183 protein-coding genes, 2 tRNA genes and 1 riboswitch (1 of these 186 cut by a window edge) are annotated in these 230,686 nt (G+C 46.7%); of the genes, 96 read left to right on the top strand and 89 right to left on the bottom strand.

Going from position 1 to position 230,686, the window contains the following annotated elements:
- Positions 1-43: 43 nt before the first annotated feature.
- The 4 genes from EOO49_RS00005 (at position 44) to EOO49_RS00020 (ending at position 3,458) form a co-directional block, all read left to right on the top strand.
- Entirely contained in the window at positions 44-559 is a 516-nt protein-coding gene (locus tag EOO49_RS00005) for a helix-turn-helix domain-containing protein (protein ID WP_290841821.1), read from the top strand.
- The gene (locus tag EOO49_RS00010; RefSeq protein WP_290841822.1) at positions 559-1,395 is read left to right on the top strand and encodes an IS3 family transposase; all 837 of its coding nucleotides are present in this window, start codon (positions 559-561) and stop codon (positions 1,393-1,395) included. The genes EOO49_RS00005 and EOO49_RS00010 overlap by 1 nt, the downstream gene beginning before the upstream one ends.
- A gap of 17 nt (positions 1,396-1,412) precedes the next feature.
- Complete coding sequence (locus tag EOO49_RS00015; RefSeq protein WP_290841823.1) at positions 1,413-1,847, top strand: hypothetical protein; 435 nt, start codon at positions 1,413-1,415, stop codon at positions 1,845-1,847.
- A gap of 654 nt (positions 1,848-2,501) precedes the next feature.
- Positions 2,502-3,458, top strand: a complete 957-nt coding sequence (locus EOO49_RS00020; RefSeq protein WP_290841824.1) for a hypothetical protein — start codon at positions 2,502-2,504, stop codon at positions 3,456-3,458.
- A gap of 178 nt (positions 3,459-3,636) precedes the next feature.
- On the opposite strand, the gene EOO49_RS00025 is transcribed toward EOO49_RS00020, so the two are convergent.
- The 4 genes from EOO49_RS00025 to EOO49_RS00040 are packed head-to-tail and all read right to left on the bottom strand — an operon-like array spanning position 3,637 to position 6,951.
- Entirely contained in the window at positions 3,637-4,614 is a 978-nt protein-coding gene (locus EOO49_RS00025) for an aldo/keto reductase (protein ID WP_290841825.1), read from the bottom strand.
- Between the two features lie 59 nt (positions 4,615-4,673).
- Positions 4,674-5,525: an aldo/keto reductase gene (locus EOO49_RS00030; RefSeq protein WP_290841826.1), complete on the bottom strand. Its 852-nt coding sequence runs from the start codon at positions 5,523-5,525 to the stop codon at positions 4,674-4,676.
- A gap of 22 nt (positions 5,526-5,547) precedes the next feature.
- Positions 5,548-6,327, bottom strand: coding sequence for an antibiotic biosynthesis monooxygenase (locus EOO49_RS00035; RefSeq protein ID WP_290841827.1), 780 nt, complete (start codon positions 6,325-6,327; stop codon positions 5,548-5,550).
- Positions 6,328-6,375: 48 nt separating this feature from the next.
- Complete coding sequence (locus tag EOO49_RS00040) at positions 6,376-6,951, bottom strand: TetR/AcrR family transcriptional regulator (protein WP_290841828.1); 576 nt, start codon at positions 6,949-6,951, stop codon at positions 6,376-6,378.
- A 134-nt stretch (positions 6,952-7,085) separates the two neighbouring features.
- Here EOO49_RS00040 and EOO49_RS00045 point away from each other — a divergent pair, with 134 nt between their 5' ends.
- On the top strand, positions 7,086-9,557 hold the full coding sequence (locus EOO49_RS00045) for an AsmA-like C-terminal region-containing protein (protein WP_290841829.1): 2,472 nt from the start codon (positions 7,086-7,088) through the stop codon (positions 9,555-9,557).
- A 79-nt stretch (positions 9,558-9,636) separates the two neighbouring features.
- The gene (locus EOO49_RS00050) at positions 9,637-10,038 is read left to right on the top strand and encodes a hypothetical protein (RefSeq protein WP_290841830.1); all 402 of its coding nucleotides are present in this window, start codon (positions 9,637-9,639) and stop codon (positions 10,036-10,038) included.
- 9 nt (positions 10,039-10,047) lie between these two features.
- On the opposite strand, the gene EOO49_RS00055 is transcribed toward EOO49_RS00050, so the two are convergent.
- Both EOO49_RS00055 and EOO49_RS00060 read right to left on the bottom strand, forming a co-directional pair.
- A complete protein-coding gene (locus tag EOO49_RS00055; protein WP_290841831.1) occupies positions 10,048-10,821 on the bottom strand; it encodes a TIGR03915 family putative DNA repair protein in 774 nt (257 codons plus the stop codon).
- Positions 10,821-12,077 carry a putative DNA modification/repair radical SAM protein gene (locus tag EOO49_RS00060; RefSeq protein WP_290841832.1) on the bottom strand — a complete coding sequence of 419 codons (1,257 nt, stop codon included), beginning with the start codon at positions 12,075-12,077 and terminating at the stop codon, positions 10,821-10,823. Before EOO49_RS00060 ends, EOO49_RS00055 begins: the two co-directional genes overlap by 1 nt.
- A gap of 289 nt (positions 12,078-12,366) precedes the next feature.
- Here EOO49_RS00060 and EOO49_RS00065 point away from each other — a divergent pair, with 289 nt between their 5' ends.
- Complete coding sequence (locus tag EOO49_RS00065) at positions 12,367-12,678, top strand: hypothetical protein (RefSeq protein ID WP_290841833.1); 312 nt, start codon at positions 12,367-12,369, stop codon at positions 12,676-12,678.
- A 16-nt stretch (positions 12,679-12,694) separates the two neighbouring features.
- Here the strand turns inward: EOO49_RS00065 and EOO49_RS00070 are convergent, their stop codons facing one another.
- Entirely contained in the window at positions 12,695-13,291 is a 597-nt protein-coding gene (locus EOO49_RS00070; protein ID WP_290841834.1) for a riboflavin synthase, read from the bottom strand.
- A 56-nt stretch (positions 13,292-13,347) separates the two neighbouring features.
- Here EOO49_RS00070 and pdxA point away from each other — a divergent pair, with 56 nt between their 5' ends.
- From pdxA to accC, 6 genes are all read left to right on the top strand, one after another.
- Positions 13,348-14,415 (top strand): 4-hydroxythreonine-4-phosphate dehydrogenase PdxA, encoded by a 1,068-nt coding sequence (gene pdxA / locus EOO49_RS00075; protein ID WP_290841835.1) that lies wholly within the window; start codon positions 13,348-13,350, stop codon positions 14,413-14,415.
- 64 nt (positions 14,416-14,479) lie between these two features.
- Entirely contained in the window at positions 14,480-15,040 is a 561-nt protein-coding gene (locus EOO49_RS00080) for a DUF177 domain-containing protein (RefSeq protein WP_290841836.1), read from the top strand.
- A gap of 1 nt (position 15,041) precedes the next feature.
- Positions 15,042-15,236 carry a 50S ribosomal protein L32 gene (rpmF, locus tag EOO49_RS00085; RefSeq protein ID WP_176006249.1) on the top strand — a complete coding sequence of 65 codons (195 nt, stop codon included), beginning with the start codon at positions 15,042-15,044 and terminating at the stop codon, positions 15,234-15,236.
- Positions 15,237-15,398: 162 nt separating this feature from the next.
- On the top strand, positions 15,399-16,397 hold the full coding sequence (locus EOO49_RS00090) for a beta-ketoacyl-ACP synthase III (RefSeq protein ID WP_290841837.1): 999 nt from the start codon (positions 15,399-15,401) through the stop codon (positions 16,395-16,397).
- 24 nt (positions 16,398-16,421) lie between these two features.
- The gene (gene accB / locus EOO49_RS00095) at positions 16,422-16,904 is read left to right on the top strand and encodes an acetyl-CoA carboxylase biotin carboxyl carrier protein (protein WP_290841838.1); all 483 of its coding nucleotides are present in this window, start codon (positions 16,422-16,424) and stop codon (positions 16,902-16,904) included.
- Positions 16,905-16,995: 91 nt separating this feature from the next.
- Positions 16,996-18,342, top strand: a complete 1,347-nt coding sequence (accC, locus tag EOO49_RS00100) for an acetyl-CoA carboxylase biotin carboxylase subunit (RefSeq protein ID WP_290841839.1) — start codon at positions 16,996-16,998, stop codon at positions 18,340-18,342.
- Positions 18,343-18,385: 43 nt separating this feature from the next.
- On the opposite strand, the gene EOO49_RS00105 is transcribed toward accC, so the two are convergent.
- From EOO49_RS00105 to EOO49_RS00115, 3 genes are all read right to left on the bottom strand, one after another.
- Positions 18,386-19,048: a hypothetical protein gene (locus EOO49_RS00105; RefSeq protein WP_290841840.1), complete on the bottom strand. Its 663-nt coding sequence runs from the start codon at positions 19,046-19,048 to the stop codon at positions 18,386-18,388.
- A gap of 129 nt (positions 19,049-19,177) precedes the next feature.
- Complete coding sequence (locus EOO49_RS00110) at positions 19,178-21,082, bottom strand: S9 family peptidase (RefSeq protein ID WP_290841841.1); 1,905 nt, start codon at positions 21,080-21,082, stop codon at positions 19,178-19,180.
- An 87-nt stretch (positions 21,083-21,169) separates the two neighbouring features.
- On the bottom strand, positions 21,170-24,373 hold the full coding sequence (locus EOO49_RS00115) for a reprolysin-like metallopeptidase (RefSeq protein WP_290841842.1): 3,204 nt from the start codon (positions 24,371-24,373) through the stop codon (positions 21,170-21,172).
- A 210-nt stretch (positions 24,374-24,583) separates the two neighbouring features.
- Here EOO49_RS00115 and EOO49_RS00120 point away from each other — a divergent pair, with 210 nt between their 5' ends.
- From EOO49_RS00120 to EOO49_RS00130, 3 genes are read left to right on the top strand one after another with little or no spacing between them, the layout of a single operon-like run.
- Entirely contained in the window at positions 24,584-25,696 is a 1,113-nt protein-coding gene (locus tag EOO49_RS00120) for an FAD-dependent oxidoreductase (RefSeq protein ID WP_290841843.1), read from the top strand.
- A 6-nt stretch (positions 25,697-25,702) separates the two neighbouring features.
- Positions 25,703-26,380, top strand: coding sequence for a monofunctional biosynthetic peptidoglycan transglycosylase (gene mtgA / locus EOO49_RS00125; RefSeq protein WP_290841844.1), 678 nt, complete (start codon positions 25,703-25,705; stop codon positions 26,378-26,380).
- Complete coding sequence (locus tag EOO49_RS00130; RefSeq protein WP_290841845.1) at positions 26,380-27,309, top strand: lipid A deacylase LpxR family protein; 930 nt, start codon at positions 26,380-26,382, stop codon at positions 27,307-27,309. The genes mtgA and EOO49_RS00130 overlap by 1 nt, the downstream gene beginning before the upstream one ends.
- On the opposite strand, the gene EOO49_RS00135 is transcribed toward EOO49_RS00130, so the two are convergent.
- On the bottom strand, positions 27,302-27,676 hold the full coding sequence (locus tag EOO49_RS00135; protein ID WP_290841846.1) for a DoxX family membrane protein: 375 nt from the start codon (positions 27,674-27,676) through the stop codon (positions 27,302-27,304). The two genes, EOO49_RS00130 and EOO49_RS00135, sit on opposite strands and share 8 nt — an antisense overlap.
- Before the next feature lie 182 nt (positions 27,677-27,858).
- Here EOO49_RS00135 and EOO49_RS00140 point away from each other — a divergent pair, with 182 nt between their 5' ends.
- Positions 27,859-28,659, top strand: coding sequence for a TIGR00266 family protein (locus tag EOO49_RS00140; RefSeq protein WP_290841847.1), 801 nt, complete (start codon positions 27,859-27,861; stop codon positions 28,657-28,659).
- A 68-nt stretch (positions 28,660-28,727) separates the two neighbouring features.
- Here EOO49_RS00140 and EOO49_RS00145 read toward each other — a convergent pair whose 3' ends face one another.
- The 7 genes from EOO49_RS00145 to EOO49_RS00175 form a co-directional block, all read right to left on the bottom strand.
- Positions 28,728-29,294, bottom strand: coding sequence for a type 1 periplasmic binding fold superfamily protein (locus tag EOO49_RS00145; protein WP_290841848.1), 567 nt, complete (start codon positions 29,292-29,294; stop codon positions 28,728-28,730).
- 18 nt (positions 29,295-29,312) lie between these two features.
- Positions 29,313-31,694 carry a TonB-dependent receptor gene (locus tag EOO49_RS00150; RefSeq protein WP_290841849.1) on the bottom strand — a complete coding sequence of 794 codons (2,382 nt, stop codon included), beginning with the start codon at positions 31,692-31,694 and terminating at the stop codon, positions 29,313-29,315.
- Between the two features lie 55 nt (positions 31,695-31,749).
- On the bottom strand, positions 31,750-32,100 hold the full coding sequence (locus EOO49_RS00155) for a hypothetical protein (RefSeq protein WP_290841850.1): 351 nt from the start codon (positions 32,098-32,100) through the stop codon (positions 31,750-31,752).
- Positions 32,101-32,177: 77 nt separating this feature from the next.
- Positions 32,178-33,167 carry an aspartate-semialdehyde dehydrogenase gene (locus EOO49_RS00160; RefSeq protein WP_290841851.1) on the bottom strand — a complete coding sequence of 330 codons (990 nt, stop codon included), beginning with the start codon at positions 33,165-33,167 and terminating at the stop codon, positions 32,178-32,180.
- A gap of 441 nt (positions 33,168-33,608) precedes the next feature.
- Positions 33,609-33,995 carry a large conductance mechanosensitive channel protein MscL gene (gene mscL / locus EOO49_RS00165; RefSeq protein ID WP_290841852.1) on the bottom strand — a complete coding sequence of 129 codons (387 nt, stop codon included), beginning with the start codon at positions 33,993-33,995 and terminating at the stop codon, positions 33,609-33,611.
- Between the two features lie 69 nt (positions 33,996-34,064).
- Positions 34,065-36,509, bottom strand: coding sequence for a bifunctional UDP-N-acetylmuramoyl-tripeptide:D-alanyl-D-alanine ligase/alanine racemase (locus EOO49_RS00170; RefSeq protein ID WP_290841853.1), 2,445 nt, complete (start codon positions 36,507-36,509; stop codon positions 34,065-34,067).
- A 6-nt stretch (positions 36,510-36,515) separates the two neighbouring features.
- Positions 36,516-37,139 carry a thymidine kinase gene (locus tag EOO49_RS00175; protein WP_290841854.1) on the bottom strand — a complete coding sequence of 208 codons (624 nt, stop codon included), beginning with the start codon at positions 37,137-37,139 and terminating at the stop codon, positions 36,516-36,518.
- 186 nt (positions 37,140-37,325) lie between these two features.
- Here EOO49_RS00175 and EOO49_RS00180 point away from each other — a divergent pair, with 186 nt between their 5' ends.
- The 3 genes from EOO49_RS00180 (at position 37,326) to yiaA (ending at position 39,961) form a co-directional block, all read left to right on the top strand.
- A complete protein-coding gene (locus tag EOO49_RS00180) occupies positions 37,326-38,675 on the top strand; it encodes a hypothetical protein (RefSeq protein WP_290841855.1) in 1,350 nt (449 codons plus the stop codon).
- A complete protein-coding gene (rsmI, locus tag EOO49_RS00185) occupies positions 38,675-39,352 on the top strand; it encodes a 16S rRNA (cytidine(1402)-2'-O)-methyltransferase (RefSeq protein ID WP_290841856.1) in 678 nt (225 codons plus the stop codon). Before EOO49_RS00180 ends, rsmI begins: the two co-directional genes overlap by 1 nt.
- A gap of 207 nt (positions 39,353-39,559) precedes the next feature.
- A complete protein-coding gene (gene yiaA / locus EOO49_RS00190; protein WP_290841857.1) occupies positions 39,560-39,961 on the top strand; it encodes an inner membrane protein YiaA in 402 nt (133 codons plus the stop codon).
- A gap of 66 nt (positions 39,962-40,027) precedes the next feature.
- Here the strand turns inward: yiaA and ade are convergent, their stop codons facing one another.
- On the bottom strand, positions 40,028-41,650 hold the full coding sequence (ade, locus tag EOO49_RS00195) for an adenine deaminase (RefSeq protein ID WP_290841858.1): 1,623 nt from the start codon (positions 41,648-41,650) through the stop codon (positions 40,028-40,030).
- A 716-nt stretch (positions 41,651-42,366) separates the two neighbouring features.
- Here ade and recJ point away from each other — a divergent pair.
- The 23 genes from recJ (at position 42,367) to EOO49_RS00310 (ending at position 77,477) form a co-directional block, all read left to right on the top strand.
- Entirely contained in the window at positions 42,367-44,067 is a 1,701-nt protein-coding gene (gene recJ, locus EOO49_RS00200) for a single-stranded-DNA-specific exonuclease RecJ (protein ID WP_290841859.1), read from the top strand.
- Between the two features lie 212 nt (positions 44,068-44,279).
- Positions 44,280-44,837: a hypothetical protein gene (locus EOO49_RS00205; protein ID WP_290841860.1), complete on the top strand. Its 558-nt coding sequence runs from the start codon at positions 44,280-44,282 to the stop codon at positions 44,835-44,837.
- Positions 44,838-44,901: 64 nt separating this feature from the next.
- Positions 44,902-45,255, top strand: coding sequence for a hypothetical protein (locus EOO49_RS00210; RefSeq protein ID WP_290841861.1), 354 nt, complete (start codon positions 44,902-44,904; stop codon positions 45,253-45,255).
- Between the two features lie 294 nt (positions 45,256-45,549).
- Entirely contained in the window at positions 45,550-49,638 is a 4,089-nt protein-coding gene (locus EOO49_RS00215) for a two-component regulator propeller domain-containing protein (RefSeq protein ID WP_290841862.1), read from the top strand.
- Between the two features lie 339 nt (positions 49,639-49,977).
- A complete protein-coding gene (locus tag EOO49_RS00220) occupies positions 49,978-52,983 on the top strand; it encodes a TonB-dependent receptor (protein WP_290841863.1) in 3,006 nt (1,001 codons plus the stop codon).
- 21 nt (positions 52,984-53,004) lie between these two features.
- Complete coding sequence (locus EOO49_RS00225; protein WP_290841864.1) at positions 53,005-54,624, top strand: RagB/SusD family nutrient uptake outer membrane protein; 1,620 nt, start codon at positions 53,005-53,007, stop codon at positions 54,622-54,624.
- 120 nt (positions 54,625-54,744) lie between these two features.
- Positions 54,745-56,706 (top strand): DUF2264 domain-containing protein, encoded by a 1,962-nt coding sequence (locus EOO49_RS00230; protein WP_290841865.1) that lies wholly within the window; start codon positions 54,745-54,747, stop codon positions 56,704-56,706.
- The gene (locus tag EOO49_RS00235; protein ID WP_290841866.1) at positions 56,703-57,995 is read left to right on the top strand and encodes a BNR repeat-containing protein; all 1,293 of its coding nucleotides are present in this window, start codon (positions 56,703-56,705) and stop codon (positions 57,993-57,995) included. Before EOO49_RS00230 ends, EOO49_RS00235 begins: the two co-directional genes overlap by 4 nt.
- A gap of 2 nt (positions 57,996-57,997) precedes the next feature.
- A complete protein-coding gene (locus EOO49_RS00240) occupies positions 57,998-59,188 on the top strand; it encodes a glycoside hydrolase family 88 protein (protein WP_290841867.1) in 1,191 nt (396 codons plus the stop codon).
- A 15-nt stretch (positions 59,189-59,203) separates the two neighbouring features.
- Entirely contained in the window at positions 59,204-62,299 is a 3,096-nt protein-coding gene (locus EOO49_RS00245) for a glycoside hydrolase family 2 TIM barrel-domain containing protein (protein ID WP_290841868.1), read from the top strand.
- Between the two features lie 3 nt (positions 62,300-62,302).
- Entirely contained in the window at positions 62,303-64,165 is a 1,863-nt protein-coding gene (locus EOO49_RS00250) for a glycoside hydrolase family 2 TIM barrel-domain containing protein (RefSeq protein WP_290841869.1), read from the top strand.
- The gene (locus EOO49_RS00255; protein ID WP_290841870.1) at positions 64,152-65,258 is read left to right on the top strand and encodes a glycoside hydrolase family 43 protein; all 1,107 of its coding nucleotides are present in this window, start codon (positions 64,152-64,154) and stop codon (positions 65,256-65,258) included. The genes EOO49_RS00250 and EOO49_RS00255 overlap by 14 nt, the downstream gene beginning before the upstream one ends.
- Entirely contained in the window at positions 65,255-67,189 is a 1,935-nt protein-coding gene (locus EOO49_RS00260; protein WP_290841871.1) for a family 43 glycosylhydrolase, read from the top strand. The genes EOO49_RS00255 and EOO49_RS00260 overlap by 4 nt, the downstream gene beginning before the upstream one ends.
- The gene (locus tag EOO49_RS00265; RefSeq protein ID WP_290841872.1) at positions 67,186-68,349 is read left to right on the top strand and encodes a DUF4861 family protein; all 1,164 of its coding nucleotides are present in this window, start codon (positions 67,186-67,188) and stop codon (positions 68,347-68,349) included. Before EOO49_RS00260 ends, EOO49_RS00265 begins: the two co-directional genes overlap by 4 nt.
- On the top strand, positions 68,346-69,167 hold the full coding sequence (locus EOO49_RS00270) for an SDR family oxidoreductase (protein WP_366927228.1): 822 nt from the start codon (positions 68,346-68,348) through the stop codon (positions 69,165-69,167). The genes EOO49_RS00265 and EOO49_RS00270 overlap by 4 nt, the downstream gene beginning before the upstream one ends.
- Positions 69,167-70,363 (top strand): mannonate dehydratase, encoded by a 1,197-nt coding sequence (gene uxuA, locus EOO49_RS00275; RefSeq protein WP_290841873.1) that lies wholly within the window; start codon positions 69,167-69,169, stop codon positions 70,361-70,363. Before EOO49_RS00270 ends, uxuA begins: the two co-directional genes overlap by 1 nt.
- A complete protein-coding gene (gene kduI / locus EOO49_RS00280) occupies positions 70,360-71,196 on the top strand; it encodes a 5-dehydro-4-deoxy-D-glucuronate isomerase (protein ID WP_290841874.1) in 837 nt (278 codons plus the stop codon). The genes uxuA and kduI overlap by 4 nt, the downstream gene beginning before the upstream one ends.
- The gene (locus EOO49_RS00285; RefSeq protein WP_290842044.1) at positions 71,196-71,981 is read left to right on the top strand and encodes a gluconate 5-dehydrogenase; all 786 of its coding nucleotides are present in this window, start codon (positions 71,196-71,198) and stop codon (positions 71,979-71,981) included. The genes kduI and EOO49_RS00285 overlap by 1 nt, the downstream gene beginning before the upstream one ends.
- Positions 71,978-73,387, top strand: coding sequence for a glucuronate isomerase (uxaC, locus tag EOO49_RS00290; RefSeq protein ID WP_290841875.1), 1,410 nt, complete (start codon positions 71,978-71,980; stop codon positions 73,385-73,387). The genes EOO49_RS00285 and uxaC overlap by 4 nt, the downstream gene beginning before the upstream one ends.
- Entirely contained in the window at positions 73,387-74,391 is a 1,005-nt protein-coding gene (locus EOO49_RS00295; RefSeq protein WP_290841876.1) for a sugar kinase, read from the top strand. The genes uxaC and EOO49_RS00295 overlap by 1 nt, the downstream gene beginning before the upstream one ends.
- Before the next feature lie 10 nt (positions 74,392-74,401).
- Entirely contained in the window at positions 74,402-75,079 is a 678-nt protein-coding gene (locus tag EOO49_RS00300) for a bifunctional 4-hydroxy-2-oxoglutarate aldolase/2-dehydro-3-deoxy-phosphogluconate aldolase (protein WP_290841877.1), read from the top strand.
- A gap of 11 nt (positions 75,080-75,090) precedes the next feature.
- Positions 75,091-76,473 (top strand): MFS transporter, encoded by a 1,383-nt coding sequence (locus tag EOO49_RS00305; protein ID WP_290841878.1) that lies wholly within the window; start codon positions 75,091-75,093, stop codon positions 76,471-76,473.
- Between the two features lie 116 nt (positions 76,474-76,589).
- Positions 76,590-77,477, top strand: a complete 888-nt coding sequence (locus EOO49_RS00310; protein WP_290841879.1) for a carbohydrate kinase — start codon at positions 76,590-76,592, stop codon at positions 77,475-77,477.
- Positions 77,478-77,491: 14 nt separating this feature from the next.
- Here EOO49_RS00310 and EOO49_RS00315 read toward each other — a convergent pair whose 3' ends face one another.
- From EOO49_RS00315 to EOO49_RS00330, 4 genes are all read right to left on the bottom strand, one after another.
- Positions 77,492-78,484: a TlpA disulfide reductase family protein gene (locus EOO49_RS00315; RefSeq protein WP_290841880.1), complete on the bottom strand. Its 993-nt coding sequence runs from the start codon at positions 78,482-78,484 to the stop codon at positions 77,492-77,494.
- A gap of 129 nt (positions 78,485-78,613) precedes the next feature.
- Positions 78,614-79,585 (bottom strand): alpha/beta hydrolase, encoded by a 972-nt coding sequence (locus EOO49_RS00320; RefSeq protein WP_290841881.1) that lies wholly within the window; start codon positions 79,583-79,585, stop codon positions 78,614-78,616.
- 67 nt (positions 79,586-79,652) lie between these two features.
- Positions 79,653-81,026 carry an aspartate kinase gene (locus tag EOO49_RS00325; protein WP_290841882.1) on the bottom strand — a complete coding sequence of 458 codons (1,374 nt, stop codon included), beginning with the start codon at positions 81,024-81,026 and terminating at the stop codon, positions 79,653-79,655.
- 141 nt (positions 81,027-81,167) lie between these two features.
- Positions 81,168-81,244 (bottom strand) — tRNA-Ala (locus EOO49_RS00330).
- An 82-nt stretch (positions 81,245-81,326) separates the two neighbouring features.
- On the opposite strand from EOO49_RS00330, the gene EOO49_RS00335 reads away from it, so the two are divergent.
- The 3 genes from EOO49_RS00335 (at position 81,327) to EOO49_RS00345 (ending at position 83,597) form a co-directional block, all read left to right on the top strand.
- Positions 81,327-82,088 (top strand): enoyl-CoA hydratase/isomerase family protein, encoded by a 762-nt coding sequence (locus EOO49_RS00335; RefSeq protein WP_290841883.1) that lies wholly within the window; start codon positions 81,327-81,329, stop codon positions 82,086-82,088.
- A 296-nt stretch (positions 82,089-82,384) separates the two neighbouring features.
- Positions 82,385-82,834, top strand: coding sequence for a 6-carboxytetrahydropterin synthase (locus EOO49_RS00340; protein ID WP_290841884.1), 450 nt, complete (start codon positions 82,385-82,387; stop codon positions 82,832-82,834).
- Positions 82,835-82,838: 4 nt separating this feature from the next.
- Positions 82,839-83,597, top strand: coding sequence for a UDP-2,3-diacylglucosamine diphosphatase (locus EOO49_RS00345; protein ID WP_290841885.1), 759 nt, complete (start codon positions 82,839-82,841; stop codon positions 83,595-83,597).
- A gap of 6 nt (positions 83,598-83,603) precedes the next feature.
- Here the strand turns inward: EOO49_RS00345 and EOO49_RS00350 are convergent, their stop codons facing one another.
- Positions 83,604-84,410, bottom strand: coding sequence for a LexA family transcriptional regulator (locus EOO49_RS00350; protein WP_290841886.1), 807 nt, complete (start codon positions 84,408-84,410; stop codon positions 83,604-83,606).
- Positions 84,411-84,477: 67 nt separating this feature from the next.
- Here EOO49_RS00350 and EOO49_RS00355 point away from each other — a divergent pair, with 67 nt between their 5' ends.
- From EOO49_RS00355 to EOO49_RS00365, 3 genes are read left to right on the top strand one after another with little or no spacing between them, the layout of a single operon-like run.
- A complete protein-coding gene (locus EOO49_RS00355; protein WP_290841887.1) occupies positions 84,478-85,215 on the top strand; it encodes a hypothetical protein in 738 nt (245 codons plus the stop codon).
- Positions 85,215-86,702: a DNA polymerase Y family protein gene (locus tag EOO49_RS00360; RefSeq protein WP_290841888.1), complete on the top strand. Its 1,488-nt coding sequence runs from the start codon at positions 85,215-85,217 to the stop codon at positions 86,700-86,702. Before EOO49_RS00355 ends, EOO49_RS00360 begins: the two co-directional genes overlap by 1 nt.
- A gap of 3 nt (positions 86,703-86,705) precedes the next feature.
- Entirely contained in the window at positions 86,706-89,912 is a 3,207-nt protein-coding gene (locus EOO49_RS00365; RefSeq protein WP_290841889.1) for an error-prone DNA polymerase, read from the top strand.
- A 697-nt stretch (positions 89,913-90,609) separates the two neighbouring features.
- Here the strand turns inward: EOO49_RS00365 and EOO49_RS00370 are convergent.
- On the bottom strand, positions 90,610-90,963 hold the full coding sequence (locus EOO49_RS00370; RefSeq protein WP_290841890.1) for a hypothetical protein: 354 nt from the start codon (positions 90,961-90,963) through the stop codon (positions 90,610-90,612).
- An 86-nt stretch (positions 90,964-91,049) separates the two neighbouring features.
- Here EOO49_RS00370 and EOO49_RS00375 point away from each other — a divergent pair, with 86 nt between their 5' ends.
- From EOO49_RS00375 to EOO49_RS00385, 3 genes are all read left to right on the top strand, one after another.
- Positions 91,050-91,847 (top strand): ThuA domain-containing protein, encoded by a 798-nt coding sequence (locus tag EOO49_RS00375; protein WP_290841891.1) that lies wholly within the window; start codon positions 91,050-91,052, stop codon positions 91,845-91,847.
- A gap of 90 nt (positions 91,848-91,937) precedes the next feature.
- Positions 91,938-93,659, top strand: a complete 1,722-nt coding sequence (locus EOO49_RS00380) for a T9SS type A sorting domain-containing protein (RefSeq protein ID WP_290841892.1) — start codon at positions 91,938-91,940, stop codon at positions 93,657-93,659.
- Positions 93,660-93,710: 51 nt separating this feature from the next.
- Entirely contained in the window at positions 93,711-94,679 is a 969-nt protein-coding gene (locus tag EOO49_RS00385; RefSeq protein WP_290841893.1) for an SMI1/KNR4 family protein, read from the top strand.
- Positions 94,680-95,024: 345 nt separating this feature from the next.
- On the opposite strand, the gene EOO49_RS00390 is transcribed toward EOO49_RS00385, so the two are convergent.
- Positions 95,025-95,507 carry a DUF4440 domain-containing protein gene (locus tag EOO49_RS00390; protein ID WP_290841894.1) on the bottom strand — a complete coding sequence of 161 codons (483 nt, stop codon included), beginning with the start codon at positions 95,505-95,507 and terminating at the stop codon, positions 95,025-95,027.
- Positions 95,508-95,591: 84 nt separating this feature from the next.
- On the bottom strand, positions 95,592-96,089 hold the full coding sequence (locus tag EOO49_RS00395) for a nuclear transport factor 2 family protein (RefSeq protein ID WP_290841895.1): 498 nt from the start codon (positions 96,087-96,089) through the stop codon (positions 95,592-95,594).
- A 153-nt stretch (positions 96,090-96,242) separates the two neighbouring features.
- On the opposite strand from EOO49_RS00395, the gene EOO49_RS00400 reads away from it, so the two are divergent.
- A complete protein-coding gene (locus tag EOO49_RS00400) occupies positions 96,243-96,737 on the top strand; it encodes a PPC domain-containing DNA-binding protein (protein WP_290841896.1) in 495 nt (164 codons plus the stop codon).
- Between the two features lie 144 nt (positions 96,738-96,881).
- Here the strand turns inward: EOO49_RS00400 and EOO49_RS00405 are convergent, their stop codons facing one another.
- Positions 96,882-97,574 carry a LytTR family DNA-binding domain-containing protein gene (locus tag EOO49_RS00405; protein ID WP_290841897.1) on the bottom strand — a complete coding sequence of 231 codons (693 nt, stop codon included), beginning with the start codon at positions 97,572-97,574 and terminating at the stop codon, positions 96,882-96,884.
- Positions 97,550-98,605: a sensor histidine kinase gene (locus EOO49_RS00410; RefSeq protein ID WP_290841898.1), complete on the bottom strand. Its 1,056-nt coding sequence runs from the start codon at positions 98,603-98,605 to the stop codon at positions 97,550-97,552. The genes EOO49_RS00405 and EOO49_RS00410 overlap by 25 nt, the downstream gene beginning before the upstream one ends.
- 559 nt (positions 98,606-99,164) lie before the next feature.
- Between EOO49_RS00410 and EOO49_RS00415 the strand changes: the two genes are divergently transcribed.
- Genes EOO49_RS00415 through EOO49_RS00425 form a run of 3 tightly spaced genes read left to right on the top strand, consistent with a single transcriptional unit; the run spans position 99,165 to position 104,827 of the window.
- Complete coding sequence (locus EOO49_RS00415) at positions 99,165-100,553, top strand: TolC family protein (protein WP_290841899.1); 1,389 nt, start codon at positions 99,165-99,167, stop codon at positions 100,551-100,553.
- A gap of 1 nt (position 100,554) precedes the next feature.
- Positions 100,555-103,770: an efflux RND transporter permease subunit gene (locus tag EOO49_RS00420; RefSeq protein ID WP_290841900.1), complete on the top strand. Its 3,216-nt coding sequence runs from the start codon at positions 100,555-100,557 to the stop codon at positions 103,768-103,770.
- Positions 103,760-104,827 carry an efflux RND transporter periplasmic adaptor subunit gene (locus tag EOO49_RS00425; RefSeq protein ID WP_290841901.1) on the top strand — a complete coding sequence of 356 codons (1,068 nt, stop codon included), beginning with the start codon at positions 103,760-103,762 and terminating at the stop codon, positions 104,825-104,827. Before EOO49_RS00420 ends, EOO49_RS00425 begins: the two co-directional genes overlap by 11 nt.
- Positions 104,828-104,911: 84 nt before the next feature.
- On the opposite strand, the gene EOO49_RS00430 is transcribed toward EOO49_RS00425, so the two are convergent.
- From EOO49_RS00430 to EOO49_RS00450, 5 genes are all read right to left on the bottom strand, one after another.
- A complete protein-coding gene (locus EOO49_RS00430; RefSeq protein ID WP_290841902.1) occupies positions 104,912-105,640 on the bottom strand; it encodes a hypothetical protein in 729 nt (242 codons plus the stop codon).
- A gap of 75 nt (positions 105,641-105,715) precedes the next feature.
- Positions 105,716-106,378: a hypothetical protein gene (locus EOO49_RS00435; RefSeq protein ID WP_290841903.1), complete on the bottom strand. Its 663-nt coding sequence runs from the start codon at positions 106,376-106,378 to the stop codon at positions 105,716-105,718.
- A gap of 64 nt (positions 106,379-106,442) precedes the next feature.
- Entirely contained in the window at positions 106,443-109,859 is a 3,417-nt protein-coding gene (locus EOO49_RS00440; RefSeq protein ID WP_290841904.1) for a hypothetical protein, read from the bottom strand.
- Between the two features lie 47 nt (positions 109,860-109,906).
- The gene (locus EOO49_RS00445) at positions 109,907-110,437 is read right to left on the bottom strand and encodes an ORF6N domain-containing protein (RefSeq protein ID WP_290841905.1); all 531 of its coding nucleotides are present in this window, start codon (positions 110,435-110,437) and stop codon (positions 109,907-109,909) included.
- A 55-nt stretch (positions 110,438-110,492) separates the two neighbouring features.
- The gene (locus EOO49_RS00450; RefSeq protein WP_290841906.1) at positions 110,493-111,056 is read right to left on the bottom strand and encodes an AraC family transcriptional regulator; all 564 of its coding nucleotides are present in this window, start codon (positions 111,054-111,056) and stop codon (positions 110,493-110,495) included.
- A gap of 140 nt (positions 111,057-111,196) precedes the next feature.
- On the opposite strand from EOO49_RS00450, the gene EOO49_RS00455 reads away from it, so the two are divergent.
- Positions 111,197-111,625, top strand: coding sequence for a MarR family winged helix-turn-helix transcriptional regulator (locus tag EOO49_RS00455; protein WP_290841907.1), 429 nt, complete (start codon positions 111,197-111,199; stop codon positions 111,623-111,625).
- A gap of 8 nt (positions 111,626-111,633) precedes the next feature.
- A complete protein-coding gene (locus EOO49_RS00460; protein ID WP_290841908.1) occupies positions 111,634-112,695 on the top strand; it encodes a S41 family peptidase in 1,062 nt (353 codons plus the stop codon).
- Between the two features lie 1,178 nt (positions 112,696-113,873).
- On the opposite strand, the gene EOO49_RS00465 is transcribed toward EOO49_RS00460, so the two are convergent.
- Together EOO49_RS00465 and EOO49_RS00470 are read right to left on the bottom strand one after the other, a co-directional pair.
- On the bottom strand, positions 113,874-115,130 hold the full coding sequence (locus EOO49_RS00465) for an aspartate kinase (protein ID WP_290841909.1): 1,257 nt from the start codon (positions 115,128-115,130) through the stop codon (positions 113,874-113,876).
- 57 nt (positions 115,131-115,187) lie between these two features.
- Positions 115,188-115,655, bottom strand: a complete 468-nt coding sequence (locus EOO49_RS00470) for a GNAT family N-acetyltransferase (RefSeq protein ID WP_290841910.1) — start codon at positions 115,653-115,655, stop codon at positions 115,188-115,190.
- A gap of 620 nt (positions 115,656-116,275) precedes the next feature.
- Here EOO49_RS00470 and EOO49_RS00475 point away from each other — a divergent pair.
- The 3 genes from EOO49_RS00475 (at position 116,276) to EOO49_RS00485 (ending at position 119,768) form a co-directional block, all read left to right on the top strand.
- Positions 116,276-117,862 carry an ELWxxDGT repeat protein gene (locus EOO49_RS00475; protein WP_290841911.1) on the top strand — a complete coding sequence of 529 codons (1,587 nt, stop codon included), beginning with the start codon at positions 116,276-116,278 and terminating at the stop codon, positions 117,860-117,862.
- A gap of 123 nt (positions 117,863-117,985) precedes the next feature.
- On the top strand, positions 117,986-119,002 hold the full coding sequence (fbp, locus tag EOO49_RS00480; RefSeq protein WP_290842045.1) for a class 1 fructose-bisphosphatase: 1,017 nt from the start codon (positions 117,986-117,988) through the stop codon (positions 119,000-119,002).
- A gap of 37 nt (positions 119,003-119,039) precedes the next feature.
- Entirely contained in the window at positions 119,040-119,768 is a 729-nt protein-coding gene (locus EOO49_RS00485) for a hypothetical protein (RefSeq protein ID WP_290841912.1), read from the top strand.
- Between the two features lie 102 nt (positions 119,769-119,870).
- Here the strand turns inward: EOO49_RS00485 and EOO49_RS00490 are convergent, their stop codons facing one another.
- Positions 119,871-120,302, bottom strand: coding sequence for a TerB family tellurite resistance protein (locus EOO49_RS00490; protein WP_290841913.1), 432 nt, complete (start codon positions 120,300-120,302; stop codon positions 119,871-119,873).
- 203 nt (positions 120,303-120,505) lie between these two features.
- Between EOO49_RS00490 and EOO49_RS00495 the strand changes: the two genes are divergently transcribed.
- The 3 genes from EOO49_RS00495 (at position 120,506) to EOO49_RS00505 (ending at position 123,200) form a co-directional block, all read left to right on the top strand.
- The gene (locus tag EOO49_RS00495) at positions 120,506-121,096 is read left to right on the top strand and encodes a HupE/UreJ family protein (RefSeq protein WP_290841914.1); all 591 of its coding nucleotides are present in this window, start codon (positions 120,506-120,508) and stop codon (positions 121,094-121,096) included.
- Positions 121,097-121,191: 95 nt separating this feature from the next.
- Positions 121,192-121,623, top strand: a complete 432-nt coding sequence (locus EOO49_RS00500) for a dCMP deaminase family protein (RefSeq protein WP_290841915.1) — start codon at positions 121,192-121,194, stop codon at positions 121,621-121,623.
- Positions 121,620-123,200 carry a S41 family peptidase gene (locus EOO49_RS00505; RefSeq protein ID WP_290841916.1) on the top strand — a complete coding sequence of 527 codons (1,581 nt, stop codon included), beginning with the start codon at positions 121,620-121,622 and terminating at the stop codon, positions 123,198-123,200. Before EOO49_RS00500 ends, EOO49_RS00505 begins: the two co-directional genes overlap by 4 nt.
- A 148-nt stretch (positions 123,201-123,348) precedes the next feature.
- Here EOO49_RS00505 and EOO49_RS00510 read toward each other — a convergent pair whose 3' ends face one another.
- The 3 genes from EOO49_RS00510 to EOO49_RS00520 are packed head-to-tail and all read right to left on the bottom strand — an operon-like array spanning position 123,349 to position 124,778.
- Positions 123,349-123,951, bottom strand: a complete 603-nt coding sequence (locus tag EOO49_RS00510; protein WP_290841917.1) for an FAD-dependent oxidoreductase — start codon at positions 123,949-123,951, stop codon at positions 123,349-123,351.
- A 1-nt stretch (position 123,952) separates the two neighbouring features.
- Positions 123,953-124,153 (bottom strand): hypothetical protein, encoded by a 201-nt coding sequence (locus EOO49_RS00515; RefSeq protein ID WP_290841918.1) that lies wholly within the window; start codon positions 124,151-124,153, stop codon positions 123,953-123,955.
- Between the two features lie 49 nt (positions 124,154-124,202).
- Positions 124,203-124,778, bottom strand: coding sequence for a MarC family protein (locus EOO49_RS00520; protein ID WP_290841919.1), 576 nt, complete (start codon positions 124,776-124,778; stop codon positions 124,203-124,205).
- Between the two features lie 132 nt (positions 124,779-124,910).
- Between EOO49_RS00520 and EOO49_RS00525 the strand changes: the two genes are divergently transcribed.
- Both EOO49_RS00525 and EOO49_RS00530 read left to right on the top strand, forming a co-directional pair.
- Complete coding sequence (locus EOO49_RS00525) at positions 124,911-125,498, top strand: DUF3109 family protein (protein ID WP_290841920.1); 588 nt, start codon at positions 124,911-124,913, stop codon at positions 125,496-125,498.
- A gap of 66 nt (positions 125,499-125,564) precedes the next feature.
- Positions 125,565-126,710, top strand: a complete 1,146-nt coding sequence (locus tag EOO49_RS00530; RefSeq protein ID WP_290841921.1) for a HAMP domain-containing sensor histidine kinase — start codon at positions 125,565-125,567, stop codon at positions 126,708-126,710.
- A gap of 103 nt (positions 126,711-126,813) precedes the next feature.
- Here the strand turns inward: EOO49_RS00530 and EOO49_RS00535 are convergent, their stop codons facing one another.
- The gene (locus tag EOO49_RS00535) at positions 126,814-127,209 is read right to left on the bottom strand and encodes an HIT family protein (protein ID WP_290841922.1); all 396 of its coding nucleotides are present in this window, start codon (positions 127,207-127,209) and stop codon (positions 126,814-126,816) included.
- Between the two features lie 56 nt (positions 127,210-127,265).
- Entirely contained in the window at positions 127,266-127,742 is a 477-nt protein-coding gene (greA, locus tag EOO49_RS00540; protein WP_290841923.1) for a transcription elongation factor GreA, read from the bottom strand.
- Between the two features lie 215 nt (positions 127,743-127,957).
- Here greA and EOO49_RS00545 point away from each other — a divergent pair, with 215 nt between their 5' ends.
- Positions 127,958-128,371: a hypothetical protein gene (locus tag EOO49_RS00545; protein WP_290841924.1), complete on the top strand. Its 414-nt coding sequence runs from the start codon at positions 127,958-127,960 to the stop codon at positions 128,369-128,371.
- Here EOO49_RS00545 and EOO49_RS00550 read toward each other — a convergent pair.
- From EOO49_RS00550 to EOO49_RS00585, 8 genes are all read right to left on the bottom strand, one after another.
- Entirely contained in the window at positions 128,368-130,650 is a 2,283-nt protein-coding gene (locus EOO49_RS00550) for a GH92 family glycosyl hydrolase (protein ID WP_290841925.1), read from the bottom strand. The genes EOO49_RS00545 and EOO49_RS00550 overlap by 4 nt on opposite strands.
- The gene (locus tag EOO49_RS00555; protein ID WP_290841926.1) at positions 130,650-132,938 is read right to left on the bottom strand and encodes a GH92 family glycosyl hydrolase; all 2,289 of its coding nucleotides are present in this window, start codon (positions 132,936-132,938) and stop codon (positions 130,650-130,652) included. Before EOO49_RS00555 ends, EOO49_RS00550 begins: the two co-directional genes overlap by 1 nt.
- Positions 132,939-133,231: 293 nt before the next feature.
- Positions 133,232-135,571: a TonB-dependent receptor gene (locus EOO49_RS00560; RefSeq protein ID WP_290841927.1), complete on the bottom strand. Its 2,340-nt coding sequence runs from the start codon at positions 135,569-135,571 to the stop codon at positions 133,232-133,234.
- Positions 135,572-135,642: 71 nt separating this feature from the next.
- Positions 135,643-135,735: riboswitch (TPP riboswitch) on the bottom strand.
- Positions 135,736-136,015: 280 nt separating this feature from the next.
- Complete coding sequence (gene arfB / locus EOO49_RS00565; RefSeq protein WP_290841928.1) at positions 136,016-136,417, bottom strand: alternative ribosome rescue aminoacyl-tRNA hydrolase ArfB; 402 nt, start codon at positions 136,415-136,417, stop codon at positions 136,016-136,018.
- A gap of 1 nt (position 136,418) precedes the next feature.
- On the bottom strand, positions 136,419-138,038 hold the full coding sequence (locus tag EOO49_RS00570; RefSeq protein ID WP_290841929.1) for a DUF4301 family protein: 1,620 nt from the start codon (positions 138,036-138,038) through the stop codon (positions 136,419-136,421).
- Positions 137,996-138,631 carry a nicotinamide riboside transporter PnuC gene (pnuC, locus tag EOO49_RS00575; RefSeq protein ID WP_290841930.1) on the bottom strand — a complete coding sequence of 212 codons (636 nt, stop codon included), beginning with the start codon at positions 138,629-138,631 and terminating at the stop codon, positions 137,996-137,998. The genes EOO49_RS00570 and pnuC overlap by 43 nt, the downstream gene beginning before the upstream one ends.
- Entirely contained in the window at positions 138,624-139,337 is a 714-nt protein-coding gene (locus EOO49_RS00580; RefSeq protein ID WP_290841931.1) for a geranylgeranylglyceryl/heptaprenylglyceryl phosphate synthase, read from the bottom strand. The genes pnuC and EOO49_RS00580 overlap by 8 nt, the downstream gene beginning before the upstream one ends.
- Positions 139,321-139,971: a 4'-phosphopantetheinyl transferase superfamily protein gene (locus EOO49_RS00585; protein WP_290841932.1), complete on the bottom strand. Its 651-nt coding sequence runs from the start codon at positions 139,969-139,971 to the stop codon at positions 139,321-139,323. The genes EOO49_RS00580 and EOO49_RS00585 overlap by 17 nt, the downstream gene beginning before the upstream one ends.
- A 663-nt stretch (positions 139,972-140,634) precedes the next feature.
- Between EOO49_RS00585 and ahcY the strand changes: the two genes are divergently transcribed.
- Together ahcY and EOO49_RS00595 are read left to right on the top strand one after the other, a co-directional pair.
- Positions 140,635-141,951 (top strand): adenosylhomocysteinase, encoded by a 1,317-nt coding sequence (gene ahcY, locus EOO49_RS00590; RefSeq protein ID WP_290841933.1) that lies wholly within the window; start codon positions 140,635-140,637, stop codon positions 141,949-141,951.
- 316 nt (positions 141,952-142,267) lie between these two features.
- On the top strand, positions 142,268-142,801 hold the full coding sequence (locus EOO49_RS00595) for a hypothetical protein (RefSeq protein ID WP_290841934.1): 534 nt from the start codon (positions 142,268-142,270) through the stop codon (positions 142,799-142,801).
- 79 nt (positions 142,802-142,880) lie between these two features.
- On the opposite strand, the gene EOO49_RS00600 is transcribed toward EOO49_RS00595, so the two are convergent.
- The 4 genes from EOO49_RS00600 to rplU all read right to left on the bottom strand — a co-directional run bounded on the left by EOO49_RS00600 (position 142,881) and on the right by rplU (position 146,245).
- The gene (locus EOO49_RS00600) at positions 142,881-143,747 is read right to left on the bottom strand and encodes a T9SS type A sorting domain-containing protein (protein WP_290841935.1); all 867 of its coding nucleotides are present in this window, start codon (positions 143,745-143,747) and stop codon (positions 142,881-142,883) included.
- A 109-nt stretch (positions 143,748-143,856) separates the two neighbouring features.
- Positions 143,857-145,464, bottom strand: coding sequence for a tetratricopeptide repeat protein (locus EOO49_RS00605; protein WP_290841936.1), 1,608 nt, complete (start codon positions 145,462-145,464; stop codon positions 143,857-143,859).
- 123 nt (positions 145,465-145,587) lie between these two features.
- Entirely contained in the window at positions 145,588-145,848 is a 261-nt protein-coding gene (gene rpmA / locus EOO49_RS00610) for a 50S ribosomal protein L27 (protein WP_290841937.1), read from the bottom strand.
- A 22-nt stretch (positions 145,849-145,870) separates the two neighbouring features.
- The gene (rplU, locus tag EOO49_RS00615) at positions 145,871-146,245 is read right to left on the bottom strand and encodes a 50S ribosomal protein L21 (RefSeq protein ID WP_290841938.1); all 375 of its coding nucleotides are present in this window, start codon (positions 146,243-146,245) and stop codon (positions 145,871-145,873) included.
- Between the two features lie 108 nt (positions 146,246-146,353).
- On the opposite strand from rplU, the gene EOO49_RS00620 reads away from it, so the two are divergent.
- The 4 genes from EOO49_RS00620 (at position 146,354) to EOO49_RS00635 (ending at position 150,846) form a co-directional block, all read left to right on the top strand.
- Entirely contained in the window at positions 146,354-146,623 is a 270-nt protein-coding gene (locus EOO49_RS00620; protein WP_290841939.1) for a hypothetical protein, read from the top strand.
- Positions 146,624-146,798: 175 nt separating this feature from the next.
- Positions 146,799-148,121: a pitrilysin family protein gene (locus EOO49_RS00625; RefSeq protein WP_290841940.1), complete on the top strand. Its 1,323-nt coding sequence runs from the start codon at positions 146,799-146,801 to the stop codon at positions 148,119-148,121.
- A 10-nt stretch (positions 148,122-148,131) separates the two neighbouring features.
- Positions 148,132-150,177, top strand: coding sequence for a pitrilysin family protein (locus EOO49_RS00630; RefSeq protein WP_290841941.1), 2,046 nt, complete (start codon positions 148,132-148,134; stop codon positions 150,175-150,177).
- 132 nt (positions 150,178-150,309) lie between these two features.
- Positions 150,310-150,846, top strand: coding sequence for a transposase (locus EOO49_RS00635; RefSeq protein ID WP_290841942.1), 537 nt, complete (start codon positions 150,310-150,312; stop codon positions 150,844-150,846).
- Positions 150,847-150,893: 47 nt separating this feature from the next.
- On the opposite strand, the gene EOO49_RS00640 is transcribed toward EOO49_RS00635, so the two are convergent.
- On the bottom strand, positions 150,894-151,760 hold the full coding sequence (locus EOO49_RS00640; RefSeq protein ID WP_290841943.1) for a DMT family transporter: 867 nt from the start codon (positions 151,758-151,760) through the stop codon (positions 150,894-150,896).
- A 120-nt stretch (positions 151,761-151,880) separates the two neighbouring features.
- Between EOO49_RS00640 and EOO49_RS00645 the strand changes: the two genes are divergently transcribed.
- Positions 151,881-152,411 carry a heavy metal-associated domain-containing protein gene (locus tag EOO49_RS00645; protein WP_290841944.1) on the top strand — a complete coding sequence of 177 codons (531 nt, stop codon included), beginning with the start codon at positions 151,881-151,883 and terminating at the stop codon, positions 152,409-152,411.
- Between the two features lie 78 nt (positions 152,412-152,489).
- Here EOO49_RS00645 and EOO49_RS00650 read toward each other — a convergent pair whose 3' ends face one another.
- The 5 genes from EOO49_RS00650 to mutY all read right to left on the bottom strand — a co-directional run bounded on the left by EOO49_RS00650 (position 152,490) and on the right by mutY (position 156,803).
- Positions 152,490-153,086, bottom strand: coding sequence for a hypothetical protein (locus EOO49_RS00650; protein ID WP_290841945.1), 597 nt, complete (start codon positions 153,084-153,086; stop codon positions 152,490-152,492).
- An 82-nt stretch (positions 153,087-153,168) separates the two neighbouring features.
- On the bottom strand, positions 153,169-153,729 hold the full coding sequence (gene gldD, locus EOO49_RS00655) for a gliding motility lipoprotein GldD (RefSeq protein WP_290841946.1): 561 nt from the start codon (positions 153,727-153,729) through the stop codon (positions 153,169-153,171).
- A complete protein-coding gene (locus EOO49_RS00660) occupies positions 153,722-155,017 on the bottom strand; it encodes a gliding motility-associated protein GldE (protein ID WP_290841947.1) in 1,296 nt (431 codons plus the stop codon). Before EOO49_RS00660 ends, gldD begins: the two co-directional genes overlap by 8 nt.
- 21 nt (positions 155,018-155,038) lie before the next feature.
- Positions 155,039-155,470 carry a single-stranded DNA-binding protein gene (gene ssb / locus EOO49_RS00665; protein ID WP_290841948.1) on the bottom strand — a complete coding sequence of 144 codons (432 nt, stop codon included), beginning with the start codon at positions 155,468-155,470 and terminating at the stop codon, positions 155,039-155,041.
- 274 nt (positions 155,471-155,744) lie between these two features.
- Positions 155,745-156,803: an A/G-specific adenine glycosylase gene (gene mutY / locus EOO49_RS00670; protein WP_290841949.1), complete on the bottom strand. Its 1,059-nt coding sequence runs from the start codon at positions 156,801-156,803 to the stop codon at positions 155,745-155,747.
- A 102-nt stretch (positions 156,804-156,905) separates the two neighbouring features.
- Here mutY and EOO49_RS00675 point away from each other — a divergent pair, with 102 nt between their 5' ends.
- Together EOO49_RS00675 and EOO49_RS00680 are read left to right on the top strand one after the other, a co-directional pair.
- A complete protein-coding gene (locus EOO49_RS00675) occupies positions 156,906-157,223 on the top strand; it encodes an HU family DNA-binding protein (protein ID WP_290842046.1) in 318 nt (105 codons plus the stop codon).
- A 423-nt stretch (positions 157,224-157,646) separates the two neighbouring features.
- Positions 157,647-159,188: a ribonuclease E/G gene (locus EOO49_RS00680; protein ID WP_290841950.1), complete on the top strand. Its 1,542-nt coding sequence runs from the start codon at positions 157,647-157,649 to the stop codon at positions 159,186-159,188.
- A gap of 592 nt (positions 159,189-159,780) precedes the next feature.
- Here the strand turns inward: EOO49_RS00680 and EOO49_RS00685 are convergent.
- From EOO49_RS00685 to EOO49_RS00710, 6 genes are all read right to left on the bottom strand, one after another.
- On the bottom strand, positions 159,781-161,901 hold the full coding sequence (locus EOO49_RS00685; RefSeq protein WP_290841951.1) for a T9SS type A sorting domain-containing protein: 2,121 nt from the start codon (positions 161,899-161,901) through the stop codon (positions 159,781-159,783).
- Between the two features lie 144 nt (positions 161,902-162,045).
- The gene (locus tag EOO49_RS00690; RefSeq protein WP_290841952.1) at positions 162,046-164,619 is read right to left on the bottom strand and encodes a T9SS type A sorting domain-containing protein; all 2,574 of its coding nucleotides are present in this window, start codon (positions 164,617-164,619) and stop codon (positions 162,046-162,048) included.
- Between the two features lie 31 nt (positions 164,620-164,650).
- Positions 164,651-167,026, bottom strand: a complete 2,376-nt coding sequence (gene pbpC / locus EOO49_RS00695) for a penicillin-binding protein 1C (RefSeq protein WP_290841953.1) — start codon at positions 167,024-167,026, stop codon at positions 164,651-164,653.
- Positions 167,023-168,297 (bottom strand): hypothetical protein, encoded by a 1,275-nt coding sequence (locus tag EOO49_RS00700; RefSeq protein ID WP_290841954.1) that lies wholly within the window; start codon positions 168,295-168,297, stop codon positions 167,023-167,025. The genes pbpC and EOO49_RS00700 overlap by 4 nt, the downstream gene beginning before the upstream one ends.
- Positions 168,298-169,381: 1,084 nt before the next feature.
- Entirely contained in the window at positions 169,382-174,934 is a 5,553-nt protein-coding gene (locus tag EOO49_RS00705) for an MG2 domain-containing protein (RefSeq protein ID WP_290841955.1), read from the bottom strand.
- A 132-nt stretch (positions 174,935-175,066) separates the two neighbouring features.
- The gene (locus tag EOO49_RS00710) at positions 175,067-175,510 is read right to left on the bottom strand and encodes a nucleoside deaminase (protein ID WP_290841956.1); all 444 of its coding nucleotides are present in this window, start codon (positions 175,508-175,510) and stop codon (positions 175,067-175,069) included.
- Between the two features lie 748 nt (positions 175,511-176,258).
- Here EOO49_RS00710 and EOO49_RS00715 point away from each other — a divergent pair.
- Genes EOO49_RS00715 through EOO49_RS00725 form a run of 3 tightly spaced genes read left to right on the top strand, consistent with a single transcriptional unit; the run spans position 176,259 to position 179,622 of the window.
- Positions 176,259-176,840, top strand: coding sequence for a hypothetical protein (locus EOO49_RS00715; RefSeq protein WP_290841957.1), 582 nt, complete (start codon positions 176,259-176,261; stop codon positions 176,838-176,840).
- A gap of 29 nt (positions 176,841-176,869) precedes the next feature.
- Positions 176,870-178,636, top strand: a complete 1,767-nt coding sequence (locus EOO49_RS00720) for a 1-deoxy-D-xylulose-5-phosphate synthase (RefSeq protein WP_290841958.1) — start codon at positions 176,870-176,872, stop codon at positions 178,634-178,636.
- A gap of 38 nt (positions 178,637-178,674) precedes the next feature.
- Positions 178,675-179,622: a DUF3078 domain-containing protein gene (locus tag EOO49_RS00725; RefSeq protein ID WP_290841959.1), complete on the top strand. Its 948-nt coding sequence runs from the start codon at positions 178,675-178,677 to the stop codon at positions 179,620-179,622.
- A 257-nt stretch (positions 179,623-179,879) separates the two neighbouring features.
- Here EOO49_RS00725 and EOO49_RS00730 read toward each other — a convergent pair whose 3' ends face one another.
- From EOO49_RS00730 to EOO49_RS00760, 7 genes are all read right to left on the bottom strand, one after another.
- Positions 179,880-182,474, bottom strand: a complete 2,595-nt coding sequence (locus EOO49_RS00730; RefSeq protein WP_290841960.1) for a T9SS-dependent M36 family metallopeptidase — start codon at positions 182,472-182,474, stop codon at positions 179,880-179,882.
- A 95-nt stretch (positions 182,475-182,569) separates the two neighbouring features.
- Positions 182,570-183,904, bottom strand: coding sequence for a dGTP triphosphohydrolase (dgt, locus tag EOO49_RS00735; RefSeq protein ID WP_290842047.1), 1,335 nt, complete (start codon positions 183,902-183,904; stop codon positions 182,570-182,572).
- A gap of 47 nt (positions 183,905-183,951) precedes the next feature.
- A complete protein-coding gene (locus EOO49_RS00740) occupies positions 183,952-184,179 on the bottom strand; it encodes a hypothetical protein (protein ID WP_290841961.1) in 228 nt (75 codons plus the stop codon).
- Position 184,180: 1 nt separating this feature from the next.
- Entirely contained in the window at positions 184,181-184,675 is a 495-nt protein-coding gene (locus EOO49_RS00745) for an RDD family protein (protein WP_290841962.1), read from the bottom strand.
- 7 nt (positions 184,676-184,682) lie between these two features.
- Positions 184,683-185,183, bottom strand: coding sequence for an RDD family protein (locus tag EOO49_RS00750; RefSeq protein WP_290841963.1), 501 nt, complete (start codon positions 185,181-185,183; stop codon positions 184,683-184,685).
- Positions 185,184-185,260: 77 nt separating this feature from the next.
- Positions 185,261-187,669: a ribonucleoside-diphosphate reductase subunit alpha gene (locus EOO49_RS00755; protein ID WP_290841964.1), complete on the bottom strand. Its 2,409-nt coding sequence runs from the start codon at positions 187,667-187,669 to the stop codon at positions 185,261-185,263.
- A 125-nt stretch (positions 187,670-187,794) separates the two neighbouring features.
- Positions 187,795-188,772, bottom strand: a complete 978-nt coding sequence (locus EOO49_RS00760) for a ribonucleotide-diphosphate reductase subunit beta (RefSeq protein WP_290841965.1) — start codon at positions 188,770-188,772, stop codon at positions 187,795-187,797.
- A gap of 400 nt (positions 188,773-189,172) precedes the next feature.
- Between EOO49_RS00760 and EOO49_RS00765 the strand changes: the two genes are divergently transcribed.
- From EOO49_RS00765 to ald, 5 genes are all read left to right on the top strand, one after another.
- The gene (locus tag EOO49_RS00765; RefSeq protein WP_290841966.1) at positions 189,173-189,595 is read left to right on the top strand and encodes an SRPBCC domain-containing protein; all 423 of its coding nucleotides are present in this window, start codon (positions 189,173-189,175) and stop codon (positions 189,593-189,595) included.
- A gap of 174 nt (positions 189,596-189,769) precedes the next feature.
- Positions 189,770-190,648 carry a flavin reductase family protein gene (locus EOO49_RS00770; protein WP_290841967.1) on the top strand — a complete coding sequence of 293 codons (879 nt, stop codon included), beginning with the start codon at positions 189,770-189,772 and terminating at the stop codon, positions 190,646-190,648.
- 18 nt (positions 190,649-190,666) lie between these two features.
- A complete protein-coding gene (locus EOO49_RS00775) occupies positions 190,667-191,098 on the top strand; it encodes a DUF3127 domain-containing protein (RefSeq protein WP_290841968.1) in 432 nt (143 codons plus the stop codon).
- A gap of 70 nt (positions 191,099-191,168) precedes the next feature.
- Positions 191,169-191,804 carry a leucyl/phenylalanyl-tRNA--protein transferase gene (aat, locus tag EOO49_RS00780; RefSeq protein WP_290841969.1) on the top strand — a complete coding sequence of 212 codons (636 nt, stop codon included), beginning with the start codon at positions 191,169-191,171 and terminating at the stop codon, positions 191,802-191,804.
- Positions 191,805-191,883: 79 nt separating this feature from the next.
- Positions 191,884-192,975: an alanine dehydrogenase gene (gene ald / locus EOO49_RS00785; protein WP_290841970.1), complete on the top strand. Its 1,092-nt coding sequence runs from the start codon at positions 191,884-191,886 to the stop codon at positions 192,973-192,975.
- A 72-nt stretch (positions 192,976-193,047) separates the two neighbouring features.
- On the opposite strand, the gene EOO49_RS00790 is transcribed toward ald, so the two are convergent.
- The 9 genes from EOO49_RS00790 to EOO49_RS00830 all read right to left on the bottom strand — a co-directional run bounded on the left by EOO49_RS00790 (position 193,048) and on the right by EOO49_RS00830 (position 205,050).
- Positions 193,048-193,710, bottom strand: coding sequence for a queuosine precursor transporter (locus EOO49_RS00790; RefSeq protein ID WP_290841971.1), 663 nt, complete (start codon positions 193,708-193,710; stop codon positions 193,048-193,050).
- Positions 193,711-193,825: 115 nt separating this feature from the next.
- The gene (locus EOO49_RS00795; protein WP_290841972.1) at positions 193,826-197,515 is read right to left on the bottom strand and encodes a TraB/GumN family protein; all 3,690 of its coding nucleotides are present in this window, start codon (positions 197,513-197,515) and stop codon (positions 193,826-193,828) included.
- A gap of 201 nt (positions 197,516-197,716) precedes the next feature.
- On the bottom strand, positions 197,717-199,822 hold the full coding sequence (locus tag EOO49_RS00800) for an RICIN domain-containing protein (protein WP_290841973.1): 2,106 nt from the start codon (positions 199,820-199,822) through the stop codon (positions 197,717-197,719).
- Positions 199,823-200,421: 599 nt separating this feature from the next.
- The gene (gene tsf / locus EOO49_RS00805) at positions 200,422-201,246 is read right to left on the bottom strand and encodes a translation elongation factor Ts (RefSeq protein ID WP_290841974.1); all 825 of its coding nucleotides are present in this window, start codon (positions 201,244-201,246) and stop codon (positions 200,422-200,424) included.
- Positions 201,247-201,382: 136 nt separating this feature from the next.
- The gene (rpsB, locus tag EOO49_RS00810; RefSeq protein ID WP_290841975.1) at positions 201,383-202,234 is read right to left on the bottom strand and encodes a 30S ribosomal protein S2; all 852 of its coding nucleotides are present in this window, start codon (positions 202,232-202,234) and stop codon (positions 201,383-201,385) included.
- Positions 202,235-202,422: 188 nt separating this feature from the next.
- Positions 202,423-202,809, bottom strand: a complete 387-nt coding sequence (rpsI, locus tag EOO49_RS00815; RefSeq protein ID WP_290841976.1) for a 30S ribosomal protein S9 — start codon at positions 202,807-202,809, stop codon at positions 202,423-202,425.
- Entirely contained in the window at positions 202,809-203,264 is a 456-nt protein-coding gene (gene rplM, locus EOO49_RS00820; protein ID WP_290841977.1) for a 50S ribosomal protein L13, read from the bottom strand. The genes rpsI and rplM overlap by 1 nt, the downstream gene beginning before the upstream one ends.
- A 194-nt stretch (positions 203,265-203,458) precedes the next feature.
- The gene (locus EOO49_RS00825; RefSeq protein WP_290841978.1) at positions 203,459-204,286 is read right to left on the bottom strand and encodes a ferritin-like domain-containing protein; all 828 of its coding nucleotides are present in this window, start codon (positions 204,284-204,286) and stop codon (positions 203,459-203,461) included.
- A gap of 20 nt (positions 204,287-204,306) precedes the next feature.
- A complete protein-coding gene (locus EOO49_RS00830; protein ID WP_290841979.1) occupies positions 204,307-205,050 on the bottom strand; it encodes a ferritin-like domain-containing protein in 744 nt (247 codons plus the stop codon).
- 213 nt (positions 205,051-205,263) lie between these two features.
- On the opposite strand from EOO49_RS00830, the gene EOO49_RS00835 reads away from it, so the two are divergent.
- Positions 205,264-206,289 (top strand): LacI family DNA-binding transcriptional regulator, encoded by a 1,026-nt coding sequence (locus tag EOO49_RS00835; RefSeq protein ID WP_290841980.1) that lies wholly within the window; start codon positions 205,264-205,266, stop codon positions 206,287-206,289.
- A gap of 49 nt (positions 206,290-206,338) precedes the next feature.
- Here the strand turns inward: EOO49_RS00835 and EOO49_RS00840 are convergent, their stop codons facing one another.
- Complete coding sequence (locus EOO49_RS00840) at positions 206,339-207,652, bottom strand: serine hydrolase (RefSeq protein ID WP_290841981.1); 1,314 nt, start codon at positions 207,650-207,652, stop codon at positions 206,339-206,341.
- A gap of 171 nt (positions 207,653-207,823) precedes the next feature.
- Between EOO49_RS00840 and EOO49_RS00845 the strand changes: the two genes are divergently transcribed.
- Together EOO49_RS00845 and EOO49_RS00850 are read left to right on the top strand one after the other, a co-directional pair.
- Positions 207,824-208,354 (top strand): ankyrin repeat domain-containing protein, encoded by a 531-nt coding sequence (locus EOO49_RS00845; protein WP_290841982.1) that lies wholly within the window; start codon positions 207,824-207,826, stop codon positions 208,352-208,354.
- Positions 208,351-209,115 carry a T9SS type A sorting domain-containing protein gene (locus EOO49_RS00850; RefSeq protein ID WP_290841983.1) on the top strand — a complete coding sequence of 255 codons (765 nt, stop codon included), beginning with the start codon at positions 208,351-208,353 and terminating at the stop codon, positions 209,113-209,115. Before EOO49_RS00845 ends, EOO49_RS00850 begins: the two co-directional genes overlap by 4 nt.
- A gap of 71 nt (positions 209,116-209,186) precedes the next feature.
- On the opposite strand, the gene EOO49_RS00855 is transcribed toward EOO49_RS00850, so the two are convergent.
- Together EOO49_RS00855 and polA are read right to left on the bottom strand one after the other, a co-directional pair.
- Positions 209,187-209,840: a DUF1579 domain-containing protein gene (locus EOO49_RS00855; RefSeq protein WP_290841984.1), complete on the bottom strand. Its 654-nt coding sequence runs from the start codon at positions 209,838-209,840 to the stop codon at positions 209,187-209,189.
- A 435-nt stretch (positions 209,841-210,275) separates the two neighbouring features.
- Positions 210,276-213,110 (bottom strand): DNA polymerase I, encoded by a 2,835-nt coding sequence (gene polA, locus EOO49_RS00860; protein WP_290841985.1) that lies wholly within the window; start codon positions 213,108-213,110, stop codon positions 210,276-210,278.
- Between the two features lie 244 nt (positions 213,111-213,354).
- On the opposite strand from polA, the gene EOO49_RS00865 reads away from it, so the two are divergent.
- Both EOO49_RS00865 and EOO49_RS00870 read left to right on the top strand, forming a co-directional pair.
- Complete coding sequence (locus EOO49_RS00865) at positions 213,355-214,584, top strand: metallophosphoesterase (RefSeq protein WP_290841986.1); 1,230 nt, start codon at positions 213,355-213,357, stop codon at positions 214,582-214,584.
- A gap of 49 nt (positions 214,585-214,633) precedes the next feature.
- Positions 214,634-214,930, top strand: a complete 297-nt coding sequence (locus EOO49_RS00870; RefSeq protein ID WP_290841987.1) for a thioredoxin family protein — start codon at positions 214,634-214,636, stop codon at positions 214,928-214,930.
- On the opposite strand, the gene EOO49_RS00875 is transcribed toward EOO49_RS00870, so the two are convergent.
- Both EOO49_RS00875 and EOO49_RS00880 read right to left on the bottom strand, forming a co-directional pair.
- Complete coding sequence (locus EOO49_RS00875) at positions 214,931-215,569, bottom strand: polysaccharide deacetylase family protein (RefSeq protein WP_290841988.1); 639 nt, start codon at positions 215,567-215,569, stop codon at positions 214,931-214,933. It lies immediately after the preceding gene.
- 63 nt (positions 215,570-215,632) lie between these two features.
- On the bottom strand, positions 215,633-218,854 hold the full coding sequence (locus tag EOO49_RS00880; protein WP_290841989.1) for a DUF2723 domain-containing protein: 3,222 nt from the start codon (positions 218,852-218,854) through the stop codon (positions 215,633-215,635).
- Between the two features lie 214 nt (positions 218,855-219,068).
- Between EOO49_RS00880 and EOO49_RS00885 the strand changes: the two genes are divergently transcribed.
- A tRNA-Gln gene (locus tag EOO49_RS00885) sits at positions 219,069-219,139 on the top strand.
- A 288-nt stretch (positions 219,140-219,427) separates the two neighbouring features.
- Here EOO49_RS00885 and EOO49_RS00890 read toward each other — a convergent pair.
- Positions 219,428-220,252 (bottom strand): universal stress protein, encoded by an 825-nt coding sequence (locus EOO49_RS00890; RefSeq protein WP_290841990.1) that lies wholly within the window; start codon positions 220,250-220,252, stop codon positions 219,428-219,430.
- Positions 220,253-220,421: 169 nt separating this feature from the next.
- Here EOO49_RS00890 and rimP point away from each other — a divergent pair, with 169 nt between their 5' ends.
- The 3 genes from rimP to infB are packed head-to-tail and all read left to right on the top strand — an operon-like array spanning position 220,422 to position 225,013.
- Positions 220,422-220,886: a ribosome assembly cofactor RimP gene (gene rimP / locus EOO49_RS00895; protein WP_290841991.1), complete on the top strand. Its 465-nt coding sequence runs from the start codon at positions 220,422-220,424 to the stop codon at positions 220,884-220,886.
- Positions 220,887-220,892: 6 nt separating this feature from the next.
- Complete coding sequence (nusA, locus tag EOO49_RS00900; protein WP_290841992.1) at positions 220,893-222,137, top strand: transcription termination factor NusA; 1,245 nt, start codon at positions 220,893-220,895, stop codon at positions 222,135-222,137.
- Between the two features lie 53 nt (positions 222,138-222,190).
- Positions 222,191-225,013 carry a translation initiation factor IF-2 gene (infB, locus tag EOO49_RS00905; RefSeq protein WP_290841993.1) on the top strand — a complete coding sequence of 941 codons (2,823 nt, stop codon included), beginning with the start codon at positions 222,191-222,193 and terminating at the stop codon, positions 225,011-225,013.
- Between the two features lie 300 nt (positions 225,014-225,313).
- Here infB and EOO49_RS00910 read toward each other — a convergent pair whose 3' ends face one another.
- Complete coding sequence (locus tag EOO49_RS00910; protein ID WP_290841994.1) at positions 225,314-225,703, bottom strand: SPOR domain-containing protein; 390 nt, start codon at positions 225,701-225,703, stop codon at positions 225,314-225,316.
- A gap of 220 nt (positions 225,704-225,923) precedes the next feature.
- Here EOO49_RS00910 and EOO49_RS00915 point away from each other — a divergent pair, with 220 nt between their 5' ends.
- The 3 genes in view from EOO49_RS00915 to nrfD are tightly spaced (at most 33 nt apart) and all read left to right on the top strand, a layout consistent with a single transcriptional unit that may run on beyond the window.
- The gene (locus tag EOO49_RS00915) at positions 225,924-227,261 is read left to right on the top strand and encodes a c-type cytochrome (RefSeq protein WP_290841995.1); all 1,338 of its coding nucleotides are present in this window, start codon (positions 225,924-225,926) and stop codon (positions 227,259-227,261) included.
- A 30-nt stretch (positions 227,262-227,291) separates the two neighbouring features.
- The gene (locus EOO49_RS00920; protein ID WP_290841996.1) at positions 227,292-230,354 is read left to right on the top strand and encodes a TAT-variant-translocated molybdopterin oxidoreductase; all 3,063 of its coding nucleotides are present in this window, start codon (positions 227,292-227,294) and stop codon (positions 230,352-230,354) included.
- Positions 230,355-230,387: 33 nt separating this feature from the next.
- Positions 230,388-230,686: the 5' end (the start) of an NrfD/PsrC family molybdoenzyme membrane anchor subunit gene (gene nrfD / locus EOO49_RS00925; RefSeq protein WP_290841997.1), read on the top strand. 1,108 nt of this gene lie beyond the right edge of the window; 299 of the gene's 1,407 nt are visible here — the first part of the coding sequence; its start codon is at positions 230,388-230,390; its stop codon lies off the right edge, out of view.

Raw genomic sequence — 230,686 nt, forward strand, 5'->3', positions numbered from 1 at the left:
TTGAACTGCACCCAAAAAGTTAGACACAATTTTGGGGTATCCTATGGAAAGAAAAGTAAAGCACAGTTATGATTTTAAGCTCCATTGTGTCGAAGAGGTCTTAAGGGGCCGATCTGCCATTTCTGTCGCATCCGAGTTTGGTTGTGACAGATCCCAGGTATGGAAGTGGGTTGTACTATACAAGCGGGGCGGGGCGTCAGGTCTTGTTCCGCGAAGCAACCGACGCTACGATGTCGATTTCAAGCTCAAAGTGCTCAAGGCGGTGGAGAAAAAATCTTTAACTTTGGATGAAGCCTGTATAAAGTTCGATATTTCCTGCGGTTCCGTCATCCGTAGCTGGCAAAGAGCGTTTACCGAAAAAGGAACAGCGGGGTTACAGGGTAGAACTAAAGACAGTCCTGAGCTTATGGCGTTTAAAAGAAGACTAAAGACCTCCGCCGAATCTTCAACAAAAGAGGAACTGCTGCTGGAGAACGAATCACTTCGGGCGGAGATTGCACTGCTAAAAAAGTTGCAGGCCTTAATTCAAGCGGAAGAAAGCAAAAAGCGCAAGCCATAATGGAATTAAGGCAAACGCATGACCTGAAATTATTGTTAGGACATGCCAAGTTGGCCAGAAGTAGTTTTTATTATCATAGCAAGCGGCAACCCATTGACAAATACCTGGAGATCAAAGAATCGATCCGTGTGATCTATCATCAGCATAAGGGCAGGCTGGGTTACCGCCGCATCACGATCCTGTTGAGGCAACAGGGTCACGCCATCAATCATAAAACCGTATTGCGACTGATGGGACTGATGGGTCTAAAAAGTTTGATCCGGGTCAAGAAGTACAGGTCCTACAAAGGGAATTTGGGCAAGACCGCCCCGAATATACTGGACCGGGACTTCAAGGCCGCCCAGCCCAACCAAAAATGGGCGACCGATATCACGGAATTCCAAGTGGCAGGCAAAAAGTTGTATCTGTCGCCCGTAATCGACCTGTTCAACGGGGAGATAATCAGTTATGAAATATCGGGGAGGCCCACTTTTGAACAGGTGGAAACAATGCTCCAGAAGTCATTCAGGAAACTACCGGCAGACAGTAACCTGATCCTGCACTCCGACCAGGGCTGGCAGTATCAGATGAAGCAATACCGCAGGCTACTGAAAGGGAAAGGCATCACCCAAAGCATGTCCCGGAAAGGGAACTGCCTGGACAATGCCGTTATTGAAAACTTCTTCGGAATACTTAAATGTGAACTCTACTACATCAACAGGTTCAGTTCGGTAGACCATTTACGCCACGAGATAAAAAAGTACATCGACTATTACAACAACGACAGGATCAAACTTAATTTAAACGGAATGAGCCCGACACAATACCGGACTCATTATTATCAATCTAATTATTAACTTGTCTAAACTTTTGGGTGCAGTCTAATTACGACGCCAATGGCAACATCCAGAACATCTACCGCAACGGCGATCTCGAAAGTCCGTCGGGTGTGATAAAGATTGATGAACTTAAGTACTCCTACGAACAGTACAGCAATAAATTGCTCGCTGTAGAGGATCAGCAGAACGACCCATCGGGATTCAGCGACGGCAATCTCTACGGGGATGACTACACCTACGATGATGATGGCAACATGACCTCGGACGGCAACAAACAGATTTACCAGATAACCTATAATCACCTGAATCTGCCACTTGCGATAAATTTTGGTAATGGCAGCTACATCAAATACGTCTATGACGCGCAAGGCGTCAAGGTCAGGAAACTGGTAAGTGCGATGCAGGCCGACACTTCGCAGCACCAGACCAAGACTTTAAATCGGCGTTGTCAAAAAGCCGATACTATGTAGAGCGCTGATTAAGAACGTATTGCTTTTTTGAATCCTTAACGAATACTAGGATTCTTGAGGAAACCGCAAAATGCCTTCATATGGGCATCAGGCAGAATAAGTGCGGTCAAAGCGTGATCAAAGCGCGATATGGCAAGAAAATTACAGGTGTCAATTTTTTGAATATTTGACAAATGGTGCAAGGTCATGAAGAGTCCCATTGTGGCAACAGCATTTACAACCAAGTATAGAATCGCTGATTCTATGGATACGAGTAGGATGGAAGAAAATCTCATCTATCATATAGCGCAAATTGAAAAAACAGCAACAAAAGATATTACAGAAAAAATATTCTAACTCGTCCAACGGCAAATTTGAAAACCCAAAAACAAACCAAAGCTGTGTTTTGTCGATTTCGGCAACATGAAGTTGGGCATGAAAAAAAAAGTTTAAAAAAAAACGATGGGCAAAATAGCACTCAAAAGCAGAGCTTCACAAAGTCTTTAAACGTTAGCATTCGCGTCTGGCCTGGATAGTTTAAAAAAACAAAACGACACAAGACAATATTGCTGTCGACAAATTGGTAGTATTGAATTGATACAAAGTAAATTACAGATTATCGGCATGCAAATTTCAATACATTTGGCTAACACAATAATCCCAAATTTATTTATTATGAAGAAAGTAATGCTATTCTTTGCTGCCATTGCCATGGCTACATCTTGCAGTACGCAAGACGATGTGCAAACAGAATCGACCGGAAAAAGTCTTAAGGTGTTCAAGAACATCGAGGACTTCAACACGACTTTAGACCGTCTGCGATCGTTCGACAGTCAGGAAGATTACCAAAACTGGATTTCCCAGCAAAGTTACAAGCCGCTTTACAACTCCGAAGGTTTCGTAGACCAGGACGAGATTCCGTTTAAGCTGCAATTCATCCTGAACGAGGACAAACAGTTTATGATCGGCGACAAGCTGATAACACTTCAGGACGGCAAGCTTTACCAAAATTCGGTAAGCGAAACAGGAAAAGCTTCCGGAGCCAAAAAGGTTTTCGGTGAAGCGTCCGTGACAAAAGTATCCGCAGCAGAACCAGTTGACGCAAGAGTCGACATTGACGGCGACGGAGGAAGTTTCAAAGAAGGCTGGGAAGAATTCAACCGCGTAAGCTATGCCGTCGGATGCAACGCACCAACCAACAAAGGATTGCGATTCCGACTAGTTCACTATCTGGTAGTGGAAAACCTGACAGTGGACGGAGCGCCTTTGGTACAATCAGATTTGCTCTGGAAGTTGAGAATGAGCCAATATCTTAACGGAAGCTGGGTTTACAACAACACAAGCACCGAGAGAAGATATAGTTTCAGCATCAGCGGCGACTATGCGATCCGAGTAAAATCGACTGGCGCTCTCGTAACGAATTTTGCTACCGGGACATTCAACAAAAGCGTGGCGAACAATTGCTCTACAACCGTGAAAGGAACCCAGGCATGGTCGTTGGGTTACAGAGGATTTCCGAAGCCGGTAAACATGAGCCTTTACAAATGGGACGTGGGCATTTCCGGACACGTTTACCACAAGGTGAATGGCGACGTTGAAGCCAATTCGGTCGATACGAATTTCAGCTGGTAATTTTTTATCCAGAACTCATTTCGCTTTAATACAAAGCCGGCTTTTTGGAGCCGGCTTTTTCTTTAGATATAAGGTATTTTCGGTTTATCCGATTCAATTTCGGATAGTTTGTAATCCAAGCACAAACCTCTTGAGATATCTCACTTTACAGAATTACCGAAAAAAACCGTCACCACAATCACTTGTCAATAGCAGCCATATTAGGAGCCGAATAGCGTTCGCCGGCAGCAGCAGGAAGTGCATTCAATCGCTCGATTTGGCTATCGTTCAGCACAACGCCATCAGCAGCTGCGTTTTCTTCCAAACGGCTGACGCGCTTCGTTCCCGGTATCGGCGCGATATCGTTTCCTTGAGCGAGCAGCCATGCAAGAGCGACTTGTGCGGGTTTGGCGTCGAGTTCGGTGGCGATCGCCTCGACTTCTTTCACGATGACAAGATTTTTGGACAGGTTTTCAGCGCTGAAACGCGGATTGGTTTTTCGCCAGTCGTCGGCGCTGAGTTGGTCCACCGAGGTGATTTGTCCGGTCAAAAAACCGCGTCCCAGAGGCGAATAAGGCACGAGTCCGATGTTCAATTCCCTCAAAACTGGCAAGATGTCGGCTTCAAGGTCGCGCACCCAAAGCGAATATTCAGATTGCAAAGCAGTTATTTGATGCACGGCGTTCGCTCTCCGTATCGTCGCAACGCTGGCTTCAGACAATCCGATATGGCCAACCTTGCCTTCCTTGATTAAGTCGGCGACAGCGCCAATCGTATCTTCTATCGGCGTATCGGGATCGACGCGGTGTTGGTAGTAAAGATCAATATGGTCGGTTTGTAGTCGTTTAAGCGAACCTTCCACGGCTGCGCGTATGTTTTCGGGTTTGCTGTCGAGTGCGTTTGCTCCGGCATTGGCATGCGAGACCAATCCGAATTTTGTTGCCAGCACCACTTGGTCGCGTTTGCCTTTTAGGGCTTTCCCGACCAATTCTTCGTTCGAATATGGTCCGTAAATTTCGGCCGTGTCGATAAAGTTCACGCCCAATTCCAAAGCGCGGTGCAGCGTTCGTATCGATTCGGATTCATCCTGCGCGCCAGTCGTGTAGTAAGCGCTCATGCCCATGGCGCCAAGTCCTATGCGGCCAACCTCGAGATTTCCCAGTTTAGTTGTTTTCATGACTTTGATTTTTGTAAGCTATAAGGTAAGTATCGTTTTTGCGATTTTGGTTTTTTGACTTATTCGTCAAAGGTCAGTTTGGTCAGCCATTGCGCCGTTTCAGCATCGCGGTGGTCGAAGAAAACGCTTTTGCCGGTTTCCAATTTGGCGATAGCGTCCATGTCGGCTTGGCTAAGTTCAAAATCCCAGACATCGGCATTTTCTATCATTCTTTCCTTTCGGATGGATTTCGGAATCACCGCAATTCCTCTTTGCAAAAGCCATCTCAAGGTTACCTGTGCGACAGACTTTTGGTATTTTTTACCGATCGACGCCAATATCTCGTTTGCGAAAAGGTCGTTCTTGCCCTCGGCGAAAGAAGCCCAGGATTGCGTCACGATACCGTGGTTTTTCAGCAGTTCGTGCTCATCGGCTCTTTGATAGAAAGGATTCACTTCGATTTGGTTTACCGCGGGCACGATCTCATTGTGCGCGATGAGGTCGACGACTCTGTCCGGAAAAAAGTTGCTTACGCCAATCGCGCGGATTTTGCCTTCTTTATAAAGCTCTTCCATCGCGCGCCACGAACCGTAATAATCGCCCATAGCCTGATGGATCAAGTAAAGGTCGAGATAGTCCAACTGCAATTTCTCAAGCGATTTCTCGAACGCTTTTTTGGTGTTTTCGTAACCTGCGTCCTGCACCCAAAGTTTTGTGGTGACAAACAGGTCTTCGCGAGGCAAGCCACTTTTCTTTATGGCATTTCCCACGGCTTGCTCGTTGCGGTAAAGCGAGGCTGTGTCGATGAGTCTGTAACCTCGGTTTATGGCGGTAAAAACCGTTTGTTCGCATTCCTGCGCATTTTCGATCTGGAAAACACCCAAGCCCAAAAGTGGCATTTCCACTCCGTTGTTCAATTTTATTGTCTGCATGCTTTGTTATTTAGATAGTTGATTATTCTGAAATGTCGTTGGCCAGCCAGGTCATCGGCTCACTTTTGCAAAAGTCCTTTAGTGCTGTATCGAGTTGTTTGTTTTGTTCCGAAACCAGATGCGCTTCTTGATCGGCTACATTTCGCCAGCCTTCGATCAAAGCGAATTTGTTCGGGTCATCGGCATATTGGTAAAGGTTGCATTCGAGATTGCCCGATGTTTTTCGTATTTGTTCGGATGCCTTCGCGAGCGTTTGCACGAACGGTTGTCGTTTTTCAGACTTCACTTCAAACAACGTAATGACGTGTTTTGTGCGATGCGTGTCATTTGCCGGAATCGCGACCTTTGCCGGAATTTCGGTCAATTCGGTAAGTGTGATTGCATTCGGTTCGCCTTCTAGCGCTGTTTGGATCACCTCGATAGCACGCTTGAAATACTGTTGTTGCTTGTGGAAATTATGGGCTTCCTTGTTCTTTAAACGTTCGAACCAAATTGGCTCGCGGTTGCTATTTTCGGGTTGAAACAAGCTAAACGAAAGGTTTCCGGATTCTTTTCGCGAATTGGCGATGTTTTGCTGAACCGCCAAAACAAAAGCGTTCCATTTGTCGTCCCCGATTTTTCCGAAGAAACCCAATTCCTGAAAACTTCGAGGCTGCTTTACGATTGTTTCCGGGCGTTTTTCGTCATCGATACTTTTCGGATTTCTGTCTGAAACACAACTTTGAACTACCAGAATTCCCAGCAACGCAACAGGAAATGTCAGCTTTCTGTAACGCGGAAAAGTTTTGCGGAAATAAATCATAATCTTATATTGTTTTAAACCGTTCGTTCCAATATTGGGTAAAAAAATTTAGGCGTCGATTGTGTCCATTAAAATTTTGGCCGTCTGTTGTGTCAGTTTCGCGTCCGAAAAAAGAATCTGCACATTATAGATCGAGGTCAATCCGGAAACCAAGAAGAAAGCTAATGCCTTGATATCTTTATCAGAGGTCAACGTTCCTGCTTGTTTGGCTTCCGCAAGCAATCCTTCGAACAAATTCACGGCTTTCAACGTCTGTGCCGACAACATCTGCGTGACGTCCTTGTCACTATTGCCAAGCTCGAAAACAGATTTCGTAAAGAGACAATCGCCCTCGCGCAAGGCAGAATCGGTCACAGATTTGATGATGTTTTTTATCGCTTCCAAAGGTTCGCTACTCTTCTGTGAAGCCGAGCGATATTGTTCGTCCTTTTGTTCGATGTAATCTTTCAGTGATTTGAGGAACAGCTCGTGTTTGTTGCCATAACTGAGGTAAATGCTGCTTCGGTTGATCTTCATCGTATCGACCAGATCGTTCATCGACGTGGCGTTATAGCCTTTTTTCCAGAACATGTTTCTGGCGGCTTTGAGTTTTTCGTCGTAATCGAATTCCTTGTTCCTCGGCATGAGGCAAAGATATGTATTTTAAACCGAACGTTCCAAATTAAAATGCGTTCGGATTTATCTTTTTTCCCAAACCTTTCCAAAACCGCATCCGCACCCGAAATTTCCTCGTAATTTAACTGTAAGAAATTTATGTTATGTTGGAAAGCGAACACAATAAAATCCAAATCGAGACAAAAAAACCAAAGCGCAAATGGTGGAAAATCGCGCTGTTTTCCGTTTTGGGAATCGTCGGATTGTTTATCCTCACGATCATCGGTGTATTCCTTTATATAGAGAACAACAAAGATGAGGTTTTGGCCAAGGTAACGGCGCAACTCAACGAGAATCTTGACGGCGAACTCAAGATCGGAGATTTGAAACCCGAATTTTTCAGCAATTTCCCAAGGGTTTCGCTGCGTTTGACCAATGTCTCGCTTCACGACAAAAAATTCTCCGAACACAAGCACGAGTTGTTGCGAGCGGGAAAAATCGACGTGACCGTAAATCTTTTTTCGTTACTTAAAGGCACAATCAACATCCGAAAAATCGCTATCGGGGATGCGAATATCGACATTTACGTCGCGCCTGACGGTTACACGAACACATCGGTTTTCAAAAAGAAGGAAAAGTCAAAATCGGATGGAAGCGGAGCCGATTTGCAGTTTCAGGAATTTGCTTTGGATAACGTAAAATTCATCGTTTCGAATCAAATGCGCAAAAAATTGCATCACTACGAAATCGCGACCTTCGAGGGGAAAGTAGATCCGAAAGGCGACGGATGGAACGCCCAGATCACTTATGAAATCCTGGCCAAAAGCATGAGTTTCAACACCGATCGCGGCAGTTTTATCGGAAACAAGAAGTTGGTTGGAAATTTCGACATCACGGCCAACGGACTCGGCGTTTACAAGTTGTCTGAACAGCCCATAAAAATAGGTGAGGAGAATTTTACGCTTTTCGCCAATTTCGATTTCTCCGATGGAAAGTCGCAGTACGGAATCCACGTCCGAAACAAAAGCATTAGGTGGAAAGGCGCGTCAGTTTTGCTCGCCGACAATATAAAGGAAAAACTCGACATGTTCGATTTTGCCAAACCGATTGAAGTCAGCTGCGATCTCGAAGGCGATTTCGATGCCGATGAAGATCCGCTCATCTACGTTCAGGCCAAAGTGCGGCACAACGAACTGCAAACGCCGGGCGGAACGATTTTCGACTGTAACTTCGACGGTGTTTTTGCCAACAATTACGACAAGAAAAAGCCCAAAACCGACGCCAATTCGGTGATTTTACTTCGCAATATGACCGGAAATTACGGAGAAGTCCCGTTTTCGATGCCCGTGATTTCGATCATCAACCTCGATGCGCCTTACGCCAAGGGTAAATTCGTGTCGAATTTCGACATTCCAAAACTCAATTCGGTAATCGATAAAGATCTGATTGCGTTCAACAAAGGCCGTGCGGACATTGCTGTAGATTTTGTGTCCGATGTTGTCAATTACAAACTCGCCAAGCCGCGAATCATGGGGAAAGTCGAAATCAAAAACGCCGATCTGGTCTACACGCAACGCAATCTCAAATTCCAGGACGTTTCGATCAACCTCGATTTCGATTCCCGCGATCTTTTCATCCGAAACATCCATATCAAAAGCGCTAAAAGCGATGTCATTATGGACGGAAAAGTGCTCAATTTCCTGAATCTGTATTACAATTCTCCCGAGAAAATCGTGCTCAATTGGAACGTTTACAGCAAGGAATTGCACGTTGGCGAATTCCTCGGAATGGTTTCGGGTAGGGCGAAAGCGGTCAAAAAAACCAAGAAAAAAGGCAACTTCACCTCAGAGATCGACGAACTGCTAGAAAAAAGCCAAATGCGTATGGCCATGAAAATCGACAAGTTGTATTATAAAAAATTTGTCGGGACGAATGCTACCGCGATTGCCGAAATCTCCGAGACGAACATCGGTTTAAAAAATCTCGGAATGCGGCACTCGGGCGGAATGATGCGCATAAACGGCAATTTGGCCAGAAGTTCAAACGGAAGCCGATACGATTTCAAGGCGGTCGTGGCCGACGTGAACGTGCGCGAGTTCTTCAGATCGTTCGACAACTTCGGAATGCAGTCGCTCAAGGCGGAAAATATTTCGGGCAAACTCTCACTCGATGTCGAACTCAAAGGCTTTCTGAACAAAGATTACAGTATGAACCAAAAAAGTATGGACGGGAAAGCCAATTTTGCTATGGCCGATGGTCAACTGCTTAATTTTGAACCGATCCAAAGCATAGGAAAACTGGCCTTCCGCCGACGCAATGTCAACGAGATCGCGTTTCGGGATTTGAAGGGAAACATCAGGATCAAAGGCGAAAAAATCGAGATCGAACCCATGAAAATCAATTCTTCGGTATTGAATCTTGACGTGGCCGGAATCTATTCGCTTGGCGCCGGAACTGATTTACGGATGGACGTGCCGCTAAGAAATCCCAAGAAAGACGAGAACATCACGGACGCCGAAGAACTCGAAGAGCGCCGCCACCGTGGGATTGTACTGCATTTGCAAGCCGCCGATGACCCAAAAACAGGCAAGGTCAAGATCAGTCTCAAAAGCAAAGGCAAGGAAAGCGAGAATTAACATTTTTTACAGATTTTCTGTAATTGGGTTTGGATTGGCTGGCGTACTTTTATCGAATACACGCCAAAATCCATATTCTATGAAAGCCTCGTTTTTTATCCCGATGTTCTTGTTGCCGTTTTTCGCAATCGCCCAATCTGACCTGGACAAAGTCATGCGCGGAGGCGAAATCTTGCTCGGCGGCCTGTCAATCCTCAAGGTCGCGCGCTCTGACGACAAGAAGAAAGACACCAAAAAAGTCGAAACCGTCTGCGTCAGGAACAAACTCACCCAAAAAGTCACGTTTCGCATCTCGGGAATCGATTCCGAAGAAAATGAAGTCAAGAAAGAGCTCGTGATTCCAAAAGACGGAAAAGAATGCCTGTTCGATATTCCCAAAATGGTCTGTACTTACGAATTTGTGCTTGCTACTGGCGAAGTCTATAAAAAAGGCGAATACAAACTTGAGGATGAAGTTACTTTTACGGTGAAAGATCCGTGAAAATCTGAATTACTGTTGTTTTTTCTCAGTCAGATATTTCCAGTAGCGCTTTGGCACGTGTTGAATGTGAAGCTTCATGTTCTTGCGCGCCTCGATATTCGTGCTTTTGAAATAGTCGTTCCAAAGCAATCCGTACAATTCTTCTTTCCCATTCAAAGTGTGAGCCGGAAGAAAAGTAGAATTTTGCTGCAATTCCGAAACAACGTCGAATGTGATTTCAGATACCGTTTCAAGATCGTAGAACAGTCCGTATTTGCGCTTGAGGTCGTAAATGATCCAGCGTTGGTCGGCGTATCGGTTTTTGAAAAAGTTCGAGATCAAGGGAAGTACGTTGAAATCGGGTTCTATCGGCGCGTAAAAAATCCCGTCGGAAGTTTCCTGAAATCGGATAAAAGCTTTCATGCGATGGCGCTCGCGGCTCACGCTTTTCTCGATCTTGGTAAGCGCCATAACAGCCGGATGTCCAAAATTGGTCTCAACGCCTTTCGGATTGTCGAAAACATAGCGTGCAAAGTCGAAAAGGAGCCGAAAATTTTCAGGTCTTTCCGATAGATAAGCGTAATAGAACTTGCGCTGCCAATCTGCGGAAACTTTCTTTTTGAAACCGTCCCAAACGCGCTTCGACTTGGTTTCATCCGAAACGACTTCGTGGACTTCGTCGAGAAATCCCGGTTGGAAATGGATTGCACTTTCGAGCTTGACGGCTTTGGGTTTGAGTTCGTAAAATTCGAAAACGGCCGTGAGCAGGCCTTCGAGAGAACCGTCGAATACGAAAGTTGTCATCAGAAAAGCGACAATTGGTTTTGGGCGACCTTTAGGTATTTGCTGTTCATTTCAGACAAGATCACAGATTTGACCTTGAAAGATTCGGGCGCGTTCAATTGAAAGACACTGTCGGCGCATCTCAGGAAATGTTTGGCGCGGTTCCAGGCGATTCCCATTTTTTGGAGTTGGTCGGAACGCAGTCGCCCGAATTTTCGGGCTTGTACGATCTTGTTGGCCGAACCGACCCCGATTCCCGGAATACGCATGATCATTTTATAATCGGCGGTGTTTACATCAACCGGAAATTGTTCCATATTGCGCAATGCCCAAGATAGTTTTGGGTCAATGTCGACATCGAGCGACGGATTGTTGGCGTTCAAAAGTTCCTTGACATCAAATCCGTAAAAGCGCATCAGCCAGTCGGTCTGGTACAATCTATTTTCTCGCAAAAGTGGCGGTTGCGTGCCAATTACGGGCATTCGCGAGTCATAACTTATCGGAATATAACCCGAATAGTACACGCGCTTCAGGTCGAAATTCTTGTAATAGGCATCGGCACTGTACATGATTTCCATGTCAGATTCAGGCGTGGCACCAATGACCATTTGCGTGCTTTGTCCGGCGGGAACGAATTTGGGTGTATTCCGGATCAATTTTCGCTCGTCCTTGAATTGAACGATGCTGTTCTGGATAAATCCGAGCGGCTTTTTGACTTCGTCGTGCGATTTGTCGGGCGCGAGCAATTTTAGCCCGGCTTCGGTAGGCATTTCGAGGTTGATGCTCATTCTGTCGGCATACATTCCGGCTTCGGTCAGTAGTTCCTGACTTGCGCCGGGAATGGTTTTCAAATGGATGTAGCCGTTGAAACGGTGTTCGATCCGCAAGATTTTTACGATCCTGACCAAGCGTTCCATCGTGAAATCGGCGTTCTTGAAAATACCGGAACTTAGGAAAAGTCCTTCAATATAATTGCGTCGGTAAAAACTCATCGTCAAATCGACGACCTCTTCCACCGTGAAAGCGGCGCGTTTTACATCGTTGCTTTTTCGCGAAACACAGAACGCACAGTCGTAAATACAGTGGTTCGTGAGCAGAATTTTAAGAAGTGATACACAACGTCCGTCTTCTGTATAAGTATGACAGATGCCAGATGCGCTGCTGTCGCCCAAACCTTTGTTGGTGTTTTTGCGATTGCCTCCGCTCGAAGAACAGGAAACGTCGTACTTTGCGGCATCGGCAAGTATGGTAAGCTTTTCGCGGATTCTGTCTGACATGGCTGGAAATTGATCTATAAAAATAAGGGAAAACGCAACCGATGTTTGGTCAACAATCGTTAAAATTGCAACATATTCAATTACATTTAGGAGAATTCACCAATTTGCACATTTTCAAACTGTAATAAAACTAAATTGCTGAATTGTACGTTAATATGTTTCAGAATGCAACGATGTTAAATTTGAAATCGTACATTTGCACTCGCAAAATTGCGCAAATGTTCATTTTATGACAATAAATTGTTAATTCTGTCGATTAATATCGGCATTCATCGATTAACGTTGTTTATTGTTCAAGAATTTAATTTATTTGCCGAAATATTTTGCTAAAAAGATTTTTTATTTACTTTTACGGCCTATGAAATTTGTCCCAAAAACAATTCTGAAAGTTACATCAGTGGCAGTGTTTACGCTTGCTGCCGTGATGGTTACAGGTATTTCCCTGGCCGCTCCAAACAACCCGCCGCCTCCGTCTCCAGGTCCGGGACCGGTGCCGCCCGGCTTGCCGATCGATAACGGCATCTTGGTTTTGGCAGTTGCCGCATCCGTTTTAGCCTTCTATAAAATACAACAGATAAAGAATAAAAAAGCCCGAATGTAAATCCGGGCTTTTTCTTTTAGTCTATTTGGCGCAATCCGTAGAGTCGAGCGATGTATTTTCCGACAACATCAAATTCCAGATTGATTTTCGTGCCAACTGTAAAGTGCTTGAAATTCGTGTGCTCGAAGGTGTATGGAATAATCGCGACACTAAATTCGCCCGGTTCGGAAGCCACAACAGTGAGACTCACTCCGTTAACGGTAATTGAACCTTTTTCTATCGTTATATTATTGAGTTCCTGATCGTAGGAGAACCTGAATTCCCAACTTCCGTTTCCTTCTTCGGCGGCGATGCAGACCGCGGTTTGGTCAACGTGGCCTTGCACGATGTGTCCGTCGAGGCGGTCGCCCAGCTTCATTCCTCTTTCGAGATTGATTTCTTCTCCAACTTTCCATTCACCTATATTGGTTTTGAGCACAGTCTCGTGAATTGCGGTCACGGCGTAGTCATTTTCCGAAAGCGAAACGACCGTAAGGCAGATTCCGTTATGGGAAACGCTCTGGTCAATCTTAAGTTCGTTGGTAAAAGTGGAGCTGATTGTGAGGTTGAGGTTGTCGCCGTCGCGGACAATATCCTTGACAACGCCCAACGTTTCTATGATTCCGGTAAACATTGGCTTTTATTTGCTTAAATTTGCCCTCAAAATTAGCGAATAAAATCCGTTGGCAAATGACCAGAAAAGCAGAAAACATCATCGTGGGAATATCAATCGGGGACTTGAACGGCATCGGGCCTGAAGTCGTGCTCAAAACCTTCGAGGATTCAAGGATGTTGGAACTTTGCACGCCTGTGATTTTCGCGAACGTCAAGATTTTGTCGTTTGTCAAGAAAACATTCGATTCCCAGTCGACACTCCACGGAATCGACAGCCTCGATCAACTCGTGACGGGAAAGATTAACGTGCTCAACGTCTGGAAAGAACCGGTCGACCTGAATCTCGGTACGAATGATCCGGTTGTGGGGGAGTTTGCGATCAAGTCTTTCCGCGCCTCGGTTTCGGCTTTGAAAGAAGGCAAGATCGATGTTTTGGTGACCGCGCCAATCAATAAATACAATGTGCAATCGGATGAATTCAAATTTCCGGGCCACACCGATTATCTCAATCAGGAACTCGAAGGCGATGCTTTGATGTTGATGGTTCAGGACAATTTGCGCGTTGGTTTGTTGACCGATCACGTTCCGGTGAACCAGGTCGCGTCGCATCTTACGGAAGCTTTGGTGCGCAAGAAAATCGAGACCGTCAAGAAGTCGCTTACGCAGGATTTCGGAATCAACAAACCCAAAATTGCGGTTTTGGGGCTAAATCCGCACGCCGGAGACAACGGTGTCATCGGTCAGGAAGACGAAACGATATTGAAGCCGGTCGTTAAGAAAATGTTTGAATCCGGAACGATGGTTTTTGGGCCTTATCCGGCAGACGGTTTCTTCGGAAGCGGCCAATACGAGAGATTCGACGCTGTAATCGCGGCTTATCACGACCAAGGTTTGATTCCGTTCAAGACGCTGGCTTTTGGAAAAGGCGTGAATTATACCGCTGGTTTGGATAAAGTAAGAACATCGCCAGACCACGGAACGGCATACGACATCGCAGGCAAAGGAATCGCCGATCACAGTTCGTTTGCCGAGGCAGTTTACATGGCAATAGACATTTTCCACTCGCGTTCTGGCTATGCGGAAATCGCGAAAAACCCTTTGAAAATCAAGGAAAAGAGCCTTGAATCAAAAAAAGGCAATTAAGTCTTTTGTTTATTTAAATATTTTTTATCTTTGCCCACCCGAATTCGGGGCAAATTGTGTGATGATGAAACAGTTGAATGAATTTTTGATTTCGTTCGCGGGATTAAAATTAGGAAAGCACCAATTTGAGTATCAGATTGATAAAAAGTTCTTTGACGAATTTGGTTACGATGAGTTTGAATCTTGCAACATCACTGTAAATGTGACGCTTGACAAGAAGACGACCATGCTCGAATTGACCTTCAAGCACAAAGGCACGGTTTACGTTCCTTGCGACTTGACTGGAGAAATGTTCGATCTTCCCGTAAAAGGAAAGATGGAATTGATCGTGCAATTTGGGGAAGAGCTCAATAATGACAATGAGGAATTGTTGGTCATTCCGCACGGAGAACATCAGATTGACATCTCTCAATATGTGTATGAAATGATCGCTTTGTCTATTCCGTTGAAGCGCGTCCATCCCGGAATCAAGGACGGAACGCTCAAGTCGGAAGCGCTCGACAAACTCAATGAACTGAAAGTAACCAAGAAAAAAGACGTCAAGGACGACAATAAAGAAGAAAGTACCGACCCACGTTGGGATAAATTAAAGTCACTGTTAACGGATAAAAAAATAAAAGAGTAAAATGGCACATCCTAAGAGAAAGGTTTCCAAAACCAGAAGAGACAAGAGAAGAACACACTATAAAGCAACTGTAGCTACAATCGCGACTTGCCCTGTAACAGGCGAGGCTCACTTGTACCACAGAGCTTACTGGCATGAAGGCAAAATGTACTACAGAGGCCAGGTAGTTATCGATAAGACTGAAGCTGTTGCTTAATACGCTGTAAGTCAATACTTATAAACTCTCACGTTGTGGGAGTTTTTTTTATTGCCTTAAATTTTAGTCGGAAATAACGTTTTCGGAAACGCCTGTTCCCGAAAAAATTTGTAATTTCAACACCTTTACGGGAAAATCCCAAAGAAGAAAATTTCTCCATCTATGAGCAAAATCACAGCCGCAATTACTGCTGTAGGAGGTTACGTTCCAGATTTCGTCCTCTCGAATAAAGTCCTTGAGACTATGGTCGATACGAACGACGAATGGATTACCACCAGAACCGGAATCAAAGAGAGAAGGATTTTGAAAGATGCAGGGAAAGGCACGTCTTACCTTGCCATCAAAGCAGCCCAAAACCTGCTGGAGCGCGGAAACGTTGACCCAAGTGAGATCGATATGGTCTTGCTTGCCACAACAACGCCTGACATGCCGGTTGCCGCTACCGCAGTTTACGTCGCTACGCAAATTGGAGCCGTAAACGCATTCGCCTACGATTTGCAGGCCGCCTGTTCGAGCTTTCTTTACGGAATGTCGACGGCCGCAGCTTACATCGAAACCGGACGATACAAGAAAGTGCTGGTGATCGGAGCCGACAAAATGTCCTCGATCATCGATTATACTGACAGAGCAACGTGCATCATCTTCGGAGACGGAGCGGGCGCTGCTCTTTTTGAGCCCAACCACGAAGGTCTTGGTTTGCAGGATGAATTTCTTCGCTCAGACGGAATCGGACGCGAATACCTCAAGATCGATGCGGGCGGATCATTGCTTCCACCATCGCAAGAAACCGTCGAAAACAAGCAACACTATGTTTTCCAGGACGGAAAAACGGTTTTCAAATATGCCGTCACAGGAATGGCCGATGTATCTGAAAAGATCATGGAGCGAAACAATCTCTCCGAAACCGATGTAAATTGGTTGATCGCGCATCAGGCCAACAAAAGAATTATCGATGCGACGGCTCACAGAATGGGCGTTGCAGACGAAAAAGTCCTGGTCAACATCGAGCGATACGGAAACACGACCTCGGGAACACTACCTTTGTTGCTGAGCGATTTCGAACACAAATTCAAGAAAGGCGACAACCTGATTTTCGCGGCATTCGGCGGCGGATTCACTTGGGGATCGATCTACTTGAAATGGGCATACGACGCTAAATAACTAAACATACCAAATTACAACCTTATGGATATCAGAGACATTCAGAACCTTATCCGCTTTGTAGCCAAATCTGGAGCTACCGAAGTTAAACTGGAGATGGACGATTTCAAGATCACCATCAAAACGACAAACGAAGCGAGTGCGCCAGAAGTGACGTATATCCAACAAGCTCCGGTTGCCATGCCACAAGTTGCCGCTCCGGTCGCTGCACCAGCTACAGCCGCTACGCCAACCGCGCCTGCTGCCGCTGCAACGGAAGATTCGAAGTACATCACCATCAAATCGCCAATCATCGGGACTTTCTACCGCAAGCCGTCTCCGGACAAACCGGTTTACATCGAGGTAGGAAGCAACATCCAGAAAGGCGACGTGCTTTGCGTGATCGAAGCGATGAAGCTTTTCAACGAAATCGAGTCGGAATACTCCGGGAAAATCGTGAAAATCCTTGTGGATGACATGTCTCCGGTAGAATTCGACCAACCGTTGTTCCTCGTTGATCCGTCTTAACAATATTTTGAATGTTGAAAGTTGATTTTCAGATAAGGGAAACCTTGTCAGACTGTCAGTATTCAACATTTTTCATTTAAAACAGACTACTATGTTCAAGAAGATATTGATAGCAAACCGTGGTGAAATCGCACTTCGCGTGATCCGCACTTGCCGCGAGATGGGCATCAAGACCGTTGCGGTTTATTCGACAGCCGATGCCGAAAGCCTTCACGTAAAGTTCGCCGACGAGGCCGTGTGTATCGGGCCGCCGCCGAGCAACCAGTCCTATCTGAAAATGTCGAATATTATCGCTGCCGCGGAAATCACAAACGCCGACGCGATCCATCCGGGTTACGGATTCCTCTCGGAAAACGCCAAATTCTCGAAAATCTGCCAGGAGCACGGCATCAAGTTCATTGGAGCGTCTCCCGAAATGATCGAAAAAATGGGTGACAAGGCTACGGCCAAAGCCACAATGAAAGAGGCCGGAGTTCCGTGTGTGCCAGGTTCTGACGGATTGTTGGAATCGCTCGACCACGCCAGAAAAGTTGCCGAAGAATCGGGTTATCCGGTGATGATGAAAGCGACTGCCGGCGGTGGAGGAAAAGGAATGCGCGCCATCTGGAAAGAAGAAGAGCTCGAAAAAGCTTGGGAAAGTGCACGACAAGAAGCTGCAGCATCGTTCGGAAACGACGGAATGTACATGGAAAAGTTGATCCAGGAACCGCGCCACATCGAGATTCAAATCGTGGGCGACGCCTACGGAAAAGCTTGCCACCTGAGTGAACGCGATTGTTCGGTACAACGTCGTCACCAAAAACTGACAGAAGAAACGCCATCTCCGTTCATGACGGACGAATTGCGCGACAAAATGGGAGCCGCCGCCGTGCGAGCTGCCGAATACATCAAATACGAAGGCGCCGGAACGGTAGAATTTTTGGTGGATAAAGACCGCAACTTCTACTTCATGGAAATGAACACACGTATCCAGGTCGAGCATCCGATCACGGAGCAAGTCATCGACTACGACTTGATCCGCGAGCAGATTTTGGTCGCTGCCGGCGTGCCGATTTCGGGCAAGAACTATCTTCCGCAGTTGCATGCGATCGAAGTGCGTATCAATGCCGAAGATCCTTACAACGATTTCCGTCCGTCACCGGGAAAGATCACGACTTTGCACGCTCCAGGCGGACACGGCGTTCGTCTCGACACTCACGTTTACGCGGGTTACACGATTCCACCGAACTATGACTCGATGATCGCCAAGTTGATTACGACGGCACAAACGCGTCAGGAAGCCATCAACAAGATGAAACGTGCGCTTGATGAATTCGTGATTGAGGGCATCAAAACCACGATTCCGTTCCACAGACAATTGATGGACGAACCGGCGTACGTCGAAGGAAACTACACGACGAAGTTCATGGAGACTTTCAAGATGAACGATCCCGAATAAATCCAGAATAAAGCAAAAAGCCTGTCACAACCGACAGGCTTTTTTATTGCTGTTGTGCGATCCAGAAAAAGGAATCGGCTCTTGCGCCAGTGATTCCGGCGTTGATCAGATCGCCGTAAATCTGGAACGTTATCGTGTCGGTTGGCACAAGTTTCACCAAAGTGTCGACACTTCTTATCGGCGGAGAAACGTCTATATTGAGCAGCGATAAATTCGCGAAGCCACTTCTGGCAACGACAACTCCGTTCTTGAGGATCGCGATCCCGAAATTGGTCGTAACGCTCAAAGCTGCCGAAGCCTTGATTTGCGAACTCACGGAGTAAACTCCGGCATTTGTCGCAGTAAAGGTGAAAGTAGTTGGATTGTACTCGTTGTTTTCGTCGAATTCCTCGAACCCGAAAGGCGCGGGCGCAACGTTTGAAGCCAATGGAATCGTGACGTTTCCCGTGTTCGAAAATCCGCCTTTTACGAAAGATTTCAGATGGCTTGTGACAACAGCTTTCGATGTTGTCCGTCTTACGTTGCCATTGTTGTCGACCACCAAAACAGAATCTTTCGCCGCCGGAAGTTTTACATTCACGGCTGTCGTTCGGATTCGCGTCGTTCCATTCACGTCCAATGTCGCCGTCGGAGCTGTAGTATTCACTCCAATTTGAGCCAATGCCGACAAACTCGTCAGCAAAAGCGATAGTAGGTATTTTTTCATTTCGGGTAAACTTGGGATTTCAAATTTACCAAAATTATTCGCAAAACGCGAATTTTAGAAACGTAGTTTGCTAACTATCAACAAAAAACCGACTTGGATTTAAGTCGGTTTTCGTGATCTGTTTTCGTATTACAGCGTTTCTTTCAGCCATCTGAAGAATTCGCGTTGCCAAACAATCGCGTTCTGGGGTTGCAAAACCCAATGGTTTTCTTCGGGCAGATACAAAAATCGGCTTTTGATTCCGAGCAATTGCGCCGCCTGAAAAGCCTCTTGACCTTGGCCGATCGGCACGCGGTAATCTTTTCCACCTTGGATGACCATTATCGGCGTATCCCATTTCGTAACGTGGTTGATCGGATTGAATTCGTCGTAGGTCTTTTGGGCAGCGGCATTGTCCTTTTCCCAATAAGCTCCGCCCGCGTCCCAATGGTTGAAGAAAACCTCTTCCGTCGTTCCGTACATCGATTGCAGGTTGAAAACGCCGTCGTGTGCTATAAACGACTTGAAGCGTCTTTCGTGGATTCCGGCCAGATAGAACACCGAATATCCGCCGTAGCTCGCGCCAACGCAGCCCAAACGTGCTTTGTCGACATATTTTTCCTTCGAGACGTCATCGATTGCCGCGAGGTAGTCTTTCATGACTTGTCCGCCCCAATCTTTGGAAATCTGCTCGTTCCATTCCACGCCGTGTCCGGGCATTCCGCGTCGGTTTGGCGCTACCACGATATAACCTTGGGCTGCCATCAACTGGAAATTCCATCGGAAAGAATAGAATTGCGAAAGTGCCGATTGCGGTCCGCCCTGGCAATAAAGCAAAGTCGGATACTTTTTATTCGGATCGAAATTCGGCGGCAAAATCACCCAAACGACCATTTTTTTGCCGTCTGTCGTGCTTACGATGCGCTTCTCGAGTTTGCTCATAGCCAAATTGTCGTAAACCGATTTGTTCACGAATGTGAGCTGTTTCCACTCTTTTTTCTTGAGATTGTACGAGAAAAGTTCGGCTGCGTGGTTCATGTCGGTGCGCGAAACGATTGCGTTGTCGCCCAAAATATCGACGATTCCGGCCACGTCAAAAATGCCGTCCGTCAACTGTTTTACGGTAACTGCGATTTTTGTCAAACCCGGGAAATTCACCTCAAAAAGCTGTTTTGTTCCGCCAACGGCCGCCGTGAAATAAACTTTCTTCGCGTCTTTGCTCCACGCGAAATCGTCGACGGTTCCGTCCCAAGCCGCGGTCAAGTTCACGTTCATACCTCTAAAAGACACGATGATGTCGTTTTTGTCCGATTCATAACCGTCGCGTTTCATCTGAAGCCAAGTCAAATCGCCGTTCGGGGAAAACTTCGGATGCGTGTCGTAACCCAAATTGCCTTCGCTGCGATTTACCGTTTTGCCCGTTGCAATGTCGTATTGGTAAATGTCAGTGTTCGTGCTTTTTGCGTACTCCGTACCCGATTTTTTCTTGGCCACGTACAAAATCGATTTTCCGTCAGGCGACCAATTATAATCTTCGTCTCCGCCAAATGGTTTTTGCGGAGCATCGAAAAGTTCGCCTTTCAGGATGTCGGTGCCTTTCGAGCCTTCCTTGTTCTCTCGGAAGAAAACGTGGTTGTAAGAGCCCGTATTCCAAGTGTCCCAATGTCTGTAATCGAGTCCGTCGTAAATTTGGGCGCCCGATTTGTCAAGTTCCGGATAGAAATCCTTGCCTTCCACTTTGGCCAGTTTCACTTCTTCGTCATAAACGATGTATTTTCCGTCAGATGAAACATTCTTGTCGTTCAAAAGTGATTTATAGTCTGTGATTTCAGTGGCTTTTCCGCCGTTTATCGGAATCGTGAAATACTTCGAATTCGACTTGTTCTCCTCGACCGACGGCGTAGCAACCTTGTAGACGATATTTTTTCCATCCTTGGAAATCCCAAGCCCGGAAACGCGTCCTAGCTTCCAAAGCAATTCGGGCGTCATGGTGTTTTGTGCCTTTACAGCGGTCATGCTCAATATTGTAAGTGTTAGTAAAGCGACTCTCTTCATCGTAATTAGTTTGAAAATGTGCCTAAAAGTACAAAAAAAGAAAAGCTGCCTTTTTGGGGCAGCCTCTCAATGTTGTTCGATTTTTGATTATTGTTTGATGAAACGCTTCACATTTCCGTCGATTTCCAGAAGATAAGTTCCGGCGTTTACGTTCGATACGGGAATTGTTCCGTTGGACACTTTTCCGACAGAAATCGTCTGCCCAAGTAAGTTCACGATCTTGAATTGTGTTCCTTCGGCAACTTCGGAAACATTCAAAATCTCGCCTTTCACCGGGTTCGGATAAATATTGAAAGCCAAAACAGGCGTTCCGTTTTCAGTTGTGCGAGCCGACGAAACGATGTTCACCGTGTAATCCTCGACTTGTCCGTAAGAGAATGTCTCGCAAGCTGTCGGGATCGCATTGTATTTCATGGAAACACGCATTCTCGTCGCGCCAAGTGTCGCGGTCGAAGGAATTGTGATAGTGCCACTAACCGGAGTCGTTTGCGAAGCCGATCTCGTCCAAGCAGTTTCGCCCGAATCAGAGAAATCGCCGTCTTGGTTCCAATCGATGAAAACCGCGTAAGCTTCGTTGTATTTCGTGCCCGTCCAAGTTGGCGTTACCGAAATCGTGTAAGAAGAACCTCGCGTCACATTTGTCGAAACCGATGTGAAATTCGTGTAACCTGTTCCGCCGGTCGAGGCATTGTTGATCGTTCCGAATTGCACGCGCCCGATCAATTCGTCCGCAACGCTGTTTCCTTGAGACGCACAATAGCTTACCGACCCGGACAAAGTCGTAACTGAAACCGTGTTGCTGTTGGTGGAAGCGTTTCCGGCAGCATCTTTCGCAAGAACGTAAAAGCTATAAGTCGTCGCGGCTGTCAAACCTGTCGCTGCGTAAGAAGTTGCTGTTGTCGAAGCTAGGAAAGTCCCATTTCTGTAAACATCATATCCGGTTACCGCGACGTTGTCTGTCGAAGCTGTCCAAGTCAAATTCGTCGAGGTTTGGCTTGTGCCCGAAGCTGACAAACTCGTTGGCGCAGATGGCGCGGTCGTATCTGTCGTATTTGTCAAAGTCGTAACCGAAACCGTGTTGCTGTTGGCAGAAACGTTTCCGGCGGCATCTTTCGCGCGAACATAAAATGTGTAAGTCGTCGAAGCGGTCAAGCCGGATGCGGTATAAGAAGCAGTAGCCGAAGATCCGACGAGCGAGCCATTTCTATAAACGTCATATCCTGTAACGGCGACGTTGTCGGTCGAAGCTGTCCAAGTCAAGTTCGTCGAGGTTTGTGTCGTGCCAGATGCTGCCAAACTCGCCGGAGTCGATGGCGCAGTCGCATCGGATGAACCGCCCGTAATGGTGAAGTTCGCGTTCGACATATCAAAGAAAATGTGGTTCGTGCCTTTCACCATGATGCGGTTTTGCGTGCCCGGCGTATTCGGGATCGTCACGGCTTGCGTTCCGTCGTTTGGCGTTGCGGCCAACAAAACGGTGGGGAAAGTGTTTCCGCCGTCGGTTGAAAGCAAAATGTCGACGTTGGCGCAGTTCACGCCGTTCGCCGTCGTGCCAGCAACTGCCCAAGTCACGGTTTGGCTCGAGCCACCGACGTAAGAAACGGCCGTGTTCGGCGCGCTGACCGAAAACGGTCCGGCGGTTGCGTTTACCGTTACGACCATATCGTCAGAATTGTTTGCTGCGAACGAACCCTGGTTGTCGCGAACGGTGAATCTAAAGTTCAAGGTTCTGGCAACTGTGGGAACGGCTTCCCAAGTCCAGGCTGTTGCGCCCGTTTTTACGGTTTCCAAACGCGGGAACATTCTCGAAGTGCTGGTCGTTGGCGAATACGAACGGAAGTTCGGGCCTCCGGTTTTGGTCGCCGTCGGCATCGAATTCGTAGTCGTGCGTTGGTTCATTTGTTCCCAACAATAGGTGAGCGCGCCGCCGTTTGCATCTGTTCCGTTTCCGGTTAGGATAAATGGCGTGCCTTTCGGAATTGTGTAATCTGCGCCAGCGTTAGCCGTCGGGATCGCATTTCCGGTAACGGTCGTCGTTTGACAAGTCGTCGATTTGACATAATTCGTGATCTGCTGGATTGAAACCGCGTGAAAATAAGCGTCAGAATGCGCCTGAACGTCGGTTGAACCCGTGATTCCGGCATAACCCATAATCGTCGATCCGGAACCTGGCTCACATTGAGCGATCGTGCCCTCGTTGCTATGCGAAAAAGTGTGGTTTCCGCCAAATTGGTGGCCCATTTCGTGAGCCACATAATCGATGTCGAAGTTGTCGCCTTGCGGAATGCCATCGGCCGGAGACGTATAACCGGAACCTTTTCCAAGCGGAACGGAACTCGTCGGATTCTTGCAGACACACCCTATACAGCCCGCGTTTCCGCCGCCGCCAGAAGCTCCAAACAAGTGCCCGATGTCATAATTCGCGCTTCCGATCACATTGGTAAGTGTGGTCTGCAATTGTTGGTTCCAAGCTCCGCCTGCTCCGGTCGATGCATTGGCATAAGGATCGGTCGATGCACTTGTGTAAATCACCGAATCGGTATTTGAAATCAGGTTCATGTGAACGCCCATGTCAATCTCGAAAACGCCGTTTACGCGCGTCATTGTGTTGTTGATCGCGGCCAATGCAAGCGCTTTGGTGCCTCCGAAGTAAGCCGTGTATTCGCCCGTGACAGACATCGCCAAACGGTAATTGCGCAAGTTACCATCGTCGGCATTAGGTCTTAGCATCGCGGCGGCGTTGACTTCTGCTTCCGCGGAAGCGATAACCCGACAATCCCATTGGTTCAGGGAAGCGGCTTTGTCAGACTTTTTGTAAACCGTGTAAACACTTGGGTCAGTCGTGTAAGGTTCGATAAAAGTCGCTGATTTGTCGGCTGCGATCACCATTGACTGAAGTCCGAGAGGCGAAAGGCTGAAGTAAACCGTCGCGCGGGGATTGGTCACGCCTTTTCCCGTATACGACTTGATTTCCGGATAGCGCGCGGCAAGTCCGGGTTCCATGTTCGAGAATTCCGACACGCGAAACTGGTCGAAACCGCCGTCGGCATTAGGAAGCGAAACGATCACGCCGTTTCCTCTGCCCGAAAAACGCTGTGGCGCGCCCGAAAGCGATTGTGCCAATTCGTTCGTGTTCAACGCTAAAAGTCTTGGTTGCTGGATCGAAGCTTTGTTTGCCACAACCTGAGATTCGGAGCTTTTCACAGCTGTGCTCCAAACCTGCCGGCCTTGTTGGGCAAACGAAAACCCGGAAATCGCCACGAAAGCGATAGAGAGTAATCTGTTCTTCATAAAATTTACTTTGGGTTAATAGTGAATCAGTTAGACGACAAATGTAATTGGATTTGATATTGAGCAATTCAGAATTCTAAGAAAATAATTGACAAATCGATAAGCGACGGTTTTCAAATGTGTTAAATCGACAAAAATGTGAGAATTTACTTGAAGTATCGTCATTGAAAATATTCCAGTTGAAAAACCTATTTTTATGGCAAAAAACAAATGGAACTGAGTTATTGGGAACTCAAAAATTGGTTTTCGAACGTCGATTTTACGATCGTAGGAAGCGGAATCGTCGGACTTCATGCGGCATTGCGATTGCGCGAGAAATTTCCGTCGGCCAAAATCCTGGTTCTCGAAAAAGGCGCTTTGCCGCAAGGAGCGAGTACGAAAAATGCGGGTTTCGCTTGCTTCGGAAGTCTGTCGGAAATCATAGACGATCTTGCGACGCATTCTGAAGAAGAAGTCATCCAACTCGTGCAAAAACGTTGGAACGGCTTGCAATTGCTGCGAAAACGGCTTGGCGATGCGACCCTTGATTTCAAGCCTTTCGGCGGATACGAACTGTTTTTGCAGAAGGATGAATTTTTGTACCAGGATTGTTTGCAGAAAATGCCGTTCGTAAACGATTTGTTGCGTCCGTTGTTCAAGGCCGATGTTTTTTCGAAAGAAGCCGACCGTTTCGGTTTCGGAAACATTTTCGAAAACGTGATCTTCAATCCGTTCGAAGCCCAGATCGACACGGGAAATATGATGCAGGCTTTGCTCAAAGAGGCGATTTCGAAGGATATTTTGATCTTGAACCGAATGACGGTCGTCGGATTTTCAGACAATGGAAACAATGTCACGATTTCGCTCCAGGATTTCGGTTTCAAGACCGGCAAATTGCTGTTCGCGACAAACGGATTCGCTTCACAAATCACGCAAAATGCCGTAAAACCGGCACGCGCACAGGTTTTGGTGACCAAGCCGATCGCGAATCTCGACATCAAAGGCACTTTCCATTTTGACCGCGGCTATTATTATTTCCGGAATATCGGCGACAGGATTTTGTTCGGCGGCGGACGCAATCTCGATTTTGAAGGCGAAAACACGACACAATTCGGCAACACGGAAATCATCCAAAACAAGCTCGAAGCATTGCTAAAAGACGTAATTTTGCCAAACACGCCTTTCGAGGTCGAACACCGCTGGAGCGGCATCATGGGAATCGGTTCGAGCAAAAGACCGATTGTAGAAGCGCTGTCCTCGAATGTGTTTTGCGGCGTCAGGCTTGGCGGAATGGGCGTGGCCATAGGAAGTTTGGTCGGTCAGGAACTCGCCGATTTATTGTAAAAGTTTATGCTAAAGAAGATTTTCAGCTTTATAAAAAAGGCGGCACTTTGGTTTTTCGCCGTCTCCATTTTCACCGTGATTTTGTTCCGATTCGTTCCGGTTCCTTTCACGCCTTTGATGGGATTCCGTTTTTTCGAGAACACTTTTTCGGACAAAACCGTTTTTTTCAACCACAAATGGGTTCCGTTGGAGCAAATTTCACCCAACCTTCAAAAGGCTGTCATTGCCAGTGAAGACGCGACTTTCATCGATCATTACGGCTTCGATTTCAACGCTATCCAAAAAGCCGTGAAAAAGAACAAGAAAGGCAAGAAGCTCGTGGGCGGGAGCACGATTTCCCAACAAACGGCCAAAAACGTATTCCTGTGGCAAGGCCGAAGTTGGATCAGGAAAGGCTTCGAGGCTTATTTCACGGTCTTGATCGAGATTTTCTGGCCCAAGGAACGCATCATGGAAGTCTACCTGAATTCGATCGAAATGGGCAACGGCGTTTACGGAGCGCAAGCCGCATCGAGACATTGGTATTCCAAAGATGCCAACCAGATAACCAAACGCGAAGCCGCCGGAATTGCTGCAATTTTGCCGAATCCGCGCAGGTTCGAAGCCAGTTATTCTTCGGCTTACATCAACAAGCGCAAAAGTCGGATCATGGCCGGAATGCGTCGCATCAAACTCGATTACTGATGCGGATTCTCATTTGTTTTTTGCTTTTTTTCGTGTTCGGATTCGCCCAAAAGCACCAAATCGGGACGGTTTTGGAGAACGATCTGTTCACTTCATCGGTTAACGACAAGTATTACACGAACGGGATTGAGATTTTCTACCGATTTCTTTCGAAAGACACATCTGAAGCCGTAGCCAAAAAAATCAACGAATTCAGGATTGGACAATATATTTACAATCCGCAGACCGTAAAAGCTGCCGATCCTGGAGTGCACGACAGACCTTTCGCGGGATATCTTTTTGGACAATTCCAGAAAGGTTGGTTTTACAGAAATGGATCAGCTTTGAAATTGTCTTTGCAAGCCGGTGTCATCGGACCTTCGTCTTTGGCCGAAGACGTGCAGCGCGGCATCCACAACCTTTTCGCTTACAAACCCGTGCGCGGTTGGGATTACCAGATCCACGATTTGTTGTCGGCTCAACTTCAGGCTTTTTATTCGCATCCGATACTCCAGGGAAAAAACGCCGATTTGCACGTCAAGGCAAATGCTTTCGGCGGAACGGCTTTTGTCGGCGGAAACGTTTCTATATTGTCGCGAATCAGCCTTAAACCTTTACTTCCGATATTCGATTCGGGACTTTACGGCGCATCGGTAAACGCAAATCCGGAAGCTTTCAAATCACAAAGCGAATTTTTCTTCTACATCGCGCCCGGATTCCAATACCAGGAATATGACGCGACGATTCAAGGCAGTCGATTCGGGAACGACGACAGTCCGATCAAGTGGGATTTGGTCAAGCCGAGATTCATCGGTGAAGCCGGATTCAAGTTCCGAAAAAACAAATGGGATCTGTCTTACGCATTCGTCTACCGCGGAAAAGAAGTCGACAATTGGGTAAATAAAGGCTATTTTTACGGATCGATCCAAGTTGCTTATTTCCTCAAATAAACAGCGGTTTATACAAACGCCAATGTTTGTAAATTAGGATAGCGTTGAAAATCGCGACCAACAGCGCAATCGCCATTCCCGGAATCGCCAAAAACAGGTGAAACAACAAGATGTTGATTGAAATCGGCGCCAGCAGGACAATTGCGAACGGCACCCATTTTTTGGTCAATAACATCAATCCAATGGCGACTTCGAGAACGCCAAGCGTTGGAAAAATGTAACCTGTCGCGCCCAAGGAACTCATAAAAGCCGCAGCTTCACCGCTAGGTTCGGGCATCGGCAAAAATGGGAAAAGCTTGTTGGCACCAAAAACTACTAAAAGAATACCAAGTGCGATGCGCACGATCATCGTAAATTTCGAATTCATAAATATTGGTTTTTCTGATTGGAGATATGGTAAAAATATAATTAAAAAATTATCGTATAGAGAGTTATGGGTAAAATGTTGTAAACAATTAGAATTCGATAATGAAAAAACTTCGGGATTTCGCAACCGATGAAATTCCGGCTAAATCGCTACTTTGCGGTATCAATAAAAACGAACAAAAAATGACAGCACACGAGATTGATTACGAGATTTTTGGCGAAGAAATGCAGTATGTCGAGATCGAACTCGATCCGCAGGAAGTCGTCGTGGCCGAAGCCGGAAGTTTCATGATGATGGAAAACGGCATCCAGATGCAAACGATTTTCGGAGATGGAAGCCAGCAACAATCGGGCTTTATGGGCAAAATACTGTCTGCGGGAAAACGCATGCTCACGGGCGAAAGTCTGTTCATGACGGCTTACCAAAACCAAAATGTGATGAAGGCCAAAGTGAGTTTCGCCTCGCCTTATCCTGGGAAAATCGTTCCGCTCGATCTGCGTCGGCACAATGGAAAATTCATCTGCCAGAAAGATGCATTTTTGTGCGCGGCGAAAGGCGTTTCCGTAGGGATCGAATTCTCCAAAAAACTCGGACGCGGTCTTTTCGGAGGCGAAGGTTTCATCATGCAAAAACTCGAAGGCGACGGAATGGCATTCGTACACGCGGGCGGAACATTGGCCAAAAAAGAACTTGGCGCCGGCGAAGTTCTGAAAGTCGACACGGGTTGTATCGTCGGGTTCGAGCAAACGGTCGATTATGACATCGAGTTCATCGGCGGAATCAAAAACTCTATTTTTGGAGGCGAAGGCTTGTTTTTTGCGACGCTACGCGGACCTGGAACCGTTTACGTGCAATCGCTTCCGTTTAGCCGTTTGGCCGACAGGATCATCGCTTCGGCACCGCGATCTGGCGGAAGCAACCGCGAAGAAGGAAGCATCTTGGGCGGACTCGGGAATTTGCTCGACGGCGACAATCGTTTCTGAGAAACATCGGTAAAATAAAAAAGCGCCTCCAAATCGAGAGGCGCTTTTCGTTTGTGGTATTCGGTAAATTATTCTACGATGACCGGAAAAGTCACCTGAACATCAGTTTCTCCGCCGGCGTTTGTGATGTCGCCATTCGCAACGCCTTGAGCCGATTTGTCCGGTTGGTGACGCAAAACGACAGTCAAATTTCCGGTTGCGGCAGCCGTTGTAGTAAACGTAAAATTCACACCAATCGGATGCGCATTTCCATCAAAAGGCGCGGCATAAGCCGTTGTTCCGATGTTGTTCGTCGCGCTGAAGAAAAACTGGTGATCGAGCGCTTCCTCGATGATTTCGGCTGTGATGCTTTCGGCCGGAGTTGTGGTTTCGTTTAGCAAATCAAGGCTTCCGCTGTAAACCGTGTTTGTGGCGAGATTTCCAGAAACCGTTATCACAGGCGCGGTCGGTCCGTCTCCGTCGAGATCGCGAGAGGTGAAAACGATCGGCGTTCCACCGGCTTGTGGCGTCAAAGTTGCGATTATCGTCGTGATTACTTCTTCTTCGTTTACAGGCGCGCTCGTGTTGTCGTCTGAGCTGCAAGAAGCTATAAAAAGTGCGAAAATTCCAAATGGCAAAAATTTCAATGTTTTCATTGTTGTAAGATTTGTGCGTTAAAAATTAAATTTTAGTTGAAGGGTAAAATTCCTTCCCATGTCGTCTGCATAATAGCGCATGCGGTTCAAGTAGTCGCGATATGCGGTGTTGGTGAGATTTTGGATGCCGAAAACAATCGTCGTCTTGACTTTCGGAATCGCATCCAAAGAAATTTGCGAGGTAAAATGCAACAGGCTGTAGGCTTTTGGCGGACGGCTGATCTGAACCAAAACCGGAGTCGGATTTCCGTCTACCAAAACATCGGCAGTGAAATCGTTGTTTGGATATTGGTTCTGGAAAAACACCCATTCATGGCGCAATCCAACCGAAAATTCGCTCCATTCCTTCTTCTTGAACGAAATCCCATTGTTCCAGTTGGCCGGAGGCATGTCGATCAAAGGCTTTCCGGAATCGAGATTTTTTCCGTAGACGTACGCAAAAGTCGAGTGGTAGTTTAAATTCTTGAGAAAATCCCAGTCGACAGTGACGTCTATTCCCGTCAATCTCGCATCCGCCTGACGGTATTCCCAAACCGGGAAAGCGCCGCGGATCGTGTATTCCAAACCTGTCGGCTGCAAATACATGAAGTCTGATATTTGGTTTATGTACGGATTGATCTCGATCGCCAATTTATCGGTTGCATAAGAAAAAGTCGTCGAAGCTTTGACCGAAGTTTCCTGCTTCAGACGCAAATCGCCAAGTTCGATCTGACCTGTCGCGTGGTGCAATCCGTCGCTAAAAAGTTCGGACGGATTCGGGTTGCGACGCGCCAAGGAAACATTGACGAACCAATTCAGATTTTCGCCCAATTTGTACTTGGAACCCGCGCTCGCCGAAAGATTGTGATACGTAAAAACCGGATTGGTCTTCCATTGCGTACCGAAATCGCCCGTGATGAAATGCGCGAAATCCTGGTCGTAACCACGCTCGTTCCAACGTGATTTGAGGTAGAATTTTGTCGCATCGACGTGGCTGTAATCGTAGCGCAGTCCGGCTTCCAGACGCCATTTATCCGAAACATCGTAAGCCGAAGTTACATAAGCGCCCAAGTCGATTTTGTCATAATCCGGAATCAAAGGCCGAACGCCCGTGTCGATGCTCGCGACATTGTTTTGGTAAGAACCCGAAATTCCGGTTTTGAAACGCAGGTTTTTTGATTTGTCCGACGTAAAATCGATCAATAGCGAATGTGTCGCCAAATCGAGATCCAGAGCCGCGCGGTTCGCATTGTCGCCGCGTCTCACGTCATATTCCAGACGGTTGTTGAACTGAAACGAATATTGCGCGTCAAGTCGTCCGTGATGCCAATCCCGATAATAATTGAGCTTGGCCAAATGGTGTTGCACCTGCTGTTTTGGAGATGAAATATCGTGCGTATAGTCGTTCATCACCGCGGGTTGACCGTTGTTGATCGCGTTGACCAAATCGGTTATGTTTCCGATGTGAGACGCTCGCAAAATCCCGATCTCGGCGTTGTAATAACTGTAAAAAGCGTCAAAACCCGAGTGTTCGCCTTTAAATCCGAAACCTGCCGAAAAATTCTTCTCGCGGATTCCGGTGTTCGACAAAACATAATCGGGCGCTTCGAGATCGCCGAGATACTTGAGCGTGCCCTGGACTTTCCAGTTCCATCCGTTTTTGTAGCCTTTGAAAACGGACGATGACGCGCTTCCGCCTTGACCGTTCGTGGCCGCGTTCAAAATTGCGCGTCCATAGAGCGTATCCTTTATCGGAATCTTGGGCGGATCGACTATGATCACACCGCCAATAGCATCGCCTCCGTATTGCAAACCCGCCGCGCCTTTCACGACAGCGACAGATCCGGCCGTGTTCACGTCAAGATTGGGTGCGTGTTCCAAACCCCATTGTTGGTCTTCGAGGCGTACGTTGTTGTTGATCACGAGAACGCGGTTCGAATGCAGTCCGTTTATGACTGGTTTCACGATTGTGCTGCCTGTTTTCAAAGACGAAACGCCGCTGATTTCCTTGACAAGGTCGCCCAAAGAAGCATTGCTGTAATTTTCGATCTGTGCCGATTTCAAAGTCTGTCTGGGTTGCGTGTTCGCGTTGGACGTTCCGCTCGAGACGACGACTTCAGACAAAGCCGAGACATCGATCTGCAACACGAAATCGACCATTTGGTCTGACGCTACCAAAATCGTTTTTGACTCCGATTCGTATCCGACAAAAGAAGCCGAAACAGTGTGTTTTCCCTGAGGCAAACTGATGGAGAAAATTCCGCTTTTGTCGGCGTTGACGTAGGCGTTTCCTACATGGATGTGGCATCCGGCAAGAATTTCCCCATTGCTTGAAGTCACGCGTCCGGAAACGGTGAATTGTGCAAATAACGCGCTCTTGGCTCCCAAAAACAGGAACGCAAGCGCCAAATACATACGCATGGTAAAAGGATTGAATGTGAATTTGTCCCGATTCTGGAATCGGATTTAGGTCAAATCAACATTCTGAAGGCGGCCCGCGATGGGCGAAAAGGCTTCCTACGAAATAAGAAGTGATTTCTTTTGATCGGAAGTAAGAATATTCCTGATGGATCTCGGTTCTTTGGATGGGAATGCGAACCGTTTCCGAACCTATGAATCCGCTAAAATTGAAGTGGCAAACAAAACAATTGTCATCTTTGTGATGTTGGTGCGACAATTCGTGTTTGGAATCGGTTTGGACGTGATGGCATTTTGGCGTCTGGAATTCTTCGACGATATGTTCAACCGAATGCACCGATTGGAACACGACCGAGAAAAGCACGGCCGCGACGGCGAAAAGATTGTATATAGCGAATTTTGACTTCAAGGCGGTAAAGTTAGCCACGGACGGCACGAATAAACCCTAATATTTTGTGAAAATTAGTAGCGTCCGCGGCTCGAATGTTACACGAGGTTGTTAGCGACCAAGTATTCAGCGATTTGGACAGCGTTCGTCGCCGCGCCTTTTCTGAGGTTATCGGCCACAATCCACATGTTCAACGAATTTGGCTGGCTTTCGTCGCGTCTTATTCTTCCTACGAAAACTTCATCCTTTTGGTGCGCGAACAAAGGCATCGGATACTCGAAAGCGTCGATATTGTCCTGAACGATGATTCCAGGCGTTTCCGATAGGATTTTTCGAACATCGGCAACTTCATAATCGTTCTCGAACTCGATGTTGACCGACTCGCTGTGGCCGCCCATAACCGGCAAACGCACGGCTGTCGCGGTGACGTGAATCGAATCGTCCGACAGGATTTTCTTGGTTTCGCGTGTCATTTTCATTTCCTCTTTGGTGTAACCGTTGTCTTCGAACACATCGATTTGAGGAATGATGTTTTGGTGGATCTGGTACTTGTAAGCTTTCTCGCCTTCGATTCCGGCATATTCGTCCTGCAATTGCTTCACGGCTTTCACGCCCGTTCCCGTAACCGATTGGTAAGTGGAAACGACCACGCGTTTGATCGTGTATTGCTTGTGAAGTGGCGCGAGAGCCAAAACCATCTGTATCGTCGAGCAGTTCGGGTTGGCGATGATTTTGTCGTCTTTTGAAAGTTCCGATGCGTTGATTTCGGGTACGACCAATTTCTTGCCCGGATCCATTCGCCACGCCGACGAATTGTCGATTACGGTCGTTCCTGCCGCTGCAAAAATCGGAGCCCATTCTTTTGAAGTGTCGCCGCCCGCCGAGAAGATCGCGATTTCGGGTTTCATGTCGACCGCCGTCTGCATGCCTACGACCTTGAATTTCTTGCCCTTGAACTCGATTTCCTTTCCAACCGATTTCTCGGATGCGACCGGAATCAACTCGGTAATCGGGAAATTTCTTTCAGACAAGACTTGTAGCATGACTTCGCCTACCATTCCGGTAGCGCCTACGACGGCAACTTTCATAATGTTGTGGTTTTGGATTGTTCGGCAAAAGTAGTGAAAGTTCGCAAGTTGGCGATTGGCTTATGCAATCTTCCGATGGATTCTTGACTTTTTGCTTGTGGAACTTTTTGCAGATTTATGCTAGTTGTGGTTGGGTTTTGTCAAGAGGTTTCGCGCGCGCCAGACCTAACAAATCTTTAAAGATTTGTTAGGTCTAAAAACCTGTCGGTTTCAAAAATAAGTTCATCTGCCGAAATCCAATTACAGATTTTCTGTAGTTTTTGTTAAATCGTCAAGCTATGAAACAAAATCCCGCTGTACTAAAAACTTTCTAATTGGCATTACTAAAGGAAGTCGTTTTTTAGCTTAACACGGGTAAAATCCAGCAACCAAAGCCCAAAAAAAGACCACGCCTTTCGAGCGTGGTTTAGTGAATATGTAGTGTAGCTAACGGTAACTTTTTTACGGACGGCTTTTCAAAGCGTCGCGGATTTCCATGAGAAGTTTTTCTTCGTTGCTTGGCGCTGGTGGCGCGGCTGGCACATCGGCTTCTTTTTTACGGGTTGAATTGATGCCTTTGATGATCAGGAACAAAACAAAAGCCACGATAACGAAGTTGATCACGGCCGACAGGAAGTTTCCGTACTTAACCGTTCCGAAAAGCGTCAGGTCGCCGATTTTTTCAAGATTCGCCGCTTCGAGCGCAGGTTTCAAGATCAAAGGTGTGATGACGTCTTCGATCAAAGACGTGACGATTTTTCCAAAGGCTGCGCCAATGATGACACCAATCGCAAGATCGACGACATTGCCTTTCATGGCGAAAGCTTTAAATTCTGAAATGAATCCCATAGTTCGTTTGTTTTAGATTACTCCGACTAAATTACCCAAAATTATTTTAACAGTTGGGAATTGATGCGATTATTCGCGATAGAAAACCCGCTTTACACGTTGGGAAATGCTCGTAAGTATCTCATACGGAATGGTTTTGAGTTGTTTGGCCATGTAGACCACACTTGGATCTTCGCCAAAAATCACCACGGGATCGCCTTCCTTGCATGTAATTCCAGAGACGTCGACCATCAACATGTCCATGCAAATGCTTCCCGTGATAGGCGCTTTTTTGCCATTGACGTTTACGTACCCGATGCCATTTCCCCAAAGGCGCGAAATCCCGTCGGCGTAACCTATTGGAATCGTGGCGATTTTGGTTTCGTGTTCGGCGGTGAATCTTCGTCCGTAGCCAACGCTGTCGCCGGCCGGAATCGTGCGAATTTGCGAAAGGATAGATTTCAAGGTGCCGACATTCTCAAGGTATTTTTGTTCCGACGCATCGTTAGAAACGCCGTAAAGCCCGATCCCCAAACGCACCATGTCGAATTGCGCTTCAGTGTAATTGCTGATTCCCGAAGTGTTCAGGATGTGGCGGATCGGGTCGATTCCCAATTGTGCGATCATCAATGACGACATTTTCTCGAATAACGCGATCTGTGAAAGCGCGAACGCGTGGTGTTGCAGGTCGTCGCTCGTGGCCATGTGAGACAAAATCGATTTGACCTTGACCGATTTGTTTTCCTTCAAGACCGAAATGAGTTCGAGAAGTTGCGGTTCCTCAAAACCCAATCTGTGCATGCCGGTGTCGAGTTTTATGTGGATCGGATAGTGTTCGAGTTTCTTCTCGTTGGCGATTTTGAGAAACGCTACCAAACCTTTCAGGCTGTAAATTTCGGGTTCGAGTCCGAATTGAATTATCGAGGCAAAGCTTGTCGATTCCGGATTCATGACCATGATCGGAAGTGAAATGCCTTGGGTTTTGAGCGCAATTCCTTCATCGGCGAAAGCCACGCCCAAATAATCGACCTTGTGATGTTCGAGCAAACGCGCAATTTCGAAACCGCCGTTTCCGTAGCCGAAAGCTTTGACCATGATCATCATTTTCGTGTCGGGATTCAGTTTCGACTTGAAGAAATTGAGGTTGTGCGAAATCGCGTTGAGGTTGATTTCCAATACGGTTTCATGCGTCTTTTCTTCCAAAAGCGACACGATTTTCTCGAACCTGAATTGGCGCGCGCCTTTGACCAGGATCGTTTCGTTCGCGAAATTGAGTTGGTCGAACGCGGCCAAAAACTCGTTCGTCGTATCGAAAGTGATGCAATTGACAAATTTGTGCCTGAATGCCGAAATGGTTTCCCCAATGCCGATCACGCGGTTGATCTTGTTGGAAATCACGAGTTGGGAAACGCGCGAATAAAGTTCCTCGTTGGTCAATCCGGACTGGAAAATGTCCGACAGAACCAACGTTTTCTTCTTGTGCTGCTTTTGGGTTTCTAGAAAATCCAAAGCGATTTTCAGCGACTGGAAATCAGAACTGTAGCTGTCGTCGATTACCGTCGAATTGTGGATGCCTTTCTTGACTTTGAGTCGCATTTCGACCGGGAACAACATCGAAAGCCGGTTCTTGATCACGTCGTTTTCATATCCGAAATGCAACAAAACCAGCAAACAATGCATGGCGTTCTCGATCGAAGCGTCGTCGCGAAACGGAATTTCGACCTCGAAAGCGCGCTCGTTCCAGTTTACGGCGACAAAAGTGTGATCGCCCGAAGTTCGCCTCTCGAGAAAAACATCGGCAGATTCGTCTTTGAAACTCCACGAAAACCGTTTTGTATCGGGCGGAATAAAAGCCTCGATGGTCTTGTTCAAATTGTAAATCAACAAACTCGAATGCTTGAACAACTTGAGTTTTTCCTTGATTTTTTGGGCGATGTTCGAAAAACCTTCGTCGTGAGCCGTTCCTATGTTCGTCAAAATCCCGATTGTCGGGGCGATGATTGGTTCGAGATTTTCCATTTCGGAAACCGTCGAAATGCCGGCCTCGAAAATCCCCAGATTGTGTTTTTCATTGATCGAAATCACCGAAAGTGGCACTCCGACCTGCGAATTGTAGCTTTTCGGACTTCTGATGATATTGAAATCCGGGCCGAGCACAAAGTTCAGCCATTCCTTGACGATCGTTTTGCCGTTGCTTCCGGTAATCCCGATAACCGGAAACTTGAAATGATTGCGATACCAGGTCGCGAATTGCTGCAATGCCGCGAGCGTATTGTCGACAACGAGAAAATTCGCCTGATTCCTGACTTCTTCTGGAATGTAGGAAACCACGAAATTGACCACGCCGGAATCGATGAGTTCGCCTATGTAGTTGTGAGCGTCGTTATTTGGGCCGGAAAGTGCGAAAAAAAGCGTTTCGGCTCCATTTTGCAGCGATCGGCTGTCGATTGAAATGTGCGAAATGAAAGCCACGTCAAATTCCCCGACCCATTTGGCGCCAATGACGGGAATGATATTTTTTAAAGTCACGTGCAACGGTGGTTATTTTCGGTGCGGATCTTCGGGTGAAGTGCCGGGTTGGTCGTTGTTTTTCCACATAGCCGAAAAAAAGGCCGCGCGGCTCAAAGGTTCGTATTCTTCGGTTTCTCCTAGCAAAACCAGTCGGTCGGAATCAGATTTCCGGAACGAATAATTCGCCAGATTTCCGGTTCTGGTGCAAACCGCATGCACTTTGGTCACGTATTCGGCAGTCGCCATCAAAGCGGGCATCGGCCCAAACGGATTGCCTTTGAAATCCATATCGAGTCCGGCGACGATCACGCGAATGCCCTGGTTGGCCAAGTCGTTGCAAACCCTAACAATCTCATCGTCAAAAAACTGGGCTTCGTCAATTCCTACGACATCGCAACCCATTGCCAGGATCGCAATATTGGCCGCGGCCGGAACCGGAGTCGAGCGAATCTCGTTCGAATCGTGGGAAACGACCATTTCGTCGTGATAGCGCGTATCGATCGCGGGCTTGAAAATCTCGACCTTTTGCTTGGCGAACTGGGCGCGCTTCAAACGCCGGATCAGCTCTTCGGTCTTGCCCGAAAACATCGAACCGCAAATGACTTCTATCCAACCGAATTGTTCTTTGTGGTTAACTGTATTTTCGAGAAACATTTCGTAATTTTCGCAGTGTAAATGAAACGGTTTTCTTTAATTTGCGGGAGCGGAAACCGTCGTGAAATTTGTCGTTTTGTGGCTTTCGAGCCGATTCCAAAAGTAGAAAAATTTTGCCAAAGACCGCTTTCCGTCCAAAGAAAATCAAGTTAAGATTACGCCTTGCCACACCCTAATTTTCCAGTCATGAAAAAGAAGCTCGAAGCCGAACTTATCAGCCTTGCACACCGAATTTTACAGCTAAAGAACAAAGAAGACATCGCGGTTTTGCAGGAAGAAGCGCGAAAATTATACGAGAAATTGTCGGTGCTTCGCTTTGTCGAGGAGAATTTCGGAGACCAAAAGCCGACAATCGGTCAAGCCGAAGTTGAGCAAAAGATCGAAAGCGCTTTCGCGGATGAACCCAAGGAAGAGAAAGTTGTCGTGGGCGAAATCCCGTCGGCGGAAGAATTGGAAGACATGCCGACGCCTGAAAGCGTTTCCCAATTGGTAGGAAATTTGGCGGCGTCAAAGTCCGTGACCGACGAGCCTTTGGCCGAAGAAGACAAAAAAGAGCCGGAAGTCGCATCTGAGGAAGAATCAGAAGTGCACGCCGAAGCCGAAACCGAAGTTTCATCAAACGAAAATCAGTCGGAAGAAGCATCGGGAGAAATCGAATCTGAAGAAAAATCGTTCGAAGAAACAGCTGACGAACCAAAATCAGAGCAAGTCTCGGCCGAATCCGAAGAAGTCAAATCCGAAGAAGTCAAATCTGAAGAAGAAAAGTCGGAAGAAATCGCATCGGAACAAAAATCTGAAGAAAATCCAACTGAAAAAATAGAATCGCCAACTTTTGAAGAAGGCAAGGAATTCGTTCCCGTAGAAGCTTCTGAGGAATTAAAATTCGCCCAGGAAGCACAAAAAGCGGAGGAAATGTTCTGGGAGTCGAAACCAGAGGAAATGCCGGCGGCCGAAACCAATACCGAAGCGCCGGAAAAATCAGACCAAGACGATATTTTCTCTCCGAAATTCGAGTTGAGTTTCGAGGACAAACAGCAAGAAAAAACTTCCGAGGACACGCCAGCGCCAACTTTCACTTTCGATGATTTGCTCGGGAAAGACTACGCCGACCCGGTTTTCGTGACGCCCGAAGAACTTAAGAATTCTTATGAAACGCCAAAACCTGTCGAGCCTGAAGCTCCGAAATTCGAGGAAACGAAATCTCAAGAACCGACGGAAGTCATTCCTATTACGCGTTCTTTCGACAAGATAAACGTGATTCCGCTCAACAAAGACGAGCGCGGCATCACCTTGAACGACAAGTTGTCAAAAGGCATTACGATTGGCCTGAACGACCGAATCGCTTTCATGAAACACTTGTTCAACAATTCGAGCGAAGACTACAATCGCGTGCTTTCGCAGCTGATTACGTTCGACAATTTCACCGATGCCAAAGATTTCATCGACACGATGGTCAAACCCGATTATGAGAATTGGAAAGGCAAAGAAGAATATGAGCAGCGCTTTTTGGAAATTGTCGAAAAACGCTTTCAATAATGGGTAAATTGTTCCTGGTTCCGACGCCGATCGGCAATTTGGAGGATATGACTTTTCGGGCCATCCGAGTCTTGAAAGAAGCCGATTTGATCTTGGCCGAAGACACGAGAAATTCGGGAAAACTGCTCAAACATTTCGAAATTGGGACGCACATGATCTCGCACCACATGCACAACGAACACAAAACCGTCGAGCAATTGGTGGCGCGCATGAAATCTGGAGAAACTTTTGCGTTGATTTCAGATGCGGGCACGCCGGCGATTTCGGACCCGGGATTTTTGCTCACACGCGCTTGTGTCGAAAACGGAGTGGAAGTCGAATGTTTGCCTGGCGCGACCGCTTTTGTTCCGGCTTTGGTGAATTCCGGTCTGCCGAACGACAAATTCATTTTCGAAGGATTTTTGCCCGAGAAGAAAGGCCGTCAAACGCGGTATTTGGCTTTATCCGAAGAAACCCGAACCATGATTTTCTACGTTTCTCCTCACAAACTCGTCAAGACTTTGGGCGAATTCGTGCAGTATTTCGGCGAAGACCGACAGGTTTCCGTGTCTCGCGAATTGTCCAAATTGCACGAGGAAACCGCGAGAGGAACTGCCGCCGAAGTCTTGAAGCACTTTGAAAATGGAACTGTCAAAGGTGAAATTGTGGCTGTTGTTGGTGGAAAATCGGGCAAGTAATTTTCGAAGTTTAAAAAAGCACGAATCTTCTCGTCAACGGAAATTCTCGTGTTTGACATGGTTTTACGAATCTGACAAAAAAGAATCCAGTGCCAATTCACTTTAGCAACCTAGTTTTCAATAAGAGCCGAAACAGAATTTTTTCTTAAATTTCTTTGTTGGCGAGCAAGAACCGATAATTTTGGTTCGACCAAACTCATAAAAAACATGGCACAAGCACAAAAAGTTTCGGCGGCGTTCATCGCAGCTTCGTGGATCGCACTTTCGGCGGGAATCATTGGCTACATCGTAGGATTGGCGCGCGCCGATATGGAATTGAACGAAAAAGGCTATTATTTTACCGTTTTGATGTTCGGCGTTTTTTCGGTAATCTCTTTGCAGAAAGCTGTCCGCGACAGACTCGAAGGCATTCCCGTAACCGACATTTACTACGGAATCTGTTGGACAGGAACGATCATGGCGATCACGCTTTTGATCATCGGACTTTGGAACGCGACAATTTTACCAAGCGAGAAAGGATTTTATGCGTTTGCGTTTCTTTTGTCGATTTTTGGGGCGATCGCCGTCCAGAAAAATACGCGTGACAATCTCGTTGTAGACAAGGAGTAGAGAAAGTAGCAGTTGCAGTTGCAGAAAACACAAGCCACAATTCGGGAACTTCCGGATTGTGGTTTTTTATTTTACGGACAAATCGGTGAATGCGAAATTGTTTCCGGAAAAAAGTCCCAAGTCGCTCAATTTCAAGTCTGGAATCACCAGTAAAGCCATAAACGAAAGTGTCATGAACGGCGCTTTGAGTGGACTTCCCAAGCCTTTCGCCATCGCGTCGATTTCCTGGTACAAGCGTCCGGTTTCGACGCAATCCTTGTCGCTGATGATTCCCGCAACTGGAAGTGGAAGCGTTTTTTCGAGATTTCCGTCGACGGCACAAATTCCGCCAAGGTTAGAAACGATCCGGTTTACGGCTTTGCAGATTTCCTCGTCAGAAATTCCGACGGCGATGATATTATGTGAATCGTGAGCCACCGAACCGGCGATCGCGCCTCGTTTCAGTCCAAAGTTTTTGATGAAAGCCACGGCTGGTTTCGCCTCTTTGTACCGATTTACGACTACCATTTTGAGAATGTTGTTTTCTACGTCGGCAACCAATTTCCCATTTTGTATTTTTGGTGTCAGATGCAATTCGTTCGTGATCAGTTGTCCGTCCAAAGCCTCGATCACTCGAATTTTGTCCGATGTCGCGTCGATTGCGAAATCGGATGGATTTTTGGGTCTGATGTTGAACGCGTTCGGTTTCTCGAATTCGACCGACTCGATGAACGATTTTCCGTTTTCGGCTACGAGTTGTCCGTCGATGAACGTTTGTAAAACCTTGAAATCGACCAAATCTTCCACCGTTATAAAATCTGCGGAAGCGCCAATTTCCAAACTTCCGACATTCATATTATAGTGTGAAATCGGATTCAGGCAAGCGACTTGCAATACCTTGAAAACGTCGATTCCTTTGGCCACGGCTCTCGCGCAAAGTTGGTTGATGTGGCCGAGCAGCAAATCGTCAGGATGCTTGTCGTCTGAACAGAACATCATATTCTCGAAATTCTCGTCCAACAGATCGATCAACGCCTCAAAATTCTTTGCCGCACTGCCTTCGCGGATGATGACTTTCATGCCCAAAGCCAACTTTTCGGACGCTTCCTCATATGTAAAACACTCGTGATCGGTCGTGATTCCTGCCGAAACGTACTTTTTGAGTTGTTCGCCTCTCAAACCAGGTGCGTGTCCGTCGATAGGCTTCCCAAAGTGTTTTGCCCATTCGAGCTTTTTGTGCACTTCCTCATCGTCGAAAATCACGCCCGGATAATTCATCATTTCGGCCAGGTAGTAAATGTCTGGCAAGGCCAAAAGTTCGCGGATTCCTTGTGAATCAATCGTCGCTCCGGCGGTTTCAAAATTCGTTGCAGGCACGCAGGAAGGCGCTCCAAAATGGAACTTGAACGGCGTTTTCTTGCCGTTTTCTATCATGAATTTCACGCCGTCGGAACCCAAAACATTGGCAATTTCGTGCGGGTCTGAAATCGTGGCGACGGTTCCGTGGGTCACAGCGATTTTTGCGAATTCAGAAGGTACCAACATCGAGCTTTCAATATGGATGTGGGCGTCGATGAAACTTGGTAATATGTACGTTTTTATCTCGTGTTCCAATTCGGAAATCGACGTGATTTTCCCGTTTTCTACTAGGATTTCTCCCGAGAAAATCCTTCGGTTCCTGATGTCGACGATTTGGCCATGTATTCGCATTTTGGTTCTTTTTGGAGTTGGCAAGTTGGGTAATTTTGTGGAATCGGAACGGGATCGTGCGCCAAAATTTTTGAGTTTTGTTTTTTTCTGTGCCGACGTTTTAGTTGAAAATGTTAAAGTTTGGCGTTTTATTATAGACCTGTCACCTCTAAAGACGTGACAGGTCTTTATATAAAAAAAGGAAACGCGGTTACAGATTTTCTGTACTGAAAACGAAAAATTTTTTTCTACGCGTAACCCTGTCGCTGTTTAAAACCCTGACAGGGTTAAAATAACAATTTTGGAATACCGTGATTACAGATTTTCTGTATTGAAAAACGAAAATTTTTTTCTACGCGTAACCCTGTCACTGTTTAAAACCCTGACAGGGTTAAAATAACAATTTTGGAATACCGTGATTATAGATTTTCTGTACTGAAAACCGAGATTTTTTTTCTACGCGTAACCCTGTCACCGTTTAAAACCCTGACAGGGTTAAAATAACAATTTTGGAATACCGTCATTACAGATTTTCTGTATTGAAAACCGAGATTTTTTTTCTACGCGTAACCCTGTCACTGTTTAAAACCCTGACAGGGTTAAAATAACAATTTCGGAACACCGTCATTACAGATTTTCTGTAGTTTTTGTCAAACACAAAATTTTGTCCAAAAGCGCATTTTCCAAACCGAAATATTCTTACTTTTACCACATCGACACCATTCAAATTCAAGTATATGCGCTGGACTTTCCCTTCTTCGGTCAATCCCGAAATCATTTCAGAATTAGCAACTTCGCTCAACGTCGAGCCGCTTGTCGCCCAACTTTTGGCGCAGCGTGACGTGACGACTTTTGAGCAAGCGCGACAGTTTTTTCGTCCGACTTTAGACGATTTGCACGATCCGTATCTCATGAAAGATATGGACAAAGCCGTCAAGCGGATTGAGCGGGCATTCGAGAACAAAGAAAACATTCTTGTTTTTGGAGATTATGACGTTGACGGTACGACTTCGGTTTCGTTGATGGCGACCTATCTGAGAAGCCGATACGAAAATGTCTGCACCTATATTCCCGACCGATACAAAGAAGGTTACGGCGTTTCTTTCGACGGAATAAACTATGCCGACGACAACGGCTGCAAACTCATAATCGCGCTCGATTGTGGCGTAAAGTCGATCGAGCACGTAGCTTACGCCAAGGAGAAGGGCATCGATTTCATCATTTGCGACCATCACAGACCTGGCGATTCTTTGCCCGAAGCCATTGCGGTTCTTGATCCGAAGCGCGCCGATTGTGATTATCCGTACGATGAACTTTGCGGATGTGGTGTCGGGTTCAAGCTGGTTCAAGCTTTGGGACAAAACATCGGACAAACGATTCACGACCTGAAACCGTATCTCGACTTGGTTGCCACGGCAATCGCGGCGGATATCGTCCCAATGACGGGCGAAAATCGCATTTTGGCCAAGTTCGGACTTGAGGTCATAAACGATAATCCACGTCAGGGAATCAAAGCGCTTATCGCCAACGCCAAAAAATCGAAATTGGATATTACCGATGTAGTGTTTTTGCTCGCGCCCAGAATCAACGCCGCCGGACGAATCCGCCACGGGCATCACGCCGTCGATCTGCTTACGGAGAACGACAGTGTGTTGGCTGCGAAATATGCATCGGAAATCGAAAAATACAATGCAGACCGCAAAACTTTGGACAAACAGATTACCCAGGAAGCGCTGTCGCAGATCGAAGCGAATCTGGAAGCCGAGCGCTCGTCGACAGTGGTTTTTCAGCAAGATTGGCACAAAGGCGTAATAGGGATTGTGGCTTCGCGGCTTATCGAGACTTATTATCGACCAACTCTGGTCTTTACGAAATCGGGTGAGAAATTGGCGGCTTCGGCGCGTTCTGTCGCCGGATTCGACGTTTACAACGCACTTGAAGCTTGCGCCGAACATCTCGAGCAATTCGGAGGTCATATGTATGCGGCGGGTTTGACGTTAAAGGAGGAAAATTATGGGTGCTTCAAGCAGGCTTTCGAGAAAGTGGTGTCCGAAACGTTGCATCCGGATTTGAAAACGCCGGAGATTTCGGTGGACGCGGAAATCGACTTTTCCCAAATTACGCCCAAGTTCTTTCGGATCATGAAACAATTCGAACCATTCGGACCTCAAAATATGACGCCGGTTTTCCTCACGAAGAATTTGTCAGATAGCGGTTTCGCCAGGCAAATAGGAGAGAACGGCAAACATCTCAAGCTTTCCGTCAAGCAAAAGCAGTCCGCGGCGATTTCTGCCGTAGGATTCGGTTTAGGCAACAAAATGGATTTGGTTCGCAACAAAAAGCGATTCGATGCGGTTTATTGCGTGGACGAAAACGAGTGGAATGGCGAAGTTTCGATGCAGTTGCGAGTGAAAGACGTTAAAGCGATCGAATCGTGAAGAAAATTGTGGTTCTCATGATTTTGTTTGGTTTTTCCGTCTACGGACAGGATTGCAAAAGCGTTTACAATGGAAGTGGTTCAATGTCCGACTCAACTTGCGAAATCGGGCGGAGTAAAGCCGAGAAAGATGTAAGTAACGGCAGATGGAAATATTACGAAAGCTTCGAAATATCGCAAAACGAGCCAATTTTTGAGGAAATTAAGGCAGTTTTGGCCAAGAAAAAAATTGTGGCGATTCGCCAAAGTTTGATATGTGGTGAAACGGTTCATCCAGAAGACCTGAGCGCCTACTGTTATGAACAAGCGATGAACAAGGCAATGGAGCTAAAGTTCGGACGAGAGTTCATGAAGGTCGTCCGAATCGATGCGACGAAACAATTTTTGGGAAAAAATCCAAAGTTTATTTTTGGGTTTGGTAGCTGCGACACTGTTGCCCGTTACCCGAATTGCGCAAATTATTCCGAGCACTTTACAAACTACAAGCGCGATTTCCTCGAAAAAGTGCCTTGTCCGAAAGATTTTACTTTCGAGAAAGTGAATGAACGATTTTCGTATCTGAATGCGTCGTTCGTTTTACATGCTGACGGTAGGATTTCCGGAGTGAAAGTTTCGGCAAGTTTTGTCAACCCGGACGACGATAAGTTTGCGGAATACTATTTATCGCAATTGGAGGCGTTTATCGAAAATACAAAATGGGTCCCGGCAACGGTTTATGGGCAGAAAGTCGATAGCGAAGTACCACTTGTTATCCATTTCCCTCGATTTTAGCAAATATTATTTAGAACGAATTTAAATAATATTTATATTTGTGTCAACCTCGAAAATTGATGCCATGAGACAGATCGCTCCGCTTTACTTCAACGACCACGGAACCGCTTTTTACTGGAAAAAAGGCGATGAAATCCTGTCGGAAAAGGTTCAGATCGTGTTCAAGGAAACCGGATTCCATCTCGACGAATCCGAACTCGAGACCTTTGCGAATCTAATCGACGAAAGTTGCCGAAAAAACACGTGCGACGGCTGCGGAATGCGTCATGAGTGCATGCGATTTTTACTCAAGACGCCCGTTTCTCAAATCGATCTGGCGGTTTCAAAATCAGAACTCGACGGCATAAAAGATTTAGTACAAGGCACGTTGTTCCGAATGCGATTGCTAAAATTCACTTCAGGAATCGGTCGCAACTGATTCATCCTTTTATCCAAACTTATATCTTCCTCGCCGGAAATTCCGGTAGGTAATGTCTTTATTTGCGCAAACGTCCGGTTGGCTTGCCTGTTCTAGGTTTTATCCGAAATCGATTGCGGTATTTTTACTTCAGAGAAGAAAACAACCTACCAGTTTAGATACCTCGGAAGACTTTTTTTGCAATCACGTTCAAAATGCGGCTTTGTTTCCTTATTATATTTGTATAATCCACACTAATTCCGAAACAAAATTCAACTTTCAGAAATTTCAGATTTCGCAACGCCTGCTTTAAAGATGAATTCTCGCCAAAAAACGTCCGTCGGTTTCAAGTCCAAAATGCGGTTTCTCGTGGGATTGTTCGCGTTTTTGAATTTCTGCACAAGTTTTGGGCAAGACACGTCGATACGTTATCTCGACATCCACGACGGCATGTCGAACAATTCGGTGAATACGATCTTCCAAGGGCGAGACGGCTATATGTGGTTCGGAACTTACGACGGACTCAATCGCTACGACGGTTACGATTTCAAGGCTTACCGCAATATCATCGGCGACAGTACTTCGCTCCAAGCCAATTTTGTGCATTCGTTATGCGAAGATTCTCACGACAGACTTTGGATCGGCGGCTCTAACGGCGGCTGTGTATTGGATAAGATTACCGAAACTTTCCAGTCGCTTTACTACGATTCAGGTCACGGAAAACGCGAGATTTTGCGAGACATCGTGCTTTCGATCAAAGCTTTGCCAAACGGGAAAATGCTCGTAGGAACCAAGCGTTCAGGATTGATCGTTTACGACGAAAATTCGTTTATGGGAAAGCGAATCCCAATGGAGGACGGTCTCAAGGACAACTTCAACTACAGCGTCACGGGAATCGATTTTTCAGAAGAAAAACAATCGCTTTGGGTGATGGTGAACAGGGTCGGCTTGTGCAGATTTTCTTTGCGAACCCTGAAATTATCGATCGTTCCGAATAGTTTCAAGGAAGCGAACTGCATCCTCGCGTTGGGAAAACGAATCGCATTCGGCACCGATGAGGGTTTTTTTATTTACGATTCCAAAGCGGAGAAAATTACCGAAAATCTCCTACCGACGCGGGTTTTCGTCACCAACTTGATATCTGACACCAATAAAATCTGGATCGCGACCGACGGAAAAGGTGTTTTTACCTTATCGGAAAACCAGAAAATGGCGGGTGCGTTGGCCAAAATCGACAACCAGAACGTGCTCAAAAGCGATGCGGTTTGGGGATTGTGCAAAGACAAATTGGGCGGAATCTGGATTGGCACTTTGAGAGGCGGCGCGACTGAACTCATTGCGACCAAAACGCATTTCAAAAAAGTAAAAGCTGTCAAGACGCAAGATCCGAACGAGAATTTTATCCTGTCTTTTTGCGAGGACAAAAACGGCAATATTTGGGTCGGAACAGACGGCGCCGGACTCAAATTCCTGAACAGGAAAACCGGCCAATATGAAACCGTGGCGAGAACTTCGGGCACTGCGCAAGTGCTTTCGAGCAATTTCATCACGGGATTGCTGCGGGACGTGAACGACGACATCTGGCTCGCAACCTGGTCCGGCGGACTTAATCGGCTGAGTGCCAAAACCGGAAAGATCGAATGGTTCAAGTGCATCAATCCGTTTACGAAACGAGAGGAAAAGAACATTTGGTGCCTTTTCAAGGACAACGACCAGAACATTTGGGCGAGTGCGACCAACGAAGGCACTTTGTATAAATTCAACCGCAAAGCCCAGAAATTTGAGGTTTTTGACAGACGACTTTCAGATTTATTGTGTCTGACGCAAACCAAGGACGGCAAAATCTGGTCGGGCGATTACAACAGTCTGTATTGTGTCGACGTGAAAAATCGCAGTTTCAAATCGTATAAGATCGGGTATCCGATCCGCAGCATTCTCGAAGACAAAAACGGCAGGCTTTGGGTTGGGACTTCCGAAGGCGGTTTGCTGAATTTTGACCCAAAAAACGGCCATTACCAAAGATTCACCACGACGCAAGGCTTGTCGGGAAACACGGTTTTGCGCTTGCTCGAAGACAAGAACGGCCGCATTTGGATGAGCACTTACAATGGTTTGAGCCGACTCGATGCCAAAGACGGAAGCTTCCGCAATTTTTCGGTTTCCGACGGATTGCAAAGCAACCAATTCAGTTTCAATGCCGCGCTGTCGTTGTCTTCGGGCGAATTTCTTTTTGGCGGGATCGATGGTTTCAACGTTTTCGATCCGACGAAAATCAGCGATTTCAGACGCCCGATCGATGTGAAACTCACCGGAATTCTGGTCAACAACAAACCGCTGTCAAAACATCCGGATCTTATCGGGCAAACCGAAAAAGGCGAGGTCAAATCGATCGAGCTTCCGTTCGACCAAACCACGATTTCGCTTGATTTTGCCGGACTTGACTTTCGTTTTGCGGACAAAATCGGATATGCCTACAAACTCGAAGGCTGGGAAAACCACTGGAATTTTGACGTCAGGAACAGAAATGCGAGCTACACGAGATTGTCTGCCGGAACATATGTTTTCAAAGTGCGAACCACAGATTTGTACGGAAAATGGAAAACGCCGGTTGCGCTGCTTACGATCGAGGTTTTGCCGCCTTGGTATTTGTCCTGGTACGCTTATTTGCTGTATTTCACGATCGTCGCCTCGGCCGTTTATGCCTATTTGCGCTACAATCGCTATAAGGAACGTATGAAATTCGAGTTGCGTTTGGTGCAGATGGAAAGCCAAAAGGAAAAAGAAATGGCCGAGCGCCAACTTTCGATGTTCACTTATATTTCACACGAATTCAGAACACCTGTTTCGCTGATTATCAACCCTTTGCGCAAATTGCTGCGAAAGGACGAATCTGAAAACGCATCAAATCCTGATCTTTTGGTCGCGCATAGAAATGCCCGAAGGTTGCTGAGTTTGGTCGACCAATTGTTGTTGTTCAGAAAGGCCGGAAGTGAAGTCGACGACCTCAAAATCTCGCAACTCGATTTGCGCCAGATCGTTCAGGACGTGTTCGAGAGTTTTACGTATCAGGCTCAGGAACAGAAGATTTCGTATCAGTTGGATTCCAATTTGCCCGATGTGGAAATTTTCGGAGACCTGGAAAAAATCGAGATCGCGTTGTTCAATCTCGTCGCAAACGCATTCAAATACACGCCAGAAGGCGGACAAATCACACTCAAGCTCGAAGAATCTGAAAACGAGGCGATTTTTCGCGTGATCGATACGGGCGTCGGAATCGCGCAGGAAGAAATCAGTACGATTTTCGAGAAATTCCGGCAGGCGAATCCAAAGGTTTCGTTTGGGAAAGGCTTCGGAATCGGGCTTTTCGTGGTCAAGAATTTCATCGACAAACACCACGGCAGAATTGACTGCGAAAGCATTCCGGGCAAAGGCACGACTTTTTCGGTCGTACTCAAAAAAGGGAAATCGCATTTGAACGGAAAAGAAATCTCAAACCAGGTTTCAAACCGATCGCAGATTTTCGACGAGTTGAGAGCCGACAAAATCGAGAATCCGAAGCTTTCCGCAAGACAACAAGCGCTTGAAGATTCGATTCCGACGGTGATTACCGACAAAAAATCAGTGTTGATCGTGGACGACGACGACGAGATCAGAAATTATCTCCTGACGCTTTTTGGCCAGCATTACGTGGTTTTTGGAGCGGCGAACGGCCAACAAGGTTTCGAATCGGCCAAGAAAAACGTACCTGATGTCGTGGTCACAGATTTGAACATGGACGAAATAGACGGACTCGAATTGTGTAGAAAACTCAAGTCTGACAGCGATTTGGGACACATTCCGGTGGTTTTGCTAACGGCTTCATCGGCTTCGGAAACCGAACTCGAAGGCATAACGGGCGGTGCCGACGATTATATTACCAAACCGTTTGACAGCGATATTTTGCTGGCGCGCATCGAAACTTTGCTCAAAAGCCGCAGCCAGCTTCGCAACTATTACCTCGACAGCATTACGCTGAAAGAGAATTCGGCCAAAGTTCCCACAGAATACAAGGAGTTTCTCGAGAATTGCATTGCAGTGATCGAAGGCAATCTCGACGACAAGGATTTTACGATCAAATCGTTCTCGAAAGCCATGGGAATGAGCCATTCGAGTTTGTATACGAAGATCAAGGCGATTTCGGGTCAGACTTTGAACGCGTTCATCAGGTCGATACGGCTTCGCAAAGCCGCACTTTTGCTTTTGACAGAAGATGTGAATATTTTGCAGGCGAGCACTCAGGTTGGTTTCGAGGACCAGAAATATTTCAGACAACAATTCGTGAAATTGTTCGGGATGACGCCATCGGCTTACGTGAAAAAATACCGCGTCGGATTCAACCGCGAAATGAGCGTCGTGAACAAATGATGCGATAGGAATTCTGAAAATACCGAATCTGAAAAAATCCGTTCCCAAAATTTCAGATTTGTGATTTTACCCCTTCTTTTTTATGATTTGTCCCCCTTTTGGATCGGTTTGCCCCCGTTTACTTTGCATCCGATCGACATCACTATAACGTTTTAGTGGCTGTTTTTTTTCCAGATGGTTTCCTTGAAGCAATTTTCATCGGACACATCCAAACGAAAAACTAAATCGATTTCGAGATTGACCAAAAGCTAACCAATGAACTTTTGTCGCTTTTCAGATGCAAAACCACCATCGTGAGAATTGGCGAAAAAGTTCGAAACTAAAACCAATCAAATTTTTATGACAAACAAGTACCATCTTGATTTCAAGCTGAAATGGTTTTGCATCGCCTTCCATTTGTTGCTTGTCTCGGCTCCGGTTTCGGCTGCCGAAAAAGTGTCGGTAGATGCCGTGGTCGTGCAAGGGCCGATTACGGGAAAAATCGTCGACAACACCGGCCTTCCGCTTCCGGGCGTTTCCGTTTTGGTCAAAGGCACCAACATAGGAACCGTAACCGATATCGACGGAAATTACTCCATCACGCCAAATTCGGCGAACGCCACGCTCGTATTTTCGTTTGTCGGATTCAAGACACAGGAAGTTTTGGTAGGCGGAAAGTCGGCAATCGACATTTCGATGTCTGAAGACAGCACGACTTTGAACGAGGTCGTCGTCGTGGGTTACGGAACGCAAAAGCGCTCTGACATCACGGGTTCGGTCGCGTCCATTCCTACAGAAAGACTCAAGAATCTTCCGGCGACAAACATTTCTCAAGCCATTCAGGGAAGCACTGCCGGCGTCACGGTAATCCAAGGTTCGAACGTTCCCGGAAGTACGGGTTCGATCAAGATTCGCGGAAACAACTCGCTTACCGCTTCGGGCAACCCGTTTTTGGTCGTTGACGGCATTCCGTTTGAAGGCGGAAGTTTGAACGACATTCCCGCGGCCGACATCAAGAACATCGAGATTCTCAAAGATGCGTCGGCGGTGGCGATTTACGGGACGCGCGGTTCGAACGGCGTCATTTTGATCACCACAAAGCGCGGCGCGACTGGAAAACCATCGGTTTCCTACAACACTTACTATGCCGTGGAAGAAATCGCGCACATGTTGACGCCAATGAGTCCGGACGCGTTTCTGCAGAAATATGCCGACTACAAAATAGCGAGAAACATCAACGACACGAATCCGTTGCTCAACCAAAGTGAAATCGACAACTACAACGCCGGAAGAACGACCGATTGGATGGACGTCGTAACCAAAGCGGGAAGTTTGCAGGAACACAATTTGAGTGTTTCGGGCGGAAACGAGAATGCCAAGTACATGGTTTCGGGCAACTGGCTCGAGCAAGATGGCGTCGTGCAAGGTTACCAATATCGCCGCTCAAACTTCCGTGCGAACTTCGATTTCAAGATCAACAATGCCATCAAACTTGGCGGATCGGCATTTTATGCGCACAACAATTACGACGGCGGACGCGCGAATTTGCTTCTGGCATCGGCCATGAGTCCGTTTAGCGTGCCGTATAACGACAACGGTTCGCTCATCATCAACCCGATGTCACCCGAATTGCTTTACGAAAATCCGCTTTTGGGATTGAAAACGGCGCGTGAGGAAAGACGTCGCAACCTTAACGGAAGCGCTTTCGCGGAAATTACGCCGTCTTTCGCCAAAGGTCTGAAGTATCGCCTCAACGCTTCCTACAGTTTCCAACCGGGACGCGTGGCGACTTACAAAGGACGCGAAGCCAATGACAACAATGGAACAGCTTACATCTACGACAGCGAACGCCGCTATTGGATCGTGGAAAACCTGTTGTTCTACGACCGCACTTTCGGGAAACACCACATCGACCTTACGGCTTTGTACAGTTCTCAGGAAAATCGATGGAACGACAATTCCACGACAGGAGTCGGTTTCGTGAACGACGAATTGACTTTCAACAACATCGGGTCGGCGGCGACGATCACCGCGGCTTCGTATCAGGACAAGCGCACTTTGCTTTCGCAGATGGGACGCGCCAATTATGCATACGACGATCGTTATTTGGGATCGGTTACGGTAAGACGCGACGGATCGTCGGTTTTTGGCGTCAACACCAGCAAATATGCGACTTTCACTTCGGGAGCGATCGGATGGAACGCGAGTAACGAGAAATTCCTCAAAGACATAAAACAGATCGATCTTTTGAAATTGCGTTTGTCTTACGGACAATCGGGTAACGAAGCGGTCGGTGTTTACGGAACGTTGTCTTTGGCGGGAACGACACAATATCCGTTTTCGGGAGCGGCACAAACCGGAACTTTTATCACCGACGGTCTGGCAAACCCGAATCTGAAATGGGAAACCACGACAACTTCCAACGCCGCGGTCGACTTCGGATTCTTCGGAAACAGACTTTCGGGAACTGTCGAATACTACAAAAGCGAAACCGACGATTTGTTGATGAGAAGATCGATTCCGACGGTTACAGGTTCGACATTCATCCTGGACAACATCGGAAGCGTCGAAAACAAAGGCATCGAGATTTCCCTGAACACGGTGAACATCAAGACCGAGAACTTCAAATGGGAAACGAGCGTCAACTATTCCAAAGTCAAGAACAAGATTACCAAACTCAACGGAAGCGGCGAGGATGATATCGTGAACAGATGGTTTATAGGAAAACCGATAGGAGCGATTTACGATTATCAGATGGAAGGCATCTGGCAAACCGGAGAAGATCCGTCAGGGCAAGATCCTGGCGCGGTTCCAGGCGATATCAAATTCCGCGATCTCAACGGAGACGGCGTGATCGATGCGGCAAACGACCGAAAATACCTGGGAACGTCGCTTCCGAAATGGACCGGCGGAATCACCAACCGTTTCACCTACAAGAATTTCAACCTGAGCGTATTCGTATACACGAGCCAGGGATCGCTTAAAGGCAATCCGGATCTGAACTACGGAGACGAAGTCGGAAGAAGGAATATTCCTGCCGAAGTCGGCTATTGGACGCCTGACAACCAAAGCAATTCAAGACCGTCTTTGGGTTATTTCAATACACGCGGTTACGGTTATCCGAAAGACGCGAGTTTCGTGCGCCTTCAGGATGTGCGTTTGAGCTATGCTTTCGACAAAGACCTGATCGGGAAAGCCGGAATCGAGAACCTTACGATTTATGTGTCGGGAAGAAACCTTTACACCTGGACGAATTGGGTAGGATGGGATCCGGAAAACAACTTCTCGTACAGAGGTTCGGGCGACTGGACGAACAATTATCCGCAAGTGCGCTCGATCTCCCTCGGACTCAATCTGAATCTGTAAAAATTGCTAAAAAGAAAAATCATGAAATCAAATATCAAAAAATCACTTTTCATCGCAAGTCTCGGGGCACTTCTGGCCACGACTTCTTGCAGTGAATCTTTTCTCGACGAGGAAGTCTATTCGACCTTGACGCCTCAATCGCTTACGAACAAACTCGGTTTCGAAGCGGCGTTGGTCGGCCTCTACCAAATGGAAAGCACGTTTTACACCCAGAGCAACGACCAAGGTTATCTTTGCGTCTGGCAAGCCGGAACCGACATCACGTGGCCGGTGCAACCTCAGGGAATCGAGCGTCCGTATTACCATTACAACGAACTCGAATCGAATGACAACGCAGCGAGAATCACTTGGTCTTTGTACTACAACATCATTGAGAACGCAAACAGCATCATCAAGTCGGTTTCGACTACGGATGTTGCCGATATGACCGAAGAAGAAGAACTTTTCGTCGAAGGTGAGGCCAAGTTTTTCAGGGCATTGGCTTACAACAAACTCGCGACTTTGTACGGTGGCGTTCCGTTGATAACCGAACCTGTTACGACGCCTAGAGTCGATTTCGTGCGCGCGCCGTTATCCGAAGTGAACGCATTGATCGAATCCGATCTGACTTTTGCCACGACAAATTTGCCGGCTCCGGGTCAAGTCGCAGGTCGCAAGGAAGGACGCATCACAAAATACACCGCGCATCATCTGTTCTCGGAATTTTACCTGCGCGCCAATCAACCGGCATTGGCCGAAGCACAAGCCGACGCGGTAATTTCGAGCAACGCGTTCAGTTTGGTAGACACGCGTTACGGCGTAAAAGCACAACAGCCGGGCGATCCATTTTCAGATATGTTCTTCAAAGGCAACCAGCGCCGTTCGCAAGGAAATTCCGAAACACTTTGGACGCTCGAGAACGAGAATCCGTCTGACGTTCGCGGCGGAAGTACCGGAAATCCGCAACAGCGAAGAGTTTGGGGCGCGGCCTATCACAACATAAACGGCATGATTCCCGCAGATTCGCTTGGCGGACGCGGCATCGCCCGTATGCGACTCAACAATTGGGTGATCTACAATTTGTATGACAACACCGATATGAGAAATTCCAAATACAACCTGCACAGACGTTTCCATTACAACAATCCGGCGCCTCAATTTGCGGCGATTTACGGACAGGAAGTGCCTTACACCGGATCGGATACGCTCTGGAACATTCCGCCTTATACTTTGAAATGGGGACAATACGATTCGCGCGATGTATTCGGATTTGGAATGTGGAAAGATTTTATCCTGATGCGTCTGGGCGAAACTTATCTGTTCAAGGCCGAAGCACAATTCAAGCAAGGCAATCTCGCCGGCGCGGCCGAAACGATCAACGCTTTGAGAACGAGAGCCAACGCACCGCAGGTTGCTGCATCTGATATCACCTTGGACTTTATTTTGGACGAACGCGTACGCGAGTTGCTGGCCGAGGAAAACCGCCGCATGACTTTGATGCGAACCGGAACTTTGGTGCAAAGAGCTACGCTTCACAATCCCGAACCTCAAGCCCAAATTCAGGGATTGACTTCGACACATTTGCTTTTCCCGATTCCGCTTAGCGAGATCCAGCTCAACACTGGCGCGGTTCTCGAGCAGAATCCTGGTTACGAGAACTAATACTTTTTGGTTAGAGTTAGTTATATTGTTTTTTTACACACTTCATCCTGTTTGCCGATAACGAGCTTCGGCAAACAGGTTTTTTTCCAAAATCGCATCCCGATTCCTAATCTTCTTACAATGAAGTATTTCTGTTTTTTACTTGTCGGAATTTGCTTTTGCTCGACTACTGCGCAAACGAAACTTTCGGGCGATGATTCCCGGGCGTTTTACGTGAACGCACTTCTAAAAATCTCACATCCCGTCTTGGATGCCTTAAGCCGAAACGAGCTTAAAAAGACAATGCCCGTTGAAACCTACGGCGGAACTTGGGGCGACCGCGCGGCCTTAACTCATCTGGAAGCTTTCGGACGCACTTTGTCGGGAATCGCGCCTTGGCTGGAATTGGGTTCGGATGATTCCGAAGAAGGAAAACTCCGCAAGATCTACATCGATATGACTGTGCAATGTCTCAAGAATTCAGTCGATCCGAACTCGCCCGACAAACTCAACTTTTCTGGAGAAGGACAACCTTTGGTAGACGCGGCCTTTCTCGCCAACGGACTTTTGCGCGCCCCGAGTTTGTGGAAGAAATTGGACGAAACCACGCAAAAACGATTGTTGGAAGCTTTCAAATCGACACGAAAAACCTCGCCGCCTTACACGAATTGGCTGCTGTTTTCAGGAACGATCGAAGCCGCTCTCTTGAAATTCGAAGGCGAAGCCGATTTCGTCCGATTGGAATTTGCGCTCAAAAAACACGAAGAATGGTATTTGGGAGACGGAACGTACGGAGACGGGCCCGAATTCCACAACGATTATTACAACAGTTACGTAATCCAACCGATGTTGCTCGACATTCTATCGGTTTTGCAAGAGCACAAATCCAAACTGAAAAATTGGCGCTATCGAGGCGATTACATCGATCGCTCCGACAAATATCTCGAAAGGGCGCGCCGTTACTCCGAAGTTCAGGAACGCTTGATTTCTCCCGAAGGCACTTTTCCGCCAATCGGTCGTTCGATCGTTTACCGTTTCGGAGCTTTCCAGGCGCTTTCGCAGCTGGCGTTGCGTCAGGAGTTGCCCGTTGGTGTGAGTCCGGCCCAAGTTCGGTGTGCGCTTGAATCGGTTGTCAAAAAACAACTTGAAATGCCCGGAACTTTCGACGAAAAAGGCTGGTTGACATTGGGATTTGCAGGACATCAACCCGAACTCGCCGAACCGTATATCTCAACCGGAAGTTTGTATTTGGCTACCGAAGTTTTCCTGGTTTTGGGACTTCCAAAGCAAACCGAATTCTGGTCGGCGCCCGATGCAGATTGGACGCAAAAGAAAATCTGGTCCGGGCAAAAAGGCCAGATCGATCACGCGTACTATCCGGCGAAACCACAACCCGACAAGCGCAACTGGGAAACGTTGATTTCGGCTAAAAATCTGTCAAGCCAAAACGAATTCGACAAGGTCTGGAACGCCTTTTATCCTTGGGGAAATGAGCATAACGGCTCGGCCAGAATGTACAAAAGCCAGGTTTCGGTCAAAGATTCGATTCTGACTATCAAGGCCATTCCGGTTTTGAAATCGGAAGGAAAAAGCAAACACACGCCATTCGAGCAAATCAGGTTCAAATCGGGCGCGGTTCACGCGAAACACCAAATTTTGCTTTCGAAACAATTTCCCGAGTACGAGATTTCGGGCGATTTCAAAGCGCCGATCGCAAAAGGAACGTGGCCGGCATTTTGGATCACGGCCGTAAACGGTTGGCCGCCAGAATCTGACATTCTCGAATTCAAAGGCGATGAGGTCAATTGGCAAAACACTTTCATCACGCAACAAAACGTCACAAGCAAGAAAACCGCGATTGCCGATGCCGATAAATGCTGGCATTCCTACAAGGCGATTCTCAAGTATATTGACGACTCTCACGCACTTCTCACGTATTTTATAGATGGACAAAAAACCGCCGAACACTACACAGATTTCACCGGAAAACCGTTTTGGCTCATCGTGAATTTGCAGATGAACGGCTCGTCGGGAAGCGAAATTCCAACATCTGAAACTAGTTACCAAGCCAAAAATATAGTGCTAAAACGTCTCAAATCGTGAAAAGTCTGTTCCGAAATATCGTCCTTTTGGTTGTTTTCGCTTTCGCGGATGCAAACGGCCAAAAAGCTCGCGAGCGCTTCGTAGGGAATGGTTGGGCGCGCAACACCGTGAACACCGTGATTTTTCGTTCGGATGCCGTCGTTTCTGACAAAAACTGGCAATTCACGGCTTTTTACGACAAAGATGCGAATGTCGTCGTGGCCAAACGCAAGCTGAATTCGGACGAATGGGAAACCAAAAAGACGCGGTTCATCGGCAAAGCCCAAGATGCGCACAACTCGATTTCGATCGCGCTCGACGGAGCTGGATTTTTGCACCTGAGCTTCGATCACCACGATTCCAAATTGCGCTATGCAGTGAGTAAAAAACGGTACGGATTGGACTTTTCGGACGAAGTCCCGATGGTCGGAAATGACGAAAACAAAGTCACGTATCCCGAATTCCACAAACTCGAAAACGGAAATCTGCTGTTTTTGTACCGATCAGGCGCATCCGGACGCGGCAATCTCGTGCTGAACAAATACGATCTTAAGACCAGGAAATGGACGCGAATCCACGAGAATCTCGTCGACGGACAAAACCAAAGAAGCGCATATTGGCAAACGTGCACATCTGGCGGAAAAATCTACATTTCGTGGACCTGGCGCGAAACCTATGACGTGAGCACGAACCACGATCTTTGTTTTGCGATGTCTGACGACGAAGGAAAAACGTGGAAAAAGTCATCGGGAGAAACATATCAACTTCCCATTACCGAAGCGTCGGCCGAGAAAATCTGGAACATTCCACAAAATTCGTCCCTGATCAACCAAACGGCGATGACTGTTGACGAATCTGGAAATCCTTACATCGCGACTTATTGGAAAACGGGAGAAATTCCGCAGTATAAAGTCGTTTACCTGAATGACGGAAAATGGCAAATGAGCGATTCGGGATTTCGCAAAACACCTTTCGATTTGGGCGGCGGCGGTACGAAACGCATTCCTGTCTCGCGTCCGAAGTTGCTTGTCGATTCGAACAAGATGTATCTGATTTTTCGCGATGAGGAACGCGGCAACAAACTCTCGATAGCGCAATCCCAAAAGCCTTTTGCGACTTGGACGGTTTCTGACATTTCAGACGAAGATCTCGCCCAATGGGAACCGAATTACGACCGGAATCTGTGGAAAACGAAAAAACAGCTGCACATATTCGCCCAAAAAACGACCCAAATCGACGGTGAAGGTTTGCTCGAAACGAGTGAATTGCCCGTAAAAATCATAGAAATCACCTTTCCTAAATCTCACTGAAAATGCGTAAAACACTACTCGTCGCATCCATCTTCTCGATTTTCGCGTCTTGTTCGACAGAAAAAAAGGCGAACGACTTCGACGAAACGCTTGCTACGGCGACTTCCCAATATTCCGAACTTTCCAAACGCTTGCCCAAAGGCCGATTCCCTAAAACATACCACGCGGCAAAAGATTCGCTCGAAACCAGCGATTCGGGTTGGTGGTGCAGCGGATTTTACCCCGGAACTTTGTTGTTGCTGAACGAGGCCAAAAGCTCGCCCGAACTCGAAAAATCGGCATTGGATGCTTTGAAGGATCTCGAAAAGGAGCAGTTCAACACGACGACTCACGATTTGGGTTTTATGATGTATTGCAGTTTCGGGAACGCTCAAAGATTGCATCCGTCGCCTGAATACGAGAAAATTTTGATGAACAGCGCAAAAAGTCTCTCGAGCCGTTTCAACGACAAAGCGGGTTGCATCCAATCTTGGGACAGCGCGCCCTGGAACAAAGCCTCGGAAACCGAAATGCCCGTGATCATCGACAACATGATGAATCTCGAATTGTTATTTTGGGCCACGCGACACAGCGGTGACAGCACTTATTACAAGATCGCGACGCGCCACGCCAATACGACGATGAAAAATCATTTCCGTCCCGATTACAGTTCGTTTCACGTTGTGATTTACGGAAAAGAAGACGGAAAAGTCCACAAACGAATCACGAATCAAGGCGCCGCGGACGATTCTGCATGGGCGCGCGGCCAAGCTTGGGGTTTGTATGGCTACGTCGTGATGTATCGCGAAACCAAAGATGAGAACTATCTTGAGCAGGCCAAACACATCGCGAATTTTATCCTCGACAACAAAAATCTTCCGAAGGACAAAGTGCCGTATTGGGATTTCAATGCGCCGAATATTCCTGACGCTTTGCGCGATTCGTCGGCTGCGGCCATTATCGCATCGGCTTTGATCGAGCTTTCAGATTATGTGAAAGGCGATGAATCGAAGCGTTATTTTTCGGATGCCGAAACGATGCTGAACTCGCTTTCTTCCAATAAATATCTCGCCAAAAAAGGTACGAACGGCGGCTTTATCCTCGAACACGGAGTAGGGAATATTCCGGCGAAATCAGAAGTCGATGTGCCTTTGACTTACGGCGACTATTATTTCGTAGAAGCCATGATGCGCTATCAAAAACACCAACACTAAAAATCAAACAGTTATATGAAACGACTGGCAACTGCACTATTCGCCTTGATCGCGACTTCGGTTTTGGCTCAGAACAACGAATGGGAAAATCCCAAGATTGTCGACAGGAATAAGGAAAAGCCACATAGCACTTTTTTCCTTTACGATACTGAAAACGCGGCCAAGAGCGGCAATTCTTCCCAATCGCATCTCGTGAAAAGCCTTAACGGACAATGGAAATTCAGCATTGTTAAATCGCCGAACGACAAACCAAAGGATTTCTTCAAGACCGATTTTGATGAATCGAAAATGAAGCCGATCGCAGTTCCGTCGAATTGGGAATTGCAAGGTTTCGACATTCCGATTTACAGCAATATCGTGTATCCGTTCCCCAAAAATCCGCCGTTTATCGCCCCGAAATACAATCCGGTTGCGACGTATCGCCAGACTTTTTCGGTGCCCGGAAATTGGTCGGACAAACAAGTGATCCTGAACTTCGGATCGATTTCGGGTTACGCCCAGATTTACGTCAACGGAAAAGAAGTCGGGACGACCAAGGCGGCCAAAACAGCAGCCGAATTCGACATTACGTCTTTCCTCAAAAAAGGCGAGAATCTTTTGGCCGTCCAGGTCACGCGCTGGCACGACGGAAGTTATCTCGAAGACCAGGATTTTTGGCGCTTGAGCGGAATCGAGCGCGACGTTTTCCTTCAGGCTTATCCGAAACAGTCGATTTGGGATTTTGAGGTGAAAGGCGATCTGGATGCGACTTACGCAAACGGACAATTGTCTGCCAACGTGCAAATCCGTCAGTTTGGGAATGCGAAACCGGCGGCGGCGAACCTGACTTTTTCGCTTTTTGATGCCGATGGAAAACAGGTTTATACCGAAACCAAAAAATCGGCGGCGACCGTGAATTTTATGGCGAATGTTCCGAATGTTAAGAAATGGAGTTCGGAAACACCGACGCTATATCGGTACGAAATCGTCTTGGATCAAGGCGGAAAAAAGACGTTCGTTTCGGGCAAAACCGGATTCCGCAAGGTCGAGATCAAGAACAGCCAATTGCTGGTGAACGGAAATGCGGTCATGGTAAACGGCGTCAACCTGCACGAACACCATCCTACGAAAGGCCACACGCCAGATCGCGAAATGATGCGAAAAGACATTGCCGTGATGAAACAAAACAACATCAATGCGATTCGTATGAGCCATTATCCGCACGATCCTTATCTGTACCAATTGTGCGACGAATACGGAATGTACGTTTGCGACGAAGCCAACATCGAGACGCATCACATGGGCGCCGAATGGCAAAACGCGTTCGACAAATCGAAACATCCGGCTTATTTGCCAGAATGGGCCGACGCGCATCTAGACCGCATCAAACGCATGCTTGAAACCGACAAGAACCATCCGTCGATCATCGTTTGGTCAATGGGAAATGAGTGCGGAAACGGACCGGTTTTCCACGATGCCTACAAGTGGTTGAAACAGCGCGACAACTCGCGTCCGGTGCAATTCGAGCAAGCGGGCGAAAATGAGAATACCGATATCGTTTGCCCGATGTATCCGAGTATTTCGAACATGAAGAAATATGCGGCCGACAAGACCAAGACGCGTCCCTACATCATGTGCGAGTACGCCCACGCGATGGGAAATTCGAACGGGAATTTCCAGGAATATTTCGACATCATGGCCGCCGACCCTAAAATGCAAGGCGGTTTCATCTGGGATTGGGTCGATCAGGGAATCGAAGCGGTCGACTCCAAAAACGGACGCAAATATTGGGCTTACGGAGGCGATTTGGGAGGAGAAAACATGCACCACGACGAAAATGGCGGCGGAGACGGAATGGTCGATGCCAACCGCGTGCCGGATCCGGGATTGGCCGAAGTCAAAAAAGTGTACCAAGACATCGCATTTTCGTTTGACGGAAAGCAAAACCTCACGATCAAAAACAAGTATTTCTACACGAACCTGAACGCTTTCGACATCAAATGGGAATTGCTCGAAAATGGAAATAAAGTAAAAGAAGGAATTGTCGATTCAGACGCCGCGCCACAAAAATCGTCGGTTTCGAAAATTGATTTGGGCAATCTGTCAGCCGATAAAGAGTACTTTTTGAGTGTTTACGCCTACACGAAATCGGCTACGGAAATGATTCCGGCCAAGCACGAAATGGCGCGAGAGCAATTCAAGATTTCGGGTGATTTCTTCAAGCGAAACGAATCGATTTCGGGCAAGTTGAAAATCGTGAAGTCGAAAGAATCGGTGAGCTTCGAATCGGCTGGCGTAAAAGGGATTTTCGATTTGAAAAAGGGAGAATTGACGTCTTACACATCGGCCAAATCGACTGCCAAAATCGTCGAGAATTTCCCGATTCCGTATTTTTGGCGCGCCCCGACCGACAACGACTTCGGGAACGAAATGCCGCAAAAGCTCGGCGTTTGGAAAGAAGCTTCGAAGGATGCGAAAGTCACGTCGGTAAAAGTCGGAAAACAAACCAAGGACGGCCTTCCGATCGACGTGGTTTACCAATTGAACGGCGCGAAAATTCCGTTCAGCGTAAACTATCTGATCCAAAACGACGGATCGGTCAAAATCACGGCTTCGCTCGAAAAAAAAGGCGCGAAACTTCCTGAGATTCCGCGCTTCGGGATGCGAATGGTCGTCGACGGAAAATTCGGAAACCTCAGTTATTACGGACGCGGCCCGTGGGAAAATTATTCCGACAGAAACACCGCATCGTTCGTAGGGAATTACAAAGGCAAGACCAAAGACGAGTTCGTCTGGCAATATCTGCGTCCGCAGGAATGTGGTTACAAGACCGATGCGCGCTGGTTTTCGGTAACCGACGACTCCGGCTTCGGACTTTCGGTCGAAGGCTCGCAACCGCTTGGTTTCAGTGCGATGAACGTTTCCACGGAAGCGATCGATCCGGGTTTGACCAAGGCGCAAAGGCACATTTCAGATGTCAATCTCGAGGATAAAGTGTATCTTCATATCGATTACGGACAGCGCGGCGTTGGAGGCGATACGAGTTGGGGCGCGTATCCGCATGACGAGTATTTGCTCACCAAAGACGCGTATTCGTACACTTTTACGATCAATCTGCTAAACAACAACTAAGACATGAACAAATTGCTGATTTGCGCCTTGACGGCTTGCGGATTTTTGTCTGCATTCGCCCAGGACGACCTTATCATGAACACCGATGCGAGGCGAAATGTGTCGCTAAACGGAACCTGGCATTATATCATCGACACGTATGAAACCGGATTTTACGACTATCGTTTCAAGGAGCGAAAAGAGAACGACAACGGCGCATACTGGAATGAAAATGCACCAAAAAGCAAGTCAGATCTGATCGAGCACCAATATTCGGATAAAAGTTCGATCAAGGTTCCGGGCGACTGGAATCATCAGGATCGACAGTTTTTGCACTATGAAGGCACGGTTTGGTATCAACGCAAGTTCGATCGTCCGAAAGCGAATCAGGACGATGCCGTTTATCTGTACTTTGGAGCCGTGAATTACGAAGCCCACGTTTACCTGAACGGGAAAAAACTCGGTTGGCACAAAGGCGGATTCACGCCGTTCAACTTCAAGATTCCGGCGAATCTGCTCAAGGACAAGGACAACTTTCTAGTCGTAAAGGTCGACAACAAGCGCCACGCAGACGAAATCCCGACGTTGAACACCGATTGGTGGAATTACGGCGGAATCACGCGCGACGTGAAATTGGTGATCGTCCCGAAGCAATTCATCAGCCAATACAATCTCACGCTCAACCAAAAACAGGACATTCTTTCGGCTATCAAAAAGAACAGTTTTTCCGTTTCCGGATTCGTGAAAACGACCGATGCCAAAGGTTCAAAAGTGATTGTCGAGATTCCCGAACTCAAGTTCAAAAAGGAAATCATCGCCAATTCTGACAGCACGCACATTTCGTTCGACGTCAAGAACCTGAAACTGTGGCAACCCGAAAAAGCGAAGTTGTACGAGGTCAAATTCACGCTTGGAAAGGAAACGGTTTCGGAGAAAATCGGCTTTCGGAAAGTAGAAGTGCAAGGCAAGAAAATTCTCGTCAACGGACGCCAGGTTTTTCTGCGCGGCATTTCCATACACGAAGAAATCCCGCAGGAAATCCGCCGTGCGCACGACATGGCCGACGCCAAACAATTGCTCAATTGGGCGAAAGATCTGGGTTGCAATATGGTTCGTCTGGCGCATTATCCGCACAACGAAAACATGACGCGACTGGCCGACGAAATGGGAATTCTGGTCTGGTCTGAAATCCCGGTTTACTGGACGATCGATTTTGCGAACAAAGAAGTCCTCAAAAAAGCCGAAAAACAGCTGGACGAAATGATCGCGCGTGACAGGAATCGCGCCTCGGTCGTGATCTGGTCGGTCGGGAACGAAACGCCTGTGAGTGAAAACCGCACGCGATTCATGAGCACTTTGGTCAAGCGAGCCAAAGCCGCCGACGACACTCGATTGATCGCCGCAGCGCTCGAGGTCGGCTACAACAAAGGCGTGAATCACGTCGACGATCCGCTTGGTGAATTCACTGATATCGTCGCGTTGAACGAATATTTGGGTTGGTATTCCGGTTTGCCCGATGCTTGCCAAACGGCGCAATGGGAAGTCAAGTATGACAAGCCGTTTTTCATTTCAGAAACCGGAGCCGAAGCCGTCGCAGGTTTTCACGCCGACAAACTCACGCGTTTCAGCGAGGAATATCAGGAATGGTATTACCAGGAACAGATCAAGATGTTCGAGGAGCGTTTTCCCGACAGTTATTCCGGACTTTCACCTTGGCTTCTGGCCGATTTCCGAAGCCCGAAACGCAACAATCCCGACTATCAGGAATTGTGGAACCGCAAAGGCGTTTACGGCGAAAAAGGCGAAAAAAAGAAAGCATTTTACGTGTTGCAAGCTTATTACAAAAAGATAAAAGCCAAGGAAGATGCCGCGAATGCCAAGAATTGAATTGCTATTTTTGCTCGTCGGATTTTCAGTTTTCTCGCAAAACACGAAGTTCGAACCCAGACAAGTCTGGAAAGATCGCGACGGCAAGCACATCAACGCTCACGGTGGCGGAATTTTGTACCAAAACGGCACGTATTATTGGTATGGCGAACACAAAGGCGAAACCAATAAAGCCGACGTTGGCGTGACGGTTTACTCGTCCAAGGATTTGTACAACTGGCAAAACGAAGGTGTCGCGCTCGCGGTTTCGTCGAATGAAACGTCTGAAATCGTCAAAGGTTGCATCATCGAACGTCCGAAAGTCATCTTCAACAAAAAGACGAAAAAGTACGTGATGTGGTTTCACCTGGAGCTCAAAGACCAAGGTTATAAGGCGTCGCGCACCGGAGTTGCCGTTTCTGACAATCCGAAAGGGCCGTTCCAATATCTCAAAAGTTATCGTCCGAACGCAGGAAATTGGCCCATCGGATTCAAGGACGAATGGAAAAAAGCCGTGGAAGGAGAAGACACCGTAAAATGGTGGACGCCAAAATGGAAAAAGTTGGTGCAGCAAGGAAGATTTGTCCGACGCGATTTCGAGAAAGGCCAAATGTCACGCGATATGACGGTTTTTGTGGACGATGACGGAAAAGCGTATCACATCCATTCATCCGAAGAAAATCTGACGCTTCACCTTTCAGAATTGACCGACGATTACCTCGATTTCACAGGGAAATTCGCGGTTCTCGAACCCGCCGGACACAACGAAGCGCCCGCGATTTTCAAGCGAGACGGCATTTATTACATGATCACTTCGGGTTGCACGGGTTGGGATCCGAATGCCGCGCGCTCTTTCAAAGCCAAAAACATTTTCGGGCCTTGTGAATCGCTTGGAAATCCTTGCGTCGGCAAAGATTCCGAGATCACTTTCGGCGGGCAAAGCACATACATTTTGCCAATCACCGGCACCAAAGACCAATTCGTTTTCATGGCCGATATCTGGCGTCCGAAAAACCCGGTAGACGGTCGTTATTTGTGGCTTCCGATACAACTCAAAAACGGAAAACCAGTTCTCGAATTCAAGGATTCGTGGACATTATCCGACATTAGATGAAGAAATTTCTGCTACATACACTTTTGGTTCTGACCGTTTTTCCGACGGCGATTTTCGCACAACGAACCTTTGCTGAAAAGGACTTTTCGGGTTATTTGTTCGCGTATTTCACCGGAAACAAAGTCGAGGAAGAAGCGCTGCGTTTCGCCGTCAGCCCGGACGGATTCAAGTTTTACGCACTGAATGCAAACAACGCCATTCTCGATTCCAGGAAAATTTCCGAAACCGGCGGCATTCGCGATCCGCACATTTTGCGTGGCGAAGACGGTTTGTTTTACATGGTCATGACCGACATGACTTCGAACAAAGGCTGGAATTCGAACCGCGGCATGATTCTGTCGAAATCGAGCGATCTCGTGAATTGGACTTCCTCCAAAATCAACATCCAAAAACGATTTCCGAACAACGAAAACCTGCAAAGAGTTTGGGCGCCACAAACGATTTTCGACGCCAAAGCCGGCAAATATCTCGTCTATTTTTCGATGAAACACGGAGACAATTTCGACAAAATCTATTACGCATACGCGAACAAGGATTTCACCGATTTGGAATCTGAACCCAAAATCCTGTTTCTTCCAAAGTCGAAAAAAGCCAGCATCGACGGCGATATCATCTTGAAAGACGGCATTTATCATCTGTTTTACAAAACCGAAGAAGGCAAAAAAGGCATCAAAACCGCGACGACAAGTGATTTGACTTCGGGAAACTGGATCGAACAAGACGATTACAAACAACAAACAAACGAAGCCGTCGAAGGTTCGGGCGTGTTCAAATTGAACCATTCGAACGAGTACGTTTTGATGTATGACGTTTACATGAAAGGGCAATATCAGTTCACGAAATCAAGCGATCTCGAACATTTTTCGGTGATCGATCACGAGATTTCGATGGATTTTCATCCGCGTCACGGCACGATAATTCCGGTGAAAAGATCGGAGTTGAAAGCGCTTTTTGCCAAGTGGGGAAAACCCGCGGACTATCCGGAAATCGCGAACAATCCGGTTTTGGAAGGTTTTTATGCCGATCCCGAAATCCTGTATTCGAACAAAACCAATAAGTTCTATCTGTATCCGACAAGTGACGGTTTCCAAAGTTGGTCGGGCGATTTTTTCGAGGTTTTTTCTTCGGATAATTTGGTCGATTGGAAAAATGAGGGCAAGATTCTCGACCTCAAAGCCGACGTTCCTTGGGGAAATCGCAACGCTTGGGCGCCAACGGCCATCGAGAAAAAAACCAACGGAAAATATCAGTATTTCTACTATTTCACGGCGGCGCAAAAGATTGGAGTTGCGGTTGCCGACAATCCTTTCGGGCCGTTCAAAGACAGCGGGAAAGCGCTTATCGACCAAAAACCGAATGGCGTTTCAGGCGGACAAAACATCGATCCGGACGTTTTCACCGATCCGAAAACCGGAAAAAGTTACCTCTATTGGGGAAATGGTTTTATGGCTGTTGCCGAATTGAATGCTGACATGGTTTCGATCAAACCGAATTCGGTCAAAGTCATCGAAGTCGACAAAACTTTCCGCGAAGGCACTGAAGTTTTTTACCGAAACGGAACGTATTATTTTATGTGGAGCGAAGACGATACGCGCAGCCCGAATTACAAAGTGCGCTACGGAACGTCGAAATCGCCACTTGGCCCAATCGAAATTTCTTCGGATAGTAGTGTAATCGAGAAAAGCGAATCGGACGGCATTCTCGCCACCGGACACAATTCGGTCATAAACGTTCCGGGAACTGATGATTGGTACATCGTCTACCATCGCTTCAATATTCCGAACGGAGCGAAAATGGGCGATGCGGCCGGTTTCCATCGCGAAGTCTGCATCGATAAAATGACGTTTTCCAAAGACGGGAAAATCGAAAAAATAACACCGACGCTGAACGGAATCGCGCCCGTTTCAATTCCCAAAAACAACAAGAAATGAAAACACTTTTAGGTATCCTTTCGCTGATTTCATTTTCGGCAATCGCCCAAAAAATACAAGTTTCCGTCAAGAACGACTTGCATTTCGACCGAACGGAAATCGTGTCGGTTCCGGTTGCCAAATTGACCAAAATTCTCAAATCGGGTTACGCAAACATACACGTTACAGAAAAGGGAAAATCGGGCGATTTGGTTGTACAATGGATCGATGCGAACCTCGACGGAAAACCTGACGAATTATTGTTTCGGGCAGAAGTTTCCGCGAAAGCGAAGTCTGATTACACCATTTTTTGGGATGGATCGTATCTGTCGGAAGCAAAATCAGAAAGCACCACCTTTTCGCGTTTCGTACCCGAAAGAACCGATGACTACACTTGGGAAAACGATAAGGTCGCGTTCAGAACTTACGGCCCGGACGCCCAACAACGCACCGAACAAAAGCGCGAAAACGGAACGCTTTCCTCGGGAATCGACATTTGGCTCAAACGCACGAGCGAACCGATCATCGACAAATGGTACGCGGGTTACAAAACCGACCCGATGTTTTACCACAAAGATCGGGGCGAAGGTTACGATCCGTATCACGTAGGCGCGAGTCGCGGAACGGGCGGAACCGGAATCTGGAAAAACGACAGTTTGTATGTCTCGAAGAATTTCGTCGGTTGGAAAACCATCGCGAAAGGACCGTTGCGGACGATTTTCGAACTCACTTACGCGCCTTACTTCGAATTCGGCGTCGTAGAAACCAAGCGCGTTTCGCTCGATTTGGGCAGTAATTTCACGAAATTCGAGATCGGATTGAAAACGAAGGCGCAACTTCGGGATTATGCTATCGGAATCACGTTGCACAAGAACGAAGGCGAACCCAAAATCGATAAGGGCAAAGGCATTTTCAGGCATTACGAAAAGATTGACGACGCGTTCGTGGGCGAAGGAATCATCGTCGATGCGAAAATCGTGACCGATGCCTTCGCTCACAAATCCAAAACGCCCGATCAAAGCAACCTGATAGTTACGACGAACGCCCAAAGCAAACTCACTTATTACGCGGGTTTCGCATGGACAAAAAGCGGACAAATCTCCAACGTTGAAGATTGGGACAAAATGCTCGAAAAACAAGCGCAAATGATTGTAAAACCGCTTCAAGTCACGATAAAATGATGGGAAATCTCAAAGGAAAAACAGCAGTAATCACTGGCGGTGCGGGCGTTTTGGGAACGGCGCTTTCGAAGGCGTTGGCTCAAAACGGCGCGAATGTCGCGATTCTTGGGCGCGATTTTGAAAAAGCGAATCGGTTGGCCGATGACATCAATGCTGACGGCGGTTCGGCGATTGGGATTTCTGCCGATGTCTGTTCCAAGGAAAGCTTGCAATCGGCACATAAAACCATAAACGAGAAGTTCGGGAAAATCGACATTCTCGTCAATGGCGCGGGTGGAAATCATCCTGGCGGCATTTCGCTTGACAGCCAATTTGACGCGAACAGCGAACGCAGTTTTTTCGATCTCGAAGAAAGCGGAATCAGACACGTTTTCGATCTGAATTTTATGGGAACATTGCTTCCGACGCAGGTTTTTGCCAAGGACATGATCTCGCGCGAAAATTGCAACATCGTCAACATTTCGTCGGTTAGCGCCATGAAACCGTTGACAAAAGTGGCGGCTTACAGCGCGGCAAAAGCGGCCATCTCAAATTTTACACAATGGCTCGCGGTGTATTTCTCCAAGGAAAATATCCGTGTAAACGCAATTGTTCCCGGCTTTTTTCTGACGGAACAAAACCGGAATCTGCTCACGAATCCTGACGGAACATTCACCGATCGCGGCAAAAAAGCCATCGCCCAAACGCCTATGCAAAAATTCGGGGAACCGGAAAATCTCGTGAGCACGCTTTTGTGGCTGCTCGATGAACAATCAAATTTCATAACAGGAATCACCGTTCCGGTCGACGGCGGATTCACAGCATTTCACGGCGTCTAATGGCACTCGAGCAAACATGGCGCTGGTATGGCCCGAAAGATCCCGTTCCGCTTTCGCATATCAAAATGGCGGGCGCGACTGGCATCGTGACGGCTTTACACCATATTCCAAACGGGGAAATCTGGCCGGTTAACGAGATCCTGAAACGAAAACTGGAAATCGAAAATGCCGGACTTTCTTGGTCTGTCGTGGAAAGCGTTCCGGTTCACGATGACATCAAAAAGGCGAAAGGAGACTTCAGGAACTACATCGGGAATTACAAACAGACGCTCGAAAACCTCGGCCAATGCGGTATCGACATCGTGTGTTATAACTTTATGCCGGTTCTCGACTGGACGCGCACCGACCTGAATTTCGAAATGCCCGACGGTTCCAAAGCGCTGCGTTTCGACAAAATGGAATTCGCGACATTCGAACTTTTCCTGCTCGAACGAAAGGGCGCTCAAAACGATTATTCCGAAGACGAAAAACAGCAAGCCAAATTGGTTTTCGATACAATGTCAGATGAAAAACGTCAGACGTTGGTTCGCAACATCATCGCGGGTTTGCCCGGAGCCGAAGAAGGTTATTCGCTCGAAAAGTTCCAGTCGGTTTTGGATGAATATGCCGAGATTGGCGATTTGGAGTTGCGTCAGAATTTGTACGGATTTTTGTCTGAAATCGTTCCGACAGCCGAAAAAGCGGGAATCTTGCTCGCGATCCATCCGGACGATCCGCCTTACCCGATTTTGGGTTTGCCGCGAGTCCTAAGCACGGAATCTGACGCGAAACAACTTTTGGAAACCGTAACTTCGCCAAACAACGGACTGTGTTTTTGCACGGGTTCGTATGGCGTGCGCGCTGACAACGACTTGGCGGGCATGATAAAACGACTCGGAAATCGCATCCATTTTATTCATTTGAGAGCGACGACGCGAGACGAAAACGGCAATTTTTTCGAAGCCGATCATTTGGCCGGAGACGTCGATATGTACGAAGTGATGAAAGCGTTGGTAGAAGAACAGCAACATCGCATTTTGGCTGGACGAAAAGACGTGAGAATGCCGTTTCGCCCAGATCACGGCCACCAAATGCTGGACGATTTGAACAAACAAACCAATCCGGGTTATTCGGCCATTGGAAGACTGCGTGGACTCGCGGAACTTCGCGGCCTGGAGCTTGGAATTACCCGAAATATTTTACAAAAAACGACATGACAATCTCAGAATTCCGTTACGCGCATCATCCCGAGGATGCCAAAAAATACGACACCAAGCAACTTCGCGAGCACTTTTTGATCCCGACTCTGTTTGAAAGCGACACGATCCGATTGGTTTATACGATGTATGACCGCTACATTGTCGGAGGTGCTTTTCCGACTACAAAACCGTTGAAACTCGAAACGATCGATTATCTCAAATCGGAGAATTTCCTTGACAGACGCGAACTCGGAATCATCAACGTCGGTCAGGCCGGAAAAGTTATGGTAGACGGCACGGTTTACGAAATCGGACACAAAGAAGCTTTGTACGTCGGCAAAGGCGCGAAGGAAGTCGTTTTCGAAAAATCCGGCGAGAATCAGCCGTATTTTTACCTCAATTCCGCCCCGGCGCATCATTCGTATCCGACCAAAAAAGTAACGAAAGAGAACGCCGAAATCGTAGAACTCGGCGACCAAAAAACCGCGAACAGACGCACGATCAATAAACTTCTGATAAGTGGCGTGATCGAGACCTGCCAACTCCAAATGGGACTCACCGAACTTCACGAAGGCAGCGTTTGGAACACGATGCCCGCGCATACGCACACGCGCCGCATGGAAGCTTACTTTTATTTCAATCTTCCGGAAGGCCAAACGATCTCGCATTTTATGGGTCAACCCGATGAAACGCGCCATATTTTCATGCAAAACCACCAAGCCGTGATTTCACCCGAATGGTCGATCCACTCGGGCGCGGGCACGTCGAATTATTCGTTTATTTGGGGAATGGCAGGCGAAAATCTCGATTATGGCGATATGGATGGCGTAACTCCAAACGAACTCAAATGATGGAATTGTTCAACCTCAAAGGAAAAAAAGCGCTGGTCACGGGCGCAACTCACGGACTCGGGAAAGCGATGGCCGAAGGTTTGGCAAAAGCCGGAGCCGAATTGCTGATCACGAGCACGACGCCGTCCAAACTCGAAGCGGCAATCGACGAGTATCGCAGTCAAGGCTTTGTCGCAAACGGGTATCTGTTCGATGTGACCGATGAATCCGAAGCCGAAAAGCAAGTTGCCCAAATGATTTCCGAACGCGGACAAATCGACATTTTGGTCAACAACGCCGGAATCATCAAGCGCGTAATGGCGATCGATATGCCGGTGGAAGATTTCCGAAAAGTGATCGACGTCGATTTGGTCGGGCCGTTCATCATGTCGCGATTGGTCGCAAAAGCGATGATCGAACGCAAATCGGGTAAAATCATCAACATTTGTTCGATGATGAGCGAACTCGGACGCGACAACGTAAGCGCATACGCTGCGGCAAAAGGCGGACTCAAGATGCTGACCAAAAACCTCGCTACGGAATGGGCGCGCCACAACATACAAGTGAACGGAATCGGACCCGGATATTTCGCGACTTCCCAAACCGAACCGATCCGCGTAGACGGAAATCCTTTCAACGAATTCATTTTGAACAGAACGCCGTCCGGACGTTGGGGAAATCCTGAAGATCTGGCCGGAACTGTCGTGTTTTTATCGTCCAAAGCGAGCGATTTCGTGAACGGACAAATCGTTTACGTCGACGGCGGAATCTTGGCCACGATCGGAAAACCATCAAACGAGAAATGAGCGAAAAAACTTTCATAACCGATACGTTTCTACTTGGCAACAAATTCGCCGAGCGACTCTATTTCGAATATGCCGAAAAGTTGCCTATCATCGATTACCACAACCATTTGCCGCCAAAAGAAATTGCCGAAAATCGCGTGTACGAAAACATTTCGCAGCTCTGGATTGCCGGCGATCACTACAAATGGCGCGCAATGCGAACTTTGGGAATCGACGAAAAATGCATCACTGGCGAAGCTTCGGATAAGCAAAAATTCGTCGCTTGGGCGAAAACCGTTCCTTACACGGTGCGGAACCCGCTTTATCATTGGACGCATCTAGAATTGAAACGCTATTTCGGTTTTGACGGATTGTTGTCGGAAAAAAACGCATCGGAAGTTTACGATCAGTTGCAAAAACAATTGCAATTGCCCGAGAATAGTTGCCGCGGTTTGCTCGAGAAAATGAACGTAAGACAGTTGTGCACGACCGAAGATCCAACTGACGATTTGGCGCATCACCAAACCATCGCGAAATCGGCTTTCAAGATTGGCGTCGGAACGGCTTTTCGTCCGGACAAAGCAATTCTGATCGAGAACGACGATTATAACGGATATCTGGATTCGCTTGCAAAATCGGCTGGAATTTCGATTTTGAATTACGACGATTTACTTTCGGCTTTGGAAAATCGACTCGATTATTTCGATGCAAATGGCTGCGTTTTGAGCGATTTGGGCTTGAACCAATTGCCGTTTTCGTTAGCGTCGGAAGTCAAAATCAAAGCAATTTTTGCCAAACGCCGAAATGGAGAAATGGTTTCAGCATCGGAAGCTGAAAAGTTCAAAACCGCGATTTTGCTGTTTTTGTGCGAACAATATTCCGACAGAAATTGGACGCAACAATTCCACCTGGGCGCGCTTCGCAACAACAATTCGCGCTTGTTCAAAACTCTTGGCGCCGACACAGGTTTCGATTCGATCGGCGATTTCCGTCAAGCGGAAAATTTGTCGAATTTCCTCAGTGCGCTCGATTCCAACAACAAGTTGACGCGAACAATTATCTATAACCTGAATCCGGCCGACAACGCGATTTTCGCCTCGATGATCGGGAATTTCAACGACGGAAGCGCCAAAGGCAAAATGCAATTTGGTTCAGGTTGGTGGTTTTTGGATCAGAAGCAAGGTATAATCGACCAACTCAATTCGCTTTCAAACATGGGATTGTTGAGTTGTTTCATCGGGATGTTGACCGATTCCCGAAGTTTTGTTTCGTTTCCGAGACACGAATATTTCCGTCGGATTTTGTGCAATCTGATCGGACAGGAAATCGCTTCGGGCGAACTTCCGGACGATATCGAATGGCTCGGAAAAATCGTCTCTGACATTTGCTATCACAACGCTAACGACTATTTTCAATTTCAACGCTAATGGGAAAAATCGTCACTTTTGGGGAAATCATCATGCGATTGTCGCCCGCGAACCACAGAAAAATGAAACAGTCGAACGCGCTCGAATTTTTCTTTGGCGGAACCGAATTGAACGTCGCGGCTTCGCTGTCGAACTTGGGTTTGAAAGTCGAACACATAAGCGCGGTTTCGGACGATTTTGTCGGACAGGCGGCGCTTTCTTGCGTAAAAAGTTATGGAATTCCGACAGATGAAATCCAAATCAACGACAGTCCGCTTGGCTTGTATTTTCTCGAAACCGGAGTCGGATTGCGCGCCGGACAAATCGCTTACAACAGGCTTCACGGCTCGTTCGCGAACCTAAATCCCGAGGAAATCGACTGGTCGCAAGTCTTGAAAAATGCCGATTGGTTGCATTGGACGGGCATTTCGCCGGCGATTTCAGAGAACGCATATCAGGCTTTGAAATCTGGTTTACGAAAGGCGTCCGAATTGGGAATTTCGATTTCTGCCGACCCGGCGTATCGCAAAAATCTGTGGAAATACGGTCGCGACGGGCGAGAAGTTTTGTCGGAATTGGTCGGATTTTCCACGATTTTCATCGGCGGCCCGAACGAGATAAACGAGATTTTGGGAACCGATTTTTCGTCGGACAAAGACGGTTTTGTCGCAGCTGCGGAAGCGCTGAAAAAAGCCAAACCGTCAATCGAGAAAGTGTTCGACAAAATCCGCATCGGGAAAACCGCATCGCACCAAAGCGTGCAAGGACGAGCGTTTATCGGTTCAAAATACCTGGAAACACAGCCGATAGAAATTACAGATGTCGTCGACAGAATAGGAACCGGCGACGCATTTGCCGCGGGCTTGATCTTCGGATTGCACAACTTCGACGACCAAAAAGCACTCGGGTTCGCAAATGCCGCCTGCGCAATAAAACACAGCATTTTAGGAGACGTAAATTTGGCTTCGGCCGATGAGATCCACGAAGTCGCAAGAGGCGATTACGGCGGAAGAATCAAACGATAAACACAAAACTATGGCACATTTCAAACGATTAGAAGTTTACAACCAATTGCAGCGAACGCCCGTAGTTCCTGTGTTTTATCACGGAGATTTCGAAGTTTCCAAGCAGGTTTTGCGCGCTTGTTATGAAGCTGGCGCACGTGTTTTCGAATTCACGAATAGGGGCGACGGCGCGCACCGTGTTTTCCGGAAGCTCGTCGAGTTTGCCAAGTCCGAATTGCCTTACCTGATTTTGGGCGTCGGATCTGTCGTAGATGAGGCAACGACCGCGGTTTTCATCCAAAACGGAGCGAACTTCGTGGTTTCCCCGATCATGAATCCCGAAATGGCCAAAATCTGCAACAGACGAAAAATCGCATGGCTGCCAGGTTGCGGATCTGTTTCCGAAATTTCTGTCGCCGAAGAATTCGGAGCCGAGGTCGTCAAGATGTTTCCGGCACCAGGCGTAGGCGGACCCGATTTCATCAAAGCCGTAAAAGGCCCGATGCCTTGGACGAACATCATGCCCTCGGGCGGCGTCGAACCTGAGGAAAACAACCTCAAGGAATGGTTTTCGGCCGGAGCTTTTTGTGTCGGAATGGGAACAAAAGCGTTTGTCCAAAAAGCCGACGGCACTTACGATTTCAACGCGATCACGCAAAATTTCAAATACGCTCTGGATTTCGCCAAGCAATTTCGTCAGGCGAACTAATTTCTACTTACATGACCAATCAAAAAAAATCGGTGGGCAACTATCGCTGGAGCATTGTTGCCTTACTTTTCGCGGCCACGACGATCAATTATCTTGACAGACAGGTTCTTAGCTTGTTGCAACCGTATCTCGAGGACATTTTCAAGTGGAGCAATTCAGATTACGCAAACATCACTGCCGTTTTCCAATTCGCCTACGCTTTGAGCATGCTTTTCGCGGGAAGAATCGTGGACAAGCTCGACACGAAATGGGGTTACGGTTGGTCGATCATCATTTGGTCTTTGGCCGCGATGGTGCACGCTTTTTCGATTCCGATTGGCGAGTTTTTCTCGGGTATTTTGGGTTGGGTCGGAATTTCCGTGCTTTCGGTTTCCGTCACCGGATTTATCGTGAGCCGGGCGCTTTTGGCTTTTGGGGAAGCGGGCAATTTTCCGGCGGCGATCAAGGCCGTCGCCGAATATTTTCCCAAAAAGGAACGTTCGCTTGCTACGGGAATTTTCAATTCGGGAGCAAATGTCGGAGCGATTCTGGCGCCGCTGACAATTCCGTGGATTTACAAGAATTGGGGTTGGGAATTGGCTTTCATTATCGTCGGAATTGCCGGATTCGTCTGGTTGGCGTTTTGGCTGATATTGTACGAAAAGCCCGAAAACCAACCGAAATTATCCGAAGCGGAATTCGCCTACATCAATTCTGACAAGGACGAAGACCGGATTTTACCTCAAACCGAACCGGTCGCGGCCGAAGAAAAAGTGTCGTGGTTCAAACTCCTGACCTATCGCCAAACCTGGGCGTTCACGGTAGGGAAATTCATGACGGACGGCGTTTTCTGGTTCTTCCTGTTTTGGCTTCCGGCATATCTCAAAGCGCAATATAACATTACTGGCGAAGCTGTCATGATCCCGCTGGCTACGGTTTACACATTCTCGATGATAGGATCGATTTCGGGCGGCTGGCTTCCGATGTTCTTTATCGGAAAAGGCCACAATCCATACAACGGCCGCATGAAAGCCATGTTGCTGATCGCGATTTTCCCGTTGGCGATTCTCGCGGCTCAACCTTTGGGCGGCATCTCGTATTGGTTTCCGATCGTGTTCATAGGAATCGGAGCCGCGGCGCATCAAGCTTGGAGCGCGAACGTCTTGACGACCGTAAGCGATATGTTTCCCAGAAAAGCAATCGGATCGGTCGTAGGAATCGGCGGAATGGCTGGCGGAATGGGCGGCGTGATCGTCTCCAAAACTGGAGGCGCGCTGTTCGATCACTACAAAAACATAGGATCTGTCGAAACCGGTTACACGATCATGTTCAGCATTTGTGCCGTGGCTTATTTGGTGGCTTGGAGCTTGATGAAAATGCTGGTTCCGAAGTATAGCCCGATTCGGGATTTGTAGTTTTGCAAATCTGAACTGAAAGCGATAATGGCAGAAAGTTCGGTATCGGAATTCATTCCAGATCGCATTACACAAAAGCTCGAAAATCGTAACTTCCGGACATAAATTTCCAAAGTATGCCAAACAATTTCGTTTGTTTCGGAGAAGTTTTGTGGGACGTTTTCCCACACAAAGCCATTATTGGCGGCGCGCCTTTGAATGTCGCCTTGCGTTTGCACGCTTTGGGAAAAAACGTCGAAATGATCAGTCGCGTCGGTCGGGACAAATTGGGTTCGGATTTGGTTTCGTATATGGAAAATCAGTCGCTTTCTATCGAATTCGTGCAACGCGATCCCGAATTTGCGACAGGCGAAGTTACCGTTCATCTCGACGAAAACGGCTCGGCCACTTATGACATCGAATTTCCGCGCGCCTGGGATTTCATTTCCGTTACCGAAAAACATCTGGACTTGCTTTTTTCGGCTGATGTTCTCGTCTTCGGAAGCTTGGCCGCGAGACATCAAACTACGAGAAACGCACTTCACATTTGCTTACAATCCGCCAATTTTTCAGTGTTCGACGTTAATCTGCGAAAGCCGCATTACGATCTCGACTGGGTTGGCGGGATAATCGAAAAAGTTCATTTCACGAAATGTAACGACGAAGAGTTGACCGAAATCTGCTCGTATTTTGGCTCGCCCGATCATGATGTCAAAGCGAATTTGAGATTTCTTTCACAAAGATCCGGTTGTCAGAAAATCTGCGTGACTCGCGGGAAAAACGGCGCCATGTTGCTCTTCGACGGACAGCTTTACGAAAATCCCGGCTATTCGGTAAAAGTCGTCGACACGGTTGGTTCAGGCGATTCTTTTCTGGCCACTTTGTTGGCATTTCTGGACTCCGAAAATCCGCAGACCGCTCTTGATTATGCTTGTGCGATGGGCGCTTTGGTCGCGGCGACATCGGGCGCGATCGCTGCGGTTTCGCTGGATGAGGTAAAGAAATTGGTGGCTCAAGGAAACTGAATTGTCTTATTGAATCATTGTTCCAACAACGCTTTCAACCTCGGGATCAAATCTTCAGAAGACGGACGATCGGCCTCGACATCGACGATTTTTCCATCGGGAGAAATTAGGATGAAGCGCGGAATGGCGTCGATTTTGAGGGTTTTTATCCAAGCCGAATTGAAACTTTGGTGGGCGAAAAGTTGCGTGCCGCCAAGTTGTTTTTCAGAGGTGAATTTTCTCCATTTCGCGCGGTCTTTTTCGGCGTCGACCGAAATACTTACAAACGCGATTTTGTGGTTTTTGAACTTTTCCTCTAGTTTTTTGAGGTGTGGAATTTCGGTTCGGCAGGGCGCGCACCAAGTCGCCCAAACGTCGATGTAGACATATTTTCCGCGAAAGGACGACAGTTTGATTTTTACTCCTTTTTGATTTTCGAACTCAAAGTCGGGTGCGGTTTTGCCATTCATTTTTTCCTTTTCGGACATTTTTTCCAAAGCCGAATTGAATTGCGAGATAATCCGGACGTTCTCTATTTCGTATTCCGACAACATCAAACTAACGAAGTCCTTGTCGTAATTCCCATCTGATAATGCGATTTTTACGTCTGACAGTCTTTTTTCGAGCGCTCTTGAAAGTTCGTCTTTCGTTGGAATTTTTTCCCGAAAGCCCGCTTTGGTCGCTTCGTCCGAACGCCATTTTTTAGCGAGGAACTTGTTTTCGTGCGATCCGATTCCCGTAAAATCGAGCGACTCGTGAAATTGCTTTGCATCGGCTATCAGCTTGAAATCGAAATTGGGCTCGAGATAGACAAAGGCAAATTCGGCTCCGTCAAAATATTGGTAAATGCCTTTCGCCACTTCGAATTCGGCCGAGAAATTCCCGTTTTTCGAACGCATCGTCTTGTGAAAAGTTTTGTTGCTGATCACGATCGAATCGGAATTTCGATTTTGGATTTCGGCGGAAAATTTTACGTTTTGGGCGAACAATCCCGAGGAAATCAGCAATGCGGACAGTATTTTTTTCATTTGTTGCAGTTTGTCCGCGAAAGTAAGGCGCGAGAATTGCGGCTAAAATCCAACTTTAGTGAACGGTTGGAATTGGCGAGTGAATTCTATCAAATTGAATTTATCGGAAACAAACAAACAAATTGTGGGCTACTTGGCTCTTTCCGCGTTCTCGGCAATCAAATCGATAATGTTGTCGAACAACTTTTGAGGTAAATCGTGACCCATTCCGTCAAGCAAAACGAAACTGGCATTCGGGATCAGATTGGCGACGTCTTTTCCGGCATCGACCGTCACCAGCGGATCTTCGCTTCCGTGAATAACCAAAGTCGGCACTTTTATCGCTTTGAGTTCGGCTTGTCGTCCGGCGTAAAAACCAACTGTCGAAGCCGCGCCCTGACGGTAAAATCCTGGCGGATAAAACGATCGGTCAAAGTCTTTTTGAACCTGCGTTCTGAGCAGATTTTGGTCAGGTTTGAAAGTGTTCCCGGCCAAAACACTCCGACTTTTGATTTCGCGTTGCATAAAAGTTTCCTTGTCGGAATTCGGGGCGATTTCGGGAATTTCTTTGATGGCATCGGGTTTTGCCACGAGCGGAAACGTAGCATTGCCGCCGCCCGCCATGATGCTAACCAAAGAAAGCACGTGATCTGGATGATTGTAGGCGAGGCGTTGCGCAATCATTCCGCCCATTGATGCACCCACGATGTGCGCTTTTTTTATCTTGAGCGCATCGAGCAATCCGACGGCGTCTTTGGCCATGTCATCAAGCGTGTAAGCCAGCGGAGGTTGTTGTTTTTGAGATAACGCTTTTCCTATCGCTTCCCAATTCGGCAATCCGGCGCTGTCGAATTTTGTGGAAAGTCCGACGTCTCTGTTGTCGAACCTTATCACGCGATAGCCTTTCGAGGAAAGTTTTTTGCAGAATTCGTCCGGCCACATCGTCAACTGCGCGCCTGTTCCGGAAATCAGCAATATGGTCTGCATTTTTTCGGATCCAAGACTTTCGTAGGAGATTTCAATCCCATTGGATTTTACTTTTCCTGTCTGGGCGAGGCAATTTGCGTGAAACAGGAAACCGGATAAAAGTGCAAGTAGTTTGATTTTTGCATATCGTTTCATATCAGGAAGTTATGAAAAATACGCCAAAATCCACACCATTTTAGTCACGAAAAAGGCTCTAATCCGATTATCCGACCTCTTTATTCAAAGCCACAATCGCCGCCTTGAACTGGTTTCTTGCTACTACAAATTGGATGTTCACGCGTCCGCTGGCGATTCCCGCGGCGATGATGTTGATGTCGGTTTCGGCCAAAGCAGTCGTGGCACGAGCCAACAATCCCGGTTGATCCATGTTCGTTCCAAGCAAACAAACCATAGCGACAGGTTCGTGGGTCACTCTTTCGAAATGCATCTTGAGGTCGTCGACGAGAGCCGACTTGTAATCGTCTTCCCAAATGATGATCGAAATGCTGTTGGCGCTCGTGGTTTTGAACGTGTAACTGACTTGGTGGTTGAAGAACAACTGCATGATTTTCAGGTCACTTCCTACGTTTCCGATCATCAATGGATCGTAAATGTCGATCAGCAATTGCTTATCTGTTCCGGTGATGACCTCGACGCGTTTTTGTTCCGATATGTATTCGCGTGTGATCAAAGTGCCCGGATGCGCCGGTTCGAACGTGTTTTTTATGCGAAGGTGAACGCCGGCCATTTCAAGTGGTTTGGCGGCTTTCGGATGGATCGCTTCCATTCCTACGTCGGCCAATTGGTCGGCGATATCGTAATTGGTCGCGCCAACCGGACTCACATTCTCGATCCCGACAAGTCCCGGATCGGCCGTAGACAAATGGTATTCCTTGTGGATGATCGCTTCCTGAGGTTTTAGGATTTCGGCGATTTTACTGAAAGTCACTTCAGAATAGCCACGGTCGAATTCGCGCATGATGCCTTCGGTTCCTTTGGCATATCCGGTGACGATGCAAACGCAACCCGCGAGATCTATCGCGTTGAACGAATCTTCGATGCGCTCGTTTATGGTCATGGCGCGTGAATCGTCGAAGCCTGCGAGGTCGAGCAATTCGGCATTTACGTTCTTAGATTTCAGAATACTCGTCAAAACGTAAGCAGAATGTGTTTCGCCGATCGAAGCCAAAATCTCGCGAGCCGCCAAAAGCACGCCTTCGTTTAAATAGCCCGATGCAAGCATGGTCGCGGCACTTTCGAGATATGTAAGTGCTTTGGCCATGTGCGATTCTATCATGGAATCGGCATCGGAAACATCTAAACCAAGCGGCTCATACTTCTTATTGAGTTCCTTGAGTTGCGAAGTCACGTCGTTCAAAGCCGACTGATAAGGCTCGCCGGCGGCAAAAAGATGGTAAACGCCAGGTGCTTTCGTCTTCTTGTTTTCAAGCAAAATATTGGTAACGCCCGAAAAAGCCGACACGACAAAAACCCGATTGTAAAGCGCATCGCCTTCGCGTTCAAAAAAAATGATATTATCGACGACTTCCTGCAGCGCGCTCATCGACGTGCCGCCTATTTTTTCTACTGTTAACATGTTGTGTTGCCGTTAGGTTTCAATATTTGCTAGCGTGAGGTTGTTGAAATTCCGTGTGCCAAAACTCGATTTTGACGCGCACCGAATCCGCAAAAACAAAAAACCCTCTAAATCGTTCGACTTAAAGGGTTTACTTTACTTTGGTGGAGAAGATGGGGCTCGAACCCACGACCTTTTGGCTGCCAGCCAAACGCTCTAGCCAACTGAGCTACATCCCCAAAGCGACGGCAAAGATAGTCTTTTCGCCAAAATCACAAAACAGTTTTTCCAAAAACCGTAATTTTAAACCAAAATACGATTATGACTTCTCCAGGCACGCTCACTATTGACAAAAATAATCGCGTCACCACCGTGACTTTCGGCCATCCGTCGGGAAATTCTTTTCCTGCCGATTTGTTGCAAAAGCTTACGGACGCGTTCGATGAACTCAGCAACGACGTCGATACTTCGGTAATTGTCCTCAAAAGCGAAGGCGACGGACCGTTTTGCGCCGGCGCTTCGTTCGACGAACTTTTGGCCGTTTCGAATCTCGAGGAAGGCACGCGCTTTTTCTCGGGTTTCGCCAACGTGATCAACGCCATGAGACGCTGTTCGAAGATCATTTTGGGTCGCGTCCAAGGCAAGACAGTTGGAGGCGGCGTAGGATTGGCGGCGGCTTGCGACCATGTTTTGGCCACCGAGCACGCGCAAGTCAAGTTGTCGGAAATCGCGATCGGGATCGGGCCTTTCGTGATTGCGCCAGCCGTCGAACGAAAGATTGGCCTGTCGGGACTTTCTGAGTTGACGCTTTGCCCAACCGACTGGAAAAGTGCATATTGGGCGAAAGACAAAGGTTTGTATGAAAACGTGTACAAAAACACCGATGTGCTTGACGATGCGCTCGAAAGTTTCGCGAAAAATCTGGCGACTTACAATCCTGAGGCGCTTGCCCAAATGAAGAAAGCGTTTTGGCACGACACGGATCATTGGGCGACTTTGTTGTACGAGCGTGCGGCGATTTCGGGCCAGTTGGTGCTTTCTGATTTTACCAAAAATGCGCTGAGCCAGTTCAAGAAGAAGTAGATTTTCAGGAGCTCGATCCCGCTGCCCGTTTTTAGCTTTCGTCCAAAACTTGTTTTTTGCAGGCGGTTCAAGGAGCTTCCTTTGGGCGCTCTTGAACCGCGGCAAAAAATCGCGTTTTGGGCGAAAGGCTAACCACTTGCATCGGGGCTAGGTTTTGGTGGGTTTGGGTGGTGCGGAGTTTTTAACTCCGCACGGTGTGTGAGGAAGTCTGTGACTTCCAATCCGGGAACTTGCTGTGGAAAACGCTGCATAAATAAATCCTAAACTTCCCTTACCTTTGCACCAAATAAAACGAAATGGCCAACATCCGAATCACCAAGCAATTCAGTTTCGAAACCGGGCACGCACTTTACGGATACGACGGCAAGTGCAAAAACGTGCACGGCCACAGTTACAAGCTCTCGGTTACGGTCATCGGCCAGCCCATTCAGGACAGGAATAATGTCAAATTCGGGATGGTGATCGATTTCAGCGACCTGAAACGCATCGTTCGCGAAGAAATCGTCGACATTTTTGACCATGCCACGGTTTTCAACGGCACGACACCACACGTCGAACTCGCCCACGAACTCAAACAGCGCGGCCATCACGTGATTCTCGTCGATTATCAGCCTACAAGCGAAAATATGGTCATCGACTTCGCATCAAAAATCAAATCGCGTTTGCCCGAAAACATCAAACTCTATTCGCTGCGACTTCAGGAAACCGAAACTTCCTACGCAGAATGGTACGCCAGCGACAATTAATAGCATGCAATTACCTCACGACAAAAAAGTCTATTTCGCCAGCGATCAGCATTTGGGCGCGCCAACCATGGAAGCGAGTTTGCCGCGCGAGAAAAAATTCGTGGCCTGGCTCGATGAAGTCAAGCAAGACGCGGCCGCAATCTTCATTTTGGGCGATCTTTTCGACTTTTGGTTCGAATACAAACGCGTTGTCCCAAAAGGTTTCGTTCGCGTTCTGGGAAAACTCGCCGAAATCCGCGATTCGGGAATCCCGATCTACTTTTTCGTAGGAAACCACGATTTGTGGATGAACGACTATTTCGAGAAAGAACTCAACATTCCGGTTTTTCACGACAACAAGGAATTTACCTTCAACGAAAAGCACTTCCTGATTGGTCACGGCGACGGAAAAGGTCCGGGCGACAAAGGTTACAAACGCATGAAAAAGGTATTCACGAATCCGTTTTCAAAATGGCTTTTCCGTTGGTTGCATCCTGATTTGGGCGTCGGTTTGGCGCAATATCTATCGGTCAAGAACAAGCTTATCTCCGGTGATTCCGATGTGAAGTTTTTGGGCGAGGACAAAGAATGGCTCATCCAATATTCCAAACGCAAACTCGAGTCGAAACACTACGATTTTCTCATTTTTGGACATCGGCACTTGCCTATGAACATCAAGGTTGGAGAACATTCTTCTTACGTAAACCTCGGCGATTGGATCACTTATTTCACTTATGGTGTTTTCGACGGCACTTCATTCGAACTGCTCAAATACGAAAAGTGAAACCCGTCAATTTTTCGATTTCAATGACTTGATGTCGGCTTTCATTTCCTGCATCATTTTATACAGATCGCCCAATTCACCAGTATTTTCAGGTAAATTCGAGCTGTGAAAACTGTGGAATTTCCAAATTTCGAGTACTTCATCAACCGTGACTTCATAAGGTTCGTAAATCGGATTCAAGGATTCCAACAGGAAATTCCTGTCCAGAAAACGCACTTGCTTGAACACGAATTCCTGTTCGTTTTTAAGGATCACGATACACAAGGTTTTGCTCTTGAGATCGCTCCAATTCTCGACATATCGGCAAATGATATCGCTGTTTTCGGGAATCGGGAGCATGCTGTCGCCAACGGTCGGGAACATCCGGAAAGTACCACTTTTGGGCAGATTCGGCAGATGGAATTTGGGCAAAGTCGCCAAAAATTCGGGATCGTGAAATCCGGCGCGATAACCTGCTTTGGCCTTTATCGGCACATATTCCATGTTTTCCTTGTTGTTCTTGTCGACCGTAATGGCCAGGACGCGAATGTTTCCACCCGAAATATAAATGTCGTTTCCGGCTTCGAGATCGCGCAATTTGAGTTCCCCGATTTTCGAAAGATCGACTTTTAATAAGGTATCAATGCTCATTTTGAAGAATTCCGAGAAGCGATATAAGTCTTCAACGGGTGGATTTGTCGTCTTTCCGCTTTCGTGTCCTGCGAGTTTCGATCTCGAAATGTTCAATTTCAGCGAAAGATCTTCTTGACTGAATTTCATTCTGTTGCGTAAAAATCTAATGTTAATTCCCCAAAAAAGTTTTTGATTTTCCATTCGAATTGTTATTATTGAGAACAGTTTTTTGTTTGAATTAGGAACAAATATATAAAAATGTAGACGGATGATGGCGAGCAAAGTCGAAAAATTGGAGATAGTGAGGAAGATGCAGAAAGAAATCGACGCACTTCAAGGCTTGGGCAGACCTTTGGGCAGCATTCACCGAACGGGTTTCGCTCCATTCGAAAGCGCTTTTCCCGATCGTGTTTTCCCGGTAGGAACGGTGCACGAATTCTTGAGTCATGAGGCTTCACATGCCGCTTGCACGAACGGTTTTGTCGCTGCTCTTGCGTCTACATTCCTCAATAAAGACGGGATTTGCCTGTGGATCGGTCGCAACCGCAGGATTTTTCCGCTGGCCTTGAAACTTTTCGGAATGCAGCCCGAGAACGTGATTTTCGTCGATCTGCACAAGCAAAACGAGCTGCTTTGGGCAATCGAGGAAGCTTTGAGATGCGATGCCTTGACGGCCGTTGTAGGAGAACTCAAGGAATTGGGTTTCACAGAATCGAGGCGTTTGCAATTGGCTGTCGAAAAAAGCGGCGTTACAGGTTTTATCCACAGGCAAAATCCAAAAACAGAGAACAGTGTGGCTTGCACGACGCGCTGGAAAGTCCGTCCGGTTGAAAGTTATTCCGAACACGATTTGCCTGGAGTCGGTCACGCCGTATGGAACGTAGAATTGGTGAAAGTGAGAAACGGACTTCCAGGTTCTTGGCAAATCGGTTGGTTCGGGAATCGTTTCATGTCCATGGCAAACCGTCGGTTGGAAAAAAATGTCGAAGCCTTACAGGTTGGATAATGGCAAGGTTCGCATCCATATGGTTTCCGTATTTGCTTACGGATTATGTGTCCCGAAAAAAATCGGAATACAGAGGCGTGGCCTTTGTGCTGGCAACCCCAGAACACGGACGAATGGTGGTGAAATCAGTGAATCCGTTGGCTGAAAAGAAAGGAATTTTTCCAGGAATGGTCGTAGCCGATTGCAAAGCGATTTTTCCGGATCTGATCGTACTGGAAACCGAACCCGAAAGATCCGAAAAACTGTTGAAAGCATTGGCCGAATGGTGCATCGGATACACGCCATTCGCGGCATTTGACTTTCCGGATGCGCTAATTTTGGATACGTCGGGTTGTTCCCATCTTTGGGGCGGAGAGGAAAAATACCTGGAAAGCATCCGAGCCAGACTCGGTGCTTACGGATACGAAGTGCGAGCGGCAATTGCCGACACGATTGGCGCAGCTTGGGCAACGGCGCGTTTCGGGAGTGAAACCGTAGTAAAATCCGGAAACGAATATCAGGCTTTGGTCAATTTGCCGCCATCGGCTTTGCGACTCGAAGCTGCGGTTTTGGCCAAACTCAATAAGCTGGGTTTGAAAACCGTCGGAAGTTTCATAGGAATGCCAAGGTCGGCTTTGCGAAGGCGTTTTGGGGAAATTCTGCCGCATCGCATCGCCCAGGCTTTAGGACACGAAATCGAAATGGTGCAACCTATAAAACCTATCGAACCTTATCAGGAACGCCTGCCCAGTCTCGAACCCGTCTGTACCGCAACGGGAATCGAAATCGCGCTGAACGAGTTGCTCCAATTGTTGTGTAAGCGTTTCGAGAAAGAAGGAATTGGGCTGAGAACCGGGATTTTCACGTGTTACAGAATAGACGGCGATGTACAGAAAATCGAGATCGGAACCGGACATGCTTCGAGAAATGTGTCGCATCTGTTCAAATTGTTCGAGCACAAAATTGGGACATTTGAACCGGAATTGGGATTCGAGCTTTTTGTGTTGGAAGCGCCAAAAGTCGAAGATTTGATCCACGAACAAAGTGCAATGTGGGATAAATCGGGAGAAAATGGCGTAAAAGTGGCCGAACTGCTCGATCGTCTGGCTGCCAAAATGCGTCCGGATTGCATTAAGCGCTATTTGCCATCTGAACATTATTGGCCCGAACGATCGATTCAGGAAGCGGTTTCATTATACGAAAAGCCGACGACTTCGTGGCGTGTAGATTTGCCGCGTCCGGTGCATTTGTTGATGAAACCCGAAGTTATCGAGGTCACTTTTTTGTTACCAGATTATCCGCCGATCCGCTTTTTGTACAAAGGCGCAAGGCACGAGATTTCTAAGGCTGACGGACCTGAAAGGATAGAACAGGAATGGTGGATCGAAGACGGACGATTCCGCGATTATTATTGTGTGGAAGATGAAAACGGGGAGCGGTTTTGGTTGTTCAGGCTTGGTCCTTACAACGACAATCCAAAGTGGTTTTTACACGGATTTTACGCCTGAGATATGAGTTATGTAGAATTGCAGGTCACGTCGAATTTCAGTTTTCTCAGAGGCGGTTCGCACCCTGAGGAACTTGTCGAACACGCGCGGGATTTGGGCTACGAACACATCTCGATCGCCGACCGAAATACGTTGGCCGGAATCGTTCGGGCGTATGCTCATGCGAGAAAACTCGAAAGGGAAGATGAAAAAGCACCAAAAATCCGCGTGATTGTTGGCTGTCATCTCGAATTGCTCGACGGGCCGCCGCTATTGGCTTATCCGACAGACAAGAATGCTTACGCCAATTTGTCGGCTCTGCTTTCGGTCGGGAACCAACGCGCGGAAAAGGGCAAATGTCATCTGTACAAATCCGATGTTTATCAACATGCGGAAGGCCTGAAATTCATAGCGATTTCGCCACTTTCCCTTGACACCGATTTTGATTTCGATCCGGAATTCAAATCGGCATTGAAAGAATATCGGGACAAATTCGGCAAATCGCTTTATCTGGGCGCGAACCGATCGTATCAGGCCAATGACGCCAAACGGTTGTACAGGATTTCCGAACTTTCAAATGAGTTGAATATCCGGATGGCAGCGACAAATGACGTGTTTTATCACGAGCCAAAACGTCGGCAGTTGCAGGACGTGCTGACTTGCGTGCGAGAAAAATGTACAATTTACAATGCGGGTTTCAAATTGAACCAAAATACAGAGCGCCATCTCAAACCAATCGAGGAAATGCAGCGGCTTTTTCGCGATTATCCCGATGCGATTGCCGCCACTCGTGAAATTGCCGACGCGTGCAAGTTTTCGTTGGCTGAACTCAAATATGTTTATCCGGAGGAAATCACATCTAATGGAAGGACGCCTCAACAAGAGTTGGAAATGCTTGCGTGGCAAGGTGCCAAAGAAAAATTCGGGGATGAGATTCCCATAGACATACAGGAAAAAATAGTGTTCGAGCTCGACTTTATGGAGAAGAATGACTATGCGGCGTATTTTCTTACTGTTTACGATTTTGTGCGATTTGCCAGAGATCGAGAAATTTTGTGTCAAGGTCGAGGTTCTGCAGCCAATTCGGTAGTTTGTTATTGCTTGGGTATCACCTCTGTGAATCCAGCGAAGTTTAAGTTGCTTTTTGCGCGATTTATGTCCGATGCGCGTAAAGAACCGCCTGACATAGACGTCGATTTTGAGCACGAAAGGCGTGAGGAAGTGATCCAATACATCTATGAGAAATATGGGCGCGACCGTGCGGCAATCGTCGCAACCGTAACTCAAGTGCATCAAAAAGGTGCGATTCGCGATGTGGCCAAAGCGATGGGAATGTCTACGGATGCCATTGGAAGATTGTCGAATTCGATTTGGGAATTTACCGACGATTGGATGCAAAGCGACCGGATTTCGTCAGAAGGTTTCAATCCGAAAGATCCGCATTTGATGAAAGTGCTTGATCTGACAAGCCAATATGTTGGTTTTCCGCGTCAACTTGGTCAGCACACGGGTGGTTTTATCATCACTCGCGGCAAACTTTCAGACCTGTGTCCGATTTTGAATGCGAGAATGGAAGATCGCACGAATATAGAATGGAACAAAGACGATATAGAAACTTTGGGCTTTTTGAAAGTCGATGTTTTGGCACTTGGCATGTTGACCTGCATCCGAAAGGCGTTCGATTTCTGTAAGAAACATTACGGAACATCATACACTTTGGCCAATGTCGAACAAGATAAGGTAGAAGTTTACGACATGATTTGCAAAGCCGACACGTTGGGCGTTTTCCAAATCGAAAGCCGTGCCCAAATGTCGATGTTGCCCAGATTGAAGCCCAAGTGTTTCTACGATTTGGTCATTGAGGTGGCGATCGTGCGTCCCGGCCCGATTCAGGGCGACATGGTGCATCCGTATCTCAAGAGGCGTGAAAATCCGGAAGCCGTTGAATATCCGTCAGATGAATTGCGGTACATTTTGGAAAGGACGCTAGGTGTGCCGCTTTTTCAGGAACAAGCCATGGAAATCGCGATCGTGGCCGCAGAATTCAAACCCGAGGAAGCCGATGGATTACGAAAAAGTATGGCCACATTCAAGGCCAAAGGTCAAGTTAGTGATTGGGAAAAGAAACTAGTTGGCGGAATGGTGAGACGAGGGTATGACGAGGAGTTTGCCAAACGGGTTTTTCGTCAGCTCGAAGGTTTCGGATCGTACGGTTTTCCCGAAAGTCACGCCGCGAGTTTTGCGCTTTTGGTGTATGTTTCGGCTTATCTGAAGTGTTTTTATCCCGATGTTTTTGCCGCAGCACTTTTGAACAGTATGCCAATGGGATTTTATCAACCGGCGCAAATTGTCATCGATGCCCGAAATCACGGTGTAGAAGTGCTTCCGGTCGACGTGAATTTTTCGCAATGGGATAATATTCTGGAAGAAAAATCAGAAAGATATTGTCCGATAAGGCTCGGTTTCCGACAGGTGAAAAGCTTGCCGGAAGAAGAAATGCGCAGTTTGGTCGCTGCCCGAAACGACGGTTTCAGAAGTATGAATTCGCTTTTAGATGCGGGTATTTCCATGTTTGCACTCGAGAGATTGGCCGATGCCGATGCTTTTCGCTCTATAGGTCTTGACCGACGACAGGCGCTTTGGGAAGTTTCGGCATTGTCCGACAATCCGATTGGGATATTCGAAGGCCAACCGTCGGCGAGCGCATCCGAACCACAGTTGGAATTGCCTTTGCTGACCGAAGCGGCTCATGTCGTTGAAGATTACGCAACTATGGGATTGTCGTTGAAAAATCATCCCGTGAAATTCGCCCGTCCGCAACTGGATAGCTTGCGAGCGACCAAAACGGGCGATTTGGCAAGCAAAAAAGACAAGGATTTGATTCGGGTTTCGGGATTGATTACGGTTCGGCAACGTCCGGGAACCGCGAAAGGCGTACTTTTTATCACGATCGAAGACGAAAGCGGATTCGCGAATCTCGTGGTTTGGGAAAAAGTCTTCCAAAAGTACCGAAAGGAAATTCTGCAGGCGCGACTCTTGATGGTCGACGGGAAATTGCAGATCGAAAAAGGCGTAGTCCACGTGATTGTCGATAAATGCTACAACATGTCGGCGCTACTGAAAAATATGTTGACCGACAGAAATGAGGAAGTTTTTGCCACATCGCTCGCGCGTCCCGACGAAAAAGGAGAACTCGAAGGCGTTTTTTATAAAGGACGGAATTTTAAGTAGTTATGGTTCGACTATAGCTTTCGAAATTCAGTCTGTATGGGAAAATGGGTTCAAGATTCAACACCATTTTTAGGTTTTGTCGGATAACTGTCTGAAAAGAATAGGTGATTGTTATTGCTTAGTGAGCTTATATTGAGTCTCTTACAAATGAATCGAATTGTCAGGCAAAGCTGTTTTTGTTTGCTGAGAAACGCGGCTCAAGTATTGACGAATGGGTAAAACTGGATAAGGGGAAGGCACACATGCTAAAAAGTTTTAAGTGGGTTGCTGTCGATGAAGACGGATCGGCACAACTACACGTTTGACTTTGACACGATGAAGTTTAACTGAGCCAAAATTTCTGAACGAAGCCTAAAAAGCTCAGATTTTAGTGAAAAAGGAATTTTTTTTTCGGGCCAGATACTACTTCCAACAAAATCCGCTTTAATACTGAAATTCAAAAAGTTACAGTATTTGATTTTCAGAATGTCAGTGTTTACGGTACTTCCGAATAAATTAAAAATCCAAAGCGAAGGAAATTTCCTAAAACCGGGTCTTGACTTTCTTCGTAAATCGAACCTGGACAGCCAAACAGTAACGCTTGAATCTGTTCAATCGAACAAGGAACCGATTGCTGTCGGGGGCGACAAGCGATCGGAACCAAATTCAAAACAAAAGCCGGATTTCGGTCCGGCTTTTACATCTTGAAAATTGCTGTTTATTCGGTTTGGATTTTGTCGGCCGTTTTGTCGATTGCCTTGGCGGTAGATTTCGCACCTTTTTTAACGCCTTTCTTAGTGGCGTCGTACCCTTTCTCTACACCTTTTTCTGTAGCGTCAGCTCCTTTTTTGACACCTTTTTTCGTGGCATCATATCCTTTTTCCACGCCTTTTTTCGTGGCGTCCGCGCCTTTCTTGACGCCTCTCTCGGTGGCATTTGCGGCTTTCTTGACGCCGGTTTCCGTTTTATCGGCGGCCTTTTCGACCTTCTGCTTTGCCGTTTCGGTCTTGGTTTCCTGAGCGGAAAGGCTGATGGCGAACAACAGCGCGACTCCCAATATCAAATTTTTCATGGTTCTGATTTTTATGTGTATTAAAGTTACCCAAAACTTCCGGAGACGCGCTCCATTTTATTTTATCTTTAAGGAAAATCCCCAAAATGAGACAATTGTTTTTGTTGCTTTTCTCGATTTCGCTTTTTTCACAAAGTCCAAATTTCAAGGTGATCGCGTTCTACACGGCCAAAAATGACTTGGCTCACGTGAGTTTTGTCGACGAAGCCAACAAGTGGTTTCCGCAAATTGCGAAAGCTTACAATTTTTCTTACGAATCCACTTCCGACTGGACAAAACTCAACTCCGAGAATCTCAAAAACTACAAAGTGGTAATATTTCTGGACACGCGTCCGGAATTGCCCGAGCAGCGTTTAGCATTCGAAAACTACGTGAAAGCCGGAGGCGGATTTCTGGGTTTCCACTTTTCAGCTTTTGCCTTGGACGGATCGGAATTTCCAAACAATTGGCAGTGGTACAATAATGAGTTTTTGGGTTGCGGACAATATGTGAGCAATACCTGGCGTCCGACGTCGACGATTCTGAAAGTCGAAAAACCTACGCATCCGGCGCTCAAAAATGTTCCGTCAATATTCGATTCCCAGCCCAACGAATGGTACAAATGGGAAAAAGATATGCGCTTGGACCCAAATATTGAAATACTGATTGCTATAGATCCAAAAAGTTTTCCTGTCGGGACCGGTCCAAAGCCGCATGAAATCTGGTCCGAGGGTTATTATCCGGTTTTTTGGACGAACAAGAAATACAATATGGCTTATTGCAATATGGGTCATAACGATATGGATTATGACGGCGGAACGAATGCAACCCTGTCCAAAACCTTCGGCAATGTCAATCAAAATGCTTTAATAGTCAATACTTTGCTGTGGATCGGATCAAAGTGACAAATTCCGATTCTAATTAAAAGCCACCGTTTACTCAATTGTTGTAGCGATTTTCCTATCATGGTTTATATTTGGGAAAACCGACAACTCATGAAAAAATCTTTACTCTGCCTATCACTTCTAGCCTCGATTTGCGTTTTCGCGCAAGACGACCCGATTTTTCATTGGGCGAAATCTGTCGGCGCTGTCGGATTTGACAGTGCTTACGACTTAATTTCGGACGCTTCCGGAAATGTTTACACAGTCGGATCTTTCAATGCGACGGTCGATTTCGATCCCGGTTCAGGTACATCGAACCTGACACAAGCGGGATCTGCTCCGGACGGATTTATCCAGAAACTCGACAGTCAAGGCAACTTTGTTTGGGCAAAGCGAATAGGAGGAAATGGCGGAAACGGTGTTTTTGAAATTGATTTTGCGGCGAACGGCGACTTGATTTTGGCGGGAAGTTTTTTCGGAACGGTAGATTTTGATCCGAACGCCGGAACGTTCAATATGACTTCGATTCCATTGGCGAATCCCACTTTTTCCTCGACAGATGTTTTCGTCGTCAGACTTACTGCAGACGGAAATTTCGTTTGGGCGAAAAAAGTTGGCGGAAACGATTATGACGAGGTCATGGATATGAAAGTCGACGCAAACGGCGCTATTTTCGTAAGCGGATTCTTTCAGGGAACTTGCGATTTCGATCCGGGAACATCAAATTTTGCGCTTACATCGTCAGGTCCGCGAGACGCTTACATGCTAAAACTCGATCCGGACGGCAATTTCATTTGGGCAAAACGCTTCGGTGGCGCGAGCGAAACCCGAATCAATGCTTTCGATCTCGACAGCCAAGGCAATATTTTGGCAACGGGAAATTTTTTCGGAGCGATCGATGTCGATCCAAGTGCCGCGACAGTTACGCTTCAGCCGAGTCCGGGCGACAATTTCGGACAGTTCAGCCAAGATGTTTTGTTGCTGAAACTCAATCCATCAGGCGACTACGTTTGGGCGGGGAAAATTGGAGGAACAATGTCCGAAGGTTGCTCCGCAATTGGAATCGGAGCCGATGACAGCGTTTTCATCTCGGGAATTTTCGCCGGAAACAGCGACATGGATCCGGGTTCGGGACAGACGATTTTAGCTACGAATGGCAACGGCGGCGCGGTTTTTCTGATCAAATACAATTCGTCTGGACAATTGCAATGGGCGAAGCAAACGGGAACGGTTTTTAGTCCATCGGTGAATAATTTGCAAGTTACCGTCAGCGGAAAAATCTTGACTGGAGGAAATTATAATGGAAATTTCGCCTTCGCGACCGGATTTGATTTGCCTACAATAGGGAACGAAGACATGTTCATCGCGAGATTTGACCAATCCGGAACGCCAGAATGGGTACAATCGTTCGGCGGAAGCGGCGAAGACGTACTTCAGGCCTTCGAATATCGCGAAAGTGGCATTTGGAACATCGCCGGAAGTTTCAATGCAACCGTCGATTTCGATCCGTTTTCAAGCGTCCAAAATCTTACTTCGAACGGCGGTCACGACATTTTCACGCTAAAACTTGCGCCAGAATCGTTGAAAACATCAGACTTTTCAACAAATGAATCGTGGTCGGTTTATCCGAATCCGTCAAGCGGAAATGTCAATCTGCATTTCGACGAAGTTTTGTTCGGATCAAAAGTGGGAATTTATACCATTTTGGGTCAGACGATAGCCGAATTCCAAATCGGTCAAACCGAGAAAAATCTCAATCTCAAACCCGGAAACTATCTGATAAAAATCGAAAATCAATCGACTTCAAACACCAAAAAGCTTATCGTTTTGTAAATTGTACCGATAGGAATTTCAACTTTCCGTCGACTTATCAGACAATTCAAAATGGCACAAAAGATATTTCACGACTTCGATTTTTCAGATTTTTGGGACGATGACGAGTATTCCAAATCTGAATTCCAGGACGAAACGCCAAGCGACGAACTTATCGCTTCAATCGAGACCGAACTTGGCTATAAATTGCCAGAGTCGTACATCGAATTGATGAAATCGCACAACGGCGGAATTACAAATCCCGACTGTTTTCCTACAGACGAACACACGTCTTGGGCCGAAGATCACGTGGCGATAAACGGCATTATGGGAATCGGACGCGAGAAAACCTATTCGCTCTGCGGTAATTTGGGAAGCCAATTCATGATCGACGAATGGGGTTATCCTGACACCGGCGTTTACATTTGCGACTGTCCGTCGGCGGGTCACGACATGGTGATGCTCGATTATTCGAATTGCGGAAAAGGCGGTGAACCCGAAGTTTTCCATGTCGATCAGGAATCAGATTACAAAAAGACGTTTTTGGCAAAGGATTTCGAGACGTTCATTCGCGGACTTGTGCGTTCGGACGTTTACGATACGTCGGAACAGGACTTGGCCGACAAGCTCAAACAACTGGAAAACGGACTATTTTCGGACACTTTACAGGAATATTTCAAGAAAGATACATCGGTTGATTTCGACAAGATACTCAGGAATTTGTTTTTGGAACTTTCTCGGGAAAAAGGCTATTTCGCGCTTCATGCCGACGAGCTTTCGTATTTGGCTTACGACATCCAATTCTATCTTTTGAGTCTGAATAAGACTATCAGGTCAAAAGAACTATTCGTCAAGGAATATTTGCCGATGGTCGCTTTGGCAACTGCCGAAATCTCGACCGGCGGTTATGCCGATTTCTTTTCGGAATGGTTCGACCAAAGACGTAATTCGAGAAAAATAGCGAAGAAACTATTTGGCGGATTTTACTTTACGAACGATTTCAAGCGGGAACTTTTCGGTAAAATGAAGCGATATGAGTGATGATAATTTTGTGATCTGAGTTGAATTGGCGATGCCGAAATCATTTGTTCACTTAGCTTTCCTTGCGATTCAAATCCACTGTTTTTTGACGACTTCCAGACCTAACAAATCTCGAAGATTTGTTAGGTCTTGGAAAGTTCGGTTTTTCGACAGACATTTCATTACAGAAAAACTGTAAATTTTGTTAAAATCCAACAGAAAAAATCAACGCTGGCATCGACAAAACAACCAATAGAACGCAAAGTCAGTTCTGAAAAAAATCTCAAAACGAAATCACGAATTTTTATCCAATAAAAAAACCGCCTCGTAAAAAGCGGTTCTCAGGGATAGGTTATTGTGGTAGATTTATTTCGAGTCGTCAGGCGTTTGTATGTCTCTGATGCACACATATTTGCCATTGCGTTTTTCGAAAACGGAGAAATAATTACCGCTTCCGTAATTGATTCCTTTCGGGTCGGAAATTTTGTAGTGACCAATCTCAATCACCTGCGTTCCATCGCCAGACGGAAAAACTTCCCTTACCGTATATTTTATCCCGGCGCGCTTCGGAAAACCTTTCGAAAGATCCTCCATGCTTTCGCGAATCTCGAGACTTCCGTGCAACGGCTGCGAATTGCTGTCGTAGCTCACGGCATCGTCGGCGTAATATTTCATGATCGAATCGACATTCTTCGAATTCACGTTTTTGGCATAATTGTCCTCGAGTTCCTGAATTTCAACTTTCAGGGCCGCGAGTTCGTCCGCGCCCAAAGTCGTGCGTTCGACAGGCTTTTCACAATTCAGGAAAACTACGACCGAAGCGATAAGGAGTAGCGATCTGATTTTCATGGCAATTCGTTTGTGCGAAGTTACTCCAACAAAAAAGCGCCTGAAAACGCGGCGCTTATGAGTTTGTAACAATGATATTAACATTTATGGTTTTTTCTGTGTTTTTGGAGTGTCAGGTGTTTGCATATCTCGGATACACACGTATTTTCCGCCCCTTTTCTCGAAAAGGGAGAAGTAATTTCCGCTTCCGAAGGCAATTCCGGCCTCATCTTTCATTTCGTATCGGCCAATTTCAACGACTTGGAACTTATCGCCCGAAGGTAAAACTTCTTGAACGGTGAATGTGATTTGGGCGGTTTTCGGAAAATCGGTAGACAAACGGCGAATGTCGGTGCGAATTGCGTCTTTTCCCTTTAACGGCGGACCGTCAGAGTTGTAACTGATCGCATCTTCGGCATAATATTTCATGATTTCCGAAGTGTTGTTCTCGTTCACGGCCTTGGCGTAAGCGTTCTCCAAATCTTGGATTTCGCCTTTGATCTCGTCCGTTTCAGCTGATGAAATCTCGTCGCGTTCCGAAGGTTTCGAGCAAGAAACTCCAAGAACGGCGATGGCGAGCAAAAAGTAAGATGTGATTTTCATATCATAGGATTTTTGGGATTTGTTAAAATTAGGCCGTCCGCATTCGAAATTCCTTATAGCATTTTCTTCCGATCTTGTAAAGTCTGCCGTTTTTGGTTTCGCCGATATGATGCTGATTTTGGAAATCGTAACTTCAGTAGAAATTTACATCTGATGAAAAAATTCCTTGCAATCACCTTTTTAGTTCTGGCAACAATTTCCGCATCGGCACAAAAAAAGCAACACACGAAAGTTCCCGAAGGTTTTCTGATGGTTTTGGAACAAGGCGACGACATCTTGAAAAAGCTGGAAGATTTCGCTTTGGCAGAAAAGATTCCGTCGGCAAATTTCACAGGAATGGGCTTTGTAAATATGAAATTCGGCTATTTCAATTTTGACAAGAAAGAATACGAGCCCAAACAATTCAACGACGTCGAGCTCGCTGCGATGCAAGGAACGATTGCGTGGCAAAAAGGGAAAATCTCGATTCACGCTCACGGCGTCGTCACTGACCGAAATTTCCAGGCTTTCGGCGGACATATTCTAGAAGGAAAAGTCGGAAAAGGCACGCTCGAAATCATGATTTTCGTGCACGACCGAAAGTTCGAGCGCGTGAAAGACGAGACGAAAGGCTTTAATGTTCTTTGTTTGGAAAATTGTCCGAAGTGACTTTAGAGTTCATTAATCAACCCTGTCACCCCTTTAGAACCGACAGGTCTTAAACCTGTCAGGTCTTTAGAGGTGACAGGTCTAAAATTTCGTAACGGAAATCGAGTGGAAATAATCCGAAAAAAATCCAACTCAAAATAAAACTCAACGCAACCGTTCGGCCAATTCGCGCCTATAAGTGATTCCAACAGGAATTTTTTCCTCCAGAATAGAAACAGTATCGCGATCGTGCGACTCGATTTTCTGCAATGAAACGATGTACGATTTGTGCACGCGCATGAATCTGTCCGAGGGTAAACTGTGCTCGAGCTCGTTCGTGGTAATCGTCGCAAGCCACGTTTTTTGAGGCGTAAAAATCTTCACGTAATTGCCGTAACTCTGGGCGTAAAGGAAATCGTCGAGCGCGATATTTTCGAAATGACTGTCGACTTTTACCGAGACATGGCTTTGGGTCGAAGGCGTTTCGATCTGTTTCGGATACATCTCGAAAAATCGGGCAATGGCTTTCTCGAACCTCGGATGAAAAATCGGCTTCAACAAATAGTCGATCACGCCAAAATCGTAGCTTTCCAAAGCAAATTCAGAATAAGCCGTCGTAAGGATCGTGCGCGGCGGATTTTCGAGCTGCTGCAACAATTCCAAACCTGTCAATTCGGGCATGTCGATGTCCAAAAACATCAAGTCGACTTGGTTTTTCGCGAGATATTCCGCGGCTTCAAAACCGTTGAAACACTTGTGGGCAAGCTTCAGTTTCGGATTTTGTCCGATGTATTTCTCGAGCACATAATGCGCCGCGGGTTCGTCATCGACGATTAGACACAGTCGCTCGGCTGGCATGATGCGATTTTTTTGAGTTGGATTTGGAGCGCGACGACGAAATTTCCGTTGGTCTCGGAGATCGAAAGATCGTGTTTTCCGGCGTAAAGCAATTTGAGGCGTTCGGTCGTATTGGCAACTCCGATCTTGGTCGAGACGACTTGCGACTTTTTCTCGGGAATCGAGTTTTCAAGCCTGAAATCCAAAAGTCCGTCCTCGACTTTTATCGAGAGGTTCACGAAGCAGCTCTCGATTGTGCCCGTTCCGTGTTTGAACGCGTTCTCGATGAAGTTGATGAGCAACATCGGAGCGATTTTGTAGCCGTTTTCGTTATCGGTTTTATAGTCGAAATTGATGTCGCATCGGTAACCCAAACGTTCGCGTTCGAGCTCGATATAACTCGTGATGAACTCGATTTCCTCTTCCAAAGTCACGTTTTGGCGTTGGTCGCTTTCGATTTGGTAGCGCAAAAGCTGGCTCATTTTCATGATCAGATCGCTCGTCCTTTCCGGATATTGGAGCGAAATTCCATAAAGCGTATTGAAAGTATTGAACAGGAAATGCGGATTTAGCTGGCTGCGAAGCGCTTTTAACTGCATTTGGCTGAACAACATTTCGGCGTCCTGTTGGCGTTTTTGCTCGCGATAGAGTTTCATCATCACCGTCGGACCCAAATAAAGGATCAAAGTTCCGGACAATGAAGCGATCTGGTAAACGAAACCTTTCTGGTAACACGGATAATTGTCGAGTCGCGGCAAAAAGTTCGACGCGATTTCGTAAATGATGCCCGTCCAAACCAAAATCATCGCGATACTCAACGCGAAATAGGTGAGCGGACGCTGTTTTTCGAGCAATGTCGGAAGTAGGAAAAACCGGTTGGTCTGAGCGTGCGCATACAACAAACTAAAATACGTCAAAGCCGCGGCCACAGACGTTCCCGAAGCATATTCGATCCAGTCGTTCTTAAGCAAATGAATAGTAAGCATGAAACCGAAAATCGCGATTTCCTGAAACCATTTGTTGTCGAGAACAGAGGTTATGCGTTTGGTCATTTTTAAAACTTCAACGTTTGTTATTCGTTAATCGTTATTCAACATTCAGACGTCGAATTGAACGATAAGTAAGTTGGCAAAGGTCGAGTAATTTACGCAATCGATGGATTTTTTATGATGAATGCAATTTGTCAAGGTGTGAAGTTTTGGACGACGAATAGATGAATATGCAGGTTTTTTTGACCGACGAATGGAAAATAGTTGGTACTGAAGTTTTTTGGACAACGAACCGATGAAAAACGAAAGTTGAAGTTTTTTGAATGATGAGCCGACGAACAACGAATAACGAATGTTGAAGTTTTTTGAACGACGAACCGATGAACAACGAATAACGAATGTTGAAATTTTTTGAACGATGAACCGACGAACAACGAAGACGATGAACCGACGAACAACGAATAACGAATGTCGAAGTTTTTTGAACGATGAACCGATGAACAACGAATAACGAATGTTGAAGTATTTCAAATGACGAATGCAACTCATCATTTAAACGCTCGTTTAAACCGATTGTTTTTTAAAACCGACCTAATTTTGTGCACCTCAAGAATCACTCATTATGCCTAAAATTCAGAAACTCCTTTATTTTCTGTTCTTTGCGGCGACCTCGGCTTCAGGTCAGACGTTGTCTATGCCCGAAGCGATCCAAAACGGAGTTTCCAACTACGGGACGGTCAAAGCCAAGCAAAATTACGCCAAAGCGTCAGCCGAAACGGTCAAACAGACGCGTCTCGATTACGTTCCGAACCTCGTGCTTTCGGGCCAACAATCTTACGGAACGATCAATGGCCAAAACGGTCCGGCTTACGGATTCGGCGGTTACGGCGTCGCATCGTCGGGACTTCCGCTCGATCACCAAAACTGGAATGCGGCTTTCGGAGCGCTTTATCTGGCGAACATCAACTGGGAATTTTTCACTTTCGGACGCTATCGCGAGCGCATCAATCTTGCAAAAGCCGATGTGGCAAGAAACGAAGCCGATTACCAACAAGAACTTTTCCAACACGAAGTTCGCGTCGCCGCGGCCTATCTGAACTTGCTTGCGAGCAAACGATTGGTGCGTTCGCAGCAGAAAAACCTCGATCGTGCGCAGATTTTCCTCAAGACTTCGGGAGCGCGCGTCACAAACGGACTCAATCCTGGCGTCGATTCGACATTGGCATCGGCCGAAGTCTCGCGTGCGAAAATCGAACTGAATCGCACACTCGATCTGGTCGCCGAACAAAACACTCGATTGGCGTTTCTCATGGGCGTCGACGTTCGCGATTTCGAGCTCGACACTTCGTTGGTTACAAAAGTTCCGAAGAACGTGCTCACGCTTGAAACGCCAGCCGATACCGTGAATACGATAAGGAAATTCTACAGATCGAGAGTTGATTTCAGCGATCAGCAAGTTCGGTTGTTGCGCAAGAATTACTATCCGTCATTCAGTCTTTTCGGCGTTTTCCAGACGCGAGGTTCGGGTTTCGATTCGTCTTATGCCACAAACCAGAACGCGTTCACACAGGATTACGTCGACGGAATCACTCCTGATCGCCAGAATTATCTCGTCGGAGTTGGCGTTACGTGGAACCTGACGAACATTTGGCGTGCCAGCAAGCAAGTCGCTTCGCAAAAATTCGTATCCGAAGGATTGAAAAACGAGTATGAAGTCATCGACCAACAGCTCAAAACCCAACTCGCCGCCGCCGAAGCCAAGATTAGATATGCGATGGACAATTACGTTCAGGCGCCAAAACAAGTCGCCGCCGCACGTCAGGCTTATCTGCAAAGAACGACTTTGTACAAAAACGGCCTCACGAACCTGACCGATGTCACGCAAGCACTTTACATCCTGAATCGCGCCGAAACCGATTCGGACGTGATTTACACCAATGTATGGCAATCACTTTTGCTAAAAGCCGCGGCCGCGGGCGATTTCAACCTTTTCCTAACCGAATTCCAGTAACATGAACCTCATACGTTTCGCACTTCGCAAACCCATTTCCATCATCGTGCTCGTGGCCGGTCTGTTTTTCTTCGGAATAAGCGCCGTCCGCGACATCAAGGTCGACATTTTGCCCAAAATGAACCTTCCGGTGATTTACATCGCGCACCCGTTTGGCGGTTACACGCCCGATCAAATGGAAGCGTATTACGCCAAAAATTACATCAACATCTTGTTGTTCGCCAACGGTGTCAAATCGATAGAAACCAAGAATATACAAGGTTTGACGTTGATGAAACTCACGTATTATCCCGAGACGAACATGGCGCAGGCCGCCGCAGAATTGTCGGCTTTGTCAAATAGAGTGCAGGCGATTTTTCCTCCGGGCTCGCAACCGCCTTTCGTGATCCGTTTCGATGCGTCGTCTTTGCCTGTCGGACAATTGGTCCTGAGTTCGAAGTCGCGTTCCAACAACGAGTTGCAAGACATGGCCAACATTTACGTCCGGGCCTCTTTTACGCAAATTCCGGGCTTGCTTTCGCCGGCTCCGAATGGCGGAAGTCCGCGCACGATCGAGGTCAACGTCGATCCTGATTTGCTTCGCGCCCACAATCTGACGCCAGACCAAATCGTCGAAGCCATTCGATTAAACAACCAAACCGCGCCTCCGGGCAATGTGCGTCTGGGCGATAAAAACTATTTGATGCCGACGAATTATACGATCCGCGACATCAAGGATTTCGAGAAAATTCCGCTTTTCAAGAACAACGTCCAGAATTTATACCTAGGAGACGTGGCCAAAGTCAAGGACGGAGCCGATATCGTGGCCGGTTACGCGCTTATCGACGGCAAACGTTCGGTATACATGAACATCGCAAAAGGTGCCGACGCGTCCACTTGGGAAGTCGTCAAAAACCTCAAGGCGGCGCTTCCGAGAATCCAGAGCACTTTGCCCGAAGACGTGAAATTGTCCTACGAATTCGACCAATCGGTTTACGTGATCAATTCCGTGAAAAGTTTGATCACAGAAGGCGTGATCGGGGCGATCCTGACCGGACTTATGGTTTTGCTGTTTTTGGGCGATAGGCGTGCGGCTTTGATCGTGATCCTGACGATTCCGATCTCGATCATTTCTGGCGTTCTGTTCCTGAAATTGTTCGGGTTCACAATCAATTTGATGACACTTTCGGGACTTGCGCTGGCCATCGGGATTTTGGTCGATGAAAGTACGGTCACGATAGAAAATATCCACCAGCATTTTGATATGGGCAAACCGAAAGCCCAGGCCATTTGGGACGCGTGTAAGGAAATCGCGCTTCCGAAATTGCTCATTTTGCTTTGTATTCTCGCGGTTTTCGCTCCGGCGTTTACGATGAGTGGCATTCCGGGCGCACTGTTTTTGCCACTAGCGTTAGCTATCGGATTCTCGATGGTAATCTCATTTTTGCTTTCGCAGACGTTCGTTCCGGTAATGGCAAACTGGTTGATGAAAAACCACCACGAACACAAAAAACACAACGATGTCTCGGATGGGAATTCCGAAAAAGACGACTACAATAAAGACGGAAAAGTCAGCAAATTCGAGCGATTCCGCGCTGGTTTTGTAAAGTTGATGGACAGAATGTTTCCGGCGAGAAAGTTCATTTCGTTACTCTACCTTTTCGGAATCACACTTTTGGCCTATCTGGCTTTGAATTTCATCGGACAGGACGTCTTCCCGAAAGTGAATTCGAGCCAATTCCAACTTCGGATGCGGGCGCCAATCGGAACTCGCGTCGAAAGAACCGAAGAGCAGGCTCGCGTCGTTTTGGACGAAGTCAAGAAAATCGCTGGTCCCGACCACGTTTCGATAACATCGGCTTACGTCGGACAACATCCGGCCTTGTTCTCGATCAACCCGATTTATCTGTTCACGGCCGGCCCGCACGAAGCCGTTTTCCAGGTTGCGTTCAAAGACAACGAGCTCGATATGGACGATTTCAAGGACGAACTTCGCGCCCACATGGCCAAACTTTTGCCGGGAACGAAATTGTCCTTCGAACCGATCGAACTCACTGACAAGGTTTTGAGTCAGGGCGCGACTACACCAGTCGAGATCAGGATTTCGGGCAAAGTCAAGAAACTCAACGAGAAATATGCCAACATGCTCGTCGAAAAACTCAAGAAAACCGAGTATTTGCGAGATGTACAAATCGCCCAACCTTATAATTATCCGTCGTTGAACATCGACATCGATCGCGTTCGGGCGGCTCAGGTCGGCGTAGATATGAACGACGTCGCTCGCTCGCTTGTCGCCTCGACTTCCTCGTCGCGATACACTGAAAAGAACAACTGGATCGACGAGAAATCAGGGCTTTCCTATTCGGTTCAGGTTCAGGTTCCGCTCGACAAGATGCAAACCGAGAACGACCTCAAGGAAATTCCGCTGTTGCGAAATCAGGCACGTCCGGTTTTGGCTGATGTCGCGACGATTTCGCCAAGCATGACTCACGGAGAAAACGACAACATGGGCGCGACGCCTTATCTGTCGGTAACGGCGAACATCAAAGGAAAAGATTTGGGAGCGGCGATAAAAAGCGTGCAAAAAGATATCGACTCGCTAGGGGAATTGCCTCGCGGACTTTTCGTAGAACAATACGGAATGGGAACGGTGCTGACAGAAACCATGGACAGCTTACAATCTGGGCTTTTGGTCGCGATCGTGGTGATTTTCCTGATGCTGTCAGCCAACTTCCAATCGTTCAAGGTTTCGTTTGTCGTGCTCACGACGGTTCCGGCCGTGGTTTTGGGATCGCTGCTCTTGCTTTTGATAACAGGTTCGACGTTGAATCTGCAATCTTACATGGGAATCATCATGTCGGTTGGAGTTTCGATTGCTAACGCCGTACTTTTGGTCACGAACGCCGAACATTTGCGCCAACAGAACGGGAATGCGCTTGAATCGGCACGTGAAGCCGCCGGTTTGCGTCTGCGTCCGATCATCATGACCAGTATCGCAATGATTGCCGGAATGTTGCCGATGGCGATAGGACACGGCGAAGGAGGCGACCAGGTTTCCCCGCTGGGACGCGCCGTAATTGGCGGATTGCTGTTCTCGACATTTGCCGTTTTGGTTATCCTTCCGATGATTTTCGCTTGGGTTCAAGGCAATTCCACGACACAATCCGTTTCGCTCGATCCGGAAGACGAACAAAGTAAATTTTATGTTGCACCGAATACATCCGAAAATGAAAAATAAGATAATTGCCATTTTTGTGCTCGCACTCGCCTTTGGTTGCGGCAAAAAAGAAGAACCGAAACCTGTCGTCGATGCCGTTCCAGAACTTGAGAAAGTCGCGCTGACAAAGGAAAAATTGTCAACCGAAATGCGCGTTCCGGCCGAGTTGACCGGAATGCGGCAAGTCGATCTGTTCGCCAAAGTCGCGAGTTTTGTCAAGGAACTCAAAGTCGATATCGGGTCAGAAGTAAAACAAGGCCAATTGCTGATCTTGCTCGAAGCGCCAGAAATTTCGTCCCAACAATCAGCGGCCGAATCGCGTCTCAAATCGCAGGAAGCCGTTTATCTGGCAAGCAAAGCCACTTACAACAGGTTGCTTGAAACAAGCAAAGTCGAAGGAACTGTCGCCAAAAACGACCTCGATCTTGCCGAAGCGCGAAAAAACTCCGATTACGCACAATTCCAAGCCGCGAGAGCGTCTTACAACGAAGTCGGAAACGTTCGGAATTATTTGCAGATTCGCGCTCCGTTCTCCGGAATCGTGACCTCGAGAAACGTGAATTTGGGCGCTTATGTCGGACCGTCGAGTGGCGCTTTGCCGTTGCTTTCGATCCAGCAACAGGACAAATTGCGTCTTTCGGTTTTCGTTCCGGAGCAATATTCGGGGTATCTCAAGGAAGGCGACAAGCTGACGTTTAACGTGAAAGCGCTTCCGGGTCAGAAATTCACGGCCAAAATCGCGAGAATGTCGGGTGCGCTCGATGCGAGATTGCGATCGGAAAGAGTCGAAATGGACGTTGTGAATGTCGGCAAAAAGCTTCTTCCCGGAATGGTGGCCGAAGTCGTGCTTCCGCTGAACGCGCCCGAAGCGACTGTCGTAGTGCCGAAAACTGCCGTCGTGACCTCGAGTGAAGGCGTTTATGTGCTGCTCGTCGAAAGCGGAAAAACCAAACGCGCGCAAGTGACAAGAGGACGCGAATTCGAGGACAAAGTCGAGATTTTCGGAGAATTGCCAGACAATGGCGAGGTCGTGAAAATCGCATCTGAAGAAATCAAGGACGGAACGCCTGTAAAATAAGGAGGTTCCACAAAAAAGAACACTTAACTACCTAAGGAAAAGGGCGTCGATCTTATGGGTTGCCGCCTTTTTGATTTCTGGAAGTCAACGAAGCGAAATCTTGATGTACTTGAAATTGTCGTTCAGGTTGCCGTCTTTTTTCCAATATTCGGAGGAATAGCGAATCGGCAGATAGTAATTTCCATCCGAACTCCAAAACATTTCCTGGTCGGAAGCCGGCATCCAATGTTTGAAACTCGCGCTGAAAATGGTAGTGATTTTCCTGTTTTCGATCGCAAACAACTCGAGATTTGCTTCTGTCGAATAAGGATCGGCATAAATGGAAATGATAAATTTCTTATTGGCTGAAACGTGCGGAAAGTCGCCAAAACTCTGGATTTCTTCGCCGTCGGTTTTCGAAATGAATTTGAAATCGAGCGTTTCCCAATAAAGTCCGTGAACGATATAGGCGTCCAGAAACGGGATTTGTCCAAGGTAAAAGAATTCCTGTTTTGTCTCGTCCGCCGGATCTCTGTCGACGAATTTCCTAATTCCTTTTTTGGTCGGAAGACTTATGACGCCGCGTTTTTTGCGGAATTTAGCCGAATCGGACACCACAAAATTTACGGCCGACTTCTTTTTGTCTAAAAACAGCTTTTTTCCGATAAGTTCAATTTTGATGAATTTCGTCAGAAGCGAATCTTCGCCAATCTCAAGCGGATCGTAATTTGCCGAAATCGCGGTGATCTTGTTCAACGCTTTCGGAGTTTTGACTTGTGCCAAAACAACATTTCCGAAAAGCAGACAAATCGAAAAAAAGCGAAGGAATTTCATGGTTGCTGATAAAATACGAAGCTAAAAAAAGCACTGATCAAAAACCAGTGCTTTCCTTTTATGTTGACCAATGTCTTATTTCGAATTCGGATCCTGCAACAAAGCCGGAGCGGAACTCGCCGGAGATTGAGACGTCGTGATCTTGACGCCGCTTCCCGGAGTAACTGTTCCGTTGGAATTGATTACGGCCGGCGTGATCGTGACCGGATCTGAATTGTTGCCATTCGCCGTTTGGATAGAAGTCGGTTTTGGAGGAGCCGAATTCAAAGGCGCGCCAACAGCGATATCGCAACGGTGACCCGGTTGCCCGTGAGGCGGATTCATTCCCGGAGCCGTTTTTACTGCGGTCGCAGCCGTTGCCGGATTCACTTTCGTGATCGTCGCCGGAGCTTGTCCGGGAGTTGCGGTTGTTGGTGTCGCGGCAGTTTTTACAGGTTGGCTCAATGACGACCCTACAGGAATGTCGCAACGGTGACCCGGTTGTCCGTGAGGCGGGTTCATTCCCGGAGCCGTCGCCTGCGGTTGCTGAACCTGTTGCACCTGCTGCGGCTGAACTTGCATTTGTTGCTGACCAGGCTGAATCTGCTGTGGTTGAACGGCGTTTTGTGCCGTTGGTGCGGCGGCCGCATCGGTTTGCGTCAATGGAACGGAACTTTCCTGAGGTTCGAGTTCCTTTTTGCAGGAAACGGTCACAAAAGCGATTGCAAAGGCCGATAGTATTGATGTTTTGAAATTCATGATGTCTGTTTGAATAAGGATTTCAAATATAACAGATTGGACGCGATTGACCGAACTCACGATGTTAAAAAAACGCCCGCAATTGCACGCTTCCGGTGTGGATCGACTTCGAGGTTTCGCTCTTTCGGCCTTGATAATTCACGTTCACGTCGAGATATTGCGTGAGATTCTTCTGCAGGAGCAAACGCCACGTCAAATTTTGTCCGGGTTGCAAGCCTTCGAGCATGGTGTAGGCGACCGGCGAAAGCGCGTCTCCCACAAATTCGTTCTTGTAAAGCGAGAATTCTCCGTTTGCCGTGAATTTCTTGTCGCTGGCATACGTGAAAGAAGTTCCGAAGCGGTCTTGCCCAAGCGTTTCAAGATTGTTGATCCGGTTGTCCTTTTGCGATCGCTCGTAAAAAACGTCCCAACTCGCATTTTTGTTGAACAGATACGAGATTTTGGGCTGCACTTTGTAACCGTCGATCTCGTAGTTTTTGGTAGCGTAATTTTCGGATTCCGAAGTGGAAAACAACGTCTGTCCGCCAAAGCTGAACAACCACGTTTTTTGTACCAAATGGGCATATTGGACTTGGTGCGAACGGTTCAGATTTTCCTGGGAACCCACATTCAGCAGGCTTTTCGATCGGCTCGACAAGAAAGTATACGTGACCGAATGTTGCTGTTTTCCGCGGTTGTAGTAAAAGCTGTTTCGGAAACTCGAGCTCAATCCGAGCAGATTCTCATCGGATGAACTAAAAGGGTTGAAATCGAAATTCTCGCCCTCGCGCTCGATTTTGCGTTCGCTCAAAAACGAAGTTTGGTTGTAGAAATACGAAAGGATTTTCCGGAATCCGGAAGCGTTTTGCCATTGCGCCGGATTCAAAGTAACCGATTGTGAAAACTTGTTTTGGTGCGTTTTGAGAAAAACCTGGTTCGGAAGAAAAACACGTACATATTTCGCCTGATCCGGAAAGGGCGCGATCTCAAACTCCTGAAGTTCCTGGATTCCGTTGGCGTTGTAATCGTTCCAAGTGTAAATTCCTTGTCCGGGTTCGACCTCGATGTAAGTGAATTCCTGTTGCGGAATCGTGCCCGAAGTGGTTTCGTAAGCCGTCGTAATCGAAATGAGTTGGTCGAAAAAGCGGTCGTTGTACAACAAGCGCGAGTTAAGTGAAGGTTCGGTTTTCAATGTAGGATCTTCGAATTTCAGCCTTCGGTAATTCACGAAAAGCGACAAATTCGTCTTCTCGTTCTTGATCAGCTGTGATTTCAGATAAAAAGAATTCGATCGGTTGACCCGACTCAAAACGCCATTCTGCAAACTGTCATTGGCGCGTCCGAGATAGCCCATTTCCATGTAGACTTTCGTCGAATCGCCTCGTCCGACAAAAGCTCCGAATTCGGTAAAACGCTGACTCAGGCTCGAAAGCAAGCCCGTCGATTTCACGCGTTCGTGATTGTCCTCGAACCTTTGGCTGCCGCCGACCCAATTTTTCCCGAAGTGATATTTGGCTTGCAGATTGTTCCTCGAAAACTGAGATTCGGCATAATCACCGTCGCTTTTTAGGAAACTTCCGCTGTTGAAAACCGTGAAATCCTTGTATTTGAGACTGGCTTCGACCACGTGCCGACTTCCGGTGAAAGCACTCGAAAAGTCGAGTTTCTCGAACTTGTAACGCGCAACGCCAATTTGCGGATTGCTGAATTCGACGCCGGTCTGAAGATAACTTTGGTCGTTGATTCCATTGGTGTTCGTCGTGTTTGTCAAGTTCCAGTCGCGATCGAATTCTATCGAGAACAAGCGTTCGATGGTTCGGAATTCCTTCTGAACGAACTGATAATTCGCGAAAGCGTCCACAACCGATTTGTCTTTCGTGAAAATGCGCTGTTTGGCGTTGATCTTGCCCGCGACGCCTTGGTTGTTGCCATCGTCGATTCTCGAAAAAAGGTTAAGGTCGTTGTTTGAGAACGCGCCTTCGAAATTGACATCGGTTTTTTCGCTCGGATTCACGCGTCCGACAACCGAAACGATCTGGATTTTGGTCGGAGGAACAAGTCGGATGATGGGTTCGTAATTGCCTTGAGGAACGCCGTTCGAAGGCGCAACATATTGGTAAATACGGCCGACGGCGTTGTTGTTGACGATCGTGTAATTGCCCAAATTGTTTCCGACAAGCGTAAATCTCACGTTGTACAATTCTTGTGTCGGATCGTTCGAGAACTCGAAAATCTCGACGCCACCGACGATGATTTTTCGGTACAGAATCTTGTTTTCGGAATACGAATCGAGATAGGCCGACGCAGAAGTCATCAAATCTGGATTGTCGCCCGCGTTCACCAGAATCTGGGCTTGTTCAGGCGACAAATTTTGTTGCAATGGTTGGTTTTTCACGTCATTTTCAGAATAGACGTAACCGCCGATGCTCCATTTCTTTCGTTCGTGTGTCGCGCCCGCGTAAGTCACGAATCTCGTGTAATTCCTGTCGGAATATTGGTATTCGATGTTGATCCGCATTTCGGACGTAATCGGAAACAAAGACGTAAATGTGATTTCGCCTGCGTTGTAATCGATGATGTAGTCGGCATTTTCGCCGCGTTTCAGCAAAATTCCGTTCACGTAGACGCGCTCCGAACCCGAAATCACCAATACATACAACTCGCCGTTCGGACCACGCAATTTATAAGGACCTTGATTGCCTTCCTGACCCACGAAAGTGCTTCTCGCATACTGTCCGCGAACCAAGGCCGCCGACGCGAAAATCGACGTTTGCGCCTCCGGTTTTCCAAAAGTGACCTGACCGGAAATGCCTTGGACTTTTTTGGAAAAATTCAAAAATCGCGACTTTCGGTTCTCGAGAAAAAGATCGCCTGCGCGGATGTTCCATTTGTCGGAATAGAGTTCGATGAAAATCTGGTCGAATTCGTCAAGTTTTTGGGAATATCCACCTTCTTGCAAAGGAACGTTCGAATCCTGGATCGAGGCGCGGATGTTGACCTTGTCGGATATTTTGCCCGTGATCTGTAAATCAAGGGACGAATTCGTGACCGCGTTTTGGTTGTTTCCGACCGTGATTCCGCGAGTGATCGAACCCGAAGTATTCAAACCTTCGAACGGGACGAACGGTTTTCGCGTGGATTTCTCGACGCGGTACAGATTTCCGGCTTCATTCGAGACGATTCGTTCCTTGTCGTAAATGCTGTATTCTTTCGTGAGGTAATTCGGTAATTTCAAGAATCTGACGCTTACCGAATCGTTCAAAAACGGAGCGTTTTCGTTGAAAATGAGCGTTGATTTCGCGAAGTTTATTTTATAAAAAGATGTGTCGATCGGTTGGTCAAGTCTATCCGAAATCCTGAAAAACGCTGGATTTATGCTTACGCTGTCGAGCTTTATCGTATCTCGGCCGACAAAAAACTTGCGTTCGCGATAAGGCGTTTCCTGCGACCAAAGCGCGCACGAAAAACACAGCAAGAACACCCAAAGCAATTTTTTCAGCATAGCATTAATAACGCCTCAAGTCCAAAAGTAGTGTATTCGCGCGAAGTTCAGTTTTTGTAGCCGATGCGTTTGCGGTCTGGCGGCTCGTCTTTGGCTGAAAGTTCGTCGATATATTGGAAAATCAATTCGATGTTTTGGGTTTGGACATCGACCTTTTTTCGGATTTGTTCGACATCTGATCTCAGCTCGGAAGCCTCGGAAGCAAACTTTCGCATTTTAGAGAAAAGCCGCATGATCCGAATGTTCGTCTGGACTGCCTTTTCGCTATTCAGAACGCTTGAGAGCATGAGGATTCCGTGCTCGGTAAAAGCCATCGGCGCATACCTTAGGCCCATGAGGACAGAATTGGAGGACGCAATTTGCGTCCTCCAATTTTCGAGTTCCTCTTTTGTGAGTTCAAACATGAAATCTTCCGGAAAACGATCGATGTTTCGCCTTACGGCTTCTTTGAGACGTTTTGTCTCGACTCCATAAAGCATTGCCAAATCTCTGTCCAACATCACTTTCTGATTTCGGATAATCTGGATTTTTATAAGGAGTAAATCTTCTGGTGCCTGTATATCGGATGGCTTTGACATAGAAATCGGAACGGCTTTGATGTATTAGAGGAAAGACGTAAAACCAGAGGTGCCGTCAATCGCATTCCGCATCGGATGCTTTTTGAGAGCGGCCATTGTCGTTAAATTGCTCGACGAATAATCCCGGTGATATTTTGAACTTCAACTTGAACGCATGCACGAAGCTTTTCGTACAGCCAAATCCACATTCGCTGGCCAATGCTCGATTGGAATACTGTCGAAATTTTGATTCGTCCATCATTTTTTGCGTTATGTAATCCAATCGGAGATCGCGTATATAAGCTATGAAACCTTTCGAGCGATGTCGTTTGACCAAAATACTTGCATAGTTGACATTGGTTCCAAGTACAATCGCCAACTCGCGCAAGCCAAAGCCGACTTTTCGAAATGCGAATCCCGTTTCGAATTTTTGTAGTTTTTCAAGCGCAGTCCGTTCGAAGTTCGGGTTCAGCGCTTTTTCAGACTTTGGAGTTTCACAGGTTTGAAATGTCTCCAGTGAAATTCGTTTTTTGACGCGTGAGCCAAAATTCGGATTCAAAGCTATTTTTTTATTTCGGATAACGTGAACACTAATTTGCACATATTCAGTAAAGAACTCATTGTAATCGGTCTTGGACATAAACTTCAACTGGCGGATATTTTTTCAAATTTAAGTTCCGTCATTCTTCTTCCATTACAGATTTTCTGTAAAAATTGTTAAAAATTCCAAATTAGATTTTTTGTTTGATATATCAATTATATTTGCATCAAATATTTCAGATGGAACGCCTCGAGGAAAACGTATTCTACACATTGGAAAAAGCGGTGAAAGCTTATCGTCAGTTCGCACAGCGCGGTCTGTCAACGGCCGGACTCGATATCACGCTCGATCAGTGGCTCGTTTTGAAAACCGTAAAACAACAATCCGATGCGACGCAACAACAAATCGCGGCCATGGTTTTCAAGGATGTCGCTTCAGTGACGCGAATCGTGGAAATCCTTGTCACGAAAGGTTATTTGGAGCGTTCTTTTCTCGCTTCGGATAGGCGTCGGCAGCAATTGTCAGTAACCGAATTGGGAGACGGAATGCTCCAAAAAGTCCATCCGATAAGTTTGGGCAACCGGAAAGCGGCATTCTCCGGAATCGACGCATCTGAAATAGAAAAATTAGAATCATCACTTCAATCAATAATCAAAAATGTCAGTTAATCAGTCTTATGAAAAATCGAACCTTGGTCAAATTGTCGGCGATCGTCGGCAGTTTGTGTATGAATTTGGGCGTGTCGGCTCAACAATCCACATCGGAAAACTTATCCAAAAAACTCAAAAATGAAGTTATCGAGTCGCTGATTTCCAATTTGAACGACAATTATGTTTTTCCCGAAGTCGCGGCGAAAATCGCATCCGACCTCAAATCAAAGCAGAAATCGGGTGTTTATTCCAAAATTTCCGATCCGAAGGAATTTGCCAAAATCCTGACCGACGATCTGCGCAACATTTCTCATGACAAACACCTCGGAGTGCGATTTTACGGAGATATGATGCCGGATGTGAACGACGCGGAAGTCGAAAAACGGCAGCAGGAAATTCAACAGCATGTGATGAAAGTCGCGAATTATGGCTTCCGCAAAGTCGAGATTTTACAGGGAAATGTCGGCTATCTCAAAATTGACGGTTTCGCTCCCGCAGATTTGGGTGCGACAGGCGCAAATGCATCGATGGCGTTCCTGGCAAACACCGACGCCATGATTATAGACCTGCGCGAAAATCACGGAGGCGAACCTGAAATGGTACTTTTTTTGGCGAGTTATTTCTTTAAGTCCGATGTGCATCTGAACGATCTGTATTATCGGAAAGCCAATCGCACCGACAGTTTTCGCACGAAAGATCCGTCTGGCGCACGTTACGAGAAACCAGTTTACATCCTTACAAGTTCCCGGACTTTTTCGGGTGGAGAAGAATTTGCGTATGATTTCCAGACCCAAAAACGCGCCACGCTAATTGGCGAAACGACTGGCGGAGGCGCAAATCCGGGTGATGAAATGATGCTCAAAGGGCGTTTTTCTGCATTTATCCCAACCGGTCGTGCGATCAATCCGGTTACGAAGACAAATTGGGAAGGCATCGGTGTGATTCCCGATGTCAAAATGGCCGCAGAAGATGCGCTTCAACACGCTCATGAAACTGCTTTGAAAAGCTTGTTGGCTATGGCTCCGGAAACGTATAAAGATTATTTTCAGCGCGCTTTGGATCGGGTTTTGAAACAGCGTCGGAATTGAATTTTGTAGGTTTTCAATTGTGTTGTTTTTGGAAGTGGTATTTGGCCGATTGATGATTCATGATTTGTCGATAGGCTTTAATCTGTTGATAATCCTTTACCATCGATAATCCGTAATCTATCGATAACCCGGGTCAATCCATAATCTGTGGTCCGTTGATAATTTGTGACTCGTTGATAATCTTTTATAAGTGGATAATTGTGACTCGTTGATAATTAGTGTATCCGCCGATAATTTGTAATCGGTCGATAATATGGGATTCGTGGATAATTGTGATCCGTCGATTGCCAATTAAACCCATCAAAAACCCATCAATATTTGGAGATTACAGACCTAACAGACTTTCCTAAGTCTGTTAGGTCTGTAAAGTTAGACGGTCTGAATCCCTTTTCCTTACAGAAAATCTGTAAAAAATGTTAAATCTGAAGTTGCCGCAAATCTCCAATTCAAAGTCTCTGCTTTCAAAAAAATTTCCCTCCGATTGCACGATCTAATCTTTTGTTCTGCGTTATAGCACGAAATTTTCGCATGTCGAAAGTCACGTCATTTCGACTACATAAGAAAGGATTTTATCAAAGGACACGTGCATTTCCCCGAGACGAAGTGCTACGTCGATAACTCCATTTCCATTTTTCCAAACACTTTCAGGCCGTGGTTGTAATCTTTTGTCCGGCGTCCATTTGACGAAGTCCGAGGTAAATCCAGCGATGACAGTATTGTTCCGCTTTCAAAGATTTTGCGCTTCGCAGATATTGTCGCATTAGAATCAAAAGTGACTGTAAACAGTGATAAACGGCGATTCAATTAGTTGTTTTTTGAGACAATTGCCGACTAGACTTGTAAGCATTTTGAAGCGTTCAAGATCGCTTTGGTTGCCTGACATCAAAGTTCCGAGGACGTGAGATTGCGATTTTTCAGATATTGTTCCGCAAAACTACAACTGTAAGAGAATAAGGTGGTTTCGGTGATATCAGCCTACGGAATTTGTGCTGGCAAAGTCGGTCTGCGACATTTGACTGACAATCTTTTCTTAGGCAGTCAACGACTTCTAGCAAATCATGAGTCTCCCTGTTGAACATCGGTATCGCCAACAAAATATTGCTTTTCAACCAATTGGTCGATAAAAAATGAGTTCGTCAGTGCTGATTTACCGGATTTTGAAATTGATCCGCGAGGTTCTAGTGCTCCAAAGTTACGATCTGCAAGGTTTCGCGGCTGATTTGTTTCAAAAGGACAGTCTTGTCTTTCTCGACCATTTTGGACGATTTTTCATCGAAATGACGAATCGTATAAAGCGACACATTTTCGTTGAAGCGCACTTTGAATTTCTTGGAAAGCAGCGATTTGAGTTCGCTGAAATTTCCGAATTTATCGTCGGCACAAACCGAAAAACTGATGGCCGAATTCTGGATCAGCGAAACTTTCATCTGATATTTGTGCAATAAAGCGAAGATTTCGGATATGTTTTCTTCCATGATAAACGAAAAATCGATAGACGAAAGCGAGATGAGTAACTGGTTTTTCTTGACGATGAAACACGGAGTTTGCGGATCGAGATCGGCGCCTTTTGAAACGCTTGTTCCGGGCAAATCCGGATTCAGGAATGACTTCACATAAAGCGGAATTTCCTTTTTCTGCAAAGGCTGAAGCGTTTTCGGATGAATTACCGTCGCGCCATAAAACGCCAACTCGATGGCCTCGCGATACGAAATCTGGTTCAAAAGTCTTGCATTCTCGAAATAACGCGGATCGGCATTCATCACGCCAGGAACATCTTTCCAGATCGTGACGTTTTCGGCGTTCAAGCAATAGGCGAAAATCGCTGCGGTATAGTCGGAACCTTCGCGTCCGAGCGTGGTCGTAAAACCATTTTCGTCCGAACCCAAAAAACCTTGGGCGATGTTGAGTTGCTTGCGCTTGACGTTCTTGGAGATGTTTTTTTGCGTCAAATCCCAATCGACATTGGCGTCGCGGTATGTGCTGTCGGTCTTGATGAAATTTCGCACGTCGATCCAGGTTGTCGCGATGCCTCGGAAGTTCATGTAATGCGACAAAATCACGGTCGAAATCAATTCTCCGTAACTCACGATCTGATCGTAAACGAAGTTGTAATTGGGCGATTTGTTGTGAGACAGAAAATAGTCCATATCTGAAAAATGCGCCGCCACATCGCTAAAAACCTTGTGTTTGTCGTCCTCGAACAAATCAAGCAGAATCTCGTTGTGGTACTTTTTTACGTCTTGTACCGCTTCTTTCAATTCCTTCGATCTGTCCATGTAGGTTTTCACGACGACTTCGAGCGCGTTTGTGGTTTTTCCCATGGCCGAAACGACGAGTAAAACATCCTCATGTCCCGCAATCTGCAACACTTCGTACACATTTCTAATTCCCGATGCGTCTTTTACGGAAGCGCCACCGAACTTGAAAATCCTCATTTTGATCAGTATCGATTCTCGAAAGCCAGGCAAATTGGAAGGCTTCCGATGTAGTTTCTAGTTTAAAAATTGTTCAATGCCATTTTCGTCCATATGAACGACGCGCCAGTCAGGCAGTATTTTCGCGCCCGATTTCTCGTAAAACTTTACCGCGGGTTCGTTCCAGTCGAGCACATTCCATTCGATTCTGCGCACCTTGTCTTTCTTGCCTTGCTGGATGATTTTTGAATACAGCGCCAAACCAACGCCGATGCCGCGTGCCTCTTCGGTTACGATCAGATCTTCGAGGTGGATCGTCTTTCCTTTCCAGGTCGAAAATCGGTAATAATAAAGCGCCATTCCAACAATTTTGCCGTCAATTTCGGCAATGAAAGTATAGAATAACGGATCGTTTCCGAAACCGTCGCGCACCAAATCGTCAACCGTGACTTCTACGGCTTGCGGTTCTCGCTCGAAAATGGCGAGTTCGGTAATCAGACGCAAGACGTCGGGCATGTCATTTTTGGTTCCGGGACGAATATTCATGGGAATGTGTTGGTTCGCAAATATACGAATGCGGTGGTTTTGTGATTGTCGATTTACCTTTGATTTTTGTGAGGCAATTTATTTTGTCTTGGTCGGTTTTGGCGCAGCTGATTTTTGCGATTTTGCTTTGGATTTGTCGCGGCTTTTTTAATCGATTTTTAATCGATTTTCGACTCGTTTTTCTGCCTGGTTTTTTACGTGATTTTTTGTTTGATTTTTGCCTTTTCGTCAGACCTAACAAATCTTAAAAGATTTGTTAGGTCTTAAGCGCACACACCCGCGCACACACCCGCGCACACACCCGCGCGCGACACCCGCGACGCACCCGCGTCACACCCGCGTCACACCCGCACATCGCATCCGCGCGACACGCCCGCACAAGCCAACGTCGAAATGCACCTCCAAATCCCCAAACCTACATTTAACAAAAATTACAGAAAATCTGTAATCGAGATTCTAGCACCTGACGTAATTTCGGGTTTTCGGATATCATTTTTTCTGGCGAAACAGCGAAGTCGTTTTCGTGCCAAAAACTGGTAGGGAAAGCCAAATTTACCCTCGACAAGTGGTAATTGAGACGTAACTTGGTAGGTCAACAACGATATTTCAAAACAACTACAATGAAAAAAATCTTTACTCTGGGCGCGATGTTGCTTTTTGCGGGCGCGTCGGCACAAACGGTTGAACTGGTCAAGGACATCTTCGCGGGTCCGGAAGGCTCGGGCATTTTACAGCCTGTGGTCTACAACGGAAAGATCTATTTTTACGCCAATGATGACAACAACGGAGGCGAACTTTGGGCAAGCGACGGAACAGAATCCGGAACGCAAATGGTCAAAGATCTGAACCCGTTCGGGAGTTCCGAGATCACCGAATTAACCGTTGTTAACAACAAACTTGTCTTTTCGGCGGCAGACAACACAGGTTACGAACTTTGGGTTTCCGATGGAACCGAAGCCGGAAGTTTTCAGGTACTCGACATCAATCCCGGCGCAGGAAGTTCGGTTCCGGCCGAATTCACGGTTATCGGAAACCAGGCGTTTTTCCAAGCCGACAATGGAACGAACGGCTACGAGCTTTGGGTAACCGATGGCACAACTGCGGGCACGCATATGGTGAAAGACATCAATCCAATCGAAAGTTCTTATCCGTCACAACTCACGGTTTACAACGGAAAACTCATTTTTCGCGCTTACACGAACGAAACCGGAGACGAACTTTGGACGAGCGACGGAACTGAATCTGGAACGGTTTTGCTCAAGGACATTTACGCTTCGGGCGATGGATATCCGCGACTTTTCCACGAATTCAACGGGCAACTTTACTTTCGTGCCGATGACGAAAACGGAGACGAACTTTGGGTTACGGACGGAACCGAAGCCGGAACGCACATGGTCAAAGACATCAATCCCGAACCGTTCGAAGGATCGAGTCTAAACGAATTCGTCGAAGCCAACGGCCAATTGTTTTTCCGGGCTAGAACGGGCAACGAAGGTTTTGAATTGTGGAAAACAGATGGAACAGAAGCAGGAACCGTTTTGGTAAAAGACATTTGGGTTGGAGGTGATTCGTTTCCTGGCGCGCTCACGGCTTACAACGGCAAAGTGTATTTCCAGGCAACCGACGGAAGTGCGGCAAACACCGAACTTTGGGTTTCCGACGGAACGGAAGCCGGAACGTTCATGCTGAAAGACATCAATCCTACCAATTATTCGGCTCCGAATGAATTCGTGGTTTTCAACGGCCTTTTGTATTTCGTGGCCGACGACGGATCAAACGGTAGCGAATTTTGGGTCACGGACGGCACCGAAGCCGGAACACAGAAAATTTTGGCGAATTATCCCGGCTTGAGCCCGATGTATTTCATTCCGTTTTATGTGAGCTATAACAACAATTTGTATTTCAAGGCCGAATACGGAAACACTGGCGCAGAACTTCACAAATTCACACCTTCGAACCTGTCGGCGCCCGAAGTTTCGAGAAATGGTTTTGTGGTTTACCCGAATCCGACGAATGGCATCTTGAATATCCAATCTGTGGATAGTCAGATGGTGAACGAAGTCTCGATATTCTCGTTGACCGGACAAAGGGTTTTGACGTCAAATGGAAATTCCATCGATGTTTCCGGCTTGTCTTCAGGACTTTATCTGATAAAAATCAAATCGGTAAGCGGTTCGGAAAATATCGTGAAATTCCAGAAAATATAATATTTCCAAAGCAGCTCGAAAGGTCATTCTTGCGGATGGCCTTTTTTGTTTGAGGATTTTGCCGACAAGTTGATAATGTGGATTCTGAAATTGCGATATTTGCACAACTATATCGATTTCGTAATGGAAGAACGCAACAAAACCCTTGGTGAATACATCATCGAGAAACAGGAACAATTCAGATACTCGACGGGCGAATTGTCCCGAATAATCAACTCGATCAGGCTCGCAGCCAAAGTCGTAAACTACAAAGTCAACAAGGCCGGATTGGTCGACATCATCGGAGCGGCCGGAGACGTGAATATTCAAGGCGAAGACCAGCAAAAGCTCGACGTTTACGCGAATGAGGTTTTTATCCAGACTTTGATCAACCGTGAGATTGTGTGCGGCATCGCGTCCGAAGAAAGCGACGATTTCATAACGGTTTGCGGATCGGACAACAGCCATTCGAACAAATATGTCGTGTTGATGGATCCGCTTGACGGTTCGTCCAACATTGACGTGAATGTTTCGGTCGGGACGATTTTTTCTGTTTTCAGGCGCGTCACTCCGGTTGGGACGCCAGTGACTCTGGAAGATTTCCTGCAACCCGGAACGCAGCAAGTCGCCGCAGGTTACGTGATTTACGGCACGTCGACGATGTTGGTTTACACCACTGGCCACGGCGTGAACGGCTTTACGCTCAATCCGGCGATCGGGACGTTTTATCTTTCGCATCCGAACCTAAAATTCAAGGAAGACGGCACGATTTATTCAATCAATGAGGGGAATTACGTGCATTTTCCGCAAGGCGTTAAGGATTACATCAAATATTGCCAGATGGAAGAAGGCAATCGGCCGTATACTTCGCGTTACATCGGAAGTTTGGTTTCAGACATCCATCGCAATATGATCAAAGGCGGGATCTATATTTATCCGACGAGTTCCAAAGCGCCAAATGGCAAATTGCGGTTGATGTACGAATGCAATCCGATGGCATTTATCGCCGAGCAGGCAGGCGGAAAGGCGTCCGACGGTTTCGGAAGAATCATGGAAATCAAACCGACGGAATTGCACCAGCGCGTGCCTTTCTTCTGCGGAAGCAAAAACATGGTGGAAACGGCCGAGATGTTCATGGAAAAGGCAAAATCACTATCTTAGGTTTCAACTTGCTCATTCAGAGAACAAACAATATCATATGAAAAAGATACTTTACGCTTTTTTGATCGCTTCCGGTGTTTCGACTTTCGTCGGATGCAGTTCTGACGACAGCGCCGAAAATCTGCAAAACGACGAAAGATTTGTCGAAAAAATGACCGTGAAACTTTTCAGCGGACAACCGACGGCGCAGTTGGTCGGCACTTTCGACTTCAATTATTCCGGGAAAGACGTGACGTCGATCATGAAAGTCGTAACGAGCGGTACGGGCGACATTCTTGAATCGCAAAATTACACTTATCAATACGACGGAAACAAAATCGTGTCGTATCAAATCGCGAATTTTACGCCATCAACAGTTACTTACAACGGCGATAAAATCAAGAATCTCGGATTTGGAAGCGATCTCGAATACACGAGTTCAGGCCTGTTGCACAAAGACAGTTATGGAACGGAGTACGTTTATTTGTCAGATAATCCGATTGGAACTTCGGTGAATCCTTACTTGTATACTTACGATGATAAAAAGAATCCGTTCGCTTGGCACAATATGAATTTTAGGCTGATTTTCGAGGAACAATTCGAATTGTATCAGTCGACCGATTTCTTCAGATCTTCGAACAATCTGTTGAGCGAGGCCGATGGTTCGGAGACGATCCAACGGACAATCGAGTACAATTCCGAAAATCTTCCGACAAAAATCACGACCAGATATGCCGGATCAAACCAGATTCTCGAAGAGATCACATACGAGTATTCGCTTCCGTAAATCGCTTCGGATTATTCCAAAAAACAAAAAGTCAGACTCAAAACGGTCTGACTTTTTTATGTTGTGAAGTTTTCAGGCACTCAGGCGCTTTGAACTTGGCCACTATTTGTTCATGTGCGTCATTTCGTACACAAAAGTATCCGAATCGACGTTCATTACCAGCAAAGACAAAGCTTTGTCGACAATGTAATTCACGTTGCCCGGCGTAAATCCGAGCGCCAAAGCGAAACGCGTAAGGATTTCTTTTTGCTTCGGACCCAAAACGTGGTCGGCATAAACCATTCGCGACAAATCGTAAAGGCGCTCGAGACGTTGCGTGTGAAGATATGGCGGGTTGATCGGGTATTTTCTTGGGTTTTCAAGGATTTCGGCGTATTCCTCGGTTGAAATCTCAAGTCTGTTGGCGAGCTGATCCAAAAAGATGCGCTCTTCCTCGCTCAAGTGACCGTTTTCCAAAGCCACGCGCACGATCGATGCGAAGTGACCTTTGTTTCTATCTTTAAAACCGCTGTCGAATAAATCGGAAAATGACATAGTAAGTGTTTTTAAAACAGCTGCAAATATAAGTCGTATTTCAAATTTTAACATCGGCATTTAAGAAAAAATGAACGTTTTAATCCAACAAATCGCGGTCGGTTTCCGTTTGCTGTACGAACCTGCTAACTCAGGATTTTGGGAAAATCCGTAAGTTTACTCCTGCCAAACAACGGGATTTCCTCGAATCCGAAATATGAATTATGTCTGAATTCCAAATCTACCTCGAAACGGGTCTGCGTCACGTGCTTGACATCAAGGCCTACGACCACGTGCTTTTCCTGATCGCTCTCACCGTGCCATACGCTTTCAAAGACTGGAAACGATTGCTGCTTTTGGTTTCGATTTTTACGGTCGGACATACCTTGGCGCTTATCATGTCGGTTTTTGGAATCGTGACCATCAAGGCGAGTCTCGTCGAGTTTTTGATTCCGATAACGATTCTGGTTACCGCGGCCTACCATCTTGTCACGGCCGGAAAGACCGCCAAGTCAGAAAACATCAGCGTTTTGGGCTTTATCACGCTTTCTTTCGGACTCATTCACGGCCTTGGGTTTTCCAATTATTTTAAGGCAATTTTACCAGGAAGCGCATCTGAAAAGCTAGTACCTTTGCTCGAATTCGCCTTGGGCATCGAAATCGCCCAACTGATCGTGGTTCTGGTGGCTTTGATTTTCTCTTATGTCGTCCAGAATTTCTTCAGATTCAACAAACGCGATTACGCTTTGGTGGTTTCGGCTTTTGTCATTGGAGTTGTGATTCCGATGATTTTGGGAAGCGAGATTTGGAAATGACGGAAAGCTACGAAAATATAGACCTGTCACTTCTTGAGACGTGTCAGGTTTAAGACCTGTTTTTCGCCTTTTTTTTGGCGTTTTGAAAACATAGCATGGAAGAAATAAAACTCAACAAATACGACAAGGCCTACCTGCGGATTGCGCGCGAATGGAGCCAATTGTCCTACTGCAAACGCAAACAGGTCGGAGCCATTATCGTGCGCGACCGAATGATCATTTCGGACGGATACAACGGAACGCCGTCCGGATTCGAGAACAATTGCGAAGACATCGACGGACTCACGCACTGGTACGTTTTGCACGCCGAGGCGAATGCGATCCTAAAAGTCGCCGGATCGACGCAATCTGCCGAGGGCGCGACACTTTATATCACCATGTCGCCTTGCCGCGAATGCAGTAAGTTGATCCATCAGGCGGGAATCAAGCGCGTGGTTTTCCAGGAAGCTTACAAGGACAATTCGGGAATCGCGTTTTTGCAGAAAGCGGGCGTGATCACGGAGCACATAACCGATCTGGACGAATGAAGAACAACCTCAAATACCTTCCGATTTTGTTGTTCGGAGTCTTGGCTTTGGGAATCCTGATTGGCGGAATGCTCAATTTTCCGACGCATTCCCTTACGCCAAAAGCGAGCATGCACAAGAACAAACTCGACCGATTGATCGATTTCATTGACAACGAATATGTCGATAAAGTCAACACCGATTCCATCGTCGATTTGACCGTGAGCAACATTCTGGCGCAACTCGATCCGCATTCTGTCTATATTTCTCCCGATGAACAGCAAGAAGTCGCCCAAAGCATGAAAGGTGATTTTGTCGGAATTGGCGTTAATTTTTATATGTACAAAGACACGGTCGCGGTGATTATGCCGGTTGAAAACGGTCCATCGGAAAAGGCCGGAATTTTGCCTGGAGACCGATTGATGTACGCCGGAAAAACCAAACTGTTCGGAAGAAAATTACCAACCGACAGCTTGTTTACCAAATTGAAAGGCGCTCAAGGTTCGGCGGTGCAACTGACGGTTTTCAGAAAAAGTACCGGCAAGACCTTCAAGGTCAATGTGACGCGCGACATCGTTCCGATAAAATCTGTAGACGTGGCCACGATGCTGGACCAGAATGTCGGTTATATCCGAATCAATCGCTTTGCCGAAACGACTTATGACGAATTTGCCGAAGGTCTGTCGAAACTCAAGAAATCGGGCGCGAAAGAAATCGTGATAGACTTGCGAGACAACGGCGGCGGTTATCTCGAGAAAGCGGTCGAAATTGCCGATGATTTTCTGTCGGACAAAAAACTGATCGTGTTCACGAAAAACCAAAAAGGCAGAACCGACAAGACTTTCGCGACATCTGGTGGAAATTTTGAAAGCGGGAAAGTCGATATCCTGATCAACGAAAATTCGGCTTCGGCCAGCGAAATTTTGGCCGGAGCAATCCAGGACAACGACCGCGGAACAATAATAGGACGTCGATCTTTCGGAAAAGGATTGGTGCAAAGAGAAATGGATTTCGAGGACGGATCGGCGGTGCGACTCACGATCGCGCGTTATTATACGCCAACCGGGCGTTCCATCCAAAAGCCTTACGACAAAGGCAACGACGAATATTTCAAGGATTTCGACAAGCGTTTCGAAAGCGGCGAATTATACGACAAAGACAGTATCCACATTGCCGACACGCTTAAATTCAAGACTCCGAAAGGGAAAATCGTCTACGGCGGCGGCGGAATCGTGCCGGATGTTTTTGTGCCACTTGAAGTCGAGCACGGAGACGAAGGCGTCGCTTATTTGATGCAATCGGGCGCGGTGAGCTACTTTGTTTTCGAGCAACTTGACACGAAACGCAACGATTTCAAAGGCTTGTCGTTCGAGCAATTCAAACAGAAAATGGAAAGCGATGAGGTTTATTACACCAATTTCCAGAAATACCTGAAACGCAACGGACTCGAACTCAAGATCGACAAAAACAAATCGCTTGTAAAACGATATTTGTCGGCGGAATTCGCGCGTCAACTTTACGGAGAAGACAAATATTTCGACATTGTTTTGCCTGGAGATGCGATGATAAAGGCGGTTTTAGTAAAAGTGCCTGAGTGAAGAAGTGCCTAAGAATATATTTGATGTGAAGAGAAAAGCCAATCCGAAACGGATTGGCTTTTTGCTTTTTTCGAGAATCAGCAGTAGAAAATTTGGTCGGTATTTTCGGATCCAGTAGCTTTTACTCCGGCACTCCGGCACTCCGGCATTATCTCTTATCGTGACTCTGGGAATTGATGCCATTGTTGAATTCTGTAAGAAGATCTGTTGCGACTGCTGCGCCACTTCCGGCGGCAATTGCGAGTTGGCTTCTCCATCCGGCCAACGTCCCGGCTACATAAATTCCGTCTTTCACTTTGTGGTCGACGTTTTTGAGTTGGATGCGATTCTTGTCAACCAACGATTTCTTGTGTGGTTCGACAGCGTCCATCAAGCCTTCGATCGCGAACGTATTCGCCCATCCGACAGCCAGAACGATGTTTTTCGCCTGATATGAATTCCTGTTCGTAACAACAGTATAATTCGGGAATTCACCTTCGATCGACATGACTTTTTCGGTTGGAATCTGCTCGACTTCAGGATATAAAGTCGCCAACTGTTCCAGCGTCGTGTTCAGCAAATCGGCTCCGAGTGTGCCCGCGGGAACTCCGTATGCATTGTTGAAAAGCGCTTCCTGTAAATTCGATGTTTTTTGGTGTGTGATGATTCCGATCTTTTTATCGGACATGAAAGGTTTGTTTTTGGCAGATCCGAGAACCAGCGCACAAGAAACTCCTGCAACGCCTCCGCCAACAATCAGTACGTCGTACATTCTAATGGTTTTTTGATTTTTCTTCGATCAATCTCGACATCCTGAAAATGAGTAAGATACATACCGCGCAAAATGAGGCCACGATTCCGATAAGTCCTACGAGACTATCGCCTTCGAAGAGATTATTGAAATCTAGGAGCGTGATATTGAAGATGATCAGGACGATCGCGATTACGACCAATATGGAAGTGAAAATTTTCATCTTTGGATTTATATGAATATTTCAAAGGGTGAAATTAGTGAAAAACGTCCTACAGGAATAGGCCTTTAACGTTTGCTGCGAATAATTTAACAGCGATCGCAAGCAGGATTACACCGAAGATTTTGCGGATGATTCCGATGCCGTTCACGCCCAGCCACTTCTCGATTTTACCAGAAGATTTGAGCACGCCGTAAACGATGATGACGTTGATCAAAATGGCGATTATGATGTTGATCTTGTCGTAAGCCGAACGCAGCGACAATATCGTGGTCATCGTTCCTGCGCCCGCGATCAACGGAAATGCAATCGGTACGATCGAGGCCGTACTTGGGTTGTCGTCCTTGTAAAGCCGAATTCCCAAAATCATTTCGAGTGCCATGAAAAACAATACGAAAGCTCCGGCAACGGCAAACGAATTGGCGTCGATTCCGATCAATTTCAGCAAGCCTTCGCCCACAAAAAGGAAAGCGACCATGATAATTGCGGCTACTATTGTAGCTTTTCCAGACTGGATGTGTCCGAGGCGCGAACGCAAATCAACGATCACGGGAATACTTCCGATCACGTCGATTACCGCGAAAAGTACCATCGTCACAGTGGCTATTTGTTTGAAATCGAGTTGCATTGCTGTTTGATTTTTGGAGGTGCAAAAGTAGTTCGGGAATGTGCTTGGGAAACTTAAGGGAACGTTAATTTTCGGGTCTTTTGCGAAAGTGCTTATTTTCAAGGTATCTTTGCGCACTTTTTCCACTTTAAAATGTTCCAACTCGGTAAAACCATAGTATCCGAAGCCATTCTTGAAAATGAGTTCGTGTGCAATCTGTCGGCCTGTCATGGCGCTTGCTGCGTGGGCGGAGACGCGGGCGCACCTTTGCTCGAGGAAGAACTTGCGATCATGGACGGAATTTACGACAAGGTAAAACCGTTTTTGCGTCCGGAGGGAATCGCGGCAATCGAGCAACAAGGGAAATGGATTATCGGAACAGACGGCACTTTGGAAACGCCGCTGATCGACGACAAAGATTGCGCCTACGTGATTTTTGACGGAAAGACCGCGCTTTGCGGAATAGAACAAGCGTACAACCAAGGTCTGATCGACTGGAAAAAACCGGTTTCCTGTCATTTGTATCCGATTCGCGTCAAGGATTTTTCTGAGTTCGCGGCTGTCAATTATGACGAATGGGACATTTGCGATCCGGCTTGCGCACTTGGCAAAGAACTCGAGGTTCCGGTTTACAAATTCGTCAAGGAAGCGCTCGTGAGACGTTTTGGCGAAGATTGGTACATGGAGCTCGAGAAAATCGCATCTGACCTCAAAGACAATCCGAATCCGCGAAGACGGTAGAAATCCTGCCAAAAATATTCGGCGACAGTTTTCGTTATCTTTGGACTTCAACGAAAATTCCACTTTATGCAATTTAACGAGAGACGAAGCCTGAGTCAATGGATCATCATTGGCGTTTCGTTTATTTTTGTGCTGATCGTTCTTTATCAGACGTATTCTTACTTCCGAATATTCAAAGAGGAGGAATTGGCAAAAATGGAACTTTGGGCAGAAAGTCTCAAGACACTGAATAACGCCGACGAGTTTACCGATGTGGAACTTCCGAGCCAGATCCTGCAAAGAAATACGACGATCCCGATCATTATGACAGAGAAAGATTCGATCGTAAACGTGAGGAACATCGACACCGTCGAGGCCAAAAATCCCGAAAAACTGCGAGAATATCTGGAGCAGTTCAAGAAAGAAAATGCTCCGATCAAAGTCGAGATTTCAACCGGACAAGTGCAATATGCCTGGTACGGAAACTCCGAGCGTATCGTAAAACTCAAATATTACCCAATTGCGCTTTTGCTCGTTTCAGTCATGTTCATCGCGATGGTAATCACATATTATCGCTCGAGTAAGTTGGAAAGTCAGAGCAAACTTTGGGCGGGAATGGCAAAGGAAACCGCGCATCAAATTGGGACGCCGTTGTCTTCGCTTTTCGGATGGATCGAAATCATGAAAGCCGATGACGTGGACGAATTGACGGTAACCGAAATCGAGAAAGACGTGGTACGACTGCAAACGATCGCCGACCGATTCTCGAAAATCGGGTCAGAACCTTCGCTTGAAACCCGCGATATCATTGCCGAAACCCGAGAATCATACGAATATCTCAAATCGCGTTTCACCAACATCGAGTTCTCGTTCAAAGCGCCGGAACATTCCGTGATGATTTCCATAAACCCGACTTTGCACAGTTGGACAATCGAAAATCTCGTCAAAAATGCGATCGACGCCATGAAAGGCCGCGGAAAACTCGACGTTAGGATTTCCGAAGACGCGAAGCACATCAAGATCCAGGTTTGCGATTCGGGCAAAGGCATCGCCAAAAGTCAGTTCAAGAAAGTTTTCGAACCCGGATTCACGACCAAAAAGCGCGGTTGGGGTTTGGGCTTGTCGCTCACCAAACGCATCGTCGAGGATTACCACAAAGGACGCATCAAGGTTTTGAGTTCAGAGATCAATCGCGGCACGATCATGCAGGCGAGCTTTCCGAAAACCGTTTGAAGAAAGTAGCAGTTGCAGCGGCAGAAGCAGTATCGTGCAGAAACTTTATCGCATAAAAAAACCGTCAGTTGAGACGGTTTTTTGTTTGTCTGATATTTCGGTTTTACTCAGTCAGCAGTTTTTCGCGAACGTCTTTTACGACTTGCTCGAATTCTTCTGGTGTGAGTTTCACTTTTTGCTCGAAACGCATTTCGTCCATGTGGTTCAAAGGAATCAGGTGAACGTGGGCGTGAGGCACTTCGAGTCCTATCACTGCCATTCCGACGCGTTTACAGTCGACGGCGCTCTCTAAAGCTTTGGCGACGCGTCTCGAGAATTTCATCAAACCCAGAAATTCGTCTGAATCCAAATCGAAAATCTTGTCGACTTCTTTCTTCGGGATACAAAGCGTGTGGCCTTTCGCATTCGGATTGATATCCAGAAACGCCAGGTAATTCTCGTCTTCGGTGATTTTATAGGCCGGAAGTTCTCCGTTTATGATTTTGGTGAAAATGGACATGTAAGGTGAAATTTGGGAATTTTAATTGTTTTAGGCCGAACGTTCGGATTTTGAAATCAGTCTCTCGAAAGCTCGAGAATCTCGAAGTTCAGCTTTCCGTTCGGAACGGTGATTTCTGCGACGTCGCCCACAGATTTTCCAAGCAAACCTTTTCCAATGGGAGAAGTTACCGAGATTTTTCCGGCTTTTAGATCGGCTTCACTTTCGGCGACCAAGGTGTAAGTCATCTCCATTTTGTTGGCCAAATTGCGGATTTTCACTTTCGACAAAACCAAAGCCTTCGAAGTGTCGAGCTGCGATTCGTCGATAAGACGTGCGTTTCCGTGCAGTTCCTCGAGTTTGGCGATTCGCATTTCCAGCAAACCCTGTGCTTCTTTCGCTGCGTCATATTCTGCATTTTCCGACAAATCGCCTTTATCGCGAGCGTCGGCTATATCTTGGGATGCTTTCGGGCGCATCACGTTTTTCAGGTGGTCAAGTTCCTCGCGCAGCTTTTTCAATCCGTCTGCGGTATAATACGATACTGTACTCATAATTTTTTCATTAAAATCTATCATTTGCCGACGATTCTGTCGACTTCTACCTCTATAAAAACAGAAAAAATCCCACTTCCGCAGGATTTCTTTATACAAAGATAAAAGTTTCGCCGTTATGTGTTTTTGGGCATCGGCTAATAATATGTTAACCGGGCACAATCCAAATTTAAATAATTTAAATTTGCGGGCATCATTTTTTGTAAAAATTTAAAATGAAAAGACTTCTTCCACTTTTACTGCTGCTATTCGTTTTCGGATGCGACGACGACAATTTCAACAACAACAATCCGAATATCCCAAGCTATAACTTTTCGGTCGACCTGAACCTGAGCCTTCCGGGTTACAACTCGCTGAATTATCCAGGCAATGGCATTTACCTTGGCGGATATGGTGCAAGAGGTATTTTCGTGTTTTACACAGGAAGCGGATATGTCGCCTATGACGCGGCTTGTCCAAATCAACCGATCACGGCGTGTTCAACGATGCAACTTCAGGGAATCGTGGCCGTTTGCCCTTGCGACGACGTCGAGTACAATATTTACACAGGCCAGGCTTCGGGTCAACGTTACCCTATGAAACCTTATCGCGTGCAAACCGGTCCGGGTTACGTGCGGGTTTACAACTAATTTTTTTCGTCAGACAAAGAGTAAGGCGCGTCAAGGTCAGATGTGCCTTTTTTTGTATTCGGAACTTTCGCCATCTCGAACCTGATCTCGATTCCCTGAAGCATTTCGTCGTGTTTCAGATAGTTTTCAGTAAATGTTCTGCCGTTTTTGGTCGCTGAGTTTACGTAGCGGTTTTCGTCTGAATTCGCTTCCGCGGATATACTGATCTTCTTTCCGTTTTCGAGCGAAATTTCTGCTTTTTTGAACAGCGGCGCGCCCAAAACGTATTGGTTCGAAGCCGGAGTCACCGGATAGAAGCCAAGTGCCGAAAACACGTACCAGGCCGAGGTTTGTCCGTTGTCTTCGTCTCCGCAATATCCGTCAGGCGTCGGCAAGTACATTCGGTTTATGATCTCGCGCACCCAATATTGCGTTTTCCACGGTTTTGCCGCGTAGTTGTACAAATACGGCATGTGTTGTATCGGTTGGTTTCCGTGTGCATATTGTCCCATATTGGCAACCTGCATTTCGCGGATCTCGTGGATTGTTCCGCCGTAATAAGTGTCGTCGAATATCGGTGCAAGCGAAAACACCGAATCGAGTTTCATCGCGAATTTTTCCTTTCCGCCCATCAAGTCGGATAGACCTTTTATGTCATGAAAAACGCACCATGTGTAATGCCACGAATTGCCTTCGGTGAACGCATCGCCCCATTTGAAAGGGTTGAACGGCGACTGGAATTTTCCGTCCTTGTTCTTTCCTCGCATCAAACCTGAACTTTTGTCGAACAGATTCTTGTAGTTCAAACTGCGCTTCCGGTACAATTCGATTTCCTTTTTGGGCTTTTTCAGCAATTTCGCCAATTGGTAAATCGCAAAATCGTCGTAAGCATATTCAATCGTTCGGGCCGCGTTTTCGTTGATTTTGACGTCATACGGAACATAGCCCAAAGTTGTGTAATATTGCGATCCGGCCCGTCCAACGGCTTCCAACGGACCTTGAGCGTTCGCGCCTTTAAGCAATGCTTGGTACAAAGTTTCGATGTCGTACCCGCGAAGGCCTTTCAGATAAGCTTCAGAAACGATAGACGCCGAATTGTTCCCGACCATGATATCGCGATAGCCCGGACTTGCCCATTCCGGAAGCCATCCGCCTTCTTTGTAAGCGTTTGCCAAGCCTTCCTGCATTTTGGAGCCCATTTCGGGATAAACGAGATTCACGAACGGGAAGAGCGCTCGGAAAGTGTCCCAAAATCCGGTATCGGTAAACATATAACCTGGCAAAACTTTCCCGTTGTAAGGACTGTAATGGATCGGATTTCCTTGTTTGTCGAACTCGTAAAACTTGCGCGGAAACAGCGTACTTCTGTACAGGCACGAGTAGAATGTCCGCATCTGATCGATCGTTCCGCCAGCGACCTTGACTTTTCCCAAAACTTCGTTCCAGCGGTTTTTTCCTTGCGATTTCACGCCGTCAAACGTTTTGCCCGAAACTTCGTTGAGGTTCAATTCGGCTTGTTCCTGGCTGATGAATGACGATGCGACGCGCGCAATCAACTGTTCGCCTTCGCCAATCCTGAAACTCAAGACCGCTCCGGTGTGGTCGGCTTGGATTTCAGTAGTTCCCGACGAAAAAACGTCTCCCGAAAAAGTGCCCGAACGCTCGAATTTCCTATCGAATTTGATTACGAAATAGTTTTTGAAATTGGCCGGAACGCCGCCCGAATTCTTGGTCGTGTAACCGACGATCTTATTTTCGGAAGCGATGATTTTTACATAGGAACCTTTGTCGAAGGCGTCGATAAGCACGTTGGCCGAATCGGTTTTTTTGAACGAGAATCTGAAAATCGCGGCTCTTTCTGTTGGAGCGATTTCTGTCGTCATGTCATAATCGGCGAGGTAAACGCTATAGTAATACGGTTTGGCGACTTCGGCTTTGTGTGAGAAAAAGCTCGCGCGGTCGTCTTCTTTCACCTTGATTTTTCCTATGGTCGGCATGATCGAGAATTGTCCGTAATCGTTCATCCAAGGCGATGGCTGATGCGTCTGTTTGAACCCGCGGATTTTCATATCGGTATAACCATACATCCAACCGTGGCCCATTTTATTGGTTTGAGGCGACCAAAAATTCATTCCCCAAGGCATCGCGATCGCCGGATACGTGTTTCCGTTCGAAAATCCCGGATTCGATTGCGTTCCGATCAAAGGATTCGCCCAATCGGCATAATCGGAAATTTCGTCAACCATTTGCGCCTTTGTCAGGAAAGGCAATAGCAACAGCAGAAGTAGGCGTTTGGTCATTATTTCTTAGGTTTTGAAGACATGTAAAAAGTGAGTTCGCCTCCATTGATCAGATCGGAATGTCTGATGAAATCGCGAGGAATTTCCTTCCCATTCAACTCAATCTTAGTCACGTAAACGTTCTTTTCAGATTGGTTTTTGGCCGAAATCACAAGCGTTTTTCCATTCTCGAACTTCAAAGTCGCCTTTTTGACAAGCGGACTTCCGATGGCATACTGATCCGAACCCGGCGCAACCGGATAAAATCCGAGAGACGAGAAAATATACCACGCGCTCATTTGTCCGGTATCGTCGTTTCCGCCCAAACCGTCCGGCCCGGAATGGAACATTTTCCGGATGATCATGCGAACGCGCTCCTGCGTTTTCCAGGGTTTTCCGAGGTAGTCGTACAAATAGGCGACGTGGTGCGACGGTTCGTTTCCGTGCACGTAATTCCCGATGATTCCGTCCCGCGTGATATCTTCTGTGTTCTCGAAATATTTGTCGGGCAATTGCATCGTGAAAAGCGAATCCAAGTGTTGGGTGAATTTCTCTTTTCCGCCGTTCAGTTCGGTCAGTTTCGCCACGTCATGCGGAACATACAAGCTGTAATTCCAAGCATTTCCCTCGATGAAACCTTGTCCGTGCGTGTCAAGCGGATCAAATTCCTTTTTGAAAGTTCCGTCAGCCAACTTCGGACGCATAAAACCGGACTTTTTATCGAATACATTATTGAAATTCCGGGCGCGTTTGGAATACGTTTCATAAATGTCGTTTCTGCCCAATTTCTTGGCCATTTGCGAAATCGCCCAATCGTCGTAGGCGTATTCCAATGTTTTTGAAACCGATGCGCCGCTGCGATCTTCGGGCACATAGCCCATTTTGACATAATCGCCAATTCCGTCGTTGTAGAGCATATTTGAGGATGAAACGACAGCTTCCAAAGCTATTTTGGTGTCGAAACCGTCGTTTCCTTTTGCGATCGCATCGGCAATGACCGACACGGAATGATATCCGATCATGCACCAATTCTCGTTCGAATAATGCGACCAAATAGGCAAGGCATGATGCACCGATTGGTCGTAATGCGCGAGCATCGATTGGATCATGCCGCGATTTCGCTTCGGCTGAACCAGATTGAAAAGTGGATGAAGCGCGCGATACGTGTCCCAAAGCGAAAAAGTCGTGTAATTCACGAAACCTTGAGCCGTTTGGACATTTTGGTCCAAACCTTTGTATTCGCCGTTCCAATCCATGTAAACCGTCGGATTGATGAACGCGTGATACATCGCGGTGTAAAAGTTGATCTTGTCGTCTTCGTTTATCGTTTCGACCGTGACTTTCGAGAGTTCGTCTTCCCACAATTGCTGGCCTTCGCGCTTGACCTGATCAAAATCCCAATGCGGAATCTCGACGTCGATGTTGTTTAGCGCGTTGTTCGCACTCACGGACGACAATCCGAACTTGATCTTGATTTTTTCGCCTTCGGATGTTGCAAAATCAAAGTAAGCTTTCAACTTCGGGCCGGCCGCTTCGGGGAAATTTTTCGATTGGTCGAACTTTCGCCAAAAGCCGTTGTAGATATTTTCTGTGTCGTAATTTTTGAAGCCGTAACCTTTGATCGGTTTGGAAAAAGTCATCGCAAAGTAAACCGTGCGCGTTCTCGCCCAACCGTTCGTCTGACGGAAACCCGTGACCAAAGTGTCGTTTTCCACGCGAATGAACGTCCAGACATTCTTTTCCTCGTGGTTGTAAATGTTGGCCATCAAATCGAGAATGATGTGCGATTGATCGGACTTCGGGAATGTGTATTGGTGAAATCCGACGCGTTGCGAAGTCGTCATTTCGGCTAAGATATTGTCGTCGTCGAGTTTGACTTTGTAATAATTCGCCTGGGAAATCTCATTCGCGTGAGAGAATTTTGACCGATAGCCATTTTCGGGATGATCTGCCGTTCCAGGATTCAACTGCAATTTTCCGACGGTAGGCATGATCAGGAAGTCGCCCAGATCAGAATGTCCGGTTCCGTTGAAATGCGTGTGTGAAAATCCGCAGATGGTTTTGTCGGCATATTGGTAGCCCGCACAGTATTCGTAAACCTTTCCGTTGTATTTGCGGTCCTTTTCGAACGCGATCGTGTCGGTTTCCGGACTCAGTTGCACCGATCCGAAAGGAACTGTCGCGCCTGGAAATGTATGGCCCATTTTCGCTGTTCCGATAAGCGGACGAACATAAGTAAACCTTTGTTTTTGTTGGGAAAATCCGATGGAAATCGTGAACAGCGACGCTATTGCGAGGTATTTCTTCATGGTTGTTGCGTTGGAAGGCTAAAGGTAGGAAAATGAATTCTTCCGACGCATTGAAGTTTCGCGGATGCATGATGGATTTGCGCACCTATGTTTAACAAAAATTACAGATTTTATGTAATGGAATTTGGGCTGGAGATTCGAACTTTGCCAGACCTAACAAATCTTGGAGATTTGTTAGGTCTTACGCGCGCGCGAAAAAACTCGCTAAACAAGTGCAACGACCTAATTCATCCAAATCAAAAAAAATCCCGATCAGCCAAAACCAATCGGGATTCCAAACTAAAAATGTCCGTTTAGAATTTCAAAGTCAGCCCGGCCAAAAAGTTGATGCCGGCTTGCGGATAAAATCCGGCGCCCTCGACAGTCGTGATCGTTCCCGGATTCGAGAAATCGTCGTCGTAAGTGTAAAAGTATCCGTTCGACTCGTATTCGTAGTTGAAAATGTTGTTGACCAATCCCGAAATCAGGATCGACCTGAAGAACGAAACATTCTTCCATTCATACGAAACGCTCAGGTCTGAAGTCGCGTAACTGTCGAGTTTTGACGCATCGGAATCAATATTTCCCATGTATTGCTCGCCGACGAATTTCGAAAGCAAGCTCACCTGAAAATTCCTGGTCGGAGCGAAAGTGATGGCATTTGCAGCTACGACGTTAGGCGAAAATGCGATGTCGGTGTTGCCCAAATTCGTCAAAACGCCGTCGCGTTGGAACACGAAATCCTGGTTTTTGTTCGTGCTCACCGTCAAATTCGGACGAATCGACCATTTGTCGCTAATGGCTAAAGCGGCCTCGATCTCGAGTCCCAAACGGTAACTTTTTCCGCTGTTTTCGCGAATCGGGTTTCCGACATTGTCGAGTGCGCCGCTCAACACCAATTGGTCGTTGTATTTCATATAGTAAGCGTTCACGTTGATTTTCGCTTTCGCCGATGCGTATCGCCAACCGAGTTCGAAATCGTCCAGTTGCTCGGGGCGCGGACTTCCGTTTTCGTAGTCAGTCCGGTTTGGTTCGCGGTTCGCGCGGGCGTAAGAAGCGTAGATGTTCTGACGGTCGTTCACCGAAAAAGTCGCACCCGCTTTTGGGTTGAAAAAGTCGAATTGGTCGCGCACGAATCCCGTTTCTAGCGAGTTGGCGTTGTAAGAAACGCGTCTGTATTGCAAATCGGCAAACAAATTGAGTTTGTCCAAAACCTGATAATTGGCTTTTGCAAAAATGTTTCCGTCTTTTTTGACGCCTCGATCTTCGTAATACCGTTGGCCGTACATAGGAAGCGCGACACTTCTTGTCCACAAAACTTTCCCGTAATGATCGCCGTCGTATTCGTTCCAGCCGCCGCCGAGAATCGCATCGATTTTGGATTTTCTGTAATTGATCGAGAAAACGCCTCCGTAAAAATCATTGTCGAGCCATTTTTGGTCGATAAGATCGGATTCTTCTATGAGTGTTCCGTTCACCGTTGGAGCCGGAATTCCGTAATCGGATAAGGTTTCGCCGGCGCGATAGTTCTCGTAATAACCTTTTCCTCTCGTGTAATGCAAAGCCGCGGTCGAACTCCAATTCAGGTTCCATTTTTGCGTCCAGTGCAATTGATAGTGATCTTGTTGGTAATTGTCGGTTTGGTTGTCGTAAAAACGCACGTTGCCGAAATCATCGACATATTCGCCTGCCGTGTTATAAGTGCGGTCGTCGCGAAGTTTTTGCACGTCTTCGAGGCCGTTCCAGGATTGGTAGGTTTTTTCCTTTCCGCCAAAAACGAGTGCTTTGATCAACGTGCCTTTGTTTATGTAGCTTCCTTGCAGAAAGTACGATTTTAGGCTCGACGAAGCGCGATCGATGTATCCGTCCGATTCGATGTTCGAGAGTCGTCCGGCGAGTTCGAACTGGTTTCCCAAAAGTCCGGTGCTGAATTTTACGGTGTGTTTCCTGGTGTTGAAACTTCCGAACGAATTCGCGATTTCACCGTTAGCCTTATCGGAGTACGAATCTGTGAGCATGTTTAGGCTTGCGCCGAATGCACCCGAGCCATTTGTAGAAGTTCCGACGCCGCGCTGGAGTTGCAGATTTTCTGTGGACGAGGCGAAATCGGGCATGTTGACCCAAAATGTTCCCATCGATTCGGAGTCGTTGTACGGAATTCCGTTTACAGTGACGTTCACTCTTGTCGCATCTGTTCCGCGGACTCGGATTCCGGAGTAGCCGATCGCGTTTCCGGCATCGGAAGTCGTTACGACAGACGGAAGGAAGTTGAGCAACTGCGGGATGTCCTGACCCAGATTGCGTTTCTCGAACTCTTCTTTTTTGAGGTTGGAGAAAGTGACCGGCGTTTTCGAAGTCGCACGCACCGATTGCACGATCACGTCGTCAAGTCGTTCGGTTTTGGTCGTGTCCGGGATTTGTTCCTGGGCAAAAGCTTGATTACCGAGACTCAAAATTGCAATGGAACAAAGGATCGCGTGAGGGATAGTGGCTTTGTTTGAGCTCTTTTTGCCAGCCGTCTTTTGATTTCGTGACGAATTTTCGTTGCAAAAAAGCGAGTGCCATCTAGCCCGACGGCGGCCAACGAGTTTTCGATTTTGCTCTGGCGTTTCAAGGCCGCCGGCACGCCCAAAAAAAGAAAATAAAGGTTTCATCCGTAAAGATTTACGAATAAAAGGGGGAATTATTCTTGGTTAAAAAACAATGTTTTTGCGGCTGCAACGTGCACTTTGTAGCTCGCGATTCCCTTGGCAGCATTACCTGCCCAGGTTCTTTGGGTATAATCTCAGCCCTTGGTAGAGCACCCCTTTGAGACGCGGCAAATTTAGATTAAATTTTTAATAATCGGTATCACACTTTCGATTTGTTGGTGAAATTCTGGCTTTGAAAGTTTAACTTTTTTTACAGATTTTCTGTAATCAGGTGTGGGTTTTCGGGGCTAACTTTGCAAGACCTAACAGACTTTAGTAAGTCTGTTAGGTCTTGCAGGCCAAAGGTTTGATGGGTTTTTGATGTGGTGAAAAACGAGTTTTTACCAACCTTAAAATGGAATTTTGAAGGTATAGCGAAGTTCCTTTTTTGAGATTTCCGGGACGATGTCAGAAATCGGGTTTGCGGCGAAAATTCTTGATCTCGGAAGCATTGCGTTTGGCCTTAAGCCGTTTCTCGACAACCGACCTGGGGATTTTCGTGGCCTTTCGGATTTTTGGAACGTGAAGCGCTTTCTCGATGACTTCAAAAAATCGGCGCGTGACGAGTTCCTTGTTCTTGAGTTGGCTGCGATCCTCGTCCGATTTCAGGATGAGTTGCCCGGACTTGTTTAGGCGAGTGGCCAATTTTTCGTGCAACCGTATTTTTTCCTCGTCCGAAAACGAGGCAGAATTTTGGAGGTCGAATGTCAATTCGACTTTGGAAGAAACCTTGTTTACGTTTTGTCCGCCAGCGCCGCTCGAACGAACGGCCTTGTACTGGAGCTCGGCCGAAATTTTCTCCTTTTCCATGTTATTGCGGTTGATGCGCGGGTTTCAGCAAATCGTTTACGGTTTTCACCGGATTGAAAGTCACGAGTGGCACTTCGACAAAAATTGTGTTCCATTTTGCCATCGCGCCGTTCCAAAGTCCGGGAAGTTCGTAGGCTTTGAGTTCGCGTCCGTTTTTGGCTTTGTTTACAATAAAACCGCGTTCGTGGTCGATAAAATCGATGAGGTTGAATTTTTCGCCCATGAAGTTTTTTGCCGAACACACAATATCAACCGGATTGAAATGCGTCGAACTGTCGATTATCGAAACCTGCTGCGGATTGTTGAGTTCCACTTGGGAAGTCTCGACGATCTGGAGCGAAATATTGCCTTGTTGGCCGCGCACCCAAAACGGTCCGCCGCCGGGTTCGCCCTCGTTTTTGACCATTCCGCAGACGCGAAGCGGACGATTCAATTTTTGTCTGATGTAAGCGAGTTTGTTCGCCGTGGTGAATTTCGAGAAATCGCTGTACATTTTGATGTTTAGTTCCGATTTCAGGAATGCGATCATTTCGTCAATGTCGTCCGATTCGATGTAACCGCTTTCGATTCTTCTCAGGTAATCGAAAATCTGTTCCTGGGTTTTGATCAGGATTCCGCCGAGCGCCTTTTTGTAAAGCGTGATGATGTCGACGTGATTCTGGATGACGTTGTCGATGTTTTTGATAAAGACGATATCGGCTTCGATGTTGTTGAGATTGTTGATAAGCGCGCCGTGTCCGCCGGGACGGAAAACGAGTTGGCCGTTGTCGTCTCGGAAGGCCTTGTTCTGCATATCGACGCCAATCGTGTCTGTCGATTTGTCCTGATACGTGAATCTGACCTCGATTTTTACGCCTGTTTCCGACTCGATTTTCGGCTTGACCGAAGCGATTATCTGCTCAAAAGCGTTTTGATGTTCTTCGGAAACGGTAAAATGCAGATTAGAAACGCCGTTCGAGCTCGCATATCTGGAACTTTCGTTGAGATGTTCCTCGATTGGCGTGGCGATGTGATCGGAATATTTGTGGAACGGCAAAATGCCCTTGGGTTTGTTGCAATAGTCGAATTGGCTCGGGTCGAGCAAGGCTTTGATGAACTCGTAATTGCGTCGGTCAGATTCGCGAAGTTCACCTTGTTTCTTGTGAAAATCGGCTTTTGCCAGCAAATCTTTGTAGAACGGAAGTTTGTCTTTTCCGGCAAGGAACACAGACAAAGCCGTCATTTTCGTGCGGTTGATGTAAGCGTTGATCGTGTCTTTCGAACTATCGAATTCATTTAGAAAAGTCGACAGGAATTTAAACATGCGACTCGCCGCGCCCGAAGCCGGGACGAATTTTTTGAGTTTGAATCCGTTTTTTCTCGAATCGAAATAATCGGCGCAAGCCTTAAATTCTTCTTCTGAAAATGTCTTGATGCCATCACCAAGCGTCGCCGGACGTTCCAGCCAGGTCTTGGGAATTCCGTCCTTGAAGATCTGGAGTTCTTTCTCTACGGTGTCCAAAGTGAGTCCGTGAAGGCGAATCTGTTCGAAATCTTCTGTAGTGAACCCAATTTTGCGAAGTCTGACTTCTTGGGCAATTATGCTGTTCCCGTTTGGGATTTGTTCAATGTTTTTCTCCATTCCACATAAGCCATTATGGCCAAAACCGTAAAAAATACGTACTGAAGCGCGAGAATCCCATAGCCGCGATAGGCGTAAATCGGGATGGCGATCAGGTCTCCGATAATCCAGAGCGTCCAGTTTTCAAGTTTCTTCAAAGCCATATACCACATGGCTGTAAAAAACAATCCCGATATAAAAATGTCCAAGTAATTCTCTTGCCTTATTCTCGTATTTGTCGCTTTGTATAGTGCGAAAATAACCACAATCGTAAGCAAAAAAATGGCGACGCCTGTTAATTTTTGTTTGTCGTTTGTTCTCGAAATGGGCAAGATAGCGTCGTTGTTGGTTTTTCTTGACCAATTATACCATCCGAAAAAACTTACGATCGAATAGTAGACGTTCACGAGCATGTCGCCGATGTAATCGGCGCGGTAGAAAAGGTAAACTGTGAGAATCGTCGCGACAAGTCCGGTTGGATAAACCAATATATTTTCCTTTTTGGCGAACCACACGCTGATGATTCCGAAGATAAAAACCACGATTTCGATGATGATCACCGACGTCGGAGTCAATTTATACGACGCGAGGAAGAAATCGTACAACTCATTCATGGTCGAAAAAATTCAGATCGTTCTCGAAAGAGGTTCCGATGACAACCAAATCGGCTCCATTTTCATAGGCGATATCGATTCCAGACTTCGATTTGATGCCGCCGCCAACGATAAGCGGAATGTCGAGATTTTGGGAAACCGAAGCGATAATTTCAGGCAAGACAGCATTTTTTGCGCCGCTTCCGGCCTCGAGGTAAATGAGTTTTTTGCCCAGCATTTGTCCGGCCAAAGCGGTTGAGATGATTTCGTTTTTATCAGATAATGGATTCGTGCCCGAAACCTTTGCGACCGCGGTTTCGCTTTGCGACTCGATCAGCAAATAACCTGTCGGGATGATCTCGAGATTCGAGTTTTTGAGGATTGTTGCGGCGTTTACGTGATGTCCGATCAAAAAATCAGGATTTCTTCCCGAAAGCAGCGACAGGAACAAAATTCCATCGGCTTCGTGCGAAATCTGCGAAGGATTTCCCGGAAACAAAATGATTGGCAAACGGCATCGGTCTTTTATTTCGACAATGAGCTCGTCGATCCGATCGGTGAAAACGCGGCTTCCGCCAATGAAAATGTGGGTTGCGGGCGAATCGCAAAGTTTTTCGATCAGAAAATCCAGATTTTCCCAATCGATTTTGTCCGGATCGAGTAAGATCGCGAGCAATTTTTTGCGTTGGCTTTTGGCCGAAAGTATGTCGTTATAGAGCTTTTGCATCGGTGGTTTCGAACGCGTAGACAAGCATGTGGTCTTCGACATATTGGAATTTTACGTCGAAATGGCGGTGAACGTTCTCGAAATCGAGGCGCGCCGCAGCCTGTCCTGAGTTTAAATCGAATGCAAAAGTAGTGATGTGGTCTTTAAAACTGATACCGATTTCGTTCCTGATCTTGAAAATCGCTTCTTTAACGCCCCAAATCACGGTGAGTTTCGATACATAATCGCCTGAATTGGCATCGAGATAATTTTCTTCCTCTTCGGATGTGAATTTGTCGGCTATGCGAGCGATTTTGTCGCGCATCAACTCCAGGTCGATTCCGACCGTTACGTCTGACACGATTATAGCCGAAAATCCGTGTGAGTGCGAGATCGAGATGTGATGACCGTCAGGCAAATGCGGTTTTCCGGTCTTGTCGTAAGTCACGTCGAAATCTGTGTAACCCGCAGTTCCGAACAGTTTTCTTACGGACAAAAATCCGCGTTGGTGTTGCTCGGATTTCATTGACATGACGCGAACCATGTTCCAGTCTGTGAGGTGGATTTCGTCGAAAAGGTCTTCAAAAGCTTCTTCGATTCGCCAGACGTAGAGTTTGGTTTTGGGTCCGATATTCTGTTGGAGGTGAAGTGGCATTATGGATTTTCAGTGGTCGCTGTTTTGGCAGACTTCAGACCAAATTAGTATGATGCTAATTTAAGGAATGTTTTTGGCTTTGGAAACGATTTGAGTTTTGCTTTACTGTGGATCCACTATGTTTCGGAGGCGAAAAAGAGCACATCAAAAGCATATCAACCGCTTGCCCTGTAAGACCTAACAGACTTACTAAAGTCTGTTAGGTCTTACAAAGTTCGGGCGCAAAGACAAGATTTGGATACAGAAAATCTGTAAAAAATGTTAAAGTTCAGAACTGGTTTTCCTGAAGACGAAACGGTGGATCGTGGTCTTTTCATAGTTTTTTATCCAACCATTAAACCTTGTTGTGAAGCGAGCTAATGCCGATTTGACAGTCGTTTCGTAAAGTTGCCACATTCCGCGGCCTAGCCCGGATGCAAGCGATTACCCCACAGGCCGCAAGCCGATTTTTTGCGGTGTTGGCGCAGCGACCGCAGGAAGCTCGCGGCCGACGCCTGCAAAAAACGGTTTGCGGCCGAGGAGTAAAAGTGGGCAGCCGGAATAAGCTACAAACCAAATGCTTAACATTATAAATGCTTTTGAATAATCTAATTGTGCGTTTTTTGTTCCCAAAGTTAATACGTACTTTTGCGCCAAATTTTGGACTTTAATCAAAACTTAGATATGAGTACTACGACAATGCCATACGTGGCGTACAAAGTGAAAGATATTTCCCTCGCAGCTTGGGGACGCAAAGAAATCGAATTGGCCGAGGCGGAAATGCCGGGCTTGATGTCACTTCGCGAAGAATTCGGAGCTGAGCAACCCTTGAAAGGTGCGCGCATCGCCGGATGTTTGCACATGACGATCCAGACCGCGGTTTTGATCGAGACTTTGAAAGCGCTTGGAGCCGAAGTGACTTGGTCTTCTTGCAACATTTTCTCGACCCAGGATCACGCTGCCGCCGCAATCGCCGACGCCGGAATCCAAGTTTACGCCTGGAAAGGTCTGAACGAGGAGGATTTCGACTGGTGTATCGAGCAAACGCTTTTCTTCGGCGAAGACCGCAAGCCATTGAACATGATTTTGGACGATGGTGGCGATTTGACGAATATGGTTTTGGACCGTTACCCGGAATTGGTGGCTGACATCAAAGGTTTGTCAGAAGAAACCACCACTGGCGTCCACAGACTTTACGAGCGCGTTAAAAACGGAACTTTGCCAATGCCGGCAATCAACGTGAACGACTCGGTTACAAAATCGAAATTCGACAATAAATACGGATGTAAGGAATCTGCAGTTGATGCGATCCGTCGTGCGACCGACGTAATGTTGGCTGGAAAACGCGTTGTGGTTTGCGGATACGGAGACGTGGGAAAAGGAACAGCGGCATCTTTCCGAGGAGCCGGATCTATCGTAACTGTAACTGAAATCGACCCGATTTGTGCGTTGCAAGCAGCGATGGACGGATTCGAAGTGAAGAAACTCGACACAGTTATCGGAAACGCCGACATCATCATTACGACTACAGGAAACAAGGACATCGTTATCGGGAAACACTTCGAGGCGATGAAAGACAAAGCGATCGTTTCTAACATCGGACACTTCGACAATGAAATCGACATGGCTTGGTTGAACAAAAACCACGGCGCGTCCAAAATCGAGATCAAACCGCAAGTTGACAAATACACGATCGCAGGAAAAGACATCATCGTCTTGGCCGAAGGTCGTTTGGTAAATCTTGGTTGCGCAACAGGTCACCCGAGTTTCGTAATGTCGAACTCGTTCACGAACCAGACTTTGGCTCAAATCGAGTTGTGGAAAAACAGCGCGGCTTACGAAAACGAAGTTTACATGTTACCGAAACACCTTGACGAGAAAGTTGCCGCTTTGCACTTGGCAAAATTGGGTGTTGAACTCGAAACTTTGAACGATGAGCAAGCAGCTTACATCGGAGTCGAGGTTCAAGGGCCGTTCAAGCCGGAATATTACCGTTATTAAGATTTGTTGATTGCCTGGAGGCCAGTTCGTGGTTCTCGGGTTTAAATCTTCAGATTTACAGATAGAAACCCTTGCAGAAATGTGAGGGTTTTTTTGTGAAGTCGACAGGCTAAACTTTAACAAAAATTACGTATTTTCTGTAATGGAAATTCGAATCGGCGTACGAACTTTGCAAGACCTAACAGACTTTATAAAGTCTGTTAGGTCTTGCAGCCCAAGAAATTGATGGGTTTTTGTAGTGGTGATTTGGCTCTTGAAATGTAAAAAAAACCGACTCACGAAATTCCTATCTTTAAAGCATTCAAACCAAACAATGATGAAGAAACTTTTACTCCTGCCGTTATTGGCGATCGCGCAGTCTTGTGCGATTTACGGACTCACCGACGATTACGGAAAATTGTCCGACGAACAAAAAACGCACATTTTGCCCGCAAATTTTGAGAATCCATTGCCTGATCATGTTTACAAAGTCACGGGAAAAGAGCTAAATGCCGAAATCCGGAAATATCCAAAAGCGTTGGTTTACGAATTTACGAACGGTTGCACTTCAGATGCTTGCAAACCCATGATCGTATACGAAAGATTCGCCAAAAAGAACGGCTACAAACTGTTTTTGGTTATGAACGGCTTCGGTTTCATCAACGAAACGATGGCGCAGCGCAATTCGTTTGAAAGTCCGCTTTATGCGATCGATGCTTCGGCCTATCCGACGAATCGCCGATCGAAGTACACCATGATGTTTAAAAAGGATTTGGCTGACGATCCGAGTTACAAGCCTGGATATTGGGGTCTGATGTTTTTTGAGAACGGAAAGTTCGTGAAAGAACTCGATTATCTGCCCGAAGGATAACTGCCCCAAAAAATCCGATAAAAAAAGCCCGATACGAGATCCGTTCGGGCTTTTTCGGTTGTTTATTGGAAATAGTAGTTTACTGTTTTACGATCTTGTGCGTGGTCGATGTGTTTTCACCTTTCAGCGAAATCAGGTAAATCCCGCTTTCAAGATTGGCGATCGAGATCGTTTGTTCCGATTGGTTAAGCGCACCCTGACCTACTTTTTTGCCCGTCATATCAAATAAGAAATATTGATTGAAGACCGATGTATTGGCTTTAACCGTGAATTGGTTGTTCGCCGGATTCGGATAGATCGTGAAATCTTTCTTACTCGAATCGCCAACAGCAAGCTGACAATTGGAATTCATCTGAACCGGAAACTCCAAAGAAGTACTGCTGTTGTTAGGGCAAACGCTCGGAGCGGCGCTAACCTTGTAAACTCCGGCGCTTGTGATAGTATACGACGGCTGATTGGCGCCGTCGATGGGTTCGTCGTTCTTGAACCATTGGATGTTTTCGCTATAAGGCGGATTATTGATCGACATCGTTACTGAAGTTCCGTCGCACAATAGGAAAGATTGCGTGTCCGGATCGAAAGTGAAGTTCTCGGCATCTTCGTACATCACCAAAAAAGAAGTCCAGTTCCAACTGTCGATCTGGATTGTATTCGATTCATAAGTAGTCGCTCCCGAAGTCACGACGACCTTGAAAAGCGATTGGTCGTAAGTGTACCAATCGTAAGTGAAGGTCGGGCCGGTCGCGCCGTCGATTGCCTGATATTCGTCGTCCAGGAACCAATATTTGTAATACCATTGGTAAGTGTCGTAGGTTTGGCTTGACGTGATTTGAGCCGTTCCGTCCGTCCACGGGCATAACATGGTGTCGCCCGAAATTGTCGGGGCTTGTGCAAATGACAAAAATCCGATAAGGAAAAGTGCCAAAGTGAGTACTTGTTTTTTCATAATGCTGGTTTTTTATTTTTGAGTCCAAGGAAAGGATTCTGTCGTAAAAACCGCATTATTTGCGCGCTACAAGGTGTGACAATCGCGTGACATTTCGTGACATCGCGAGTTAAACGAGACTTGTCAGATAGGAGTAAAGTGAGTCTGGAGCACTGATATTGAGCTTTTTGAAGAGTCGTTCCTTGCGCTTTCGGCAACTCTCGGGCGTGATGTTCAAAAGTGACGCGATTTCCTTTGTGCTCAGATTCAAAAATACGAACGAAAGATACCGGATGTCGTTCGCCACAAGGTCAGGATGCCTTTCCCGAAGCGCTTTTATGAACTCGTTGTTGACGTTCTCGAAATGGTTTGACAAATCGTCCCATTTGGCATCGTCCTTCAAATGTGATTTCAAATTCCGAACCGAAGAAAACAAAACGGCGTTTCCCGAAATTTTCGGATCGTCCGACAAAGATTCGATGATTTCCTCTATGAGTTCGTTGCGCGTCGTCTGAAAAAGGATTTTGTCTGACAAGATCTGGTTTTTCACATCGATCTCGTGTCGCAGCGATTCGGTGTTTTGTCGCTCGTGATCGAGTTCGAGATTCTTGATGCGAAGCGAGTTTTCCTGAATGATCTTGCGCTGTTTCGACAATTGGTTGCGCTTGTAGAAAATCACCGTAAACGAGACGAGAATCAGCAACAGAAGCGAAATCGAAAGCAGGTAGATTTTTTGTTTGTCGGCGGCTTCGGCTTTGCTGTTTTCGAGCGTGTGACGCGATTCGGACAACTCGAATCTCAAAGCGGCGTTTTCTGCCAGTTCGCGGTTTTTTTCTTCGGATATCTTTTTGTTCAGATGAATCACCGAATCTTTCGCCCAAAGCGCCTTGTCGAAATCCTTGGCCTTGATCGCCGCATTCGAGATCAGGCTGAAAATCTTGGCGCGCAAATCTTTCTCGGGCTTGAGTTTCAAAGCGTTTTCAAGGAATTTAAGCGCTTCTTCGGGTTGATTCAACTTGAGATAAGCTTCGGCAATGAAGTACTGGATTTCGGATGTTTCGGTGTCGAACCCGCGATCTTTTATCGAAGCGAGCAATTCCAGTCCGTCGCGAACCGCTTTCTCTGGCATGTTCCTTTCCAGATAGATCGCGTTCCTCACGATTCTTGCGCTGATCAAGGTTCTGGAATTTTTGTCCAATGTCCTGAACGCGATTTCGAGATATTTGTCGGCTTCGGCCAGACGATTCAATTCGAGGTAGAGATTCGCGAGATTGCTGGCGTAGAATCCGATTCTTATCGTGATCTTGTTTTCGACCGAAATCGTGTAGGCTTTCAGCAGATATTCCTCGGCCTTTTCCTTCTTTTCTTCTTTGATGTAAACCAGCGCAATGTTGTTCAAGACCGTCATTTCGTTCTCCGGACGACGTTGTGAAACCGCCAGTTCGTAAGCCTGAAGGAAACAATTGAGCGCTTTTACGTAATCGCCCATTTTGTAATAAGTGAGTCCGATGTTGTTCACCGACAGGAATTCCTGTTTTGGCCAGGAATTGGTCTGGGCGATTTCACGCGTTTCGGACAAAGTCTTCAAAGCCGACGCATATCGCGAATTCATCATGTCGTCTATGCCACGGTTGATCGCTTTGTTCACGGCGAGGCTGTCCTGGGCGAATCCGAATGGAATCCGACAAAAGATCAAAACAAAAAGCGCAAAACGAAAAAAGACTTTTGGCGAAAGCAAGGTTTGGAATTTTTGGCCAAAAATACGCAAATAACACAAAGTTCGCGCCTTTGGGAACGTTGGCAAGTACGCATAAAAAAACCCGCTCAAAAGAACGGGTTTCTATTTTCAAGTCGAAGTTGATTAAGCTTGGAAAGGCTCAATTGAAACGAATGACTTATTGTCTGCTTTTTTCTGGAATTTAACCACTCCGTCCACTTTAGCGTGAAGCGTGTGATCTTTACCCATGTAAACATTTTCTCCGGGGTTGTGCTTAGAACCACGCTGACGAACGATAATGTTTCCAGCGATGGCAGCCTGACCACCGAAAATCTTAACGCCTAGACGTTTCGATTCTGATTCGCGTCCGTTCTTGGAACTACCGACACCTTTCTTGTGAGCCATGACGTATATCTTTTAAAATTAATTATTCTTCAGTTGCAGTTTCTTCAGTCTTCTTTGCAGCGGCTTTCTTTTTTGGAGCAGCTCCAGGCAAAGTGATTCCTGAAATTTGGATTTGAGTCAACGCCTGACGGTGACCATTTTTCTTTTTGTAACCTTTTCTACGTTTTTTCTTGAAAACGATTACTTTATCACCTTGAAGGTGCTTGATTACGGTAGCTTCTACTGAAGCACCATCTACAGCCGGGGCGCCCAAAGTTACAGTTCCGTTGTCGTCAAGAAGAAGCACTTTTGCGAAAGAAATCGCGTCGCCTTCATTTCCTGCCAAACGGTGAACATAAACCTTAAGGTCTTTGCTTACTTTAAATTGTTGCCCTGCTATCTCTACGATTGCGTACATAACAATGTGTTTGAAATTGATTAAAAATGGGTGCAAATATACGATTAAATCACAATCGTGCAAGTGGTTAATGAAAAAAAGATGTCAAACTCAAAAAGTTAGAGCAAAATGTCTGAAACTGCACTTTATCCCTGCTTTCGGCAACTGCTTTCTACTACTGCTACTGCAACTGCTTTCCGCTACTGCTTTCTGCTACTGCAACTGCTACTGCTACTGCCACTGCCTTCTGCTACTATTTTATCCGGGCGCGCCGGCAGCAACAAAGTTCGTGGCAAAAAGAAACGCTGGGCAAGCTGCCGTCAGGCTGGAGCTACTCGCTTTTTGCACGCAAAATTTTGTAAAGGGAAGTTTGAAGTAGCAAAAGAGCTCAAACAATAGCACCATCCTTCGCGCAACGTGTCCGCGTGAAAATTCTGAATAAGATCTAAAAAAGGAGTACGCCTCAAATGTCCGAAATCATAAAAACAGGAGGTTTCCGCGTAAAAAACTTATTTTTGGCGTAACAAACATTTCCCAACACATACAAACACGCAATTATTAATCATTTAACTTTATGAAAAACACAATAATGGCTTTGGGTTCGGCACTATTGCTATCGGGAACCGTCACTGCCCAAAAGGTGGCGTTCGAGGAATTTGACCTCGACAACGGCATGCACGTGATTTTGCACAACGACAACTCGGCTCCGGTGGTCATCACCTCGGTCATGTATCACGTCGGGGCGAAAGACGAGCAAGCCGATCGCACCGGATTCGCTCACTTTTTCGAGCATCTTTTGTTCGAAGGAACGAAGAACATCCAACGAGGCGAATGGTTCAAGATCGTAACTTCAAACGGTGGAACAAACAATGCCAACACAACTGACGACAGAACTTACTACTTTGAAGTTTTCCCGTCAAACAACCTCGAACTCGGTTTGTGGATGGAATCGGAACGCTTGATGCATCCGGTAATCAACCAAATTGGCGTCGATACGCAAAACGAGGTCGTAAAAGAAGAAAAACGCCTTCGCGTAGACAATCAGCCATACGGAAATTTGTTGGCCGAAGTCAAGAAAAGCATGTTCAAGAAACACCCTTACCGGTGGGCAACTATCGGTTCGATGGAACACTTGGATGCGGCAAAACTCGAGGAATTCCAAGCTTTCAACAAGAAATTCTACATTCCGAATAATGCGGTTTTGGTCGTTGCCGGACAATTCGACAATGCCCAGGCCAAAGATTGGATCAAAAAATACTTCGGATCGATTCCGAAAGGCGCTCCAATCACGCGTCAAACTTATACCGAAGATCCGATCACTTCCGGAATCAAGGCAGAATACGTAGACTCGAACATCCAAGTTCCGATGGTCGTCTCGGCTTACCGCACGCCATCGATGAAAACCCGTGACGCTCGAGTTCTCGACATGATTTCCACTTATCTGACTGACGGAAAAAGCTCGAAATTGTACAAGAAAATCGTCGACGAGAAGAAAATGGCATTGCAAGTGGGAGCGTTTTCGTTCTCTCAGGAAGACTACGGAATGTACATCATTTATGGAATGCCGCTAGGGCAAACCGCGACATCGGCAATCCTGAAAGAATGTGACGACGAGATCGTGAAACTTCAAACGGAATTGATTTCGGAGAAAGATCTGACGAAACTCAAGAACAAGTTCGAGAACAACTACGTGAATAGCAATTCCAGCGTGGAAGGCGTTGCAGAAAACCTTGCTTCCTATTATTTGTTGTATGGAGACGTGAATCTGGTAAACACCGAAATCGACATCTACCGTTCGATCACTCGCGAGGAAATCCGGGATGTTGCCAAGAAATATCTCAACCCGAACCAGCGTTTGCTGCTTGACTACGTTCCATCTAAAGACAAACAAAACTAAGAGACTACAAATGAAGAATCTAATCATAGCCGCTACAGGTTTGTTTTTAACCGTCACTATGCAAGCACAAGACAGACCGCAACCAAAACCGGGACCGGCTCCGGTAATCAACGTAAAAGCGCCTGAAACGTTCAAATTGCCGAACGGACTCAAAGTGCTTGTTGTGGAAAACCACAAATTGCCGCGTGTTTCGTATAATCTGACGTTAGACAACGCTCCATATGCCGAAGGAAACAAAAAAGGCGTATCCGATCTGACCAGTGAACTCATCGGAAAAGGAAGCAAGAAAATCACGAAAGACGCTTTCAACGAAGAAGTCGATTTTCTTGGCGCCGACATCAATTTCTCCTCAAACGGCGCTTATGCAAGTTCGCTGTCGAAATACGGAAACCGCGTGCTTGAGCTTATGGCAGAAGGCGCGTTGAATCCGAATTTCACGCAGGATGAATTCGACAAGGAGAAAACCCAATTGATCGAAGGTCTGAAAACCCAGGAAAAAAGCGTTCCGGCGACTGCAGGTCGTGTTCGCGGCGTTTTGGCTTATGGGAAAAACCATCCGTCAGGAGAATATTTGACTGAGGAAACGATCAACAATGTCACGCTTCAGGACGTGAAAACCAATTATTACACATATTTCGTTCCCGGAAATGCTTATTTGGTCGTGATCGGAGACGTGAAACCATCTGACGTAAAGAAACAAGTCACGAAGCTTTTTGGAAACTGGAAGCCACAAACGGCGCCTCGTGTTTCTTACACAGATCCGACGAACGTTCAGTTTACGCAAATCAATTTTGTCGACATGCCAAATGCTGTCCAATCTGAAATCGGATTGGTCAATACGGTTCGTCTTCAAATGAAAGATCCGGATTTCTTCCCTGTGATTTTGGCCAACCAGGTTTTGGGTGGCGATTTCAACAGTTACCTGAACATGAACCTTCGCGAAGCCCACGGTTGGACTTACGGCGCGCGTTCGGGAATTGGCGGAAGCCGTTATGTGACGACTTTTTCTGCTTCGTCCCAAGTTCGCAACGCTGTTACTGATTCTGCTGTTGTGGAATTCATGAAGGAAATCAAGCGAATCCGCACAGAAAAAGTTTCAGCCGAAGCTTTGGCAGCGGTGAAAGCAGGTTACATAGGGCGTTTCGTGATGCAAGTGGACAAACCGCAGACAATCGCGCGTTACGCCTTGAACATTGAAACCGAAGGACTTCCTGCCGATTTCTACAAAAACTACATCAAGAGTATCGAAGCCGTGACGCCGGAAGACATCCAACGCGTCGCCAACAAGTATTTCCTTGCAGACAACCAACGCATCGTGATCGTAGGAAAAGGTGCCGACGTTTTGCCAGGTTTGGAGAAATTGAGCGCTACGACCAAAATTCCAATCTTGTTTTTTGACAAATTCGGAAATCCGGTCGAGAAACCTGTTGCCAAGAAAGCTTTGCCTGCCGGGGTTACCGCGAAGTCGGTTTTGGAGAGTTATGTGAAAGCTGTAGGTGGTGAAAAGGCGATCGCTTCGGTGAAAACTGTCTCGGCTACTTATTCTGGAACGATTCAGGGAACGACTTTGGTTTTGACGATGAAATCTTCATCTGCCGGAAAAAATGCCGTAACCATGAATGCAATGGGTATGACCATGATGAAGCAAATCGTGAACGACAAAATCGCGTACCAGGAACAACAAGGGCAACGCAAAGATTTCACGGGCGAGGAATTGGCAGAGAAGAAAGCCGCTGCAATCCCTTTTAGAGAGGTTCAGATCTTGAAAAAAGGCGATGCGACGCTTACGGGAATCGAAACCGTCAACGGAACCGAGGCTTATGCCGTGAAAACAGGAAAATCTGTGTTGTATTTCGATACGAAAACAGGTTTGAAAGTGGCGGAAACCAAAACGACCGAGCAAGGTTCGCAAACCATGAACTACGGCGATTACAAAGAATTGAAAGGCGTAAAAGTGCCTTACAAGATGAGCTTGACCGCCGGACCTCAAGAGATTGAGTTCGCCGCTAGTGAGTTTAAAATCAATGAAGGTGTTACCGATGCTGATTTTCAGTAATCAGTTTTTATCAAATGTTGAAAAGGCCGCTCGAGAGAGTGGCCTTTTTTTGTGATTTTTTACAGATTTTCTGTAGTTGGGTTGGGCGCGAAGTTTGCAACTTCGCGTAATGTGTTTTTAAGTCTGTGACTTATGGAGGTAACAATCAGGAACCAGAAAGGAATTCATTTGCTCACGATGAAGGTCGTTGATGGCGTTGGCGTATTCGATCACAAGTCGTACCGCGACCTTTTTTTGGAAAGCATCCGATACTGTCAGGAAAACAAAGGCATGGATGTTTTTGCCTACGTAATCATGCCAGATCATGTTCATATGATAATCCAAAGCCGAATTGGTTTGCTGTCAGATCTTCTGCGGGATTTCAAGAAATTCACTTCCAAGAAGATCGTCGCGTCAATGATTGCAACCAACGACTATCGTCTGGATTGGATGTTGAAGCGATTCGAATTTGCAGTGAGGCGACACACGCGAAACGAACGGTATCAATTTTGGGAAAACGGGAACAATCCGAGAGAAATCGACACTGTCCACGAAATGAACGAAGCCATCGAATTTGTGCACCAAAATCCCGTTCGCGCGGGTTTTGTGGAATCTGCGGAAGCGTACCTGTATTCGAGTGCCAGAAATTTCTCGAATCAAAGCGCATTGGTCGAAATCATTTACACATAAAGCGGGTCACAGACCCGCAAACACAATCCGCGGAGTTAAAAACTCCGCTACTTCCGCCCACTAATCCAAACCCCAACCAAAACCACCAAAGCACCCAAACCCTGCCAAAAACTCAAAACTTCCCCGTCCAAAGCGCCCCAAAAGAAAGCCACGATCGGTATCAAATAAGTCACCTGACTAGCAAATACCGGCGTAGAAATCTTGATCAATCTATAAAACAACAAATTCGCGATTCCGGTACCCATAATGCCAAGCAAGGCGATAAAACCAATCGCGTGTTGCACTTTCGGTTCGTGCACTTGGGAAAAAAATCCGGTAGAGACCAAAATCGCGAGGCAAGGCAACAACATCACGGCAAAATTGCCTGTAGCAATACTTAAAGGCGATAAATCCGATAGGTTTTTCTTTAGCAGATTCACGTTTATCGCATAGCAAAACGCGCCGGCGAAAGCCAAAAGCGCAAACAAGTCATTATCGCCAGAATGATTCGAAGTTCCGCCCAAGATCAGTAAAACGCATCCGGCTAGGCCGATGATTACGCCAAAAATCTGAGAGCGTTTGTAGTCCAAAGAAAACAGTAAAATCCCTACGACAAGCGTGCTCAAAGGCGTCAAAGCGTTCATGATCGCGCTGATCGTACTGCTGATGTGAGTTTGGGCAATCGCGAACAGAAATGCGGGCAAAAAGCTTCCGAACAAAGCTGTCAATGCGATGAATTTCCACTTTTCGCGGGGAATTTTGGCCAGCGACCTGAATCCGATCATCAAGAAGAAAAGCGATCCGAAAATCATCCTGAGCGAACCCAACTGGAAAGCTGTCAAGCCTTCGAGTCCACGTTTTATAAGAATGAACGAACTTCCCCAAATCAAGGCCAAAACGCCAATTAATATGATTTTTATACGGTCCTGATTCATGTTCGGCCAAAAGTTTAACACACCAAAATTGTAATAAATTTAGGACTTACAGCCTGTGTTTTTGCTATTTTTGTAATCCGTTCCAATCGAACGGATTAACCCAACAAAACAGGTAATACGATGAATCTTAGAAAATCCCTGATGATCGCTGCTTTGCCAGTGCTTTTTTTGACCGCTTGTAAACAAACAGACAGCGCCGCACCTGAAACTGCCGCGACTTCAGAAAACACGACGGCCGCCGTAGCCGCAAAGCCGGAAACCGCGAATTTCAAGATCGACGGAATGGTTTGCGCCGTTGGATGCGCCAAAACAATCGAGAAGAAATTGGCTTCGCTTGAAGGCGTGACAAAAGCGTCGGTCGATTACGACAAGAAAGAAGCGACAGTTGAATTCGACGCCGCGAAACAATCTCCGGAAAAATTGGTCGAGACCGTAGAAAAAGTCGGAGACGGAAAAACCTACAAAGTGTCGAACCTGAAATCTTCGGGCGATCACGCGTCGGTATTCGTAAGCCACGAAGACGAGAAGGAAAAAGCGGCGAAAGACAAGGACAAAAAGAAGTCCAAAAAAGACAAGAAAGCGTCTGACAAAAAAGACGGCGAAGCAAAAGGCGGATGTTGCGCAGCCAAGAAAAGCTGTCACTCGGCTTAAATTAGAAGGAAAGATAATAGACGAACAGTTAATAGACGTTTGTTGATGAACGACTGTGTTTTCGGATGCAGTCGTTTTTTATTTGGCCTTCAGGCAGCGAAAAACCAGGTCGCGAGGATATTCGCCTTTGAAAACTACAAATGTTCGGTCGGGCCAGATTATGGCAAAACTTCCACAAGGATAATGCGCCGGAAACAAAAGTTTTTCGATGATTTTGTTCTTGTCCGGAATGGCTAACTTTTTTGGAAACCAATGGCGCGACTCGTCGGGCGTATGAATGAAAAACTGTTTTACCGACGGGAATTTTTTCAAGTCTGTCAGGTATGGAATCCAATAGGAGTCATCAGCGCCGCCGCCAGATGAATTACAGGCATCTTTTCCGGGGTAATAATCGATGACGATTGTCTTGGCGCGAAGACTGTCTCCAGATTGCAGGCGCAAACTTCCAACGATTTTTGCATGCTGCGAAGCCGAAAGCGAACCTTCGACAAACCTTTCCTCAAGGCGAAAAATCGTTGCTGTGTCTGATCTTGATTCCGATTTGATGTATTCGCGGTAGTTTCTCGAATTCTCGAATTTTCCAGGTTTCATCGGTTTACCTTCAAGGTCGAAATAATATTTTTTCTGAGCGAAAACCGAGGTAGAAATCAGCAATAGAATTAGGGCTTTTCTCATCTATAACTTGTTTTTCAGATGGGTTTTTGACGCGATTCTCGGGCAGATATCGCGTGTATTAATTTGTTCACCGTCGATCATCTCACTTCCAATAAGTTGTCTCCATCATCGTCTGCATATCATTTTTAATGTAGTCGATCGCCGGATAAATTGAGTCGAAATTGGGTTTGGCGTAAAAATAGAGCGAGCCGCGAATGAAGTGTTTCGTACTGTCGGTAAGATAAAATTGTGAGTTCGTGGCCGCATTTCCGCCTACAGAATAAAACATTCCGTAAGTTTTCGAATCGGCGTTGCGGTAAGGCTGTTCGGTGATCGCGTCGGCTTTGATCACGTGTTCGTACGTGAGTTTTTGGGAATCGCGAAGCAACTTGTCCAAATCGCCGTTCACGGGTTTGTATGAAATGTAAACCGTGGCTTTCATCTTCGGATAATGGATCTCGAAATTGCATCCGATTTTCTTCACCGTCGCGTCTCCGTTCACGTAAAATCCGTATGGGCAATCGCTTTCGAAAGTGCCGTATTTGGCTACAGGATAATCGAGTCGGAGCATGCTTTTTGGTTTTGGCAAAACGTCGTCCTTGCATCCGAAAATCGAAAACAGGATTCCAAAAACCAGTAAAAACGGCGTAAATCTCTTACTCATGCTCTAGTTGTGCTTTTATTTGCTTGATGCGTTTTCGGTCGACCGACTCAATCGTAAAACGGATGTTCGCGAAATTTATTTTCTGTCCTTTCTTGGGAAAATTGCCTAGAATCTCTAGTAAAAAACCCGCAAGCGTCTCGGCTTCACCTTTGTTCTGTTCGAATTCGGCTTCGTCCAAGTCGATTATTCTGTAAAAATCTTTGAGGTTGATCTTGCCTTCAAACAAGAACGTTTTGTCGTCGATTTGCGAATACGAAATGTTGTCGTCGTCGAATTCGTCCGAAATGTCGCCCACGATTTCCTCTATAACGTCTTCCAAGGTGACGATTCCCGAAGTGCCGCCATATTCGTCGACCACGACCGCCAAATGGTTTTTCATGCCTTGGAAATCTTTTAGCAAATTGTCGAGTTTCTTGTTTTCGGGGACGAAAAACGGCTCGCGCATCAACGTTTTCCAGTCAAAATCTTCTTTGCCGATGTGCGGAATCAAGTCCTTCACGAACAAAACGCCCACAATATGATCGATGTCATTCTCGTAAACCGGAATTCTCGAATAGCCTTTGTCGATGATTTCGGGCATGATTTCGAGATAGCTTTCGGTGATTTCCAAGGCAAAAATATCGATTCTCGGACTCATGACCTGACGCACTTCAGTATTTCCGAAAGACACGATTCCTTCGAGGATTTTTTGTTCCTGTTGCGTGGTTTCGTCAGATGAAGTCATTTCCAGGGCTTGCGAAAGCTGATCTACCGAAATATTTGTACGCTGTTTCGATCCGAGTCTGTTGTTCAAAAGGTTGGTCAACGATCGCAACGGAATCGAAATCGGCGTAAGTAAAGTATCGAGAAATGATAGAGGCGAGGCGATAAAAAGAGAAAAACGGACGCTGTTTCTATTGGCGTAAATCTTGGGCAAAACGTCTCCGAAAAGCAAAATGAAAAACGTCACCACGACAATTTCCACCAAAAACTTCAAACTCGTATTTGAGATGAAAGCGAAAACCGACGTTCCAATCGTGAAAAACAAAACGATCACAGACATATTCACGAAACTGTTCGTAACCAAAATCGTCGCGAGCAATTTCTTCGGACGTTGCAGCAAACGCGAAATGACCTTGGTTTTTTCCGCATCAGACTTCGAGGCATTTTCCAAATCCTGAGGCGAAAGCGAAAACAGCGCCACTTCGGCTGCAGAAACCAGAGCCGAACAGAAAAGCAAGAGAAAAATGACCGCAAAACCTACGGCAATACCAAGTTGTGTAGAGAGAAATTCGGGCTCGGGGTCCAAATTTTTAAAGTTTGGTTAAACTTAGAACGGGAGGTCGTTTTCGGGAAGGTCGCCTCGTTCGTAACTCGTGTTTTTGGGAGCGTTGCCTTGCGGCTGACGTGTCGCGTCGAGATCCTTTTTGACGTTCAGGAACGTAAATTCCGTCACTTGGATTTCTGTCGTGAACTTCGTCGTTCCGTCCTCGGCTTGCCATTGGCGCGATTTGATTCGGCCTTCGACGTAAATCTTATCTCCTTTTGAAAGATATTTCTCACAAATTTCGGCCGCTTTGTTGCGAACGACCAAATTGTGCCACTCGGTTGAGGTAATTTTCTCGTTCGTAGACTTGTTGATGTAAGTCTCGTTCGTGGCCAGCGGAAATCTGCCTATGCAGTTGCCTCCGTCGAAATAATGCATTTTTACTTCGTCGCCCAAATGGCCAATCAGCATGACTTTATTAAGTGTTCCGCTCATTTTGTATGGATTAGATTTTCAAATATAGTGTTTTTGTGCCTGAGTGGCCCAGAAACTCAGTGCCGTAGTTTTCAACTGTTGATAAAAAGATTTTTTGGGCGTTGCGCCGGCGGGTTTTAAAACGCAGTGGCAGTTTGCAGAAGCAGATTTTTTGGTATTTTACAAGTTTTCGGAGCCGTCGCCGGGCTGGTCGGCACTCGCTTTTTGCCCCGAAAATTCGCAGGAAACAGGAATAGCTCGGTTTGGCAAAAGAGCTTAGACAATGCCGCCATCCCTAACGCAATTCCGCGTCCGAAAACAAATCCCGATCTCCGAAATAACGCTCCATGAAGTTGTGCAAAACGATCGGAACCGGGAATTTCGCCATCTCGTCCAAAGAAATCCCGTGTTCCAGTTTGCCTTTGACATCGGCCTGCCAAAACGTTATAGACAAGTGCTGATGCGACAATTTGTGTACGATCGGCACAGAATTTATCCGCGAAAGCGACAGAATCTCGTTCGATACCGCATCCGAGACCATTGCCAAATCGGCCGGCGCATCGGTTTCAATCAAAGGGAATTCGTACAGATTTTGCCAAATTCCTTTGCCTTCGCGCTTGTTCAGAACCGTTTTCCCAATTTCGTCTTTATAAACCAGATAGTTGAAATAGCGATTCGTGATTTTCTGCTTTTTAAATTTCACGGGCAATTTGTCGACTTTGCCTTTTTGCAACGCCAAACAGGAGTCGTTCATCACGCAAATCGCGCAGTTTGGACTTTTCGGTACACATTGCAAAGCGCCGAATTCCATGATCGCCTGGTTGAAAATCGCCGGATTGTCTTTTGGCAACAATTCATAAGCCAATGCCGTGAACTCCTTTTTGGCTTTTGGCGAAGCGATGTCGGTTTCCACGTCGAAATAGCGCGACAAAACCCGGAACACGTTTCCGTCCACAACCGGAACCGCCTCGTTGTAGGAAAAAGATGCGATAGCAGCCGCGGTGTAATCTCCGACGCCTTTGAGTGTCAACAAGTCCCTATAGGTATCGGGAAAATTGCCTTTGTGCTCGCCCGCGACGATTTTCGCCGTGGCGTGCAGATTTCGCGCGCGCGAATAATATCCGAGGCCTTGCCAGAGTTTCAGGACTTGTTCTTCATCGGCTTTCGCCAAGTCGAATACGGTCGGAAAGGCTTCTGTGAAAGCGAAATAGTAAGGCATTCCTTGCGCAACTCGCGTTTGTTGCAGCATGATTTCAGAAAGCCAAATTTTATACGGATCGACGGTTTCCCGCCATGGTAAATCCCGTTTGTTTTGCAAGTACCAAGAAATAAGGCGTTTAGCGAAGTCTGTCATAGTGCGGGATAGCAGTCAAAAGTAATGTTTATGTTATTAAATTTTAATTAATTATGGTTGAATTATTGGTTTTTTGTTTCGTATATTTGCCGCTCAAAAAATATCACACAATTATTAAAACGCAAGAAAATGACGAAAGCAGATATCGTAGCGAAAATCTCTGAGAAGTTGGGTCTTGAAAAAGGCGACGTACAGGCAACTGTAGAATCTTTTATGGACGAAGTTAAAACTTCATTGGAAACGGGAGATAACGTATATTTGAGAGGTTTCGGAAGCTTTATCATCAAGACAAGAGCTGAAAAAACAGGAAGAAACATCTCTAAGAATACCACGATCAAGATTCCTGCTCACAACATTCCGGCATTCAAACCTGCAAAGGTGTTTGTTGAAGGCGTGAAAACCAACAACGAGCCAAAATAAACCGAATCATTAATTTACAAACAATCGCATTATGCCAAGTGGTAAGAAAAGAAAAAGACATAAGGTAGCGACGCACAAAAGAAAAAAACGTGCGAGAGCTAACCGCCACAAGAAGAAAAAGTAGTTCTTTAACTACTTTTTCTTTTTAGAACCAATCCGGACAGTCCGGGAAAGCGTTCTACAGAAACGTTCATTGAAATTGGATTCCGACGAAAGGAGCAAGAGACAAGACGGGCATTTGGCTTTGACCGATACTCGTACCATAGTTGCTTTGGCCGCGTGAATCCTTCGGGTAATTTATACCTGTTATTGTTTAATCCATCCCCTCAGAAAGTATTGGGTTTTGAGAATTGAGTATTGAGAAGCATCTCATTACTAACAACTCCTTGCTCGCAACTGACTGTTCGGATAAAAATTTACAAGGTGAATAAAGAATTAATCATCAGATCGAGTTCTGAAGCCGTAGATTTTGCCTTAACCAAAGATGGAAAACTAATCGAATTACACAGGGAAGAAGAGAAAAGCGACTTTCAGGTGGGCGATATTTTCATAGCGAAGATACGCAAACCGGTTGCCGGACTCAACGCAGCATTCGTAAACGTCGGTTTTGAGAAAGATGCATTTTTGCACTATCACGACCTCGGGCCGAATCTATCCTCCCAGTTGAAATTCCTCAAGCTTGTAAGCGCAGGTAAACTAAAAGAATCTTCACTCAAAAACTTTCAGTTCGAAAAAGAAATTGACAAGAACGGCGTCATCACCGACGTTTTGGGATCAAACCAATCCCTTTTGGTACAAGTCGTCAAGGAACCGATAAGCACAAAAGGCCCAAGGATAAGCTCAGAACTCTCCTTAGCCGGCCGATTCATCGTGCTCGTTCCATTCTCAGACCGCGTCTCCATCTCACAAAAGATCGAGTCCAAGGAAGAGAAAGACAGACTAAAACGCCTTGTCCAAGCCATTCGACCGAAAGGATTCGGCATTATCGTAAGAACGGTTGCCGAAGGGCAAAAAGTCGCCGAAATCGACAAAGACTTGCAGAACCTAATGACACGTTGGGCTGCAATGTGCAAAAAATTACCAACTGCCCATCATCCGTCTAAAGTACTTGGAGAACTCAACCGAGCTTCTTCCATTTTGAGAGACGTCTTCAACGATACGTTTACGGGTATCGTAGTCGATGACGAGGAGTTGTTTTACAACATTAAGGAGTATCTGAGTGAGATAGCTCCAACCAAACAGAACATCGTAAAACTTTATCAGTCGAGAGATACGCCACTTTTTGAGAGATACCACATCGAAAGACAAATCAAGACGTCTTTTGGCAAAACGGTCTCCATGAGTCGAGGCGCCTATCTGATCATTGAGCACACCGAAGCCCTTCACGTGATCGACGTGAATTCTGGCAACCGCTCGAACAAGGCTACCAACCAGGAAGCCACGGCCCTCGAAGTCAACATGATCGCCGCAACTGAAATCGCACGACAATTGCGTCTGCGAGACATGGGCGGAATCATCGTAATCGACTTCATCGACATGACAAATCCAGACAACCGCAAGGTACTTTTTGACCATTTGCGTCAAGAAATGTCCGACGATAAAGCCAAACACAAAATCCTGCCACCTAGTAAGTTCGGACTCGTACAGATAACCCGACAAAGAGTTAGGCCGGAGGTAAAAATCAAGACAGCCGAAGAAGATCCGAACAATGTCAACGCTGAAATTCAGGCACCAATCCTGATCGTCGACAGAATCGCTTCTGACCTGGAAAGAATTTCAAAAACCCACAGCAAGGTCGTTTTAAGTACGCATCCGTTTGTGGCTGCTTACCTCAGTAAAGGTTTTCCATCAGTGCGCTCGAAGTGGTTCTTTGAGCACAAAAAATGGGTGAAGATCATACCGCGTGACGCTTACACGTTCCTCGAATACCATTTCTTCGACAAAGAAGGAGTCGAAATCGAGTAAAAATTAACCGCTTTTCGAAAGACTGGCGGTTTTTTTATGTCTTGTTTCCAGCGATTTTAGGAGCTGATTCCCGCTCTTCGCTTTTAGCTTTCTTGAAAAAATCCGGGTTTGCAACGCTTGCAACGAGCTTCCTTCGGTCGCTGTCGCAAACGAGCAAACCCAGTTTTTTTTCTGCAAAAGGCTAACCGCTGCGATCGGGGCTAGATTTTTGCCGCCGGGAAATTCTTTCGGTCAAAAATTATTCTGCTCACCGGAAAATGCAAATCGGGTACCGACGAAATTTCGAGATTCCTATCTTCTCCCCGCGGACTAACTTTTAACATTTTCTACAGAAAATCTGTAATGAAGTCTGCGCGCCAACTCCGAACTTTGAAGACCTAACAGACTTGTAAGTCTGTTAGGTCTTCAAGACCACTCAATCGATGTGTTTCTGATGTGCTGAAAAACCAAAAAATAATCCGGAAAAAACAAAGAAAGTAACAGAAAATATCGAAAGTCAGCTTTCCAAAAATAAATCCGCGTCCAAAGAAATCCGCATCAAAAAAAAATCCCGACTAAATCGGGATCTCTAATAAATCGCTATCTCAAATTTTTACTCAACAAGCAACTTCTTGACGACCGAACCTCTCTCCGAAGCTATTCCAACAAAATAAAGTCCGGATGTCAATCCGGAAATATCGACAGAAGCCTCGTCCGAGACAAGCGAAAGCCGTTTCGACAAGACGCGAACGCCGCGCACATCGGTAATCTCCAAATCGATGCGACTCACATCGGCAGCACGAATCACAAAAGAACCCTTCGCCGGATTCGGGTAAAGCGTGAAAATGTCCAAACGCGGCTCTGCAATTCCAAGTTGCGTGACGGTCGTGTTGGCGAAATTGGTGACGATCGGCGGGTTCGTATCGAAGAAAATCGACGCTTGGTTCTGTATGACATTTCCAACGGCAATCGACGATATTGGCTTGACCTCATAAACGACATAGCCGTGGCTCGCAGGTTCGCTCGCTTGCTGAGACGGCAAATCGATGTTTGGGAAAGTGAACGTCAAATTACTTCCGCTTCTTTCCGTAAAGTAAGTGTGGCTCGCGGCAATCGGTCTGAAAGTCGATGCGTCGAGATAACTTGGCAATGCGTTTTCGATCCTGATGTTAAGCGCTTCGGCCGTTCCGGTATTTTGGAATCGTACGACATAATGCAAATAACCTTGCGCTTGAGTCGGGGAAATCGTCGCGCCTTCCAAGCAAGTGATGTCGTTCGGATCGTAAGAATTCACGACGACCTGACTGATCGAAGTCGCATTATTCAAAGTATTTTGGTCGCCCGAAAGTGTCGCGTTCGCAGAAAAAACCAAAACGTCTCCGGCAACAGTCGTTGTCGGAACAGTGAAACTCGCTTCTACGTAAAGACTTTGGTGAGCCGCCAGACTGTAATTGAAAGTAAGCGTTCCCGATGTATTTGAGGTCGGACTTGTCGTGGCTGAAACAAAAGTCAGCTTCGAAGCGTCGTATGTCAGAGTCGCCGTTCCGGAAGCCGCTGTGTTTCCGTTATTGAAAACTCTCAAGCGAACCGGAGTCGTGATCGCAGGCCTGAACGTGCCAAGCGACCAAAGATAAGTCGCCACGTCGTTAAAGGCGTTTTCCTGCACGCAAAAGTCGGCGGTAGCCTGATTGTTCGAAAAGATGTTCAAACCGATCGACGTCGGGTTCAGGACCGTCATATAAGACTGCGTCGGCAAAGGCGCGACCGTGTTTATGCCAACCGGAACGTTCGCGAACATATAATTGCCCGAAGCGTTCGTGTAAGCAAACTTTTCCTCAGAGCCGAAAGTCTTTTTTACCGGACAATTCTGCAAGCCGGGATTCGTATCGTTACAGGTTGTGCCATCTTGGCTAATGTGGACCGTTCCAAAGATACTGTTTGGCGTACAGGCGATAAAACTCAAAGTCAACGGTTCGATGTTCGTGCACGCAAAACTTTGCATATTCGCCCAAACGACTTCGCCTTCAACGCCTTGGTAAGCCGTCGGATTTTCTATCGGATTCGTCATGTTCTGCGCATCTGCCTGAGTGTGGAAAAACATCGCCGGCGTGTAAGCCAGCGTCAAATCGAACGTCTCGTTCCCGGCGCAGTTCAACAACGTCTGAAGCATCAAAGTGGGCGGCAGGTCGAGGACCACGAAAAACGAAGATTCAACCGAACATTGGGCATTTCCCGCATACCAATAAAAAGTCTGGAAGCCGTTCACTTGCCAAAATTCCAACATCGTTCCGGGCGCGTATTGCGTTCCGAGTCCGCCGGGTTCTGTGTAAAAAGCACCGACGTCCACGAGCGGCAATTGTGTCACCATGCACTCGATTTGATTAGGAAAAGTGTAGTCAAGCGTCGGTAGATTCCAAACGACCTTAAATTCAGAAATGGCAAAAGCGCCATTGGAATTTTGGCTGACACGCGCATAAATCGTCACAATTTGGGTTCCCGAATAGCTCAAAGCGCCAGGAATCGCGGCAATTCCAGAAACGGCGTTGGCCTGTGACAAATGGTAAGTCACGGTGAACTGACCCGGATTTTGGTTGCCCAAAACAAAAGGTGTTTGCGTCGAAAGAGCGGCAGCCGACTGATCGCAAATGAAAACGCCTGGCGCGGTGTAAGCGGTTTGGGCATTCGAAACGACAAAACAGATCACGGCTGCGATCGAAAGTAAAATTTGCTTCATGGGTAAAGATGTTTTCCCAAATGTAAATTGTCCGAAGAAGAAAATCATTCTGTCATTGACGAGATTACAGTTTTTGCCGAGAATTCGTCGGTTTCCAAAAAAAATCCCGATTGTGTGTCGGGATTTTCTTATGATTCTGATTTGCTATCGGATGATCAATTTCCTGATGGCCGATCCTTTTTCCGAAGCCATCCTGACAAAATAAAGTCCTGAAGTCAATCCAGAGATGTCAACCGAAACTTCGTCCTGGACGAGCGAAAGCTTCTTGGCGAAAACCGTCGCGCCTCGAACATCGGCAATTTCCATATCGATTTCGGACACATTTTGCGCCTTCACGGAAAAACGTCCCGAAGCCGGATTCGGATAAACCACAAAAGCATTCGCGGAATTTTCAGGCGTCGAGAGCAATTGGATTGTTGTCAAAGCTGTGTTGGTCACGACCGCCGCATTGAAATCGAAATAGATTTCGGCCGTGTTTTCGATCGTATCGCCAATTTGAGCGCCCGCGATCGGTTTAATTTCGTACACGATGTAGCCGTTGCTTCCGGCTTCGTCGTCTTGCTCGGCCGGCAAGTTGATGTTGTTGAACGTAAACGAAACTTGATTGCCGTTTCGGTTTGCGAGATAATTGTGGCTGGACGCGATTGGCCGGAAAGTGCTCCAATCGAGCAAGTTCGAAAGTTGATTTTCGATGCGGACGATTTGAGCAGCAGCCGTTCCCATATTCTGGAATCGTATCGTGTAATGCAGATAACCATCGGCTTGGTCAGGCGTAATCAAATCGCCTTCGTGGCAAGTGATGTCGTTCGGATCGTAAGAATTCACGATCGTTTGAAAAAGCCCACTTGTGTTGTTCGTCAGATTCGTATCGTTAGCAACACTTACAGTCGCCGTAAAGTTCAAAATGTCTCCCATTTGTGCAGTTGGAGGCGTGGACACGACAAAATTGACAGGAATGGTCGTCAATCCAAAAGCCGGAACATTGCTGAAATTGAAAGTAAGCGAACCGGCGCTTTGAGCTGTCGGACTTGGAGTGCTTCCGGAAAAATCCAGCAAATTCTCATCATAGGTCAAAGTTAAGCTTCCAGAGGAAGGCAAAGCATTGTGGTTTTCGACAATCAATGCATAATAGGCCGCAAATCCTGGAATCGCCGCGCTTTCCGATGTGATTACGACTCCGGTGTCAACCGTATTTTGCGCGTCCGCGACACAAAAATCGGCGGTGAAATTTTGGTTGTTGCCCGTGACTTGAAACTCTTGGGAATCGGTTGTCAAAGTTGCTCCGTTCGGCAAACTCGATTGGACGACGTAAACGTAATTCGATCCGGCATAAACATCAGCGAACTCAAATTCGCCCTGAGTGTTCGTGTAGGCGTAAATTGCTGTGTTTGCGTTCAGGCAAGCGATCTCGATTCCCGAGAGATTTGCATCCGAGGCATCGCAACCATTTCCATCGGCATCAAAACTGACTGTTCCCGAAATACTCGAATTTGTGCAACTCATGCCTTTCAGGACGATCAATTCTATGGAAAAACAGCCCGTTTCGAGATTCTCGATTCTTGCGTAAGCCACGATCTGGTAATCGATAACGGTTGTGAAAATTGTCGGAAGTTGCTGGCTTTGCGCCAAAGCGTCGGCCATCGTCAAATAGATCGACGTAATTACATTGGCGTTGTTTGCAGAAATCGATGTGTAGAAATCAGTGAAGTCGAAAGTTACCGAATTTCCTGTTTTGCAAGCTTCCACAACGTTATTCTGTAGAGCGATGTCGCCAATCGTGATTGTCATCGGACTGACGCCTCCGCAATTTCCTCCCGAAACGTAAATTGTCTTTGTTTCGTAGATGATCGTTCCTGCCGCGATCGGCGCCGCGCCTTGAAAATATTGGTATTGCCATCCAATCGGCAAAATGGGAAGTTCGTACGGCGCACAACTCGAAACGTCTTGCACGTTAAAATCGGAATTTTCAATAATGGTTATCGTGAAGGACGATTCGTCGGAACAATTTCCATTTTGGGCGTGAATATAAAGTGTCGTCGTCTCGGTAATTGCCGTGCCTGCCGATACTACATTTCCCAAACCATCCGGAAGCATAAAATAGTTGGCGTTCGAAGACAAAGCCGGCAGTATGTAATTGTCACAAACCACCACATCTGGCATTTGAGGCGCGACCGGCGTGGCGATTATAGTTACCAGGAAAGACTCTTCGCTTGGACAATCGTTTCCGGGCGCATAAATCCAAACCGTTTGGGAAGCCGTGATAAGATTTCCAAGCGGAATCGGTTGTCCTTGGCCGCCGGGTTGCGAGTAATAAGCTCCAGACGGAAGCGCCGGCAAAGCATAGTAATCACAGGCAATTACGTCCGGCATAGGCGTGAGCAGCGTTCCGGTAATATGAAGTTGGAACGATGTCGTGTCGAATTGACCTGTGTTGATCGTGGTGACGCGAACCCAAATCGTCTGTGCGTCTGTGGCGGTGAATGCCGATGGATTCGCGATCGGATTCATGCCGGAATTAGCATCGGCTTGGGTGAAATGCCATTGAACCGAATAGACATTTGGCGAAAGACCATTGAGTGTAATCGCGGCCGTTGGCGTCAAATCGAAGGTGTCGCTTCCGCATTGCGTCAAATCCGGAACTGGATTGGCGACGGCTTGTCCTGAAACAGAAAGGGTTACAAGAAGTCCGAAAAACAAAAAGAGTAGATTTTTTGCCATAAGATTCATTTTTACCAAATGTAGCAAAACGTCACTCGCGTACCACTTCCAACTTACGATTCACCTCGTTTCCTCGAGAATCCGTCACGGTTATGTAATGGATTCCCGAAGTCGCATCGAGTTGGAGTTCGTGGAAATGCTCGGTTTGGCCTTTGAAAACGTCGTCCACATACCAAAAAAGTTTGGCTTTTGGATCAGAATGTGCGATTTTGAGGATGACAGGCTGGATTTTTCCGCTAAAGTCTTTTGTCAGATAGACCTTGGAATTGTAATTCTTCGGATAAATGAAATCCATCGCGCCTTTCTCGGAATTCTCACAGTCGTCGCGATAAGGCGGAAGCGGCGCATAATCGATGTGATGGCTTTTGTAATACCATTCCATGACCGGCGGAAGCACGAACCATTTCCTGTTAATGATTTTCGAAACGTCCTCGCAACTCGAATTCACGCGGAATTTTTCCGAAGCATCCAAATGCACCAATTTGTGAAACGGACAAGCTTTCGTGTTTTTGCCACGAATCGGAACCAATTGCGACATTTTCGGACAATCGTCTTGTGCCAGATAACCGCTTTTCGTACAAATCTCGACTTCTTCCAGATCGTTCAAAGGCTTGTCGAACCAACGCTTTCGCGGAAGCAGATTGAACACGTCGAACAAAATCGGGGCAGCATAATTGACTCCGGTCAACTCCGGACGGCCTTCTCCAGAAGCATTTCCGACCCAAATCCCGACGACATAACCCGAATTCGTCCCGATTGCCCAAGCGTCGCGGTTACCGAAACTCGTTCCGGTTTTCCAGGCGATTTCCATAGAAGAATCGTAAAACTTCCAGGCTTCGTCGCCTTCCGGACGATTGACTTCCTTCATCGCGTTGTAAGTCAGGTAAATAGAACCCGCGCCGATTATGGTTTTTTGGAAAGTTTCTCGTCCGAAATCCTGTTTTTGGCCGGCAAGATAATTGAGTTCGGAAAACTCTTTGGCGCGATATTTCGCCTGGCTCGACGTAAAATGGTTCAAGGTCGAGGTCAGGTTGGAATACGTTCGGCACAAATCCCACAAATTCGATTCGGCACCGCCCAAAATCAAAGACAATCCGTAGTGATCCGGACGAAATGTAAGATCCTTGAGGTTGTACTTTTTGAGCGTTTCATAAAATTTGTTCACACCGTGTTCCTGCAACATCAAAACCGCAGGAATGTTCAGCGATCGGGCGAGCGCGCGTTGTGCAGGAACGGCTCCGTCGTATGTCATGTCGAAATTTTGAGGAGCGAATCCGGAAATCTGCACGGGAACGTCGGCAACCAAAGTGTTCGGCAAAATTTCGCCTTCGTCCAACATACTCGCGTACAACAACGGTTTTAAAACACTTCCCGTACTTCGCGGCGCCGGAATGATGTCCACATCTTTGTCGTGATCGGCATCTGTCGGGGCATTTCCGACATAAGAAATCACGTTTCTAGTTTTTACGTCAATCACCAAAATCGCCAAATTGTGAACCTCGTTTTGGCGATATTGGTTGTAATAATTTCTCGCAATCTGGTTCACGCGCTCCTGAAGGTCAAGATCGATCGTGGTCTTTACGCGTTTCCCTTTGTCTTTCTTGGAAATCCTGTCAAGCAGATGCGGCGCGGTTTGAGGCAAGTCGAAAGGTTTCTGCGGAAGCGGTTCGGTCAAAGCCAGATCGTAAGTCATTTGGTCGATGACCTGGTTTTGAAACAATTTTTTGAGCAACGCATCTCGTTTCCTACGCAGATTTTCCTGGTTTTTTCCCGGATAAATCAAGCTCGGAGCATTCGGCAAAACGGCCAAAGTCGCGCTTTCTGCCCATGAAAGCTGATGCGCGGGAATTCCGAAATAGCGCCAGGAAGCCATGTCAAGTCCTACGACGTTTCCGCCAAAAGGTGCATGATCGGCATACAATTCGAGAATTTTGTCCTTGGAGTGACGCAATTCCAGTCGCGTCGCCAATATAACTTCGATGATTTTCTCCGAATACGAGCGCGATTTGTTTTTTCGCGAAAGTCGGATCACTTGCTGCGTGATCGTACTTCCGCCGCGACGGACTTTTCCGGCCTTGCGATTCTGGACAAAAGCGTTCCACATCGAAACGGGATTGAATCCGGGATGGCGATAGAAATTCTCGTCCTCGAAATAGACGATGCACTTTTGGAATTTCTCGGGCACGGAATCAGATGCCGGAAAACGCCATTGTCCGTCGTCAGCGATTTTGGCTCCCAGAAGTTGTCCGTCCTGGCTTTCGATTACTGTTGAAAACGGTTCCGAGAACAACGTCCGCGGAAGCGAAAAATAGTATGCGACCAAAATCAAAAACGCGACCGCCGACTTGATGCGATTCCGCTTGACGGCCAGCCAGATTCTTCTAAAAACAGCCTTGATCTTGTTCACTTGAATTGGAAATTTTCGTCAAAAATGTGATCGACGATATAATGGTCTCTTTTGTCTTTCGGCTTATAGATATACTTGCATTTCACTGTCAAAGTATCGGAACCGACAGCTCTTTCGGAATAAATCAGCCAATTTTTGTCGCTGTTTTCAGGATTTACCGGCGAAATCGTAACGTCTCTAACGGGAAGTAATTTCTCGTTTTTCCACTCGTAAAGTGTCTGTGAGAAATCAGCGTAATAACTGCCTTCGTAAATGTAGTGCAGTTTTTGGTTTGGCGCGGCTTCATAACGTCCGAACATAAAGCCTGCGAGATGTATTTTCGCGGATTTTCTTGAAGCGTAATAGATGCAGATTCCCGTGTTCCCGTTCATGTTTGGATGTGTTTCCAAAATGATTTCGTTGTTTCCGTCACTGTCCAAGTCCTCAAAATGCAGCAAATTGATGTTGTCGATTTTCATTTTTTCTCGTCCTATATTGTTCCAGTTCTGATGTTCGAACCTGTAAAACGAAATCATGCTATCCTTGAACGTAAAATGCACCGCGTAAGGCGTTTTGCCGTCCACAAACCGTCCGATCGCCAAATGCTGTATCGTGTCGAATTCCTCAATCGCCCCGAATGGGCGAAAAATAGTGTCTTTGGACTCGAATTCTTTCAATTTCGGAAGATATGATTTCAGGATTGTCGCAATCGTATCTTCCGGTATTTGCGGATTTTCTACCGATTTTGGCGGATTGGAACAAGCGTTCAGAAGAAAAAACAATGTCACAGACGCCGCGAATCTGAGGAAAATCGAATTTAACTTACGGACGGAAGTTTCCCGCTTTTGCGGTCGCATCCCGACGTGTTTGGGAACTTTGTGCACGACCATATTTTTTCGCGTGACTGGACTTTCGTTCATTGTTCGTTTGAGGTTTTCAAAATGAAAATCGTCTATTCGCATTCGCCTAAAATGTTCGCGGAAAAGGCTTCCGGATCGGCCATACATTTTGTTGATCGCTTTGCAATAGGCGTTGAAAAAGTTCGAAAACGGTTGGTGCAACCGGTCTTGATATTTGAGCGGAATTTCAGAATTGTCTTTGAACGTAATCAGCAGTTCGAATTCGTTCGAGAAAAACCGAAAGGCGTGGAGCGTCGCAATTTGCCCGACGTGTTTCTCGAAAAGCGCCAGAAAATAACTGTAGTTTCTCTGTTCCAAAAACAAAGTCTCGAAGTTATTCCCTGAATTTTTAATCAAATAATGATTGGCAGGCACAAACGGCTCTTTTTTCATGGCGTGTAAAATTTTGGTTGGCGGATATCTTTTGGTTTGGCTTTCGGAATTGTCTAAAATTACTGAGATCTGAATCTCGTCTTGGTTTTTTTGGATTTTCTTTTTTGGGTGTGGGGATTTTTATTTGGACTTTTTCTTTGGGTTGCTGATTTCTTGGGAGATTTTTGAGGTTGCTGCTATTTATGGTTCTTTTTTTTTAGACGAATTTCGTAGCTTGTAAGACCTAACAGATTTATAAATCTGTTAGGTCTTACAAAAGACCTTCAAAAAATCAAATTCCAATTACAGATTTTCTGTAAAAAATGTTAATTAACACGTCCAAAATCCAGTCGCCAAAACCAAAAAAACTACAAATCAAGTCCAAATGACTCACGGTGGTAATGCAAAATCCTACATCGGAGATAACGAAAATCAATCCAAGATTTAATCGAAACAATCTGTCAAAAGCCTTTCCAACCGCGCCATCTGTTTCGCCGAATATTCCTCAAAACCTTTCGGGTCAAAAAACTATTTTACGATCGGTTTCCTCGCCAGCGTCTCGCGCAAATTCCGAAAACCGCGATTTGTCTTTCGCCGATGCGCTTCACATGACTTGTTTCACATCGATTTTTGATCGGACAGGATTCAAGTGAAACACGGCTTTTCCATTAAGCAACTTGAACCTGACTTCGGTTTCAAAAGGTCCCGCGTCACTTTTCGGATCGGTTTTCCGAATGGCTTTCGATGCCAGTGTCGGCGAGAGAAAATAGCTGTTTCCGCACCACGGAAAAGTCCAATATTCAATCGGTTTCCATTGGCCGTTTTCGTCTTTGGCTTCCCCGATCAGAACCAAATGCCAATCTTCTTTGGCGATTTGCAGGCTGTCTTTTAGACTTATTCGAAGATAATCGAGAAATTCGCTTGGCCTGTCAAGTCCGCGTAGACCCCGATTTTTGTGTTATTTTGCGTCGAATTTTGCCGAAAATTCCGCATCGGACATAAAATACCAATCGATTTTGTTGCCGTTGCCTGGAATTTCCGGACTCGATGCATTTGCCTAAATATGCAGTAATGCAATGAGTATCGTTTCAAAATTCGTCTTTAATCAACGCACGACTTCTACCCACATTCCTTTGTTGCGAGCCAGAAAATCGTTGTCGTACATCGCCTCACATTGCAATCCGGGCAAATAGTAAGTGCCCAAATAAGAAGCGTTCACGAGCATGCTGAACTTCTTGCTTTCGCCTGCGCGGATGCCGAAATAATAGTTGGCCCGATCGTCGCGAATGTCGATGTAGTCGGCGGTGTTTTGCGTCGCGTCGCCATAATCGGTGTAGCGCGTGTTCACAATCTCAAATCCCGACGGCAAGATCTGCGTCAGCGCCAGATTGCTCACGTATTCGTTTTTGAGGTTCGTGACCCAAATCTCGGCGATGAATTCCGTGCCTTGCTTTATTTTGGCGACGTTCACGATATTTCCTTTCCGATCTTTGAAAATGGTCGTGACCTTGAGATTGCGTTGTTCTGCCAATTCCTGTCCTACAGGTAAAATCCCGCTGTTCAAAACCCGAACATAAACCGTATTGTTTTTCAGATTTTTGAGCGTGACCGAATTCTTGCCAGGTTTGGCAACCAAATTGCGTCCGGCGAACGATTTTGCCGTTTTCACCGAAACCTCTTTCCCGTTTTCCGAATAAGCGACCTCGAGTCCGCCGCCGCCGTTTGAAGCCGCGAACTGACTCATCGCATACAAGGCGTAGGCGGTCGTTTGCGTGCTCATCCATTGGCTGGACGACATGTCTTTTGCGAGTTTGTTCGCGGTCGTGAACGCAAGTTTCTTCTGTCCGAGCAAAACCAAAGTTTCCAATGCCATCGCGCGGTTTCTGTCGGCCGATCCGTAGGAATAGAAATAGTAACGCTCGTCGAATTCATCCACTTTCGATTTGGCGAGCAAGGCCAATCCCGCGGCGTTTTGTTTCGCGATCGCGTATGCCGAGGCGAGTCTGAGTTTGCTTTCGTTCGAAATTCCGGCGGTTTCACGCAATCTGTTCATCGACGCCAAATCGGATGAACCGGCCAAAGCCAATGTGTAAAGGCGATAAGCTTGTGCAAGATCGTTTCCGTATTGCGGCTCGAAACGCCAGTTTTTGGCTGTCCGTTGCTGATACGACAACCATTTTTGCTTGAATCCGACAGGTAAAACATAGCCTTTTTTCTCGGCTTCGATCATAAAATGTCCGGCGTAAGACGTTCCCCAATCGTCGGCATAAGTCATTCCCGGCCAATAGACGATTCCGCCAGAAGCGAGTTGGAAAGTGTTCAGACGTTGAATTCCGGCCTGTACATTTCGTTGGATGCTTTGTTTCCGACTCGTCTCAATATCCATGATGTCGGCCAGATAAAGTTGAGGGAAAACGGCCGAAGTTGTCTGTTCGACGCATCCGTGAGGGTAATCGATCAGGTATTTCAGACGTCGGTTCAAATCGATGGTCGGAACCGAGGAAACTTCTAGCGCGGCCTTGATGCTCGAACGTTCGCCAAAGCTGTTCCAGGCGATGGTTTTCGTGCTGTTCGGCTCCAGAATGATATCGGAATAAGTGTTCGTGACAGGATTCGGATTCATCACATCGATCTCGACCTCATACGTCGATTTTTCGTTGCCCGATGTCGCGATCACTTCGACTTTTCCGATGCCCGTCGCGCTGTTGACGGCCAACGAGAAATACGCCATTTTTTCATCTGGACGTTCAAAAGTCACGGTTTGCGCGGCATTTCCGACGACTCTGATGTTGTTGCTTGTCTTGATCTGGACTTTTACGTTCTTGATATTTTCCTTCATCGAGAAAATCGTCACGGGAAGCGTCACTTTTTCAGCTGGCGTGATCTTGCGCGGAAGCGAGGCCAAAACCATTAAAGGACTGCGAACCGGAGTCGTCTTTTCGACCGATCCGTAAGCGTTCGTATTGGCATTCGCCGCCACAACCATCGTCCGAACCGAACCGATGTAGCGCGGCAATGTGATCTTGTGCGATTTGGTCTCGCCCGACTCGAGTTTGAACGGTCCGAGATACATGACGACCGGCTTGAACCTGTTCGCCTTTTTGGCTTTTCCGCCTCCGAGCGCCGCATCGCCACCAATCCCGAAAACCTGGTTGATCTTTCCGCCGTAAGCGCCAATCACGTCGTCGTAAATGTCCCAAGTTCTTACACCCAAAGCTTCTTTTACGTAGAATGAATCCCAGGCGTTCGGTGTTTTGAAACGCGTCAGATCGAGCAAACCTTCGTCTACGACCGCGATCGTGTAAGACATGGCGCGTCCGTTTTTCTCGCTGACTTGCAAAGTTGTAGTTTGCGCCGGTTTGAGTTCTGACGGCATGACGAGTTGTGGCTCGAGAATCGTGTTTTTGTCGACAACTTCTATCGGAACGACTCCGTAAAGTCGAATAGGCGAATCGTTTTTCGTATTGGCGTGCGGTTGCAAAAGCGTGATGTTCACGTAGACGTTTGGCGCCATTACGGATTCTATCGGCAATTCGACCTGTGTTTCGCCTTTTTGGGTTTTCGCCCACATCGTTTTAAGTACTTTCGTTCCGTTTTCTATTGAGATCAAAGCGCGTCCGCCTTCGCTCGACGGAAAGAAAATCTTGGCTTTTTCTCCTACGGCATATTTCTTTTTGTCGGTGGAAAACATTAGGATCGACGCGGCATTTCCGTCCATTTGGCGTGTTCTTCCTGACCACGACGGCCAATCGATGAACACGGTTTGCGCTGCCGAATGTCCGCCATAAACATCAGAAACCCGAATCAGGTAGCGACCCCAATCGTCTTGGGCGACGTTGAGATTGATACTTGCTTTTCCCGTAGAATTTGTCGCGACTTTGAACTCTTTGTAAGGCGTGACGGACGTTCCCGAACTATAGCGCGAAAGGTTGTCCGAAGATGCGTCCCACCACCAACGCGATTCGAGTCTGTAGACTTTTACGTCCAAAGTGGTATTCGACGAAGGTTTTCCGTTTTCGTTTACCGAAACCAGGTCGAAGCGATTCGGCTTTCCGGTTTCGAGCATTCCGTAGCGATTGCCTTCCGGCGTGGCGATTCCGACGTAATTCTGATAAGGCGAATAATCGACGGCACTTACATCTGTGCTCACGTCGCCACCGGCTTCGTAGACTTTTGTGATGAATGCCGCGCGCAACATTCCCGGTGCCTGATAGCTCAAATTCGGATTGATCTTGTAAGTCGCATTTCCGTTTTCGTCGACTTTTCCGGAGAACAAATTGATTTCCTCGTCGTAAAAATGCCGCGTCGGATCGTCAAAATCGTATTTGTCGAAATCTTTGAAAGACGTCGGTTGTTGGGAAATCTTCATCTGGACTTCGGTTTTGAGATCTTTCGCGATCGCGCCGTGAAGCCAGGTCGCCTGGATCGTGTTGGTGTTTTCGCGCGAAGCCGACAGGAAAGTGCCGTTGAAACTGTTCTTGATCTTGAGTCGGTTTGGCTTGATGGTTTCGACCTTGAGATTTTTGTAGAATTTCGCGCCTCCGACTGAAACGATCGCTTCCCAACTTCCGGTTGGCGCGTCCACAGCCGTCGGAACGATGAATTTGTAGTGATTCAGATGGTTGACCGATTGCACACTTTGGAAGGTGACTTTCCCGCGAGCATCGGTAACCTTGATTTTCACCGGATGGTTTTCGGGCAATTTGTTGGCGTTGTCATTCAAGATAAACGACAGATAAATATTGTCACCCGGACGCCAAACGCCGCGTTCTCCGTAAATGAAACCTTTGAGGCCTTTTTGCAACGTCTCGCCCGAAACGTCAAAGTTGCTCACGGAAAGCGACAATTCGTCGTCGAGCTTGAGGTAAGTCGTCTGATTTTCTTTTGAAACGATCGCGAAATAGGCGAATTTGTTGGGTTTGAACGTGACGGTTCCGTCGGTTCCGGTCGCTCCGGATGCAATTTTTTGCTGTTGGTAATTATACAGATCGACTTTTGCGCCCATGATTGGTTCGGTCGTCAAAATATTGTTTACCGCAAGCACGTACGATTTGTCGAGGCCGCGTTTTGCGATGACTCCGATGTCTGAAGCCAGCAAATTCGTGGCCGTTCTGCTTCGGTAGTAATAATAGTCGGAACAAGCATCGGCATCTGATTGCCAATCGTAATCTTCCTCATAATAGTAGTCGTCGTACGAGTTTCCGCTGTAATTCACGTCATCCTCGTTTTCTTCGTCCTCTTCCGAATTTTCATCCGTAAAAAGTCCGGCGCATTTGTAAAGCGAATATTTCTTTTTAAAACTGAATTCCACGCGATAGATTGCGCCCGGTTCGACACTGATGATTTTCGACAGATCGAGTGCGTAAGAATTCCATTTATGGTAATTCAGGATCGTATTTTGCTTGAGCGTAATCGTCTTTTTGGCGATTGGTTGGGCAACTTGTTTCAGGTTTCTCGAGCCGTTGAGCTTGTTGTCCTGAAGAAATTGCATGATGTTATTTTTGTAAATTTTGTAGATTTTGACGTCGACCTGTTTCAGGCTCGCAGCCTCGAAATTCAATTTCAGATTCGTCGAACTCGGAAGCAATGTGCCGCTTTTCACGAGTCTCACCGCGGGTTTTATCTGATCGAAAAGCAATTTTTGAGAATAACTTTTCTTCATTTTCATGCCGTCGCTGTTGCGGATGCCTTCAAAAACCTCGACGAGTTTCTCAAGACTGTCAGACTGTGGCGTCGAGCCGTAATCGTATTCATTCGCCGGAGCAGCGGTTTGCACATTTTCGAAGAACACTTTCAGAACGTTTCCTTGGGTCGTAAACCTGATATTTTGCGTGTTTTGGATGGAAACCAAGCCCGCAAAATCCTGGTCTTTGTCCAAAGGATCGGAAAAATTGATGTTGAGCGATTGGTTGTTTTCATCTCCGACCTCAATCGTGAGCACCTTGAAATTGTTCTTGCCAGAAATCGGATAAGTCAGCGTGCCTTTTCTTTCGATGTCAAGCGCGTCTCCGTCCCACGAAATCTCGATTTGACCGTCGTCTTCCGGACGCGCGATGCTGTCGACCACGAACTTGAATTCGGTTGAAGTGCTTTTGTTTTTGTCGAATTTCACCTTGAGAGGTTTTCCGTTCTGACGTGCGGTCACGAGCTTTTGTGCATCGGCGAAAGCCAAACCGTCGGCAGATTTCAAGGTTGCATTCAAGTACTGGAAGTCTTTCGAATACGACTGCAAATCATCGGCGTTGACCACAAAATCCTGCTTGATCGTCTTGACCGTGAACTTGAATTCCGACTGTTCTTTGGGTGTTTTGATAATCTCGCCAAGCTTGAATTTGATGTGATAGACCGTGTTCGGATCAAGTTTTTCCTTCGGAACGAAAGCAATCGTGTTGGGCGAAAGTGCGGTGACTTTTCCCGAAACCGATGGGGAAATGTCGAACAAATCTGTATCGAGTTCATCGCCCGCAGTCCATTCTTTTTTGGAGAAGGCGAGTTGGACGCGAACGTCAGAGCTCACGGATACGATTCCCGAGGTATAACCCGAGACGAATTCCTTGAAAAGTTCTGGATTGGAGTTGAAATCTTCGGCAGATTTTTTGGAGCAGGAGCACGCGACGAGGAGCGCGCACAGGAAACCGAGGAATTTTCCGGCTTTCATGGTGTTTTGAGGAGTTAGGTTGTTGTATTTTATTGGTTTAGGCAACTATCGGCATAACACAAAAGCAATCCGTTTTATTATCTTAAAGTACGGATATTTTTTCCAACGTTTTCGGAATTTTTATAACGGCCTTCATTTACGGCGTTCGCGGAAGAATCTCAGCATCAGATCGGCACATTCGTTTGCCATTACGCCTTGTACTACTTGGGTTTTCGGATGTAGTTTCGTGCCCATTGTCATAAATCCGCGTTGGTCGTCTCGCGCACCAAATACGATTTTTGTTATTTGGCTCCAATACAACGCGCCTGCGCACATTTGGCAAGGTTCCAAAGTGACGTATAGCGTGCAGTCTTTGAGGTATTTTCCGCCCAAGAAGTTTGCAGCGGACGTTATCGCCTGCATTTCGGCGTGAGCGGTCACATCGTTCAGTAGTTCAGTGAGATTGTGGGTTCGCGCGATTACTCGATCGTTCACTACAATTACCGCACCGACTGGAATTTCGCCTTTTTCAAAAGCGAGTTCAGCTTCTTGGTAGGCTTTTTTCATGTAGTAGTCGTCGGTGAAGATGTTTTCCATTTTGCAAAAATACGATTTGGTTGATGAGATTCTGTCAGATTTAGCTCTGACTTTTTGTTGCGGAAAAAAAGGGATTCGAGCCCTTGGGTCAATTTTGTTTCACGCTTTTAGAGATTTTTAGGTTAGGGATTGGAATGTTTCGCCTTGCGGATTTGAAATGGCGTGAAATTCTTATTCCAGATTTTTTACTTTCTCAGATTTAACAATTTTTACAGAAAATCTGTAATGGAATGAGCTTGGCAAATTCGAACTTTGCAAGACCTAACAGATTTTTAAATCTGTTAGGTCTTGCAAGATGCGCGAAAACCGCCATTGCGAAAACCGCAACTCCAGAAAGAAAGCCGCTGGCCATTTTGAAATCCTCGCAATTAATTTTAGGTCTGATATCGATTCCCGATTCGTTGAGTGCTTTTTCGCAGGATCTGTTCGGATGGCGAAATCAGGTTAAATCCGCAATTTTGGGATTGACCTTTTTTACACCTTCATTTAACAATTTTTACAGAAAATCTGTAATGAGTTGCGGGTGCGAAATCCGAACTTTGTAAGACCTAACAGACTTGTAAGTCTGTTAGGTCTTACAGATCGCCCAGAAAAATGGCAATTTCCCCGCCATAAACTCATTAACACTCTCCAATTATCAAAAAAGAATAAGTCGAAAGGGTAGGATAACGCAAAAAGATTGACTGAGAATCATAGATACGAATTTCAACCAATTCTGCGTTGGCATTTTACCTAACTCATTCAAAATATGCAAAAGCGCCAAAATCTTTCGATTCCAAAACCTTGTCACGAAAACTGGGATGCGATGTCTGCTTCTCCAAGCGGAAAGTTTTGCGCGAGCTGCGCCAAAAATGTGATAGACTTTGCCCAAAAATCGGAAAAGGAAATTCTCGAATTACTCAACAAATCGAACGGAGAAGTTTGCGGACGTTTCAAAAAAAGTCAAATTGATGGCTTGAGAGTCGAGATTCCGGAAAGTGTTTTTTACACAAAAATGCCGTTTCAGCGTGCGTTTTTGCTTGTTCTTTTCACCACGATGGGCGCTATGCTTTTTAGTTGTTCGGACGACGAAGGAAATGTCCAAAGCATCGATTCGGTAGAAGTTGTAGAGCGCGAATCCGACCAATGGATCGTTATGGGCGCGGTGAGCTTTGACAGGGAATTGCCTCGGGAAGACATCCACGACAACATTACGACGCCATCGTTTTTACATCAAATAAAGAATTCTCCATTTTTCGAGCAAGAAGTAACTTTGCGTGACACTTCGCAAATTCCGGTTTCTTCCGCGGATATCTTTGCTGTCGATACGCTCGCGCGTCCAAGCGAATAAGTTTCCAAAGTCGTACCTTTGGCCACGTTATGGGCTCACTTTTGTCAAACATCCAATTTCCAGCCGATTTGCGGAAACTTTCGCCTGAACAACTTCCGGCTTTGGCAATCGAACTGCGCGATTTTATAATCGACGTGGTCTCGAAAAAAGAAGGACATTTGGGTGCGAGCCTGGGCGTTATCGAACTTACGATTGCCTTGCATTACATTTTCGACACGCCGAATGATTTGCTTATTTGGGATGTCGGACATCAGGCTTACGGACACAAAATCCTCACCGGGCGAAAAGATATTTTCCACACAAATCGTCAATACGACGGAATTTCGGGATTTCCGAAGCGCAGCGAAAGCGAATACGACACATTCGGAACCGGACATTCCTCGACCTCGATTTCGGCCGCTTTGGGTATGGCGATCGCCTCCAAACTTCAGGGGAATCTCGAAAAACAACACATTGCCGTTATCGGAGATGCTTCGATCGCGTCGGGAATGGCTTTCGAAGGCCTGAATCACGCCGGCGTTACAGATGCGAATCTGCTGGTAATCCTGAACGACAATGCGATCGGGATCGATCCTAGTGTAGGCGCGCTCAAGGACTATCTGACAGCTGTCAAACTGGGTCGGAATCCAAAGGCGAACAACATGATCAAATCGCTTAACTTCGATTATTCGGGTCCGATTGACGGCCATGATTTGCCTGCTTTGTTGTCTGAATTGAAACGTCTGAAAAATAAAAAAGGGCCGAAATTCCTGCACATCATCACAACTAAAGGGAAGGGAATGGCGTTGGCCGAAGAACATCAGGTGAAATATCACGCGCCTGGCAAATTTGACAAGACGACTGGCGAAATCATTGCCAAATCTGAGGAAAATCTGCCTCCGAAGTTCCAGGATGTTTTTGGAAAGACAATCCTCGAATTGGCGCAACAGAATCCAAAGATCATCGGAATAACACCAGCAATGCCAACCGGAAGTTCGCTGAAATTCATGATGGACGAAATGCCCGAAAGAGCGATCGACGTTGGGATTGCCGAGCAACACGCGGTGACTTTGGCCGCCGGAATGGCAACACAAGGCATGACGGTTTTCTGCAATATTTACTCGACTTTTCTGCAACGCGCCTACGATCAGGTCATACACGACGTGGCTTTGCAGGATTTGCCGGTGATTTTCTGTCTAGACCGCGCCGGATTGGTCGGTGAAGATGGAGCGACACACCACGGTGTTTTCGACATCGCGTTTTTGCGCTGCATTCCGAATTTGATCTTGTATTCGCCCTTGGATGAAGTCGAACTTCGGAATATGCTTTACACGAGTTCGCTCGGTTTGGATCATCCGGTTGCGATTCGCTATCCGAGAGGTCGCGGCGTCGTCGTGAATTGGGAGAATCCGTTTAAAAAAATCGAGATCGGAAAGGCCAAACTGCTTCGGAAAGGAAAATCTGTCGCGGTTTTGTCGAATGGATTTATCGGACAAAACGCTATCTCGGCCTTGGACAATCTATCCGACGCATCGAAATTTTCGCATTACGATTTTTCGTTCGTAAAACCTTTGGACGAAACGGCGCTTCACGAGATTTTTGCGTCGCACGAAGCCATTGTGACGATTGAAGAAGGCGTGATTTCCGGCGGATTCGGCAGCGCTGTCGCGGAATTTGCATCGGTACACGATTATTCACTCCCAATCAAGTTTCTCGGACTTCCAGATGCATTCATCGAGCACGGATCGGTCGCACATTTGCAACAAATTGTCGGTTTGGACGTTAAAAACCTCGAAATAATTTTCGGAAACTACTGAAATTGCGGACTTTTGCAACTTCAAAAAAACGACGTACAATGAAATTACTCCGAACGTTCGGCTTGCTGCTTTTTATCGGCGGCGTCGGCTATTCGCAGGACATCAAGCCAATCGAAATCGATTCGACTTCGCATTGGGAAAGCAAGAACACGTTGAGTTTCGATTTGAGTGAGATCGCGTTCGTGAACTGGAATGCCGGCGGTGTGAGCTCGGTTTCGGGTTTGGCGAAGGGCATTTTCTTCCGCAAATACGAAAAAGAGCAGCTAAAGTGGAGCAGCGAACTCATCTTGCGCTACGGAATGAACAAACAGGACGGCATCGAATGGCGAAAAACCGACGACGCGCTCCAATTCAATTCGACGTTCGGTTACAGAACCGATACGATCTCGCATTGGTATTATTCGGCCAAACTCAACTTCAACACGCAATTCACGAGCGGTTATAACTATCCGAACACGACTTTGCCTATTTCGCGTCCGTTTGCTCCGGCTTATACTTTTCTCGGTGTCGGTGCCGAATATTCGAACAAACCCAAAAAAGTGAATTTCTACCTGTCGCCATTAACGTTGAAAAATACTTTGGTTCTGGATCAGCGATTGGCCAATCAAGGTGCGTTTGGTGTCACGAAAGCGGTCTACGATCCGGTCACGGGCGAGATTCTCAAAAGAGGAAGCCAGTCGCGCACCGAACTCGGTATTTTGGTCACCGGGCATCACAAACACGAACTCTGGAAAAACATTACGCTCGAGGACAGATTGAGTTTGTACACAGATTACCTGAACAAATTCGGAAACGTCGATATCGATTGGCAAATGCAGATGGATTTCGTCGTGAACGAATACGTGAAAGCGAGCATAGGAACGAATATCATTTACGACGACGATATTAAGGCGAAAGAGGAACGCGGCGGCGAGCAAATCACTGTCGGGCCAAAAGTGCAGCTCAAGCAGATTCTTGGGATTGGAGTCGTTTACAATTTCAAATGATTTGATTTTATCCGAAAAAATAGAAAACCCGGTCGTTTTGATCGGGTTTTTTTTGTTAGGCGGTTAAGCCGATGTGAAGCTGTGTTGGCGGAATTGGATTTCGGTTTTATCCGAGGCATTTCGGATAATATAGTGCTAGGTGATTTATGCTGAAGTCCATCGGATAAAAAGATGATTCAACGCTGTCGGATACAAATCGGATAAAAAAAAGCCCAATCGCAATGATCGGGCTTTTTCGTTTTTAGGGTTGAACTTGTTTAGTTCAGGATGAGTTTCTTCGAGAACGTGAAGCTTTCGCCGTTCACTTTCAACACATACATTCCCGTTTGCAGGTTGTGCAGGTTCAAGGTCGTCTCTACGTTGAAATCGATGTTCGGATTCTGGAAAACCACGCGTCCGTTGATGTCGACAACTCGTACGCCAAGTTTTCCTGTGTAATTTCCGATTCTCACATTAACCGTTCCTTTTGACGGGTTCGGGTAAACGCGGAACATGTCTTCGTTGAACTCTGTAGCTCCAAGTTGGCAAGCCGCCGGTTTGCTGAAATCCTGCACTTGGTCTGTTGCGCTGTTGCGTCCGCCAGACGATGCGTTTACACCCAATCCGCGTCTTGCGAACACATTCCAGATCGTGCAATAGTCGTTTCCGCCAGTCGTTGCATTGTCGGCAGCGATCAACGCGTCGCGATATTCTACGAACGTCGGACTACAAGGCTGAAGTTTCAAGGCGTCGATCACTAATCTCATGACTTTGTTGTTTCCGCCTGTTCCTGAGAAAACGTTCGCGTCGTGACCGTATTTGTCGATGTAAGCCCACGTCAAGTCCCAAAGTACGGCTGCCATGAATTCGCCTCTGTCGTGAGTGATCGTCGTATTTGTGTTGATAAATGTAAGCGGATTGACGCTCATGTCAGTCGAGTACGGATACGTTCTGATTCCGCCTCCGTTCAACGGTTGGCTCGATGAGAATGCGGCAATTCCATGTGGCGTCGTTCCTACGTCTCCAACTTTTAGTTGCATCATCAAAGCGAACCAGTCAGACCAGCCTTCTCCGGCTTGTTCTGCGTTGTCGAGACATCCGGCGTTTGTTGGACCGCCTGTAAGACGCCCTGAAATTCCGTGTCCGTATTCGTGTGCTACGATGCAGTTGTCGAGGTCACCGTCGGCATTTACGAAACCTGAGCTTTGCAATTGCGCTGCTACAGGTCCATTTGCCATTTGTGCGATGATTGCCTCACCGTCTTCCTGACTGATCGCTACAGCAGGAATAGTTATGCTTGCATCGGCTCCGGCCATACCGATATAGCCAGGCTCGTTGTTCACGACGATTACCGCCGTCGCTCCCGCATTTTGGGCGAAAAGCACTTTTTCGACGAACGTACAAGTTCCTCTTCTTACCACAGTTATGTGTCCGGCGATTGCGGCAGCGTTTATCGGCGCTGAACAAGCATCTGAAGTATCAGGCGAACCGTCGTTGAAAAGCACTAAATCGGATTGGATGATATTTGGCGTAACAGGAACGTTGACGTGTCCAGGGTTGAAGCTGTTATCGACCATGGCGATAGATCCGGCGATTGATGCAGGCGAATTGATCGTGAATGGCGATGGTGTCACGTTCCACAAATACATCTGCATACGCGGACGAACACCGTCCTGAGGCGAAGAAAAGTTCGCGTTGTTCAAGTTTGGAGTAGTAAGCGCCGCACCGTCTTGCGCATCGGCTTGGACTGCGTCACCTTGAAAAGTAACGACACCGCCGCGTCCGTAGTTGTTTTGCTGGAAGTTTCCGTTCGCTTCGTTGAATCCGTATCGATACCAAACGTCGTGCATGGCATTGTTCATGTAGAACAAATTCGTGATTGCAGCGTCGAGGTAAGTGCTGGCTGCTACGTTCGTTCCTCCGTAAGGAAAATCAAACAATAGCGATGCACCTCCGGTTGGATAATATCCCGTTCCGTTGTTGCCGTCGCGATCTTCGCACGCAAAGACGTTGTTTCCTCTCGTGTAAGTGAATTCTGCGCCCGTTGCGCCATTCGTGTCGTGCCAGCCCCAAGGCGATGCGGTCAAATCTTCGGGATTCGAAATCAACTGGCGCGGTCCGTGTGCGGGACTTTCGATGTTGAAAGGCACGACGCGGTAAGTACCCGCCATGGTTTCCATGAACGATTCCGGTTTGTAGATGTCTTTTGCAAAAGCGTACTCCGGTTTCGAGGTGTGGGCCGCGTGGGCTTCCTTCGACTCGAAAGAACACGAAATCACTCGGTCGTTCTGCTCGAGAAGTTCTCCCGAGATCGCGTCGATTCTCACGCTCCAAAGGTGAAGGTGCTTTGGCACGTCAATCTCGAAATCCCAAGCCAGGCGCAAGTTTCCGTCCTGCATTTGCTGGTAGACGAGTTCGGCGTGGATAGGATCGAGGCTTCCGTTGGAAATCACGTAGTTTTTGTTGGAAATCGTTTCGGAAATCGAAAAATTCTGATTTTCCAGATGCAAAGCTCCAATTGCCTGCCCAAGTGCTTGCAAAACAGAAAGTTGCGGATTGGAAGCATTCGTTTTCAAAGAAGCGTTCGGAACGAATTGGTCGCCTATGTTGACAACTTGCCCGTTTTTGATCCAAACGTTCGACACGGCGCGAAAAACCTCGGTTCCGTTGACGCGTTGTTTGATAAAATAGTTGTCGATTTTGGTGCTTTCAGAGTTGAGCGTGCTTTCGACGAACCAATCGGAAACGTCGGCCTGGCTCAAACCAAGCTTTGATTTGTTGGCATCGAGGTAAGTCTGGATTCTCTGTTCGGCGCTTTGCGAAATGCCTAGCAACGGGACGAGAAAAAACAGTGCGGAAGTAATTTTTTTCATCGATTCAAGTTGGGTTTAGTACAGTTTTCGCAAACTTAACCTTTTTATAACCACAATTGCAATTCGGTTGAAAAAAACCTAAGGAATTAACAATTTTACGACGTAACTATTCGATTGTAGATGAGCGCTTTTCCATCGGTCAACATAGACACGAAATGACAAATGTGCAGCAAGCGTTCGTAAAGTGTCTCTTTTTCTACCGCGTGTTTTTCGGGTAAAACTTTGAGTAGCAAATTGTCGTAATTGGTCGCCTTTCCGTCAAATTTGTTGTTGTAAGCGGTGATGAATCGGTCTAAAAGATTGTTGATGACTTGATAGCCGGTGAGTTCTTTCTCAATGACTTCGCGGCTTTGGTAGATATTTTTGACCGACAATTTGATAATGTCGTCCATTTGCGCCTTGTACTTGCTTTTGTCCATTAGCGCAAAGTGGAATTTTCCTGCCAAAATCAAATCTTCGTTTTCCATGAAGATTCTTACGGCGTCGTTGATCAAACTTCCGATAGCAAGCGCCCGCAAGTAACTCAAGCGATCTTCCTTGGTTTGCTGTTCGTTGTATTTGTTGAGGTTGATGCTGTCCTGAACCAGTTTTATCAGGTATTCCAAGGCGTAGTCTTCTGAAATCAGCCCGAGGTTTATTCCGTCTTCGAAATCGATTATCGTGTAACAGATGTCGTCGGCGGCTTCGACCAAAAACGCAAGCGGATGCCTTTCGTAGCCGATGTCGTTTCCGGATTTGTTCGGAATCAGTCCAAGGTCAGATGCTACGTCCTTGAAGAACGATTTGTCAGCCTGGAAAAAGCCGTATTTTTTATCGGAAATGTTTGCCGTCGGTTTCTTCGGAAGGCTTTCTTTCGGATATTTCATGAACGCACCCAAAGTCGCATAGGAAATTCTGAGTCCGCCTTCGTTTCCCGGACGCGATCCGGCGAGAACCGAAAATCCGTTGGCATTTCCCTCGAAATCGATCAGGTCTTGCCATTCCTTTTCGGACAAATGCTGTTGGAATTGTGCACCTTTTCCGCTTTTGAAATATTCTCCGATAGCTTTCTCACCCGAATGCCCAAACGGCGGATTCCCGATGTCGTGCGCCAAAGCGGCCGCGGCAACGATCGCGCCAAAGTCGTTCATGTGGAATCCGTGGGCTTCACTCAGCTGCGGGTATTTTTCGATGATCTGTTTTCCGGCCAAACGTCCAAGCGAGCGTCCGACGACCGAAACCTCAAGGGAATGCGTGAGTCGCGTGTGCACGAAATCTGTCTTCGACAACGGAATCACTTGGGTTTTATCCTGCAAACTCCTGAACGCCGACGAAAAGATGATGCGGTCGTAATCGACTTCAAAACCCAATCTAGTATCGGCTTCTTCCTTGCGTAAACGCTTGTTCTTGTCTCCTTGCTTTTTGAGGGAAAGCAGTTGTTCCCAGTGCATCATCGGTTCAATGTTCGTTATTCGGTATTCAACGTTCGTTGTTAAAATCACTTCTTGTCGTTGGCCAAAAAGAAGTTTCGCGATTTCATTGGATATTTCTCGTTCGAGGCGTTGCTCGGGTTCGCGATCACGGTCTTGAGATTGACTTCGTCTCCCACCTTGAAATCGCCCGATTCGGTGTATTGGTAATCGAGCAGATATTTTCCACAGAAGTAATTCCCGTTTTCGTCTTTTTCTATTTTTCCGGTGAAAACACCTTTTTTCTCTTTTGTCATTTTAGATGATTTGGCTGTCGCTTCCGATTTCGTCCAGCTCGACGACTTCGTTCTTGCGCATGATGTAAATGTGTTTTTTGACTACGTAAGTTTTGGAGATGCTGTCGTGCCAGCCACGATCTCCAAAGAAACTGAAATATTCGAACGGAATAAGTCGGCAGGCGGTTCTGATGAGCGCCGTTTTTGCATCTGGTTTTTCGCCGAATTCGGTCACGACGATCGTCCCGGTAATGAATTTCGCCAAAGTGCGTCCGGTAAAGGCTTCGAAGGCGAAGTAATAGAAAAGGTAGAGGAAAATACTGATTAGGTTGAGCGATAAAGGTTCGCTGGTCAGCCAAACTCCAAAACTTTGGTTTCCGAGTAGCAAGGCAATGACCATTCCAACTATCATCAAAACAAAGATGATAGCTAAAAAAGCGAGGTAATCTACGATCAGATGGGTGAAACGTATGCCTTTCGAGGCTTCCATTTCCGGTGTGATTTCAAATGGTTTCATGGTGTTATTATTCGATGTTTTGTCCTATTTCTTCTAATTCCGATTCCTGAACGACCTGAAACTCATAAGCCGATATTTTCACGACTCTTGTGTTTGAGATCGTATCGTGCCAACCCACGCCCGAACCCAGAAAACTGAAAGCGTCGAAAGGAATCAATCTGCACAAAGTCCTTATTGCGATGTGGCGCGTTGTGGGCTTGAGACCTTCGTCCGTGACGACCACTGTTGAAGTCGCGAATTTTCCGATCGTTCTTCCCAAAGTTGTTTCCATGATAAAATAATAAGCCATCGTGAAAACCAATCCGATAAGGAAATTCCGGATGATCATGGTATAAGGTTGGTCGTAATAAGTCTCGTCGGCCATATCGACGAAATAGGTCAAAAGGCCAAGAACCGTTGTTCCTATGAGATAATCGACAATCCTGTCAAGCAGATAATTGGCGAACCGAATTCCGGAAGAAGCCAAGATATCGTTGTGTAAATCTATCGGCGTTAAAGCGTATCGCATATCGGTTGGATTTTACCCACAATATAAAACATAAAAAGGAAGCCGAAACTTCCCTTTTACAGATTATCTAAAATTGGTTATGATCCGCACATTTCGCAGTCGTCCGGTTCGGCGTTGCGGGAACGCTCTACCATCGCGCGGAATTCTTCGGCTGAGATCGCATCGGCGTCGGCCTGGACTTCTACTGCAACTGGTTCGGCAATCGGTTCTGCTTTCTTGTCGTTGTTCAGCGTGAACTTGATCGCATCAACCGCAGATTTCGTTCTCAAATAATACATTCCGGTTTTCAAACCTGACTGCCAGGCGTAGAAGTGCATCGAGGTCAATTTTGCGTAAGTCGCGCCTTCCATGAACAGGTTCAAAGATTGCGATTGGTCGATGAAATAACCTCTCTGACGCGACATGTCAAGAATATCCTTCATTGACATTTCCCAAACGGTTTTGTACAATTCCTTAATTTCCTGCGGAATTCCGTCGATGTTTTGGACAGACCCGTTGTGGCGCATGATCTCCTGTTTCAACGTTTCGTTCCAGATGCCAAGTTCTACCAAGTCTTCGAGAAGGTGTTTGTTCACGACGATGAATTCGCCCGACAAAGTTCTTCTTGTGTAAATATTGGAAGTGTAAGGCTCGAAAGCTTCGTTGTTTCCTAAGATTTGTGAAGTGGATGCAGTTGGCATAGGCGCGACCAAAAGCGAGTTGCGAACGCCGTGCTCGAGCACTTCTTTTCTCAGTGAAGCCCAATCCCAACGACCCGATAGATCGCTGTCTTTCAAGCCCCAAAGGTTGTATTGGAATTCGCCTTGAGAGATTGGCGACCCTTCATAAGACGAGTATTTTCCTTCTTCTTTCGCCAATTCCATAGACGCCGTAACGGCTGCGAAATAAAGCGTTTCGAAAACTTCCTGATTCATTTGCTTGGCTTCGTCACTCGTAAACGGCATGCGCAATTTGATGAACGCATCGGCCAAACCTTGAACGCCCAATCCAACCGGACGGTGGCGCATGTTCGAGTTTTCGGCTTCGATCAAAGGATAATAGTTGCGATCGATCACCTTGTTGAGGTTGCGTGTGACGCGTTTTGTCACGTCATACAACTTTTGGTGATCGAATTTCCCGTTCTCGACGAACATCGGCAACGAGATCGATGCAAGGTTACAAACAGCGATTTCGTCGGGTGAAGTATACTCGATGATTTCCGTACACAAGTTGGACGAACGGATTGTTCCGAGGTTTTTCTGGTTCGATTTACGGTTCGCGGCATCTTTGTACAACATGTATGGCAAACCAGTCTCGATTTGCGACTCAAGGATTTTTTCCCAGATTTCACGCGCCTTGATGGTTTTTCTTCCGCGGTTTTCCGATTCGTATTTGAGGTACAAAGCGTCGAATTCCTCACTGTGCACATCGTACAAGCCCGGACATTCGTTCGGACACATCAACGTCCAATGTGCGTCGTCCTGAACGCGTTTCATGAACAAATCCGGCATCCACATGCCAAGGAACAAATCGCGTGTGCGCATTTCTTCTTTTCCGTGGTTTTTTCTCAGGTCGAGGAAGTCGAAGATATCGGCGTGCCAAGGCTCGATGTAAACCGCGAACGAACCTTTTCGCTTTCCGCCGCCTTGGTCAACGTAACGAGCCGTGTCGTTGTAAACGCGTAGCATCGGGACGATTCCGTTAGATGTTCCGTTTGTTCCGCGGATGTATGAACCCGTAGCGCGAACATTGTGGATAGAAAGTCCGATTCCGCCAGCCGATTGTGAAATCTTGGCCGTACTTTTCAAAGTGTCGTAAATCCCGTCGATCGAATCGTCTTTCATCGCCAATAGGAAACAAGACGACATTTGCGGTTTTGGCGTTCCGGCGTTGAAAAGCGTTGGAGTTGCGTGCGTGAAGAATTTCTTCGACATCAATTCGTAAGTCTCGATGGCCGACTCGATATCTTCCATGTGGATTCCCACGGAAACACGCATCAACATGTGTTGCGGACGCTCGACGATCTTTCCGTTGATTTTAAGCAAATACGAACGCTCGAGGGTTTTGAATCCGAAGTAATCGTAATTGAAATCGCGGTTGTAGATGATAGCCGAATCAAGTTTCTCCGAATTCGCGGTGATCACGTTGTAAACTTCGTCGCTCAACAAAGGTGCTTCCTGGCCGGTGCGAGGATTCACGTAATGATACATGTCGCTCATGGTCTCGCTGAACGACTTTTTTGTATTCTTATGTAGGTTGGAAACTGCGATACGAGCCGCGAGTTGGGCAAAATCAGGGTGACTTACAGTCATTGAAGCCGCTGTTTCGGCCGCAAGATTGTCGAGTTCAGATGTGGTTACTCCGTCATAAAGGCCTTCGATTACACGCATGGCCACTTTTACCGGATCTACCAGATCGTTTAGGCCGTAGCACAAAATTTTGATCCTGTCGGTGATCTTGTCGAACATTACCGGCTCTTTCTTGCCGTCTCTTTTTACTACAAACATAAGGTCACTCTTTAGAGATTAATGAAATGGTTTTGTTGCCGAAATGCGATTCCGGGTCATTCGGTACCGGACATTTCCGGGGCAATTGGCTTGGTTGTTTCCCAAGATTCGGGAATTCTGATTCTTTAGAAATCGGCGTCGAAGCTGATTTTTCCGGAATCTGTGTCGGTGTTCATCACGCCCGCTTTCTGGTACTCCGAAACGCGCTTCTCGAAGAAGTTCGTCTTGCCCTGAAGCGAGATCATGTCCATGAAATCGAACGGATTGGTCACGTTGTAAACGCGATCGCATCCAAGTTCGACAAGCAAACGGTCGGTTACGAACTCGAGGTATTGCGTCATCAGGTTCGCGTTCATTCCGATAAGACTTACCGGAAGCGACTCCGTGATGAATTCGCGCTCGATGGTCAAAGCGTCGACGATAATATCCTTGATGCGATTCTTCGGAACCTTATTCACCAAGTGATGGTTGTGCAAGTGGACGGCGAAATCACAGTGAACGCCTTCGTCTCTCGAAATCAATTCGTTTGAGAAAGTAAGTCCCGGCATCAAACCGCGTTTCTTGAGCCAGAAAATCGAACAGAACGCGCCCGAGAAGAAAATTCCTTCGACTGCGGCAAACGCGATCAGTCTTTCGGCGAATGAATCAGATTCGATCCAGCGCAACGCCCAATCTGCTTTTTTCTTGATGGCCGGAAATACGTCCAAAGCCGTGAAAAGCTGGTTTTTTTCCGCTTCGTCCTTCACGTAAGTGTCGATGAGAAGTGAATAAGTCTCGCTGTGGATGTTTTCCATCATGATCTGGAATCCGTAGAAAAACTTGGCTTCGGCATATTGCACTTCATTTACGAAGTTTTCTGCCAGGTTCTCGTTCACGATTCCGTCAGAAGCAGCGAAAAAAGCCAAAATGTGCTTGATGAAATATTTTTCGTCGGCACTCAATTTGTTGTTCCAGTCGTTCAAGTCCTGGTGCAGGTCGATTTCTTCCGCTGTCCAGAAACTCGCCTCCATTTTCTTGTACCATTCCCAAATATCGTGGTGTTTTATCGGGAAAATCACAAAGCGGTTTTTGTTTTCCTGGAGTATCGGTTCTATCGCTGCCATCGTTGTTTTTGTCTTAGAGATTTTAACAAAAATTTTTGTTTTTGTCGTGATTACAAAGATTGCCAATCGAGGCGGTTTAAAAAAGTCAAACTTTTCCACAATCGGACCTAGTTTTTAACAAATCTGTATCCGCGAAAGCGCATTTCTACTAAACGCAAATAGTTGTAAAACAAAGGTTTACAAAACGTTAAATTTCGTGATGGCCTGTGAAATCGGCATGTTAGAAATCGCTACGAAAACTGTTTCGCCAAAAAAAACGCCTTCTGAAATGATACGAGTTTACACAAAAAGTGATTGTCGGAAGAAAAACTTCGTGTCGAATTCGGTCGTTGTATTTTTGTTGTTTTCACCGATGGATTTCTGTTCATAGGATATAACTTTGAGTATAAAAATCCGAATTATGGAAATAGTAAGCAAAAGGGAATTTAATTATCCGATAAACAAGCTTTGGAGCGCGTGGACGAATCCCGGTCACCTAAAAAATTGGTGGGGACCAAACGGTTTTACGAACACTTTTCACGAATTCGATTTTACCGTCGGCGGTCGTTGGCGTTTCACGATGCACGGACCCGAAAAAGGCAATTATGAGAACGAAGTCGCGTTCAAGGTCATCGATTTTGAAAAACGGATCGAGTGGGATCGCATCACGCAGCCGTATTTTTACGTGACGGTCTTGTTTGAAAAAATAGGCGATGAAAGGACTTTGGTGACTTTTTTGATGAAATTTTACGAGCGGAAAGTGTACGACACCCTCATCAAGTTCGCTCCTGAAAAGAACGAGGAGAATTTCGACAAGCTGGAATCTGAGCTTTTGCGGATGTGATTTTTAGGCGCTGAACCAAAAATTCGGCTACACTTTATTATATAGGATTAGTTTCGTTTGAGTCGACAACTCGTTGATTTTCAGAATTCGTCAAAATTGGTTAATAACTTCCGGGTTCTTTTAAAGCTGATTCCGAAGCGCGATTGCTAAATTTGCCGCAAACCTATTTGAAGCATGATCAGTATCGTTCCGGGCGAAATGACAACCCAGAAATTGCACGGTTATCTGCAATCGTCGGTCGGGCCGCGTCCTATCGCTTTTGCGAGCACCGTTGACGCTGACGGGAATCCGAATTTGTCGCCTTTCAGTTTTTTCAACCTGTTCAGCTCGAATCCGCCGATATTGATTTTTTCGCCTTCGAGACGCGTTCGCGACAATACGGTCAAACACACGTTGACTAACGCCGATGCGACAAGGGAAGTTGTAATCAATGTGGTCAATTTTGACATCGTGCAACAAGCGTCGTTGTCGAGTACGGAATATGCCGATGGTGTGAACGAGTTCGTGAAAGCGGGCTTGACGCCGATTGTATCCGATTTGGTGAAACCGTTCCGCGTAGCAGAATCGCCGGTTCAGTTCGAGTGTAAAGTCAACGAGATAATCAGTCTCGGAAACGAAGGCGGAGCCGGAAACCTGATCATTTGCGAGGTTTTGAAAATGCATATATCCGAAGAAATCCTCGATGAAAACGGAAATATCGACCAACACAAAATAGATTTGGTATCGCGACTCGGGGCGAATTGGTATTCGAGATCGAACGAAGGTTTGTTCGAAGTCCCGAAACCGCTCACGACTTTGGGTATAGGCGTTGATGCGATTCCGGACAAAATCCGCAAAAGCGAAATCTTCAACGGCAACGACTTTGGAATTCTCGGAAACGTCGAAGCCTTGCCAACCGAAGAAGAAGTCGCTATCTTTGTAAAGGACGATTTCGAGGTCAAAGGCGTGCTGAGTTCGGGTGACGAAACAAAGCAACACGAGCTGGCCAAGAGATACATAGATAATAATGAGGTGCTTTCCGCCTGGAAAGTCTTATTGGCCAAAAGAGTTTAAAATTAAAGAAGAGAAAAAATGGAAGTTACAGGAAAAATCAGGTTGATCAACCCAACCCAACAGGTGAGTGCCTCGTTCAAGAAAAGAGAATTGGTAGTGACGACAGATGAGCAATATCCGCAGCACATCATGGTCGAGTTCACGCAAGACAAAACAGATATGCTCGATTCATACCGTCCGGGAGAAGACGTGAAAGTTTCGATCAACTTGCGCGGACGCGAATGGGTTTCGCCACAAGGAGAAACGCGTTATTTCAATACGATCCAAGGTTGGAGAATCGAGCGCGCACAAGCCGATGCTCCACAACAATATCAGCAACAACAGCCACAATATCAGCAAGCGCCGCCGCAATACCAGCAGCAAGCACCTCAAGCGCCACAAGCGCCGGCTCAACCGTTTGCTCCGGCTCAAAATTTTAACGAACAAGAACACGACGATCTTCCTTTCTAGGCGATTGCCGATTTTTGAATACAACCCGGAGTTTCGCGACTGCCGGGTTTTTTATATGTAATTGTAAAGAATGTACTTCCTTTCCAAAGAACTTATTTTTCCCGATGTAGCCGAAGCCGATGCCGACGGATTGCTTGCCGTGGGCGGAGATTTGTCAACCGAAAGACTTTTGATGGCTTACCGGAATGGCATTTTTCCGTGGTTCAATCCCGATGACCCGATTTTGTGGTGGTCGCCTGATCCGAGAATGGTTTTGCTTTTCGACAATCTGATTGTTTCCAAGAGCATGAGAAGTGTTTTGAAAAAGCAGGTTTTCGAAATCACGTTCAACAAGGACTTCGAAGGCGTGATTTCCAATTGCCAAAAAGCGCCGCGTCCAGGCCAAAACGGCACTTGGCTGACCGATGAAATGAAAGCGGCTTATGTGGAACTGCACAAGCTCGGACACGCAAAATCAGTAGAAACCTGGCAAAACGGCGAACTTGTAGGCGGACTTTACGGCATCGATCTTGGCAATGTGTTTTGTGGCGAAAGTATGTTCTCGAAAGTATCGAATGCGTCAAAAGCGGCTTTTATCAGTTTGGCCAAAAAACTTCAGGCCGAAAATTATTTGTTGCTCGATTGCCAAATCCACAACGATCATTTGGAAAGTTTGGGTTGTCGCGAAATTCCGCGCTCCCTGTTCATTAGAGCGTTGAAATCATAATTTTCATCGAAAATATATTTCGACCCCCATTTTTTAAAGGGTAATGAAATATATTTGGTCGAATTTAAAAATCGACCCCATGAAAATCGGAGTGCCAAAGGAAATCAAGAACAATGAGAACCGTGTCGGCATGACTCCGGCGGGTGTTTATGAATTGGTAAAAAACGGACACACCGTTTATGTACAATCTACGGCGGGCGACGGCAGCGGATTTTTCGACGACGACTATCTTTCGGTAGGAGCGAACCTTGTTCCAGATATTGAAACTGTGTACGAGCTGGCCGAAATGATCGTCAAGGTCAAAGAACCAATCGCGCAAGAATATCCGCTGATTAAACCCGGACAAATCCTTTTCACTTATTTCCACTTCGCCTCAAGCATGGAATTGACCCAGGCCATGATCGAAAGCAAAGCCGTATGCATCGCCTATGAAACGGTCGAAGATACAGATGGAACTTTGCCGCTGCTCACGCCAATGAGCGAAGTCGCGGGAAGAATGGCGATCCAGCAAGGCGCGAAATATCTCGAGAAACCAATCAAAGGCCGAGGCGTTTTGCTCGGTGGCGTTCCCGGAGTTCCGCCGGGGAAAGTTTTGGTTCTGGGCGCGGGCGTCGTAGGAATCCAGGCCGCGAAAATGGCTGCCGGACTTGGAGCTCACGTGACGATTCTCGACATCAACATGAAACGGCTGCGACACGTGAACGATGTCATGCCAAGCCACGTCGTTACGGAATATTCGAGTGAATACAACATCCGAAGACATATAAAAAATCACGATCTCATCGTTGGCGGCGTACTCATAAAAGGTGGGAAAGCGCCAAAACTCATCACTCGCGAAATGCTCAAGGAAATGCGTCCGGGCACGGTTTTGGTCGACGTGGCCGTTGATCAAGGCGGTTGTTTTGAGACGACGCGCGCAACGACACACGAAGATCCGACATACATCATCGACGATATCGTACATTATTGCGTTGCCAACATGCCGGGCGCCGTGCCTTACACCTCGACTTTGGCGTTGACGAATGTGACTTTGCCTTACGTTTTGAAACTCGCGAATCTTGGTTACGAAACAGCTTGCGCGAAAAATCCGGAGTTGGCCAAAGGCTTGAATATCGTTGGAGGCGAGATCGTTTATGAGGAAATCAAGGAGTTTTTCGAGGCGAATGTTTAGTTGACCAGACCAGGAATCCAGATTTTGGCCGACCGAAATGCGACAGGAATTCGAATTCAGACCGAATTTGAGTTATTCGGAAACATCTTCATCCGAAGGCACGTATTTTCCTATCAACCAATGCGCCAAATAAATCATGGGCGTCAACAGGATCGCGATTCCCAATTTTACCGAATAACCCGTGAATCCGGACTTCACAAAGGTTTGGAAGTCGATTTTTCCGGTCATGTAGAACGCGATGCCGAGTACGATAAAACTGTCGAAAAGCTGCGAAATCACCGTCGATCCCGTTGTTCGCAACCAAATCATTTTGTGTCCGGTTTTGCTTTTGACGAAATGGAAAATCGTGACATCGATCAACTGGGAAACGATAAAAGCGACAATACTTCCGACAATTATCCACATACTTTGGCCAAAGACCGCCGTGAATTGCGCATCGGTTACATTTTCTTTCAGACCTGCAGCCGGAATCCGCAAGGCGAACAAAAGCACTAAAAAACAATAAGCGATCAATCCGGCGGTGATGAACGAAAGTCGGCGGACGCCTTTTTGTCCAAAGTATTCGTTGATCAAATCGGTGGTCAAAAAAACGATCGGCCACGGCAAAATTCCTATGCTCATGACTGCATCGCCCACGTAAATCAGTTTTCCGCCAATGAGTTCGGCCACGACGGCATTTGTGATGAAAATGCCCGCCAAAATGACGAACAGCGTATCTTTTCTGGTTTTGAACATTTAGATCATGGATTTGTTGAAACTGGCGTCGAGGTGATTGTAAACCATTTCTGAGGCTTACATTTGTGCATAAATTCTGGTGGAGCCGATGAATTTAAAGCCGCGGTTTTAAGGTCTAGTAATCTTCTTCGGAGTCGCTGTCAAAAAGATTTACACGCGCGTTTTGTTTCCCGAAAGTCGCGCGGTTGTGGCCTTCGTTTTGCAGTCGATCGATGATTATGTCGTATTGTTTGGAGATTTCGGCTTCGTCCTGAATAGCGCTTGTGTTGACCAGCTTCCAGGTTTTGGGATCGATTTTGCCGTCCGGATTCGTCAGGAAACCTATTGTCACCAATTTCGCAGTCGGGCGCGAATAGGCATTGGTTTGGTTTTCGGCCGTTTTTTTGAAGAAGAACAACGTAGCCGTTTTGTCTTTGATCGCGATTTTTTTCGTTGTCAGAAGTTCGGTTTTGGAATTGTCGTCGTCTCCGAAATAGACCGCAACAGAAGCCGCGATTTCCTCGTCGCTCCAAGCCGGGACCCACGATTTTTGGTCGAGTAAAGCGTGAAAAGTCGCGAATTTCGTTTCGCGGTTCAGCAACAATCGATTGACAAGATCGGGTTCAGGTTTTTTGTTGTGCGCCAGATCCAATCGGAACAATTCGAGGTTGAAACCCGGCAAATTCAGGTGCTCGATTTTGGAAAACCACTGTGAAATGTCCTTGTCGGACTTGAATCCGTACAAAAGTGTCGCGTAGTTCTTGAGACTTTCCGATGGCGATTCATACGAATAGTCGTCTTCCTCCACATTTTGTCGGTCTTTCCAGACTTTGGCGCGTTTGGCGTCGAGCCTTGCATCTGTAAAAAGCAATTTCTTGTACGATTTCAATTTCTTTGGATTCACTTTTTTCTCGCGGATCAATTGTGTCGTAAATTCCACAATCGGATCCTGATATTCCGAAACGCCGTAATATTGAAGGATTTGCGGATACAGAATCTGGCTGTGTTGGGTGTCTTCCTCGAATAACGTAAAAAGCCCGTAAATGTCTGATCCATTGTTTGAAAGCGGCAGATCATACTCGAGCAAAACGGCGATTTTCTCGTAAGCCAACTTCGATTTTTGCTTGGCAAGCGCTCGGATTATCGCCAGTTGCAAAATTCCGTTCACGCCTTCTTTTCGGTAGCAGCTTTCCAAAAACGGCACGACCTGCGGATCTTCGATACGTCCGATTTTCTCCAAAAGCGTAGAAACGGCCGTAGTTTCGGACGGTTTAAAATCAAAAGAAGTCAGGAAATCTTTGAGCACGGGCAAATCGGTCTTGTCCAATTGCAACATATCGACAGACTCGAACGCCGAGTAGCGAATGCTGTCGTTTTCGCTGTTGACATCTTCGAGAAACACTGCCGTTTTTTTGTCGAACATCGAAAATTCAGGCAAATAGATCTTTGGCGTAAAACCTTTGATGAGATCATCGATGAAATCAGGTTCTTTTTGGCCTTTTGCGACCAAAGCGCGCATGTACCAAATGAATCCGTCTCTCAGGAAAACCACATATTTGGCGGCTTGCACACAATCTGGACGTTGAGCCGTCACGTCGAATCGGATCAATTGTTTCTCCTTGTCGTAACTTTCTTTGACGTCGACGAGTTCGGCTTTTCGCTGGCGTTTTTCTTTGTCCTCGGACGGTTTTAACCATTTGTTCCAGGCAGATTCGGGCAAACCTCGGCTTGTCGCGGGATAATCGGTTTCCGATGCGATTGTTTCCTCTTCATTTTCTTCGTCGGAAACCAATCCGTTGTAATTGTCGAGAATATTGCGTTTTATGTTCGATAGAAGCGTATCACGGCTTTCGACATACTCATAGCGATGGTAAACCCATGCGAACAAGTCGACGGTTTTGCCCGACGGAGCCGAAAAAGTATACTGTTTGTCATAGGTTTTGAACAGGTTTTTCTTGTCAGAGTCGGCGCGAAAGTTAGAAGTAGGAAGTTTCCAGAACAATTGTTCGTTCTCTTTTTCAGGCAAGTCGATCGTAAAAAGCGCGAGCGGATCCTCGAATTTCTTCATGTCGGAAATTTCCCTGAACGGAAGAAAAGTAAAAGACGAGACGAACTTTTTGGCGTTTTCCTCGGATGCGTTCAGACTTCCGACAAGGTAGTATTTCTGACCGTTAACGACAGTTTTCAAACGCAGGTTTTTGCCCGACAAAACAGCCGAAGATTCGTATCCGTTGTCGAAAGAAACGCCTGGAGAAGTTGGTGAAATGTCGAGTTCACGGTAAAATTCTTCCTGGATTCGCTTGAGTTCGAACGCCGTCGATGCCAGGGTTTCATTGTCGGGAATCGTTTCCTCGAACAAAAAGTAGTAGGCTTTTTCGTTTGCGTCGTAAGCATTGATCTCGATGTTTTTCGGGTTGCCCGAACGCCGGTTTCCGTACATCGTGAAATAAGATGGAACGCTGATCGAAAATCCGCCTTTTTCGGGAGTGACTGTTTCCCAATTTGGTGAATATTTTTTGAGTTTGATGTTCGGATAGATCTCGTTTTCAAATCGCCTGACGTAATTTCCGTTTCCGCCCATACTTACGCAAACCACTTCAAGCGGCGTGACGTAATAGCGATAGTGTTGCGCGTTCCCGATCTTGGTTTTGTTCGAAATGTCGTAAACGGAGTAGTTTTCCTCCGAATAGAATTTCTTCTGAAGAATGTTTCCCGGGATATTTTCGTAGAACAGACTGTCGAGCGCGTTCGGGCTGAAAACGCCTTCTTTTCTAAGGAAATTACGCGTCGGCAAGCGTTTTAGGTTGATGATTCCGCCGTTTGCCAAATCTGGTGTTCCAATGTCGTCGCCGTTGAAAATGTTGCCGGAAACCATCGGAAGCGAAACCATGCCGTCGCCAGTCTTGACGGTGACGAAATTCGGACGCGTAAAATACCCGTCAATCGTGCGTTTGTTGGTTTGGCCCTTTTCTGTATAAGAATCCAAAACGGGTTTCACGGTATAGCCTTTTTCTCGTAAAAGTTCGACCAAGCCTTTTTTTCCGGGCAAATGCGCCGCTCCGACAGCCGCGAACAAGCTGCCTTTTTTCGCGATCGAGTCGATGCTTTTCAACATGACCAGATTTCGGTCGGTGATCAAAGCTTTGTGATAGGAAGCCGGCGTCATCAGCACGTAAAGCGAGTCGAGCATGTCGAGGTTTTTCTCGCGGTAAAAGTCTGTCATGGCCTGGTTCAGCGAACGTTCCTTGAGCAGTTTCATAATCGCCAGTCGGTTTTCGTCCTTGAGTTCCGATGCAGCACTTTCGGCGCTCATCACAGAAAGCATCGAGGTTTTCGCATTCTCCAAACCGATGACTTTTTTCTTGTATTTGCGGCCGGTCTGATAAATGAACATATCGAGGTAAGTATCTTCCTGATAGTCTTTTTGGGTTTCGTTCGTGCGCGACAAAAGGCTGTTGACGATGTTGCTGTTGTTGACGAAAAGCGGAAACAGCTCGTCTTTTTGAAGCGATTTTCTCGTGAATCGCGAATAGAATCCGTTTGCGTCGCTTCTGGCCAGACGGTTTTCGGCGCCCATGGCATCGTACATTTCCAACCAGGTTGCCGGATCGCTTTCGGTGGCGACATAATCGGCAGCCAAAAGGTGTTTGAAAAACGCATCGGACAAGTGGTACGAAACCTTGTCACTAACGTGCATCGAGCCGTAGATGTAAGATTTTTTGTGCAGACCGTTACCCGAAATCTCCCACAGCAAACTCTGGTATTTCTTGGATTGGGAAAATCCCGGAAGGGCGAACAGCAGCGCTATAAGGACGATTTTTTTCAAAACGGGAAAGCAATGTTTGTTTCTCGTAAATATAGCGAAATGGCGATGGAGTTTTCGCGTTTTGTTTTTGGATGGATTTGGGTTTGATCCAGGCTCAATTTTATGCAAAATCCCAGACCTAACAAATTTTCGAAATTTGTTAGGTCTGGGAAAGTTCGGGGAGAAAAGTGATACCCGATTACAGATTTTCTGTAATTTTTGTTAATTCTTGATTAGTTTCAATGTTTGATTTTTGCTATCGACAATTCTCACGAAATAGCTTCCGGCGTTGAGATTCGAAATGTCGATCAAGTTGTCGCCGATGGAAAGGTCTCCGGTTTTGACCGATTTTCCGGTGATGTCGACAATCTGGTAAGACGAAGTTTCAGACGCGAACAAAGTCACTTGGTTCGAAGCCGGATTCGGGTACAAAAACGCGATGTCAGACGTGGTTTCGACAGTTTGTTTCACATCGGCTTCACGCGCCGTCGACTCGACTTGATTCAGCGACCATTGTTGGTTGTTTCCGCCGCTGTAAGTCCAAACTTGGATATTGGCGCCGTTTGCTATAGAAACATCTTGCACGTCGAGCGATTTGCCGCTGAGCACGTTCGTGATTCTGTAAAATCCGCTTCCCACGCTCACGACTTGCCATTTGAACTCGTTTCCGGAGCCGAAATTTCTTTGTACGACTTTTATGCCGTCGGCTGTGCTGTTATTTTCGGGCGCAAGATACATTTGGGTCGATTTTACCCTGATGTAGAAATTGCCGCTTCCCGCGTCTTCGAACTTCCAGCGTTGGTTTGCGCCTCCGCCGTTGGTGATTTCCCATTGTTGGATTCTCGATCCGCTTGTTGTGGAATTATCGGCGACGTCGAGCGCTTTGTTGCTGTGTCTGGCGACGATGTTGTAGTAACCCGGAAAGCTCGTGCCGCCGGTCGATGGCGTCCATTTGAAAGTCACCGCAGACGAAGCGGGAATGTTGTAGTTGAAAGCGTTAGAACCCGAAACGACTTTGATCGTATTGGCTGAACCCGAATTGTAAACCACGGTCACGATAGAGTTGTCGCTGTTGCGGAAAGCTGTCGCGTGAATCGATCCGTTTGAGGACGAGCAGCCAATTCTTTGGGCGTTGGCTTTCACGAATTTCGCAAACTGGCCAATGATGTAATACGAAGTGTTTCGGGAAAAGCTTGTGCTGTTGTTGACCGTGACCGCGCCTTGGCATGTCGTGCAGCCGCCGGGCGTTCTCGGGCCGTAACTCGGATTTGTGGCGAGATTCCATTCGAGAGCGGTTTTGGCCCAGTTGTTCATTGAGCCGATCATCACGTTTTGCATGTGCCAACCGAAATCGCCTGAAAAGTTGCCCGGTCCGCCGACGTACTGTTCTGTGAAGTAGACGTTTTTGTTCGTGGCATTTTTTACGGTTGTCATTGCCGATATATTTCCGGCGTATAAGTGGAAAGCCGCTCCATCGACGTAACCGCTGTTGTTCAAAACATCGATCGGATAAGCCGTGTTGTCGCAATTGTGGTCGAACGCGATGATTTTGACGCCTCCAAAACCAGCTGCGGCTTTTTGCGGACCGAGGTGATTGTTGATGAAATCTTTTGCCTGGCCGGAATTCATCAGCATACTAGGTTCGTTGTAAGGATTTTCAGGTTCGTTTTGCGGTGTGACTGCCCAAATGTTGATGCCTTGTGCCTGCATCGCCTGGAAGTATTTCACGAAATATCTTGCGTAGGCCGAATAGTATTGGGTTTGGAGGCTTCCGCCGACCCACGAGTTGTTGGTTTTCATCCAGCGCGGTGCCGACCAAGGCGTTGCGAGGATTTTGATGTTCGGGTTGATGATCAGGATTTTTTTGAGAATCGGGATCAGGTAGGTGAGATCCGGGCCGTTCAGGCTGAAGTTGTTCATGTTCGTGTCGCCCGAGGTTTCGTTGTAGGAATAGGATGAATTGGACAGATCGGAAGCGGCGATGGAAATGCGGACGACCGATGAACTCAAGCCCGTATTGGGATTGAAGATTTCCTGAAGCAGATTGTTCTGTTGGGTTGCTGCCATGTTGGAAATGACTTCGGCCGATCCTTGCGTAAGGCACCAACCGTAGCCGTCGATGGTTTGGTAAGTCGTTCCCGGATTTACCGTTACAGTTGACGCATTTGTTCCGGAGTTTGCGGCGAAACTTACGTTGCCTTGTTGGGCAAGAAGCGCCGTTTGGTCGCCTCTTGTGAGCCAGGGCGTGACCGTTTGTGCTTTCGTATGCGTTCCGAGGAGCGCGATTGCGGCCGTGAGGACAAGGCTTTTGAATGTAATCTTGTGCATAACAAAATAATTTTGTGGTTAGTACTGATTTTATGGTTTTCCTAAAGTTAGCCCATCTATTTTGTTGATGTGTTCAATTTCAAACCTTACAAAAACTCATCATTTACGACATTATCAATTTTGACGCGGATTGGTTAAGTGGTTTGCGAAAATCGGTGTTAGGTTTTGATGTGTTTTCGAAATCGACGAATGGACGCGTTTGTTGGGTTTTTGATAAGGTGGAAGTTTTGGAAATTGGACTGCGCAAGGGATGGCGGCTTTATTTAAGCTCTTTTTGCCGAGCTGTTTTTTGGTCGCTTTGGACTATTGTGGTGGCAAAAAAGCGAGTGCCGTCCAGCCCGACGGCGGCTTTTTTAGGTGGCGGTCGCTGCATCGGAAGCTTCCAAGCCGCCGATGCGCCCAAGTTTTAGTTGCAGTAGCAGTGGCAGTGGCAGTGGCAGTGGCAGAAGCAGAAGCAGAAGCAGAAGCAGTAGCAGTAGCTGAAGCTGAAACAGTCGTCAGTTGCAGAAGTCGAGGTAGGAAATAGTAAGGCGAAGGCGATGTTTAAACACAAAAAACCCCGCCGAAGCGAGGTTTTTCTATCAAAATGTGAATGATAATTAACCTAGAGCAGCTCTCTTGAAGCCAGTCACAGTAAGGTTTGCATCTACAGATTTCACGTAAGCAGTAACGTTTACGGAAGAATCCTTGATGTAATCTTGGTTCACCAAAGTATTGTCTTTGAAGAAACGTTGCAATTTTCCTTTCGCGATGTTTTCAAGCATAGCTTCTGGCTTGCCTTCCTGACGCAATTGGTCTTTTGCGATCTCGATTTCTTTAGCGACTGTGTCGGCATCAACTCCTGTTTCGTCAAGTGCGATCGGGTTCATGGCGGCAGCTTGCATCGCTACGTTACGCGCAGCTTCTTCAGCTCCGTCAACGTTTGCGGAAAGAGAAACCAAAGTGGCGATCTTGTTACCCGCGTGGATGTAAGAACCTACAAATGCTCCGGAAAGTTTCTCGAAAGATCCGATTTCGATTTTTTCTCCGATAACGCCTGTTTGCTCGATCAATTTGTCGGCAACAGTCATTCCGTTGAAATCAGCGGCAAGGAATGCCTCTTTAGAATCGAAGTTGATCGCAAGGTTGGCCAAATCTGTAGCCAATTTTACGAAACCTTCGTTTTTACCTACGAAGTCAGTCTCGCAGTTCAAGGTGATGACAACGCCTTCAGTCTTGTCGGCATTGACGACAGCGATTGCAGCGCCTTCGGTAGACTCACGGTCTGAACGGTTGGCGGCAACTTTTTGTCCTTTTTTGCGAAGGATCTCGATCGCTTTGTCGAAATCTCCTTCGGCTTCAACAAGGGCTTTTTTGCAGTCCATCATACCAGCTCCGGTAGCGGTGCGTAGTTTGTTTACGTCTGCAGCAGTGATAGTTGACATATCTCTTAAGTTGTAAGTTTATAATTTGTGTAAAAGAAAAAATTCCAAATCCCAAATCCCAAAATCCAACTTTAAAAAACCGTTATTTCGGCAATCCGATTGGAATTTGGAATTTGATTTTTGGAATCTTAAAGATTTATTCTTCAGTCTTGGTTTCAGTTTCAGCTTCTGCTGCCGGAGTTTCAACGGCCGGAGCTTCTTCTACTGCAGGCGCTGCTTCAGCTTTTGGAGCCTTGTTGGCTTTTGGAGCTGCTGCGTCTGTAGTTTCTTCGTCTGACTCGTCGAATGCCGCGTCAGCGTTTCTGTTGCTCAAACCTTCGATAACTGCGTTAGATACCAAAGAAAGAATTTTGTCGATTGATTTCGAAGCATCGTCATTTGCAGGGATGACATAATCTACCTCACGTGGGTCAGAATTAGTATCAACCATTGCGAAAACCGGAATGTTTAATTTGCGAGCTTCTTTTACTGCGATGTGTTCAGCCTTGATGTCAACTACGAAAAGCGCAGCTGGCAAACGAGACATATCAGCGATAGAACCTAAGTTCTTCTCGAGCTTTGCACGTAGACGGTCGATTTGCAGTTTCTCCTTTTTGGAAAGAGTGTCGAAAGTTCCGTCTTTCTTCATCTTGTCGATAGAAGTCATTTTCTTGACTGCTTTACGGATAGTGACGAAGTTAGTCAGCATTCCGCCTGGCCATCTTTCTGTGATGTAAGGCATGTTTGCTGCGGCAGCTTTCTCGGCTACGATGTCTTTTGCTTGTTTTTTAGTCGCAACGAATAGGATTTTGCGACCTGATGCAGCGATCTTTTTCATGGCCTCGTTAGCCTCTTCGATCTTTGCTGCAGTTTTGTACAGGTTGATAATGTGGATTCCATTACGCTCCATGTAGATGTAAGGAGCCATGTTCGGATCCCATTTTCTGGTCATGTGTCCAAAGTGTACACCTGCTTCCAGTAAGTCTTTAACTTCTACTTTGTTTGCCATTTTGTAAATAGTTTACGTTCTGTTGAATTAGCAATGTGTTTTTTAGATTTTCGGATTTCGGATTTTCAGACTTTCACATCTGTTTTACCTCAATCGCTATCGTCAACCCATTTAGATGCTAAACTAGTGTCAGACCTCGGTCTGATAACAACATTAACTTAGTTATAAAATAAATTGTTGGATGAAGATTAACGTTTAGAGAACTGGAATCTCTTACGTGCCTTCTTCTGACCGAATTTCTTACGCTCAACCATACGTGGGTCACGTGTAAGCAATCCTTCTGGCTTCAGGATAAGACGGTTCTCAGCTTCCACTTCGCACATTGCGCGAGCGATTGCCATACGAACTGCTTCTGCCTGGCCGTTTGAACCACCTCCGTAAACGTTTACTTTCACGTCAAAGTTCTCAGCGTTTTGCGTCATTGCAAGTGGCTGCATTACTTTGTATTGAAGAGTTGCAGTTGGGAAGTAAGTCGCGAATTCTTTTTTGTTAACCGTGATTTTACCAGAACCTTCAGTTAGGTAAACACGGGCTACAGCAGTTTTTCTTCTGCCGATTTTGTGAATTGTAGCCATTACTTAATGTCGTTTAGATTGACGGTTTTAGGTTGTTGAGCTCCGTGTTTGTGCTCAGTACCTACATTAACACTCAGGTTGCGGAAAAGTTCTGCACCCAATTTGTTCTTAGGCAACATTCCTTTTACGGCTTTCTCAACCAAAGCAGCAGGGTTTTTCTGCTGAAGAACTTTGGCAGTAAGGGATCTTTGACCACCTGGATAACCTGTGTGACGAATGTAAGTCTTGTCGTCAAGTTTGTTACCCGTAAGGTTGATCTTTTCTGCATTGATAACGATCACGTTATCGCCACAGTCAACGTGCGGTGTGTAGCTTGGTTTGTACTTACCGCGCAAGATCATAGCGACCTTAGAGGCAAGACGTCCCAAGTTGTGACCTTCAGCATCGACAACAATCCACTCTTTTTTAACAGTGGCCTTGTTGGCTGATACCGTCTTGTAGCTTAATGTGTTCACAATAAATTATTTTAATTAAACATTCCGTCCCCAAATTAAGGGGTTGCAAAAGTACAATTTATATTTATAAATGCAAACCGCTATAAAAGATAATTTTAGCGGACTTATGAAGGGCATAAAAAGTGTCCGAAAATACCATAAAAAAACCACTTTACGAGACGCAAAGTGGTTTTTAGCAAAAAGAGCAAATATAATTATACGATAAACAAATTCGCGATTGTGACCGCAGTTGCAGTATCGATAGGTTCGTCAAACGATTCCGCTCCTGCCGATGCCGGAATAGCCGGTCCGTTGGCAGTATTGTTAACAGACGCGGTGTTGAATCCGGCCTGGAGCGTGTTTTGTTCCCCTTCGTAAACCGGTTGCGCCTGAACGGGCAATCCGCCGCGGTCGCTTCCTACGATCCAGCCTTTTTGTCCGCGAAGACGGCGCACTTGAGAAGCGTGACGTGCCTCGACAGAGTGAATCTGCAAAGCGGCAGTAAGCAATGCCGGATTCGACATCAAATTCCCGGCTTGTCCTTTATAAGCGCGAACGCCTGTATCTTCAAACGCTTGGGCTAGTTGAAGAAAAGTCTGGTAATCTCCGAACGGGTTGAAAGGTCCGCCGCCGTTGGCACTGTTTCCGCCGGTGAAGTCAAAAACCGGAATTGGCGGAGCGTCTGCGCCCAAAGCCTGAGCCAAAAACGTCACGTGGGCATTTTCGTGCTGCGCGATTTGAGCGATGATAGCTTGGTCAGCTTGCGGAATCAATCCGGCAGTGTCCAATGCAGTGTTGTAATATTCGGCTTCGAGGTATTCCAAAGTCAACGCCAATTGCAAAGCTCCGGTCGCAGTTGCGGGAGTCGGAGAGATGTCGGCTGCGTAAGATTTGTTGGTCAACGCCGAAAGTCCAAAAGGAACAGCGGCAAAAGCCAAACCTTTACCCAATTGTCCAAAAGCACCGAAACTCGATCTTCTGTCTCCGGTCTTTGTGTACAAAGCATCGTCGGAGAACAACTCTAATATTTTTGATATGTTCATGATTTCTATCGGATTTTGGATTATGGTAAATATTGCGCGGTGAATGGAGTCGTGATGAAACCGAGGTCGCCCACGGCTGAGATGATTCCAGATGGATTCGTCGCTTTGTCAAGTCCGTTTGCGTCAACGACATCGTTTCCTGCGAAACTTGCCGTTCCCGGATTGATCAAGCTTCTGATAGCCGATGCGTGCCTTGCCTCAACCGAAACGATTTTTCCGGCAAGTACCAAATAGTCCGGAGTCACGATAACTTTACCGGCTCCGTTGTAAGCTGCAACTCCCGTATCTTCAAGCGCTTGTGCTGTCGCAAGAACGGCTGCTTGGTTACTGAAATTCAATGTTCCGTAATTGAAAGCCAGATCAGGAAGTACGCGTTCTGCCGGAAGTGCGCCCGAAAGTGCCGCCTGGAAGAATTCGCGGTGAATGACCTCGTGGTTGTAAAGGTCTGTCAATACTGCTTGGACTTCCGGCGTGAATCCGGTGAATCCTGTTGCGTTCACGACCTTCGTGTAAAAGTCGGCTTCCAACTGCTCAAGTGCGTAAGCGTATGTCAAAACGCCCAAATCGCCTCCGCCAAGATCAAATACGCCATTGCGTATTCCAGGAAGTTGGTTCTGGTTGTTGTTGCTGCCTGAATCGTCGTCATTGTTACATCCGGCCATCAACAAGCCCGCGCCGGCCATCGTAAGGCCGCTGATTTTAAGAAAGTTCCTGCGACTCGCTAAAGCCGGATTCACTTCCTTGATGGTTACTTTGTTTTCCATAATTCACAGTTTAAGAATTAATACTGGTTGTGTGTACGAATACTTATATTTGCACATATTAGGTAAACCTACGTTGAGAAAGTGATTCCGGTTTTGCAAAATTTCAATTTGTAGAGGTAAAATTTTACAATTTTTTAAACTTTTTTATAGTGTTTATAGGATTCTCCTTAAAATTTACATAATTTCCATTATTCTGATAGAAATCGATTGCCTATGAAGTCTAAAGCCACGCTGAAACAAATCGCAAAAGATCTGCACGTGTCCGTGTCGACCGTTTCCAAAGCACTGAATGACAGTCCGGAAATCAGCGAGCAGACCAAAGCCAAAGTACAGGAATACGCCAAACTCAAGAATTACAAGCCGAACGTCATCGGTTTGAACTTGAAGAATCGCAAGACGAAAACGATCGGCGTTATCATCCCGAATATCCTGAATCCGTTCTTCGCTAAGGTTTTTACCGGAATCGAGAAAATCGCCGACGAAAAAGGATACAATATAATTACGTGTATCTCGAACGAATCGCTCGAAAAGGAAGTGCATGCTCTCGAAATGCTGAGCAACGGCACAATCGACGGTTTCGTGCTGTCGATTTCAGAAGAAGCTCAAAAGAAAAGCGAATTCAACCACTTCAAGCAAATCATAAACGAAGGCACGCCAATCGTGATGTTCGACAGGATTTCTGACGAAGTCGAATGCGACAAAGTGATCGTGGACGATCTCAACTCGGCCGTGAACGCGGTACAGCATTTGGTGGCCACGGGTTGCAAGCGAATTGCATTGTTGTCTTCTATCGACAATTTGAGCGTAGGGAAATTGCGTGCCAAAGGTTTTTACGAAGGCGTGGAGAAAAGAGGCGCGAAGGTCGATGAAGATTTGGTCGTCCTCACTGATTCCACTGAAGATTTCGATACAAGATTGTCCAAGTTGTTCGCCGAAAACAAAATCGACGGCGTTTTTGCGCTTGACGAACACGCATCGGTTTCAGCGATGAAAGCCGCGATCAAAAAAGGCTACAAGATTCCCGAAGAACTTTCGATTATCGGTTTTGCCGATGGCGTCTGGTCGAAAAGACTTACACCAAGTATGTCGACCGTAAGCCAACACGGACCGGAAATTGGAGAAGCGGCCGCCAAATTACTGATCGAAAGACTCGAGAGCAAAGAAGAAGAAGATGCGAAATTCAAAACAGAAGTCATCGCCACAGAATTGCGTCAGCGCGAATCGACCAAAAAACTGTAATTCATCTTACACTATATAAAGAAGAAAGCGGCCGTGAAAGCCGCTTTTTTTATTCCCTGTTGAAATCGACGTTCAATCCGTTTTGTTTCAGGTTCATTTTTCCGTGTGAGAATTCGAGCTTGATTCCCGCGGGCTTGAAAGCGAATTTGGTGTCGCTTTCGGCCTCGAGTGCGAATGAACCTTGTCCGGTGGCTTGCGCCGACAGCTTCCCGTTTTCTATGAAAATCCTGATTTTTAACGGAAATGCCGACGAAGCGTAATTTCCGACATAAGTCTGCAAAATCGATTCGCTCACGGCAATTTCGTTGAACTCGGGAAACTTGTAATCCTGTCCGTAATAAAGTTGCAAGATGCCAAGAGTGATCGCATTCCTGTCAAAATTGTCGCCGTTGATGCAAAGCGCAAAGCCCATTTTCGATTCAGGCTCGAAGCCCGTGACCGAACGGAAATTCTCGATTCCGCCCGTGTGTCCGTAGAACTTTTTGTTGTCGAATGGAAGTGCGATCAAACCCAATCCGTAAGTGTCTTTCAACGTTTTCATTTTCTCGAAAGATGCGGCGCTCATGAGTTTACCGTCGAACAAAGCTTTTGTGAATTGCGTCAAATCTGACGGAGTCGAAACCAAAGCGCCAGCCGAAAATGCAATCGAATTCGACCATTCCGGAATCACATTCCATTTGTTTCCGACAAAAATCGCAGACGAAGCCTCGTTTTTCGAGTGATCGGTTTTCTCTGGCAAATACGTGTTCTTAAGTCCGATTTTCTTGATTATTCGCGTCTGGAGATTTTCGGAATACGACTTTTTGGTCACGTCTTCGATAATGAAACCGAGCAAAATGTAGTTGGAATTGCTGTATGTATATTTGGAATCTGGCGTGAAATCAGATGCAAATCTGTTCATCACATCGACCAATTGCGCTTTCGACATCTTGTTCTGGATGTTTTCTGCGATTATCGAATCGCCCAAAATCTCATGAATTCCAGATCGGTGTCGCAACAACATCTCGATCGTAATCTGGTCGGCGTTTTTGACCTTCGGATAAAATTTCGAGAGTTTGTCCTCGAGCTTGATTTTCTTTTCGTCCACGAGTTGTAGCAAAACCACGGCCGTGAACGGTTTTGTGATCGATCCGACTTTGTACTTCGTGTCCGGATTCGCTACTTTTTGGTTTGCGATATCCGAAAAACCGTAGGCTTTGGCAAACACGATTTTGTCGCTTTCGCGGATGGCGACCGAACCCATGAACTTGTTGTTCGCCTGCAAATACCTAAGCAAACTGTCGATCTTTCGGAATTTTGCATCGGCTTGACCGAAAACCGAACCCGAAAGCAACAGCAAAATTAAAATGTAGGATTTTTTCATCTGATTGTTCGTTTTTGTAAAAATAGTCTTTCGTTTCCGATTTCGGGAATTCTAATCCATCGCTTGCAAATTCTAGGCTCGCTTTATATTTTGCTCATCCGGAATCGAGTTTTAAGCAACGGATTAAAATGTATTGAGCGGGTTTTCATTAATTTAGAGTAAAAATCCGCTATGAAGAAAGTTTACCTATTTGTCGCTTTTTTGGTGTTTTCCCAAATCGGCTACAGCCAAAACGCCGACATTTTCGATCTCGCCCGAACCGGAAGCGCCGAACAAGCCGAAAAGTTGCTGAACCAAGACCAAAAACTCGTCAACACAACAAACACCGACGGGTACACGCCACTTATCTTGGCTTGCTACCGAAGCAACAATGCGGTTGCGAAACTGCTGCTGCAAAAAGGCGCGAACATCGATGCGATTTCTGGAATGGGAACGGCTTTGATGGCCTCGGTCGTGAAGGGAAATCTTGAAATGGCAAAACATCTGATAGAACGCAAAGCCAATCCGAATCTCTCCGATGCGAACGGAACGACCGCGCTTCTTTACTCGGTGATGTTCAAGAAACACGAACTCGCGTCGCTTTTGATGAAATCCGGAGCCGACGCCAATCACAAGGACAACCGCGGACAATCGGCTCTCGATTATGCGATTTTGTCCAACGACGACAAACTGATCGAAATCCTAAAAACCAAAAAGCTATGAACAAAACTACTCTGAACCTTATCGCCCTTTTGGGATGTGCTACTGCGATGGCGCAATTCTCGACCGGCGTGCTGAACGGCACCTCGACCGGCGGAACGAATTTGAACATGACGGCCAAAATTGACGTTTCGGCCACCGAAGTCACTTTGACCTTGACCGGAAATTCCACCGATTGGCTTGGCGTAGGTTTGGGCGCAAGCGGAATGGATTCGGGCGATTGCGTAATCTTCGACGGTACGAATCTATCGGACAGATCTTTTGGCGGAGTTGGAGTCACGCCAGCTCTGGATGCGACCCAAAGTTGGACGGTCACTTCCAATACGGTAAATTCGGGCGTTAGAACCGTAATTGGAACGCGTGCCCTAAATACGGGCGAGCCGAACGATTACGTGTTTGCGAATGCGGCCGGTCCGTTGACGTTGGTTTTTGCCAGAAGAGCCGGAAGCATGACAATCGGATATCACGGAAACAACAGTTGTGGCACGACAATCGCGAATTTGGCTTTGTCTTCGGAAGATTTTTCAGCCGAAAAGGTCAAAATGTATCCGAATCCGGCGAAAGCCAATGTGAGCTTTCAATTGCCTTCGTTTGTGACATCGGGAGAAATCAAAATTTACGACGCTCAGGGCCGAATGGTCAAAAGACAGGAAATTTCAGAAATGGAAACCAACGTCTCGCTAGCCGGAATCCCGACGGGAACTTACATGGCCGTCGTGAGAACGCAACACGGTAATGCGACCAAAACGCTTATCGTAGAATAAAGACGAACAGCTTTCAATCAAGAAAGGCCGGGATTTCTCCACGGCCTTTTTCTTTTTTGGTCCACTCAGGTTCACTTTCGCTTCATCTCGATTTCCAGCGATTTGAATTCTTTTCCGGCTGGATCGGTGTCGAACATTTCCATTTTGCGGGTGTTGTCGTCAACCCAAGTGAAAACTTCCCTGAACTTTTTGTCCTTTTTGGTCATCGGATCTGGCATGTTGCCGGTAAAAGTGATCGATTTCGTATTTGGATCGTAGTCGCCCGTCACGAACATCGTTCCCGTTCCCATGTTGTCGCGCCACGTCGATTCGAACTTATTCGAGGCGTTGTTGTAGCTCACGGTCGAAACGCCCTCAAACGGCTGGCCCATCATTTTGCCTTTGTAGCTCGCTTCCTGGTAGCGTCCGCCCATTGTCATTTTGATGTCGGCTGTCGCGTCTTCCTTGGTTGGTTTTTTCGGATCCATAAAGGATGTCATCGTGACTTTCCAGCTACCCGTGTCGGCGGCCAAAAGTTTGTGCATGTCGCCCGGTTTCATGTATGCTTCCCAAGCTTTGTTCATTTCTTCCTGCGACGGCGGCGTTGCGGCTTCGGCGCTTTCTGTTGTTGGCACTTCGACTTTTACGGTGTCTGTCGTGCTGGTTTCTACTGCTTTGTCTTCGGCTTTTTTACAGCCTGTGAGCGCCAAGGTGAGAATGGCCGCGCCCAAAAATACATTTTTCATAATCAGTTGTTTTTTATGTTGGTTGCTTAAAGTTAGGGAAATTCCGGTTTGGTTTGGACGGATTTTTTGGGTGGGTTTTGGGTAAACATTTAACAATTTCTACAGATTTTCTGTAACGAAATGTCGCGGCAAAACCTTACGTTCGTAAAACCTAACAGGATTTGAATCCCTGTTAGGTTTTACGGCCCCAAAAATTGATGTGTTTTTGTAGTGGTGATTTCAGGTGTTTTAATCCGATAAGGTTCCATTTTCAAAACTACAAATTCACCTGACTTGACCAAGATTTCCGGCAATCCGGAAAAACGGTCATCGCTACAAAAAAGGAATTTTATTTCGACATTTTTTTCGAATTGCACGTATCAAAAAACGGCGTCAAAACTGAACATTTTCAATTTCGAAGCCGTATTCCATCCTAAAATCCGCGAAGGCGAAACCTCAATGCGCTTCGAGCCAATCGTTTCCGGCGCCCATTTCGACTTCCAAAGGAACAGCAAGCGTAAAAGCATTTTCCATTTCGTGCTTGATCATCGGTTTGATTGCTTCGAGTTCATCTTTGTACACGTCGAACACCAATTCGTCATGCACTTGCAGCAACATTTTGCTCTTCCAATTTTCTGAAGTGAGTTTTTTGTGGATGTTGATCATCGCGATCTTTATAATGTCGGCGGCGCTTCCCTGAATCGGGGCGTTTACAGCATTTCTTTCGGCCGCGCCACGAACAACTTGGTTGGCCGAATTGATGTCCTTCAAATAACGTCGGCGACCGGAAATCGTCGAAACGAAACCTTGTTCGCGCGCAATCTCGATCTGCTCACTGATATAATTGCGAAGTTTCGGATACGATTTGTAATAAGCATCGATCAAAGCCGCACTTTCACTTCTCGTAAGCGAAGTCTGGTTGCTCAATCCGAAAGCCGAAACACCGTAAATGATTCCGAAATTCACTGTTTTGGCATTGCTTCTTTGCTCGCGCGTCACATCTTCCAAAGCGACATTGAACACTTTTGCCGCCGTCGATTTATGAATGTCCTCGTTGTTGCGAAAAGCCTCGATCATGTTTTCTTCTCCCGAAAGCGCCGCGATGATGCGAAGTTCGATCTGCGAATAATCGGCAGAAAGCAAAGTGTAATTTTCGTCTCTCGGAATGAACGCCTTCCTGATTTGGCGACCGCGTTCGGTTCGTATCGGAATGTTCTGAAGGTTCGGATTGTTCGAGCTCAAACGTCCGGTTGCCGCCACTGCCTGCATATAATCGGTGTGGACGCGGCCCGTTTTCCCGCAAACCTGAGCCGGAAGCGCAGTCACGTAAGTACTTTGCAACTTTACGAGTTGTCGCCAGTCGAGAATGTCCTGAACAAAAGGACTCGAAAGCGCGAGCGTCGACAGGATTTCTTCTCCGGTCGCGTATTGTCCGGTTTTGGTCTTCTTGATTTTCCCGCCTCCGATTTTCATCTTGTCGAACAAGATCTCGCCCAATTGTTTCGGCGAACCGAGGTTGAAAGTTTCTCCCGCAGCCTCGTAAATGCCGCGTTCGAGTTTTATGATGTCTTCGGCCAATTCCGATGAAAGGTTCGCCAGAAAGTCTGAGTCGAGTCGCACGCCTTCCATTTCCATATCGGCTAAAACCTGAACCAGCGGCACTTCGATTTCGTCAAAAAGTTTTCGCGTGTCGGTTTTGTCGAGAATCGGGGCGAAGTGTTCTTTCAATTGAAGTGTCACATCGGCGTCTTCCGAAGCGTATTCCTTGACTTCCTCGAGCGCCACATCGCGCATCGTTTTTTGGCCTTTGCCTTTTTTACCGATTAGTTCCTCGATCGATTTTGGCGAATATTTGAGATAAGTTTCCGACAAAACGTCCATGTTGTGGCGCATGTCAGGGTTTATCAAATAATGGGCAAGCATCGTATCGAACAGTTTTCCTTTGACCGTAATGCCGTAATTCGACAGTATTTTGAGATCGTATTTGATGTTTTGTCCAATTTTTTCGATCGACTCGTTTTCGTAAAACGGAAGGAATTTGTCAACAACGACTTGCGCGTCCGACTGATTTTCGGGAATCGGGACATAAAATCCCTTTCCTTTTTCCCAGGAAAACGAAAGCCCGACGAGTTCGGCAGTAATCGGGTCAAGTCCGGTCGTTTCGGTGTCAAAACTCACCGAAGTCTGTTTCAGCAAATTATTCACCAACAGTTTTATCGCGAAATCACCTTCGACCGATTGGTAGAAATGTTCCGTGTTTTCAAGCGTCGCATAAGGATTCGTGGCGATCGTATCGTTTCCTTCACCGTGAATTTCGGCGAAAAGATCGAACTGCGATTCGCTCCTGACGATGGTTTTCGTTGGAGCGATTCCTTGGGTTTCGGCCGTTTGGTAATTCTCGTTCTTATTGAAGAACAATTGGTTGAACTGTTCGGCCATCCGTCTGAATTCGAGCTCGAGAAAAAGTTCCTGAACCTTGTCGCCGTCCGGTTTGGTAAGTTCGTAATCTTCTTCGTTGAACTGCACGTCGCAGTCGCATATTATCGTGGCAAGTTGTTTGGAAAGAATCCCGAGTGCTTTGTTTTCCTCGATTTTCTCCTTCATTTTGCCTTTGAGTTTGTCAGTGTTTTCGAGCAGGTTTTCCATCGTCCCGAATTCGGCCAACAGCTTTTTGGCAGTGACTTCACCAACGCCAGGCAATCCCGGAATGTTGTCTACCGCATCGCCCATCATTCCCAGAAAGTCGATCACTTGTTCAGGCCTTTCGATTCCGAAGCGTTCCAAAACTTCGGGAATTCCCCAAATCTCGATGCCGTTTCCAAGCCGCGCCGGACGATACATGAAAACGTTTTCCGAAACCAATTGGGCGTAATCCTTGTCTGGCGTGACCATAAAAACCTGATAGCCTTCTTTTTCGGCTTGTTTGGCGACCGTTCCGATCAAATCGTCGGCTTCACAACCGGCCAATTCGATGATTGGAATGTGCATCGCCTTGAGAATTTGCTGAATCCAAGGAATAGCAATCTTAATCGCTTCGGGCGTTTCATCGCGGTGCGCTTTGTACTGCGGATACATTTCGGTGCGAACCGTGCTGCCTTCTTTGTCGAAAGCCACGGCCAAATGGTCTGGTTTTTCGCGCTTGATCACATCGAGAAGCGAGTTCATGAAACCCAATATAGCCGAAGTGTCCATGCCTTTCGAATTCACACGCGGATTCTTGATCAATGCGTAATATCCGCGGAAAATAAGGGCGTAAGCGTCGAGGAGAAACAGTCGTTTTTGTGCTGACATAATCTTGTTTTGAAGGGATTCAAAAGTACGAAATCACAAATGACTTTGAACAAAAAAAGGCCGGTCGAAAATTGATCGCCAGTTCGGGTTGAATCAAATCTGGGTCTGAATTTTCAAAATCGGAAGCCTTTGAAGCGACAAAAAAGCCTGGCCGCCAACGCAAAGTGATTTTCTGCGTTAATTTTGTCCAAATAAAAAAGCAAATGCGGCTTCAGGTTCGGTAATTTGCAGAAAATTTTTTCGGATGTTCCGTTGGTTACTCTTCGCCATTTTCGTCGTCATCGTCGAAACTTACGCCTATCAAGCCTTTAAAACCGTTACGAAAGTCAAATGGCTTTTGATCGCTTATCAGCTGATTTCACTGTTCGCAATCGTTTATATCGTTTACCAATTCACGCAGTTCGACAGGAAAGTCGGGCAGACGCGCGTTACCTTGTTCACACTCGGTTTGGTCCTTATCATTTACATTCCGAAAATCCTGCTCATGCTTTTCATGTTTTTGGAGGACGTTTTCCGGGTTTCGGGCGCTTTCGTGAACTTGGTTACCAAAAGTCGCGAAGGCGATTTCTTGCCGGACCGACGCAAATTCGTGAGTACGATCGCGCTCGGAATCGCATCGATCCCGTTTTTGTCTTTGGCATACGGAATGAAATGGGGCAAGTACAACTTCAAAGTGATTCGCCAACAGCTTTTTTTCCCTGATTTGCCCGATGCATTCGACGGTTTCACGCTTACGCAGATTTCTGACGTACATTCGGGAAGTTTCGATAACGAGGAAAAAATCAGGTATGCGATCGATCTGATAAACGAACAAGATACCGATATGTGTCTATTTACGGGCGATATCGTAAATACGCATGCCAAGGAAATGTTTCCGTGGATTGATACTTTCAAGCGGATAAAGTCTTACCGATACGGGAAATATTCGGTTTTGGGCAATCATGACTACGGCGAATACATCGATTGGAATTCCCAAAAGGAAAAGGACGAGAATTTCCAGGCGATCAAGAATCTGTACGGGCAAATCGGGTTCGATCTGATGCTAAACGAGCACAAGATCATCGAGAAAGACGGACAGAGAATCGCATTGGTCGGCGTTGAAAATTGGGGACGCAACTTCAAACAAGTCGGCGATTTGGCCAAAGCATCACAAGGTTTGGGCAAAGACGATTTCAAGATATTGATGTCGCACGATCCTTCGCATTGGGACGAGAAAGTGCAGCACGACCCGAAGCATTACCAACTGACTTTATCCGGACACACTCACGGACTGCAATTTGGGATAGAGATTCCGGGTTTCATCAAGTGGAGTCCGGTGCAATACGTGTACAAACAATGGGCTGGATTGTATGAAAACCTCGGTCGTTACATTTACGTAAACCGCGGCTTCGGCTTCCACGCTTACCCCGGACGAGTTGGCATTTGGCCAGAAATTACGGTCATTGAGCTAAAAAAAGGCTCAAAATTATCGTGATATGTTAAAAATGCTATATTTGTAGGGCAATGGTTAAATTTTTAGGACTATGTCAAAATTTGGCGAACTGATCAACGCTCCCGTTCCCGTTCTCATTGACTTCTATACTGAGTGGAACGAGCAGTCCGTATCCATGCATCCCGTTATTCGCGATGTGGCCGCGGCTTTGGGTGACAAGGCTAAGGTGATCAAGATTGATGTGGACAAAAACCAGGAATTGGCCGACGCGCTTCGCATAAAAGGCCTTCCGACGCTGATGATCTACAAAGGCGGACAGATGATGTGGCGTCAATCAGGAGAACTCGATGCCAATACGATCATCGGTTTGGTGCAGGAACAACTCTAGTCAATTCAACGCGGCGCATTCGAAGCCGTTGTCTTTCAGATATTTCAAGGTCTTCGGAAGTGCGAAACTCATGTTCTCGAACGCTTTCTGGCTGTCGTGGAAAATCACTATACTTCCCGGACCTATGTTGTCCAGGACGTTTTTGAGGCATTCTTCGGGCGTGATCGTCTGGTCGAAATCGGCGCTCAAAACATCCCACATTATTATTTTGTAACCCATTTTTCGCAATTTCTTCGATTGTGACAAGGTGACTTTCGCATAAGGCGGACGCATGAGTTTGGATGTGTCCGATGTGATGGTGTCGAATTGGTGCTGGCAAAGTTTGACGTTTTCGAGATATTCGGCTTCGGGCGTGTTCCATCCGTTAAGGTGATTGAAAGTGTGGTTTCCGAACGAATGTCCATCGGCTAAAATCCTTTTGAAAATGTCCGGATTTTTCCTGATGTTGTCTCCGATGCAGAAAAACGTGGCTTTTGCGTTATATCTGCCAAGTAAATCGAGCACGAATCCAGTAGCTTCGGGAATCGGGCCGTCGTCGAATGTCAAATACACTTTTTTGGACTCGCACGGCATGTTCCAAACAAAATTCGGGAACAGTTTCTTGATGAACCAATGCGTTTTTATCCAATACGGTTTCATGACGAGAAGATATGAAAAATGCGGCTGTTACACCGCATTTGTTCTGTTTTGGAAAGGTTAAACTTACTCTGGATCGCGTCCGAAGAGCTTGAATTTTTCGTTGTATTGGTTGAAAGCCGCGCGGTTCTTCTGATAAAACTCGACGTCGCCTCTTTCTTTCATGACTTGAAGCAAACTTCTGTAACGCTCGATCGCACTTACGATATCGACCGCGATCAAACCTTGCTCGGAATTTCTCAATTCCTTGTAATACGTCAATTCCTGTTGGTATTTCACGATCAATTTTTGAAGCAATTCGCGAGCGCGTGCTTTTTCGCCAACTTCGTAAAGTCCTCCGGCGAACGGTTCCAACATCGTGTAATAGCCGTAATAATCCATCGGCATTTTTGTAAGCGCAAGGTCGATGACTTTTTTGGCTTTGTCGTTTTTGCCTTCGTTTATGAGTTGTTCCATCAAACGCGCCATATTTGTGCGATATGTGATCGAATTCTTGCGCGTTTCCGGATCGTGGTAGATTTTCGTGCTCTCGCCGTTGCCCCAATCCCATTTCATGACGAGGTTGTACATTTTGTCAGAATCGATGCTTCCCATGTCTAGCATACTCGGCGCTTTCTCGAGCGAAGTTTTCATCGGAACGAGCTTGTAAACCACACCATCGAGTTGCAGATAGTCTTTCATCCACAGATAATCGTCGTCACCGAAACTTCCGCCAGTAAAGTAAATTGGGCGTTTCCAGTTGTTGTTCAATAAGATGTCAAGCATCATGATTCGGTTTTTGTAAATCGCCTGGCCTTTGATTTCAATATCGATGTGCGAAACGATCGAATCGCTGTATTTTGCATCGAGGATCTTGTTTGCCAAAACGGCATTTTTGTCTACCGGAATCCTGATCTTATTTGTCGGGAAGAAGTGGTATTTCTGTCCGTTGGGGAAAGTCAGTTTGGCACGCGGATCTTCGAGTTTCAAAAATCCGATGAAATCCTTCAACGCCATCGTGTCTTTGGTGCGCTCCTGATAAACCGCGTAATCGAGTTTATCTCCCACGTATTTCTCGTGGTCGAACGAAATTGGCGCGCCTTCCGCATCCCAGGTTTTCATTTTCGACTGATCGATGTACCAATCTGTCATGAAAAGGCTCGTATTGATGATTTTTACGTCGCGTCTCACGCCTTCGATTTCCTGTGCGTACCAAAGCGGGAAAGTATCGTTGTCGCCTATCGTGAATAAAATCGCATTCTTATCGCATGAATTCAGGTAGTTCTTGGCCATCGCGATCGCCGTGTAGCGTCCGGAGCGATCGTGGTCGTCCCAGTTTTGGGAAGCCATCAAAATCGGAGAAGCGAGCAACGTCACGACAGTAACTATAGGGACGAGGATTTTTGGTGCGAGTTTGGTTTTGAGCATTTCGTAAATCGCGTAAGCTCCGAATCCGACCCAAATCGCGAATACGTAAAAAGATCCGACCAAGGCGTAATCCCTTTCGCGAGGTTCAAACGGTCTTTCGTTCAGATAAATTTTGAGCGCCAATCCCGTGAAAAGGAACAAAGCGAGCAAAACGTAGAAACTCTTGAGGTCTTTGTTCGCGTGCCAAGCCAATCCGATAAGGCCAAGAAGGAACGGCAGGAAGAAATACATGTTTCGGCCTTTGTTGTTCTTGAAATCGTCCGGAAGATTCTTTTGCGAACCCAAGTGCATTTCGTCTATCGCAGTGATTCCGCTAAGCCAGTTTCCGTCGAGGTTGTCATATTTTCCCTGGACGTCGTTTTGGCGTCCGGTGAAATTCCACATCAGGTATCTCCAATACATGTAGCCGAATTGGTATTCGAACATGAAACTGAGGTTTTCGCCGGTCGAAGGTTTTTCGATCGTGAGATAGTCGCCGTAACTCTTGAGGAATTTGACGTAACCGTCCGCTTCGATTTCACCCGATGCATAAGCGCGTCTGAATTCGGCCACGATGTTTATCAATTGGTCTTTTTCTTCTTCCGATGCGAAATCGTCAATGTCAGGACGGATCTTGAATTTTGGCGCACTCGTGAAGTTGATGTAATTTTCTACGTGATCTGTGCTCCACAAACGAGGCAAAATGGCTTTTTGGTTGTTGTCGCTGTTCTGTTCGGCTTTCTCCCAATTGTTGGTGATTTCGTATTTGCCGGTCTTGTAGTTGCGTTCGTAATTCGGTTTTTTATCCAGATAAGGCACGTCAGCATCGAGTCCGGCGAACATATCAGTGTATTGCGGACCGTAAAACAACGGGTTTGCACCATATTGTTCGCGGTTATAATACGCGAGGAGTTCGGCTGCATCCGACGGCTTATTCTCGTTGATGACGGTATTTGCGTTTGCACGGATCGGCAACATCATCCAAGTCGAAAATCCTAGGAAAATGAAAAGCACGCACAAAACGATGGTGTTGTAGAAAACCAGTCCTTTCTTTTTGGTGTAATTGAGTCCGAAGTAGAAAAAAGCCAAGACGATCAAAACTGCGATGATCGTTCCGGAGTTAAAAGGAAGTCCGACGCTATTTACCATGAAAATCTCCGACTTGGCAAAAAACGCCAAAGTCCAAGGCAACAAAAGCTGGAAAATAAACAACAGGATTCCAACCACGACGATATTGGCCACGATGAAATTCTTGATCGTGATCGTTTTGTAGTTCTTGAAATAATAAAGATATCCGATGGAAGGAATCGTCAAAATCGCCATAAAGTGAACCCCGAAAGAAAGTCCGACGACTAGCGAAATAATGAGCAACCACTTGTTTCCGCGCGGCGTATGCATTTCTTCTTCCCAACGCAATCCGAGCCAAAGCAACAAGGCGATCAACAACATCGCCATGGCGTAAACTTCCGCTTCGACGGCATTGAACCAGAAACTGTCGGTAAATGTGAAGGTCAAAGCGCCAACCAATGAGGCGCCCAAAACCATTTTGGCGTTGCTGTCGTTCCATTCGGAAAAATTGGTGACGATTTTCCTTACTATGATCGTGGACGACCAAAACATGAAAAGAATTGTGAAAGCACTAGAGATGACAGATAGTAAATTCACCATCAAAGCCACATAAGTGTCGTTTGGAGCGAACATCGCGAAAACGGCTCCAAGCATCTGGAACAAAGGTGCTCCGGGCGGGTGACCGACTTCTAGGTTGGCCGAAGTGGCGATGTATTCGCCGCAATCCCAGAAACTCATGGTTGGTTCGACGGTAAGAACGTAGACAAGCAATGCAATTGAAAAAGCGATCCATCCGGTGATCGTGTTCCACTTGCGGAAGTTGAAATCTGTCATTGTACAGAGGTTGTTTAGTGTTACAAAGAAACTGTTTTTTTGCCAATGGTTTGGGCAGTTAACAAAAAAATCTGAGTGATCTGGCGCGGGCCGGATATGTAAATTGTTGTAAAAGACGGGCTTCGGAAACAGATGTCACAGTTCTCGAGAAAATTTTAAAAAAAACTTGCGCGGAATAAATTTTGTTGTAAATTTGCCCTCGCAATAGCAAAGCTGGTCCATGGTGTAATGGTAACACTACGGTTTTTGGTGCCGTCTTTCTAGGTTCGAGTCCTAGTGGACCAACTTAAGAAGCCTCCGTTTTTCGGAGGCTTTTTTATTTTTGTTGCGTTGCCTGCCGGCCGAAACGAATCTGGTTTCGTGAAAAATCGGTTGTTGGCTGCTGTTCTTTTTGGAGCGAAAAGTTCCAGATTCAAAATCAAATCCCAAAGTCTATCGGTTTCATATCCAATATTCCGAAAAGCTCTATTGTGTTTTGTGCATTCTGATAAAGCAAAAAGCCCGCTGCATCGCAACGGACTTTTGTGTATTGGTTCCAATTTTTTCCGATAGATATCGAAATGGGATTTACTTCTAGATTTTGAAAGTAATAACCGGACGAATTGCGTGATTGACCAAATCCTCGCTGATGCTTCCGTTGAAAAAGTGGGCGAAACCGGTTCTTCCGTGCGTGCACATTCCAATAAGGTCTGCTTTTACGCTGTTGGCGAAGTTCAGGATTCCTTTTTCGACGTTCACATCGTTGTAAATGTGCATGGAATAATTTTCGTAATTCACGTCTCGCATGAAATCGCTCATGATGTTCTCTGCGACTTGTGTCGGTTTGAAGCTGTTTGGCGTGTTTATCATTACGAGTTTCAGATGTGACCCGAAATGTGTGGCGATATCAAGCAATTGTTTGAAAGGCTTTTTGATTTCTTCCGAAAAGTCAGAGGCGAACACGAAACTGTCTGCTTTGAATTCCGGCATTTCGTTCTTGATGACCAAAACCGGAACTTCCGAACTTCTCACGACTTTCTCTGCGTTTGATCCTATGAACATTTCGTGGAATCCGCTTGCGCCGTGTGAGCCCATGACGATAAAGTCGGCATTCTCTTTTTTGGCCACAGAGTTGACACCTTCGAAGACTTTTCCGAAGCGCGTGGTTTCGGTAACGGTAAGTCCGTCGAGATACGGCGCATCGAGCAAAGCCTCGAATTTGATGATCGCCTGGTTTTTGAAAAAGATGATTTCGGGGATATCCGCTCCTTGAGTCAACGCATCGCTTCCTTCGTGCGGCAATTCAAGCATGTGCAACAGTACGATTTCGCTGTTCTGTTTTCTGGCGATTTGGGCGGCCACTTTCAGGGCGTATTCCGCTTGGTCAGAGAAGTCGGTCGGCACTAGTATTTTCTTCATGTCGAAAAGTTTGAAAAATGGTGAATGATTGTTTGTTCTTAAAATAAAGTTACGAATATTTTAACTGTTAAGGCCAGTTTTTGGATTACAAAAAAATGTCTATATTTGCACCGTTATTTATTGAAAACTAAATAATGAGGGGACGCGAGTCCCCTCTTTTTATAACTATATGACATTTAAAGAAAAAGTCACCGAACTTTTGGATGCGGCTCTCGAGGAGCGTCCCGAAATTTTCCTGATCGACCTCAAGATCGAGGACAACGGCAAGATTACCGTAACGCTCGACGGAGACAACGGCGTGACACTACAGGATTGCATTGACGTAAGCCGTGCGATCGAACACAATCTCGACCGCGAAGAACAGGATTTTGCACTCGAAGTGGCTTCGGGCGGAGCGACGTCTCCGCTGAAACTCGTCCGGCAGTACAAAAAAAACCTGGGAAGAACGCTGCTGGTCAAGACCGCAACTGAAACCATCGAGGCCGAAATCACGGACGCAAACGACGATTTCATTACGCTTGAGTGGGAAGCGCGCGAACCGAAAAAGGTCGGAAAAGGAAAAGAAACTGTTCAAAAGAAACAGGAAATAAAATATTCAGAAATCAAAGAAGCAACTGTTACAATTAAATTTTAGAGTTATATGGAAAATCTCGCATTAATCGACTCGTTTTCAGAGTTCAAGGATGATAAATTGATCGATCGCGTTACGCTGATGGCAATCCTTGAAGATGTATTCAGAAATGCATTGAAGAAGAAATTCGGATCGGATGAGAATTTTGACATAATCATCAACCCTGACAAGGGCGATATGGAAATCTGGAGACGTCGCGTAATTGTTGCCGACGAAGATCTGGATTTGGAAAACGAGGAAATCACGCTTACCGAAGCCCGCAGAATCGAGCCTGACTTTGAAATCGGCGAGGAAGTTTCAGAAGAAGTGAAATTGATCGATTTGGGACGCCGCGCAATTTTGGCTTTGCGTCAGAACCTGATCTCAAAAATACACGAACACGACAATACGAACCTTTACAAGCAATTTAAAGACCTTATCGGCGAAATTTATACTGCTGAAGTTCACCACGTAAGACCAAGAGTCGTAATTTTGGTTGACGACGAAGGAAACGAGATCGTGCTTCCGAAGGAAAAGCAAATCCCGAGCGACTTTTTCCGCAAAGGAGACAACGTCCGCGGAATCATCGAAAACGTCGAGCTTAAAGGAAATAAACCGCAAATCGTGATGTCACGTACATCTGAAAAATTCCTCGAGAAATTGTTCGAACAGGAAATTCCGGAGGTTTTCGACGGTTTGATCATGGTGAAGAACGTCGTGCGCATTCCGGGAGAAAAGGCGAAAGTTGCCGTTGATTCCTATGATGACAGAATCGATCCGGTTGGAGCTTGCGTCGGTATGAAGGGTTCACGTATCCACGGAATCGTTCGCGAACTCGGAAACGAGAACATCGACGTGATCAATTATACCAATAATATCCAACTTTATATTACACGTGCGCTAAGTCCGGCGAAAGTATCTTCGATCAAATTGAACGAAGAGAACAAAAGAGCCGAGGTTTATTTGAAACTTGAAGAGGTTTCGAAAGCGATCGGACGTGGCGGACACAACATCAAGCTAGCTGGGTTGCTAACAGGTTATGAGCTGGATGTCATCCGCGAAGGAAACGTCGCCGAGGAAGAAGACGACGTTGAATTGACCGAATTCTCTGATGAGATCGAAGGTTGGGTAATCGAAGAGTTCGCAAAAATCGGTCTTGACACGGCGAAAAGCGTGTTGAAACAAGATGTTGCCGACCTTGTCAGAAGAACCGACCTCGAAGAGGAAACCATTCTTGACGTGATGCGTATCCTGAAAGAGGAATTCGAAGGCTAATTACAAAACACACCTACAACAACACGACTACAGTTAATAACTAAAAAGATTTTATGTCTGACGAAAGAACAATAAGAATTAACAAGGTTTTACGGGAGCTGAACATTTCCTTGGACCGTGCCGTGGATCATCTCAAAGACAAAGGAATTGCCGTTGAGTCGAACCCGAACGCCAAGATTTCTCAGGGCGAGTACGACTTGTTGATGAACCAGTTCGCGGGCGATCGCGGAAACAAGGTGGCATCACAAGAAGTCGGCGAGGAGAAGCGCAAGGAAAAGGAAGCACTCCGTGTCGAGAGGGAAAAAGAAATCGAAGACAAACGAAAATTGGACGAGGAACGCGCCAAGCAACAGGAAGTTATCCGTGCGAAAGCGAACGTTGCCGGTCCAAAAACCGTAGGAACGATTGACCTCGAGAAAAAGCCGGCAGCTCAAGAAGCTCCAAAGGTCGTCGCCGAAAGCGAGGCGCCTAAGGAAGTTTCGCAGCCTGCAGTTGAGTCAGAAGTAAAACAACCGGAAGCTCCTGTTCAAAAGCAGGAAGAACCGAAGCAAGCCGAAGTGAAAGCTACGGTTGGAACGCCGGCCGCACCTACAGCGCCGATAGCTGCGAAAAATCCGGTTGCACCGGCGACTCCAGCTACGCCTGCAACTCCGGCTGCCGCGCCAGGCGAAGAGACTTTCCAGACGCAATACCAAAAACTCAGCGGGCCTGTACTTTCAGGCCAAACGATTGACCTTTCCCAGTTCGAGCGCAAGAAGAAAGATCCGCCTGCTCAGGGTGGCGCGAACTCGAACAACGACAAGAACAAGCGTAAAAGAATAGTGAAACCTGCCGGAACAGGTGGTCCAGGAGGACAAAACCGTCCAGGCGGTCCAGGCGGACAGAACCGTCCGGGTGGTCCAGGCGGACAAAACCGTCCGGGTGGCGGCTTCCAGAAAGGCCGTCCTGCCATCGTCTCGAAAGTAGAGCCGACCGAGGAAGAAGTAAAAAACCAGATCCGCGAGACTTTGGAGAAACTCCAAGGAAAAGGCGGCAAGTCGAAAGCGGCGAAATACCGTCGTGACAAAAGAGATACGCACCGTCAGAAGTCGGAAGACGAACAACGTTCAATCGACGAAGGAAGCAAGACTTTGAAAGTTACCGAATTCGTAACCGTAGGGGAAATTGCAAGCATGATGGATGTGCCGATTACGAAAGTCATCGGAACTTGTATGTCACTCGGAATCATGGTGACGCAAAACCAACGTCTCGACGCCGAAACCCTTACGATCGTTGCCGACGAGTTCGGATACGAAGTGGAATTCATCACGACGGACATCGAGGAGAACATCCAGGTTGTCGAAGATCGCGAAGAAGATTTGGTGGGCCGCGCTCCGATCGTTACCGTAATGGGTCACGTCGATCACGGTAAGACCTCATTGCTTGATTACGTCCGTAAGGAAAACGTGATCGCCGGTGAATCTGGAGGAATTACACAGCATATTGGTGCATACGGTGTGCAACTCGACAACGGACAGAAAATCGCGTTCCTCGATACGCCAGGTCATGAAGCGTTTACCGCGATGCGTGCCCGTGGTGCCCAGGTTACCGATATCGCGATCATCGTGGTAGCTGCCGACGACGACATCATGCCACAAACAAAAGAAGCGATCAGTCACGCTCAGGCGGCTAACGTTCCAATCATTTTTGCAATCAACAAAGTCGATAAGCCAACTGCGAATCCGGAGAAAATCAAGGAGCGTTTGGCAGGTATGAACTTGCTTGTGGAAGACTGGGGTGGAAAAATCCAGTCACAGGACATTTCGGCGAAAACCGGATTGAACGTGAAGGAATTGCTCGAAAAGGTATTGCTCGAAGCCGAAATCCTCGACTTGAAAGCGAATCCGGATCGTCCAGCTTCAGGAACTGTTGTCGAGGCGCAACTCGATAAAGGAAAAGGTTACGTCGCGACGATTTTGGTTCAGAACGGAACTTTGAGAGTTGGAGATTACATGCTTGCGGGCAAGAACCACGGAAAAATCCGTGCGATGCACGACGAGCGCGGACACAGCTTGAAAGAAGCCGGTCCGTCTACTCCGGTTTCTGTTCTTGGTCTTGACGGAGCTCCGACAGCCGGTGACAAATTCACGGTTTTCGAAGACGAAAGAGAAGCCAAGCAGATTGCTGCAAAACGCACGCAATTGCAACGCGAGCAATCGGTCAGAACGCAAAAGCACATTACGCTTGCCGAAATCGGTCGCCGTATCGCGCTTGGTCAGTTCAAGGAACTCAACATCATCATCAAAGGTGACGTGGATGGTTCGGTAGAGGCGCTTTCTGACTCGTTCTCGAAATTGTCAACCGAAGAAATCCAGGTGAACATCATCCATAAAGGTGTCGGTGCGATCACGGAAACAGACGTCAACCTGGCATCTGCATCTGACGCAATCATCATCGGATTCAACGTTCGTCCGTCTGCATCGGCCAAACAATTGGCAGATAAGGAAGAAATCGACATCAGAAACTATTCGATCATCTACGCGGCGATCGACGACTTGAAAGATGCGATGGAAGGAATGCTTTCTCCGGAAATCAAGGAAGAAGTTACCGGAACGGCCGAAATTCGCGAATTGTTCAAGATTTCGAAAATCGGAACGATCGCCGGATGTATGGTTACCGATGGAAAGATCTTCCGCTCGTCTAAAGTACGTATCGTTCGCGATGGCGTAGTGGTTCACGACGGAGAATTGACGGCCTTGAGACGTTTCAAGGACGATGTTAAGGAGGTTTCGAAAGGTTACGATTGTGGTATCCAGATCAAAGGATACAACGACATCGAGATGAACGACCTGATCGAGGCTTACCAAGAGGTTCAAGTCAAGAAAAAGTTGAAATAATTCAAATCAAATACTAAGGCTCGTTTATTCGGGCCTTTTTTTATGAGACGCTTTTATTGCTTTTTATTCAATTTTTAGGTCGATACAGTTTCCGACAAAAATTGATCGCGATACAATATTGTCGTTTTTATCGATTGTGGACTTTCGGAAAACACTCAGTTCGCATGCCGAATTAGCCATTGATACGCTGAATCTTTGCGGCATTACGAGGCGCGGTGGAAATTTCTAGCCAGGTTTTATATCTTCGGACATTAAATAAAAAAAGCCCCATATTTGGGGCTTCTTTGTTGGAATTATTTTTTACTTGTTGGGTTTGATGATGATGGCGTTTGGAAACTTTTTTCGCAAATCGGCCAGGTTTCTCTCGGCTTCGATCCTCGATTTGAAATTCCCGACCCAGACTTTGTAGGCTGGCGTGCTAAATACTACCGTAGCGTCGAGATTTTTGTTGTCTTTTCTGAAATCGGTGAGGATTTTTTTGGACGTTTCGCTGTCTCCGTTGTAAATCTGGATTTTGTATTTGTCGTTTACTGTTATCGAAGAGTTGAAACGTCTTTTTTCGGATAACATCTGCTCGAATTTCGGATCTTGCGAAACGGTAACCGATCCGTTCTGGGCGTGGGTCGAAATGCTAAATAAGCACATCGTGAATACTGGAAAAATAAGGTGTTTTGGCGAGTATGGATTCATAAATGCGTGATTTTTATACAAATGTAAAACTTAAACCCAAAGTCGTGCCAATAAAATTATTTAGAATAATTATAAATTGATAATTAAGACTATTTTAAGGTTTTCAGACTTCCTCATATATCGTATTTTTGCTCAAATTTTTAAAGAAGTGCCCATTTTGCTTTGTTTTCAAGCAAAGCCGAATGCAAGCCGATCCTTCAAGTCGATAATCGTTAACAATATGAAAAAAGTGGGTAACCATAATTCGATTCTAAAAACTTTGTTCTTTAGTTTAGCGCTGATTCTCACGTCTTCGACGGTTGCTTTAGGTCAAGAAGCTGCTCCGGCGCCTGCCGCTGCTGCTCCTGCCGAATCGGCCGCTGCTCCCGCAAGTGGAGGTGATCCAGTAGCCGGAAAAGCTCTTTTCAACACGAATTGCGCCGCTTGCCACAAGTTGGATTCAAAATCTACGGGGCCTGCGCTTCGCGGTGTTGCAGACAAGCATCCGATGTCTTGGATTTACGATTGGGTCCACAACAGTTCGGCCATGGTTAAGGCTGGCGATCCCAAGGCTGTAGCGCTTTTCGCGGAGTACAAGTCTGTAATGACGGCGTTTCCGCAGCTTTCTACTGCTGATATCGACAACATCATCGCCTATACGTCACAGCCAAAACCGCCGGCTGCACAAACAGCTGCTGGAACTTCAGGTCCTCCGGGAACTGCGGGTGCGCAGAGCGATGTTTCCAATAACGTAATTCTTGGTGCTCTTGTTGTAATCTTGTTGATTTTAGTGGCCGCGCTTATCATGGCGAACCGCGTTTTGACTAAGGTTGCTGCGAAAAACGGCATTGAGGTCGCTCCAAAAGAAAAGACACTTCCTATCTGGGTTGCTTTTGCAAGAAACCAATTCCTTGTTTTTGTCACTTCGGTTTTCCTTTTGTTGGCTGCCGGGTATTTCGCTTACGGATGGTTCATGCAAGTAGGTGTAGATCAAGACTACGAGCCAATCCAGCCAATCCACTACTCACATAGAATTCACGCCGGAAGCAACGGTATCGACTGTAAATATTGCCACTCTGCGGCACGTGTCGGTAAAAACGCCGGTATTCCTTCGCTTAACGTTTGTATGAACTGCCACAAGAATATTGCTGAAGTTTCCGATACTACTGCGACTCCGGAACATTCCAAAGCGTTCTACGACGGAGAAATCCAGAAACTTTACGACGCTGTCGGATGGGATAAGGCAGGTCAGAAATACACAGGTAAAACGCACCCGGTAAAATGGGTTCGCATCCACAACTTGCCTGATTTCGTTTACTTCAACCACTCTCAACACGTCACTGTGGCTGGAATCGAGTGTCAAACATGTCACGGTCCGGTTCAGACTTTTGAGTTGATGAAGCAATTTTCTCCGCTTACAATGGGATGGTGTATCAACTGTCACAGAAAAACAGAAGTGAAGATGCAAGGGAATGAGTACTACGCTAAAATTCACGAGCAGCTCGCCAAACAATATGGTGTAGACAAGCTTACGGCCGCCCAAATGGGAGGTTTGGAATGCGGTAAGTGCCACTATTAATCTATTACTAAGAAGCAAATTATATATACGATGTCATCAAACAAAAAATACTGGAAAAGTGTTGAGGAACTTAGTGAAAACAGTTCTATTGTTGAGACGCTTAAAAGCAACGAGTTCGTTGAAGAGATTCCGGTAGCCGATTTCCTGGGCAATGAAGACAGTTTGTCGTCTTCTTCCACTTCACGACGCGACTTCTTAAAATTTGTCGGATTTAGCACGGCAGCAGCTTCATTGGCGGCTTGCGAAGGTCCGGTTCACAAATCGATTCCTTACGTAGTTCAGCCAGAGCAGATCGTTCCCGGAGTTTGGGATATGTATGCCACGACTTTCTTCGACGGTTTCGACTTTGCCAACCTGTTGATCAAGACACGCGAAGGCCGTCCGATCAAGGTTGAAAACAACAAAGACGGCGGCGCTCGTTTTTCGGCAAACGCCAGAGTTCACGCTTCGATCTTGTCTATGTATGACAGCTCTCGTTTGAAGCAACCGAAAATCGGTGGAAAAGACGCTTCTTGGGACGAAGTTACTGCTGCGATCAAAGCAGGTGTAGCCAAAGGTGGGAAGACTGTAGTGCTTACAGGAACGATCGCGAGTCCGACGACACAAAAATTGATCAATGAGTTCATAGCTGCTCACGCAGGTGCAGAACACGTACAATATGATGCTGTTTCGGCTTCGACAGCACTCGATGCTTTCGAACAGGTTTACGGCGAAAGAGGTTTGGTGGATTATGATTTCGGTAAAGCCGATGTGATCCTCGGAATCGGAGCGGATTTCCTTGGCGACTGGCAAGGTGGTTCGTATGACACCGGTTACACGCTCGGACGCATTCCGACGAAAGGCAAAATGTCACGCCACGTACAGTTCGAGGCAAACATGACGCTTTCAGGAGCAAACGCCGACCGTCGTGTCCCGATGACGCCAGCCCAACAAAAACAAGCTTTGGCTTTGGTTTACAATATCGTGACCGGAGCAGGCGAAGCGACTTCACTCGATGCTAAATTGAAAGCGGAAGTCGTAAAAGCGGCACAGCAAATCAAGCAAGCCGGAACACGCGGAGTCGTTGTTACTGGAATCGACGATAAAGACGCTCAATTGGTAGCTCTTGGAATCAACCAGGCGTTGGCTTCGCAAGCTTTCGTTGGAGCGCCGATCCGTCAGGTGAGAAAAGGTTCGGATGCCAAAGTGAAGAATTTCCTTTCGGAATTGACTTCGGGCAAAATCCAATCGCTTATCATTTACGGAACAAACCCAGCATACACGCTTCCTGAGGCAAAAGCTTTCGCCGATGCTGTGAGGAAAGTTCCGTTCTCTGTATCGTTCACCCAACGCGAGGACGAAACGGCTTTGGCTACGAAAGTGGCTGCGGCGGTTCCGCATTATCTTGAGTCTTGGGGCGATCTTGAACTTGTCAAAGGGCAATACGCTTTGGTGCAACCGACAATCCGTCCGTTGTTCAATACACGTCAGTTCGAGGAAGTTCTTTTGGAATTGAATGGAAGTTCGGCTTCGATCTATGATTATGTCCGTTCGAATTCGGCAGCTTTCCTTGTCGGAACAAACTGGAACAAAGCTTTGCACGACGGTATCTATTCTGGAGCGGTTCAAGGTGTTTCAGGTGGAACCGGAAGTTTTGCGGCTTCTGTGAGCGCTCTTGCATCCGCGAAAGCGACCGGAAAATTCGAGCTCACGCTTTACACAAAAACAGGTTTGGGAGACGGGCAACAAGCCAACAACCCATGGTTGCAGGAATTCCCGGATCCAATCACCCGCGTGTCTTGGGATAACTATGTGACTGTTTCCAAAGCCGATGCAGACAAACTTGGTCTTGAAAACAAAATCGTCGCCAATGGTGGTCTTAACGGAAGTTATGCTACGCTTACAGTTGGCGGTAAAAAGATAGAAAATGTTCCTGTGATCGTTCAGCCGGGGCAAGCTGTCGGAACTCTCGGTTTGGCCGTTGGTTACGGAAGAAAAGCTTCGATGCAGAAAGAAATGCAGGTCGGAATCAACGCTTATACACTTTATAACGCTTTCAACAGCGTACAAGGTGCGGACATTGCGGCAGAAGGCGGAGAACACGAGTTCGCTTGTGTGCAGTCGCAAAAGACGTTGATGGGACGCGGCGATATCATCAAGGAAACGACTCTTGGTGTATTCAACGATCCGAAAGTAGAAGTTCAGCAGTGGAACCCGCAACCGATGGTTTCCCTCGATCATAAAGAAGTCGAAGCTACGAAAGTCGACCTTTGGGAAGCTTTTGACAGCACGACCGGTCACCATTTCAATTTGTCTATCGACCTGAACGCCTGTACGGGTTGTGGTGCTTGCGTTATCGCTTGCCACGCCGAAAATAACGTTCCTGTCGTTGGAAAAGCGGAAGTTCGTAGAAGCCGTGATATGCACTGGTTGCGTATCGACCGTTACTATTCATCTGAAGATACTTTCGCTCAGGACAATGAGAAGAAAGAGAACTTCGACGGATTGTTCGGTGACAACGGTTCATTGGGCGGATTCGGAGAAATGGAATTGCCGGCCGACAATCCACAAGTGGCTTTCCAGCCGGTAATGTGTCAGCATTGTAACCACGCTCCGTGTGAAACGGTTTGTCCGGTTGCCGCTACTTCGCACTCTCGTCAAGGTCACAACCACATGGCTTATAACCGTTGCGTAGGAACCCGTTACTGTGCGAACAACTGTCCTTACAAGGTGCGTCGTTTCAACTGGTTCTTGTACAACAATAACGAGGAATTCCCTTTCAACATGAATGACGATCTTGGTCGTATGGTGTTGAACCCAGACGTGAACGTTCGTTCTCGCGGGGTTATGGAGAAGTGTTCGTTCTGTATCCAATCTACACAAGCGGTCATCCTTGCTGCAAAACGCGATGGACGTGCCGTTGGTGCCAACGAGTTCAACGATGCTTGTGCCTGTTCTGCAGCTTGTTCTTCCGGAGCTATGGTTTTCGGAGACGTGAACAATGCTGAAGATCCGATCACCGAACATGTGAAAGACGACAGGATGTACCACTTGCTCGAGCACGTCGGAACGAAGCCAAACGTATTCTACAAAGTCAAAGTAAGAAACGTCTAATCAAGAGAAATTAATTAAGAAACACGATAAAGTATGTCATCGCACTACGAAGCACCCATCAGAAAACCCTTAGTTTTAGGTGATAAGACGTATCACGATGTTACTGTTGAAGTCGCTTTCCCAGTTGAAGGCCGCGCCAACAAGCAATGGTGGACTGTATTTTCAATAGCATTGGTCGCGTTCCTTTGGGGATTAGGCTGTATCACTTACACCGTCGCGACCGGTATCGGTTCGTGGGGTCTTAACAAGACTGTCGGTTGGGCGTGGGATATTACCAACTTCGTTTGGTGGGTAGGTATCGGGCACGCCGGAACGCTTATCTCGGCGGTGCT

This window comes from Flavobacterium sp. (assembly GCF_004295795.1).
Classification (GTDB): Bacteria; Bacteroidota; Bacteroidia; order Flavobacteriales; family Flavobacteriaceae; genus Flavobacterium.

Excerpts from the sequence above, each read along its gene's own strand:
- EOO49_RS00005 (WP_290841821.1), top strand. The coding sequence starts at position 44 with ATGGAAAGAAAAGTAAAGCACAGTTATGATTTTAAGCTCCATTGTGTC.
- EOO49_RS00010 (WP_290841822.1), top strand. The coding sequence starts at position 559 with ATGGAATTAAGGCAAACGCATGACCTGAAATTATTGTTAGGACATGCC.
- EOO49_RS00020 (WP_290841824.1), top strand. The coding sequence starts at position 2,502 with ATGAAGAAAGTAATGCTATTCTTTGCTGCCATTGCCATGGCTACATCT.
- EOO49_RS00025 (WP_290841825.1), bottom strand. The coding sequence starts at position 4,614 with ATGAAAACAACTAAACTGGGAAATCTCGAGGTTGGCCGCATAGGACTT.
- EOO49_RS00030 (WP_290841826.1), bottom strand. The coding sequence starts at position 5,525 with ATGCAGACAATAAAATTGAACAACGGAGTGGAAATGCCACTTTTGGGC.
- EOO49_RS00035 (WP_290841827.1), bottom strand. The coding sequence starts at position 6,327 with ATGATTTATTTCCGCAAAACTTTTCCGCGTTACAGAAAGCTGACATTT.
- EOO49_RS00040 (WP_290841828.1), bottom strand. The coding sequence starts at position 6,951 with ATGCCGAGGAACAAGGAATTCGATTACGACGAAAAACTCAAAGCCGCC.
- EOO49_RS00045 (WP_290841829.1), top strand. The coding sequence starts at position 7,086 with ATGTTGGAAAGCGAACACAATAAAATCCAAATCGAGACAAAAAAACCA.
- EOO49_RS00050 (WP_290841830.1), top strand. The coding sequence starts at position 9,637 with ATGAAAGCCTCGTTTTTTATCCCGATGTTCTTGTTGCCGTTTTTCGCA.
- EOO49_RS00055 (WP_290841831.1), bottom strand. The coding sequence starts at position 10,821 with ATGACAACTTTCGTATTCGACGGTTCTCTCGAAGGCCTGCTCACGGCC.
- EOO49_RS00060 (WP_290841832.1), bottom strand. The coding sequence starts at position 12,077 with ATGTCAGACAGAATCCGCGAAAAGCTTACCATACTTGCCGATGCCGCA.
- EOO49_RS00070 (WP_290841834.1), bottom strand. The coding sequence starts at position 13,291 with ATGTTTACCGGAATCATAGAAACGTTGGGCGTTGTCAAGGATATTGTC.
- pdxA (WP_290841835.1), top strand. The coding sequence starts at position 13,348 with ATGACCAGAAAAGCAGAAAACATCATCGTGGGAATATCAATCGGGGAC.
- EOO49_RS00080 (WP_290841836.1), top strand. The coding sequence starts at position 14,480 with ATGAAACAGTTGAATGAATTTTTGATTTCGTTCGCGGGATTAAAATTA.
- rpmF (WP_176006249.1), top strand. The coding sequence starts at position 15,042 with ATGGCACATCCTAAGAGAAAGGTTTCCAAAACCAGAAGAGACAAGAGA.
- EOO49_RS00090 (WP_290841837.1), top strand. The coding sequence starts at position 15,399 with ATGAGCAAAATCACAGCCGCAATTACTGCTGTAGGAGGTTACGTTCCA.
- accB (WP_290841838.1), top strand. The coding sequence starts at position 16,422 with ATGGATATCAGAGACATTCAGAACCTTATCCGCTTTGTAGCCAAATCT.
- accC (WP_290841839.1), top strand. The coding sequence starts at position 16,996 with ATGTTCAAGAAGATATTGATAGCAAACCGTGGTGAAATCGCACTTCGC.
- EOO49_RS00105 (WP_290841840.1), bottom strand. The coding sequence starts at position 19,048 with ATGAAAAAATACCTACTATCGCTTTTGCTGACGAGTTTGTCGGCATTG.
- EOO49_RS00110 (WP_290841841.1), bottom strand. The coding sequence starts at position 21,082 with ATGAAGAGAGTCGCTTTACTAACACTTACAATATTGAGCATGACCGCT.
- EOO49_RS00115 (WP_290841842.1), bottom strand. The coding sequence starts at position 24,373 with ATGAAGAACAGATTACTCTCTATCGCTTTCGTGGCGATTTCCGGGTTT.
- EOO49_RS00120 (WP_290841843.1), top strand. The coding sequence starts at position 24,584 with ATGGAACTGAGTTATTGGGAACTCAAAAATTGGTTTTCGAACGTCGAT.
- mtgA (WP_290841844.1), top strand. The coding sequence starts at position 25,703 with ATGCTAAAGAAGATTTTCAGCTTTATAAAAAAGGCGGCACTTTGGTTT.
- EOO49_RS00130 (WP_290841845.1), top strand. The coding sequence starts at position 26,380 with ATGCGGATTCTCATTTGTTTTTTGCTTTTTTTCGTGTTCGGATTCGCC.
- EOO49_RS00135 (WP_290841846.1), bottom strand. The coding sequence starts at position 27,676 with ATGAATTCGAAATTTACGATGATCGTGCGCATCGCACTTGGTATTCTT.
- EOO49_RS00140 (WP_290841847.1), top strand. The coding sequence starts at position 27,859 with ATGACAGCACACGAGATTGATTACGAGATTTTTGGCGAAGAAATGCAG.
- EOO49_RS00145 (WP_290841848.1), bottom strand. The coding sequence starts at position 29,294 with ATGAAAACATTGAAATTTTTGCCATTTGGAATTTTCGCACTTTTTATA.
- EOO49_RS00150 (WP_290841849.1), bottom strand. The coding sequence starts at position 31,694 with ATGCGTATGTATTTGGCGCTTGCGTTCCTGTTTTTGGGAGCCAAGAGC.
- EOO49_RS00160 (WP_290841851.1), bottom strand. The coding sequence starts at position 33,167 with ATGAAAGTTGCCGTCGTAGGCGCTACCGGAATGGTAGGCGAAGTCATG.
- mscL (WP_290841852.1), bottom strand. The coding sequence starts at position 33,995 with ATGGGATTCATTTCAGAATTTAAAGCTTTCGCCATGAAAGGCAATGTC.
- EOO49_RS00175 (WP_290841854.1), bottom strand. The coding sequence starts at position 37,139 with ATGTTTCTCGAAAATACAGTTAACCACAAAGAACAATTCGGTTGGATA.
- EOO49_RS00180 (WP_290841855.1), top strand. The coding sequence starts at position 37,326 with ATGAAAAAGAAGCTCGAAGCCGAACTTATCAGCCTTGCACACCGAATT.
- rsmI (WP_290841856.1), top strand. The coding sequence starts at position 38,675 with ATGGGTAAATTGTTCCTGGTTCCGACGCCGATCGGCAATTTGGAGGAT.
- yiaA (WP_290841857.1), top strand. The coding sequence starts at position 39,560 with ATGGCACAAGCACAAAAAGTTTCGGCGGCGTTCATCGCAGCTTCGTGG.
- ade (WP_290841858.1), bottom strand. The coding sequence starts at position 41,650 with ATGCGAATACATGGCCAAATCGTCGACATCAGGAACCGAAGGATTTTC.
- recJ (WP_290841859.1), top strand. The coding sequence starts at position 42,367 with ATGCGCTGGACTTTCCCTTCTTCGGTCAATCCCGAAATCATTTCAGAA.
- EOO49_RS00210 (WP_290841861.1), top strand. The coding sequence starts at position 44,902 with ATGAGACAGATCGCTCCGCTTTACTTCAACGACCACGGAACCGCTTTT.
- EOO49_RS00215 (WP_290841862.1), top strand. The coding sequence starts at position 45,550 with ATGAATTCTCGCCAAAAAACGTCCGTCGGTTTCAAGTCCAAAATGCGG.
- EOO49_RS00220 (WP_290841863.1), top strand. The coding sequence starts at position 49,978 with ATGACAAACAAGTACCATCTTGATTTCAAGCTGAAATGGTTTTGCATC.
- EOO49_RS00225 (WP_290841864.1), top strand. The coding sequence starts at position 53,005 with ATGAAATCAAATATCAAAAAATCACTTTTCATCGCAAGTCTCGGGGCA.
- EOO49_RS00230 (WP_290841865.1), top strand. The coding sequence starts at position 54,745 with ATGAAGTATTTCTGTTTTTTACTTGTCGGAATTTGCTTTTGCTCGACT.
- EOO49_RS00240 (WP_290841867.1), top strand. The coding sequence starts at position 57,998 with ATGCGTAAAACACTACTCGTCGCATCCATCTTCTCGATTTTCGCGTCT.
- EOO49_RS00245 (WP_290841868.1), top strand. The coding sequence starts at position 59,204 with ATGAAACGACTGGCAACTGCACTATTCGCCTTGATCGCGACTTCGGTT.
- EOO49_RS00250 (WP_290841869.1), top strand. The coding sequence starts at position 62,303 with ATGAACAAATTGCTGATTTGCGCCTTGACGGCTTGCGGATTTTTGTCT.
- EOO49_RS00255 (WP_290841870.1), top strand. The coding sequence starts at position 64,152 with ATGCCAAGAATTGAATTGCTATTTTTGCTCGTCGGATTTTCAGTTTTC.
- EOO49_RS00260 (WP_290841871.1), top strand. The coding sequence starts at position 65,255 with ATGAAGAAATTTCTGCTACATACACTTTTGGTTCTGACCGTTTTTCCG.
- EOO49_RS00265 (WP_290841872.1), top strand. The coding sequence starts at position 67,186 with ATGAAAACACTTTTAGGTATCCTTTCGCTGATTTCATTTTCGGCAATC.
- EOO49_RS00270 (WP_366927228.1), top strand. The coding sequence starts at position 68,346 with ATGATGGGAAATCTCAAAGGAAAAACAGCAGTAATCACTGGCGGTGCG.
- uxuA (WP_290841873.1), top strand. The coding sequence starts at position 69,167 with ATGGCACTCGAGCAAACATGGCGCTGGTATGGCCCGAAAGATCCCGTT.
- kduI (WP_290841874.1), top strand. The coding sequence starts at position 70,360 with ATGACAATCTCAGAATTCCGTTACGCGCATCATCCCGAGGATGCCAAA.
- EOO49_RS00285 (WP_290842044.1), top strand. The coding sequence starts at position 71,196 with ATGGAATTGTTCAACCTCAAAGGAAAAAAAGCGCTGGTCACGGGCGCA.
- uxaC (WP_290841875.1), top strand. The coding sequence starts at position 71,978 with ATGAGCGAAAAAACTTTCATAACCGATACGTTTCTACTTGGCAACAAA.
- EOO49_RS00295 (WP_290841876.1), top strand. The coding sequence starts at position 73,387 with ATGGGAAAAATCGTCACTTTTGGGGAAATCATCATGCGATTGTCGCCC.
- EOO49_RS00300 (WP_290841877.1), top strand. The coding sequence starts at position 74,402 with ATGGCACATTTCAAACGATTAGAAGTTTACAACCAATTGCAGCGAACG.
- EOO49_RS00305 (WP_290841878.1), top strand. The coding sequence starts at position 75,091 with ATGACCAATCAAAAAAAATCGGTGGGCAACTATCGCTGGAGCATTGTT.
- EOO49_RS00310 (WP_290841879.1), top strand. The coding sequence starts at position 76,590 with ATGCCAAACAATTTCGTTTGTTTCGGAGAAGTTTTGTGGGACGTTTTC.
- EOO49_RS00315 (WP_290841880.1), bottom strand. The coding sequence starts at position 78,484 with ATGAAAAAAATACTGTCCGCATTGCTGATTTCCTCGGGATTGTTCGCC.
- EOO49_RS00320 (WP_290841881.1), bottom strand. The coding sequence starts at position 79,585 with ATGAAACGATATGCAAAAATCAAACTACTTGCACTTTTATCCGGTTTC.
- EOO49_RS00325 (WP_290841882.1), bottom strand. The coding sequence starts at position 81,026 with ATGTTAACAGTAGAAAAAATAGGCGGCACGTCGATGAGCGCGCTGCAG.
- EOO49_RS00335 (WP_290841883.1), top strand. The coding sequence starts at position 81,327 with ATGACTTCTCCAGGCACGCTCACTATTGACAAAAATAATCGCGTCACC.
- EOO49_RS00340 (WP_290841884.1), top strand. The coding sequence starts at position 82,385 with ATGGCCAACATCCGAATCACCAAGCAATTCAGTTTCGAAACCGGGCAC.
- EOO49_RS00345 (WP_290841885.1), top strand. The coding sequence starts at position 82,839 with ATGCAATTACCTCACGACAAAAAAGTCTATTTCGCCAGCGATCAGCAT.
- EOO49_RS00350 (WP_290841886.1), bottom strand. The coding sequence starts at position 84,410 with ATGGAAAATCAAAAACTTTTTTGGGGAATTAACATTAGATTTTTACGC.
- EOO49_RS00355 (WP_290841887.1), top strand. The coding sequence starts at position 84,478 with ATGATGGCGAGCAAAGTCGAAAAATTGGAGATAGTGAGGAAGATGCAG.
- EOO49_RS00360 (WP_290841888.1), top strand. The coding sequence starts at position 85,215 with ATGGCAAGGTTCGCATCCATATGGTTTCCGTATTTGCTTACGGATTAT.
- EOO49_RS00365 (WP_290841889.1), top strand. The coding sequence starts at position 86,706 with ATGAGTTATGTAGAATTGCAGGTCACGTCGAATTTCAGTTTTCTCAGA.
- EOO49_RS00370 (WP_290841890.1), bottom strand. The coding sequence starts at position 90,963 with ATGAAAAATTTGATATTGGGAGTCGCGCTGTTGTTCGCCATCAGCCTT.
- EOO49_RS00375 (WP_290841891.1), top strand. The coding sequence starts at position 91,050 with ATGAGACAATTGTTTTTGTTGCTTTTCTCGATTTCGCTTTTTTCACAA.
- EOO49_RS00380 (WP_290841892.1), top strand. The coding sequence starts at position 91,938 with ATGAAAAAATCTTTACTCTGCCTATCACTTCTAGCCTCGATTTGCGTT.
- EOO49_RS00385 (WP_290841893.1), top strand. The coding sequence starts at position 93,711 with ATGGCACAAAAGATATTTCACGACTTCGATTTTTCAGATTTTTGGGAC.
- EOO49_RS00390 (WP_290841894.1), bottom strand. The coding sequence starts at position 95,507 with ATGAAAATCAGATCGCTACTCCTTATCGCTTCGGTCGTAGTTTTCCTG.
- EOO49_RS00395 (WP_290841895.1), bottom strand. The coding sequence starts at position 96,089 with ATGAAAATCACATCTTACTTTTTGCTCGCCATCGCCGTTCTTGGAGTT.
- EOO49_RS00400 (WP_290841896.1), top strand. The coding sequence starts at position 96,243 with ATGAAAAAATTCCTTGCAATCACCTTTTTAGTTCTGGCAACAATTTCC.
- EOO49_RS00405 (WP_290841897.1), bottom strand. The coding sequence starts at position 97,574 with ATGCCAGCCGAGCGACTGTGTCTAATCGTCGATGACGAACCCGCGGCG.
- EOO49_RS00410 (WP_290841898.1), bottom strand. The coding sequence starts at position 98,605 with ATGACCAAACGCATAACCTCTGTTCTCGACAACAAATGGTTTCAGGAA.
- EOO49_RS00415 (WP_290841899.1), top strand. The coding sequence starts at position 99,165 with ATGCCTAAAATTCAGAAACTCCTTTATTTTCTGTTCTTTGCGGCGACC.
- EOO49_RS00420 (WP_290841900.1), top strand. The coding sequence starts at position 100,555 with ATGAACCTCATACGTTTCGCACTTCGCAAACCCATTTCCATCATCGTG.
- EOO49_RS00425 (WP_290841901.1), top strand. The coding sequence starts at position 103,760 with ATGAAAAATAAGATAATTGCCATTTTTGTGCTCGCACTCGCCTTTGGT.
- EOO49_RS00430 (WP_290841902.1), bottom strand. The coding sequence starts at position 105,640 with ATGAAATTCCTTCGCTTTTTTTCGATTTGTCTGCTTTTCGGAAATGTT.
- EOO49_RS00435 (WP_290841903.1), bottom strand. The coding sequence starts at position 106,378 with ATGAATTTCAAAACATCAATACTATCGGCCTTTGCAATCGCTTTTGTG.
- EOO49_RS00440 (WP_290841904.1), bottom strand. The coding sequence starts at position 109,859 with ATGCTGAAAAAATTGCTTTGGGTGTTCTTGCTGTGTTTTTCGTGCGCG.
- EOO49_RS00445 (WP_290841905.1), bottom strand. The coding sequence starts at position 110,437 with ATGTCAAAGCCATCCGATATACAGGCACCAGAAGATTTACTCCTTATA.
- EOO49_RS00450 (WP_290841906.1), bottom strand. The coding sequence starts at position 111,056 with ATGTCCAAGACCGATTACAATGAGTTCTTTACTGAATATGTGCAAATT.
- EOO49_RS00455 (WP_290841907.1), top strand. The coding sequence starts at position 111,197 with ATGGAACGCCTCGAGGAAAACGTATTCTACACATTGGAAAAAGCGGTG.
- EOO49_RS00460 (WP_290841908.1), top strand. The coding sequence starts at position 111,634 with ATGAAAAATCGAACCTTGGTCAAATTGTCGGCGATCGTCGGCAGTTTG.
- EOO49_RS00465 (WP_290841909.1), bottom strand. The coding sequence starts at position 115,130 with ATGAGGATTTTCAAGTTCGGTGGCGCTTCCGTAAAAGACGCATCGGGA.
- EOO49_RS00470 (WP_290841910.1), bottom strand. The coding sequence starts at position 115,655 with ATGAATATTCGTCCCGGAACCAAAAATGACATGCCCGACGTCTTGCGT.
- EOO49_RS00475 (WP_290841911.1), top strand. The coding sequence starts at position 116,276 with ATGAAAAAAATCTTTACTCTGGGCGCGATGTTGCTTTTTGCGGGCGCG.
- fbp (WP_290842045.1), top strand. The coding sequence starts at position 117,986 with ATGGAAGAACGCAACAAAACCCTTGGTGAATACATCATCGAGAAACAG.
- EOO49_RS00485 (WP_290841912.1), top strand. The coding sequence starts at position 119,040 with ATGAAAAAGATACTTTACGCTTTTTTGATCGCTTCCGGTGTTTCGACT.
- EOO49_RS00490 (WP_290841913.1), bottom strand. The coding sequence starts at position 120,302 with ATGTCATTTTCCGATTTATTCGACAGCGGTTTTAAAGATAGAAACAAA.
- EOO49_RS00495 (WP_290841914.1), top strand. The coding sequence starts at position 120,506 with ATGTCTGAATTCCAAATCTACCTCGAAACGGGTCTGCGTCACGTGCTT.
- EOO49_RS00500 (WP_290841915.1), top strand. The coding sequence starts at position 121,192 with ATGGAAGAAATAAAACTCAACAAATACGACAAGGCCTACCTGCGGATT.
- EOO49_RS00505 (WP_290841916.1), top strand. The coding sequence starts at position 121,620 with ATGAAGAACAACCTCAAATACCTTCCGATTTTGTTGTTCGGAGTCTTG.
- EOO49_RS00510 (WP_290841917.1), bottom strand. The coding sequence starts at position 123,951 with ATGTACGACGTACTGATTGTTGGCGGAGGCGTTGCAGGAGTTTCTTGT.
- EOO49_RS00515 (WP_290841918.1), bottom strand. The coding sequence starts at position 124,153 with ATGAAAATTTTCACTTCCATATTGGTCGTAATCGCGATCGTCCTGATC.
- EOO49_RS00520 (WP_290841919.1), bottom strand. The coding sequence starts at position 124,778 with ATGCAACTCGATTTCAAACAAATAGCCACTGTGACGATGGTACTTTTC.
- EOO49_RS00525 (WP_290841920.1), top strand. The coding sequence starts at position 124,911 with ATGTTCCAACTCGGTAAAACCATAGTATCCGAAGCCATTCTTGAAAAT.
- EOO49_RS00530 (WP_290841921.1), top strand. The coding sequence starts at position 125,565 with ATGCAATTTAACGAGAGACGAAGCCTGAGTCAATGGATCATCATTGGC.
- EOO49_RS00535 (WP_290841922.1), bottom strand. The coding sequence starts at position 127,209 with ATGTCCATTTTCACCAAAATCATAAACGGAGAACTTCCGGCCTATAAA.
- greA (WP_290841923.1), bottom strand. The coding sequence starts at position 127,742 with ATGAGTACAGTATCGTATTATACCGCAGACGGATTGAAAAAGCTGCGC.
- EOO49_RS00545 (WP_290841924.1), top strand. The coding sequence starts at position 127,958 with ATGAAAAGACTTCTTCCACTTTTACTGCTGCTATTCGTTTTCGGATGC.
- EOO49_RS00550 (WP_290841925.1), bottom strand. The coding sequence starts at position 130,650 with ATGACCAAACGCCTACTTCTGCTGTTGCTATTGCCTTTCCTGACAAAG.
- EOO49_RS00555 (WP_290841926.1), bottom strand. The coding sequence starts at position 132,938 with ATGAAGAAATACCTCGCAATAGCGTCGCTGTTCACGATTTCCATCGGA.
- EOO49_RS00560 (WP_290841927.1), bottom strand. The coding sequence starts at position 135,571 with ATGAAACCTTTATTTTCTTTTTTTGGGCGTGCCGGCGGCCTTGAAACG.
- arfB (WP_290841928.1), bottom strand. The coding sequence starts at position 136,417 with ATGGAAAAGGAGAAAATTTCGGCCGAGCTCCAGTACAAGGCCGTTCGT.
- EOO49_RS00570 (WP_290841929.1), bottom strand. The coding sequence starts at position 138,038 with ATGGAGAAAAACATTGAACAAATCCCAAACGGGAACAGCATAATTGCC.
- pnuC (WP_290841930.1), bottom strand. The coding sequence starts at position 138,631 with ATGAATGAGTTGTACGATTTCTTCCTCGCGTCGTATAAATTGACTCCG.
- EOO49_RS00580 (WP_290841931.1), bottom strand. The coding sequence starts at position 139,337 with ATGCAAAAGCTCTATAACGACATACTTTCGGCCAAAAGCCAACGCAAA.
- EOO49_RS00585 (WP_290841932.1), bottom strand. The coding sequence starts at position 139,971 with ATGCCACTTCACCTCCAACAGAATATCGGACCCAAAACCAAACTCTAC.
- ahcY (WP_290841933.1), top strand. The coding sequence starts at position 140,635 with ATGAGTACTACGACAATGCCATACGTGGCGTACAAAGTGAAAGATATT.
- EOO49_RS00595 (WP_290841934.1), top strand. The coding sequence starts at position 142,268 with ATGAAGAAACTTTTACTCCTGCCGTTATTGGCGATCGCGCAGTCTTGT.
- EOO49_RS00600 (WP_290841935.1), bottom strand. The coding sequence starts at position 143,747 with ATGAAAAAACAAGTACTCACTTTGGCACTTTTCCTTATCGGATTTTTG.
- rpmA (WP_290841937.1), bottom strand. The coding sequence starts at position 145,848 with ATGGCTCACAAGAAAGGTGTCGGTAGTTCCAAGAACGGACGCGAATCA.
- rplU (WP_290841938.1), bottom strand. The coding sequence starts at position 146,245 with ATGTACGCAATCGTAGAGATAGCAGGGCAACAATTTAAAGTAAGCAAA.
- EOO49_RS00620 (WP_290841939.1), top strand. The coding sequence starts at position 146,354 with ATGTCTGAAACTGCACTTTATCCCTGCTTTCGGCAACTGCTTTCTACT.
- EOO49_RS00625 (WP_290841940.1), top strand. The coding sequence starts at position 146,799 with ATGAAAAACACAATAATGGCTTTGGGTTCGGCACTATTGCTATCGGGA.
- EOO49_RS00630 (WP_290841941.1), top strand. The coding sequence starts at position 148,132 with ATGAAGAATCTAATCATAGCCGCTACAGGTTTGTTTTTAACCGTCACT.
- EOO49_RS00635 (WP_290841942.1), top strand. The coding sequence starts at position 150,310 with ATGGAGGTAACAATCAGGAACCAGAAAGGAATTCATTTGCTCACGATG.
- EOO49_RS00640 (WP_290841943.1), bottom strand. The coding sequence starts at position 151,760 with ATGAATCAGGACCGTATAAAAATCATATTAATTGGCGTTTTGGCCTTG.
- EOO49_RS00645 (WP_290841944.1), top strand. The coding sequence starts at position 151,881 with ATGAATCTTAGAAAATCCCTGATGATCGCTGCTTTGCCAGTGCTTTTT.
- EOO49_RS00650 (WP_290841945.1), bottom strand. The coding sequence starts at position 153,086 with ATGAGAAAAGCCCTAATTCTATTGCTGATTTCTACCTCGGTTTTCGCT.
- gldD (WP_290841946.1), bottom strand. The coding sequence starts at position 153,729 with ATGAGTAAGAGATTTACGCCGTTTTTACTGGTTTTTGGAATCCTGTTT.
- ssb (WP_290841948.1), bottom strand. The coding sequence starts at position 155,470 with ATGAGCGGAACACTTAATAAAGTCATGCTGATTGGCCATTTGGGCGAC.
- mutY (WP_290841949.1), bottom strand. The coding sequence starts at position 156,803 with ATGACAGACTTCGCTAAACGCCTTATTTCTTGGTACTTGCAAAACAAA.
- EOO49_RS00685 (WP_290841951.1), bottom strand. The coding sequence starts at position 161,901 with ATGAAGCAAATTTTACTTTCGATCGCAGCCGTGATCTGTTTTGTCGTT.
- EOO49_RS00690 (WP_290841952.1), bottom strand. The coding sequence starts at position 164,619 with ATGGCAAAAAATCTACTCTTTTTGTTTTTCGGACTTCTTGTAACCCTT.
- EOO49_RS00700 (WP_290841954.1), bottom strand. The coding sequence starts at position 168,297 with ATGAAAAAAGAGCCGTTTGTGCCTGCCAATCATTATTTGATTAAAAAT.
- EOO49_RS00705 (WP_290841955.1), bottom strand. The coding sequence starts at position 174,934 with ATGAAAGCCGGAAAATTCCTCGGTTTCCTGTGCGCGCTCCTCGTCGCG.
- EOO49_RS00710 (WP_290841956.1), bottom strand. The coding sequence starts at position 175,510 with ATGGAAAACATCTTCACCGACGACTACTACATGAAAAAAGCCTACCAA.
- EOO49_RS00715 (WP_290841957.1), top strand. The coding sequence starts at position 176,259 with ATGCAAAAGCGCCAAAATCTTTCGATTCCAAAACCTTGTCACGAAAAC.
- EOO49_RS00720 (WP_290841958.1), top strand. The coding sequence starts at position 176,870 with ATGGGCTCACTTTTGTCAAACATCCAATTTCCAGCCGATTTGCGGAAA.
- EOO49_RS00725 (WP_290841959.1), top strand. The coding sequence starts at position 178,675 with ATGAAATTACTCCGAACGTTCGGCTTGCTGCTTTTTATCGGCGGCGTC.
- EOO49_RS00730 (WP_290841960.1), bottom strand. The coding sequence starts at position 182,474 with ATGAAAAAAATTACTTCCGCACTGTTTTTTCTCGTCCCGTTGCTAGGC.
- dgt (WP_290842047.1), bottom strand. The coding sequence starts at position 183,904 with ATGCACTGGGAACAACTGCTTTCCCTCAAAAAGCAAGGAGACAAGAAC.
- EOO49_RS00740 (WP_290841961.1), bottom strand. The coding sequence starts at position 184,179 with ATGACAAAAGAGAAAAAAGGTGTTTTCACCGGAAAAATAGAAAAAGAC.
- EOO49_RS00745 (WP_290841962.1), bottom strand. The coding sequence starts at position 184,675 with ATGAAACCATTTGAAATCACACCGGAAATGGAAGCCTCGAAAGGCATA.
- EOO49_RS00750 (WP_290841963.1), bottom strand. The coding sequence starts at position 185,183 with ATGCGATACGCTTTAACGCCGATAGATTTACACAACGATATCTTGGCT.
- EOO49_RS00755 (WP_290841964.1), bottom strand. The coding sequence starts at position 187,669 with ATGTTTGTAGTAAAAAGAGACGGCAAGAAAGAGCCGGTAATGTTCGAC.
- EOO49_RS00760 (WP_290841965.1), bottom strand. The coding sequence starts at position 188,772 with ATGGCAGCGATAGAACCGATACTCCAGGAAAACAAAAACCGCTTTGTG.
- EOO49_RS00765 (WP_290841966.1), top strand. The coding sequence starts at position 189,173 with ATGGAAATAGTAAGCAAAAGGGAATTTAATTATCCGATAAACAAGCTT.
- EOO49_RS00770 (WP_290841967.1), top strand. The coding sequence starts at position 189,770 with ATGATCAGTATCGTTCCGGGCGAAATGACAACCCAGAAATTGCACGGT.
- EOO49_RS00775 (WP_290841968.1), top strand. The coding sequence starts at position 190,667 with ATGGAAGTTACAGGAAAAATCAGGTTGATCAACCCAACCCAACAGGTG.
- aat (WP_290841969.1), top strand. The coding sequence starts at position 191,169 with ATGTACTTCCTTTCCAAAGAACTTATTTTTCCCGATGTAGCCGAAGCC.
- ald (WP_290841970.1), top strand. The coding sequence starts at position 191,884 with ATGAAAATCGGAGTGCCAAAGGAAATCAAGAACAATGAGAACCGTGTC.
- EOO49_RS00790 (WP_290841971.1), bottom strand. The coding sequence starts at position 193,710 with ATGTTCAAAACCAGAAAAGATACGCTGTTCGTCATTTTGGCGGGCATT.
- EOO49_RS00800 (WP_290841973.1), bottom strand. The coding sequence starts at position 199,822 with ATGCACAAGATTACATTCAAAAGCCTTGTCCTCACGGCCGCAATCGCG.
- tsf (WP_290841974.1), bottom strand. The coding sequence starts at position 201,246 with ATGTCAACTATCACTGCTGCAGACGTAAACAAACTACGCACCGCTACC.
- rpsB (WP_290841975.1), bottom strand. The coding sequence starts at position 202,234 with ATGGCAAACAAAGTAGAAGTTAAAGACTTACTGGAAGCAGGTGTACAC.
- rpsI (WP_290841976.1), bottom strand. The coding sequence starts at position 202,809 with ATGGCTACAATTCACAAAATCGGCAGAAGAAAAACTGCTGTAGCCCGT.
- EOO49_RS00825 (WP_290841978.1), bottom strand. The coding sequence starts at position 204,286 with ATGAACATATCAAAAATATTAGAGTTGTTCTCCGACGATGCTTTGTAC.
- EOO49_RS00830 (WP_290841979.1), bottom strand. The coding sequence starts at position 205,050 with ATGGAAAACAAAGTAACCATCAAGGAAGTGAATCCGGCTTTAGCGAGT.
- EOO49_RS00835 (WP_290841980.1), top strand. The coding sequence starts at position 205,264 with ATGAAGTCTAAAGCCACGCTGAAACAAATCGCAAAAGATCTGCACGTG.
- EOO49_RS00840 (WP_290841981.1), bottom strand. The coding sequence starts at position 207,652 with ATGAAAAAATCCTACATTTTAATTTTGCTGTTGCTTTCGGGTTCGGTT.
- EOO49_RS00845 (WP_290841982.1), top strand. The coding sequence starts at position 207,824 with ATGAAGAAAGTTTACCTATTTGTCGCTTTTTTGGTGTTTTCCCAAATC.
- EOO49_RS00850 (WP_290841983.1), top strand. The coding sequence starts at position 208,351 with ATGAACAAAACTACTCTGAACCTTATCGCCCTTTTGGGATGTGCTACT.
- EOO49_RS00855 (WP_290841984.1), bottom strand. The coding sequence starts at position 209,840 with ATGAAAAATGTATTTTTGGGCGCGGCCATTCTCACCTTGGCGCTCACA.
- polA (WP_290841985.1), bottom strand. The coding sequence starts at position 213,110 with ATGTCAGCACAAAAACGACTGTTTCTCCTCGACGCTTACGCCCTTATT.
- EOO49_RS00865 (WP_290841986.1), top strand. The coding sequence starts at position 213,355 with ATGTTCCGTTGGTTACTCTTCGCCATTTTCGTCGTCATCGTCGAAACT.
- EOO49_RS00870 (WP_290841987.1), top strand. The coding sequence starts at position 214,634 with ATGTCAAAATTTGGCGAACTGATCAACGCTCCCGTTCCCGTTCTCATT.
- EOO49_RS00875 (WP_290841988.1), bottom strand. The coding sequence starts at position 215,569 with ATGAAACCGTATTGGATAAAAACGCATTGGTTCATCAAGAAACTGTTC.
- EOO49_RS00880 (WP_290841989.1), bottom strand. The coding sequence starts at position 218,854 with ATGACAGATTTCAACTTCCGCAAGTGGAACACGATCACCGGATGGATC.
- EOO49_RS00890 (WP_290841990.1), bottom strand. The coding sequence starts at position 220,252 with ATGAAGAAAATACTAGTGCCGACCGACTTCTCTGACCAAGCGGAATAC.
- rimP (WP_290841991.1), top strand. The coding sequence starts at position 220,422 with ATGACATTTAAAGAAAAAGTCACCGAACTTTTGGATGCGGCTCTCGAG.
- nusA (WP_290841992.1), top strand. The coding sequence starts at position 220,893 with ATGGAAAATCTCGCATTAATCGACTCGTTTTCAGAGTTCAAGGATGAT.
- infB (WP_290841993.1), top strand. The coding sequence starts at position 222,191 with ATGTCTGACGAAAGAACAATAAGAATTAACAAGGTTTTACGGGAGCTG.
- EOO49_RS00910 (WP_290841994.1), bottom strand. The coding sequence starts at position 225,703 with ATGAATCCATACTCGCCAAAACACCTTATTTTTCCAGTATTCACGATG.
- EOO49_RS00915 (WP_290841995.1), top strand. The coding sequence starts at position 225,924 with ATGAAAAAAGTGGGTAACCATAATTCGATTCTAAAAACTTTGTTCTTT.
- EOO49_RS00920 (WP_290841996.1), top strand. The coding sequence starts at position 227,292 with ATGTCATCAAACAAAAAATACTGGAAAAGTGTTGAGGAACTTAGTGAA.